This is a genomic window from Streptomyces sp. NBC_00425 (genome assembly GCF_036030735.1).
Classification (GTDB): Bacteria; Actinomycetota; Actinomycetes; order Streptomycetales; family Streptomycetaceae; genus Streptomyces.
The window spans coordinates 572,080-802,765 of the sequence record NZ_CP107928.1 but is presented as its reverse complement, the minus strand read 5'-3'; the positions used below and the strand labels follow the sequence as shown (position 1 = coordinate 802,765).

Annotated in this window: 172 protein-coding genes and 25 pseudogenes (2 of these 197 running past the window's edge); 99 read left to right on the top strand and 98 right to left on the bottom strand. The window is 69.9% G+C overall.

Annotated features, from left to right (window positions below; all coding sequences use genetic code 11):
* The 3 genes and pseudogenes from OHS82_RS03535 to OHS82_RS43405 all read right to left on the bottom strand — a co-directional run.
* Window positions 1-191, bottom strand: the 5' portion of a protein-coding gene (locus tag OHS82_RS03535; protein ID WP_057581903.1) for a hypothetical protein. It extends 1,168 nt beyond the left edge of the window; the window shows 191 of its 1,359 coding nt (coding positions 1-191); its start codon is at window positions 189-191; its stop codon lies off the left edge, out of view.
* A gap of 788 nt (window positions 192-979) precedes the next feature.
* Entirely contained in the window at window positions 980-1,639 is a 660-nt protein-coding gene (locus tag OHS82_RS03530; protein WP_328433246.1) for a hypothetical protein, read from the bottom strand.
* Between the two features lie 280 nt (window positions 1,640-1,919).
* Window positions 1,920-2,705, bottom strand: a pseudogene (locus tag OHS82_RS43405) (HEAT repeat domain-containing protein); the annotation flags it as partial.
* Between the two features lie 476 nt (window positions 2,706-3,181).
* On the opposite strand from OHS82_RS43405, the gene OHS82_RS03520 reads away from it, so the two are divergent.
* On the top strand, window positions 3,182-3,511 hold the full coding sequence (locus OHS82_RS03520; RefSeq protein ID WP_328433244.1) for a hypothetical protein: 330 nt from the start codon (window positions 3,182-3,184) through the stop codon (window positions 3,509-3,511).
* Window positions 3,512-3,628: 117 nt separating this feature from the next.
* Here OHS82_RS03520 and OHS82_RS03515 read toward each other — a convergent pair whose 3' ends face one another.
* From OHS82_RS03515 to OHS82_RS03500, 4 genes are all read right to left on the bottom strand, one after another.
* Entirely contained in the window at window positions 3,629-4,549 is a 921-nt protein-coding gene (locus OHS82_RS03515) for a Rieske 2Fe-2S domain-containing protein (RefSeq protein ID WP_328433243.1), read from the bottom strand.
* A 331-nt stretch (window positions 4,550-4,880) separates the two neighbouring features.
* Window positions 4,881-5,144 carry a hypothetical protein gene (locus OHS82_RS03510; RefSeq protein WP_328433242.1) on the bottom strand — a complete coding sequence of 88 codons (264 nt, stop codon included), beginning with the start codon at window positions 5,142-5,144 and terminating at the stop codon, window positions 4,881-4,883.
* Window positions 5,145-5,379: 235 nt separating this feature from the next.
* Window positions 5,380-5,949 (bottom strand): DUF3885 domain-containing protein, encoded by a 570-nt coding sequence (locus OHS82_RS03505; RefSeq protein ID WP_328433241.1) that lies wholly within the window; start codon window positions 5,947-5,949, stop codon window positions 5,380-5,382.
* 188 nt (window positions 5,950-6,137) lie between these two features.
* Window positions 6,138-7,658 (bottom strand): DHA2 family efflux MFS transporter permease subunit, encoded by a 1,521-nt coding sequence (locus tag OHS82_RS03500; protein WP_079041481.1) that lies wholly within the window; start codon window positions 7,656-7,658, stop codon window positions 6,138-6,140.
* 174 nt (window positions 7,659-7,832) lie between these two features.
* Here OHS82_RS03500 and OHS82_RS03495 point away from each other — a divergent pair, with 174 nt between their 5' ends.
* Entirely contained in the window at window positions 7,833-8,288 is a 456-nt protein-coding gene (locus OHS82_RS03495) for a MarR family transcriptional regulator (protein WP_107105308.1), read from the top strand.
* Between the two features lie 73 nt (window positions 8,289-8,361).
* On the opposite strand, the gene OHS82_RS03490 is transcribed toward OHS82_RS03495, so the two are convergent.
* A complete protein-coding gene (locus OHS82_RS03490; protein ID WP_057581892.1) occupies window positions 8,362-9,486 on the bottom strand; it encodes a glycoside hydrolase family 5 protein in 1,125 nt (374 codons plus the stop codon).
* Window positions 9,487-9,990: 504 nt separating this feature from the next.
* On the opposite strand from OHS82_RS03490, the gene OHS82_RS03485 reads away from it, so the two are divergent.
* From OHS82_RS03485 to OHS82_RS03475, 3 genes are all read left to right on the top strand, one after another.
* Complete coding sequence (locus tag OHS82_RS03485; protein ID WP_328433240.1) at window positions 9,991-10,842, top strand: class I SAM-dependent methyltransferase; 852 nt, start codon at window positions 9,991-9,993, stop codon at window positions 10,840-10,842.
* 148 nt (window positions 10,843-10,990) lie between these two features.
* A complete protein-coding gene (locus OHS82_RS03480; protein WP_328433239.1) occupies window positions 10,991-11,422 on the top strand; it encodes an Hpt domain-containing protein in 432 nt (143 codons plus the stop codon).
* 186 nt (window positions 11,423-11,608) lie between these two features.
* Entirely contained in the window at window positions 11,609-12,247 is a 639-nt protein-coding gene (locus OHS82_RS03475; protein ID WP_328433238.1) for a hypothetical protein, read from the top strand.
* A gap of 189 nt (window positions 12,248-12,436) precedes the next feature.
* Here the strand turns inward: OHS82_RS03475 and OHS82_RS03470 are convergent, their stop codons facing one another.
* From OHS82_RS03470 to OHS82_RS03460, 3 genes are read right to left on the bottom strand one after another with little or no spacing between them, the layout of a single operon-like run.
* Window positions 12,437-13,867, bottom strand: a complete 1,431-nt coding sequence (locus OHS82_RS03470; RefSeq protein ID WP_328433237.1) for an MFS transporter — start codon at window positions 13,865-13,867, stop codon at window positions 12,437-12,439.
* Window positions 13,864-15,870: a PEP/pyruvate-binding domain-containing protein gene (locus OHS82_RS03465; protein WP_328433236.1), complete on the bottom strand. Its 2,007-nt coding sequence runs from the start codon at window positions 15,868-15,870 to the stop codon at window positions 13,864-13,866. Before OHS82_RS03465 ends, OHS82_RS03470 begins: the two co-directional genes overlap by 4 nt.
* Window positions 15,867-17,240, bottom strand: coding sequence for an ATP-grasp domain-containing protein (locus OHS82_RS03460; RefSeq protein ID WP_328433235.1), 1,374 nt, complete (start codon window positions 17,238-17,240; stop codon window positions 15,867-15,869). The genes OHS82_RS03465 and OHS82_RS03460 overlap by 4 nt, the downstream gene beginning before the upstream one ends.
* A gap of 353 nt (window positions 17,241-17,593) precedes the next feature.
* Here OHS82_RS03460 and OHS82_RS03455 point away from each other — a divergent pair, with 353 nt between their 5' ends.
* A complete protein-coding gene (locus tag OHS82_RS03455) occupies window positions 17,594-18,811 on the top strand; it encodes a PAS domain-containing protein (protein ID WP_328433234.1) in 1,218 nt (405 codons plus the stop codon).
* A gap of 115 nt (window positions 18,812-18,926) precedes the next feature.
* Here OHS82_RS03455 and OHS82_RS43400 read toward each other — a convergent pair whose 3' ends face one another.
* The 4 genes and pseudogenes from OHS82_RS43400 to OHS82_RS03440 form a co-directional block, all read right to left on the bottom strand.
* Window positions 18,927-19,463 (bottom strand): hypothetical protein, encoded by a 537-nt coding sequence (locus OHS82_RS43400; RefSeq protein ID WP_443061767.1) that lies wholly within the window; start codon window positions 19,461-19,463, stop codon window positions 18,927-18,929.
* Between the two features lie 738 nt (window positions 19,464-20,201).
* Complete coding sequence (locus OHS82_RS43395) at window positions 20,202-20,381, bottom strand: hypothetical protein (RefSeq protein ID WP_057581879.1); 180 nt, start codon at window positions 20,379-20,381, stop codon at window positions 20,202-20,204.
* A 134-nt stretch (window positions 20,382-20,515) separates the two neighbouring features.
* Window positions 20,516-21,499, bottom strand: coding sequence for a CU044_5270 family protein (locus OHS82_RS03445; RefSeq protein ID WP_057581877.1), 984 nt, complete (start codon window positions 21,497-21,499; stop codon window positions 20,516-20,518).
* Window positions 21,500-21,770: 271 nt separating this feature from the next.
* Window positions 21,771-22,277, bottom strand: a pseudogene (locus tag OHS82_RS03440) (RNA polymerase sigma factor); the annotation flags it as partial.
* A 106-nt stretch (window positions 22,278-22,383) separates the two neighbouring features.
* On the opposite strand from OHS82_RS03440, the gene ctaD reads away from it, so the two are divergent.
* Window positions 22,384-24,018 (top strand): aa3-type cytochrome oxidase subunit I, encoded by a 1,635-nt coding sequence (gene ctaD, locus OHS82_RS03435; protein ID WP_443041141.1) that lies wholly within the window; start codon window positions 22,384-22,386, stop codon window positions 24,016-24,018.
* Window positions 24,015-24,353 carry a hypothetical protein gene (locus tag OHS82_RS03430; RefSeq protein ID WP_057574879.1) on the top strand — a complete coding sequence of 113 codons (339 nt, stop codon included), beginning with the start codon at window positions 24,015-24,017 and terminating at the stop codon, window positions 24,351-24,353. Before ctaD ends, OHS82_RS03430 begins: the two co-directional genes overlap by 4 nt.
* 5 nt (window positions 24,354-24,358) lie before the next feature.
* Here OHS82_RS03430 and OHS82_RS43390 read toward each other — a convergent pair.
* Together OHS82_RS43390 and OHS82_RS03425 are read right to left on the bottom strand one after the other, a co-directional pair.
* A pseudogene (locus tag OHS82_RS43390) lies at window positions 24,359-24,472 on the bottom strand (IS701 family transposase); the annotation flags it as partial.
* Between the two features lie 143 nt (window positions 24,473-24,615).
* Window positions 24,616-25,596 (bottom strand): helix-turn-helix domain-containing protein, encoded by a 981-nt coding sequence (locus OHS82_RS03425; protein WP_057574880.1) that lies wholly within the window; start codon window positions 25,594-25,596, stop codon window positions 24,616-24,618.
* 239 nt (window positions 25,597-25,835) lie between these two features.
* Between OHS82_RS03425 and OHS82_RS03420 the strand changes: the two genes are divergently transcribed.
* Window positions 25,836-26,183 (top strand): hypothetical protein, encoded by a 348-nt coding sequence (locus OHS82_RS03420; RefSeq protein WP_057574881.1) that lies wholly within the window; start codon window positions 25,836-25,838, stop codon window positions 26,181-26,183.
* A 52-nt stretch (window positions 26,184-26,235) separates the two neighbouring features.
* On the opposite strand, the gene OHS82_RS03415 is transcribed toward OHS82_RS03420, so the two are convergent.
* Genes OHS82_RS03415 through OHS82_RS03405 form a run of 3 tightly spaced genes read right to left on the bottom strand, consistent with a single transcriptional unit; the run spans window position 26,236 to window position 32,392 of the window.
* Window positions 26,236-30,570 (bottom strand): non-ribosomal peptide synthetase, encoded by a 4,335-nt coding sequence (locus OHS82_RS03415; RefSeq protein ID WP_328433233.1) that lies wholly within the window; start codon window positions 30,568-30,570, stop codon window positions 26,236-26,238.
* Window positions 30,570-32,114 (bottom strand): AMP-binding protein, encoded by a 1,545-nt coding sequence (locus OHS82_RS03410; RefSeq protein WP_328433232.1) that lies wholly within the window; start codon window positions 32,112-32,114, stop codon window positions 30,570-30,572. The genes OHS82_RS03415 and OHS82_RS03410 overlap by 1 nt, the downstream gene beginning before the upstream one ends.
* A 23-nt stretch (window positions 32,115-32,137) precedes the next feature.
* Window positions 32,138-32,392 carry an acyl carrier protein gene (locus tag OHS82_RS03405; RefSeq protein ID WP_328433231.1) on the bottom strand — a complete coding sequence of 85 codons (255 nt, stop codon included), beginning with the start codon at window positions 32,390-32,392 and terminating at the stop codon, window positions 32,138-32,140.
* 339 nt (window positions 32,393-32,731) lie between these two features.
* Between OHS82_RS03405 and OHS82_RS03400 the strand changes: the two genes are divergently transcribed.
* The 13 genes from OHS82_RS03400 (at window position 32,732) to OHS82_RS03340 (ending at window position 65,793) form a co-directional block, all read left to right on the top strand.
* Window positions 32,732-32,953, top strand: coding sequence for a hypothetical protein (locus tag OHS82_RS03400; protein WP_157876255.1), 222 nt, complete (start codon window positions 32,732-32,734; stop codon window positions 32,951-32,953).
* Between the two features lie 89 nt (window positions 32,954-33,042).
* Window positions 33,043-33,282, top strand: a complete 240-nt coding sequence (locus OHS82_RS03395) for an MbtH family protein (protein ID WP_057574885.1) — start codon at window positions 33,043-33,045, stop codon at window positions 33,280-33,282.
* Window positions 33,279-41,225, top strand: a complete 7,947-nt coding sequence (locus OHS82_RS03390) for a non-ribosomal peptide synthetase (protein WP_328433230.1) — start codon at window positions 33,279-33,281, stop codon at window positions 41,223-41,225. Before OHS82_RS03395 ends, OHS82_RS03390 begins: the two co-directional genes overlap by 4 nt.
* A gap of 105 nt (window positions 41,226-41,330) precedes the next feature.
* On the top strand, window positions 41,331-42,314 hold the full coding sequence (locus OHS82_RS03385) for a TauD/TfdA family dioxygenase (protein ID WP_057574887.1): 984 nt from the start codon (window positions 41,331-41,333) through the stop codon (window positions 42,312-42,314).
* Window positions 42,311-42,871: a DUF6817 domain-containing protein gene (locus OHS82_RS03380; RefSeq protein ID WP_328433229.1), complete on the top strand. Its 561-nt coding sequence runs from the start codon at window positions 42,311-42,313 to the stop codon at window positions 42,869-42,871. Before OHS82_RS03385 ends, OHS82_RS03380 begins: the two co-directional genes overlap by 4 nt.
* Before the next feature lie 12 nt (window positions 42,872-42,883).
* Window positions 42,884-46,528 carry an ATP-binding cassette domain-containing protein gene (locus OHS82_RS03375; protein WP_328433228.1) on the top strand — a complete coding sequence of 1,215 codons (3,645 nt, stop codon included), beginning with the start codon at window positions 42,884-42,886 and terminating at the stop codon, window positions 46,526-46,528.
* A complete protein-coding gene (locus OHS82_RS03370) occupies window positions 46,525-52,176 on the top strand; it encodes a non-ribosomal peptide synthetase (RefSeq protein ID WP_328433227.1) in 5,652 nt (1,883 codons plus the stop codon). Before OHS82_RS03375 ends, OHS82_RS03370 begins: the two co-directional genes overlap by 4 nt.
* Window positions 52,173-59,405 carry a non-ribosomal peptide synthetase/type I polyketide synthase gene (locus OHS82_RS03365; protein WP_328433226.1) on the top strand — a complete coding sequence of 2,411 codons (7,233 nt, stop codon included), beginning with the start codon at window positions 52,173-52,175 and terminating at the stop codon, window positions 59,403-59,405. The genes OHS82_RS03370 and OHS82_RS03365 overlap by 4 nt, the downstream gene beginning before the upstream one ends.
* An 82-nt stretch (window positions 59,406-59,487) precedes the next feature.
* Window positions 59,488-60,297: a thioesterase II family protein gene (locus OHS82_RS03360; RefSeq protein ID WP_328433225.1), complete on the top strand. Its 810-nt coding sequence runs from the start codon at window positions 59,488-59,490 to the stop codon at window positions 60,295-60,297.
* Window positions 60,294-60,509: an MbtH family protein gene (locus OHS82_RS03355; RefSeq protein WP_057574894.1), complete on the top strand. Its 216-nt coding sequence runs from the start codon at window positions 60,294-60,296 to the stop codon at window positions 60,507-60,509. The genes OHS82_RS03360 and OHS82_RS03355 overlap by 4 nt, the downstream gene beginning before the upstream one ends.
* A 79-nt stretch (window positions 60,510-60,588) precedes the next feature.
* Window positions 60,589-63,849, top strand: coding sequence for a non-ribosomal peptide synthetase (locus OHS82_RS03350; RefSeq protein WP_328433224.1), 3,261 nt, complete (start codon window positions 60,589-60,591; stop codon window positions 63,847-63,849).
* Window positions 63,846-65,123, top strand: coding sequence for a Zn-dependent hydrolase (locus OHS82_RS03345; RefSeq protein WP_328433223.1), 1,278 nt, complete (start codon window positions 63,846-63,848; stop codon window positions 65,121-65,123). The genes OHS82_RS03350 and OHS82_RS03345 overlap by 4 nt, the downstream gene beginning before the upstream one ends.
* An 82-nt stretch (window positions 65,124-65,205) precedes the next feature.
* The gene (locus tag OHS82_RS03340; RefSeq protein ID WP_057574897.1) at window positions 65,206-65,793 is read left to right on the top strand and encodes a TIGR00730 family Rossman fold protein; all 588 of its coding nucleotides are present in this window, start codon (window positions 65,206-65,208) and stop codon (window positions 65,791-65,793) included.
* 70 nt (window positions 65,794-65,863) lie between these two features.
* Here the strand turns inward: OHS82_RS03340 and OHS82_RS03335 are convergent, their stop codons facing one another.
* Together OHS82_RS03335 and OHS82_RS03330 are read right to left on the bottom strand one after the other, a co-directional pair.
* The gene (locus OHS82_RS03335) at window positions 65,864-66,580 is read right to left on the bottom strand and encodes an HAD family hydrolase (RefSeq protein ID WP_057574898.1); all 717 of its coding nucleotides are present in this window, start codon (window positions 66,578-66,580) and stop codon (window positions 65,864-65,866) included.
* Complete coding sequence (locus OHS82_RS03330; protein WP_277922369.1) at window positions 66,577-67,815, bottom strand: MFS transporter; 1,239 nt, start codon at window positions 67,813-67,815, stop codon at window positions 66,577-66,579. The genes OHS82_RS03335 and OHS82_RS03330 overlap by 4 nt, the downstream gene beginning before the upstream one ends.
* A gap of 79 nt (window positions 67,816-67,894) precedes the next feature.
* On the opposite strand from OHS82_RS03330, the gene OHS82_RS03325 reads away from it, so the two are divergent.
* Window positions 67,895-68,833 (top strand): carbohydrate kinase family protein, encoded by a 939-nt coding sequence (locus OHS82_RS03325; RefSeq protein WP_328433222.1) that lies wholly within the window; start codon window positions 67,895-67,897, stop codon window positions 68,831-68,833.
* On the opposite strand, the gene OHS82_RS03320 is transcribed toward OHS82_RS03325, so the two are convergent.
* The 15 genes and pseudogenes from OHS82_RS03320 to OHS82_RS03250 form a co-directional block, all read right to left on the bottom strand.
* Window positions 68,781-69,287 carry an NUDIX domain-containing protein gene (locus OHS82_RS03320; protein WP_057574901.1) on the bottom strand — a complete coding sequence of 169 codons (507 nt, stop codon included), beginning with the start codon at window positions 69,285-69,287 and terminating at the stop codon, window positions 68,781-68,783. The two genes, OHS82_RS03325 and OHS82_RS03320, sit on opposite strands and share 53 nt — an antisense overlap.
* 40 nt (window positions 69,288-69,327) lie before the next feature.
* Complete coding sequence (locus tag OHS82_RS03315; RefSeq protein WP_057574902.1) at window positions 69,328-70,599, bottom strand: UbiD family decarboxylase; 1,272 nt, start codon at window positions 70,597-70,599, stop codon at window positions 69,328-69,330.
* Window positions 70,596-71,180: a phosphoribosyltransferase gene (locus OHS82_RS03310; protein ID WP_057574903.1), complete on the bottom strand. Its 585-nt coding sequence runs from the start codon at window positions 71,178-71,180 to the stop codon at window positions 70,596-70,598. The genes OHS82_RS03315 and OHS82_RS03310 overlap by 4 nt, the downstream gene beginning before the upstream one ends.
* Window positions 71,177-72,334, bottom strand: coding sequence for an IMP dehydrogenase (locus OHS82_RS03305; protein ID WP_063894193.1), 1,158 nt, complete (start codon window positions 72,332-72,334; stop codon window positions 71,177-71,179). Before OHS82_RS03305 ends, OHS82_RS03310 begins: the two co-directional genes overlap by 4 nt.
* Window positions 72,335-72,348: 14 nt before the next feature.
* On the bottom strand, window positions 72,349-72,948 hold the full coding sequence (gene folE, locus OHS82_RS03300) for a GTP cyclohydrolase I (protein ID WP_057574904.1): 600 nt from the start codon (window positions 72,946-72,948) through the stop codon (window positions 72,349-72,351).
* Window positions 72,949-73,560 (bottom strand): annotated as a pseudogene (locus OHS82_RS03295) (radical SAM protein); the annotation flags it as partial.
* 209 nt (window positions 73,561-73,769) lie between these two features.
* The gene (locus OHS82_RS03290; protein ID WP_057574905.1) at window positions 73,770-74,147 is read right to left on the bottom strand and encodes a 6-pyruvoyl trahydropterin synthase family protein; all 378 of its coding nucleotides are present in this window, start codon (window positions 74,145-74,147) and stop codon (window positions 73,770-73,772) included.
* Between the two features lie 357 nt (window positions 74,148-74,504).
* A complete protein-coding gene (locus OHS82_RS03285; protein WP_328433221.1) occupies window positions 74,505-76,088 on the bottom strand; it encodes an amino acid adenylation domain-containing protein in 1,584 nt (527 codons plus the stop codon).
* 78 nt (window positions 76,089-76,166) lie between these two features.
* Complete coding sequence (locus OHS82_RS03280) at window positions 76,167-79,304, bottom strand: amino acid adenylation domain-containing protein (RefSeq protein ID WP_328433220.1); 3,138 nt, start codon at window positions 79,302-79,304, stop codon at window positions 76,167-76,169.
* A 45-nt stretch (window positions 79,305-79,349) separates the two neighbouring features.
* Window positions 79,350-80,702, bottom strand: a complete 1,353-nt coding sequence (locus OHS82_RS03275) for an MFS transporter (protein ID WP_057574907.1) — start codon at window positions 80,700-80,702, stop codon at window positions 79,350-79,352.
* A gap of 46 nt (window positions 80,703-80,748) precedes the next feature.
* Entirely contained in the window at window positions 80,749-81,828 is a 1,080-nt protein-coding gene (locus OHS82_RS03270; protein WP_057574908.1) for a thioesterase domain-containing protein, read from the bottom strand.
* Window positions 81,829-81,876: 48 nt separating this feature from the next.
* Window positions 81,877-82,794: a formyltransferase family protein gene (locus OHS82_RS03265; RefSeq protein WP_057574909.1), complete on the bottom strand. Its 918-nt coding sequence runs from the start codon at window positions 82,792-82,794 to the stop codon at window positions 81,877-81,879.
* A gap of 35 nt (window positions 82,795-82,829) precedes the next feature.
* Window positions 82,830-84,359: an FAD/NAD(P)-binding protein gene (locus OHS82_RS03260; protein WP_079040944.1), complete on the bottom strand. Its 1,530-nt coding sequence runs from the start codon at window positions 84,357-84,359 to the stop codon at window positions 82,830-82,832.
* A 95-nt stretch (window positions 84,360-84,454) separates the two neighbouring features.
* Window positions 84,455-85,744: an adenylosuccinate synthase gene (locus OHS82_RS03255; protein WP_328433219.1), complete on the bottom strand. Its 1,290-nt coding sequence runs from the start codon at window positions 85,742-85,744 to the stop codon at window positions 84,455-84,457.
* 73 nt (window positions 85,745-85,817) lie between these two features.
* Window positions 85,818-86,999, bottom strand: a complete 1,182-nt coding sequence (locus tag OHS82_RS03250; RefSeq protein ID WP_328433218.1) for an NAD(P)-dependent malic enzyme — start codon at window positions 86,997-86,999, stop codon at window positions 85,818-85,820.
* A gap of 216 nt (window positions 87,000-87,215) precedes the next feature.
* Between OHS82_RS03250 and OHS82_RS03245 the strand changes: the two genes are divergently transcribed.
* Complete coding sequence (locus OHS82_RS03245; RefSeq protein WP_157876259.1) at window positions 87,216-87,374, top strand: hypothetical protein; 159 nt, start codon at window positions 87,216-87,218, stop codon at window positions 87,372-87,374.
* A gap of 135 nt (window positions 87,375-87,509) precedes the next feature.
* Window positions 87,510-88,733: a helix-turn-helix transcriptional regulator gene (locus tag OHS82_RS03240; RefSeq protein WP_328433217.1), complete on the top strand. Its 1,224-nt coding sequence runs from the start codon at window positions 87,510-87,512 to the stop codon at window positions 88,731-88,733.
* A gap of 56 nt (window positions 88,734-88,789) precedes the next feature.
* Here OHS82_RS03240 and OHS82_RS03235 read toward each other — a convergent pair whose 3' ends face one another.
* From OHS82_RS03235 to OHS82_RS03225, 3 genes are all read right to left on the bottom strand, one after another.
* On the bottom strand, window positions 88,790-89,179 hold the full coding sequence (locus tag OHS82_RS03235) for a hypothetical protein (protein WP_328433216.1): 390 nt from the start codon (window positions 89,177-89,179) through the stop codon (window positions 88,790-88,792).
* A 231-nt stretch (window positions 89,180-89,410) separates the two neighbouring features.
* A complete protein-coding gene (locus OHS82_RS03230; RefSeq protein ID WP_057574915.1) occupies window positions 89,411-89,974 on the bottom strand; it encodes a DinB family protein in 564 nt (187 codons plus the stop codon).
* Between the two features lie 545 nt (window positions 89,975-90,519).
* Window positions 90,520-92,280 (bottom strand): S8 family peptidase, encoded by a 1,761-nt coding sequence (locus OHS82_RS03225; RefSeq protein ID WP_057574916.1) that lies wholly within the window; start codon window positions 92,278-92,280, stop codon window positions 90,520-90,522.
* Window positions 92,281-92,749: 469 nt separating this feature from the next.
* Here OHS82_RS03225 and OHS82_RS03220 point away from each other — a divergent pair, with 469 nt between their 5' ends.
* Window positions 92,750-93,319 carry a hypothetical protein gene (locus OHS82_RS03220; protein ID WP_057574917.1) on the top strand — a complete coding sequence of 190 codons (570 nt, stop codon included), beginning with the start codon at window positions 92,750-92,752 and terminating at the stop codon, window positions 93,317-93,319.
* A 22-nt stretch (window positions 93,320-93,341) separates the two neighbouring features.
* Here the strand turns inward: OHS82_RS03220 and OHS82_RS03215 are convergent, their stop codons facing one another.
* The 4 genes and pseudogenes from OHS82_RS03215 to OHS82_RS03200 all read right to left on the bottom strand — a co-directional run bounded on the left by OHS82_RS03215 (window position 93,342) and on the right by OHS82_RS03200 (window position 97,951).
* Window positions 93,342-93,794, bottom strand: a complete 453-nt coding sequence (locus OHS82_RS03215; RefSeq protein WP_057574918.1) for a DUF5707 domain-containing protein — start codon at window positions 93,792-93,794, stop codon at window positions 93,342-93,344.
* Between the two features lie 284 nt (window positions 93,795-94,078).
* Window positions 94,079-95,134 (bottom strand): hypothetical protein, encoded by a 1,056-nt coding sequence (locus tag OHS82_RS03210; protein WP_057575215.1) that lies wholly within the window; start codon window positions 95,132-95,134, stop codon window positions 94,079-94,081.
* A gap of 1,396 nt (window positions 95,135-96,530) precedes the next feature.
* A pseudogene (locus OHS82_RS03205) lies at window positions 96,531-96,919 on the bottom strand (MerR family transcriptional regulator); the annotation flags it as partial.
* A 66-nt stretch (window positions 96,920-96,985) separates the two neighbouring features.
* Window positions 96,986-97,951, bottom strand: a complete 966-nt coding sequence (locus OHS82_RS03200) for a helix-turn-helix transcriptional regulator (RefSeq protein WP_328433215.1) — start codon at window positions 97,949-97,951, stop codon at window positions 96,986-96,988.
* 92 nt (window positions 97,952-98,043) lie between these two features.
* Between OHS82_RS03200 and OHS82_RS03195 the strand changes: the two genes are divergently transcribed.
* The 10 genes and pseudogenes from OHS82_RS03195 to OHS82_RS03150 all read left to right on the top strand — a co-directional run bounded on the left by OHS82_RS03195 (window position 98,044) and on the right by OHS82_RS03150 (window position 105,447).
* Complete coding sequence (locus OHS82_RS03195; protein ID WP_057574920.1) at window positions 98,044-98,412, top strand: VOC family protein; 369 nt, start codon at window positions 98,044-98,046, stop codon at window positions 98,410-98,412.
* Between the two features lie 489 nt (window positions 98,413-98,901).
* Window positions 98,902-99,264 carry a MarR family winged helix-turn-helix transcriptional regulator gene (locus tag OHS82_RS03190; protein ID WP_057574921.1) on the top strand — a complete coding sequence of 121 codons (363 nt, stop codon included), beginning with the start codon at window positions 98,902-98,904 and terminating at the stop codon, window positions 99,262-99,264.
* Window positions 99,261-100,694, top strand: a complete 1,434-nt coding sequence (locus OHS82_RS03185) for an MFS transporter (RefSeq protein ID WP_328433214.1) — start codon at window positions 99,261-99,263, stop codon at window positions 100,692-100,694. Before OHS82_RS03190 ends, OHS82_RS03185 begins: the two co-directional genes overlap by 4 nt.
* Window positions 100,695-100,727: 33 nt before the next feature.
* A complete protein-coding gene (locus tag OHS82_RS03180; RefSeq protein WP_328433213.1) occupies window positions 100,728-101,021 on the top strand; it encodes a DUF1330 domain-containing protein in 294 nt (97 codons plus the stop codon).
* A 272-nt stretch (window positions 101,022-101,293) separates the two neighbouring features.
* Entirely contained in the window at window positions 101,294-101,833 is a 540-nt protein-coding gene (locus OHS82_RS03175) for an ArsR/SmtB family transcription factor (protein WP_057574923.1), read from the top strand.
* Window positions 101,830-103,158: an MFS transporter gene (locus OHS82_RS03170; protein ID WP_328433212.1), complete on the top strand. Its 1,329-nt coding sequence runs from the start codon at window positions 101,830-101,832 to the stop codon at window positions 103,156-103,158. The genes OHS82_RS03175 and OHS82_RS03170 overlap by 4 nt, the downstream gene beginning before the upstream one ends.
* Window positions 103,155-103,343, top strand: a pseudogene (locus tag OHS82_RS03165) (MBL fold metallo-hydrolase); the annotation flags it as partial. The gene OHS82_RS03170 and the pseudogene OHS82_RS03165, both read left to right, overlap by 4 nt.
* A gap of 198 nt (window positions 103,344-103,541) precedes the next feature.
* Complete coding sequence (locus OHS82_RS03160) at window positions 103,542-104,126, top strand: dihydrofolate reductase family protein (RefSeq protein ID WP_328433211.1); 585 nt, start codon at window positions 103,542-103,544, stop codon at window positions 104,124-104,126.
* Window positions 104,123-104,536 carry a VOC family protein gene (locus OHS82_RS03155; protein ID WP_057574927.1) on the top strand — a complete coding sequence of 138 codons (414 nt, stop codon included), beginning with the start codon at window positions 104,123-104,125 and terminating at the stop codon, window positions 104,534-104,536. Before OHS82_RS03160 ends, OHS82_RS03155 begins: the two co-directional genes overlap by 4 nt.
* Window positions 104,537-104,961: 425 nt before the next feature.
* On the top strand, window positions 104,962-105,447 hold the full coding sequence (locus OHS82_RS03150; RefSeq protein WP_057574929.1) for a VOC family protein: 486 nt from the start codon (window positions 104,962-104,964) through the stop codon (window positions 105,445-105,447).
* Window positions 105,448-105,730: 283 nt separating this feature from the next.
* On the opposite strand, the gene OHS82_RS03145 is transcribed toward OHS82_RS03150, so the two are convergent.
* Entirely contained in the window at window positions 105,731-106,756 is a 1,026-nt protein-coding gene (locus OHS82_RS03145; RefSeq protein ID WP_057574930.1) for a S66 peptidase family protein, read from the bottom strand.
* 217 nt (window positions 106,757-106,973) lie between these two features.
* On the opposite strand from OHS82_RS03145, the pseudogene OHS82_RS03140 reads away from it, so the two are divergent.
* The 7 genes and pseudogenes from OHS82_RS03140 to OHS82_RS03110 form a co-directional block, all read left to right on the top strand.
* Window positions 106,974-107,209, top strand: a pseudogene (locus tag OHS82_RS03140) (transposase); the annotation flags it as partial.
* Window positions 107,210-107,523: 314 nt separating this feature from the next.
* Complete coding sequence (locus OHS82_RS03135; protein WP_328433210.1) at window positions 107,524-110,070, top strand: hypothetical protein; 2,547 nt, start codon at window positions 107,524-107,526, stop codon at window positions 110,068-110,070.
* A 177-nt stretch (window positions 110,071-110,247) separates the two neighbouring features.
* A pseudogene (locus OHS82_RS03130) lies at window positions 110,248-110,579 on the top strand (transposase); the annotation flags it as partial.
* Between the two features lie 98 nt (window positions 110,580-110,677).
* A pseudogene (locus tag OHS82_RS03125) lies at window positions 110,678-110,925 on the top strand (zinc ribbon domain-containing protein); the annotation flags it as partial.
* 147 nt (window positions 110,926-111,072) lie between these two features.
* Window positions 111,073-111,516: a hypothetical protein gene (locus OHS82_RS03120; protein ID WP_242432992.1), complete on the top strand. Its 444-nt coding sequence runs from the start codon at window positions 111,073-111,075 to the stop codon at window positions 111,514-111,516.
* 17 nt (window positions 111,517-111,533) lie between these two features.
* A pseudogene (locus OHS82_RS03115) lies at window positions 111,534-112,096 on the top strand (IS701 family transposase); the annotation flags it as partial.
* Window positions 112,075-113,008 (top strand): annotated as a pseudogene (locus OHS82_RS03110) (IS256 family transposase); the annotation flags it as partial. The pseudogenes OHS82_RS03115 and OHS82_RS03110, both read left to right, overlap by 22 nt.
* Before the next feature lie 15 nt (window positions 113,009-113,023).
* Here OHS82_RS03110 and OHS82_RS03105 read toward each other — a convergent pair.
* Complete coding sequence (locus OHS82_RS03105; protein ID WP_057574935.1) at window positions 113,024-113,467, bottom strand: YybH family protein; 444 nt, start codon at window positions 113,465-113,467, stop codon at window positions 113,024-113,026.
* A gap of 412 nt (window positions 113,468-113,879) precedes the next feature.
* On the opposite strand from OHS82_RS03105, the gene OHS82_RS03100 reads away from it, so the two are divergent.
* Complete coding sequence (locus tag OHS82_RS03100; RefSeq protein ID WP_328433209.1) at window positions 113,880-114,002, top strand: hypothetical protein; 123 nt, start codon at window positions 113,880-113,882, stop codon at window positions 114,000-114,002.
* A gap of 80 nt (window positions 114,003-114,082) precedes the next feature.
* Here OHS82_RS03100 and OHS82_RS03095 read toward each other — a convergent pair whose 3' ends face one another.
* From OHS82_RS03095 to OHS82_RS03055, 9 genes and pseudogenes are all read right to left on the bottom strand, one after another.
* A complete protein-coding gene (locus OHS82_RS03095) occupies window positions 114,083-114,487 on the bottom strand; it encodes a hypothetical protein (protein ID WP_057574936.1) in 405 nt (134 codons plus the stop codon).
* A gap of 381 nt (window positions 114,488-114,868) precedes the next feature.
* The gene (locus OHS82_RS03090) at window positions 114,869-115,108 is read right to left on the bottom strand and encodes a hypothetical protein (protein WP_079040948.1); all 240 of its coding nucleotides are present in this window, start codon (window positions 115,106-115,108) and stop codon (window positions 114,869-114,871) included.
* A 126-nt stretch (window positions 115,109-115,234) separates the two neighbouring features.
* Window positions 115,235-115,837, bottom strand: a complete 603-nt coding sequence (locus OHS82_RS03085) for a dihydrofolate reductase family protein (protein WP_057574938.1) — start codon at window positions 115,835-115,837, stop codon at window positions 115,235-115,237.
* On the bottom strand, window positions 115,834-116,697 hold the full coding sequence (locus OHS82_RS03080; protein WP_057574939.1) for a metalloregulator ArsR/SmtB family transcription factor: 864 nt from the start codon (window positions 116,695-116,697) through the stop codon (window positions 115,834-115,836). Before OHS82_RS03080 ends, OHS82_RS03085 begins: the two co-directional genes overlap by 4 nt.
* Window positions 116,698-117,661: 964 nt before the next feature.
* On the bottom strand, window positions 117,662-118,600 hold the full coding sequence (locus OHS82_RS03075) for an extracellular catalytic domain type 1 short-chain-length polyhydroxyalkanoate depolymerase (RefSeq protein ID WP_057574940.1): 939 nt from the start codon (window positions 118,598-118,600) through the stop codon (window positions 117,662-117,664).
* 279 nt (window positions 118,601-118,879) lie between these two features.
* Window positions 118,880-119,806, bottom strand: a complete 927-nt coding sequence (locus OHS82_RS03070) for an alpha/beta hydrolase family esterase (protein ID WP_057574941.1) — start codon at window positions 119,804-119,806, stop codon at window positions 118,880-118,882.
* 64 nt (window positions 119,807-119,870) lie between these two features.
* Window positions 119,871-120,821 (bottom strand): annotated as a pseudogene (locus tag OHS82_RS03065) (arabinofuranosidase catalytic domain-containing protein); the annotation flags it as partial.
* 673 nt (window positions 120,822-121,494) lie between these two features.
* Window positions 121,495-121,881 (bottom strand): fic family toxin-antitoxin system, toxin component, encoded by a 387-nt coding sequence (locus OHS82_RS03060; RefSeq protein ID WP_328433208.1) that lies wholly within the window; start codon window positions 121,879-121,881, stop codon window positions 121,495-121,497.
* Window positions 121,878-122,174 carry a type II toxin -antitoxin system TacA 1-like antitoxin gene (locus OHS82_RS03055; protein WP_242432954.1) on the bottom strand — a complete coding sequence of 99 codons (297 nt, stop codon included), beginning with the start codon at window positions 122,172-122,174 and terminating at the stop codon, window positions 121,878-121,880. Before OHS82_RS03055 ends, OHS82_RS03060 begins: the two co-directional genes overlap by 4 nt.
* A 254-nt stretch (window positions 122,175-122,428) precedes the next feature.
* Between OHS82_RS03055 and OHS82_RS03050 the strand changes: the two genes are divergently transcribed.
* Window positions 122,429-122,632 carry a hypothetical protein gene (locus OHS82_RS03050; protein ID WP_328433207.1) on the top strand — a complete coding sequence of 68 codons (204 nt, stop codon included), beginning with the start codon at window positions 122,429-122,431 and terminating at the stop codon, window positions 122,630-122,632.
* Window positions 122,633-122,716: 84 nt separating this feature from the next.
* Window positions 122,717-123,292, top strand: coding sequence for a DinB family protein (locus OHS82_RS03045; protein WP_328433206.1), 576 nt, complete (start codon window positions 122,717-122,719; stop codon window positions 123,290-123,292).
* A gap of 389 nt (window positions 123,293-123,681) precedes the next feature.
* Here OHS82_RS03045 and OHS82_RS03040 read toward each other — a convergent pair whose 3' ends face one another.
* Window positions 123,682-124,956 carry an ArgE/DapE family deacylase gene (locus OHS82_RS03040; protein WP_328433205.1) on the bottom strand — a complete coding sequence of 425 codons (1,275 nt, stop codon included), beginning with the start codon at window positions 124,954-124,956 and terminating at the stop codon, window positions 123,682-123,684.
* 169 nt (window positions 124,957-125,125) lie between these two features.
* Between OHS82_RS03040 and OHS82_RS03035 the strand changes: the two genes are divergently transcribed.
* The gene (locus OHS82_RS03035; protein ID WP_328436017.1) at window positions 125,126-125,563 is read left to right on the top strand and encodes an Lrp/AsnC family transcriptional regulator; all 438 of its coding nucleotides are present in this window, start codon (window positions 125,126-125,128) and stop codon (window positions 125,561-125,563) included.
* Window positions 125,564-125,575: 12 nt separating this feature from the next.
* Window positions 125,576-125,692 (top strand): annotated as a pseudogene (locus OHS82_RS03030) (NUDIX hydrolase); the annotation flags it as partial.
* 97 nt (window positions 125,693-125,789) lie between these two features.
* Here OHS82_RS03030 and OHS82_RS03025 read toward each other — a convergent pair.
* Window positions 125,790-126,995 (bottom strand): alpha/beta hydrolase, encoded by a 1,206-nt coding sequence (locus tag OHS82_RS03025; RefSeq protein WP_057574946.1) that lies wholly within the window; start codon window positions 126,993-126,995, stop codon window positions 125,790-125,792.
* 281 nt (window positions 126,996-127,276) lie between these two features.
* On the opposite strand from OHS82_RS03025, the pseudogene OHS82_RS03020 reads away from it, so the two are divergent.
* Both OHS82_RS03020 and OHS82_RS03015 read left to right on the top strand, forming a co-directional pair.
* Window positions 127,277-127,668, top strand: a pseudogene (locus OHS82_RS03020) (class III lanthionine synthetase LanKC N-terminal domain-containing protein); the annotation flags it as partial.
* A 102-nt stretch (window positions 127,669-127,770) separates the two neighbouring features.
* Window positions 127,771-128,466: a carbohydrate ABC transporter permease gene (locus OHS82_RS03015; RefSeq protein ID WP_328436182.1), complete on the top strand. Its 696-nt coding sequence runs from the start codon at window positions 127,771-127,773 to the stop codon at window positions 128,464-128,466.
* A 95-nt stretch (window positions 128,467-128,561) separates the two neighbouring features.
* Here OHS82_RS03015 and OHS82_RS03010 read toward each other — a convergent pair whose 3' ends face one another.
* The 4 genes and pseudogenes from OHS82_RS03010 to OHS82_RS02995 all read right to left on the bottom strand — a co-directional run.
* Window positions 128,562-129,386, bottom strand: coding sequence for a maleylpyruvate isomerase family mycothiol-dependent enzyme (locus OHS82_RS03010; RefSeq protein ID WP_057574947.1), 825 nt, complete (start codon window positions 129,384-129,386; stop codon window positions 128,562-128,564).
* Between the two features lie 186 nt (window positions 129,387-129,572).
* Entirely contained in the window at window positions 129,573-129,956 is a 384-nt protein-coding gene (locus OHS82_RS03005; protein ID WP_328433204.1) for a response regulator, read from the bottom strand.
* Window positions 129,957-130,283: 327 nt separating this feature from the next.
* A complete protein-coding gene (locus OHS82_RS03000; RefSeq protein ID WP_328433203.1) occupies window positions 130,284-130,775 on the bottom strand; it encodes an ABC transporter permease in 492 nt (163 codons plus the stop codon).
* A gap of 259 nt (window positions 130,776-131,034) precedes the next feature.
* Window positions 131,035-131,274: pseudogene (locus tag OHS82_RS02995) on the bottom strand (FtsX-like permease family protein); the annotation flags it as partial.
* Window positions 131,275-131,660: 386 nt separating this feature from the next.
* On the opposite strand from OHS82_RS02995, the gene OHS82_RS02985 reads away from it, so the two are divergent.
* The gene (locus tag OHS82_RS02985) at window positions 131,661-132,017 is read left to right on the top strand and encodes a hypothetical protein (RefSeq protein WP_328433202.1); all 357 of its coding nucleotides are present in this window, start codon (window positions 131,661-131,663) and stop codon (window positions 132,015-132,017) included.
* Between the two features lie 103 nt (window positions 132,018-132,120).
* On the opposite strand, the gene metG is transcribed toward OHS82_RS02985, so the two are convergent.
* From metG to OHS82_RS02960, 5 genes are all read right to left on the bottom strand, one after another.
* The gene (gene metG / locus OHS82_RS02980; protein WP_328433201.1) at window positions 132,121-133,650 is read right to left on the bottom strand and encodes a methionine--tRNA ligase; all 1,530 of its coding nucleotides are present in this window, start codon (window positions 133,648-133,650) and stop codon (window positions 132,121-132,123) included.
* Window positions 133,651-134,261: 611 nt separating this feature from the next.
* Entirely contained in the window at window positions 134,262-134,447 is a 186-nt protein-coding gene (locus OHS82_RS02975) for a hypothetical protein (protein WP_328433200.1), read from the bottom strand.
* 91 nt (window positions 134,448-134,538) lie between these two features.
* Window positions 134,539-136,056, bottom strand: coding sequence for an NlpC/P60 family protein (locus tag OHS82_RS02970; protein WP_328433199.1), 1,518 nt, complete (start codon window positions 136,054-136,056; stop codon window positions 134,539-134,541).
* A gap of 570 nt (window positions 136,057-136,626) precedes the next feature.
* Complete coding sequence (locus tag OHS82_RS02965) at window positions 136,627-137,409, bottom strand: sulfite exporter TauE/SafE family protein (RefSeq protein ID WP_057574948.1); 783 nt, start codon at window positions 137,407-137,409, stop codon at window positions 136,627-136,629.
* 161 nt (window positions 137,410-137,570) lie between these two features.
* Entirely contained in the window at window positions 137,571-138,494 is a 924-nt protein-coding gene (locus OHS82_RS02960; RefSeq protein WP_057574949.1) for a phosphotransferase family protein, read from the bottom strand.
* Between the two features lie 37 nt (window positions 138,495-138,531).
* Between OHS82_RS02960 and OHS82_RS02955 the strand changes: the two genes are divergently transcribed.
* On the top strand, window positions 138,532-138,675 hold the full coding sequence (locus OHS82_RS02955; protein ID WP_157876260.1) for a hypothetical protein: 144 nt from the start codon (window positions 138,532-138,534) through the stop codon (window positions 138,673-138,675).
* Window positions 138,676-138,718: 43 nt separating this feature from the next.
* On the opposite strand, the pseudogene OHS82_RS43385 reads toward OHS82_RS02955, so the two are convergent.
* Window positions 138,719-138,817: pseudogene (locus tag OHS82_RS43385) on the bottom strand (hypothetical protein); the annotation flags it as partial.
* Between the two features lie 58 nt (window positions 138,818-138,875).
* Here OHS82_RS43385 and OHS82_RS02950 point away from each other — a divergent pair.
* Together OHS82_RS02950 and OHS82_RS02945 are read left to right on the top strand one after the other, a co-directional pair.
* Window positions 138,876-140,144, top strand: coding sequence for an MFS transporter (locus OHS82_RS02950; RefSeq protein WP_328433198.1), 1,269 nt, complete (start codon window positions 138,876-138,878; stop codon window positions 140,142-140,144).
* 854 nt (window positions 140,145-140,998) lie between these two features.
* Entirely contained in the window at window positions 140,999-142,417 is a 1,419-nt protein-coding gene (locus tag OHS82_RS02945) for a hypothetical protein (RefSeq protein ID WP_328433197.1), read from the top strand.
* Between the two features lie 56 nt (window positions 142,418-142,473).
* On the opposite strand, the pseudogene OHS82_RS02940 reads toward OHS82_RS02945, so the two are convergent.
* Window positions 142,474-142,688: pseudogene (locus OHS82_RS02940) on the bottom strand (ATP-binding protein); the annotation flags it as partial.
* A gap of 918 nt (window positions 142,689-143,606) precedes the next feature.
* On the bottom strand, window positions 143,607-147,158 hold the full coding sequence (locus tag OHS82_RS02935; RefSeq protein ID WP_328433196.1) for a BTAD domain-containing putative transcriptional regulator: 3,552 nt from the start codon (window positions 147,156-147,158) through the stop codon (window positions 143,607-143,609).
* 289 nt (window positions 147,159-147,447) lie between these two features.
* Here OHS82_RS02935 and OHS82_RS02930 point away from each other — a divergent pair, with 289 nt between their 5' ends.
* The 3 genes and pseudogenes from OHS82_RS02930 to OHS82_RS02920 all read left to right on the top strand — a co-directional run bounded on the left by OHS82_RS02930 (window position 147,448) and on the right by OHS82_RS02920 (window position 150,015).
* Window positions 147,448-147,858, top strand: a complete 411-nt coding sequence (locus OHS82_RS02930) for a hypothetical protein (RefSeq protein ID WP_057574954.1) — start codon at window positions 147,448-147,450, stop codon at window positions 147,856-147,858.
* A 740-nt stretch (window positions 147,859-148,598) separates the two neighbouring features.
* A pseudogene (locus OHS82_RS02925) lies at window positions 148,599-148,928 on the top strand (transposase); the annotation flags it as partial.
* Window positions 148,929-149,031: 103 nt separating this feature from the next.
* Window positions 149,032-150,015, top strand: coding sequence for a threonine ammonia-lyase (locus OHS82_RS02920; RefSeq protein WP_328433195.1), 984 nt, complete (start codon window positions 149,032-149,034; stop codon window positions 150,013-150,015).
* A gap of 101 nt (window positions 150,016-150,116) precedes the next feature.
* Here OHS82_RS02920 and OHS82_RS02915 read toward each other — a convergent pair whose 3' ends face one another.
* Both OHS82_RS02915 and OHS82_RS02910 read right to left on the bottom strand, forming a co-directional pair.
* Window positions 150,117-150,593 carry a hypothetical protein gene (locus tag OHS82_RS02915; RefSeq protein WP_328433194.1) on the bottom strand — a complete coding sequence of 159 codons (477 nt, stop codon included), beginning with the start codon at window positions 150,591-150,593 and terminating at the stop codon, window positions 150,117-150,119.
* A 318-nt stretch (window positions 150,594-150,911) separates the two neighbouring features.
* Window positions 150,912-151,301 (bottom strand): FKBP-type peptidyl-prolyl cis-trans isomerase, encoded by a 390-nt coding sequence (locus OHS82_RS02910; protein WP_057575222.1) that lies wholly within the window; start codon window positions 151,299-151,301, stop codon window positions 150,912-150,914.
* Window positions 151,302-151,719: 418 nt separating this feature from the next.
* Between OHS82_RS02910 and OHS82_RS02905 the strand changes: the two genes are divergently transcribed.
* Window positions 151,720-152,025 (top strand): hypothetical protein, encoded by a 306-nt coding sequence (locus OHS82_RS02905; RefSeq protein ID WP_157876262.1) that lies wholly within the window; start codon window positions 151,720-151,722, stop codon window positions 152,023-152,025.
* A gap of 101 nt (window positions 152,026-152,126) precedes the next feature.
* Here the strand turns inward: OHS82_RS02905 and OHS82_RS02900 are convergent, their stop codons facing one another.
* The gene (locus OHS82_RS02900) at window positions 152,127-152,504 is read right to left on the bottom strand and encodes an STAS domain-containing protein (RefSeq protein WP_079040956.1); all 378 of its coding nucleotides are present in this window, start codon (window positions 152,502-152,504) and stop codon (window positions 152,127-152,129) included.
* 762 nt (window positions 152,505-153,266) lie between these two features.
* Between OHS82_RS02900 and OHS82_RS02895 the strand changes: the two genes are divergently transcribed.
* The 4 genes from OHS82_RS02895 to OHS82_RS02880 all read left to right on the top strand — a co-directional run bounded on the left by OHS82_RS02895 (window position 153,267) and on the right by OHS82_RS02880 (window position 156,680).
* Window positions 153,267-154,187, top strand: coding sequence for an NADP-dependent oxidoreductase (locus OHS82_RS02895; RefSeq protein WP_057574957.1), 921 nt, complete (start codon window positions 153,267-153,269; stop codon window positions 154,185-154,187).
* 352 nt (window positions 154,188-154,539) lie between these two features.
* Complete coding sequence (locus OHS82_RS02890) at window positions 154,540-154,995, top strand: ATP-binding protein (RefSeq protein ID WP_057574958.1); 456 nt, start codon at window positions 154,540-154,542, stop codon at window positions 154,993-154,995.
* Window positions 154,996-155,308: 313 nt separating this feature from the next.
* Entirely contained in the window at window positions 155,309-155,803 is a 495-nt protein-coding gene (locus tag OHS82_RS02885) for a hypothetical protein (RefSeq protein ID WP_057574959.1), read from the top strand.
* Window positions 155,804-156,254: 451 nt separating this feature from the next.
* Complete coding sequence (locus tag OHS82_RS02880; RefSeq protein WP_242432959.1) at window positions 156,255-156,680, top strand: HGxxPAAW family protein; 426 nt, start codon at window positions 156,255-156,257, stop codon at window positions 156,678-156,680.
* Window positions 156,681-156,972: 292 nt separating this feature from the next.
* Here the strand turns inward: OHS82_RS02880 and OHS82_RS02875 are convergent, their stop codons facing one another.
* Both OHS82_RS02875 and OHS82_RS02870 read right to left on the bottom strand, forming a co-directional pair.
* Window positions 156,973-157,983: an ornithine cyclodeaminase family protein gene (locus tag OHS82_RS02875; protein WP_328433192.1), complete on the bottom strand. Its 1,011-nt coding sequence runs from the start codon at window positions 157,981-157,983 to the stop codon at window positions 156,973-156,975.
* On the bottom strand, window positions 157,980-158,843 hold the full coding sequence (locus OHS82_RS02870) for a PhzF family phenazine biosynthesis protein (RefSeq protein WP_057574961.1): 864 nt from the start codon (window positions 158,841-158,843) through the stop codon (window positions 157,980-157,982). Before OHS82_RS02870 ends, OHS82_RS02875 begins: the two co-directional genes overlap by 4 nt.
* Window positions 158,844-158,915: 72 nt before the next feature.
* Here OHS82_RS02870 and OHS82_RS02865 point away from each other — a divergent pair, with 72 nt between their 5' ends.
* Window positions 158,916-159,749: a LysR family transcriptional regulator gene (locus OHS82_RS02865; RefSeq protein WP_057575226.1), complete on the top strand. Its 834-nt coding sequence runs from the start codon at window positions 158,916-158,918 to the stop codon at window positions 159,747-159,749.
* A 1,073-nt stretch (window positions 159,750-160,822) separates the two neighbouring features.
* Here the strand turns inward: OHS82_RS02865 and OHS82_RS02860 are convergent.
* Window positions 160,823-162,988, bottom strand: coding sequence for an MMPL family transporter (locus OHS82_RS02860; protein WP_328433191.1), 2,166 nt, complete (start codon window positions 162,986-162,988; stop codon window positions 160,823-160,825).
* Between the two features lie 684 nt (window positions 162,989-163,672).
* Here OHS82_RS02860 and OHS82_RS02855 point away from each other — a divergent pair.
* Window positions 163,673-164,089 (top strand): annotated as a pseudogene (locus tag OHS82_RS02855) (hypothetical protein); the annotation flags it as partial.
* A gap of 454 nt (window positions 164,090-164,543) precedes the next feature.
* Here OHS82_RS02855 and OHS82_RS02850 read toward each other — a convergent pair.
* From OHS82_RS02850 to OHS82_RS02835, 4 genes are all read right to left on the bottom strand, one after another.
* Entirely contained in the window at window positions 164,544-164,819 is a 276-nt protein-coding gene (locus OHS82_RS02850; RefSeq protein ID WP_328436181.1) for a hypothetical protein, read from the bottom strand.
* A 146-nt stretch (window positions 164,820-164,965) separates the two neighbouring features.
* Window positions 164,966-165,721 carry a class I SAM-dependent methyltransferase gene (locus tag OHS82_RS02845; protein ID WP_328436016.1) on the bottom strand — a complete coding sequence of 252 codons (756 nt, stop codon included), beginning with the start codon at window positions 165,719-165,721 and terminating at the stop codon, window positions 164,966-164,968.
* Window positions 165,722-166,297: 576 nt separating this feature from the next.
* A complete protein-coding gene (locus OHS82_RS02840; RefSeq protein ID WP_057574965.1) occupies window positions 166,298-166,513 on the bottom strand; it encodes a hypothetical protein in 216 nt (71 codons plus the stop codon).
* 67 nt (window positions 166,514-166,580) lie between these two features.
* Window positions 166,581-168,779: a helix-turn-helix transcriptional regulator gene (locus OHS82_RS02835; RefSeq protein ID WP_328433190.1), complete on the bottom strand. Its 2,199-nt coding sequence runs from the start codon at window positions 168,777-168,779 to the stop codon at window positions 166,581-166,583.
* A gap of 242 nt (window positions 168,780-169,021) precedes the next feature.
* On the opposite strand from OHS82_RS02835, the gene OHS82_RS02830 reads away from it, so the two are divergent.
* Both OHS82_RS02830 and OHS82_RS02825 read left to right on the top strand, forming a co-directional pair.
* The gene (locus tag OHS82_RS02830) at window positions 169,022-169,342 is read left to right on the top strand and encodes a WhiB family transcriptional regulator (protein ID WP_079040958.1); all 321 of its coding nucleotides are present in this window, start codon (window positions 169,022-169,024) and stop codon (window positions 169,340-169,342) included.
* A gap of 172 nt (window positions 169,343-169,514) precedes the next feature.
* Window positions 169,515-170,645, top strand: coding sequence for an FAD-dependent oxidoreductase (locus OHS82_RS02825; protein ID WP_057574967.1), 1,131 nt, complete (start codon window positions 169,515-169,517; stop codon window positions 170,643-170,645).
* Between the two features lie 238 nt (window positions 170,646-170,883).
* Here the strand turns inward: OHS82_RS02825 and OHS82_RS02820 are convergent, their stop codons facing one another.
* On the bottom strand, window positions 170,884-171,099 hold the full coding sequence (locus tag OHS82_RS02820; RefSeq protein WP_057574968.1) for a hypothetical protein: 216 nt from the start codon (window positions 171,097-171,099) through the stop codon (window positions 170,884-170,886).
* Between the two features lie 68 nt (window positions 171,100-171,167).
* A complete protein-coding gene (locus tag OHS82_RS02815) occupies window positions 171,168-173,360 on the bottom strand; it encodes a helix-turn-helix transcriptional regulator (protein ID WP_199863674.1) in 2,193 nt (730 codons plus the stop codon).
* A 199-nt stretch (window positions 173,361-173,559) separates the two neighbouring features.
* On the opposite strand from OHS82_RS02815, the gene OHS82_RS02810 reads away from it, so the two are divergent.
* The 4 genes from OHS82_RS02810 to OHS82_RS02795 all read left to right on the top strand — a co-directional run bounded on the left by OHS82_RS02810 (window position 173,560) and on the right by OHS82_RS02795 (window position 177,832).
* The gene (locus OHS82_RS02810) at window positions 173,560-174,762 is read left to right on the top strand and encodes an Acg family FMN-binding oxidoreductase (RefSeq protein WP_199863675.1); all 1,203 of its coding nucleotides are present in this window, start codon (window positions 173,560-173,562) and stop codon (window positions 174,760-174,762) included.
* Between the two features lie 74 nt (window positions 174,763-174,836).
* Window positions 174,837-176,417 (top strand): MFS transporter, encoded by a 1,581-nt coding sequence (locus OHS82_RS02805; RefSeq protein WP_328433189.1) that lies wholly within the window; start codon window positions 174,837-174,839, stop codon window positions 176,415-176,417.
* An 89-nt stretch (window positions 176,418-176,506) separates the two neighbouring features.
* Window positions 176,507-177,073: a winged helix-turn-helix transcriptional regulator gene (locus OHS82_RS02800; protein WP_328433188.1), complete on the top strand. Its 567-nt coding sequence runs from the start codon at window positions 176,507-176,509 to the stop codon at window positions 177,071-177,073.
* Between the two features lie 87 nt (window positions 177,074-177,160).
* Window positions 177,161-177,832: an enoyl-CoA hydratase-related protein gene (locus OHS82_RS02795; protein WP_057574971.1), complete on the top strand. Its 672-nt coding sequence runs from the start codon at window positions 177,161-177,163 to the stop codon at window positions 177,830-177,832.
* A gap of 234 nt (window positions 177,833-178,066) precedes the next feature.
* Here OHS82_RS02795 and OHS82_RS02790 read toward each other — a convergent pair whose 3' ends face one another.
* Window positions 178,067-179,518, bottom strand: coding sequence for an MFS transporter (locus OHS82_RS02790; RefSeq protein WP_063894204.1), 1,452 nt, complete (start codon window positions 179,516-179,518; stop codon window positions 178,067-178,069).
* A gap of 369 nt (window positions 179,519-179,887) precedes the next feature.
* Between OHS82_RS02790 and OHS82_RS02785 the strand changes: the two genes are divergently transcribed.
* From OHS82_RS02785 to OHS82_RS02770, 4 genes are all read left to right on the top strand, one after another.
* Window positions 179,888-180,475: a TetR/AcrR family transcriptional regulator gene (locus OHS82_RS02785; RefSeq protein ID WP_057574973.1), complete on the top strand. Its 588-nt coding sequence runs from the start codon at window positions 179,888-179,890 to the stop codon at window positions 180,473-180,475.
* A gap of 886 nt (window positions 180,476-181,361) precedes the next feature.
* The gene (locus tag OHS82_RS02780) at window positions 181,362-182,222 is read left to right on the top strand and encodes a hypothetical protein (protein WP_157876264.1); all 861 of its coding nucleotides are present in this window, start codon (window positions 181,362-181,364) and stop codon (window positions 182,220-182,222) included.
* A gap of 145 nt (window positions 182,223-182,367) precedes the next feature.
* Window positions 182,368-182,967, top strand: a complete 600-nt coding sequence (locus OHS82_RS02775) for a TetR/AcrR family transcriptional regulator (RefSeq protein ID WP_057575230.1) — start codon at window positions 182,368-182,370, stop codon at window positions 182,965-182,967.
* 42 nt (window positions 182,968-183,009) lie between these two features.
* Window positions 183,010-185,700, top strand: a complete 2,691-nt coding sequence (locus OHS82_RS02770; protein WP_079040960.1) for a helix-turn-helix transcriptional regulator — start codon at window positions 183,010-183,012, stop codon at window positions 185,698-185,700.
* A gap of 449 nt (window positions 185,701-186,149) precedes the next feature.
* Here OHS82_RS02770 and OHS82_RS02760 read toward each other — a convergent pair whose 3' ends face one another.
* Window positions 186,150-186,428, bottom strand: coding sequence for a hypothetical protein (locus OHS82_RS02760; RefSeq protein WP_328433187.1), 279 nt, complete (start codon window positions 186,426-186,428; stop codon window positions 186,150-186,152).
* A 305-nt stretch (window positions 186,429-186,733) separates the two neighbouring features.
* On the bottom strand, window positions 186,734-187,615 hold the full coding sequence (locus OHS82_RS02755) for a class I SAM-dependent methyltransferase (RefSeq protein WP_328433186.1): 882 nt from the start codon (window positions 187,613-187,615) through the stop codon (window positions 186,734-186,736).
* A gap of 449 nt (window positions 187,616-188,064) precedes the next feature.
* Between OHS82_RS02755 and OHS82_RS02750 the strand changes: the two genes are divergently transcribed.
* The 3 genes from OHS82_RS02750 (at window position 188,065) to OHS82_RS02740 (ending at window position 193,353) form a co-directional block, all read left to right on the top strand.
* A complete protein-coding gene (locus OHS82_RS02750) occupies window positions 188,065-188,466 on the top strand; it encodes a hypothetical protein (RefSeq protein WP_328433185.1) in 402 nt (133 codons plus the stop codon).
* Window positions 188,467-188,572: 106 nt separating this feature from the next.
* Complete coding sequence (locus OHS82_RS02745; protein ID WP_057574978.1) at window positions 188,573-189,577, top strand: threonine ammonia-lyase; 1,005 nt, start codon at window positions 188,573-188,575, stop codon at window positions 189,575-189,577.
* A gap of 1,100 nt (window positions 189,578-190,677) precedes the next feature.
* Entirely contained in the window at window positions 190,678-193,353 is a 2,676-nt protein-coding gene (locus tag OHS82_RS02740; protein WP_328433184.1) for a helix-turn-helix transcriptional regulator, read from the top strand.
* A gap of 592 nt (window positions 193,354-193,945) precedes the next feature.
* On the opposite strand, the gene OHS82_RS02735 is transcribed toward OHS82_RS02740, so the two are convergent.
* From OHS82_RS02735 to OHS82_RS02720, 4 genes are all read right to left on the bottom strand, one after another.
* Window positions 193,946-194,839 (bottom strand): tetratricopeptide repeat protein, encoded by an 894-nt coding sequence (locus OHS82_RS02735; RefSeq protein ID WP_328433183.1) that lies wholly within the window; start codon window positions 194,837-194,839, stop codon window positions 193,946-193,948.
* Window positions 194,836-196,173 (bottom strand): MFS transporter, encoded by a 1,338-nt coding sequence (locus tag OHS82_RS02730; protein ID WP_328433182.1) that lies wholly within the window; start codon window positions 196,171-196,173, stop codon window positions 194,836-194,838. Before OHS82_RS02730 ends, OHS82_RS02735 begins: the two co-directional genes overlap by 4 nt.
* Window positions 196,174-196,185: 12 nt before the next feature.
* Complete coding sequence (locus OHS82_RS02725) at window positions 196,186-196,326, bottom strand: hypothetical protein (protein WP_328433181.1); 141 nt, start codon at window positions 196,324-196,326, stop codon at window positions 196,186-196,188.
* Window positions 196,327-196,695: 369 nt separating this feature from the next.
* Complete coding sequence (locus OHS82_RS02720) at window positions 196,696-196,893, bottom strand: hypothetical protein (protein WP_328433180.1); 198 nt, start codon at window positions 196,891-196,893, stop codon at window positions 196,696-196,698.
* Between the two features lie 262 nt (window positions 196,894-197,155).
* Here OHS82_RS02720 and OHS82_RS02715 point away from each other — a divergent pair.
* From OHS82_RS02715 to OHS82_RS02695, 5 genes and pseudogenes are all read left to right on the top strand, one after another.
* Window positions 197,156-197,392, top strand: a pseudogene (locus OHS82_RS02715) (transposase); the annotation flags it as partial.
* A gap of 135 nt (window positions 197,393-197,527) precedes the next feature.
* Window positions 197,528-198,310: an IS3 family transposase gene (locus OHS82_RS02710; protein WP_328436015.1), complete on the top strand. Its 783-nt coding sequence runs from the start codon at window positions 197,528-197,530 to the stop codon at window positions 198,308-198,310.
* Window positions 198,311-198,518: 208 nt separating this feature from the next.
* Window positions 198,519-199,082, top strand: coding sequence for a 3'-5' exonuclease (locus OHS82_RS02705; RefSeq protein WP_328433179.1), 564 nt, complete (start codon window positions 198,519-198,521; stop codon window positions 199,080-199,082).
* A gap of 38 nt (window positions 199,083-199,120) precedes the next feature.
* Window positions 199,121-199,552: a hypothetical protein gene (locus OHS82_RS02700; RefSeq protein WP_328433178.1), complete on the top strand. Its 432-nt coding sequence runs from the start codon at window positions 199,121-199,123 to the stop codon at window positions 199,550-199,552.
* A 304-nt stretch (window positions 199,553-199,856) separates the two neighbouring features.
* Window positions 199,857-200,573, top strand: a pseudogene (locus OHS82_RS02695) (IS256 family transposase); the annotation flags it as partial.
* Between the two features lie 41 nt (window positions 200,574-200,614).
* Here OHS82_RS02695 and OHS82_RS02690 read toward each other — a convergent pair.
* A pseudogene (locus OHS82_RS02690) lies at window positions 200,615-200,773 on the bottom strand (IS701 family transposase); the annotation flags it as partial.
* Between the two features lie 202 nt (window positions 200,774-200,975).
* On the opposite strand from OHS82_RS02690, the gene OHS82_RS02685 reads away from it, so the two are divergent.
* The 3 genes from OHS82_RS02685 to OHS82_RS02675 all read left to right on the top strand — a co-directional run bounded on the left by OHS82_RS02685 (window position 200,976) and on the right by OHS82_RS02675 (window position 204,148).
* Window positions 200,976-201,269, top strand: a complete 294-nt coding sequence (locus OHS82_RS02685; RefSeq protein WP_328433176.1) for a hypothetical protein — start codon at window positions 200,976-200,978, stop codon at window positions 201,267-201,269.
* A 120-nt stretch (window positions 201,270-201,389) separates the two neighbouring features.
* A complete protein-coding gene (locus OHS82_RS02680; protein ID WP_328433175.1) occupies window positions 201,390-201,944 on the top strand; it encodes a hypothetical protein in 555 nt (184 codons plus the stop codon).
* A 179-nt stretch (window positions 201,945-202,123) separates the two neighbouring features.
* Entirely contained in the window at window positions 202,124-204,148 is a 2,025-nt protein-coding gene (locus OHS82_RS02675) for a tachylectin-related carbohydrate-binding protein (RefSeq protein WP_328433174.1), read from the top strand.
* A gap of 568 nt (window positions 204,149-204,716) precedes the next feature.
* On the opposite strand, the pseudogene OHS82_RS43380 reads toward OHS82_RS02675, so the two are convergent.
* Window positions 204,717-204,797 (bottom strand): annotated as a pseudogene (locus tag OHS82_RS43380) (helix-turn-helix domain-containing protein); the annotation flags it as partial.
* 89 nt (window positions 204,798-204,886) lie between these two features.
* Window positions 204,887-206,296: a pentapeptide repeat-containing protein gene (locus tag OHS82_RS02670; RefSeq protein ID WP_328433173.1), complete on the bottom strand. Its 1,410-nt coding sequence runs from the start codon at window positions 206,294-206,296 to the stop codon at window positions 204,887-204,889.
* Between OHS82_RS02670 and OHS82_RS02665 the strand changes: the two genes are divergently transcribed.
* Window positions 206,198-206,997 (top strand): IS5 family transposase gene (locus tag OHS82_RS02665; RefSeq protein WP_328436014.1). Its coding sequence is split into 2 segments (ribosomal slippage): window positions 206,198-206,531 and window positions 206,531-206,997, totalling 801 coding nucleotides; the frame shifts between segments, so codons are not numbered across the junction. The genes OHS82_RS02670 and OHS82_RS02665 overlap by 99 nt on opposite strands.
* 16 nt (window positions 206,998-207,013) lie before the next feature.
* Here the strand turns inward: OHS82_RS02665 and OHS82_RS02660 are convergent.
* Window positions 207,014-207,550, bottom strand: a complete 537-nt coding sequence (locus OHS82_RS02660; RefSeq protein WP_328433169.1) for an SMI1/KNR4 family protein — start codon at window positions 207,548-207,550, stop codon at window positions 207,014-207,016.
* Between the two features lie 359 nt (window positions 207,551-207,909).
* Here OHS82_RS02660 and OHS82_RS02655 point away from each other — a divergent pair, with 359 nt between their 5' ends.
* Window positions 207,910-208,734, top strand: coding sequence for an IS5 family transposase (locus tag OHS82_RS02655; RefSeq protein WP_057583908.1), 825 nt, complete (start codon window positions 207,910-207,912; stop codon window positions 208,732-208,734).
* 36 nt (window positions 208,735-208,770) lie between these two features.
* Here OHS82_RS02655 and OHS82_RS02650 read toward each other — a convergent pair whose 3' ends face one another.
* Window positions 208,771-209,865 (bottom strand): NAD-dependent epimerase/dehydratase family protein, encoded by a 1,095-nt coding sequence (locus tag OHS82_RS02650; RefSeq protein ID WP_328433172.1) that lies wholly within the window; start codon window positions 209,863-209,865, stop codon window positions 208,771-208,773.
* 946 nt (window positions 209,866-210,811) lie between these two features.
* Between OHS82_RS02650 and OHS82_RS02640 the strand changes: the two are divergent.
* Both OHS82_RS02640 and OHS82_RS02635 read left to right on the top strand, forming a co-directional pair.
* A pseudogene (locus OHS82_RS02640) lies at window positions 210,812-211,682 on the top strand (glycosyltransferase family 2 protein).
* Between the two features lie 102 nt (window positions 211,683-211,784).
* Window positions 211,785-212,015, top strand: a complete 231-nt coding sequence (locus tag OHS82_RS02635) for a hypothetical protein (protein WP_328433171.1) — start codon at window positions 211,785-211,787, stop codon at window positions 212,013-212,015.
* A 17-nt stretch (window positions 212,016-212,032) separates the two neighbouring features.
* Here the strand turns inward: OHS82_RS02635 and OHS82_RS02630 are convergent.
* Window positions 212,033-212,266: pseudogene (locus tag OHS82_RS02630) on the bottom strand (IS630 family transposase); the annotation flags it as partial.
* A gap of 187 nt (window positions 212,267-212,453) precedes the next feature.
* On the opposite strand from OHS82_RS02630, the gene OHS82_RS02625 reads away from it, so the two are divergent.
* Window positions 212,454-213,215 (top strand): alpha/beta hydrolase, encoded by a 762-nt coding sequence (locus OHS82_RS02625; RefSeq protein ID WP_328433170.1) that lies wholly within the window; start codon window positions 212,454-212,456, stop codon window positions 213,213-213,215.
* Window positions 213,216-213,741: 526 nt separating this feature from the next.
* Here OHS82_RS02625 and OHS82_RS02620 read toward each other — a convergent pair.
* Window positions 213,742-214,566 carry an IS5 family transposase gene (locus OHS82_RS02620; RefSeq protein ID WP_057583908.1) on the bottom strand — a complete coding sequence of 275 codons (825 nt, stop codon included), beginning with the start codon at window positions 214,564-214,566 and terminating at the stop codon, window positions 213,742-213,744.
* A gap of 304 nt (window positions 214,567-214,870) precedes the next feature.
* Between OHS82_RS02620 and OHS82_RS02615 the strand changes: the two genes are divergently transcribed.
* Window positions 214,871-215,670 (top strand): IS5 family transposase gene (locus OHS82_RS02615; protein WP_328436014.1). Its coding sequence is split into 2 segments (ribosomal slippage): window positions 214,871-215,204 and window positions 215,204-215,670, totalling 801 coding nucleotides; the frame shifts between segments, so codons are not numbered across the junction.
* A gap of 16 nt (window positions 215,671-215,686) precedes the next feature.
* On the opposite strand, the gene OHS82_RS02610 is transcribed toward OHS82_RS02615, so the two are convergent.
* Window positions 215,687-216,223, bottom strand: coding sequence for an SMI1/KNR4 family protein (locus OHS82_RS02610; protein WP_328433169.1), 537 nt, complete (start codon window positions 216,221-216,223; stop codon window positions 215,687-215,689).
* Window positions 216,224-216,410: 187 nt separating this feature from the next.
* Between OHS82_RS02610 and OHS82_RS02605 the strand changes: the two genes are divergently transcribed.
* A complete protein-coding gene (locus OHS82_RS02605) occupies window positions 216,411-217,166 on the top strand; it encodes an endonuclease/exonuclease/phosphatase family protein (RefSeq protein WP_328433168.1) in 756 nt (251 codons plus the stop codon).
* 2 nt (window positions 217,167-217,168) lie between these two features.
* The gene (locus OHS82_RS02600) at window positions 217,169-217,300 is read left to right on the top strand and encodes a hypothetical protein (RefSeq protein WP_328433167.1); all 132 of its coding nucleotides are present in this window, start codon (window positions 217,169-217,171) and stop codon (window positions 217,298-217,300) included.
* Window positions 217,301-217,347: 47 nt separating this feature from the next.
* Here OHS82_RS02600 and OHS82_RS02595 read toward each other — a convergent pair whose 3' ends face one another.
* Together OHS82_RS02595 and OHS82_RS02590 are read right to left on the bottom strand one after the other, a co-directional pair.
* Window positions 217,348-217,833, bottom strand: coding sequence for a WapI family immunity protein (locus OHS82_RS02595; RefSeq protein ID WP_328433166.1), 486 nt, complete (start codon window positions 217,831-217,833; stop codon window positions 217,348-217,350).
* A gap of 318 nt (window positions 217,834-218,151) precedes the next feature.
* A complete protein-coding gene (locus OHS82_RS02590; protein WP_328433165.1) occupies window positions 218,152-218,700 on the bottom strand; it encodes a hypothetical protein in 549 nt (182 codons plus the stop codon).
* On the opposite strand from OHS82_RS02590, the gene OHS82_RS02585 reads away from it, so the two are divergent.
* The 6 genes from OHS82_RS02585 to OHS82_RS02560 all read left to right on the top strand — a co-directional run.
* Complete coding sequence (locus OHS82_RS02585; protein ID WP_328433164.1) at window positions 218,662-222,762, top strand: nSTAND1 domain-containing NTPase; 4,101 nt, start codon at window positions 218,662-218,664, stop codon at window positions 222,760-222,762. The genes OHS82_RS02590 and OHS82_RS02585 overlap by 39 nt on opposite strands.
* A 573-nt stretch (window positions 222,763-223,335) precedes the next feature.
* Window positions 223,336-225,201 (top strand): peroxidase family protein, encoded by a 1,866-nt coding sequence (locus tag OHS82_RS02580; protein ID WP_328433163.1) that lies wholly within the window; start codon window positions 223,336-223,338, stop codon window positions 225,199-225,201.
* A gap of 160 nt (window positions 225,202-225,361) precedes the next feature.
* On the top strand, window positions 225,362-226,801 hold the full coding sequence (locus tag OHS82_RS02575; RefSeq protein WP_328433162.1) for an MBL fold metallo-hydrolase: 1,440 nt from the start codon (window positions 225,362-225,364) through the stop codon (window positions 226,799-226,801).
* A gap of 29 nt (window positions 226,802-226,830) precedes the next feature.
* On the top strand, window positions 226,831-227,988 hold the full coding sequence (locus tag OHS82_RS02570) for a JmjC domain-containing protein (protein ID WP_328433161.1): 1,158 nt from the start codon (window positions 226,831-226,833) through the stop codon (window positions 227,986-227,988).
* A 31-nt stretch (window positions 227,989-228,019) separates the two neighbouring features.
* On the top strand, window positions 228,020-229,834 hold the full coding sequence (locus OHS82_RS02565; RefSeq protein ID WP_328433160.1) for an MBL fold metallo-hydrolase: 1,815 nt from the start codon (window positions 228,020-228,022) through the stop codon (window positions 229,832-229,834).
* Window positions 229,831-230,686 carry the start of a lantibiotic dehydratase gene (locus OHS82_RS02560; RefSeq protein ID WP_328433159.1) on the top strand. The gene runs 1,490 nt beyond the window's last position, so only the first 856 of its 2,346 coding nucleotides appear in the window; its start codon is at window positions 229,831-229,833; the stop codon falls past the right edge of the window. Before OHS82_RS02565 ends, OHS82_RS02560 begins: the two co-directional genes overlap by 4 nt.

Genomic DNA, 230,686 nt, shown 5'->3' with positions numbered 1-230,686 from the left:
TTGTCGAGAGAGGCAGTCGGAACGCGGTGCTCGACCAGTCGGAGCTTCGCCAGCTCCGAGGAGGAGGTTATCGGGGTCAGGGCACCGGGATTGTCGCCGGGGGCTGCCGCAGCAGTGCTCGTCGGCGCCAACAGAGTGGCCACCGCCAAGCAGGCGGTGGCCACAGCGGCTCGCAGGCCTTTTCTACGCATCCTATGGATCCTTGTTTGACGGGAGTTGAGGCGGAGTCGACTGCGATTCTCACGTGGCGCAGTCGCCTTCGTTGCTCTGGTCGTTGACCTTGACGAGGACGGCGCCGTCTACCCGGGTCGCTGCTGGAGTCGGGGGTGCAGAGATGCCCGCGGAGCCCGTACCCGCCCGAGCTGTCGCACACCGCCAGGGTGTCGCCGGTTCTCGGCCCATCCGGCCCGGCTGACCGCCAGGACGAGTGCCCCGGCCAATCGGTATGTCATGTCTCTCTTCGGTAGATCGGGTCGGGCGGGTGCAGCTGGGCAAGAACTGCCGGGACGAACTCGATGTGCCGTTCGGCGTCCTCTGGCAACCTGCTCTGGAAGAGAGCTACTTGCACCGTCGTCAGTGTGCCATTTCGCGGCGACCACAACCATGCACCGCCGGCTGCGCTCCTGTCGTTGGCGTGGAATCCACAATCTCCTATGCAGACAGTCCACTCGGCCCGCCTCGTGCAGTTCGCCGCCGCACCTGCACCGAGCGCCGTTCGGCCGCCGTCATGCGCGATGATCGTTCGCCCCTCGGGATCACGCGCAAGAGCGCTCAGCTGGTCGGTGATCTCCGCCGGACGGGCCGAGCTCCGCCATCCCGGTCGTGTCGCACGGCGGCCACCGGGACGGCTCGTCCACCGCAGCGGCGGCCTCCACGTCCCGCAGGTGACGGGCGAAGCGCCCGAGCCAAGCGGGCTCCTCGCCGGTGTGGGCGCCGACACCGGGCTCTTGCGGCCCGCTCGTGCGCCTGCTTCAGCTCGTCACCGGTCCTGACCGGGCCAACTTGCCACAAGGTCACGGTGGCTTGCGAAGCGGGGGCCGGGAACCGTGTCCTGGATCGGCTCGCCGTTCAGCCAGCATATGGTGAAGGTGTCGCTCTCGGTGTCGAGCACGCAGCACGCTCCGCCGCTGGTGGCGGTGAGGCCGGTGAACACGGCCCTGACGCTTGCGGACCGCTCGAACATCCGGCTCATCCCGGATGTGGCTGCGGTGAACTGCAGCGACGCGTAGCGAGGGTGAAGCGTGGGCGCGAACCGGACCGTGAGGTAGACGTATCCGATCGCGATCCTTCCGACCTCGTCGAGTTCCGATTCCTGGACGTCGAAGAACTCGCGCACCACGTCGTCGACGCCGAACATGATGGAGGTGTCGAGTTCGAGCCTGCTGCTTGTCGAGCAATCGACCGGTTCGCTCCTGAAGTTGGAGGTGAACGGGAGGACGATCTGGTCCCCGCCAGGCAGGGTGACCGTCAGGGGCGGCACTCGCTGGGTCCTCGGCGCCAGCTCGGCGAGCCCGATCAGTGCGCCGGCGACGTTCTGGGCCGGTGTGAAGATCTCGTAGCTGTAGTCGAGCCCCATGCACTCCACCCCCTGAAGGTCGGACTGCATCTTCCCAGACGTGCCCGCGCGGGGGCTGGGCATTTTTCTGGTTCCTCGCCGGCCCCCGCCGACCGGATCGGTTTCGTGAGGATCCGTCTGCGTCAGGATGCTCGCCAGACGGTGCTCGCCGTCGTCGGCACGTCCATCCAGCCCGGGCGAGAAGATCTGCCGCAGCCATCCGAACGTTCGGATTCTCGTCCTGCAGAAGCTCGCGGGCCGTCGACCCGTAGGCGGTCTCGTCGTTGCTGACCTGGAGCAGGTAGACCAAGGCCCGAAGTCGAACCCAGTGGTCCGGATCCCTGAGCGCCGAAGCCAGCACCTCGGCGGCATCGCCGTCGAGCTCGGCCAGGGTCCGCGCCGCGTCCATCCTCACTCGCCGGTCGGGGTCGTCGGCCAGGGCTTGGACGAGCGCGTTCCGGGCGCGGCCGGTAAGGGGATGACGCCCGCCCAGGGTGTAGGCGGCGGCTCGTCGTTCGCCGGGGGACCCCGATGCGGTCAGGACGTCGACGAGGTCCTCGGAACTGCCGTGTATCTGGTCGCGGAAGTCGGGGACGATCCCGCCCTCGGGCAAGGCGTCGAGCCAATCCTCGTACCAGGTCAGGAAGTCTGGCTGGGGATGGAGGACCGGAGGTGCGGCGAGGTCTCCGAGGTCGGCGTCGAGGAGCCGGCCTCGAGCGGGGCCCGAGATCACCAGCAGTGTCATCTCCAGACAGCCGCGATGGACAACGGTGTGGGTACCGGCGTACGAGTTGTTGCCCATGGCGCAGAGCTGAGCCCAATCGGCGGCGACGGCGTCCGTCGGCTCCAGCGCGAAGACCCGCCCGAGCTGCTGACCGGCGGTGGGGATGTCGTGAGCGGACCAACGGGTCAGCGGGAGTAGTCCGTAGTCGGGTCCGATGCCCCCGTTGCCGACCTCGCGCAGGAACGTGCGATAGCCATGGGGGAGACGCACGCCGTGTTTTGTTTCGAAGGCGACCACTCGTTCTTCGCTGAGAGGGGTGCCGAGGCGTCGACCACCGGGCGCACGCGCGAAGGTCCGTGGGCGGGGAACGGGTTCCGTACAGGCAGCAGCCAGTTTGGATCGGATGCGGGCGACTCTGTCGTCCATGGATGCTTCTTCCGAGGGGCGGCGTCACCTTATGGGAGGCCGCTTTCGGCGACATCCTATGCGGAGGAGATTCAGCGGGTTCTTCCAGCTCCACTCCTTCCGAGGACGTGTGCTCGATGAGTCGTCGCCTGTTGATCGCCTGGCTCAGGTTTTGCTCAGGAAAGGCACCGATGGCTGGTGGCCCGTCAGGAGCGCTGGCATGATCGCGACAGTTGCGACAGGACAGCGACGCGACATCATCATTCACACGCCGCGTCACGTCGGCTTGGCTTTCCCGGAGAGTTGACATGTCTTGGCGAACCCGTGCGGTACCGAGCATCGCGTGTGTGGCGGCACTTCTCTCTATCGCCGCGTGCACGACGGATCATTCGGAAGCCGAACAGCCCCCGCGATCCCGGGGGGCAGCGGAGCCGAGCAGTGCGACGGCCGCCGCTGCGCCCAGCACCGCGCAGCCTTCTTTGCGGGAGCCGCCGGAGTTGGAGCCGGACACCTCACTCGCCGGCCGCCAGAAGGTGACCACCGGGAACGCCACCGTTGAGTACGGCAAGGGCAAGAAGGGGGATGCCCTCACCATCGCGGTGAGTTGCCAAGGCGAGGGAAGAGTCACGGTGGTCGTGCAGCCGGTGCACGTGTCCTTTCCCTTGGATTGCGGTGCTTCCCAGCTCAGAACGATTGCCAACCAGGTCGCTGTGTCCGGGGTGGAGCGCGGTGGAGCCGTGTCCGTCGAGGCGTCCCCAGCTGTTCATTGGGCGATGACGATAGGCCGTGGCATGCCGGCGCAGGTGGAGCCGCAGGGCGCCGATTGAGATCGGTCACCTGTAGCGCACCGCTTGCGCTCGGAGGAGGCGGGATCCAGCTCTGCCCGACATCTTCCGTCTGGGCGTCTGGATCCGGTTGACGGGGGTCCTCGGTCGGCCGATCAGTCAGTCGGTCGGATAGAACTGCGCGTACCAGCGGCGCAGCGCCTTGATGCCCTTCTCGTGGGGAAGCAGGACGGGGCGTGCCTGGTGGATCTTGTGGTCCCAGATCCCGACCTCCTCGCGCACCTCGTCCAAGGCCGCCATGCGAAAGACGAGCTTGGCCAGGGGCGTCAGAAACGGCAGTCGCGCCGGTTTGCGGATGTAGTACAGCATCCGCAGTTCGCTCGTGCGGTCGTCGACGGGAGTGCTGAGGGCGACGGCGGTCACCGACAGGACGGGGCCGTGGGTACGGACCACCATGACACCGGGCCCGTACATGAACGCGTCGAAGGTGTTGTCGATGTTCCGGCCGAGGACGCGGCGGGAGATCCTGCCCCGGGCCTCGGCGAACGGGCCGTCCGCCCGCCACTCCTGGACAGGGGGTTCGCTCTGGCCGTGGATGAAGTGGAAGTGGGACTCATCGACGATGTTCTCGCGCATCTCCTGGATGTGGACGCGTGCCCGGCAGGTGTCGTCGATGGGCACGGCGAACTCTCGCGAGCCCGTCTCGGGGATCTCGGGCACCTCCCACGACGGCTCGCCCGGACCGGCGTGGACGAAGATCAGCCCGCTGTGCTCACGGACCGGGAACCCGCCGAGGGAGACCTTGGGCGTGTGCACCGCGAACGGTGCCTCCACACACCGGCCGTCGGTGCCGAACCGCCACCCGTGGAACGGGCATTCCACCGTGCCGTCCACCACCCTCCCGCCCGCGCCGAGATGCGCGCCGTAGTGCGGGCAGTGCGCGTCCCGGACAGCTGCCCGGCCGTCGGCTCCCCGGAAGGCGATGAGCGCCCGCCCGAAGTAGTGCAGGCTGACGACCCTTCCCGGTCGCAGTTCGCGGCCGCGCAGCACCGCGTACCAGCCGTACGGCACGATCGGCATCGGATAGCGGTCAGCTCGGGGATCGCGCGGAAGGGCGGCTAAGTTGTCATGGCTGCGACGTGAAGGCATGCGCAGATGCTAGGGCCTGTCCGCCGGAATTAGGGCAACGGGCCGATGAGCAGGATGCCGCGCTTCCGGCTCGATCCAGCAAGGTGCGCAGGGCACGGCGGGCCGCCTGCGTTCTCCGCAGTGCTTGAGGTATCCGCCGTGCCGAAAGGGAGGTCACTCTCGGTTGGCATGTGTCCGATAGATGGCGCAGATCATGGGTGTTGCTCGGACGGCAGACCCCGGTGGTCCGGGCAGTTGTGCGTGAGGTGACTGCGACAGACTCCTACAAGGCCCTGCGAGCCAGGCGGAACAAGACCCGGGCGTACACGAGGGTCGCCGTCGCGATGATCGTCGGGATGACCGCCAGCGCGAGTATGCCCACGAGGGCGCGGCTGTCCTCAGCTCGCGCCAAGGACCCTCGGCCGTCGGCCGGCAGGAATCGGTAGCCGAACCACCCCCACATCGCCAGCGACAGCAGCAACCACCCCAGCGCCCACTTCTCTACGTGGTGCCCGTCCTTGCGCAACTGCTCCGCTTCTGCCGTCACTTCTCCCCCTCTGTGGCTGGTGATCAGCGGCCAGTTCATCACGGGTACGTACGCGCCGCGGGTGCCGGGTCCATCGCCGCGGCAACCGGTCTACCGGGGCCCCAGAGGTGGGGCGGGACTGCGACGCGGAGGAAGGCGTCAACCGTGCCCCGGTGTACCGGCTGTTCGGGCATCACCCGCGCGCCGTCGCCGCGGTCCACGGCACCGTTGCCGGCTCTGTCGGTGATCTGGCGTGTCAGAGGCCCGATGGATGGCTGGAGAGCCAGTCTGCGTGCCGATCGCGCAGGCGGTCCCGCTCCTCGGGTGTGGCCAGGAAGACGTCGGCGCCACCGTCGTAGGGGTGGTGGATGCGTTGCATCCGGGTGTCGGTGACGAGGACTCCGGCCGTTTCGTAGTCGGCGACGTCTCGGAGCAGTTCGTCGATGCAGCCTCGCCGCCATGGCCGGCGGGTGGCGGAGAGGTGGCAGTACGTACGGAACTCGGGGTCGGGATCGTCCTCCACCAGCAGACTCTGCCAATACCCTTCGTCCGGTCGGACTGACCTGACCTCTGCCTCGGTAGCCCAGAGGGGAATGATCACGTAGACGTCCGAACCGGCGAACAACTCCTCGAGGACGGTGTTGTAGCGCTCCAGGACGACGGCGTACTCGCTCTCGTCCTGCGCGTACCGCTTCGAATCCGGCAGGCTGTGAAAGCGTACCCAGACATCCCGGTAGGGGTCCCGAAGCCTGTACCCGACCGGAGGGCAGTCGGGCCAACGCTGCTGCCACAGCTCCGTCAAAGCCGTCTGGCCGCCTCCGGACACCCGCCGCACCCGTCCTCTCACGCATGGCGCTGCCGGCGACCACGATGTAGGGCGTCCACCCTTTGAGTATGGCGTCGGGTTTCGCATGAGCGCCATCTCCTTTCGGGGTGGGGGCGGGTGTTGTGCGGGTTCCTCGGTTCGGCTCTGCCGTGGCGCGTGCCCCTGCGGGCACGGAGGGTGGGAACTGTCTAGACCCGGTCTGCGGCGGGACGGTGGTCTGCTTGCGGTGTGGGGCTGGTCGTCGGGGCGGTGGCCGGCTGGGGTTCGGGGGTCGTCCGGGCGGGCGAGGTGGGCGGGACGGGGTGCGCGGCGCGGGACTTGGTGTGGTTGCGGATCAGGAGGCACGCCAGCATCCCGGCTGTGAGGACCGCGATCGGCAGGGCTGCTGTCACGTGCAGTGTGGCGAGGAAGGCGGCCGAGTAGGTTTTGCCCGTTGCGAGTTCGGCGGCCAGTCGGCCCTGAAGGAGGGCGCTGACGGCGGCGGCACCGATGACCGAGCCGATCTGGCGGACTGTGTTGTTGACGCCGGATGCCGCGCCTGCGAACTGTGGCTTGACGTGTCGCATGGCCTCGGCGGACATGGGGGCGACGGTGCAGCCGATGCCGAGTCCGGTGAGGAGGGTGCCGGGCAGGAAGGCGTACCAGGGTGTTGCGGGGCCGGCGATGAGGGTGATGGCCACGATGCCGCAGGTGTACAGGGCGAGACCGGCGAGGATCGGGACTTTGCCGCCGATGCGGTCGGCGAGGCGCCCCGCGAACGGGCCGAGAGCCATCGACACGACGGACGACGGCGCCAGGACGAGACCGGCTTTCATCGCGCTCATGTGCAGCACGGACTGCAGGTAGAGGTTGAAGGGCAGCACGAGGCCCAGCATGGCCACCGAGATGAGACCGACCAGCACGGTCATGACGGTGAAGTTGCGGTCCTTGAAGAGGACGAAGGGGACGAGAGGCTCTCGCTCCTGTGCGCCGCGCTGGTGCAGCAGGAACATGCCGGCCAGCACCACGCCCGCGGCGATCAGACCCCAGATCCCCGCACCCCAGTTGTACCGCTCGCCTTCCTGGAGGCCGAAGGCGAGGCAGAACAGCGCGGCGGTCGCCAGCAGCATGCCCGGCAGGTCGAAGCGGTGGGTGCGGGCGGGGCGGATGTCGGGGACGACCGCGAAGGTCAGGGCGAGGGCCGCGATGCCGATCGGCACGTTCACCAGGAAGATCCAGCGCCAGCCGACGGTGGAGACGAGGATGCCGCCCACCGTCGGGCCGCAGAGCGTGGCCGCGCCTGCGACCATGCCCCAGATCCCCAGCGCCGAGCCCCGCCGGTCCGCCGGGAACACCGACACGATCAGCGTCATGGTCTGCGGCACGAGCAGCGCCGCGCCGAGTCCCTGTACAGCACGGGCGGCGATCAGTGCGGCCGCTCCGGGGGCGAGTCCGCACGCGATGCTGGCCAGGGTGAACACCACGAGGCCGGCGGCGAACAGGGTGCGCGGGCCGCGCAGGTCGCCCAGTCTGCTTGCGGTGATCAGGAACACCGACAGGGCGAGGGCGTAGCCGCTGACCACCCACAGGGCCTGGTCGAGCGTGGCGCCGAGGCCGCTGATCATGTCGGGGATCGCGATGTTCACGATCGTCAGATCCAGCAGGGTCATGAAGAACCCGAGCGAGAGCGTCACCAGCACCGCCCAGGGGTTTCCGCGCCATTTGCGCACGAGAGTCTCCTTCATTCGTGGTCCGTCGTAGGGGTTCCGTCGCCCGTCCTGCCGGCGTCGTCCTCTCACGCTAACGCATCTTTTAAGATGCATCAATAGAGATGCATCTCTTGTGATGCATGTATTCCCGATGCATCTCTGGCCGATGCATCGAGGTGGATGTACTCTGCGGGTGTGGATGGAGTCGAGCTGTTCCTGCTGGGGCGCACCCTGATGAAGATCGGGGAGGGCGCCATGCCCGAGCCGGAGGGCGGTGCGGCCCGGTACGGGGGTGGCGTGCGGTCGGTCCTCATCGTGGTGAGTGACCTGGCCGCCCACCCCGACAGTGCCGTCGGTGAGATCGCCGCCCGCACCGGGCTTCCGCAGAGCCAGGTCTCCACCGCCGTGGCCCGCCTGAAGGAGGCGGGGGCGGTCGTCACCCAGAACGATCCGGCCGACCGTCGTCGCCTGCTGGTGCGTCAGGTGTCCCGCCCTTCCGACCGGATGGCGATGGTGAGGGCGGCGGGTATCGACGGCGCGCTCGCCGAGGCGGTCGGGGGCGATCCGGAGGCGGTGAAGGAGGTGACCGAGGCGCTCGGCACGCTGGCCCGCCATCTGTCGCCGCAGGCGTCGCGGCGCAGGCAGAGCTGACGCGGCTGCACGGGTCGTACGGATGGGCCGGGCTGCTCCGGTGTGCCGGAGCAGCCCGGCGCCTGGAGTCCGGTCAGCCGGTGGCGAGGCGGTTCTTGAGTCCCTGGCCGTAGGCGGTCGGGGTCCCGTTGTAGTCGGTGATGAGCGACGGGCCGGACTTGCAGTCCCACGTGTTCCAGGTCCAGCCCAGGTAGCCGAGATCTCGGCTGTCCAGCCAGTTCATCAGGGTGTCGATGTAGCCGTGGGCGCAGTCGTTCTGACCGATCTCGCCGACCACCAGCGGATAGCGGGCGGCGACGGGCGCGATCTGGGAGTCCCAACAGCTCTGGGTGTTGCAGCTGTTGAAGTTGTACGAGTGCCAGGACACCACGAGCTTCCCGGCCGGGTCCGAGGGTGCGTACGTCAGCCACCCCGACAGGTCGTTGGAGTAGTTGATGCCGCCGACCATGATGTGGTTGGTCGAGCCGGTGGACCGCACGGCATTGATGAGAGTCTGCATGCCGGCCACGGAGTAGAGGAAGCCGATGCAGGCCGAACCGCCATCGCGCCAGCACTTCCACGAGGCGTTGCGGTCGAACATCACCAGGTTCGGGAAGGGCTCGTTGAACAGGTCGAAGACGACGGCCTGGTCGCTCTTGAAGGTGTTGGCCACCGACTTCCAGAAGTCCGGGGTGTGGTCGCTGTCGGGCATGGGCTTCTGGCACTGCGAGGCATACGCCCAGCAACTGGAGCCGATGCCTATGTGGACACCGCTGCTCCAGTGCAGTTCGAGGATGACGTACAGGCCGGCCTGACGGAGCCGGGAGACGTACTCGGAGATGGCATTACGGTAATTGGTGCCGCTGTAGGCGGGGTTGACGCCGTTGATGCCGAGCCAGCAGTCCTCGTTGAGTGGAACGCGGACGACGTTGGCCTGCCAGTTCTTGATCGCCTGGATCGAGGCGCTGTCAGCGGGGCCGTCGAAGATGCCCCGGTTCTGCACGCACATGAACTCGGTGCCGGAGCGGTTGACTCCGCGCAGCCTGGTGGGCAACGTCGAGGCGGAGGCGGAGGTGGCATGCCCGGTGGCGGATGCTGTGCGGGCGGCTTCTGCCGCGGACACGGGCTCGGGTACGAGCAGCGCTCCGATCAAGGCCAGCAGCAGGGCGAGAACGCCTGCTGCCCAGCGGCTTCCAGCAGTGGAGTGACGAACTCTCATCGTGTCTCCCGATGGGGGGTGGTGCGTGGGGTGCATCCCATATGCGCCTCACGCCTGGGAAATCGGGGGTGCGAGGTTGCTCAGCGGAAAGCGGACGCCATGGTTGCCGCGTGCGCCCGCAGGAGGCGCGTCATGTCCGGGTGGCGTCGGCGGAGTGATTGTTCCAGGTGATCCGCAAGTCGTCATGGGTCCGGGTAGAAGGACCTCGGGACGCGACCCGACAGCCGCACGTAGTGATGCGGGCCGGCCGTGTTGTCAGTGGTTCGGGATACGGTGCGGTGTCATGGGCCGGACGGAGATCGTGAGGGACTCGCGGCTATGGGGGGTGGGTCGGACAGGCCCCGGCCACCGGCTCGGGACTGGAGATGTTTTGCCATGTACCCACCCCCCACCATTTCGACGGGTTGGGTGGTCGTGGCCGGTCGGTGCGCATGACCGGCCGCACGTAGATGAAGCCGGCTCCCCTCATCAGGCCTCTTGGAATCGATCCTCTACGGTGGTGTGATGGCTGATGAGCGGGAGCGGGTCGAGCCGTCGGGGGTGTGGGCCACGGCGGTGGGAGTGGCCCGGGTGCGGGCGCTGGAGAGCGAGCGGGAGAACGCGCTGTTCCGCGATCCCCTGGCACAGGCCTTCGCCACCGCCGGCGGCCTGTGGCCCTCCTCTCAGCCCTTGACCGACGACGAGTCCGCGCGACGCCGCCGGCTGGCCGTGTCGTTCTCCATCGTCATCAGGACGAAGTTCCTCGACGACCTGTTGCAGCAGGCCTCCGCGTCCGGTGTCCGGCAGGTCGTGCTGCTCGGCGCCGGCATGGACAGCCGGGCCTTCCGCATGAACTGGCCCGAGGGCACACGGCTGTTCGAGGTCGACACCGCCGAGCCACTGGACTTCAAGGCTTCCGTGCTGCGCCAGGAGCGGGCCGTCGCACGCTGCGAGCGGATCACCGTCGCGGTGGACCTGCGTGAGGACTGGCCGGGCGCGCTGGCCGCCGCAGGGCACGACCCCACGGTGCCGACCGCATGGATCGCCGAAGGACTGCTGATCTATCTGCCCGAGGACGCGGTGGAACTGCTGTTGGCGCGGATCAGCGCGCAGTCGGCGGCAGGCAGCCGGATGGGGCTGACGTGGGGCTCGCGCGGTGTGATCGAGCGGTTCGGCGCGGACGCCGCTCCGGGATCCGCAGCGTCCATGTGGCTCTCGGAGATGCCCGACGACCCGGTGGGCAGGCTGGCCGGGTACGGCTGGGAGGCCGACTGCCACACCCTGCGTGAACGCGCTGCCGCCTACGGACGCCCGATCAGCACCCCGCCGCGGCGCGAGGAACGGCCCGGCGGACTGATCTCGGCCGTTCGCCGGTGAAGCGCTCGACCACAGCCTGGTGACGGCAACCGCTGCGGCACCGCGACGCCCGGCCTGCGACTCCGAAGCGGTCCCAGGCGGCCTGCACGAGTGGCGGTGATGCCGTTCACGCAGCGGTCGGCCGGCGTCAGACATCCGGCCTCCAGCCATGGACGACCACCTCACCGAACCGGTGGACCGGACGCAGGTGCTCGCCCGCATCGCCGTCTGGACGGCGGAACCGCCCACCGAGTCCTCCCCGCCGAGCACCTCGGGCACACCGGCGGAGCTCGACGGTCTGCCCGCCGAGGCCATCGCGGACATCGCGGACGCGTTCGCGGCCTCGACCCCCGAGAACCTCGGCCGGCTGCGCACGACGCTGGGGGCCGGGGACTTCGACGCGGCGCGGCTGCTCGCGCACCGCCTCAAAGGAAGTTGCGCGACGGTGGGAGCCGCCCGCGCGGCGGGACTCTGTCAGGAGATCGAAGCAGCTGCCTCCGCGCGGCGGCAGCGAACGGCACGTGACGACGTCCCGCTCCCAGCGGTCCTGACACGGCTGGCGGACGAGATGCGCCGTGCCACGCAGGAGTTGCGCAGCTGATGCTGAAGTGACGCCCGGAGGGGGCGTGTTGGTTACGGGAAGTCGGCCGGCGGTCTCGGCCTGGGGCGGTGGGGCCGGTGCGACGGTACCGGTCACATGAGTACGCGTACTCAACGCCAGGCCCACCCATGGACCACGGGAGCGGTAAAGTGTCATGTCTATGACACTGAAGGGGTGGCGGTGCTCATGAACGGATCTGCTTACAGGAGTTCGCCCCGTCTGGCACTGGCGCTGGGCGCGGCCCTGGTGTCGACGGTGCTGTGCACGCCGGCGGCCGTGGCCGCCTCCGAGGAGGCCGGGAAGGGCCAGAGCGCGTTCGCCACCCTGCCCCCGCACGGCGAACGGGCGTGTCCCGTCGTGTACTTCGACCTGGGGGAGACCCTCGTGCACACCGCCGACGACGGCAGCACCACCTACCTGCCCGGGGCGGCCTCGTACCTGCGGACCCTGCGGGAACATCACGTCCGGGTAGGCCTGATCACCAATGTCCCGCCCTCCTGGGGTACGACAGACGGCGAGCGCGCCGCCCGCCTCCGGACGGAGGTCGACGCGACATGGCGGGGTCCGGCGGCCTTCGCCTGGGCAGACTTCGGCGACCGGATCCGTACGCCGCGCACCGAGGCGGAACGGAAGCCGTCCCCGGTCCTGTGGCGGCGCGCCAAGGAGGACTCGGCCGGCTGCCGGGTCGTCTACCAGGCGGAGACGGCTCAGGAGGTGTCCGTCGCCTCCTCGCTGGGCTTCGTGTCGTACCAGGTCGGTCTGCCGTACCGGCCCGCGTTCCTGCCGGCGGGTCTGATCGAACTCCTGGGCCGTCGCCTCGCTTGAAACGCCGTCGCCGTCGCCGTCCCCGCAGCAGCCGCAGCCCGCAGCGGCAGCCCGGACCGCCCGTCGTCGTACACCCTCGACCGGGGGCGTACGACGACGGATCGGCGCCTGTGCCACGGATATCGGCTGTTCTGCCGGGGGCCCGGTGGCTTGGAGGCCCGTGGCCGGTGGGCCCGGTGGCTCCGGTCGTCAGGGCGTTCGTGGGCCTCGCGAGGCCTGGTCCCCTTGGAGGGCCTCCTTGCGGCCGGCGTCCCCCGTGTCCGCCGGGGCGGTTGCACCGTCGCCCGCCTCCGCCGATGCGGTGCTGTTGGCTCCTGTGCGGTCGCTCCCTTGCGCCGGCTCCGCCCGATCCCCGTCCCGAACCCCGCCCCCGCGGGCGACCACCCCGCTGCGCAACAGCAGTTGGAAGACCCCGAGCAGAACCGCCGTGGCCAGCGCGCTGTGCCACAGCAGGGCGTCCAGATGCCCGGCCGACAGGTACGCGCCCGCGGCGATCGCGGCCAGGGCGCACACCGCGCGGTCCACGATGCTCTCCACCGACAGCAGGGTGGCCCGCGGTGCGTGCGCGGGGATCGCGTCGTTGACCAGTTTGCGCTGGACCGGGAAGGCGAACCCGGTGGCCGCGGCGAACAGACAGAGCAGCGCGACGACGGTCCACGGCCCGCCGAGGGTCATGGCAGCCAGGGTGCCGGCCAGCGCGAGGCTGAGGACGGACACCCAGGCGACCGGCGGCAGTCTGCGGCTGAGCCATTGGGGCCGCGCGGACGCCACCGCCTCCGCCACGGTCATCGCGGCCAGCACCCCGCCGTGCGAGGCCTCGCCGATGCCGTGGGCCAGCAGGATCGGCTGGAAGAGGTTGACCTGGCAGATGCGTGACAGCGTGAAGACCGCCACGCCCTGCACCATCACCAGGGCCAGCCACGGCGAGGCGGCGACGCAGCGCAGTGCGGTCCCCGCGTCCCGCAGGAAGGCGCCGCCCCGGCGCCCGCCGTCATTGCGGCCCTCGTCCGCTCCGGCTTCCGCTCCCGCGAGTCGGGGCAGCAGCACCGCGCAGACGAGGGAGCCTGCCGCACTCGCCGCGCTGAGCACGTACGGGGCCGGGTGCGAGAGCGCCATCAGCGGCCCTACCAGCGGCCAGCACACCACCTTCGCCGCCAGCCCCAGTGCCCGCGCGGTACCCTCCGCTCGCAGGTAGTGCTCGTCGCACCGTTCCGCCCGCAGCCCGTCGTACAGGTAGGCGCTCGCCGCGCCCGAGGTGAGCGACCGGCCGGCGGCGATGGCCAGGAAGTGGATCAGGAATCCCGTGTAGGAGGCGCTGACCACCGGGGCCAGGTTCGCGGCCGTCATCACCACCGCGCCGGCGCGCAGGCAGTTGCGGGTGCCGATCCGGTCGGCGATCAGGCCGGTCGGGATCTCCAGCAGGCAGAAGGCCACGTAGTAGATGCTCTGGATGCCGAAGATCTGCCCGTCCGAGAGGCCGGCCGCCTTCTGGTAGGCGTAGAACACCGGCATCCACCACAGCAGGTTGAACAGCAGCTGGAAGCCGTAGTTGAGCCGGATGATCAGGCGGGCGGTGTCGGTCAGGCCCGTGGTCGCTCCGGTGCCGGGGCGCGCCCTCACAGCGCGTAGGGTCGGATCTGGACCAGGCGGAAATCGCCCTGCTCGGTCATCAGCCACTCGATGTCCAGGGGCTTGTCCACGTCGGTTCCGCTGAAGTGGGACTGCAGGAGCCGTCCGGTCAGGGACAGGTCGGCGAGCCGGGCGCGGACGGCGGCGGACAGTCCCTGGTCCCACGAGCCCAGCGCGACGGTACGGCCGCCGCCCTCCACAGTGTTGTACAGGTACTGCTGCGGCAGCACCGTGCCGTCGACCACCTGCTCGGGCGAGCCCGGGGAACAGTTGAGGTAGACGTTGCGGAAGTCCTCCCGGCGGGTCGGGTTGCAGGTCACGAGGACGCCGCCCAGGGAGGCGGGCGCGTACTCCTGGATGATCACTCCCATGTAGGTGTCGTCGAGGGAGATGCCGACCTGGTGGCGCAGCCGCACGCTGCGGGGCGACACGAGGGAGGCCCACACCTGGCGTACGGCGTCGAGGAGTTGACCCGTGCCGTGGACGGTGGTGACGGAGTCGTAGACGCCCGCCGCGGAGAACCCGGGGAGGTCCTCCGCGTTGGAGGAGGAGCGCACCACCAGCCGTCCGCGCGAGGCCGCGGCGGCGGGGAAGGCCTGGTCGATCTGCCGGGTGACCGACTCGGGGACGGGAGTGTGCCGGATCAGGTGCTGCAGCTGCAGGCACAGCGAGTCCAGGACGTCGGTGGCGTCCAGTTCGAGCGCCATCTTCAGCTTGCCGATGCCCTGCTGGAGGGCCGGGGAAGAGGCGAGGAACCGCTGCTGGAGAGCGAAGGGGAGTGCGACGCCCTCCGGGGCGCCGACGGTCTCGGCGACGAACTCGGCTGCCTTGGTGCGGAGTTGATCGGTGGTGAAGGCGGTGAGGCCGAGGCGGGTGGCGAGGTGGCCGTAGAGGTCCTCGCGCGGCGGACGGGGCCGGCCGTAGAACGAGGTCAGGTCCACCGTGCGGCTGTCGAGGACGTGGTGCAGCTCGCCGAGGTTGGCCGCCTTCGTGCCGTAGCGGTCGCGGTCCGCACTGCGCAGCCGGTGCAGGGACAGTACGGGAGCGTCTTCGAGCAGCGGCGGCTCGAGGCGTATGCGCTGCTGGTGCCAGGCCGGCGCCCGCAGGTCCGGTTCGTGGTCGAGGCGCTGCAGGGATATGTCGTCCTCGTCGACCCGGTAACGCACCCACGCGTCGTCGAGGCCGTCCCTGTCTACGAGTTGCTCCAGGTCGCGGACGATCGCGTTGGGAATGCCCCAGCCGGAGGCGAGGACATTGGTGTGCGAAAGCGGCGTGATCGGCGCGGTGTTGACGAAGCCGGCGACGCGCGGAACGTCGTCGGGCAGGCACGGCATCGCCACGATGTCCGCCCAGCCCAGAGCGGCTTCCGCCGCCGTGTACTCCTCGGCCGTCCGGAAGAAGCGCAGCCGCCCGGTGGCCTCGCCGGGGTTCAGCGGCGTGCGATCGCGGGAACCGAACAGCTCATGGCCCAGGATGCGGGGCACACGCTGTTCGCTGATCGCCGACAGCCCCTCCTCCTGCCCGTGGTTGGCGGGCTTGAGCAGCAGCGGCAGCCTGCTGTCGACCCGGGCCCGGACGAACTCGTAGAAGAACGCCAGCAGTTCGCCCTGCATGGTGTCGGCCTCGGTCGTCTCCAGGACGAGGAACGGCCGCTCCCTGCCCTCCTCCTGCTCGGTGTGCAGGGACAGCACACCGAGCAGGAAACGGCGCTCGGGATCGGTGTAGACAGAGGCGTTGAACGCGTCCAGCTGCGCGTCCAGCGCGGCCAGGTCCATCCCCAGCACACGGGTCGCGACGTAGTTGACGTGGAAGGGGTGCGCGCCGGTGTCGAGCAGATGCCAGGTGTTCTCCACCCGGTCGACGACGACCTTGAGGTAGGGGTGACCCGCCAGGACTCCCGAGAGCGTCCGGAAGAGCGGCAGAGAGAGGTTCTCGCCGACGACCGTGCGGTCCGTGGCGGGCTCGGCGGCGCCGGTGGCCAGTCGGGTGCTCATGCGGGGACCTCCTCGGACCGCACGGCGGGCAGCACCCGGGGCAGCGCGTCCACCAGCGTCTCGAAGTCCCGCAGCACCGTCCGCGGGTCGGCGGCGGAGAGCAGGCACAGGGCCGCCATCGTGTTGGCCCCGGCGGCGGGGTCGTAGACCGGCACGACACTGCCGTCGGGCAGAGAACTCTCCGCCACCACCGACAGCTCACTGTCCGGGCTCAGCGGGACGTCCGACGCGACCACGGAGAAGTCCCACACCTTGCGGTCCTGCCAGGCCTCGCCGCGCCCGTCGACCGCGAGGACGACGAGGGAGCCCGCCGCACCCCGCGCCTGCGCCGGTGTCAGGGCCTGCTCCGGCCAGGCGACCGGGCGTCCCAGCAGGTGGTCGACGAGCATGCCCACCAGGTCCAGTTCGAAGACCTCCTCGATCTGCGGCACCGTCATCGCGCCGCCGAACCGGGCAGCGGTCTCGATGAGCCACATGCCCCCGTCGGGGCCGAGCTTGATCTCCGTGTGCGTCCCGCAGTCGCGCAGGCCCAGCGCGTCGACGGCGCGGCGCGCCAGGTCCACGACGCGGTCCTGCGCGTCGGGCGAAAGCAGGGCGGGGGTGATGCCGGCGCGCTCGGTGAAGGGCTCGACGGTGGGCATCCGGCCGCTGAGGCAGACGGGGTGGAACACACCGTCCGCCACGACGCCCTCGACGCTGAGGTAGTCGCCCCAGCCGGGCTCGGCGAACCAGTCCGCCACCGTACCGCTGACGATCTCCTCGACCACGAAGTCGGCGTCCGCCTCGGCGACATGCAGCTCCGCGTATCCCAACTGCGCGGACTCCGCCATGACCCGGCGCGAGCGGGCCCATGCGGCGGACGCCTCGACGGGCGAGGTGATGATCTGGTGGGCGGTGGATCCCGCGCTCCAGGCGGCCTTGAGCAGCAGCGGACAGGACAGGGAGTCCACCGCCGCCTGCAGATCCGCCTCCGTGGCGACGGGGCGGAACGCGGGCTGCGGCAGGCCGCTGCGCTGCCAGGTGCTGCGCATCAGCCGCTTGTCGCGCGCGAGTGCGGCGGCCGCGCCCGCGCCCGGCAGACCGAGCTTCTCGCAGGCCTCGGCGACCGCGACGACCGCGTACTCGGAGAAGGTGATCACAGCTTTCGCACCCACCTCCCGGGCACGCGAGACGATCAGGGAGACCAGGTCGGAGTGACCCGCGTCGTCCGGGGTGGTGACCGAGGCGCACAGTCTCGCGGCGGCGCCCGCCACGGCTGGGGGAAGAGCGCTGAGCGCCAGGAGGTGCACGTCCGCCCTCGCAGCCGTCCGGGACAGGACATGGCCGAGCGGCGGACCACCCTTGGCATGCACCAACAGCACCGTGCTCACAGAAGTTCGTCTCCATTCACCTGGTCGGCAAGGGCCGTCATCGGCACCGGCGGTGCGGTGACGCCCGGGAACGTGTGCGGGGGAACGGCGTCCGCGGGTCCGCCCGCACACTCCAGGGGACCAGGCTGTAACCGTCCATATCGCCGCAGAGGGCGCTCACGACTCAGGCAAATGCCTGAGTCCCGGGGTGATCCGCAGCGTTTCGTCCCGGATCCCCGGCCGAGCGGTAGGGCGGCGAGCCCCACCGTCCACTTCCGGCAACTCGGCCGGGAATGGAGCTTGCGCTGTATCGCGCGGGATATCCAACGTCACGTGACTGTGCGTCAGCCAGTCCTATACGGACGGAGACCGTTGTGGGCGACCCAAGCCTCAAGACACTGCTCGAGAACCTTCCGGCGCCCTGCAGGGAAGTCGACGAGGTGTGGAAGGCGGAGAAGGCGGAGAAGGCGGGGAAGGCGGACGCCGAAGGGATCCTGCAGACAGGTGCGTGGGACGACACCGGCGGTCTCGCCGACCCGGGCGGCTCACAGCGCGCCCCGGACCGACGGCGGGAAGCAGGGCCCGCGGTACCGCCCGGCCACGCCGCCTTCGCGGACCTCGTGGACCTCGCTCCGGCGGCCGCCTTCATCCGGGACGGCGACGGGCGCTACCTGTGGGCCAACCACGCCTACGCACACCTCTACGGCACCGTGCCGCAGCAACTGGTCGGCAGATACATCGAGGACTTCGACACTCCGGCCGAGGCCGACCGGTTCCGGGCCCTGGACCAGCAGATACTCACCCGGGGCAGCCCCGTCCGCCACACCCTCCGCTACCTGCGGCAGGACGGCACCACGGGTCGCGCCGTCGGCCACCGCTTTCCGGTGCGGGAGCAGTCGCGTTCGTGCATCGCCGGCATCTACGTCGACATCACCGACCACCTGCGGGCCACGGCGCAGCGCCAGGAGGCCGAGGAGAACCTCAGCGCCCTGCGTGACCACAGCGGGCTGCCCTGCGCCCTGTTGTCGGCGAACGGGCGGGTGATCGAGGCGAGCGTGGCGGCCGCCGAACTCTTCCATCTCGGCCTGACCGACCTGGTGGGCCGTCGCGCCCACACGCTGCTGGCCCCTGAACCGGGTCCTGACCTAGACCGGTTGCACCGCCGCTGGAACAGTCTGATAGCCCGCCGCACCAGACGTGTCGAGACCACTGCCGTGCTCGTCGACACGCATGGACTGCAGCGGCGGGCGGAGCTCCATCTGACGACTATCGGCCATTCCGCCGGCCGGGCACGGCACGTCTGGGCCGTGATCACCCACCAGAGCCTCGCCCACGAGGCGCATCCACCGCTGACCGCCGCCCAGATCCGCATCCTCTCGCTGTTGGCGCAGGGCAGCAGCAACAGCGACATAGCCGCCTCCCTGAACCTGTCGCGGCAGACGCTCGACTACCACCTCAGCCGCCTGCGGCACCTGCTGGGCGCCGCGACCCGTCCGGCCCTCGTGGCCCGCGCGTACGTCCTCGGCATACTCGCCCCCCACGCCTGGCCCCCACGCTCGGCCACCGCGGCCCATCCCCTCAGCACCGCCTGACCTCCGCGGGCCGGAAGGCTCGCGTGAGCTGGATCCGAGGGTGCCGAAGCAGCCCGGCGGCGGCGCTGCGGGTCCGACAGTGACGTCAGCGGGGTCGCTGTGGTGGGCAGGACGCTCAGAGCCTCCGGTGGGACGGTGTGGTCGAGGAGGTGGAGACGGGCCGGCCGGACCCCGGCGGCTTCGGCGGCGTCCCAGTGGGCGAGGGCCCGCGGGAGGTCGACGAGACCGCCCATCGACCCGCTCGGCGGCCCGTCCGCCGACCGCCTGTCGGCCCGTCCCCTGTCGTGGCCGTCGCGTCGGCCCAGCGGCCCTCGACCGGGGCGTACCGCCCGTTCCCGAAGCGCGTCCGCAGCTCCCCGCGGCGCATCTTCCCGCTGGTGGTACGCGGGAACGCCCCCGGCGGCAACGGCAGTACGCGTACGTCGTCGTGGCCGAGGTTCTCCCGCAGCCGGCCGGCTGCCGCGCGCAGCATCGGTGCGGCGGCGGAGGGCTCGGGGCGTGCCCGTTGCACGAACGCGACGACCCGTTCGCCCCCGCCGTCCGGATCCGTGGACCCCACGACCGCCACGGCCCCGGACGGCAGCCCCGGCGTCGCCGCGACCGCCGACTCCAGGTCCGACGCATGGAACGTACGGCCGTTGACGAACACCACGTCCTTGTGGCGCCCGGTGACGCACAGCCGTCCGTCCCGCAGGAAGCCGAGATCGGGTAGGCAGCCAGCCGTCGTCGCCGAACGCCGACGCGCTCGCCTCGGGCGCCCGGCGGTGCCCGCGTCCCAACTGCGGTCCCCGCACATGTACATGCCCGACCCGCAGCTCGCCTACCGGGTCTCGGGACTCGCCGGTGATCCGGACCTCGCACCCCTGCACCCGCCGTCCCAGATCCGTCAACTCCACCGCGTGCGGGCCCGGATCGGTCTCCACAGCCCGGCCCCGACTGAGCGCGGCACGGTCCAGCACGAGCGGCGAGGCGGTCTCGCCGAGCGGCGGCACGGTCACGGCGAGAGTGGTCTCGGCCAGGCCGTTCACCGGGAGCGGGGCGCGGGCATCCAGCCCGGCCGGAGCCGCGCTCGCTGTGAACTCCCGCCAGACGCGGGGCGAGATGGGCTCGGCGCCGACGAGCAGCAGGCGGACGCAGCTCAGGTCGAGCCGCAACAGCCGCACCGTGTCGTTCGGTCGGCTGTGCGGCCCGTCGCCGGTGTCGACGGCGACGGCGCTGGTCACCTCGTCCACCATGACGGGCGGCCTGCCGAGGAGTTCCCACACCGGCTCGATCCGGCGCGGCTGCGCAGCGGGCGGGACGGGCACGGCCCCTGCCGCCAGTGCGCCCCAGAACATCGGTTGGAAGGTGTCACCCCGGTCGGCGACCGGTGGCAGTGGGGTGCCCGGTGTCACGCCCGCCGCGATGAGGCCGCCGCCACGCGCAGTGCGTCGTCCCGGAGTTGAGCGAAGGTGACCGCGTGCTCGCCGCCGTCTCCCCGGACGGGCACGACGGTCTGGCCCGGGGCCTCTCGCGCCGCGTCGAGCAGAACGTCCAGCAGTGTCGACGCGGCTACGTCGTTCACGGTCATCTTCGATCTCTCCGCTGTGCGGACTCTACAAGTGGGGCTTCGGGCCCGGGTCTCGTTGTCGAGCGCCCGCGAGTCGTGCGCGAACAGGATGCTTCGGGGCGGTACGGCAGAGTGGACGGAGCGGCGCAACGGGGTCAGGGCAGCCAGGCGCTGTAGTCCAGCACGTCCCCGGCCTTGACCCCGTATTCGGGGTCGTCGCGGGTTGCGGTGGTCTCCAGGCCGAGGACGGTGCCGGTGCGAGGGTCGAGGATCAGCATGCGCCGGACGCCCGTGCCGTTGTACACGTAGGCCTCACCCGGCCGTCCGAGCCGGTCCGTCAGCCGTCCTGCCGGACGCAGTCCCCCGGCGTCGGTCAGGACTCGGACCAGTGCGGCCGACTCACGGGCGCCGAGCGTCCAGTGCCCCAGCAACTCCTGTGTCGAGTCGAGGAGTTGGTCGGTGGTCAGGGGTGCCTTCGTGTGCGTGTGGGCCATCTCGGTGAGGTAGGCCAGCAAGGCGGCCGGAGTGTGCGGCGGGCGCGACTCCGGTGGGGCGTCGCTCCAGCTCGGCGGATAGGTGGTCCGACTCAGCACGTGACCGTCCGAGACGAGGCGCGGTGTGTCGCCCTCGTCGGTGAGGACGGGACGGCCCGGACGGCTGGGGTCGGTCGCCACGACGACCTCGGTGCGGCTGTCGTCGGGGTTCCAGCGCACCACACGCTCCTCGGGCAGGGTCACGGGCGGCGCGTCGTCGCTCATGCCGAGGCTCCACGACTGGACGTGGGTGCCCCTGCGCAGTCCCGGGGAGCCGGCCGCGGCGGCGGCGTCCGCCAGTGCGGTCATCTGTCCCAGGGGGACGGGGGCGGAACGGGGCTGGACGGTCAGGGGGCGCGGCGCGGCGACGGCGGGCGGCCCACCCGGGCCGCCGAGGACGGCGACAAGGGCGACGGCCGGTACGACGGCTGTGGCGGCCAGGCTCCACAGCCACCGGGCGCGCGGCGTCCGGAGCCGACGGCGGTCCTGGCCGAGCAGTGCGGCCAGCCGGCGTTCGGCGCGGTGGTCCAGCGGACCGTCGCCGAAGTGCGGAGCGTGGTCCGGCACCGGATCGGCGTCGCGGAGAAGGTCGAGTTCGTCAGACATGGCGAGGGTCCTTGCACAGCGGGACGGCGGCGGGCGCGCTGGACGCGGAGCGGGACCATCGCGGTCCAGGACCGTTCTCCGCGGCGGACGACTCGGCGTCGGTGCCGAACGAACCGGCCGTGTCCGCGCCTTCGGCGGCCACGGCCGGCGTCGGTGCGGCGACCGCCGGCGTCCCGTGGGGTGGGCTCTCGTGAATGCCGTGCCCGGTCGGCGCCTCGTCCTGCGGTGCCATGGCGCCCGCCCGCCGACCGGTCGGTGTGCCCGGCGTGAGTGCTGTGGGGCGGACGCGCTCTATCTCGGCGCGCAGCCGACGGCGGGCACGGTGCAGGCGCATCGTCGCCGCGCGGCTGCCGCAGCCCAGAACGACCGCGATCTGCGCGGCGTCCAGCTCCTCCCACGCCGCAAGGCGCAGTATCTCCTGGTCAGGCCCGGAGAGACGGTTCAGGACCTCGCGCACCCAGGCTCCGGGCGTTTCGGAGTCGGGACTGTCCACGATGTGTCGGCTGTGCGCGGCCTCGTCGTTGCCCAGCCGGCCCACCAGTCGGCGCCTGCGCCCGTAGCTGCGTACCGCGTTCGACAGGCAGTTACGGGCCACCCCGTACAACCAGGGCAGTGGCGCGTCCGGCAGGTCATGCCGACGGCGCCAGGCGACCGTGAACACCTCCGCCACCACTTCCTCCACCTCGTCGGGCCGCTCGGGCAGACGCCGCGCGATGTAGCGGCTGACGGCCCAATAGTGCTCGCGGTAGGCAGCGGCGAAGATCTCGTCGTTGCTCATGTTCGGTTCGTGTCCGGCACCGCCGGGATCGTCACACCCTTCCTTCGTGAGGTTCCTCGCGTCGTTCGAGTGTGACGGGCGGGCCGAATGCGGACACAGGCGGGGCGTGAAGCACATCGAAGACCTCAGGGGCATCAGGACGGTGCGGTGGCTGACGACCACCGACCACAAGACCATCGGTACGTTGTACCTGGTCACGTCGTTCGCGTTCTTCTGCATCGGCGGCGTCATGGCGCTCCTCATGCGCGCCGAGCTCGCCCGTCCGGGCCTGCAGATCATGTCGAACGAGCAGTTCAACCAGGCGTTCACGATGCACGGCACGATCATGCTGCTGATGTTCGCGACGCCGCTGTTCGCCGGCTTCACGAACTGGATCATGCCGCTGCAGATCGGCGCGCCCGACGTGGCGTTCCCGCGGCTGAACATGTTCGCCTACTGGCTCTACCTGTTCGGCTCGACCATCGCCGTGGGCGGCTTCCTCACCCCGCAGGGTGCGGCCGACTTCGGCTGGTTCGCCTACTCCCCGCTGTCGGACGCGGTCCGCTCGCCGGGCCTCGGCGCCGACCTGTGGATCATGGGTCTGGCCTTCTCCGGCTTCGGCACGATCCTCGGCGCGGTCAACTTCATCACCACGATCATCTGCATGCGCGCGCCGGGCATGACGATGTTCCGCATGCCGATCTTCACGTGGAACGTGCTGCTGACGGCCGTCCTGGTCCTGCTGGCCTTCCCCGTCCTCGCCGCCGCGCTGTTCGCGCTGGAGGCGGATCGGAAATTCGGGGCACATGTCTTCGACGCGGCCAACGGCGGCGCGTTGCTGTGGCAGCACCTCTTCTGGTTCTTCGGCCATCCAGAGGTGTACATCATCGCCCTGCCGTTCTTCGGCATCATCTCCGAGGTCATCCCGGTCTTCTCCCGCAAGCCGATGTTCGGCTACATGGGCCTGATCGCCGCGACGATCTCGATCGCGGGCCTGTCCGTGACGGTGTGGGCGCACCACATGTACGTCACCGGCGGCGTGCTGCTTCCGTTCTTCTCCTTCATGACGTTCCTCATCGCCGTCCCGACCGGCGTGAAGTTCTTCAACTGGATCGGAACGATGTGGAAGGGCTCGCTGTCCTTCGAGACGCCGATGCTGTGGGCGACGGGCTTCCTGATCACCTTCACCTTCGGTGGTCTGACCGGCGTCATCCTGGCCTCGCCGCCGATGGACTTCCACGTCTCCGACTCGTACTTCGTGGTGGCGCACTTCCACTACGTCGTGTTCGGCACGGTCGTCTTCGCGATGTTCTCCGGCTTCCACTTCTGGTGGCCGAAGATGACGGGCAAGATGCTCGACGAGCGGCTCGGCAAGATCACGTTCTGGACGCTGTTCATCGGCTTCCACGGCACCTTCCTGGTCCAGCACTGGCTGGGCGTGAACGGGATGCAGCGCCGGATCCCCGACTATCTGGCGGTCGAGGGACTCACCACGCTCAACACGGTCTCGACGATCTTCTCCTTCCTGCTCGGATCCTCCCTGCTGCCGTTCTTCTACAACGTGTGGAAGACCGCCAAGTACGGCAAGCCGGTAGGCGTCGACGACCCGTGGGGCTACGGCCGCTCCCTGGAGTGGGCCACCTCCTGCCCGCCGCCGCGCCACAACTTCCTCACCCTGCCGCGGATCCGCAGCGAATCCCCGGCGTTCGACCTGCACCGCCCGCAGGAGCCGCAGGCGGAAAAGGAGTTGAGCGCGCGATGACGGTGGACGAGGAACGATGTCTGGTCCGTCAGATCGAGGGACACCTCCTGCTCGCCGCCGCACGGGAGGAGGGCCGCGCGGCGGCAGCGCGCACCGCTTCCCGGCTCGGCTGGCTCACCGAAGCACAACGACACGAACTGGAGCGGGAGTTCGTTGCGGAATACCTGACGCTGTCGCGGATGTCGTGGCAGCGCACGGCCGCACGGGCGGAGGACCTTCGCGGGGCGTACGAGACGCGATATCGCGCTCTGCGGCAACGCTTGTCGGCCTGCCTGCTCCTGGGGTACGCGGTCCTCGCGGCAGCTGCCCTGCTGGTGCTGTCCGCTGTCGCATAGGCCAGGTCCATTGCCGCACGCCCGAGGGGGGTGGAGCAGGCGAGGTGCACGGCGACCTGACTGTTCTCGATGCGTCCGGCGGTGCCGGTGTACTGACGCTGCACGCCCACCGTGTGCGTGCTCGAGGAGGAAGACGAAGGCGATCACCTGGGCATGACTGTCGCCTCGACGAGAATGAACGTGCCGTTGACGTAGGACATGCCGGTCGCCACCTCCCCACGGGCCGAGGCCTGGCGTTGAGCCGGACCTCGGCTGTGGCGCGTCAGAGCCAGCCCAGGCGAACGGCTTCGGCGCCGGCCTGGAAGCGGCTCTGGGCGTTGAGCCTTTTGAGCATGTCCGCCATCAGCCGGCGGACCGTGCGGATGGAGACGCCCAGCTTGCGTGCGATGCCCTCGTCGGTGCAACCCTCCTCCAGCATCTTCAGGATCGCCAGATCGCGGTCGCTGGGCCCCTCGCAGTCGAGGACCGGGACGTCGCCGAGCGGGGTGGCGCGGTCCCAGACGAGATCGAACAGGTCGTTGAGGGCCGCGACCACGCTGGAGAGGTGGATGACGAACGCGCCCTCCTGGCTGGCTTCCCGGTTCACCGGAATGACGGCGATGGAGCGGTCGCACAGGATCAGGCGCATGGGCAGCGAGGGGACCGTACGCGTCTGGCCTCCCTGCGCCGTGAACCATGTGGCGTACTCCACCGTGGGGTGGTCGTTGCGCACGCTGTCCAGGTGAACCGTCTGCATGCGCACGCCACGTGCCAGAGTGTCCTCGTCCAGCGGACGAGCCGCCTCCAGTGCTCCCGGGCTCAGCGCGCCACTGGGCATGAAGGCCCGGACCTCGAAGGTGGCGCTCTGGGCGAGTTCGCGGAGACGGATGCGGACGCTGTCCAGGCCCTCCAGACGTTCCAGGCCCGGCGCTCCCGCCTGGAGACGCAGCGCGGCGTACTCGGCGGCCAGTGCCGCCACCGTCGACCGGTCACGGGAGAGCTTGGCCCGCTGCTCGTCGAGCTCGGCCTCCCTGCGCTCGAAGACAGGCTTGAGTTCGATCTCGGGGTTGGTGGGGACGAAGCGACCGGCGTCCGCGCCGGGGCGCAGCAGGGACATCGACGCGAGCCGGTCGAGTGCCGCGCGGACCTCTTCCTCCGGCAGGCCGAGGTACTCTTGTACGTCGCCTATGTTCCAGCCCGGATGGAGCAGAAGTGTGCGGTAGACGTTCTGATCCCTCGTGGCCAGCTCGACGCTTTCCAGCATGGCAGTATCCCCCATTCCCGCGGCGGATCGAGTGCTGCGGTTCCGCCGCATCATACTGTCCGTCATGTTCTGATCAACATGAGTGATCGATTCCTCGCCACGTGACGCCCCATGTGGCGCCGCACGGGACTCAGTGGTCGTCCCGCGGTTGTAACGGCGCGGTGGCATATCCATGTCATGTCCGCAAGAAGTCGAGCCCGCGGCCTGTCCAGGAGCTCACAGATGCGTATGTTCTTCGCATGTACGCCATCAAGGTTGTCCTTCAGCCGGATCGGCAGGCCGCCTCTGGAGCTGCGCAGCAGCTCTGTGGCATGGCATCCGAACGGATCCGGCGTGATGCGCAGCCGGGGGTGGAACATGTCAGCCTCGTCCCCAGTCCGCCCTTGTTGATGGCCATGACCTTCGTGACGGCCGCCAACCTCCTGGAGGCCGAGAAGGTGGCCGCCGGTGCCTGGGTGGAGTGGCTCGACCGGACCTGGTTCGCAGGCTGGCGGCTGACCTCGTGCACGGCGGATCTGACGCTCGGCGTGTGGGCGGCGTCACAAGCCCCCTTTCAGCCGGACGGCGGTGGGTTCGGGGCCGGTTGAGCCGGCCCCGTGCGCCCTCGACCGCCACGGCCGCCGTGCGCTCAGCGCTTCCTCAATGCGGCGGCGGGAGAAACCCGTCTTTCACGAACGCGTGAACCTGCGCGGCGAAATACTCCCTGCTCATCTCCGGAAGGGTGATGCCGCGCTTCGACAGCACGTCCCAGGTGCCTTCCGCGTCGAATGAGGGGGCGGCATCCCTCATCCCGAGCGATTCCTCCGGTGAGATGAGGGAGAGCAGCGGGAAGGCCGCGTTGGTTTCGTCCTGCGCCAGCGTGTCCCGCCAGGCGGTCAACGAGGTTTCCGTGATCCGGTACCCGATGCCGCACAGCCAGTCCACCGCTGTCGCCAGCTTGAGATTCCGGCCGCCGGCCAGATGGAAGGTGCCGGAGGCCGCTTCCGGCATGAGTGACAGTTCGACCACGCCCTTGCTGACGACGTCGACCGGGACGAGATCGAAGTCGGTCTCCGGGTCGGCCGGAGCCAGTTCGGCCTCGACGCACCCTTTCAGCAGGAGCCAGAGATAGTCGGAGGGCTGGCACAGACCGCGGGCCGTGTCACCGGCGATGCGGGTCGGACGATAGATCGAGACCGGGAGCCCGCGTCTTCTCGCCTCGACCAGCAACATCTCGGCAGCCCATTTGCTCTGCGCATAGCCGTTCCACAGAGTGGCCGCGGGCGGGAGGGGGTCTTCCGGACGGATGTGCGTGCGGCCGGCCAGGTCGCCCGCGTACACGCCCACGGTGGAAATGTGGTGCAGGGGCACCGACCGGGACGAGGCGGCGAGGCGCAGCACCTCGGCCGTGCCGCGCACGTTCGCGTTCTCCAACTGCCGATACGACTGGGTGAGGTTGACGCTCGCTCCGGCGTGGTAGACCGCGTCCACGTGACGGCTCAGACGGGTGAAGGTGTCCTGGGACAGGCCCAGTTGCGGCTGAGCCAGGTCGCCGGGGACCGCCACGACGCGCTCGGTGAAGGCGTCGTCCCACAGTTGGTAGTGCTCGAGTGCCGCGCGTATCCGCTTCGTTCCCGACCCGGTTCCACTCGCCCGCACCAGGCAGTGCACGGTGGCCGGGGTGGCGGTGAGCAGCTGGCGGAGCAGGAAGGCTCCCAGGAAGCCCGTCGCCCCGGTCAGCAGTAGGTGTTCGGGCTCGCGTGTGACCCGTACGACGGTGGCCGTGGGTGTGATCGTGGGGTCGAGTCCGGCGTCCGGCAGCGGATCGGGCGTCACCGGCGGTGCGCCGTCGGCGAGCACTCCCGCCAAGCGCGCGACCGTCGGAGCGGCGAACACCGATCCGAGGGTGAGCTGGACCCCCCACTCCTCGCGGATCCTGAGCAGCAGTCGGACGGCCAGGACCGAATTGCCGCCCAGAGCGAAGAAGTCGTCGTCCGGCCCGATACGGTCGGCTCCCAGGAGTTCGCTCCAGAGCGCCGCCACTCGGCGCTCCGTGGCGTCGAGGCCGCGTGTGGCGTCCTCCGCGGCGGAGCGCCGGTCGCGAGGTGCCGGGGGCCGCAGGGCGGCGCGGTCCACTTTGCCGCTGGGGGTCAGGGGAAAGGCGGGCACCGCGAGGCACACGGAGGGAACCAGGTGCTCGGGAAGCCGGCTCCGCAGGGTGCGGCGCAGTTCCCGCGCGTCGGGGGCGGCACTGCCTGCGGGTATGTAGTGGGCTATCAGCCGTTTGTCGTGGACGACGGTGGCGTCGACCGTCACGACCGCGTCGGTGACGCCGGGGACCGATTTCACCGCGGCTTCGACCTCGCCGCATTCCACTCGGTGGCCGCGGATCTTCACTTGTCCGTCTCGTCGTCCCGCGAATGCGATCGTGCCGTCGGGCCGGAACCTCCCCAGGTCGCCACTGCGGTACAGGCGGCCGGCGCCGGGATCGTGGGGGTCTTGGACGAACCGTTGGCGTGATGCGTCGGGACGTGCCAGGTAACCGGTCGCGACGCTTTCTCCCCCGATGCAGATCTCGCCCACCGCTCCGGGGGGAAGGAGCCGGAGCCGGTCGTCGAGGACACGGATTCGAGCTCCGGGCACCGGGCGGCCGATGCTCGGGCGGTCCGGCCATGCGGAGGGGTCGCCGGAGAGGCGTTCGGCGGTGACCACGTGCGTCTCAGTGGGACCGTACTGGTTCTCCAGCGAAGCACTGGTGCGGTGTGTGAAGAAGTCCCTGATCGCCGGGGTGACGAACAACTGCTCGCCGGCGCAGATCACTTCGCGCAGGGACGGCCCGTGCCAGTCGTCGGCGGCGGCGTACTCGGCGATCTGCTGGAGGGCCACATAGGGAAGGAAGAGGCGTTCGACCGCCGCTGTCCGGATCAGCGCGAGCAGTCGGGCCGGGTCGCGTCGCACCTCGTTGTCGACGAGCACGAGGGTGCCGCGTGCCGCCCAGGTACTGAACAGTTCCTGGAAGGCGACGTCGAAGCTGAGCGGCGCGAACTGGGCGGTCGTGGCTCCCCGCGCGGACCGGAGCGACTGCCACTGGACGAGGTTGGCCAGCGACCGGTGGGGCATCACGACGCCCTTGGGCCGGCCCGTTGACCCGGACGTGTACAGGAGATAGGCCGGGTCTTCCGGGTGAACGTCCGGCAGGCCCGGTCGGAGGCCGGGTGCCGTCGGCCGGTGTTCGTCCAGCAGCAGTGGGGGCACGTCCGGCAGCCGGGTGATGTGGTGCTGGAGCCGGCTGCTGGTCAAGACGGCGCCGCAGCGGCTGTCGCGGAGCATGAACGTGATCCGCTCGGCGGGATAGGCCGGGTCGAGGGGCACGCAGCAGCAGCCGGCCTTCAGCACGGCCAGGACCGCGATCGGCAGTCGGACCGTCCGTTCCAGCAGAACGCCGACGCGGTCACCGGGGTGCGCCACGGTCAGCAGGTGCGCGGCCAGCGCGTCGGATTCGGCTTCGAGCTGTGCGTAGGTGAGGTGGTCGCGGCCGTGGACGACCGCCGTCAGATCAGGTGCCGACCGGGCGGACCGGGCCACGGCAAGGTGGGCCGGTGACGGGGTCCCCCTCGGGGACGGCCCGTCCGCCCATGTGTCGAGCAGGGACCTGTCGGCGGCGGTGGTCACCGCGAGGTCTCCCACCGCGCGGGCCGGGTCGTCCGCCGCGTCGAGCAGCAAGAGCCGCAGGCGTTCGACCAGTTGGCGGGCGGTCTCAGGGGAGAAGAGGTCCTCGGCGTACTCCAGCCGCCCGAGCCAGCCGTCGCGTGCCGGGATCAGGTGGAAGAAGACGTCGAACTTCGCAGTCCCGTCGTGCGGGTAGAGCCGCTCGGCCTGCGCGCCGGGCAGGGACAGTCCCGGAGCGGGTGCGTCGTCCACGGTCAGGACGACTTGGAAGAGGGGGGGACGAGAACGGCTGCGCGGCGCTCCCGTCTGCTGGACCAGCATGGTGTAGGGCACGTCCTTGTGCGCGGTGACGGAGCGGACCGTCTCCTTCGTGTGCAGGACGAGTTCACCGAACGACCGCGCCGGCTCGACGGTCTGCCGCAGTGGCATGACGTCCGTCAGGCAGGCGATCATCGGTTCCAGCTCGGGGCCGTCGCGTCGCGACACCGGGGTTCCCAGGACGACGTCCTGCTGACCGTGCCTGGCGAGCAAGGCGGTGACGGCGGCGGCGTACACGACGAACGGTGTGGCCTTGAACCGCCGGCCCAGGCCTCGCAGTCGGCGCGTGAGGTCCGCGTCGAGAGCGAACTCGACCAGGCCGCCGCGGTGGCTGAGAACCTCGGGGCGGGGGTGATCCAGGGGAAAGGTCGACTCCGACGGCGCGTCGGCCAGGGTGGGCTTCCAGTAGGCGTCGACGACTTCCCGCAGTCCCGCGGACGTTCGCTGCCGCAGTGCCCACGGACCGAACTGGAGGGGCGGTTCGGGGCGTTCGGGGGCGCGTTCCGTCAGTGCCGCGCCGTAGAGGTCGCTGAACTCCTCGTCGAGCAGGTGCAGTGCCCATCCGTCGACGACCGCGTGGTGGACGGCCACCGCCAGCACGGCATCCCCTTCGCCGACCTCCAGCAGGCAGGCGCGCAGCAGCGGAGGCTCATCCAGCGGGAGGGGCCGGGACACCACCTCACGTATCGCTGCCTGCAGGTCCGCGGGGGACACCCGGCACCGAGTGAGGGGCACCGGCATGGGGGGCAGGACTTCCTGGCGGGCCCGGTTTCCGTGGATGTGGAGTCGGCTGCGCAGGGATTCGTGCCGGCGCACGATGCCGGTCAGGGCCTGCTGCGCGGCAGCCGCGCTGAAGTCGCCCCGGATGCGGTGGACCCACGATTCCACGTACAGCCCGGTGCTGTCGCCGACGGCATCGGTGAGCCAGATCGACTCCTGCTCGTACGACATCGGGTAGGTGACTGTGGAGGGCTCGGGGTGTGCGTGCCCGGGGAGGCTGGTGGTCATCACGAGTTCCTGTTCACGGGGCTGGTGGTGACGGGCACGGCCGGGTACGCCTGCAGGGCCGCGTGGTCGATCTTCCCGTTCGCGGTGAGGGGGAGTTCCGGCACCGGGCGGGCCACGTGCGGCACGAGGTGGGCGGGAAGCAGTGTCGCCAGCTCGCTGCGGAGTGCGGACGGCCGCAGGTCCCGGCTGCCGGGGCCGGGTGCCGGGTCGACGGTGTAGAACACGGCCAGTCGGGTGCCGCTTCCGAGGTGGTCCGCGGTGGCCGCGACGACGCAGTCGCGCACGCCGGGGATGCTCCGCCCCGCCTCCTCGATCTCCTCCGGGTCGACGCGGTGGCCTGCGATCTTCATCTGGCGATCGGACCGGCCGCGGAAGTGGAGCACGCCGCGGTGGTCCGTCCGCCCGAGGTCGCCGGTCCGGTAGATCCTCGTCGGAAGGCTCCCGATCGGGACGACGGGAAAGCTGCGTGCGCTGAGCTCGGGGGCTCCCAGGTACTCCCGTGCCAGACCGTCGCCCGAGATGCAGATCTCCCCCGTCGCGCCGGGAGTCACCGGCGTGTTCCCGGACAGGACGTGGATCTCCGTACCCGGTATCGCGGTGCCCAGCGGCACACCGTCCGGGGCCGCGCAGTCACCGGCGGTGACCCTGTGGACGGAGGCGAACACGCAACTCTCCACCGGGCCGTAGCAGTTCGTCAGAGGCAGGTCGGGGTACGCGGTCAGGAAGCGGCGGGCCGGACCGGCCAACAGGCGTTCGCCACCGGTGAGGACGTCGCTCAGCCCCTGGAAGGCTCCGAGGTCCTCCTCCACGAAGAGGTGGAACAGGGACGTGGTCAGGAAGACGGTGCTGACGTCGGCCTCGCGCACCAGGGCGCGGAGCGTGGACGGAAGAAGGCGGGCGGACGGGACCACGACGCAGGTTCCCCCCGCGGTGAGCGTCCCCCACACCTCCAGCGAGAAGGCGTCCCAGGAGGCCGGCGCAGCCTGTGCTGTGACGCGTCCGGGCCCCGACCAGAGGGCCGTCGTCGGCGTCAGTCGCGTGGTCGCCCGGTGCGGGGAGACCACGGCCTTGGGCCGGCCGGACGTACCCGACGTGAAGAAGACCGTGGCCGGATCGCCCGGTGCGACGTCGATCCGCGGAAGGACGTCCGAACAGGTGCCGGCCGGCCGTCGCGGCGGGCCGGCCGGCGGCGCCCAGGTGGGCGACGAGGCACCCGGCAGCGGGTCGCGGGTGACGACCAGGGGCGGATCGATGAGGTCCAGCAGGGCGCGTACGCGTGCCGGTGGCCAACGGACGTCCAACGCGGCATAGGCGGCCCCGCACTTGAGAATCCCGAGCAGCACGGCGACGAGCTGTGCCGACCGTGGCAGGACGACCGGGATCAGGCGTCCCGGGCCGGCACCTCGTTCACGCAACCGCAGAGCGAGGACTTCGGACGCGGCGTCGAGGTCCGCGTAGCTGATGCGTTCGTCCCCTTCGACCAGGGCGACGGCGTCCGGATCGTGTCGCGCGTGGTAGCTCACCGCCTCGTGAATCAGGGCCATCTCTCTCATCGGATGATTCGCGGTCACTTGTTTTTCCGGGCGGCCACCTCGTCGGCGAACTGGCCGATCGTGTCGCTGTCGAGCAGCGCCTCGGGGGCGATCTCCACACCCGTCTCCTTGTGAATGCGGATGCAGATCCGCATGGCTGTCAGCGATGAGCCGCCGAAGTCGTGGAAACTGTCCACAGGCGTGACGGGACCGGCCCGCAGCGCCTCCTCCACGACACCGACGACCCAGAGCTCGACGGCCCTCTCGGACAGGCCTGTTGAGATGAACATTGGCTTACTCCTGAAGGTTCGTGAAGCTTCGGGACGGGAAACCGGAGTGGGTGGCCGAGGTGTGACTGCGGAAAAACGGGTGGCCCGGCCCCAGTGGCGAACATATGGGCTGGGCCCGGCCGGCGGGACCTGATGGGCCGGGCCGCTTGAGGTCATGACACCGAACGGTCAGCAGCGCGTTCGGTGTCCCCGGCTGGCCGCTGTAGGCCATGTCCGCCACCTGCCATCGGAGATCGCTGGCACGGGGCCCGCTGTCGGGCCAGGCTCTAGCGAGTCGACCGGAACTGCCTTCCCCACGAAGGCTGGGGGCCTCCGGAAGGACGCAATTCCCTCTCTGCGATGTCGCGCTCCCGTCCGCGCTGCTTCGGCACGCCCGAAAACTGTGAGGTTGAGATGACTCTTTGTATCAAGAAGGCCTTCGGAGTGACTCTCCTCTCCGTGCTTTTCAGCCTTCCCGTGATATCCGCCGCGCAGGCGACCGAGGCCGGCGCCGCGACCGGTCACGAAGTGTCCGTTCAGGACACCACGTCGTCGGTTCCCGACAACTGGGCGTGGGACTGAGCCTGCGGACTCCACTCGGGTCCACTCCCCGCAAGCGGATCGACGTGCTGCTCATCGAGAAAAGAACCCAGCGTAAAGAGTGAGGCGTGATGTCGAATTCCCTCGACGACCCGAATGGACGTTTCTTCGTGGTGGTGAACGCCGAAGGCCAGTATTCGCTGTGGCCCGGGTCTGCTCAGGTGCCTGCCGGTTGGACGGTTTCCCACGGTGTCGCCGACCGCGCGTCCTGCATCGACTTCATCAACGCGAACTGGACGGACATGCGACCGCTGAGCCTGGTCGCCCACATGGCGCGGACCGCGTCGTCCGAGAAGGAATCCGCCCGATGAGCGCCACGGGCCCCGCACGGCAGGCCGTCTCGCAGGCCCGTCTCGACGCCATGTCCCCCGCGAAGCGGGCGCTACTCGCCAAGCGCCTCGCCGGACGGGGCGCCCGGACCGCCGACTCCGTCGTCCCCGTGCCCCGCGACGGGCAGCTCGCGGTGTCGGCCGCACAGCGACGCCTGTGGTACATGGACCAGCTCAGCCCGGGCAGCGCGGTCTTCAACCTGTCCGTGGCGCTGCGGCTCACCGGTCCGCTCAAGACCGAGGTGCTGCAGACGGCGGTGCGGCAGGTGTTCGCACGGCACGAGTCGCTGCGGACCGTGTTCCCGGCCCCCGGCGGCAGCCTGGTGCAGCGGATCCTGCCGGAGATCAAGGCCGGCCTCACGCCCGTCGTCCTGATGGACGACGCGGACGCCGGGGCGGGGCTCGTCGCGGCGCTCGAGGCGGAGGCGGCCCGGCCGTTCTCGCTCGAACACGGGCCGCTCGCCCGCGTCCGGCTCTTCCAGTGCGACCCCGCGGAGCACGTCCTCCTCCTCGTCATCCACCACAGCGTGTGCGACGGCTGGTCGATGAGCATCGTGATCGACGAGCTGATGAAGCTCTACGCGGCCGGTGTCCGGGGCGGCGAGGCCGAACTCGAGCCGCTGCGGGTGCAGTACGCCGACTACACGGCCTGGGAGGCCGAGCCGAAGCGCGAGGACGAACTCGCTCCGCAGCTCGACTACTGGCGGCGGACGCTGCGGGGGGCGCCCGCGACCGTCGACCTGCCGATCGACCGGCCCAGGGCCGCGGTGCAGAGCTTCCGCGGCGCGCTGCACCGGTTCACGCTGCCCTCGGGGACCTGGTCGGCCGTGCAGGACGTCGCCCGCGCCGAGCAGGCGACCCCGTTCATGGTGCTGCTCGCGGCCTTCGCCGCGCTGCTGTCCCGATGTTCCACGCAGGGCGAGGTCACGGTCGCGACGCCCGTCGCGAACCGGCCGCTGGACGAGATTCAGAACGTGGTCGGCTTCTTCGCGAACTCCATCGCCCTCAGGCTGGACACCTCGGGCGACCCCGCCTTCCGCGAACTCGTCGGCCGGGTCCGCGACGTGACCCAGGAGGGCCTCGCCCGCAGCGGCGTCCCCTTCGACCGCGTCGTCGAGGCCGTCGACCCGGCGCGCAGCCTCGCCCATGCGCCGATGGCCCAGGTGAGCTTCGCGCTGCTGGACGACCAGGCCATGGACGACACGGTCGGCGAACTGCGGGTCACCACCGTCGACCACCACACCGGTACGGCGAAGTACGACCTGACGCTGGAGCTGTGGCCGGACGGCGCGGGCGAACTGCACGGCACCCTCGAGTACGCCACCGACCTCTTCGACCCGAGGACCGTCACCGAGCTGGTCCGGCGCTTCGGCACGCTGCTCGGGCACCTCGCCCATGAGCCCGGTACGACCGTCGGACACGCCCCTCTCCTGTCCGACGAGGAGGCCCGGCGGATCGAGGAGGCCCTGCGCACCGCCGACGAGCCGATGCCGTTCGACGGGCGGTGCGTGCACGAGGAGTTCGAGCGCCAGGTACGCCGTACGCCGGACCTGCCCGCGCTCGTCGACGGTGAGCGCACCCTGACCTTCGGCGAGCTGGACGAGCGGGCGGACCGGTTCGCGCGGCTGCTGCGTGGGGCGGGCGCCGGGAGCGGGGCGCGCGTGGCACTCTGCCTCGAGCGGGGCGTCGACCTCGTCGCCGGCGTACTCGGGACGCTGAAGGCCGGCGCCGTCTGCGTGCCCGTCGACCCTGCCCACCCGGTGGGCGTGATCGCGCGCCTGCTGGACGACGCCGACGTGACGGTCCTCCTGACGAGCGCGCGCCACGCCGGCGCACTCCCCGCAGGGCGGCCGCGGGTGCTGGTCGAGGAGGACCCCGACGGGCCGGCCCCGGCGGGCGGCTCGGCGCGGCCGCTTCCCGAGAGCGCGAGCTGTGTCCTGTACGACCCCGGTGTCACGTCGCGGCCCGAGGGGCTCGTTGTGACCCACCGCAGCCTCGCGCACCACTGTGCCGCAGGCGGCGCCCCCGCGGGCTTCGTCCTGGCCGTCGCCGATGTCCTCGGCACGCTGCTCTCGGGCCGTACGGCGCACTTCACGGCCGAGGCCCCCGCCGCGGGCGGGACCGACGGCGCTCCTGGCCCCGGCACCCGCTTCCACGTCCTCGACGGGGCCCTCAGGCCTGCCGCCCCCGGGACCGTCGGCGAGCTCTGGCTGGGCGGCGCCGGTGTCGCCCTCGGCTACTGGCACCGGCCGGACCTGACGGCGCAGCGGTTCCTGCCCGACCCGTTCAGCGAGGCGCCGGGCGCCCGGCTGCACCGCACCGGCGATCTCGTCCGGGTCGGCCCGGACGGCGCCGTCGAGTACGTGGGGCGCGTGGACGACCGGGTACGCGTCGCCGGGCAGCTCACGGAACCGGCGCAGGCCAGGGCCGTGCTGGAGCGGCTCCCGGAGGTGCGCGAGGCCGTCGTGGCGCCGCGCACCGACCTGCCCGGCGGGACCGCGCTCGTCGCCTACGTCGCCGTGCCGGACACCGCGGCCCATGACGCAGGCGACGGCACCGCCGCCACCACGGCGGACGCCCTGCGCGCCGCCCTGGCCCGAGAGATCCCCGCCCGCACCGTCCCGGAGCACCTCGTCGTGCTGGACGCCCTGCCGCGTACCTCCGACGGCGAGATCGACTGGCCCGCCTTCCCCCACCCCACGGTCGCCGGCGGCGCCGTACCGGACGGTGCGGCGGACGTGCCCAGGACACCGCTCGAGCGGACCGTCGCCGAGGTCTGGGGTCAGGTGCTCGGACTGCCCGAGGTCGGGAGGGACGCCGGCTTCCTCGCACTCGGCGGGCATTCGCTGCTGGCGACACAGGCCGTCGCCCGCCTGCGGGACGCGCTCGGCCTGGACATCCCCCTGCGGGTCTTCCTGCGGGCCTCGTCCCTGGCGGACCTGGCGGCGCGGATCGAGGGCCTCGGCGGCGAGCCGCGGCGGCGGCGGGTCGTGCCCACACCGCGCACCACACCCGCGCCCCTGTCGTATGCGCAGGGCAGGCTCTACTTCCTGAGCCGTCTCGCGGAGGACAGCTCGTTCTACAACGTGCCCATCGCCCTGCGGCTGGACGGCGCGCTGGACCGGGCCGCGCTGCGGCAGGCGTTCGCGGCGCTGTGGGCCCGGCACGACGGGCTGCGGACGTACTTCCCCTCCTTGGACGGCGAGCCGATGCAGGCGATCCTGCCGGCCCGGCATGTGCCCTTCGACGAGGTGAACCTGGAGGGGGAGGCACAGCAGCGGGCGCTCGTCGACGAACTCGTGGACGTGGAGTCCCGTACCCCCTTCGATCTGAGCGAAGGCCCCCTGTTGCGCGGCAGGCTGCTGTGCCTCGCGCCGGACGCACACGTGCTCGTGATGACCCTGCACCACGCGGTCTCGGACGGCTGGTCGGTCGCCATCGTGCTCGACGAACTCGTCGCCCTCTACCGCGCCTTCCGCGAGGGTGAGCCCTCGCCGCTGAAGCCGGTGCCGCTCACGTACGTCGACTACACGCGCTGGCAGCGGTCGTGGCTCAAGGGCGCGGAGCTGGACTCCCAGCTCACCTACTGGAAGCGGACGCTCGCGGACGTACCCATGTTGGAGCTGCCGACCGACCGGCCGCGGCCCGCGGCGCAGAGCTTCCGGGGCGCACGCCACGAGATGCGCTGGGGTCCGGAGTTGTCACGGTCCGTCACCGAACTCGCCCGCCGCGAGGGCGTGACGCCGTTCATGGTGCTGCTCGCCGGGTTCGATGTGCTGATGGCCCACTCCAGCGGACAGCGGGACATCACCGTCGGCACCCCTGTGGCGGGCCGCACCATGACCGAACTGGAGCCGCTGGTCGGCTTCTTCGCCAACACCCTCGCCCTGCGCGTCGACCTGTCCGGCGATCCGACCTTCGCCGAACTCCTGGAGCGGGTGAGGGAGAGGGCGCACGGTGCCTACGCCCATCAGGACGTGCCGTTCGAGATGGTGGTGGACGCCGTCGCGCCGCAGCGCAGCCTCAGTCATTCGCCGCTGTTCCAGGTCCGCTTCGCCCTGCAGAACCAGAACGACGTACTGCCCGACCCCGGCGACGGGCTGACGCTCACCGAGCTGGAGGGCGAGCAGCACACCGCCCGCTTCGACCTGGTCGTCGACCTGTGGGAGACGGAGCGCGGGCTCGAAGGCCAGGCGGAGTACAGCACGGACCTGTTCGACGCGGACACCGTCGCGCGGATGATGGACCGCTTCGAGACGCTCCTCGAACGGCTGGTCGCCGATCCACGGCAGAGGGTCCTAGGCGACCTGGACCTTCTCACCGAGGAGGAGCGGCGCCGCATCGACGCGCTGAGCCGGGGACCCGAGCTGCCGGCGGACGCCGACGCGCGCACCTTCGTCGCGCGCTTCGTCGAACAGGCCGCTCTGCGCCCCGACGCGCCGGCCGTCACCTGCGGCGACACCACACTCACCTACGGGGAGCTGCGGCGCCGGTCCGGGGCGCTGGCGCGCGTGCTCGCCGCCGCCGGCGTCGGGCCCGGGGCGACCGCGGCCGTGTACCTCGACCGGGGCGTGGAGTTCCTGGTCGCCGCGCTGGCCGTGATGGAGGCGGGCGGCGCGTACGTGCCGCTGGACCCGGCGTATCCGGCGCAGCGCCGCGCGGCGATCGTCGCCGACGCGCGGCCCGCGCTGACCGTCACCTCGCGGGCGCTGGCCGGTTCGGCCGGCGAGGCACCGGGCGGGCTGCTGGTGCTGGAGGACGTCGAGGCCGAGATGCCGGTCCTGACCGACCCGGCGCCGCTGGTGGACCTCTCACCCGATCTGCCCGCCTACGTCGTCTACACCTCCGGCACGAAGGGCCTGCCCAAGGGCGTCGTGCTGTCCCACCGCGGCCTGGCCGGGTACGTGCAGGCACTGCCGGAAGCCGTGGGGCTGCCCGCGGAACCGGTGTACCTGCACACCGCGTCGTTCGGCTTCTCGTCGTCCGTACGGCAGTTCGCGGTGCCCCTCGCGCACGGCGGCCATGTCGTCGTCGCCGACCGCGACGTCATCGCCTCGCCCGAGACGCTGCTGGCGTATGCCGCCGGACACGGGGTGCAGGTGCTGGACCTCGTACCGTCCTACCTGCGGGTCGTCCAGCCGGCGCTGGCGCAGCACGGGGGATGGCGGCCCGAGCTCGTGCTCACCGCGAGCGAACCGCTGCTGTACGACCTGCCCGAGGAGCTGCGTGCGGCGCCGGGCGCCACGCCGCGGCTGGTCAACATGTACGGCCAGACCGAGACCACCGGCATCGTCGCGGCCGCGCCGGTCGCGGACGAGCGGGAGGGCCGTGGCGCGGTGGTACCGCTCGGGCGCCCCATCGGCGGTGCGCGGGTGCACGTCCTGGACGGGCGGCTGCGGCCGGTGCCCGTCGGGCACGAGGGCGAGATCGTCGTCGGCGGGACCGGCCTCGCGCTCGGCTACCTCGGCGACCCGGCGCTCACGGCCGAACGTTTCGTCCCCGACCCCTACGGGGCCGAGGGCAGCCGGCTCTACCGCACCGGCGACCGGGGGCGGTTGCTGCCCGACGGCAAGGTGGAGTTCCTCGGCCGGATCGGCGACCAGGTGAAGATCCGGGGTCACCGGGTGGAGCTGGCGGAGGTCGCCTCGGTGCTGTCCGCGTGCGACGGGGTCGCCGAGTGCGCCGTGCTGTGCGTGGCGGACGGCCCTGACGAGCGTCGGCTGGTCGGCCACGTGGCGCTGTCCTCGGGCAGCGGCGCGACGGCCGAGAGCCTGCGGGCCGCGCTGCGCGAGAAGCTGCCCGACTACATGATCCCGACCCTGGTCCTGCTCGACGCCCTGCCCCGGCTGCCCAACGGGAAGGTCGACCGTGGCGCGCTGGCCACGACCACGGCACCACCGGTCACGGCACGCGCCACGGCCCCGAGCAGCCGCGCCGAGGAGACACTCGCGGGGATCTGGCGGGACGTGCTGCGGCTGTCCGTGGTGGGGCCGGACGATGATTTCTTCGCGCTGGGCGGTGATTCGCTGCATGTGATTCGTGTGGTGGACCGGGCGCGCAAGGCGGGGATCGCGGTGACGCCGGCGCAGTTCATCGCACACCCCACCATCGCCGGGCTGGCGAAGGTGGCCGGCGGCGGGCGGCGTGAGCGGGCCGAGGAGACACTCGCGGGGATCTGGCGGGACGTGCTGCGGCTGTCCGTGGTGGGGCCGGACGATGATTTCTTCGCGCTGGGCGGTGATTCGCTGCATGTGATTCGTGTGGTGGACCGGGCGCGCAAGGCGGGGATCGCGGTGACGCCGGCGCAGTTCATCGCACACCCCACCATCGCCGGGCTGGCGAAGGTGGCCGGCGGCGGGCGGCGTGAGCGGGCCGAGGAGACACTCGCGGGGATCTGGCGGGACGTGCTGCGGCTGTCCGTGGTGGGGCCGGACGATGATTTCTTCGCGCTGGGCGGTGATTCGCTGCATGTGATTCGTGTGGTGGACCGGGCGCGCAAGGCGGGGATCGCGGTGACGCCGGCGCAGTTCATCGCACACCCCACCATCGCCGGGCTGGCACAGGTCGCGGGCGCACCGGCGGCGAGCGCCGGCCAGGGTGCCGACACCGGACCGGTTCCGCTGGTGCCCTCCCATCTCGCCTTCCTCGAGCGGGACTTCCCGGACAAGGAGACCTACACCCATCCGTTCATCTTCGAGGCGGTCGCACCCCTCGACCCGAAGCTGGTGGAGCGCGCCGTGGGGTGCGTGCTGGAGCACCACGAGTCGCTGCGCATCTGCTTCCCGAAGGACCAGGGCACCTACCGGGTCCAGGTCCAGGAGCGCTTCGAGCGCACGCCGTTCACCAGCGTCGATCTGTCCGCCCTCGATCCGGCGGCCCAGAAGGTGGCCTTCCAGCGGCTCGACGCGGCACTGCACCGCAAGCTCGACTTCGCCAACGGGCCGCTGCTGCACGTCGCGCTGGTGAAGTTCGGGCCCGACCGGCCGGACACGCTCATCGTCGTCGTCCACCACCAGCTCATGGACAACAGTTCCTGGGACGTCCTGATGGAGGACATCCAGGCCGCCTACACGGCCCTCGCCGCCGGAAATCAGCCGCAGCTGGAGCCGCCGACGTCGTCCTTCGCGGCATGGGCCCGCAACCTCGACAGGCTCGCGCGCTCCCCGGAACTCGACGCGGACGCCGCGTACTGGACCGCGCTGGCGAAGCGGCCCGTGCCGCACTGGCCCCTCGACCACGAGGGCGGAGAGGACTGCATGTCCACCGAGGAGTCGGTGGTCATCGGACTCGATGTCGAGGAGACGGCGGCGCTGCGGCTGGCGATGCGCCGCGCCTACGGCCTGTCGGTCAACGAGGCCCTTCTCGCTGCTACGCTCCGCGGCTTCACCGAGTGGTCGGGCCAGAGTTCGGTCATCGTCGACATGGTCGCCCGCGGCCGCGAGCTCGGTGGCGACGAACTCGACCTCTCGCGCGCCATCGGCCGGTTCTCGATGACCTCGCCGAGGCTGCTCGAGGTGCCCGAGGAAGGCGGTGCCCGCGCGCTGCTCGATTCGGTGGCCGCGCAGCTGGAGGCGGTACCGCGCAAGGGGCTCGGCTTCGGCCTGCTGCGCTACATCGGCGCCCGTCCCGGGGCCGCCGAGGCCCTGGCGCCGCTGGGCAAGCCGCACATCCTGCTCAACAACTGGGGCGACTTCGACAACGTGGTGGAGGAGTCTCCGGTGCTCGGCCCGCCCATCGAGGACGCGTGGCCGATGCCGAAGCTGCAGCGCATGCACCGCCTCATGATCGACTGCCGAGTTTACAGCGGCGCCCTGAGAGTCGGCTTCCGGTTCAGCCGGAACCTCAACGAACGGGCGAGCATCGAGCGCCTCGCCGGCCTGGTGGAGGCCACCCTGCGCACGCTCGTCCGGCCGGAGGGCCGGTGACCCGAGGCGCCGGACCGCACCACGACGGGCCGTACGCCGACGGGCGCCGGCGGCGACCGCACCCGGACGGACCTCCACGACGCGAGAGATTGGAAGACCTGTCACATGCCTGACGTCAAGGAATGGTGCCTGTTCCCCGACCGGGACCGGGTCGCCGTCTACGAAGCGGCCGAGCCGGGCGTCTGTCCCGCCACCTGGGCCGCCGCGAACTCCGAGCGGCTCGACGAACGGCTGCTGAGCGCGGGCGCCTGCCTGCTGCGCGGCTTCGACGCGCCGGACGCCGCCGCGTTCTCCCGGTTCGTCCGGGTGTTCGGCGAGGAGCTCGGGGAGTACACCTACGGCTCCACGCCGCGTAGCAAGGTGGGCGACGTCTACACGTCCACCGAGTACCCGGCGAGCGAGGTGATCCCGCTCCACAACGAGATGAGCTACACCAGCTTCTGGCCGGAGCGGATCTGGTTCTACGCCGCCGTCGCCGCGCCCGTGGGCGGCGAGACCCCGCTCTCCGACAGCCACGCCGTCCACCGGCGCATCCCCGAGGACGTGCGCGAGCGGTTCGAACGCCACGGAGTGCGCTATGTGCGCAACTACCGTGCCGGACTGGGCATTTCGTGGGAGGACGCGTTCGCCACCTCCGACCGCTCGGCCGTGGAGCGCTTCTGCCGTGAGCGCGACATCTCCTACGAGTGGCTCGACGACGGCGCGCTGCGCACCACCGAGATCTGCCAGGCCGTCGCGACCCACCCGGTGACCGGCCGGCCCGGCTGGATGAACCAGGCCCACCTGTTCCACATCTCCAACCTCAAGGAGTCCACCCGCCTGGCGCTGCTGGACCTCATGCCCGAGGCCGACCTGCCCCGCAACGCCTATTACGGCGACGGCAGCCCGATCCTCGACGCCGACCTGGCCGCCGTGCGCGCCGCCTACGACGCGGAGACGCTGGCCTTCCCCTGGCAGCGAGGGGACCTGCTGATGGTCGACAACATGGCGATGGCGCACGGCCGTTCGAGCTTCGAGGGGCCCCGCAAGATCCTCGTGGCCATGACCGGCACCCACGACACCCTCGGCCCCGCGAAGGCCCGCTCGTGACCGCCGCCGTCGGCCACGCCGACAAGATCGCTTTCCTGGAACAGCACGGCACCGACGCCCTCGAGCACTCCGGTGCCGACCTCTTGGCGCATCTGCAGGGCGTCCACGACCTGCTGCGCGCCTGGGGCTGCGGGGAGGCGCTGTGCGACGCCGGACTGTTCCACTCGGTGTACGGCACGGAGATCTTCCCGACCGGCGCCGTACCGCTGGAACTCCGTCCCGAGGTCCGCGAACTGATCGGCGAAGAGGCCGAGTCGCTGGTCCACCTCTTCGGCGCCGTCGCCCGCACCAGCATCTTCGACGCCGCCTTCGACGGGGCGCCGTTCCTGCTGGAGACCCGCACGGGCGAGCACATCGGCGTCACGGACGCGCAGTACGCCGGCCTGGCGACGCTCACCGTGGCCAACTGGCTCGAACAGCGGCCGCGGTTCCCCGAGTCGACGCGGTTCAGCCGGTCCCGCGAGTTCGACGAGATGCGCCGGTATCTGCCGGAGATCGCCCGGCACGCCCTGGAGCAGGCGTACGGATTCGCCCCCCTGTCCCGACCCGCGAACTGAGACGAGTCCGACGTGGCACTGAACGACATCCAGAGCCGCCCGAGTGAGGAGGGCGGCGCGGGATTCCTCTCCCGTCTCTTCATCAGCTGGCCCGCGCCACTGGTGCAGACGGGGATGCGGCGGTCCCTGACGATCTCCGACAGTCTGACGCCCCCGTCGTACGACCACCTCGCGCGCGTGACGCCCGAGTTCGAACGGGCCTACACCGAGCGCCGCACCCGTCCGGACGGTCTGCGCGACGCCCTGTACCGCACCTTCCGGCGGCGCTTCTGGGGCGCGGCACTGATCTTCCTCGCCTACCAGTTGTGCGCGACCCTCGGCCCGCTGCTGGTGCGGGAGATGATCCAGTGGTTCGAGCAGGACCGGCGGGGCGCGGTGGCGCAGGGGCTGCTCGTCGCGGTCTGCCTGGGCGGCTTCCACCTCCTGGACTCCCTGGCGCACAAGCACCAGTGGTCCGAGGCGTGGAAGAACACGCACGCCGTCAATGCGCTGCTGCGCACCCAGGTGCTGCGCAAGTACCTGCGCATGGACCGCGGCGCCCGGGCCGGCCACCCGGTGGGCGAGGTGATCACCCTGGTCTCGTCGGACTCGATGCGGGTCGGGCAGATGTCGTTCATCCACATGGCGTGGGCGGTGCCGCTGGGCATCGCCGGGTCCAGCGTGATCCTCTGCGTCCTGCTGGGCTGGGCCGGCCTCGTCGGCATCGTCGTCCTGGTCGCCGGGCTCGCCCTGTCGCACGTCGCCAACGAACGGGTCTACGCGCTGGTGCCGGCGATCCGCGACGTCAACGGTGTACGGATCGGGCTGGTCGGCGAGTTCCTCGCCGCTGTGCGCACCCTGCGCGCCCACGGCTGGGAGGACGTCGCGGAGCGGGCGGTCACCAGGGAGCGCACGGTGCTCGGTGAGCTGCTGGTGCGCCGGCAGAAGCGGCTCGCGACGCTGTACCTGGTCAACTCGGCCGTCCCGGTGCTGATGGTCAGCACCACCCTGATCACCTACGTGGCTCTCGGCCACGAGCTGCGCGCGGCCGACGTGTTCTCCGCCGTCGCCGTCCTCACCGTGCTGCGCTCCCAGTTGCCCGAACTGGTCCGCTACCTCGACATGCGCAACGAGTGGCGGGTCGCTCTCGGCAGGATGACGACGTTCCTCACGGCGCCCGACGCCGCGCCCGTGCCCGCGAGCGCGGCGCCTGCGGGGAGCGTCGAGCTGTCGGACGCGTCCTTCGTGTGGCCCGCGGCCGAGGGGGAGGCGCCCTGCCTGCACGGTATCGACCTGCGGATCGCTCCGGGCGAACTGGTCTGTGTCCTCGGCCGGGTCGGCAGCGGCAAGTCCGCGCTGCTCGGGGCGCTCGCCAGGACCCTGCGGCCGGTGTCCGGCACCGTCGACGTGGCGGGCAGCGTCGTCCACCTGCCGCAGAAGGCCTGGATCATGCAGGGCACGGTCGCGGAGAACATCCGCTGCTTCTCACCCGAGAACCCCGAGCGGTACGCCGCGGTGGTGCGGGCCACCGCTCTGGAGGCCGACCTGGCCGCCATGCCGCTGCGGGACGCCACGATGGTCGGTGAGCGGGGCACCAACCTCTCCGGCGGCCAGCGTCAGCGCATCGCACTCGCCCGCGCCGCCTACGAGGACGCAGACGTCTACCTCGTGGACGACCCGACCAGCGCCGTCGACGACACGGTGGCCGGCACCATCCTGGACGAGCTGTTCTTCGGCGTGCTCGCCGAACGCACCCGGATCGTCGTCACCCACCGCCTGGACTTCGCGCGCCGCGCCGACCGGGTCGTCGTCGTGGACGAGGGCCGCGTGGTCGCGTCGGGCCCCTTCGACGAGGTCGCCGCGGGCATGCCGGAGCTGTTGCCCGTCATCGCCGAGGCCGTCGGCGCCCGCGACACGGAGGTCACCGAGGCCGCGGGTCCCGACGCCGAGGACGCCGCCGTCACCGAGCCCGAGGCCGAGCCGCCCGTCAAGGACGGCAAGGTCCTCGCCGGCGCCTACCGAGGCTACCTGCGCGTGCTGACGCCGGGACTGCTGCTCGTGGCGCTGATCGGGCTGGCCGTCGCCGGACAGACCGCGCTGGGCGCCTCGTCCTTCTGGCTCGGCCTGTGGACCGACCGGGCGGGCGAGGACACCGCGCTGTACGCCGGTGTGTTCGCCGGGATCGGCCTGCTCACGCTGTGGCTGGACCGCGGCCTGTTCAGCTTCGGCTTCTCCCGGGGTGTGAAGGCCGGGCAGAGCCTGCACAAGGGGATGCTGGAGAAGGTGCTGCGCGCGCCGATGCCGTTCTTCGACGAGAACCCCTCGGGCCGGGTGCTCAGCCGCTTCTCCGCGGACACCGAGACGATCGATCTCGAACTGCCCGAGTACACCATGGACACGCTCAAGATCGCTGTCGGCATGGTGGTCCCGCTGCTCGCGCTCGCCGTCACCAGCCCCGTCACCCTCGTCTTCACCCCCCTCGTGCTGCTGGTGTACCTGCGCTGGCAGCGCCGCACCAGGTCCAGCACGGTCGAGGCGTCCCGGCTGGCGAAGCAGGCGAGGGAGCCGGTGCTCTCCCTGGTCGCCGAGGCGGTCGAGGGCGTCACGACGATCGAGGGCCGCGCCATCCGCGTGGCGGGCTACGAGGCGGCCTTCCGGGAGCGCGTCCGCACCGCCCACCACGCCGACTACACCGTCAACTCACTGACCCGGTACTTCAACCTGCGCCTCGACCTGGTCGGCGCCGCCGTCCTGTTCGGCTTCGCCGCGCTGATGGTCGTGCAGAGCGGCGTCCGCGCGAGCACCACCGGTGTCGGCATCAGCTTCGTGTACATGCTGATCGAGACGCTCGCCATGAGCCTGATGACCGTTCAGACGATGGACCTGGCGCTCGCGAGCTTCGAACGCGTCCACGACTACACGCGGTTGCCGACCGAACCGGTGGGCGGCGACCGTGCCCCCGAGGGCTGGCCGGCCACAGGTGACATCCGCTTCGAGGGCGTCACCCTGCGCTACCAGGACGGCGGCCCCGCTGCCCTGGACGCCATCTCCTTCCATGCCCCCGCGGGCGAGAAGGTCGGCATCGTCGGCCGCACCGGCAGCGGCAAGTCGAGCCTGTTCGCCGCACTGCTGCGGTTCGTCGACATCGAGGGCGGCCGGATCGTCGTCGACGGCGTGGACATCTCCACCCTTCGTCTGCGGGACCTGCGCTCCGCCGTCGCGGTCGTCCCCCAGGAGCCGGTGCTGCTGCCGGGCAGCCTGCGCGAGAACCTCGACCCGCGCCGGGCCTTCACCGACGCCGACATCGAGGCCGTGCTCGACAAGGTGGGCCTCGCCGACCGGTTCCTCCGGCTGCCCGACGGGCTCGACCGCACCGTCGCCGGCGGTGGGGCGCAGTTCAGCGCCGGTGAACGCCAACTGCTGTGTGTGGCACGGGCGTTGCTCGACCAGGTGCGGATCGTCCTGATCGACGAGGCGACCTCGAACCTGGACGCGGAGACCGACGCCCGCATCCAGCGCATCCTCGCGGGCGAGCTGGCCGGCACGACGGTCCTCACCATCGCCCACCGGCGCGACACGCTCGCGGACGCCGGCCGGGTCGTGACCCTCGACGCCGGGCGCGTCGTGACCGTCACGGCCGGGGGGTCCGGAGCCCTGGTGGGGGAGGGGACGCGATGACGTACGACACCGAGGCGCCCGTGCTGGACCTGGTGACCGACCGGCCCCGTGCGGCGCGGCGCGGACGGAATGCCGGCGCCGCGATTCCCCTCCGGCTGGACGCGGCCGCCACCCGGCTCCTCATCGACGTGAGCCGGGAGCGGGGCGTGCCCGTTCTCGTCCCGCTGCTGACGGCATTCCAGCTGATGACGGGTCGCTGCGCCGGCGTGAAGGACGTCACCGTCGCCTCGCCGGGACCCGACGGCACCCGGGCCTACCGCACCCACTGGGAGGACGACCCGGACTTCGTCACGCTGCTGCACCGGACCCGGGAAACACCGGAGACCGGCGGGCTGCGGGTCGCGCTCGCCCTGGAGAACGCACCCCTCGACGGATACGAGTTGACCGTCGCCTGGGACAGCGCTCCGCTGGAATCGGGCGAGTGGTGCGGCGCCCTCACCTATGACACCGACCTGTTCGACCGGGGCTCGGCCGAGCGGATGGCCGGCCACTGCATGACCCTGCTCACCGCCGCACTCAACGCCCCCGCCACCCCGGTGTCCCGGCTCGTGCACACCACACCCGAGGAGCTGGAGCTGCTGGCCGTGTGGGGAACCGAGGGCGGCGAACCGCGGGCCGAGCACCTGGTGGCGGCGTTCCGCGCACAGGCCGGGCGGACCCCCGACGCCGTGGCCCTGGACTTCACCGACGAGACCCTCACCTACGCCGAACTCGCTGCGCGCTCCGAACGGTTGGCGCACGCCCTGGTGGCGCGCGGTGTCGCGCCGGAGGCCGTGGTCGGGCTGGCGATGGAGCAGTCCGCGGCCCTCGTCGTCGCCATGCTGGCGGTCGTCACGGCAGGCGCCGCCTTTCTGCCGCTCGACACGGGGCATCCGACGTCGCGGCTGGCGTACATGGTGGAGGACAGCGGCGCGTGCGTCGTACTCGCCGACCGGCACGTCGACTTCGCGGGCACCGTTCCCGTCGTCCATGTCGAGGACCTGGTCCGCTCCACCGCGCGGACACCGCTTCCCGCCGTGCACCCCGAGCAGCGGGCCTGTGTGCTCTACACGTCCGGCTCCACCGGCCGGCCCAAGGGCGTCGAGACCATCCACCGAGGGATCGTGCGCCTCGTGTGCGACGCCGCGTATCTCCCGCTGGAGCCCGAAGACGTCGTGGCCCAGGCGGCGAACGTCTCCTTCGACGCGGCCTCGCTCGAGATCTGGGGTGCCCTCCTGAACGGCGCTCGCCTCGTGGGAATCCGCAAGGACGACGTGCTCTCGCCGGAGCTGCTCCGGGCGCGCATCGAGACGGTCGGCGTGACCGTCATGTTCCTCACCACGGCCCTCTTCCACCAGTGCGCGGACGCCGAACCGGCCATGTTCGGGTCACTGCGGACCCTCCTCTTCGGGGGCGAGCCGGCGGACGCCCGGCGGGTCGCCGCCGTACGCCGGGCCACGCCCGCGGTCCGCCTCGTCAACGGCTACGGTCCCACCGAGGGCACCACCTTCGCGAGCACCTACGACCCCGTGGACCCGGATCCCGGCGCGGCCCGCGTCCCCATCGGCCGGCCCATCGCACAGACCCGGCTCCACGTGCTCGACGAGTCCGGCCGTGAGACGGGCATCGGCGTCCCCGGTGAGCTCTTTCTCGCCGGTGCCGGCCTCGCACGCGGCTACGTCGGCCGGCCCGACCTCACCGCGGAGCGCTTCGTGCCGAGCCCGTTCGGCGTGGGCGAACGCCTCTACCGGACGGGAGACGTGGCGCGCTGGCGGGAGGACGGCGTGCTCGAGTGCCTGGGCCGCGCCGACTCGCAGGTGAAGATCCGCGGCGTCCGCATCGAACCGGAGGAGATCGCGAGCGTGCTCGCGGCCCACCCCGGTGTGAGCGCGGCCGTGGTCGCCCTACGCGGCGAGGGCGACGCACGACGGCTGGTGGCGTACGTCGTCGCCGAGGACGGCCGCCAGGCCGAGCCGCGTGAGCTGCGAGCCCACCTGGCCGAGCGCCTGCCCGACGCGATGGTGCCCGCCCTGTACGTCACGCTGACCGAGCTGCCCATCACCCCGAACGGCAAGGTGGACCTGCGCGCCCTGCCCGACGCCTTCGACGAGCACACCGTCCAGGCCGCGAACCGGGTGGCACCGGCCGGTCCACGCCAGGAACTCATCGCGGGGATCTGGGAGGAACTGCTCGGCGTCCGGGGGATCGGCGCCCACGACGACTTCTTCGCCCTTGGGGGGCACTCCCTGCTGGCGGCGCGGGCCGCGTCACGCATCGAAGCCGGGCTCGGCGCCCGGACCCGGGTGCGGGACGTGTTCGAGGCACCCACCGTCGAACGGCTCGCCGCCCGGCTGGCCACCGCGGACGGCGCGCAGGACCACCCGCCGCTGACACCGGCCGGCGAGGGCCCGTACCGGCTGTCCTACGCCCAGCAGCGCCTGTGGTTCCTCGACCGGCTCGCCCCGGGCGGTGCGCTCTACAACGTGCCGCTGGCGCTGTCCGTCGAGGGCCCGCTCGACGTGCCGGCGCTCGCCGCAGCGCTGCGCGGACTGGTGGCACGCCACGCCTCCCTGCGCACCCGGTTCGTCGCGGACGCAGCGGGCGAACCCCGGCAGGTGATCGTGGCCGACCCGGACGTCCGCCTGGACGTCGAGGACCTGAGCCACCTGACCGGACGGAAACGTGACGCCGCCGTCGAGGAGGCCGCGTCGCTCGAGGCCCGCAGGCCGTTCGACCTGGAGCGGGGGCCGCTGCTGCGGGCCCGGTTGCTCAGGTCGGCCGACGACCGCCACGAACTGCTGCTCACCCTGCACCACGCGGCCTCGGACGGCTGGTCCGTGGACGTCCTCCTGCGCGACCTCGGCGCCCTGTACGCAGCGGCGACCGGCGCCGACGCGCAGCCGCCGGCCCCGCTCACGGTGGGCTACGCGGACTACGCCGAGTGGCAGCGCCGCTTCCTCGACGCGGGCGTCGGCGAACGGCAACTGGCCTACTGGACCGAGCGCCTGCGGGCCGCTCCGCCCACCCTGGACCTGCCGACGGACCGCCCCCGCCCGGCCGTGCCCCGGTACACGGGCGAGGTGCTCCCGCTGCGGCTGGCGGCACCACTGGCCGCGCGGCTCGCCGAGGTGAGCCGCGCCCACGGGGCGACCGCGTTCATGACGCTCCTGGCCGTCTTCCAGCTGCTGCTCGGCCGGTACGCGGGCGCCCGGGACGTCAGCGTCGGCTCGCCGGTCTCCGGGCGGACCCGCCCCGAGCTGGAACAGCTCATCGGCTTCTTCGTCAACACCCTGGTGCTGCGCACGCGTTGGGAGGACGAACCGACCTTCGCCGAACTGCTGGAGCGGGTCAGGGAGACCACCCTCGGCGCTTACGACCACCAGGACGTGCCCTTCGAGCAGATCGTGGAGGCCGTACGGCCGCCCCGCGACCCGGGCCGGTCGCCCCTGTTCCAGGTGATGTTCTCCCAGCAGAACGTGCCGCGGACCACAGCGGCCCTGCCCGGTCTGTCGGTCGCGGTACGGGAAGTGCCGGGCGGCATCGCGAAGTTCGACCTCACGGTCGCTTGGGACGAGGCCCCGTCGGCGACCGGTGAGCTGTGCGGGCACGTGGAGTACGACGTGGACCTGTTCGACCGGGTGACGGTCGAGCGGATGATGCGGCACTACGTGAGCCTGCTCCGGTCGGCGCTCGCGGAGCCCGCCGCCCGGGTGTCGGCGCTGGGGATGCTGAGCGCGGACGAACTCGGCGTCCCGGCAGCCGGGCCGGCCCGCACGCCGGTGCCCGCGGCGACCACGCTGCACGGGCTTGTCGGCGCCGTCGCCCGGCGCCTGCCCGAGCGGACCGCGCTCAGCCAGGACGGTCACACCGTCAGCTACGCCCAGCTGGAGGAGCGCTCCGACTCCGTGTGCCGGTACCTGCGGGCGCGGGGCGTGCGCCCGGGGGACACCGTCGTGGTCGCCATGGACCGCTGCCTGGGCTGGCCGACGGCACTGCTCGGAATCCTGAAGGCGGGCGCCGCCTACGTCCCCATGGACACCCGCGCCCCACGCGAGCGCCTCGCGCACGTCCTCGCCGACGCCCGGGCCGTTCTGGTCCTCGGCTCGCGCACCTCGGCGGTACCGCCCTGCGGCGACACCCCGTACACGCTGGTCGAGGACGCCATCGACACACCCGTACCGGACCGGGCGCCGAGGCCGGTCGACGTCCATCCGGCCGCACCGGCCTACATTCTCTACACCTCCGGCACGACCGGACGTCCCAAGGGTGTCTGCGTCAGCCACGCGAACCTCGTGCACACCCTCGAGGCTGTCGCGGAGCGGTACGCGCTCCAACCCGACGACCGGGCCCTGCAGTTCGCGTCACCCACCTTCGACGTGGCGGCCGAGGAACTGTTCGCCACGCTGCTGCGCGGCGGCGCCGTCGTCCTGCCGGCCGCCGGGCCGGTGCCCGGGATCGGCGAACTGGTGTCGCTGGCCCGCCGCGAGCGGCTGTCGGTGCTCAATCTGCCCGCCTCGTACTGGCACGAGTGGGTGTCCGCCCTGGACCGGCACCCGCCGTCGGCGTGCCCTGAGCTGCGCCTGGTCGTCGTCGGCAGCGAGCGGGTCGACGCCGGCCGGCTGGCGGCGTGGCGGGCCGCGGCGCCCGCGCACATCCGCTGGCTGAACGCGTACGGCCCGACGGAGACGACCATCACCGCCACCGTCCACGAGCCCGGCGCACGTGCTGTCTCCGGTTCGACCGTCCCGATCGGCCGCCCGCTGCCCGGCGTGCGCGCCTACGTGCTGGACGCGGCCCTGGGCCCCGTTGCGCCCGGCGTCCCCGGCGAGCTGTACCTCGCCGGGCCGGGCGTCTCGCACGGTTACGTGGGCGATCCCGCCCGCACCGCCGGGCACTTCCTGCCCGACCCCTGGGGCGGCCCCGGCGAACGGATGTACGCGACGGGGGACCGCGCCCGGCGTACGGCGGACGGGGTGCTGGAGTTCCTCGGCCGCGGGGACGACCAGGTCAAGCTGCGCGGCTTCCGCATCGAACTCGGCGAGATCGAGGCGGCCCTCGCCGCGCATCCCGAGGTGCGCGACGCGGCGGTGATGCTGCGCGAGGACACCCCCGGACAGCCGATGCTCGTCGGATACGCCGCCGTCGCCGGCTCCGTGCCGACGGATCGGCTGCGGGCGCATCTGACGGAGCGGGTGCCGCCGTACATGGTGCCTGCCGCGATCGTCGTCCTGGACCGGCTGCCGCGCGGCGAGAGCGGCAAGACCGACCGGCGGGCCCTGCCGCCCCCCGCCGGCCCGGCGTCCGCCGCCGGGCGCGTCGCGCCCACGAGCGAGACCGAGAGCGCGGTCGCAGCGGTCTGGCGCGAGGTGCTCGTCCGGGACCACGTGGGCGTCGACGACAACTTCTTCGAGATCGGCGGCCATTCGCTGCTGGTCGTCAGGGTGCAGTCCCGGCTGGCCGAGACGCTCGGCCGACAGGTGCCGGTCGTGGAGCTGTTCCGCCACCCGACCGTGCGCACCCTCGCCCGGCATCTGGCCGGTGCCGAGGAGCCCGGCGGGCCCATGGGGACCCGGGGACGCCGCAGGGCGGAGGCGCGCAGGCAGCACCAGGACGCACGAGCGACGCGACGGCGGGCGAACGACATCCGAGAGTCAGGAGACACACAGTGACCATCGAGACCACCGGGATCACTGACGCGAACCGGATGCCCACGGGCGCCGTTGCCGTCGTCGGAATGTCCCTGCGGGTACCCGGGGCCCGCACCCCGGACGACTTCTGGCGCAACCTGCGCGACGGCGTGGAGTCCATCAGGACCTTCACCGACGAGGAACTGCTCGCCGCAGGCGTCACACCCGAGGAGCTGGCCCGGCCCGGCCTGGTACGGGCGTTCGGCGCGCTCGACGACATCGCCGGGTTCGACGCCGCCTTCTTCGGCTTCTCGCCGCGCGAGGCGCAGATGCTCGACCCGCAGCACCGGATATTCCTGGAGTGCGCCTGGGAGGCGCTGGAGCACGCGGGGTGTCCGGGCGACGGCGAAGAGACGGTGACCGGTGTCTACGCCGGTGTCGGAGAGAGCTCCTACCTGTTGCGCAACCTCCTCGCCGACGATGGCCTGGTGGAGCGGATCGGCGCCTTCCAGACCTCGCTCGGCAACGACAAGGACTTCATGCCGACCCGGGTGTCCTACAAGCTCGACCTGCGCGGCCCGAGCGTCAGCGTGCAGACCGGCTGCTCCACCTCGCTGGTCGCCGTCCACATGGCGTGCCAGGCGCTGAGCAGCGGTGAGTGCGACGTCGCGCTGGCCGGTGGTGCGACCGTCGTCGCCGACCAGGACCGGGGCTACCGGTACGAGGAGGGCGGAGTCGTCTCGCCGGACGGGCACTGCCGGGCGTTCGACGAGAGGGCCTCGGGCACGGTGCCGGGAAGCGGCGCCGGCGTGGTGGTGCTCAAGCGCCTCGACGACGCGCTCGCCGACGGCGACGTGATCCACGCCGTGATCCGCGGATCGGCCGTCAACAACGACGGCTCCCGGAAGTTCGGCTTCACCGCGCCGAGCGCCGACGGACAGGCCGAGGTCGTCGCGGAGGCGCTCGCCGTGTCGGAAACCGACCCGGCCACCGTCTCGTACGTCGAGGCGCACGGCACCGGCACCGCGCTCGGCGACCCCATCGAGGTGACCGCTTTGCGGAGCGTGTTCGCCTCCGCCGGGGAGGGCCACCGCTGCGCGCTGGGTTCGGTGAAGACCAACATCGGTCACCTGGACACCGCCGCCGGCGTGGTCGGCCTGATCAAGACGGCCCTCGCCCTGAAGGCCCGCGAGCTTCCCCCGACGCTGCACTACACCACGCCGAACCCCCGACTCGTTCTGGACGACGGCCCGTTCCACGTGAACACGGCTCTGACGCCGTGGCAGGGCGACGTGCTGCGCGCCGGGGTGAGCTCCTTCGGTATCGGCGGCACCAACGCCCACGTCGTGCTGGAGCGGGCCCCGGAACGCGCGGCCGACGGCACGCCCGAGGACGGCCCCCGGCTGCTGCCGCTGTCCGCCGCCACCCCGACCGCGCTCGACACCCTCACCGCCGACCTCGCCGCACACCTGCGCGCCCACCCCGAGGAGCGGCTCGGCGACGTCGCCCACACGCTGCGGAGCGGCCGTCGCGCGCTGCCGTACCGGCGGTTCGTCGTCGCCGACAGCGTCGCCGAGGCCGCCGCGGCCCTGCTGCCCGGGCCCGGCGCACACGCCACCGACACCGGCCGTGAGACCGTCTTCGCCTTTTCCGGGCAAGGCACCCAGCGCATCCGCATGGGCCACGCCCTGTACGCGTCCGAACCGGTGTTCCGCACCGAGGTCGACCGTGCCGCCGAGTTCCTGCTGCCGTGCCTCGGCCGCGACATCCGCGAGCTGCTCTACCCGGCCGACGCGGAGCGGGACGCCGCACGCGAGGCGATCGGCACCACCCGCTACGCCCAGCCGGCGCTGTTCGTCGTCGAGTTCGCGCTGGCCAAGCTGTGGATGTCCTGGGGCGTCCGGCCGGCGGCCATGCTCGGGCACAGCCTCGGAGAGCTGGTCGCCGCGTGCCTCGCCGGGGTGCTGACGCCCGAGGACGCGCTGCGGCTGGTCGCCGAGCGCGGGCGCCTGATGCAGAAGGCGGCGCCCGGCGCGATGCTGGCGGTGCCCCTGCCGGAGGCCGAACTGCTGCCGCTGCTCCCCGGCGACCTGGCCCTGGCGGCGGTCAACGGGCCGCGCGAGTGCGTGGTGTCCGGGCCCGCCATCGCGATCGAGGGCTTCGCGACGCTGCTCACCGGTCGCGAGGTGCGCACCAAGCGGCTGCGGACCTCGCACGCCTTCCACTCCACGATGATGGCGCAGGCGGCCGCCGCGTTCGAGCGCGCCGTCGCCGAGGTGCCGCTCTCGGCGCCGGGCATCCCGTTCGTCTCCAACGTCACCGGCACCTGGATCACGGACGAGGAGGCCACCAGTCCGGCCTACTGGGCCCGCCAGCTGGCGTCCACCGTCCGCTTCGACGACTGCCTGCGCGCCGTCCGCGAGCGCGCCGCCGTCCTGCTGGAGATCGGCCCCGGCCAGGTCCTCACCGGTCTCGCCCGCGTCGGCTCCGGAGGCCGGGACGCCGTGGCCTCCCTGCCGACCGCCGCGGAGGACGGCGACGCCCGCCGGGAAGTGCTGACCGCCGCAGGCGAGTTGTGGTGCCGGGGCGTGTCCGTCGATCGGCCCGTGCGGCACGGCGCGCCCGCCCCGCGCCGCACCGTCCTGCCGACGTACCCCTTCGAGCACCGCCGCCACTGGGTCGAGGCCCCGCGCGGCGGCCGGGTGGCTCGGGCCGGTGCGGACGGGCTGTCGGTGCGCGGCGTCCGCCGGTCCGCGCCGGCCACCCCGCGACCGGACGGCGCCGGCTCCTGGCTCGTCGTCACGGACGGGCCGTGCGAGGTGCTGGACGGCCTCGTGGAGCGGCTCCGCGCGGAGCAGGGGCAGGGGCGGGTGACGGTGATACCGGTCGGTGCCTTGTCCACACCGGAGGAGTGCGCCGCCGCGCTGCCGGCCGGCGAGGAGAGCGTCACGGGAGTGGTCCTCGGGCTGCTCGACGGCGGTACCGATGCCCTGCCGGCGCTGGACACGCTGTGCGAGGACCTCGCGCGGCGAGGGGACTCCGCACCGCGGGTGGCCGTCGTCGCCTCCGGTGTCCTCGACGTCACCGGCGAGGAACACCTCACGCCCCGGCTCGCCGTGCTGACCGACTGGGCTGCCGGGGGCCTGCCCGGATCCCGGACGCTGCTCGACGTCACCGCGCCCTCGTCCCCGCACTCCCTGCGGCGCCTGACCGCCGCCCTGCACGCCGAACTCACCGGCCCGGCGCGGGACTCCGTGGTCGCTGTCCGCGGCACCCACCGTTACCTGCCGGCCCTCGAACCCCTCCACCCGGTCACCACCGCGGACCGCCACCGCGACGCGCGCTACACCCTTGTCGGCGACGAGCGGCTCTCCGGCGCGTTCCGCCGGGCCCTGACCCGCGCCGGAGCCACCGTCGCGGAGCAGCCCGACGGTCAGGCCACCGCACTCGTCCTGCTCGACACCACCGCGCCGCAGGCCCGGGTCCTCGAGCGGCTGGCCGAGGCCGTCGCGCAGGTCGAACGGACGCCCGGCGCGCGCGCCTGCGAGGTGCACCTGCTGGGAGACGCCTCGACCGCCCGCGTCGTCGAGTCCCATGTCGCCCTGCACGCACGGCAGTCCACGACGCCCCTGACCACCGTCGGCTGGCCCGCCGGCACCGGCGCCGCCGCCGTCGAGGCGGCGGTACCCCGCGTCGTCGGTGCCGCACCCGGCGGCTGCCACGCCGTGGTCGCGCCGCTGGACACACCCGAGGACGACACGTCCGCCGAGTCGCCCGCCGGCGAGGACGCCCCCCGCTACCGGGACGACATCGAGCGCCAGGTGGCCGCCGTCCTCTCCGACCTGCTCGGCGTGCCCGGCATCGACCCGGCCGCGGGCTTCTTCGAACTCGGCGGGCACTCCCTGCTGGCCGCCCAGGTCATCGGCCGGATCCGCAAGGTCTGCGACGTCGAACTGCCGCTGCGCACCTTCGTCGCCGATCCGACCGTACGGGGCATCGCCGCCGCCGTCCGCGCGGCCCGCGAAGAAGGCACCGCCGGGTCCGCCCCGGAGGGACTGCCCGTCGCCGTCCCCGACCCGGACCACGCCGACGCCCCCTTCCCGCTGACCGACGTCCAGCAGGCGTACCTCGTCGGCCGCACCGGCGTCTTCGAGCTCGGCAACGTCGGCATGCACGCCTACGAGGAGTTCGACGTGCCCGCCCTGGACGTGCCGCGCATGCAGCGGGCGTTCCGCCGGCTCATCCAGCGGCACGGGATGCTCCGTGCGGTCGTACACCAACACGGCGAGCAGCAGATCCTCGCCGAGGTCCCCGACTACGTCATCGCGACCGAGGACCTGCGCGGGCTGACCGACGACGAGGTGGGCGCGGGGCTGGAGACCACCCGTGCGGCGATGTCCCACCAGGTCTTCACGCCGGAGGTCTGGCCGCTGTTCGAACTGCGGGCCACCGTCATGCCCGGTGACGTGGGCCGGCTGCACCTCAGCGTCGACGGGCTGATCACCGACGCCTGGGCGTACAACCTGCTGATGAGCGAGCTCGCCCACCTCTACACCGACCCGGACGCGGAACTGCCCGAGCTCGCGCTCTCCTTCCGCGACTACGTGCTGGCCGAGCAGAGCCTGGAGACGACCGACCGATTCCGGCGCGCCGAGCGGTACTGGCACAAGCGCGTCCCGGAGCTCGCCCCCGCCCCCGAACTGCCGCTCGCCCGTGACCCGCGCACCATCGACGCCCCGCGCTTCGCCCGCACCGCCGGCGAGCTGCCGCGCGACCTGTGGGCGTCGGTGAAGACGGCGGCCTCGCGGCGCGGCGTCACTCCCACGGCCCTCCTGCTCGCGGCCTACGGCGAGGCGCTCGGCACCTGGTCGAAGAACCGCCGCTTCACCCTCAACCTCCCGCTGGCCAACCGGCTCCCGCTGCACCCCGAGGTCGACGCGGTCATCGGCGACTTCACCTCGCTGACGCTGCTGGAACTGGACACCACGGTCCCGGTCCCGTTCGAGGAGCGCGTGGCCGCGGTGCGCGACCGGCTCGTGACCGACCTGGACCACCGGCTGTTCAGCGGCGTCCGGGTGCTGCGCGAGATGAAGAAGGTGCGCGGCGAGTCGGCTGCGGCCATGCCCGCCGTGTTCACCAGCCTCCTCGCCAACGACGCCGAGGAGGGCCGGCTCGGCGAGGTGGCGTACAGCATCTCGCAGACCCCGCAGGTGTGGATCGACGCGCAGGTCTACGAGTTGGACGGAGCCCTCCTGCTGGACATCGACGCCGTCGAGGACCTGTTCCCCGACGGCATGGTGGCCGCGATCCACGCCGCGACCCTGCGCCTGCTGCGCGGGCTCGCCGAGGACGAGGCCAACTGGGGCCGTCCCGCGCCGCTGCTCGTCCCGGCGGCAGAGCTGGCCGCGCAGGACGAGTACAACGGCACCGCAGGACCGCTGCCGGCCGGTTTCCTGCACGAGCCGTTCTTCGGGCACGCGGCCCGCACGCCCGAGCGTCCCGCCGTCATCACTCCGAACCGGGTGCTGAGCTACGGTGAACTGGCCGCCCGCGCCCGGGACATCGCCGACCGCCTTTTCGCGCTCGACCCGCGGCCGAACGACCTGGTCGCCGTCGTCATGGAGAAGGGCTGGGAGCAGTCCGCCGCCGTCCTGGGGATCCTCGTCGCGGGCGCCGCGTATCTGCCGATCGACCCCGAACTGCCCGACGAGCGGATTCGCTTCCTTCTCGAACACAGCCGGGCGCGCGCCGTCCTGACCCAGGCACGCGTCGCGGCCACGGGCGAGGACCGGTTCGCCGGCGTGAGCACGGTCCTGCACGTGGACGAGCTTCCGTACGACGCCTGTGCCGCGGCCCTGCCGCTGCCCGGGACCGCCACCACGCCCGAGGACCTCGCGTACGTCATCTTCACCTCGGGCTCCACCGGTCTGCCCAAGGGGGTGATGATCAACCACCGGGGGGCGCTCAATACCGTCGTCGACATCAACGAGCGCTTCTCGGTGGGGGCCGAGGACCGCGTCCTCGCGCTCTCCTCGCTCAGCTTCGACCTGTCGGTGTACGACGTCTTCGGCCCGCTCGCCGTCGGTGGCGCGGTCGTCGTGCCGGACGCCGGCGCGCACCGGGACCCGGCGGCCTGGCTCGACCTCGTGACCAGGGCCGAAGTCACCCTGTGGAACTCGGTGCCCGCGCTGATGGAGCTGCTCGTGGAGCACATGAGCGTCAAGGAGGTCACCGGCAGCCCGCTGCGGACCGTGATGCTCAGCGGCGACTGGATCCCGGTCACGCTGCCCGACCGCATCCGGCGCACGCTCGGCTCGCCCGATGTCATCAGCCTCGGCGGGGCGACGGAGGCGTCGATCTGGTCGATCCTCTACCCGATCGGCGAGGTGCCCGAGGAATGGGCGAGCATCCCGTACGGCCGACCGATGCGCAACCAGACCTTCCACGTGCTCGACGAGGCGCTGCGACCGCGCCCCACGGACGTCCCGGGACAGCTGTACATCGGCGGTGTCGGCCTGGCCTGCGGATACCTGGGGGACCAGGTGAAGACCGACGCGAGCTTCATCGTCCACCCGCAGACCGGTCGGCGCCTCTACCGCACCGGCGACCTCGGGCGCTTCCTGCCCGGCGGCGAGATCGAGTTCCTCGGCCGTGAGGACTTCCAGGTCAAGGTGCAGGGCTACCGCATCGAGCTCGGTGAGATCGAGGCGGCGCTCATGCAGCACCCGCAGGTGCGGGCCGCGGTGGCTGTCGTCCAGGGGGAACAGCACGGCGCGAAGCGGCTGATCGCGTTCGTCGTCCCGCAGGAGGGGGGACGGGTACCCGAGGACGTCATCGAGTTCCTCGGGGCCAAGCTCCCGGCCTACATGGTGCCCGGCGTCTACCTCGAACTGGACTCACTGCCCCTCACCGCGAACGGCAAGGTGGACCGGCGGGCGCTCGTCGTACCGGAGGACCTGTCCGACGACGACGGGCCGCGCTACGAAGCACCCGAGACGCCGGTCGAGCAGACCGTCGCCGAGGTGTGGGCGAGCATGCTGGGCGCCGAGCGCGTCGGGCTGCACGACAACTTCTTCACCCTCGGCGGCGATTCGCTGCTGGCGATGCGCTCGGTGATCCGCCTGCGCAAGGAACTCGACGTCGAGATCCCGATCCGGGTCCTGTTCGACAGCCCCACCCTGCGCGACGTGGCCGCGGTCGTCGAAGACCAGCTCCTCGCGGAACTGGAGGACATGTCCGACGCCGAAGCCGAGGCACTGCTGTCCCACTGAGCGTACGGACCACCCGGCCACAACGGCCCAAGCGGCCCCATGCCCCTCAGGTCACTGAGCCACGAACCACGGAGCCCCAGACGTGAACGCAACCTCTGTATCCCGAGCGGCGCCCGCCGTGCGCGCCGACGGCTGGATCGTCGCGCCGCCGCGGCGGACGGTGCCCGCACTCCGGCTGTTCTGCCTGCCGTACGCGGCCGGAGCCGCCTCGGTCTACGCCGACTGGTCCGGCGCCCTCGGCGAGCAGATCGAGGTCTGCCCGGTCGAGTACCCCGGCCGCCAGACCCGCTGGCGCGAGAGCCCGCACACACGACTCGCACCGCTCGTGGACGCGCTCGCCTCGGCACTGGCCGGCGAACTCGACGTCCCCTACGCTCTGTTCGGCCACAGCATGGGCTCGCTCGTCGCCTTCGAGCTGGCCCGTGAGCTGCGCCGGCGCGGGGTGGGCGAACCGCACGTGCTGTTCGTCTCCGGCGGGCGGGCACCCCGGCTGCGCCACGAGCAGCCGCGGATCCACGATCAGCCGGACGAGGTCGTGGTCGACCGGCTGCGCGGGCTGGGCGGCCTGCCCGGCGAGGTGTACGAGGAGCGCGAACTCCTCGATCTGCTCATGCCCACCATCCGCGCCGACTTCGGCGTCTGCGAGACGTACACGTACCGCGCCGAAGCCCCGCTGACCTGCCCGGTCGTCGCCTTCGCAGGAACCGAGGACCGAGAGGTTCCGGCCGAGCGCACGGCGCCGTGGGCCGAGGAGACCACCGGCCCGTTCGCGCGGTACGTGCTGCCCGGCGACCACTTCTTCCTGCGCCCCGCGCAGACCGCACTGCTGGACACCGTCCGCGCGGCCCTGACCCCCTGCCCGACCCCGCACGCCCGACGGGAGCACCGATGAGCGCCCAAACCACCCCTGCGGCCTCCTACAAGGTCGTACTCAACGACGAGGAGCAGTACTCGGTCTGGCCCCTCCAGCGCGCCAACCCGGCCGGGTGGCGCGACGAGGGCACCACCGGCACGCGCGAGGAGTGCCTCGACCGCATCGAGGCCGTGTGGACGGATCTGCGGCCCCGCAGCGTGCGTCGGCGCGCGTCCGCCGCCGTGGCGTGAGCGGACCCGCCCGCAGTGCCGGGCCGCCCCACCACGCCCTCCGCAGCAGTCCAAGCGAACACGAAAGGCGACTTCCGTCATGACCAAATGGACCCTCGCGCCGGACGGCGCCCGGGATCGCGTCGGGCCCCCGGCCCCGGGGACCGGCCCTGCGCCCGGGGACCGCCCCGGCGCCGACGAGGCCGCAGTCGTGGACGCCTACCCTCTGACCGTCCTGCAGACCGGCATGGTCTTCCACCAGGAGCTCGATCCGCAGGCCCTGCCCTACCACCACGTCCACAGCCTCGTCGTCCACGCGCCCCTCGACCCCGCCCTGCTGCGCCGCGCCGTCCGCGACGTCGCCGAGCGGCACCCGGTGCTGCGCACCGGTTTCGACCTCAGCGACCACGAGGAGCCCCTGCAACTGGTCCATCAGGACGTCGCACCGCCCCTGGAATACGAGGACCTGCGCGGCATCGCTCCCGAGAAGCAGGAGCGTGTGCTGCGCGAGTTGGCAGAGGCGGAGCGCGGCTGGCCCTTCGACGTCACGCGCCCGCCGCTGGTGCGCCTGTTCGCCCACCGGCTCACCGGCGACACCTTCCGCTGGACGCAGACCGAGCACCGCGCGCTCCTCGACGGTCCGAGCCGGACCGCCTTCCGCACCGAGGTGCTCGACCGTTACCGGCGTCTGCTCGACGACCCGCTGGCGCCGAGGGAGCCGGCCCCCGCCGCCGCCTTCCGGGAGTTCGTCGATCTCGAACGCCGCACCGCCGCCTCCGAGGAGGTCCAGCGCTTCTGGGCCGACGCCCTCGCCGGCTGCGAGCCCTGCACCCTGCCGCACCGCCCCGAGCCGCGCCCAGCGGCCCCGTACGGCACGATCGAGTGCGAGGTCCCCGAGGAGGCCGTCGAGCGCCTGCGCGTCACCGCCGAGCAGCTGGGCATCCCGCTGCGCAGCCTCCTCCTGGCGGCCCACGCCAAGGCCATCGGCGTCGCCACCGGCCGCGCGTCCGTCGTCACCGGCGTCGTCACCGACGGGCGCCCCGAGGGCGCGGCCGGCGCCGACGCGCTCGGCATGTTCGCCAACGTCACCCCGCTGCGGGCGGACCTGACCGGCTCCACCTGGGGCCAACTGGTGCGCCAGGTGCACGCCACCGAGGAGGCGACCCGGCCGTACTGCCGCTACCCGTTGGCCGGCATCCAGTGGGACCTGGAGGCCGGAGAACTCTTCGACCACGTGGTCGACTTCGCCCCCTACGAGCCGGACACCGAGCTGCGGGCCGAGCCGACCAGCCCCGCCCTGTCGACCACTTTCCTGCACACCCGGCAGGGTGGCCTGCGGCTCCGCCTCGACCACGCCACCGACCGGGTCTGCCATGAGCAGGCCGAGGACATCCGCGACGGCTACCTCACGGTCCTCGGCGCGCTGCCCGACACCGACGCCCGCCACGAGCACCTGTGCCCGCTGACCGGGCCCGCGTACCGGCGGATGCTGAAGGAGTGGAACGGACCGGACCGCCCCTACCCGGTGGACCGCTGCGTGCACGAGCTGTTCGAGGAGCAGGTGCGCCGCGTCCCGGACGCCCTCGCGGTGACCGACGGCACGGTCGAACTGAGCTACGCGGAGCTGAACCGGCGGGCCAACCGTCTCGCCCGGCGGCTCGCGCGGCAGGGCGTCGGCCCGGAGACCGTGGTCGCCGTGCTGGCCGGACGCACCGCCGAACTCGTCGTCCTCCTGCTGGCCGTCCTCAAGGCCGGCGGCGCCTACCTGCCGCTGGAGCCGCAGTACCCGGCCGAGCGTCTGCGGTACCTCCTCGAGGACTCCGGAGCCCGACTGGTGCTGGCGGAGGAGCGGTTCGCGGGGCGCCTCCCGGAGGGGCCGTGGACGGTGTGGCCCACCGCGCGGGCGACCGAGGAGGCAGCCGGCCTGCCCGACGGCGACCTCGGCCGCACCAGCTTCCCGGACAACCTCATGTACGTCATCTACACATCGGGCTCGACAGGGCTGCCCAAGGGCGTGCTGGTGCCGCACTTCGGCGTCGTCAACTACCTGGGCTGGTGCAAGGAGGGCTATGCCGCGCGCGGTTCCGGCGGAGCGCCGGTCTTCTCCTCCATCGCCTTCGACATGATCGTCCCCAATCTGTACACGCCGTTGCTGACCGGTCAGCGGCTGTGCATGCTGGACGACTCGCTGGACTCGGTGGCGCTGGCCGACCGGCTGGACGCGCTGGCCCCCTTCACCTTCATCAAGATGACGCCCGGCCACCTCGACCTGCTGGACCAGCTGCTCCCACCCGAGCGGGCCCGGCGCCTGGCCACCACGCTCGCGGTGGGCGCGGACGCCTTCCCCACCCGGATCCTCGATTCCTGGCGGCGCAAGGACCGCGAGAGCGTGGTCCTCAACGAGTACGGTCCCACCGAGGCGTCGGTGGGCAACACGGTCCAGGTCGTCGACGGACCCGTCACCGCGGAGCAGGTGCCCATCGGCCGGGCCATCCCCAACACGACCATGTACGTGCTGGACCACGCCCTGAACCCGGTGCCGCTGGGCGTCACCGGTGAGCTCTACATCGGCGGCGACTGCGTGGTCCGCGGCTATGCGAACCGGCCCCGGCTGACCGCCGACCGTTTCGTGCCGGACCCGTTCGGCGCGGCTCCCGGTGCCCGCATGTACCGCACCGGGGACCTGGGCCGCTGGCTGCCCGGCGGCACCCTGGAGTTCCTGGGGCGTGACGACGACCAGCTGAAAGTCAACGGTTACCGCGTCGAACTCGGCGAGATCGAGGCCGCTCTCGTCGCGCACCCGGCAGTCAAGCAGTCCGTCGCGGCCGTGATCGGCCGGGACCAGAAGGTCCCGCGCCTGGTCGGCTACTACATGTCCGACGAGGACGTTCCCGAGCAGGATGTGCTCGCCCACCTGGCCGAGCGGCTGCCGGCGTACATGGTGCCGGGCATCGTGACGCGTATCGCCACATTGCCGCTCAACGCCAACGGCAAGGTCGACCGCAAGGCTCTGCCCACCCCGCGCGCCCTCGCCACGGACGCGTACGACGACCGTGCGATGCCGCGTGGCGAACGGGAACGGACCATCGCCGCGGCCTGGCAGGACCTGCTCTACCTCGACCGGATCTGGCGCACCGACGACTTCGTGACGCTGGGTGGCAACTCGCTGCTGGCTCTGCAGGTGGTCTTCCGGCTGCGCCGGCAGGGCATCGAGGTGAGTCTCGCCGACGTCATGCGCCCGGTGACGCTCGCGGACCTGGCGGCGGGCGCCGTCCTGACGCACATGGCGACGCACGACAGCTTCGACGGCCCCATGGGCTCAGTCAGTTCCGACGGCTTTGAGAGTGAGGAAAAGCGATGACCAGCAACGTGGTTGCCTCGCCGCCTGCCCCCGACGTACCGGCCCTCTCGGTCGACGCCGCCCGGCTGCTGGGCCGGATCGAGAAGTTCGCGAGCATCGGCCGCAACGCTGCCGGAGGCATCGAACGCGAGGGATTCAGCGACGCGGACCGCGAGGCGCGGGCCGAACTGATCCGCGAGGCCGAGGCCGCCGGCCTCGCCGTCGGCGTGGACGCCGCCGGGAACATCCTGATACGCAGGCCCGAGGGGACCGCGTGTACCGAGCGGCCGACGCTGCTCATCGGGTCGCACCTCGACACCGTGGTCAACGGCGGTCGCCTGGACGGCACATACGGCGTGCTGGCCGCGCTGGAAGTACTGCAGACCGTGCTCGAGTCGGGCGTCGAACCGGCCCACGAGCCGGTGGCCGTCGCCTTCGCCAACGAGGAGGGCGCCCGCTTCCCGCAGCCCTTCTGGGGCTCGAAGGTGCTGGTCGGCCGGCTGGCCGAGCTGCCCGAGGAGCCCCTGGCCCACGACGGCACGCCCCTGCGGGACGCGCTCGCCCGGGTGGGCGGCGACCTCGACGCGCTTGGTACCGCCGTCTGGCCGCAGGGATCCGTCGCCGCCTACCTCGAACTCCACGTGGAGCAGGGACCGGTGCTGGAGAGCAGCGGTGACTCCATCGGCGTGGTGACCGGCATCACCGGGCGCACCGTGCTGACGGTCGTGGTGCGCGGCGAGGCGGGACACGCCGGCACCACCCCCATGGAGATGCGGCGCGACCCGCTGGCCGCCGCAGCCCGCATCCTGCTGGCGGTCGAGGGGCTTGCCCAGGAACAGCAGTTGTGCCGCGTGGCGACGGTCGGGCGGCTCGACATCCGCCCGAACTCGCCCAACACCATCGCCGAAGAGGTGCAGCTGACGGTCGATCTTCGGGACGGCAACCCGGTCCGGTTGGAACTGGCGGAGCAGGCCGTGCGCAATCTGGTGGCCACGGTCGCCCAGGAGCGCCGCCTCGAGATCGACGTGGAGGTCGGCACCAGGACCGAACCGGCGCAGGCGGACCGCACCCTGCGGGACGCGATCGCCGACAGCGCCGTCGAACTCGGCCACCGCTACCAGCTGCTGCCCAGTGGCGCCGGCCACGACGCGCAGATCGTGGCGGAGATCGCCCCGATGGGCATGATCTTCGTCCCGAGCATCGGCGGGGTGAGCCATGTGCCCGAGGAGGACACGAAGAGCGGCGACCTCGTCGCCGGCGCGGACGTGCTGCTGCGCACCGCGCTGCGCCTGTGACCGAGGAAGGCGCCGCCCCGCGGCGGCTGGTGATCCACGCCTGTCCGGAACGACGGAACAGTCCCCCTTCAGGAGAAGACCAGTGACCCTCGCACCTTCCACATGCAAGAACATCGGCGTGTTCTGCGGATCGAACCCCGGCCGCCACCCGGAATACACCGAAGCGGCCACCGAGCTCGGCCGTGAACTGGCGGGCCGGAAAACCGGGTTGGTCTACGGCGGCGGCGGTGTCGGCATCATGGGACGCGTGTCGACCGCGGCGCTGGCGGGCGGTGCGACGGTGACCGGCGTGATCCCGCACGCGCTGCACGAGCGGGAACGGCTCGACAACGCCTGCGGCGAGATCTTCGTGGTGGGCGACATGCACGCGCGCAAGGCCCTGATGTACCGGCTGTCGGACGCCTTCGTCGTCCTGCCCGGCGGGTACGGCACGCTCGACGAGCTGATGGAGGTGGCCACCTGGAACCAGCTCGGGTACCACGACAAGCCCGTAGCCCTCGTCAACGTGCGGGGCTTCTTCGACCCGTTGGTCGCCCTGCTCGACGGGATGCTCGAAGAGGGCTTCTTCTCGGCCCGCGACCGCGCCCTGATCCGGGTGGTCCCGGACGCGCGCACCGCGCTGGACGCGGTCGGTGCGCCGGCACCGGTGGAGGTGCCGGCCGGCGTCTGACGCGGTGATGTCCGTCGCGCTCCGTACCGGACCGCGACGGACATCCATCAGTTCGGGAGAATTCCCGGATTCACCGCTCCGGCCGGTTCCATTCGTCCACCACGGTCAATACGTCCTTCAGTGTTCCGACCATCGCGTCCGGGACCGCGTCCCGCGCGACCAATTCCTGTTCCGGAATTCTGCTGTGCGGCACCAGAATGGTCCGCATTCCGGCCTGCTGAGCCCCGTACACGTCCTCGAAGGCCCGGTCCCCGACGAATGCGCAGGCCCGCGCCGACACCGCGCCCAACTTCGCCATCACCGCCGCGAAGATGTCCGGGTGCGGCTTGGTCCACGCCACCTCGCTGGAATAGACGGTGGCGTCGACGTGGCTGAGCACCCCGTCCCGTTCGAAGATCTCGTCGTGCCAGCCGGCGGGCCACAGGGTGTTGGAGAGCACGCCGATGCCCAGGCCCCGCTCGCGCAGTCCCTCCAGCATCTCCGGGGCCTGCGGGTCGATCAGGGTGTGCGCCTCCCAGGCCCGCCGGTAGGCCGACAGGGCCCGTGGTGTGGGCGTCACCCCGGCGTGCTCGAAGACCTCGTCGAGCCGGGCCGAGCACTGCGTCTCGCGGCAGCGCGCCATCAGCTCCCCCTCGGCCCGCAGCAGCCTCTCGCCCACCTCGGTGGCCTCCCGCGCGCCGACCCCGTCCAGGGAGGCCGCGGTCTCCTGCCAGATGCCCGGCAGGTCCACCGTGTGCCAGGGGGTGAGTGTGCCCGCCCAGTCGAAGATCACGTACTCGACGGTCATGCGGCCTCCTTCACGCCCGTGTTCCCGTGCGCCGACTGCCGCACGGCGATCTGCAACAGCACCAGGCCCGCCACGCACACGCCCAGCAGGCAGGGGCCCACGGCCCACCAGCCGTCGACCGCCGTCACCGCGAGTCCGACCAGGGGCGGTGTGGCCAGTGCTCCGATACTTCCCAGCTGGGCCACCAGGCCGTTGGCGGCCCCGAGGTCGGAGGAGGCGCGCACGGCCAGTGGCACCGCCGCGAACACCGTGGCCACCACCAGTTCGTTGGCGAGCGCGATGATCAGCGCGCTGCCCACCGACAGCCCGAGTCCCCCCGCCCCCGCGAAGGCGGCGAACGCCCCGGCCGGCATCAACAGAGCGACCAGGAACAGGTACGACACCCGGACGCCCCGTACCAGCAGCCAGCTCGCCAGGAACCCGCCGGCCACCCCGGCCAGCGACACCACCCCGGTGAGGGTGCCGGCCGACTCGGTGGACAGGCCGAACTCCTCGTGCAGATAGGTGGGGTAGAGGGTGACGAAGGCGACGATCGAACCGCTGACGGTCGCGAACCCGGCGCCCAGCGAGACGGGACGCGCGAGCCGCCGCACCCGCGCCGCCCGGTCCTGGCTCCCTGGCCCCGTCGCGTCTGCCCGCGCCGCCACCGGCACCGCCGGCAGCCGGGTGGCACCCGCCGCGATCACGAGCGTCGCCGCCGCGGCCACCGTCAGCCACCCGCGCCAGTCGAGCCATGCGGACAGCACCCCGCCCGCGAAGGAGCCGAGCGCCAGGCCCACCGGCATGAACGTCCCCCAGATCGCCAGCGCCCCGGTCAGCCGCTTGCCGTCGCCCAGCGCGAACAGCAGCACGGGGGCGACGATCACCACGACGACGTACCCCACGCTCTCCGCCAGCCGGCCGCCCAGCATCGCGCCGAAGCTGTCGGCCCGGGCGCACAGCAGTCCGGCGAGCCCCATCACCACGAGCCCCGCGACCAGCATGCGGTGCGGCGGCAGCGGTCGGAGCAGATAGCTGACGAACAGGCCCAGGACGGCGGCGACCGCGGTCACCAGCGAGGTGAGCAGGGCGACTTGGGGCAGGGAAAGAGAGAGGTCCGCGCGGAGCGCCACAGATATCGGCGTCATTTTCCCCATACTTGTGGCGGCGAAGACACCGGCCAGATAAATTAGGCAGAACTTCCACCGGAACGCGCGAGTCTCGCGCCTTTCGAGTTCTTCCGAGGTCGATTGCATTCCCCCGCCCCGCCTGGCGACTTCGATCTCCTCTGCCATCAATCCCTTTCCTCTCTCTTCGATCTCCGGAGGTCATTCTGTGGGGTGCGACGTGCTCGTGCTGGGCTCGCTCGTGGTGGACCGCAAGTACTTCGCCGCCGGCACCCTGGGCGGGGTCGAACTCTGGGGCGTGCAGCGGCACTACGGCGGCGTCGGCCGCAACATCGGGGTCAACGCGGCCCGGCTCGGCGCCCGCGCGGTCTTCGCCGGCCTGTCCGGGTTCGGGCAGGACGCCGCGGACATCGAAGCGGAGCTCACCGGCCTCGGCGTAGGGCTCCACGTGTTGCGCACCGCCGACGGGACGGGCCGCTGGGACGTCCTGCTCGACGCGGAGGGACGGCAGATCACCTCCCGGATAACGCTGCCCGACCCGGCCGCCGCCAAGTCCCTCGCCGGACCCGCCCTCGCCCGGACCGTCGCGGCGGCCAAGGCCGTGGTCGCCGAGGGCGGTCTCGACGAGGACCTGCTCACCTGGGCGTCGCGGGAGGCCAGGAGGAACGGCACACCGATGTGCTGTCTGCCCACGCGGCAACGGGACTTCGGCCCGCGCGCCCATCTGCTGCCGCTGTACGACGTGCTGCTGCTCAACGTCCGTGAGGCCGAGGCGCTCACCGGACGGCGGGCCACCCCGGCCGAGCAGGCGCTGCGGTTGCTCGGGCTCGGCCCCCGCGTGGTCGTGGTGACCGCGGGCGCGGCCGGCGCCACCGTCGCCTCCACCGAGCAGCCCGTGCCGCTGACCCTGCCCGCCGAGGCCGGGCTCTGCGCCGACGACACCGGGGCCGGCGACGCCCTGGCGTCCGCGTTCGTCGTCCACCTCGTACGGGGCGCGAGCCCCGGGGCGGCATTGGCCCTGGGACTGCGTGCGGCGCGGCACACGATCGGCTGCCGGCAGAGCACCTGCCGGACCCTGGCTGCGGACCCGGCGCTCACGGCGCACCGCACCGGGCGGTGGACGCCACCCGGTGCGCGTGCATCGTGATGCCGTCCGCGGCCAGCGCCCGGGCGATGGTCTCCTCGTCGTAGGAGGCCAGCCCGGCGTCGGTGAGGATCTGCAGATCCGTGGAGTGCATGTCGATCTCACCGATCCGGGCCTGCCGGATCGCGCCGACGTTGTCCCCGGCGAATCCGGGCCGCAGCGCGTAGGCGCCGTCGGCCAGGAAGGCGAACATCAACAGGTGGTAGCCACCCTGCTCCCAAGTGCCGGTGAACTCGTAGACGGCGAACAGCGAACAGGACCGGACGGCGATGCCAGTCTCCTCGCGCGCCTCTCGTAGCGCCGCCGCCTCGGCCGGCTCGCCCGGCTCGATACCGCCCCCGGGCAGCAGCCAGTTGTTGGCGTACGGCCCCTTGAGCTGGCGGATGAAGGTCACGGTGCCGTCCGGCCCGGGGATCACCATCAGGGCCGCGGGCAGCGCTCGTGCGAATCGGTCCATCGTCGTGCGGTCCTCGCTCGGTGCGGTGTCGGTGCGTCGTTCAGTACTCGGTCGGCCAGCCGTCTGGCGGGATCACCAGGGCCAGTCCGATCCGTTCCCCCTCCACCCGGCCCTTGCGGTAGTAGGGCTCGGTTCGGGTGGTGAAGCCGTAAGTGGCCAGTGCCTGCCCCGGGTTGGTGAGGTCGGGACCGCAGATGACCACCTTGGAGCGTACGTCGAAGGTCATCGCCTCGCGCACCAGTTCCTGGCTCGGCGCGTCCGTTTCGATGTACGCCACGAACTCGCCCCGCGCCCTGATCGAATAATGCACGGACCTGATCGGGTACCCGAGGCCTTGCAGATGGGCGTACATCAGGTACTCGTTCTGGAAACTCATCAGGGTCAGCCCCGACCGGGCCCCCGCGACGATCGTCGGCCACGGCGCGCCCGGCGTGGCGGACACCCCGGTGACGGTGAGGACATTGCTGCGCCGCGCCTCGGCGTAGTAGCCCTTGAACTCGCCGAACGGCCCCTCGACCTCGTCCCGCTCCTCGACGAACCCGGTGACGACATGGGTGGCGTCGTCCGGCACCGGCGGAAAACCGCCGACGCCCAGCGAGCGGCCGAGGAGCCGCGCCGCGATCTCGTAGTCGTCGCCCTCGGCCGGCAGCCGCGAGGCGGCCACCACGGTCAGCGCCGGGTCGGCGCCGAGGAACAGCGAGATCGGCATGGGGCGGCCGGTCTCCAGCCAGGCGAGCAGATTGCGGTGCCCGTCGGTGCGCGGGTCCAGGAAGATCCGTGCCTCGTCGGGACCGACCACCTGGGTGCGGTAGAACCCCAGGTTGACGCCGCTGCCGTCGGGCCGCGTGGTCACGCCGACCCCGGCCGTGATGTACGGCCCCGCGTCGGCGGGCCGGTGCTGGAGGATCGGCAGATCGTCCAGCAGCCCGGGAAGCTCCCGCCGCGTCACGGCAGGCCGCTCGGCGGCACCGGGTGACGGGACGGGCCCGGCGAGCCGCCGGGACATCTCCGGAAGGTGTTTGTCCTCCGTCGTGTCCAACGCGGCCAGGAGCACCTCCCTCGGATACGGGTGGCACAGCACCCGGGTGCCCGGCCGCTCGGCGATGTCCGTGAACACCACCGTAGGCCGGGCCCCGTGCTCCTTCTCGATCCCAGCGAGCGTCTGCGCCACCTCGACCCGGCTGCTGATCCGCCGGTCGTAGGTGTACAGGTCGACGGCGTCGTAGCAGCCGGGCAGCCCGAGCGTGGCGGCGTCAGCGGCCGGGGCCAGCCCGCTGCCCGGGAAGCCGGCGCCCGGTCCGCGGCGGCTCACCGGCGCACCCGTGCCGCGGCCGGGAACGGACGGCAGTCGTCCGTGGTCTCCCGGGCCGTCTCCCAGGGGAAGACGATCCAGTCGTCGAGGACGGCCGGACAGTGGTCGGGGACGTAACCGCTGCGGTGATTGCGTACGACGGCTGCGAACCGCACGTCCTCGCGTGCGATCCCTGCGGAGGCCAGGAACTCCAGGACCGTGTCGGCGGTCGCGCCCGTGCCCACGATGTCGTCGACGACCAGCACTTTGTCGCCGGCGCCCAGTCCGGCGGGTACCGAGCCGTCGACGACCGGGCGCTGCTTGGCGGCGTACCGGCTGTCGTCGGTCGTGCGGCGCACCCGCAGGGTGTGCATCACCGGCACGTCCAGCGCGCAGGTCAGATATCCACCCGCCGCCAGCCCGCCGCGGGCCACGGCGAGCACGGCGTCCGGCACGAAGCCCGCGGCCCGCACCTCTTCGGCGATGTCCTCCAGCAGTTGCCCGAAGGTCGCCATGTCGAGGAGGTAGGGACCCTGCCGGGTCCACATGCCGGGCTGCTCGCCCGCCACGGCGTCCCGAGCGGTGGCCTGCGTCCCGCTCATCCCGCCACCGCCTTCGCGGCGTGGTCGGTGTCGATCTGCACCGACCGCTCACGGGCGTGCGGAACGTTCTCCGCGCGGCCCGCGGCGGTCACCCGGATGAACTCGGCCCGCGCGCGGAAGGCGTCCAGGTCGCGGGCGCCCGAGTAGCTCATCGCGGACTGCACGCCGCCGACCAGCTGGCGCAGCGTCCGCGACAGCGGCCCGGAGGCGGGGAAGGTCGCCTCGACACCCTCCGGGACGTAGTCGTCCAGCTCCTCTTGGGTGACCGTGCCACCGGCCGCCCTGCGCAGGGTGAGCTCCATGCCGAGCGAGACGAAGCCGTTGCTGACCCTGTACTGGCGGCCGTCCCGCTCCACCGGGGAGGCCTCGCTCTCGTCGGCGCCCGCGAGCGCCGAGCCCAGCATCACCGCGTGTGCCCCGGCCGCGAGGGCCTTGGCGATGTCACCGGCCTGCCTGATACCGCCGTCGGCGATGATCGTCACGCCGGCCTCCGCGGCCGCGTCGGCACAGTCCATGACGGCGGTGAGCTGCGGCACGCCGGTGCCTGCGACCAGCCGCGTGGTGCACACACCGCCCGGCCCGATCCCCACCTTCACCGACTGGGCGCCGGCCGCCGCCAGGTCCCGTATGCCCTCCGCCGTGGCCACGTTGCCCGCGATGAGCGGGGTGCCGGGGTACGTGGAGCGCAGTTCCTTGACGGTGTCGAGGACTTGGTCGCTGTGCCCGTGCGCGACATCCACCAGCAGGACGTCCACGCCGTGCGCGACCAGTTGGGCCGCGCGCTCGCGCCAGTCGCCGGTGACGCCGACGGCCGCACCGGCCAGCAGCCGCCCCGCCGCGTCGAGTGTGGGACTCTCGCCCTGCTCGCCGTCGACCTGTACGGCCTTGACCGCGTCCAGCTGGGCGACCTGCTGCTCGACGGTCTGCATCCGGTGCAGGATGCCGAGGCCACCCCGCCGTGCCATCGCCGCCGCCATCCGGTCGCCGGTGCACCACTGGGTGTTGGCCGAGACGACCGGCACCCTCAGGGTCAGCCCGGGCAGCAGCTCGCTGCTGGTGTCGGCCTGCCGCCTGCTGGTCAGCGAGGTGCGCCGGGGCACGAACAGGACGTCGTCGAAGCTCAGTCCGGTCCGGCTGGGTTCGGAGATCCGCATGCCGTGTCCTCTCCTCAGCAGGTGCGGTCGTTGGTGAGCGCGATGAGCTCGCTCCGCAGCGCCGCGTCCTTGAGCGCGCCCCGCCACACGGCGGTGGTCATGGTGGCGGGCGTACGGATGCCGCGCATCGCCATGCACAGGTGCTCGCCGCGTCCGATGACCGCCACGTCGGGGGAGCCGGTGAGCCGCTCGACGTCGTCGGCGATCTGCTGCGACAACTGTTCCTGCGACTGCAGCTTGTGGGCGTGCTGGTGCGCGATCCGGGCGAACTTGCTGAGGCCCAGCATCTTCTGCCGCGGCAGATAGCCGATGGTGATCCGGCAGGAGAACGGCAGCAGGTGGTGCTCGCACAGCGACCACACGCTGATGCCGGAGACGGCGACCAGGCTGCCGCTCGCCGTGGTCTCGAAGAGGGTGTCCACGGTTCCCGGGTCGTACCCGGTGAACTCGCGCCACCAGCGTGCGTAGCGGGCCGGCGTCTCCCGAAGCCCCTCACGGTCGGGATCGTCGCCGATCGCCACCAGCAGTTGGCGGGCGATCGACTCCAACGGGTCCTTGGCCTCCCCTTCCAACAGCGCCAGATCCTCGGTCAACACTTCGATGCTGCTGCTCACTCAGACACCCCGCTTGCTTCCCCACACGTTGACATGTAGTCGTCCGGACAGATTCCACTTACGTGCCGTCACTTCACCGGCGAGCGTGCGCATTCCCGCGTCGATCTCCTCGGGGGACTGCCCCCTGGGCATGACCCACACGTTCTTGAGATCGAACCGGCGCACCAGTTCATCGACCTCCGCCAGATCGGCGGTGTCGCCGCACACGAACTTGAAGGAGACCCCGGGCAGTTGGGTGAACCGCCGCAGAGCCTGCGGAACGATGCGCCGCTCCTCGGCGACCCCCGAGTGCGCGAGCTTCGGAGACACGTTGAACCGGGCCCCGGCCGCCACCAGCGCGTCGCACGGCACCACGGTGCCGTTGGTCTCGAACTCGACCGCCACCCGGCGTTCCCGGAGGGCCCGGATCACGGGCAGTACCCGGTCCTGCTGGCTGAGCGGTTCACCCCCCGAGACGACGATCAGGTCGACACCGAAGCCGAGCAGCCGCTCGGTGACCTCGGTGACGGTCAGCGCGTGCAGCTCGTCCGCCGCACGGTAGGCGATGCCGGTGTCCGACTCGCCCTTCCAGTCCCACGTGTACGGTGTGTCGCACCAGCGGCAGGTCAGATTGCAACCGCCGAGGCGGAGGAACGCACACGACCTTCCGGTGGAAGGCCCCTCGCCCTGTACGGCGCTAGGTAGGTCCGAACATCTCGTTCACCACGAGCTTCGGAACCGCCATCTTCACCACCCCCTTGAGCCCGAGCGGGCTCGTCGATCCGGAACGGCGTCCGGGTAGTCGTGCGGGAACTCGTCCGGTGATCCGGTCGGGTACGCGGTCAGTCGGTGGGACCGGCGGGCCGGTACGTCGCCCAGGTCTTGGGCGTTTCGGAGACCCGCACGGCGGTCAGCTCCGGGAAGTCCGCAGACCACGTCCGGTAGATCCACATGGCAAGGTGCTCGGCCGTCGGATTCACCTCGGGCAGCAGGTCGTTGAGATGCCGGTGATCGACGGTGTCGTCGAGCCACTTCTTGACAACGCCCAGTTCGCCGTAGTCGCGCACGAAGCCGACTTCGGCCATCAGGTCGGGGTGCCCGCTCAGTTCGAGCATCAAGACGTAGTTGTGGCCGTGCAGTCGGCCGCACTGGTGATCCGGTGGAAGGCCGGACAGTTGGTGGCTCGCGGAGAAGTGGAACTCCTTGGTGATGGACAGCACGGTCCGGGTCCTCTCTTCCGTGGTGCTCGGATGGCGTCGAGTGCCTGCACAGATCCTGAAGGCTGCGAAGGTTCGGTGTCATGACGTGTCGGTGGCAGGTGGGGGCCATGACCGCCGGTGGCCAGACGCGACCCCGGAGGCCCGACCCCGCGGCCGGTCGCTCGAGGAGTTCCTCGAGGTCGGTCGGGCAGTCGCCGCAGCATGCGTCGTACTCCTCGGTCTCGCCCAGCAGGGTGAGGGCGCACGAGGCGGGCGGTGCCGCCGATGGCCTGACAGTCCCCCACCGGATCCGGGCGGGCGGCCCGGAGCGCCTTCAGGCGGTCCGCCCGGGCGCGGCTGCATGCTGCGGGGCGGTGCTCATCGGGCCGCCTTCGGGGTGCGGGCCGGGCGGGTGGCGGCCAGTTCGGTGAGCGCCTTGCGGTCGAGCTTGCCCGAGCCTGTGAGCGGCAGGGCGTCCACGACCTGGTAGCGGTCGGGGACCATGTAGCGCGGCAGGACGGTCTGGGCGTGCCGGCGCAGTTCGGCGGCGGGCTTGGCGGGCGCGTTCTCGGCGACGACGACGCAGGCGACGAAGAAGGTGGCCCCGGCCGCGGTGGTGATCACCGTGACGGCGGCGTCCTTGACCTGGTCGTGGCCGCGCAGCGCCGCCTCCACCTCGCCGAGTTCGATGCGGTAGCCGCGCAGTTTGATCTGCTGGTCGTTGCGGCCGAGGTACTCGAATGAGCCGTCGGGCAGGCGGCGGGCGAGGTCGCCGGTGCGGTAGTAGCGGTCGGGGCCGTCTGGGCCGTCGAGGGTGACGAAGCGCTCGGCGGTGAGTTCGGGGCGGCCGAGGTAGCCGTCGGCGACGCCCGGGCCGGCGATGAGCAGTTCGCCGCTCTCACCGTCGGGCAGGGGCCGAAGGTCGGCGTCGCGGATCTCCAGGCGCAGATGCGGCAGTCCGGCGCCGATCGGCGAGCGCACCGGACCGTCGAAGTCGGCGTCGGACAGGGCGCGGTGGGTGGCGTAGACGGTGGTCTCGGTGGGGCCGTACATGTTGACGGCCGTGGGCGCGCTGCTCGGGTAGGCCTTCAGGAAGGCGGCGACCACGTCGAGGTCGATGGCCTCGCCTGCGAACACCAGGTAGCGCAAGGCGAGTTCGGGGCGGCCGGCCTCCTCGTACGCCAGGGCGAGGGAACGGAAGACGGACGGCACCTGGCCGAGGACGCTGACCCGTTCGGCACCGAGCAGCGCGAGGAAGTCGGCCGGGGACTGGGCGATGCGCAGGGGGACGGTCACGGCGGTGGCGCCGGTGGCCATGGAGGCCCAGAACTCCCAGACGGAGACGTCGAAGCTGAACGAGTGGAACAGCGCCCACCGGTCGTCCGCGGTCACGTCGAACAGCGGCAGCGCGGCCCGCAGCAGGGCGAGGACCTGGCGGTGGCCGACGACGCAGCCCTTCGGGTTGCCGGTGGAGCCGGATGTGTAGATGACGTAGGCGGGCTCATCGCCGGTCGACTCGGGTGCGGGTATGGGGAGTTCGGCTTCCCCGTCGCTGTGCGGCGACAGGACGGCGACCGTGTCGAGGCCGCGCTCGACCGCCTGCTCGCGGTCGCCCACGACGGTGGTGACCCCGGCGTCGGCGATCATGTACCGAAGCCGTTCGCCCGGGTAGGACGGGTCCAGCGGCACGTAGGCGGCACCCGCCTTCATGACGCCGAGGATGCCCACGGGGATGTCGGCCGAGCGCTCCAGGAGCAGGCCGACCAGGTCGCCGGGGCGGACGCCGGCGTGGGCGAGGCGGGCGGCGAGCCGGTCGGAGGCGCGGTCGAGTTCGGCGTAGGTGAGGGTGCGGCCGTCGTCGATCACCGCGGTCGTGTCGGGCTGTTCGGCGGCCACCAGCCGGAAGAGGCCGGGCAGCGAGCGCACGGCGTCGAGCCGGGCCATGGCAGGGGTCGTGGTCATGTGGGGTGTCGTTCCCTTCGGGTCGGAACGTCGAAATGCCGGAATCATGCGGACTGCTGCGAGCCCGTCGGGCAGGGATCAGGCGGTGGTGCGGACGAGGTCCGCGAAGGTCTTCACCAGGGCGTTCGCCGCGGTCGGATCCAGCGCGTCGGCACGGGAGTTGACGACCAGGCGTAGTCCGCCGTCGGCCCGGGGCCAGACCTCGGTCTGGATCTCGGCGGGGATGCCCAGGTAGGGCAGCCGGTGGAAGGCGGTGGTGAGGCCCGTCAGGGGTAGTTCGGCGGTGCTGTTGTCCTGGAGCGCGAACACCGTCTGGAAGAGCGGACTGCGGTTACTGCGGGGCGGGTTGACCAGACGGACGGCCTCGGTGAAGCCGATGTCCTGGCAGGCGAAGGCCTCCCGCACCAGCCGCCCGGCCGCGGCGGCACGCGCCGCGCCACCGCCGTCGCCGAGGGCCGCGCCCCGCAGCCGTACGCACACCATGCCGATGTGGCAGCCGACGGCGCTCTCCAGCAGCGGGTCCACACGCTGTGCGACAGGCACGCCGACGCCGAAGTCGTCCTGCCCGGTCAGATCGGCGAGCGCCCGACCGTACAGCGAGAGCAGCACCGCGAACCGGGTGAGCCCGGCGTCCGACGCCAACCTGTCGACACCGGCGGCCTCGGTGGCCGTCAACGCGACCTCAGTACGCAGGACTTCGGGTCCGGCGGGGGCCCGGGGCACGGGCAGCCGCAGTTCCGGGACGCCGGTGAGCGCGGCCGTCAGCCGCTCCCGCTGCGCGGCCGCGTCGGCGGCCCGCTCATGGCGGGTGCGCACCGCCCACACCTGCGCGGCCGTCGGGGCCGGCGTCCAGGCGGGGACGGACCGGTCCAGGCGGGCGTTGTACGCGGTGGCCAGGTCGGCGGCGAGCACGGACTCGGACCAGCCGTCGAAGGCGATGTGGTGCACGGCGTAACCGAGGACGGTGGTCCGGGTGCTGGCGACCGGTGCGAGCACCGCCCGCCACACGACGGACTCCGCCGGGTCGAGGGGGGCCGCGAGTGCTTCCCGTACGGCGGTGAGGGCGGCCTCGGCCGAGGCCGCGAGCGGCAGCTCGGCGGGCCGCGGCGGCGGTTGGTCCGCGGGGACGGCGAAGGCGCGGGCCTTGTGGGTGCGGTACGCGGAGCGCAGCGCGTGGTGCCGGGCGTGCACGTCGGCCAGGGCGGCGGTGAGCGCCGTACGGTCCAGGTCGCCTTCGATCGTCCAGGCCGCTAGGCAGTGGCCGGAGCGATCGTCCGGCTCCAGCAGGTGGCGGATCAGGAACCCCGACTGCACGGACGTGAGCGGCACCTCGTCCGGTGCCCGGTCGGCGGTCGGCGCGTCTTCCTCCCCGGTCAGTTCTGCCAGCCGGGCGCCGAGGGCGGCGGCCGTGGGGTATTCGAAGAGCGCGGCCAGCGGTACGGGGCGGCCGAGCCGCGCGCTCAGCCGGGCGCACACCCGTCCGGCGCCCAGCGAGGTGCCGCCGAGCGCGGTGAACTCGGCGTCGACGGGCACGGAGGTCCGGCCGAGGACGTCGGCGAAGACGGCGGTGACGAGGTCGAGGTGCGGGTCGCCGCTCGTCGGTGGGGACGACGGTTCGACCGCCGGAGCGGATGCGGTGACGGCGGATGCGGTCGGGGTCTCCTCGCCCGGCAGCAGGTCCAGCAGGGCGCGTTCGTCGAGTTTGGCGTTGGCGGTCAGCGGTAGGTCGTCGACGCTCAGCAGGTGGTCGGGGCGGTGATAGGAGACCAGGGCCGCGCGTACGGTCTCCAGCGCCCCGTCGAGCGGGTCACCGGGCCGCGCCGGGAGGCAGAAGGCGGCCAGGCCGCGGCAGGCGCCCGCCTCGTCGCGCAGGGCGAGCACGGTGGCGCGGCGCACGGCGGGCAGCAGGGCCTCGATCTGCCGCTCCACCTCGGCCGGTTCGACCCGGTGCCCGCGGATCTTGACCTGCCGGTCGGCACGGCCGAGGTAACGCAGCAGACCGTCCTCGTCCCAGGCGGCGAGGTCGCCGGTGCGGTAGACGCGCACGGGGGCGCCCTCGATGGTGACCTCGGTGAACTTCTCGGCGGTCAGCTCGGGGCGGCCGAGGTAGCGCAGCGCGAGTCCGTGACCGGCGATGCACAGTTCACCGATCTCGCCGACGGCGCAGACGCGGTCGCCGTCGAGGACGTGCACCTGGGTGTCGGGAACGGGCCGGCCGATCGGGATGCCGCCCGGCCGCCCGCAGTCCTCGGGCCGGATCCGGTGCGTGGTCGCGAAGACGGTGCTCTCCACCGGGCCGTAGCCGTTGATCAGGGCGATGCCGGGGTGACGGTCGAGGAAGCGGCGAACGTGCGGTACGGAGAGGCGCTCGCCGCCGGTCATGACCTGGCGTACCCCCGTGAACGCGTCCGGGTCCTCGTCGACCATCATGTTGAAGAGGCTCGCGGTCAGCCAGACCGTGTCGACGCCGTGCCGCGCCACGCCCGCGCGCAGGGCGCCGGGCGAGAGGTAGGGCTCCGGTACGACGACGGAGGTGCCGCCGTTGAGGAGCACCGACCACAGCTCCAGCGAGTAGCCGTCCCACGGCACGGGAGCGGCCTGCGGCACCGCGGTGTCCGCGGTGAACCGGGCGAAGCCGTCGGGGCGGAACAGCCGTACGGTCGCCCGGTGCGGGGTGAGGACGCCCTTGGGCCGGCCGGTGGTACCGGAGGTGAAGAACACGCAGCAGGGATCGTCGCCGGTGACGGCGACGGCCCGGAACCCGGCAGCCTCTCCGTCGACAGCGGTGAGCCCACCCGCCGGAGGCGTCCAGCGCATGACCCCCTCGCCCGGCACGGCGCCCCCGTCCACCGCGTCCACCAGCACCCGCGCGTCGGTCTGTTCGAGCACGTCCTGGACGCGGGAGGCCGGCCAGGCGCCGTCGACCAGGGCATAGGCGGCGCCGAGCTTGAGCACGGCGAGCACGGTGGCGACCAGCTCCGCGCCGCGCGGCAGCCGTACCGGCACGAGGTCGCCGTGGCGTACCCCGAGGGCCGCGAGCCGGACCGCGTACGCCGCGGAGGCACGGTCCAGAAGGCCGTAGGTGATGCTCCGCTCGCCCTCGACGAGACACACCGCGTCGGGGGTGGCGGCCGCGATCGCGGACGTGATGCCGTGCACGGACTCGCCCCGCGGATAGGGGCGGGCGGTGCGGTTCCAGCGCGGGTCGGGTTGCATACGTCCTCACACTTGGGGGTTGGGGCGGCCGGGTGGGGCTGAGGGTCAGTGGCTCGGCGCCGGCTCGGGGTCGTGGTCCTTGGCGGGCTCGCGGGTCTTCTCCGCCGCCCGGGTCAGCGGCGGGCAGGCCAGGCCCGCCACCAGCAGGAGCGCGGCCAGGACGACCCAGCCAAGGCGGCCCTGGTGTACGGCCAGGGCCGTGACCAGGTACGGGCCCACCGTCTGCTGGAAGCCGCGGCCCAGGGCGAACACGCCCTGGTACTCGCCCTGTCGGCCCGGTGGCGGCAGGTGCAGGGAGAGTCCCCAGGAGCCGGCCGCCTGGCCGAGTTCACCCAGGACCAGCACCGCGGTGCCGATCAGCAGCAGCGGTACGGCGACCCACGCGTCGGCGTCCTGCGTCAGCGCGAAGAGCAGGCAGCAGACGGCGAGCAGGACTCCGGAGCGGCGCAGCAGCCGGGCGGCTCCGGGAGCGGTCTCCGCCCCGCGGCTCGCGGCGACCTGGAACGCGATGACCAGGACCGTGTCCACCATCAGCAGCACGGAGTTGACCGCTCCCGGGGCATGCGTACGGCCGATGATCCACAGCGGCAGCGCCACCGTGAGGATCGGCTGGTACAGCTCCAGTACGCCGCACAGCAGCGACAAGGCCACGAATCGGACGTCCCGCAGCCCGGACCGCGGCCGCTTGGACCCGTCGAGTGCCTTGACGGCGTCCTCGTCCTCAGCGGTCTCGTCTCCGGCGGTCTCCCCTTCGGAATCCGCGGCTTCCTTCGCGGCGGCCGCACCGTCCCGCCCCGGCAGTCTCGCCGTCAGCACGGCGCAGCACGCGTGGGCGGCCGCCGTCAGCAGGATCACCGCGAGGAACGCGGACCGCCCGCCGACCGAGAGCGCGCCGCCCGCAACCGCCGCGCCCAGCAGAAAGCCGAGGTTGAACAGCGACCGCATCTGGGCGCTGACCTTCACCCGGGCGTCGGTTTCGAACACCTCATGGGTGAGGGTCATGCGCAGCGGATGGGAGGCGGTCTCGCACACCGAGATCGCGCAGGCCAGCGTGACGAACCCGGCGAAGCCGCCGACCGCGCTGTACGCGGTGAACAGCGCGGCCAGCGCCGCGTAGACGGCGAGCAGCGGACGCCGCGCGCCGAGCCGGTCGGCGAGCTTGCCGATCGGAACCGTGAACAGCAGTCCGGCCAGACCCGCGATGGAGAGCCCGAGCCCCACCTGCCCGGCGGTCAGGCCGACGGACGTACGGAAGAAGATGGCGCTGGAGCTGAGGAAGAGGCCGAAGCCGACCGACTGCACCACGGTCAGCACCGCAAGCCCACGGGCCGGTCCGGGCGCCGGCACCATGTCGGCGGCCCAGCTGCGGACCACCGTGGCGGCCCTGTTGCCTGCCACTGTCAATTCACCTCGGGATACGGGAGTTGGGCGTACGAGAGCGGTCTCAGCCCGCGTACGACGCGAGCTTCTTGGCGAGGACCTGGGCGAAGCCGGCGTCGCGCAGCAGCGGCAGCGTGCCCGCCGACTCGAAGGTGTGGGTCTCGGTGGTGGCGGCCACCCGACCCCAGTCGGCCTCGGGGCGGTCGGCGTGCTCGGCCAGCTGGAAGACGGTGACCTCACCGCCGTAGGGACGGGGCTCGTAGTGCTCCTGGGCGAAGATGCCGGCCGCCCACACCGCCTGCCGCCAGTGCAGGTCGGCCGGGTCGACGTTCTCGTCCAGCCAGGCGATGTCGACCATGCCGCGCATCAGCCGCTCCTGGTCGGTGAGCAGGTCGGGCACCTCGAAGCGCTCGCGCAGCGAGGCGAGGCGGAAGTCGTACAGCTCGCGAAGGCCCCAGGCGGCGTCGAGTTCGGTGCTGCCGGGCGGCATGGTGTTGACGACGGCGAGTACGGCGACCTGCTCGCCGCTCTCCTCCAGCTGCCGGGCGATCTCGTAGGCGATGCGGCCGCCGGCGCACGGTCCGACGAACAGGTACGGGCCCTCGGGCTGGACCGCGCGGATGTCCCGCAGGTAGCGCGAGGCCATCTCCACCAGGGACAGCGCGGGCCGCTCCCGGCTCCACATGCCGACCATCTCCAGGCCGTACGCGGGCCGTTCACCGCGGAAGGAGTCGACCAGGTCCGCCAGGAAGCGCACGTTGCCGGTGCCCCAGTGGAAGCAGAAGACGGGCGTGCCGGTGCCCTCGGCGACCAGTGGCACGAGCGTCGGCGACGGCTCGGTACGCAGCGGGCTCAGGCCGGTCTCCCAGACGGTGCTGAAGTCGGGGTCGGCGGGGCCGTCCGCCGGGGCGCCCGCGGCCGGTGCGCTCAGGGCGTCGGCGAGGGCGGCCGGGGTCTTGTGCGTGTAGATGTCGTTGGCCGACATCTCCAGGCCGCGCTTGCGGGCCTCGGTGACGACGTTGACGATCAGCAGCGAGTAGCCGCCGAGGTCGAAGAAGTCGTCGTCCTCTTCGACGTCGGTGTCGAGGAGGTCCTCCCAGATCTCGCTGACGATCTGCATGATCTCTTCGCGGTCCAGCGCCATGGGGCGTCCCTTCGTAGCAGTGGGTGAGGGGTTGGGCGGGGTCGGGGTTCAGGCGGGCACGCCGGCCAACTCCGGGCGGCGGCTGGTGATCCCGGCGAGAATGCCGCCGAGTTCCAGGCGCTGCGGGGAGCCGGGCGGGGTGTAGGCGCTGGTGAGCAGGTCGATGACGGCGCGCGGCCGGAAGAGCTCGATGCCCTTGCGGTGCAGTTCGTCGAGGTCGGCCCGGGACAGGTGCGAGTAGTAGCCGACCTCGTCGGGGTCCTGCGGCCGGTCGGTCCAGTTGCCGTCAGCGGCGGCCGAGGCGATCGCGTCGAGCAACAGCGCGGCGGCCTGTCCGCGCTGGGCGGTCATGTTCTCCAGCACCGAGATTCCGTAGTCGAGCGGCGCGCTGGACACAGCTATGACGCCGCCCGCGTCCCACTCCTCGTTCACCCGGTGCAGGGTGAATCCGGCCTCCCGCTCGCCGTGCAGCATGGACCGGGCGAAGGTCAGCACACCGCGGTAGCGAGGCAGGATGCCGGGGTGCAGGTTGGCGAAGAGCGCGGGAGCGCCGGGCTCGGGCCGAAAGTGGTCGATCAGCGGCGCGCGGAACTTCTGGTAGCAGCGCACGGAGAACGCGGCGCTCACGTTCTCGGCGGCCAGGTAGGAGATGAACGCGGGTGAGTTGACGTCCTCGACGACCCGGACGACCGCCCGCTCGCGGTACAGCTTGGCGATGCCGGCCGGGGGCAGCAGGGCGCCGTGCAAAGGGGCCGGGAGGCTGTCCAGGTACGGGTGGACACAACTGTTGAGCAGGGTGCGCTCGTAGGTGAACAGTTCGCGCAGCTCGGGCTCGGCCTTGGGGTTGGGCCGCTGGTGGGTGTAGCAGACGTACGGGGTGTGGCCGGCTTGCAGGACGTCGTCGAGCACCTGCCCGACGATCAGATGGGACGTGAGGTCGTTGCCGACGAGGAACGCCACCCGCATGAGGGATCTCCTGACGGTGGGTACGGCGGCCGGGATCAGGCCGCGGCGGGGCTGTCGAGACGGGTGAGGGCCGCCGCCACGGCGCTGTGGGCGTTGGCGAGGTTCGTCTCGAATGAGTTGGTGTAGAAGTGCACGCCTCTGGTGAGGGGACCGATGTAGTGGGCGCGCGCGGAGAGCGAGCCGTCGCGGCGCACCACGCGCAGGGTGTCGAAGTCGACGTCGATGCCGCCGAGCGGATGCGGGGTGATGTCGCCGCGCATCAGCAGGTTCTGGATGAGTGAGGAGTCGGAGCATTCGAGGGCGAAGCCGGTGCCGGTGGCGTTGACGAGCCACTCGACGTGGTGCGCGGCGCCGCCCGCCTCGATGCGGAAGGCCCGCGCGTCCTCGTCGTACGACACCGAGGTGAGGTCGCTGGCGACGACGAAGGCGCCGTCGGTGGCCATGTCGAGCAGTCGGCGGGCGTTGTCCAGTGGCATGCAGTGGCGGAACATCGACCAGATCGACAGGTGCTCGGTCATGAAGGAGGCGCGGGCCTCGGGTGACATGCTGCGCCACACCAGCGGGACGATTTCGGAGGTGGCGTCGAGGATCGAGTACCAAAGGGTCTGCCCCTTCTCGGCGAGCTCGACGTCCTTGGCCAGTGTGTGGGTGAACGTTTCCTCTGGGCGGGCCAGCACCCGCGTCCAGTCGATGGCGATCCCGAGACCGTCCTCGAGCTCGCGCCGGAACAGCTCGGCGACCTCGGTGAACTCCAGCTGCCGGGTGAAGTCGCCGGTCAGTCGCCGCAGGTTGGCCTCGGTGACATGCCGCAGGGTGTGCCGCACGCGCGGGCCCTGGACCTTGGGCAGGGAACGGCGCCGGGAGAAGCAGGTGATCGCGCCGCGGTGGCCTGTGGTGCGCAGCTGGAGCAGGGCGTCGACGGCGGTGAGGCTGGTGCCGAGGATGCCGACGGTGGCGTCCGGGCCGATGGCTTCCAGGCCTGCGCCCTGCCACATGGAGTGGACGTAGGTGGGGAGCTTGGTGAACTCCAGGTACTCCGTGGAGGGCAGGTCGCCCAGGCACAGAAAGACCCGGCCGAAGACGAAGTGGTCGAGTCCGGCGATGAGATGGACTCCGCGCTCGTCCTCACGGCAGTCGCTGACCACGGACTTGTGGGTGACGACCTTTATGCCGCGCTGCCGCGCCTCGGCGAGCGCCTCCTCGAAGAACTCCTGGAGGTACTCGGCGAACAACCGGCGCGGCACGTATTCCCCCGCCTCCGATGCCGACGCGTCCTCGCGGCCGGCCAGCCAGCGCACGAAGTGGTCGGGGTCGTCGGCGTGCACACTCATGGTGGCGGCGCGCATGTTCAGCAGGTGGCAGTCGTGGGGCGTGCTGTAGGCGACGCCGGCGCCGAGCCGCTCCTTGGTCTCGAATATGTGGATCTCGGCTCCGGCCGCCCGGCCGCCTGCCACCAGGGAGCGGACGAGGGCGACGAAGACGCCGACACCGGTCGCTCCCATGCCGGCGACCGCGTAGCGGTGGTCTGCGCCGGTCGGCCGCACTACCCCGTGTTCGACTGACATGGTGGTTGGGTCGAGCCTTTCGTCGTGAAGGGGCGGGACGATGTGGGGAGAGGACTGCCCGTTGATCTCCGAGGGGGTGCGGCGAGCCGGCCCGGTCAACGGCCGGGCCGCGGGCCGCGGTCGATGAGCTGGTCGCGCTCGGGGCCGACGGAGACGTAGCGCACGGGTGCGCCGACGAGCTCCTCGACGCGCAGGACGTAGGCCGCGGCGGTCGGCGGGAGCCGGTCGAAGTCGCGGATGCCGGTGAGGTCCTCGTCCCAGCCGGGCACGGTCTCGTAGACGGGCCGGGCCCGCTCCAGCAGATGGTTCATCGGGAAGTCGCCGGTCGGCCGGCCGTCGATCTCGTACGACGTGCAGATGCGCAGCTCGGGCACGCCGCTGAGGCTGTCCAACTTGGTCAGGGCGAGTTCGTGGGCGCCCTGGAGGCGGACGCCGTAGCGGGAGGCGACGGCGTCGAAGGGGCCGATGCGGCGCGGGCGGCCGGTGTTGACGCCGTACTCGCCGGAGGCGCGGCGCAGGGCGTCCGCCCAGTCGCCGTGCTCCTCGGTGACGAACGGGCCCTCGCCGACGCAGGTGGAGAAGGCCTTCATCACACCGGTGACGTGGGCGAGCCGGGCGCCGGGCAGGCCCGAGCCGACGGGGGCGTGGCCGGCCAGCGTGCTGGCGGAGGTGGTGTACGGGTAGATGCCGTACAGGACGTCGCGCAAGGCGCCGAGCTGGGCCTCGCACATGATGCGGGCGCCCCGCTGTTCGGCGCTGGCGAGCTCGGGCACCACGTCCCGCACATACGGCCGCAGCCGCTCGCCGTACTCCAGGCCCCACTTGACCATGTCGTCGAGGCTGATCGGCGGCCGGTCCGGGTAGAGGCCGGCATGGGCGAGGTTCTTCCACTCGACGACCGGGGCGAGGCGGTCGCGCAGCAGGTTCTCGTCGAAGAGCTCGCCGATCGCGATGGCCCGCTTGAGGTGGCGGTCGCCGTAGACAGGGGCGATGCCGCGCCGGGTGGAGCCGAAGGGTCGGTCGGCGAGCCGGTCCTCCTCCCAGGCGTCCTGGTCGCGGTGGAAGGGGAAGCAGACGGTGGCCCGGTCGGAGACCCGCAGTCCCGAGGTGTCGATGTCGCGCTCGCGCAGCTCGGTGAGCTCCGCGTCCAGCGACTCGGGATCCACGGCGGTCCCGGGGCCGATCACGTTGACGGTGCCGGGCTGGAAGATACCGGAGGGGACGAGTCGGAGCTTGAAGGTGCCGAGCTCGTTGACGACCGTGTGGCCGGCGTTGTTGCCGCCCTGATAGCGGACCACGAGGTCCGCGTCCCGGGCCAGATAGTCGATCATCCGGCCCTTCCCCTCGTCGCCCCAGTTGATGCCGACGACGGCGTGCAGCGTCATGACGGTGTCTCGTTCCCTCGGTTGGTCGGTCGTGTGCGGTGTCGGGTCGGGTGAGCGGTCGGTCGTGCCCTCGTCAGACCCGGGCCAGCCCCTCCGCCCGGGCGGCCGCGGCCACCGCCTCCGTGACCGCGGGAGCCACCCGGGGGTCGAAGGAGTCGGGCAGGACGCGGTCGGGCGTGAGCTCGCCGGCGATCACGTCGGCCAGGGCCTTGGCGGCGGCCAGTTTCATGGACTCGGTGATGCGCGGAGCGCGCACGCGCAGGGCGCCGGCGAAGATGCCGGGGAACGCCAGGACGTTGTTGACCTGGTTGGGGAAGTCGGAGCGTCCGGTGCCGACGACGGCGGCGTAGCGGTGGGCGCGGTCCGGGAGGATCTCCGGGTCCGGGTTGGACAGGGCCAGGATGATCGCCCCGGGTGCCAGCGTGGCGAAGGGCTCTTCGGCCATAGGGCTGCCGGACAGGCCGATGAAGACGTCGGCGCCGCGCATGGCGTCCGCGGTGGTGCCGGTCAGGCCACGCCGGTTGCTGTCCTCGGCCAGTGCCCGTTTCGCGGGGTTCAGGTCGTCGCGCCCCTGGTGGACGATGCCCTTGCTGTCGCAGGCCACGATGTCCCCGATGCCGGCGTCCAGGAGGATGCGTGCGACCGCGATCCCGGAGGCGCCGGCACCCGCGACCACGGCCCGCAGTTCCCGCAGCTCGCGGCCGGTCACCCGGGCCGCGTTCCACAGCGCGGCGAGCGTGACGACCGCAGTGCCGTGCTGGTCGTCGTGGAAGACGGGGATGTCCAGCCGCTCCTGGAGCCGGCGCTCGATCTCGAAGCAGCGCGGCGCGGAGATGTCCTCCAGGTTGATCCCGCCGAAGGCCGGGGCGAGCCGCGCCACGGTCTCGACGATCTCGTCGGTGTCGGTGCAGTCCAGCACGAGCGGCACCGCGTTGACCCCGGCGAGCTGCCGGAACAGGATCGCCTTGCCCTCCATGACCGGCAGCGAGGCCTCGGGGCCGATGTCGCCGAGCCCGAGGACGGCGGTTCCGTCACTGACGACGGCCACCGCGGAGGACTTCCAGGTGTAGTCGTATGCCAGCTCCGGCTGCTCGGCGATCGCCGAGCAGACCCGGGCCACGCCGGGCGTGTACGCCAGGGAGAGGTCCGCCGCGTCCGCCAGCGGTGCCGTGGCGACCACCGCGAGCTTGCCACCGCGATGGTAGGCGAGGACAGGGTCCTCGGTCGCGGTGGGAAGGTCCAAATGGCTGGTCATAGACGCCCTTTCGTTACGGCGGTCGTTGGCGGGCGCACCGCCGACCATTGCGGGTTGCCCTAACGCTACGAAGGACTTTCCAAAATTGTCAAGTGTTGTCAAACCTTGCCGCCAGTGACTACGGTTCCCTCGCATCCGCCGGCCCAAGGGGGGCGCCCGGCGCGACGGCAGTCGCCTGGGCGGTGCCGCGAGGACACCCGAGAGAGACCGAGCCACTTGAAGAACGTTCTGCACATCACGGCGACCCTGGGCCTCTCGGTCCTTCTGTCACTGCTCGGCGCCGAGGTCGCCGGGGCCACAGCGGGGGACACCGGACGGCAGGTCACGGCCGTGACGCCCCAGGCCACGCCGACGGTCGACATCGACTGGCCGTAACCGGCCTCCTCCCGGCCGTCCACCACCCTGTACAGTGGTTGCCACTCTTCGGCAATCCTTGCCAGGCTGGCGGACGGTCGGCCCGTTTCGGCCCACCGCCGTACGACAACGTTTCTACTGGGGCGGTGACAGCGGATGCTGGAACAACCGGAGTTCGGTCGGCGTCTGCGACAACTGCGCCTGCAACAGGGCAAAACGCAGGCGGACCTCACCGGCCCCGGAATGTCGGCCACCTATCTGTCCAGACTGGAGTCCGGCGGCCGCCCGCCGACGCCCCGCGCGGTCGGTTACCTCGCCGAACGGCTCGGAGTGCCCGTCGCCTCTTTCGAGCAGCCACCGGCGAGCGATCTCGGCGACGTCCTGGCCACCCTGTACACGCTGTCCGGGAGCGAACGCGACGCCGAACTGCGCGTCATGCTCCAGGGCGCCCTCGCGGAGCCCGGCACCACCGACCAACAGACCCGCTGGCAGGCCCTGGCCCATCTGGCCCGCCTGCACGGCGCGCTCGGCGACTACGCGGAGGAGCGCGACACCCTGGGGGAGCTGCACCGGCTCAGCGACGCCCTGGCCCGCCCCGCCCTCCAGGTGCACACTCTCATCCGGCTCGCCCGTTCCCTGCGCCATCTCGGCGACGCGGCCAAGGCCCGCGACCTCGTGTGGGAGGCTCTGCGCCTGTGTGAGCAGCACCACCTCCAGGTGCCCGCCGCCGATACGGCCCGCAGCCGGCTGCTCCTCGCCACTACCGAGGCCGAGCTGGGCAACCTCGCCGAGGCCGCCCGGCTGAGCGGCGAGGTGTGCCACACGCTGCCCCGGACCGACGGGGCGCTCGCCGCGGAGTCCTTCTGGGTCGCCGCCACCGTGCAGACGAGGCTGGGCCAGTACACCCGGGCCGCCGAACTGCTCCGGCACGCCCTCGCCGCGCTGGACAGCCATGAGGACCTGACGCTGTGGATGCGCCTGCGGCTTGCGGCGGCGTCACTCGCACTCCAGACCGTCCCGCCGCGCGTGGAGGAGGCCGCCGCCCGCCTCCGTGAGGTCGAACCAGCGCTGGACCTCGTCGGCTCCCCACTGCACCGGCACGAGTTCCAGTTCCTGCACGCCCAACTCCACTACCGGCAGGGCGACCTGGCCACCGCCGAGACACTGTGCGGCCGGGCCGAGGAGGGCGCCAACCTGTTCACCTACCGTGACCGAGTCCGCCTGGAGGCCCTGCGCGGCCTGCTCGACATCCATTCCGACCGGCCGGGCGCCCTGGACCGGCTGCGCAAGCTGGCCACGACGGTGCAGGAGGCCGGCCTGCCGGACCTGGCCGCCGAGATCTGGCGCACGGTGGCGGAGGGGGCGGCGCCCCGGTCGTAGGGCGCGTCACCGCTCCCGCCGTACCCCCTCGATCGCCCGGTGGAGGCAGCGGGCGGTCAGGCGTCAGGGTCGACTTCGGGGTGCGTGAACCGCACGGGCCTGCCCAGCGACCGGGCGTAGGCGATTTCGGCTCGGGTGCTGTCCCCGATGTAGTCGCCGACCACGAGCACCTCATCCGCGAGCCGGATCTTCGCTCGGTGCAGTTCGTCGAGCCGAACCTTGAGCGCCTCGGCCTCGGCAGGATCGGACCGAAGGGCGTGCGGCGACTTCATGTCACAGCCCGGTTTGACGACGATGTTTCCGGCTTCGGTCTCCCGCTGATCGGCCTCGGTCATCTCGGTCATGAAGCGGGTGGAGCCGCAGATCACGACAATACGCGGGAGGCTCAACTGCTTCTTCGCGTCGGTGAGTTTCTCCTCGGGAGTGAGCGGTCGCGGGTATGCCACTGGTTCCTCCTGGTGGTGTGATCCGAGGGGCGCCTGCGGAGACGAGAACCAGGGTGTCCAAGATCCCGTGCCCGCGCTGCGCCACGGGTGCGCCGGGTCCTTGACCGAACGCGAGAACGTCCCCAAGCCTCGGCGGATGGCGGTGCTCACGTTCGAAGGCGTGCAACCAGGCCGCCACGGCGAAGCGCCCGGCCGGTGAGGTTCCGAAGCTCGATCGCCGGTTGCCGGAGGTCATGTTCGGCGCGGTACGGTCCCGTCCCGCCGGCGGTAGAGGTCGCGCAACAGGGAGATCTCGGCGCCGTGATGGATCAGCTCCCTGTTGACGTGCAGGATCCTGTTCTCCATGGGAAACCGCTCGGGACCCGCCGTGGGCGGATTCTCCAGGTCGGCGTCCGAGAGCCCGCGAACCCCCGCGTTCCATCTCCCGTACATCTCATCGAGCTGTTTCAGTGCCTCGTCAGCGGTCCCCGCGTAGGCGAATTTCCCGTAGTCGACGTCCTGACCGCCGAAGTACCAATCGACGCGACAGCCCAGACACGAGACGATGATGTGCGCCAGCCGCCAGGCAATCGTGGTCACCGGCGCCGGTACCGGGTCAGGGGACGCGAAGTCCATCGTCCATTCCCCCGAACCCGCCGACATCGGTGCCGCCGACGTGCCGCGTGGGCGGATGTTCCAACAGTCGCGCACCGGCTCCCAGAAGTACTCCTCATCGGTAAGACCGTCCAGCCGCGGGCGCAGGTTCTTCTGCCAGTACCAGTCCAGCTGCTCCGCGAGCCGTTCGCTTCTTGTCATCTCCGCACACTACCTACCGCCGAGACCTGGCCCCCCTCGCGGACGCCGTCGCCGGCTGTGGGCTGCGGGGGCGTACCGCATCAGGAGATGACGCTGGGAGCTGATGTGACCTCGGGGCCGCGCCGGCCGCGAGCGGCAGTTCGACATGACCAACCCGGGGCCGAGGCTGAGACGGCGGCCGCCCCCGCGGTCCGGGCCGGATCGACGGACCGCCTCTCGGGTCGGCCGGTACTCCGCGGGGCCGGGGCGCGCCGCCGTGTCCCCGCTGCCCGTACAGGCAGCGGGGACACGGCACTCAGCTCCTCAGGGACGCACGCCGAGCTGGACACCGGCCCACGCTGCCCTGGCCCCAGGCCGTCCCGGCCATCCTGGACGCCTCCGGCATGGTGGCCTGACCGCGGCGCATACCGCTGCCAGGCCCATATGCCCTCCGCCGCCGAGCAGTTCGCACCCTTGGCCGTACAGACCTCAGCCTGCCTCGTCGGCGGCCGGGAAGCTGTCGTCGGCGCAGTGCGTGCTGTACCCGGGCGTTGCAGGGCCCTGCGCTAGAAGGTCAGGTTCCAGGCGTCGATCTTGCCCGTGTCGGAGGAGGCGTTGTCGTTGACGCGCAGCTTCCAGGTGCCGTTCGCGACCTCCGAGGAGGCGTTCACGGTGTAGGTCTGGGCGATGTTGTCCGCGCTGCCGCCGGCGTGGTTGTGCAGCGTGTAGACGGTGCCGTCCGGCGCCACCAGGTCGACCTTCAGGTCACCGATGTAGGTGTGCTTGATGTCCACGCCCACCTTGAGGGTGGCCGGGGCGTTGCCGGTCACGCCGGTGACGGCGATCGGGCTCTCCACGGTCGCGTTGTCGTTGACGGCGAAGTCCGCGAGGTTCTCGAAGTACTTGCCGGGCGGCGGGGTGGTCCCGACGGCTTTGAGCGCGTCGACCTGTCCCTCGCCGAAGAACGAGTTGTCGGCCGTCGTGCCTGTGCAGCGGCTGTCCGAGGGGCAGGCGATGTCGTTGGCCTGGGCGGCCAGCTTGGCGCGGATCTGCGCCGGGGTGATGCCGGGGTTGGCGCTGGCGATGAGCGCCGCCACGCCGACCACGTGCGGGGTCGCCATCGAGGTGCCGCTCTTGCTGCCGTAGCCGCCGCCGGGGACGGTGGAGTACACGTTGCTGCCCGGCGCCGCGACGTCGATGACGTCCTGCCCGTAGTTGGAGAACGAGGCCTTGGTGACCCCCGTGCCGTTGGCCGCGACCGTGACCACGCCAGGCAGCTCGGTCGGGATGTCGAGGCAGGCGTTGGTGATGGTGCGGGTGACCGGCGTCGAGTCGTTCGGGCTCGCGGAGTCCGTCGTCTTGTGGGCGAGGTCGTAGTTCTCGTTGCCCGCGGCGGCTATCTGGAGGGAGCCCTTGCCCTCGGCGTACTCCTGGGCGCGTTTGACGCCCTCGATGATGGCGGCCTGGTCGATGTTGTCCGGGCAGTTGAACTGCCACGGGTCCGTGTAATAGCTGTTGTTGGTGACCTTGAAGCCGTGGTCACCGGCCCAGACGAAGCCGCAGATGGTGTTCTCGGCGAAGAAGAAGGAGTTGCCCGGCTCGGCGACCCGGACCGCGGAGATCTTCACCCCGGGGGCCACGCCGACGACGCCCTTGCCGTTCTTGGCCGCGGCGATGGTGCCCGCCACGTGGGTGCCGTGGGTGTCGACGTCCCGCCAGGCGCCGGCACGGGTGTCGGGCTTGCCGTAGGCGCAGGAGACCGAGTCGGCCGCGTCGAAGTTGGGTGCCAGGTCCTGGTGTTGATCGTCCACACCGGTGTCCAGGATGCCGACCGTCACGGAGGCGGAGCCCGGGTTCACGGCCCAGGCCTGGTCGGCCTTGATCTGGCTCATGTCGGCCCGGACCGGTTCTCCGGCCGGCGTCGCGGCCTGGGACGGATTGGCCGGCAGCGCCGGGTTGTAGGCGTCGGCCGGGACGTCCGAGGTGCGCGTGGCGCCGACCTGCTGCACGCCGGCGACGCCGCGCATGGTGGCCGCGAATCCGCTGGACGCCGAGTGGGCGACGATCACGCCGATGGCGTCGAAGTTCGAGAAGACGGTGCCGCCGTTGGCCGCGATCGCGGAGCGGACCGCCGAGTTGTCACCGGGGGCGGTGATCACGAGGTAGGCACGCGTGCCGGCCACCCAGGTCGCACTCTGGGAAGCCGGCGCGGCGGCCGGAGCGTGGGGCTTGGCGGCCGACGCGGTGGAGGGGCCGATGGGGAGCGTGCCCGCGAGGGCGCCGGGGGCGCCGAACGCGAGGGCGGCGCCGAGCGTGGCCGCCAGCACCAGCGTGCGTCTAGGTCGGCTGGATATGTGGGGTCTCAATGCGTCCTCCGGAGACGGCCCGGCCGTGCTGAGGGCACCGGCCGGGCCGTACGAAACGAGTGGTGGATGCAAGATGTCAGACGCGTGCCGCTGTGCGGAAGTACCTTTCCGTGCGGGGGCGTTGTAGGGGCATGGCTGAAAAGAGACATACTCCGGCCATCGGGGGGGGGTCCACCGGGAGCTCGGTGACATCGACGCGCCCTGGCGTACGCCGCCGGCCTCGAGCGGGCCGTCCTGCGGCGAGCTCTGTTCAGGCCTGCCATTTCCCCGTGTCGGGCGGGGCAGCCGTCGCCCAGGGGCTGTCCGCCCGGCGCCATCCGTGATCTCTTTCTCCCCCTTACCGATCAGCCGCCACCCGCCGCACCCCGACTGGGCTAGGTTTCCGAACGGCCCGAACTCCGGGCCTCACGAAGGGGGTTGAAACCACTCGATGAAGCGTCACGGCACCGTCTTTCCCCGCCCGCTGCGCAAGGTCGCCGCAGTCGTCACGGCCACCACGGCGGCCGCCGCCATGACACTGGCGCTCGCTCCGTCCGCCGCCGCGGCCACCTATCAGTACGACTGCCGTCGCCTCGCGGGCGCCGGCACGTACAGCAACCCCCTCGCCCTGGGCAATGTGACGGGCCGGACCGTGGTGGCCGTGAACTGCCCGCCCCTGACCTCCGGCGCGGGCTATGCCAACCGCTATTTCAGCTTCACCCTCACCAGGTCGGCCCGCGTCCCGTCGTACGCGGGCGCGTCCTTCGTCCTCAACCGTACGCAGAAGTCCGCGGTCAACCCCTCGCTCGCCCGCGGCCCTTACACCATCATGCATACGAGCGCGGGTCTGTGGACGTACGACCGCAGCGGTGTCTTCAACGGCCGGTACCTGCCGCTGGCCCCTCTGCCCGGCGGTGGCGTTCTCCCGGCCGGGACCTACCGGCTGAACACGCAGAAGCTCGACTCGCCGTTGCGATCGCTCAGCACCCCCTGGTTCAACGTGGTGGTGGCCGCCCTCTGACCTCTCCACGGCTGTGTTCGGGTCATTTGACGATGAAGTCGGCTGCCTCGGTGTTCAGGGTGGTGGTGCCGTTCCGCGCGGTGGCGAGAACGGCGATGTGCCAGACGCCGCGCGGGGACGACTCGGCGTCGGAAGCGGTGGCCTTGACGGTGTAAGTGCAGTTCACGGTGTGCTTCTTGAAGGGCTTGCAGACGGCCGAGTCAGCGTCGGTCATGTCTTTGGCTGTCAGCTTGTCCTTCGCGAAGGACGAGTTCTGCGGCCATGCCAGCACCTTCACGTCCGTCACGCCGGAGGACGCCGTGACGGAGGTGGTGAAGGTGAGCGCGCCGTCGTGGTTGCCGTCGGGGGCGGTGTAGCGGGCGGTGCTGTGCGTCAGCGCCGGAGGCTGCTCGCCGGCGTAAGCGAGAGCGTACGCACCGGCGCCCACGAGGACGACGGCGCCGGCGGCGACGGAAAAGGCCATACGTCGGGACATGAGATTCTCCGCAACTGTCTCAACTGGATCGGGCCGACGCTCGTGGTCCGCGCCGTCGCACCGATACTCGCCTCGCGAAGGTCGGCCCGGCATGAGGGAGCGTACTCAGCTCGGTATGAGTACGCCTGCCTGCTCTCCCGCTCGGTGCAGTCACGGGCTGCACCTGCCAGAGCCGACCCGGTCGGTCACGGGATGAGTGCGTCCAGGGCGGGGCCGCCGGCCTCGCCGCACACCGCCGCGCTCGCACGGTGGTGTGCGGCGGCCCCTCACGATCCGGGAACGGCTCATTGGATCAGCTCGATGTGCGGGTGGTCCGGGGATGCCGGGCAGACGTGCAGCTGCAGACCGTAGCCTCGGGCGAGATCGAGCCTGGTCGGGTTCCACGGTGCGGGATCGGTCGTGGACGACGTGGAGCGGGCTTGGTCCTCGTGGGGAATCCATTCGGGATCGTGGGAGTTCCATTCGGCCGAGGCAATGGTCAGCAGCGGATCCATCTCGGCGCCGCAGGAGGGGCAGAGTCGGGGCTCGGGATCGGTGAGACCCCAGCGCGTCCATCCACCGACCTTCCAGCCGGGGGCGACGGACAGCCTGGCCGCATAGAGCTCACTGTGGAAATCCTTCGAGCAGGGCACGTCGGAGCTGTCCAAGGCGGTGCCGGCTGTCTGCCAGTTGCGCCAGTCCTCCAGCTGCTGCTGGAGCTCCTTGCTCAGTTCCAGGAAGTCGGGGTATTCGGTGATCTGCTCCGGCGCGAGCAGGCACGGCTCCGGCAGGTAGCCGGGGAACTGGACAGCGGGCGGCTCGGGGGGTGCCTCGAGAATGTCGGTGACCGCCGCGGCGGACCGCCAGAACAACGCGGTCTCGGGCTGCGCGGGGTGGTCGAACGGGCACCACAGCACTTGGAGCAGATCCGCCTCGGCCTTCCCGGGCGGGCGCAGCAGGGGTACGTCGCGTACGTACAACTGGGCTACGGGCAGCAGGGCGATCGGGCCCTCGGGCCATGTGCGGTCGGCCTCGAGCCGTTCTTCGAGCGCCGGCTCCTTGTGCGTGCCCTTGGCCACCGAGGGATCGCCGCCCGGCCCGTTCGCCGCCGCTGCCCGGATGCGTCGCAGCTGCCGTACGTCCCCCGGTGAGAGGATCTCGTTCACCTGGTCCCACTCGTGCGGTTTCCCGCAGTGCGGCCACGGCTCGTCGGCGGGCCACAGCAGCGGCCCGCCGACGGAGCTGTCGTACGGCGTGGGCGACCCCGGTCGGGGATGCAGTCGGGTCGCCGTGCGTGCCAGCGGGGCCAGTTGCGGGACGACCGCGGTGATGTCGACCGGCCGCGGCGGGGTGGTACGAATGCGGAGCGCGGCGGCGATGCTCCCTGCCCGCTCGGCGCACACCGACCGGATCTCGTCCAGCAGTTCGGGATAGTGCTCGCCGTACGTTTGCAATGCATGCCACACCGCGTCCAGTGCTGCAGTGAGCGGGGCGGACCCGGCTGCGGCGAGCACGGCGGGAAGAGCGAAATGAGGTTGTGAGATCTGTCCCGGGGGTACGCGGCGTGACGGCAGGGTGTGCCACCACGACGACCGTGTGCCCCGCGTTCGCGGTCGGTGGCGGGACGTACGGCGGTCGCTCCGGAGGTATCGCTTCGCCTACCGACCTGTCCGGTACGCGAGGATCGGAGCGCAGGGTCTCCCGCATGAGGGCCGGGTCGTCGAACGGCGGCGGCAGGGGGCGTCCTTCTGCCAACGCGGAGAGCGCCTTGGCGACCCATGGCACATCGGTCAGGCCCGCAGCCTCGCAGGCCCGCCGCGCTGCCACCAGTGCCACTGCACCCTGCACCTCGGGACCCACGACATCGAGGGCGTGCACCAGGTCGCTGTCGAAGCGGAGCAGACCGAGGACGTTGCTCTCGCGGGCACCTCGCAGCCTCTCGCTCGGCAGCCGTCCGCCCCACTCCCACTCGTCGTAATGCAGCCGGCGCTCTTCGGCCGCCCGCTCGGCTCGCTCCTCGGCGGCCCGTTCGAACAGCTGGCGAGTCAGGCGTTCGGCCTCGGCAAGCTGTTCGGGCGTACGCGCCGTCGCACGTGCGTAGTCGTGCAACTGCCCGGCCGTCCGCGAGGTGTGGCGGATCACGCGGTCGGGGCCGGGTGGGGCGGGCCAGAACTGCAGGAGGTAGCTGTCTGCCTGCGGCTCCCCGGTCACTCTGGTGGGGAGTTTCACTCCCTCGTCCATCCCCCGGGCGCAGTACCGGACCCGATAGTCGGTCCGGGTGAGATCCAGGTCCCACGCCGCCTCGCCGTCCCACTGGATCAACCTTGTGCGTTCCGACTCGGGACGGAAGGACACCTCCATCACGTCCTCCCAGGCCGGGTCCAGCACAGGGGCGTCGTCGTGGACTTCCACGACGAATCCGACGTCGCCCGAGTACAGCGCGGTGGGCAGGAGGATCACACCCGGGACCGCAGCCCCGCACAACCCCCCGTTCTGGCCTGCGAACGCCGTCGAGAGGTCCGGCCTGGCGCTGTCCGGATCGCTCTCGACGTAGATCTGACGGTCGTGAACACGCACCTCGCCTGCGACCGACCTACGCACAGTGCTCCCCTCGTCGAGGACGGCCTCGGAGCCCCCGTCGGGCAGGTCGTCGCGTGTCTCGCATCATGCCGCAGACCACTGACAACACGTCCGACGACGCCGAGGCCGGCGGTGACATCGGTGATGCGGCCACCGGCCGGTCAAGGGTGACCCGTGGACGGCGACACTGTCATCGAGTGCCTGCTCGGCGTCATCGATGCGGTCGGAATCCTCCCGCAGGCTGGGATGCGTGGCCAGGACGAGAAGCGGGTGGCGTGGACGGCCGCGCCGAGCGGGCCGAAGATGCGCTCAGTGACCAGCAGACTGTCCAGGTCGGCCTGACGGAGGGAGCCCTCGGGCAGGCTCTTGAGGCGTTCGGTGACGATGTCGGAGAGCAGGCCCATCCGGCTGCCTTCGGCGCGCATCCGCTGCACGGCGGTCCGTTTCCGCCGCAACTCCGCCTCCTGCTCGGCGGGGGTTTCCTCCAACCGCTCCAGGACGCCCGCGATAGCTTCCCCGCTGTCCGAACCGGCGGAAGCCGTGCCGGTGGTAAAGGCGTCAAGGACCTGCAGTGGCATCCGCACGACGGCAGGCTGAGGGTTCACATCCGGTCCGCCTACAGTTGTTGCGGGTCAGGACGTTGGTGACCGCGCATAGTGGTGGGCAAGGTTGGTGGCGAGGTCGCGGAGGTGAGCCCTGGCCTCGGTGGGGCCGTGCACAGTGATGGCGCTCCCGAACGGCAGCAGTGCTCGCACGTCCTCCAGATGCAGGAAGCGGATTGTCACCTTGTGGCCGGTGGCGGATTCTTCATGGTCGTCCCGGACGAGTCGTAGGCCGAAGATCCGTTGCGCTCGCTCGATCTGGGTCTGGTCGATGGTGGCGCTGACTTCTATCGCGTGGTTGTGTTCCCACTGAGCAATGAGCGCTGCAGCGACGGTGGCCAGGGTCTGGCTCTCGCGGATCCGTCGAGGCCGGTCGACTTCTTGCCACGTCGTGATCCGTTCGAGTCGGTACATCCGTGGCACTCGGGCACAGTCGGCGACGAGGTACCAGATGCCGGCCTTGGCGAACAGCCCGTAGGGATCCACGAGGAGGTCGCGTGACCATGACTCGCGTGGGCTGTCGTACTCGATCCGTAGCCGGCGACCTCGCCGCACCGCGCCGATCAGCGAAGCCGGAGTCGTGCCGAAAGCTCGTGCCTGATGCCAGGGACGGCTGTCCACGTGCACTACGTCGGTGAGCGGCAGGAGCTCATGAACTCGACGTGACTGTGCAGCGGCGATCTTGGAGAGCGCGCGCCGGCTTTCGGCCGATGCGTTCAGTTCCGCACGTTGCTTCTCATCCAGCCCGGTGAGCGACAGATGATCACGCTCGCCCGGTGTGAGTCGCGTGAGGTCGAGTCCGGATCCGGGAAGCATGGTCACGCCTCCGAGGCGCCCCCGGTGTGCGGTCACCGGCAGACCGGCGTCGCGGAGCCAGTTCAGATCCCGGGTGATGGTTCGAAGGGACACCCCGAGCGCTGAGGCGAGTTCCTGTGTGGTCACGGCATCCCTCGATGCGAGGAGCAGCATCAGGGCGAAGAAGCGGTCCGGGGTCACACACCGATTTTCCCGGGAATTGCGACAGGATACGGCGCATATCCCGGTCAGGCTGGTGGATGCGTACCCACCACCTGCCAGAAGGAACAACCATGCCCACCACATCCGTCGTGTCCATCGTCTACGTGAACGACGCTCCCGCCGCAGCTCGTTTCTACGGCGACCTCCTCGGCATGAGCCCCTCGTTCGAGACTCCGGGATACATCACCTTCGACCTCGGTCCAGGCGCTGACCTCGGTCTGTGGTCTGGCCAGTTCGAGGATCTGTCACCGGACGTCCCGCGCACCGGTGAGGTGTGCCTGGCCGTCGACGGTGGACCCGACGAGCTCAACGCGACCTTTGAGCAGTGGCAGTCCAAAGGTGTCACGATCCTGCGCGAGCCCCATGATGCGGGGTTCGGGCCGACCTTCCTCGCAGCCGATCCCGACGGGAACCGTATCCGCGTCGCACCGCTGGACTGAAAGGCCGCGATGCGGCAGGCGCGCACGACAGGTGTCGCGCCTGCCGTCGTCTGACGTCGAGAGGACGTCGAGTGCCCCACGCGAATGCGTCCTGAGCGTCGGGGTCGGGTGATGGGAAGGGGGTGCGACGGCTGTTGTCTCCTCGCCCGGGCGAAGGTCTGGTTCGCCGCCCACGGCATCCATCACATTCACCGGTTCCTCACCGACTACGGCGCTTGCTACCGCTGCGGCGACTTCGCCCCGCATCGTCGGGCAAGGCACCCGGCATCAGAGAACCAAGCCATGCGCACTGCGGCACAACGCGCCGCGACGTCACCGGCTCCCGGCGGCCGAGGCCGCCCGAGCCAGGTCCGTTTACATAAACTGTGAATATAAAAATGCTATGCTTCTGGCATGAGTCGTCAAGACACCGCTCCTGGCGCGTCCGCCGCCATCGGGGCAGCCCTCTACGGCCTGGCCACTCGGGCCGCGAGACGCCTGCCCCGGGACATGAGCCTGACGTCCGCCGCCACCCTGGCCACCCTGGACCGGACCGGCCCGCGGCGCATCACCGATCTGGCCGCGGTCGAGGGCGTCACCCAGCCCGCGATGACCTCCCTGGTACGGGTGATGGAGGAGTCCGGCCTGGTCGAGCGGCGGGGAGACGCGTCCGACAAGCGGGTCACGCTGGTGTGCCTGACCGAGGCCGGCGCCTCCTATGTCCGGACGCGGCGCCAGGCGGGCGTCCACGCGTTCGAGCGGTTGATCGGCGAGCTCACCGGCGACGAGGTCGAGGCGCTGGTGGCGGCCCTTCCGGCGCTGAAGCATCTGGCGGAGATCGAAAGTCAGGACCGCGAAGGGCCGAAGCAGTGACGGAGCAGCCGGTCGGCGGGGCCGCGGTGAAGGCGTTCCCGGCGGCGCGTTCCGAGGCGCGGCTGCTGGTCCCCGCCCTGATGTTCATCGCTCTGGTCGTGGCGGCGGTCGCCAGCCTCGGGACGCCCCTCATCACCAGCGTGGCGACCTCGTTCCACGTCTCGCTCGGCAGCGCGCAGTGGACGCTGACCGTCGCGCTGCTCAGCGGCGCAGTCGCCACGCCGGTGCTGGGCCGGCTCGGAGCCGGCCCGCACCGGCGGGCCACGATCCTCGCCACGCTGGCGGTCGTCGTCGTCGGCAGCGCGCTCACCGTGCTGCCGCTGCCGTTCGCGTGGCTGCTGGCCGGCAGGGCGGCCCAGGGCGTCGGGCTCGGGCTGACGGCGCTGATGATGGGCGTGGCCCGGGACCACCTCCCCGAGGAGCGCAGCGCGGCCGTGATCGCCCTGATCTCGGTGGTCTCGATCATCGGGGCCGGCGTCGGCTACCCGCTGGCCGCACTGCTCGCCGAGCTCGGCGGGGTACGGGCCGCCTACGGCCTCGGCCTCGTCGTCACCGGCGCCGCCCTCCTGACCGCGTGGCGCTCCATGCCCGAAGCTCCCGAAGGCCGCTCCGCCCACGTGGACGTGGCAGGCGCGGTCGTCCTGGCCGCTGCGCTGCTCCTGATGCTGTTCCTCGCCGGCGAACGGAATCTGTGGAGCCGGCACCTCGCCCTGGCGGCGGGCCTCGCCGTCGTCGCGGTGGTGCTGCTCTGCGTCTGGGCCGTCATCGAGCTGCGCAGTACGACGCCCCTGGTCGATGTGCGGGCGGTGCGGCACCCGGCGGTCGCCGGGGCGAACCTCGCCATGTTCGTCGGCGGGATCGGCATGTACCTCCTGCTCACGCTCATCACCCGGTACGCGCAGACGCCGCACGGCGCCGGTTACGGCTTCGGCCTGACGACCTTCGTCGCCGGGCTGGTCCTCATCCCGTTCTCGGTGCTGGGGTTCGTCGCCGGCAAGCTCACGCCGCGGGTCCGGACGCGGATCGCCGGCCCCCTGGTCCTGGCCGGCAGCGCCGTCGTGGTCGGGGGCGGATTCGCCCTGTTCGCGGCGGCCCGGTCGGACCTGGCCGAACTGTTCGTGGCGATGGGCGTGCTCGGCTTCGGAGTCGGCGGCTTCTCGGCCGCGATGCCCGGCGTCATCCTGGCCGTCACCCCCAAGAGCGAGACGTCGAGCGCCATGAGCTTCAACTACGTCGTCCGCAGCGTCGGGTACTCCCTGGGCAGCGCCATCGGCGGCCTGATCCTCACCGCGGGCACCGGCCCCGGCCACCTCTTCCCCGACGACAGCGCCTACACCACCGCGGCGCTGGTCGGCATCGGCGCCATGGCGATCACGACGCTGACAAGCCTCGCTCTCGCCCGCCGACGCTCGTCCGAGACCAACCCGTAAGTCAGATGCACTCATCCCCACACTGGAGGTTCCATGCCCAAGGGCTACTGGGTCAGCGTCTACCGCACCATTTCAGACCCTGAGAAGTTGGCTGCTTACGACAAGCTGGCCGGTCCGGCCGTCAGGGCCGGGGGCGGTCGGGTCCTGTCCCGTGGCGGTCGGGTCGTGGCGTATGACGCCGGAATCGCCGAGCGCACCATCCTGATCGAGTTCGACAGCTTCGAGCAGGCCGTCGCGGCGCGCGAGAGTGCGGCCTACCAGGAGGCACTGGTCGCCCTCTCAGACGGCGTCGAGCGCGACTTCCGCATCGTCGAAGGCGTCGACTGACCGGGGTGTTGGACAAGTCCATGGCCGGGTTCTGATCCGCTGCGGCGCGGACCGCCTGTCGATGTCCTGAGCGTGTCGACCGATGCTCACTGGGACGGGGATCACCGCGCGGATGCCGCACTCACACTCACGGAGGCACTCAAGGAGTCGCTCGCGAAGGGCGTGCAATGAGCACGCTTTGTCGGTCGAGACCCGTGTCTGGCCGGGCCGGCTGCGAAAGCCTCAAGGAAATCCCCTTGCGCAATGGTCAAGAAACGTTGACCATTGCGGGCATGCCTACCGATGATCTGCCCGAGACGTTCCACGTCACCACGGACGAGCAGCTACGTGCCGTCTCCAATCTCACGCGTCACCGGATCATGGGCGTGCTCCGCTTCGAGCCCGCGACGATCACGCAGATCGCCCAGCGGGTGGGCCTTGCGAAGGGGAGTTCCAGCTACCACGTGCGACTGCTCGAACGGGCCGGCCTGGTGAAGGTGGTGCGGACGCGGAAGGTCCGGGGCGTCACTGAGCGGTACTACGCCATGGCCGCGCGGTCGATCGTGCTGCCGGATCCGGGCGAGGGAGGGCCGGATGTGCTGATGCGGCATGCGGTGGCGGACCTGGAGGCAGCGCCGGCGAACGGCGAGCGGCACGTACGGATGGCGCATCTGCGGCTCACCGAGGAGCAGTTCGCGGAGTTGGCGGTGCGGCTGGAGGTACTGGCGGACGAGTACCGGGAACTGTCCGATCCGTCGCTGCCGGACGCGTCGCTCGTCTTCGCACTGTTCCACCCGACACCGCGCGAGCACGCCGAAGGAGACGCCAAGTGACCTCAGAAGTAAGGAAGTTGCCGACCGGCTTCGGACGGCTGTGGACCGCGCAGACGGTGTCCTCCCTCGGCGACGGGGTGTCGCATGCCGCTCTGCCGCTGCTCGCCTTGACGTTGACACGGGACCCGATGGCGCTCGCCGTCGTCACGGCCGCCGGAACACTGCCGTGGCTGCTCTTCGGGGTGCTCGGCGGTGCACTGGTGGACCGTTGGGACCGTCGGCGCACGATGTGGGTCGCGGACACGGTGCGTGCGGTGCTGCTCGCGATACCGGCGGCAGCGGCCGCGCTCGATGTGCTGAGCATCCCACTGCTTGCGGCCGTCGCCTTCCTGCTCGGCCTCGGCGGACTCTTCTTCGACACGGCGGCCACGGCCTATCTGCCGGATCTGCTCGGCCGCGACCCCGTATTCCTAGAGCGCGCCAACTCCCGCCTGCGCGGCACCCAGACCGCCGCCTCCGGCTTCGCGGGGCCGCCCGCGGGCAGTGCCCTGCTCGTGCTCGGGCGGGCGTTTCCGCTGCTCGCCGACGCGGTGTCGTTCGCGTTCTCCGCACTGCTCGTAAGGTCGCTCCCTGCCGCACCCCGGCCCGTACCGCAGGCCCGTGAGTCACTGCTGCGGCAGGCGCGGGCCGGCGCCTCGTACGTGTTCCAGGATCGGTTGCTGCTCGGGCTCGCGCTGCGTCCGGCGGTCGGGAACGTCGCCTTCCTCGCCGTGGATACCGTACTCGCCCTCTTCGCGCACGACCGTCTCGGCATCGACGCCTTCGGCTTCGGCCTGCTCCTCACGGCGGAGGCCACGGGCGGTCTGCTCGGCGCGGGCATCGCCTCCTTCCTCGGCCGACGACTCGGCACCGGCACCGCGCTGACCTGCACGGCCGCAGTCGAGGGACTCGCCATCCTGGGCCTTGCCGCCGCCCCGAACCCGTACGTCGCCGGCCTCGCGCTTGCCGTCTGCGGAGCGGGCATGGGCGCCACCATGGTGCTCGGTCCCTCCCTCCGACAGGCGATCGTCCCCGCCCGCCTGATGGGACGGGTCGCCTCCACCTCCCGCATGCTCGCCATGTGCGCAGCCCCGTTCGGTGCCTTCCTCGGCGGCTGGCTGGCCACCGCCTACGACGTACGGACCCCGCTCTGCACCGCCGCCGGCCTCCTCCTCGCCATGACCGCCGTCACGGCGACCATGACCAGCAACCGCCGGGTCGAGGCGGCGCTGCGTGCCGCCGCTCCGTCCAACGGTCCAGATCACCCGGTGTCCAAGGACCCTGCCCAGGAGAGTGCACCCGGCATGATGGGGCAGGACGTCAGCCAGGCCGGCGTCAAGGCGTGAGGTCGCTCGGCCCGCTCCAGCGGCATGTGAGGCTGGATGAGCTTGATGCGATCTGGATCTCGCATCTCCATGCCGATCACTGCGCGGACCTGCTCACTGCGTACTACGGCGCGCTGTACGCGGACATGCACCTCGTAGCGCCGATCCCTCTCTACGGTCCGCCTGGAATCGCTGACCGGCTGGCCGAAGAGCCGCACGGCCTGAACGATCGCAGTTGATCCACGGGGCATGACGTCTGCCCCCCCCTCAGCCCGGCAACAGGTCGGCGTGTCGGGGCCGATGAGTCTGCGGGTTGCGTGAAGTCTTTCTTGTGGCAAGCCCGCCCCGTCGGGGCATCAGGGAACGCCGGATCCCGGTGTCATGGAGGAGAGACGGAGGTCAGGATGAACAATCCGATTCGGCTGTACATGTCGATGTCGCTCGACGGCTATATCGCCGGTCCGGACGATCGGCCGGGGCAGGAGCTCGGACGCAACGGTGGACGGCTCTTCAACTGGCTCGACGACCGGGAGTCCGACGGGCCGAGCGGCCAGGTCTACCGCGAGGCGCTGGCGACCGGCGCGCTGATCTCCGGCCGTCGGACCTTCGAACTCGCCGGGCGCTGGAAGGGCGATCACCACGACGGCGTGCCGATCTTCGTACTCACCCATCACGTGGATGACGGGGATGTGCCACCGGGCCACGCGCGTTTCGTCACCGATGCCGAGGACTGTGCCCGTCAGGCTCGCGCCGCCGCAGGGGACCGGCCGGTCATGGTCCATGGGGCGGGGGCGGCCCAAGCACTTCTGCGAGCCGGGCAGGTGGACGAGCTGGAGATCCACCTGGTCCCGGTCCTCCTCGGCGCCGGTCGACGACTGTTCGATCACCTGGGCGGCGATCACATCGAACTCGACCTCGTCCGACGGCTCGAGGACCGAGACGTCACGCATCTTCGCTACCGGCTGCATCGACCCGAGGAGGCCGCGTGAAGACGCTCTTCGTCTCCTACCGCGTCACCGACCTGGACCGCTCGCTCGGTTTCTACAGCGCCTTGGGCTACGCCGAACTGGGCAGGGTCGAGGGCGGCGAGGGGGCACGCCTGGTGATCCTCAAATTCCCCGACGAACCGGCGGCCTCCCTCGAACTGGTCCACCGCCCCGGCGAAAGCCCGGTCGACGTGGGCAGTGGTTTCGACCACCTCGCGATCCAGGTGGAGAGGCTCGCCGCCACCCTGGAGACGCTGACCGAAGCCGGCCTGAGGCCAGGCCCCCTCCAGTACCCGGGCGGTCCTCGCGGCCCGAAGACGTCGTGGCTCACGGACCCGGACGGGTACCGGATCGAGTTGGTGGAGTGGCCGTCCGGACATCCCGACGGCATCACCGCAGCAGACTTCGCCTGAGGCGGCCACGGTCAACCATCTGGTCCGCAGGGCGAGACCGGTCACGCTGATCCAGCTCGACCAGGCGACCGGTGACTTCGTGCTGCCGCAGGCCAAGCCGGCCGAGGTGCTCGAAGCGCTCCACCTGGACGCGAGGAACCACGCGCGCCCTGCGGTGCGGTTCGACGACGCGCTGACGCAGCTGTCACGCACACCCTGCTTCCGCCCGGTATCGTCCGTCGGCCCGCAGCAACTGACGTCGGGTACGGCCGGGGTGATCATCCGTTGGCTCCGTCGCCACATGACCACCCACGCCGCCGCCACGGCCCGGACGGCCACGCGGGGCAGCCCTGCGCGCCCGCGCTTGACCTCAACCAAGCTTGAGCTTCTAGGTTCGTTCCAGTGCCGCAGGAGCTGACCAGCGGTGCCTTTCAGGGAGGTTCGTGATGGCCGAGAGCACAGCTCATACCAAGATTCCCGACCGTTACCGCTATGCCGTGATCCCGCACATCATGGTCGACGACGCCGCCGCGGCGATCGACTTCTACCAGCGGGCGTTCGGCGCTCGCGAGGCCTTCAGGGTCGATGCTCCGGGCGGCGGAATTCTGCACGCCGAGATCAGCATCGGACGCTCCGTGCTGATGCTGGGCGACGCCAGTGTGGACGAGGCGGAGGCCGGCTCCTTCGCCGCGCCGACCTCGCTCGGCGGTGGCACCTCCGTCACGCTGCATGTCTTCGTGCCGGACGTCGACAGCCTGGCGCAGCGCGCACAGGCTGCCGGCGCCGAGATCCTCCAGCCGCCGACCGATATGTTTCACGGTGACCGCACTGTCATCCTCAAGGATCCCTCGGGTCACATGTGGGTGTTCTTGACCCATGTGGAAGACGTCTCGGAGGAGGAGCTGCGGCGACGGCTGGCCGCCGCCGGGTGACCAGGCGCGACCCCCCGCCGGATGGCTCTGCCGACCGTTCGGCGGCGCGACCTGCTGCTGTCCCTGGCAGGGCCTGACGGCGTGCTCCGCCCTGGCGGGCTGCCGGCATGTGGCGGGCCCGGCTCGCAGCTCAACTCGTCTATGCACTGAGGCAGTTCCGCCGGCCCCGGCGAACAGGTACCGCAGTAGGCACCTCGAAGTAGGGGGAGGGACAGGTCTTCGGAGTTCACCCCTGGCGACCTGTATGAGCTGCCGAGGCCGTCGGCACGCTGGTCCGCCTTGCTCAGGCGCCCGGTTGCCCGGTCAGCGTGAGCGGGCCTACCGCTGGTTCGAGCAGTGACAACGTCCGCTGCTGCGCGTCGAGAGCAACACGGACCCCGACGGGCATCGGCAGATTCGGGCCGGCGTGTCCGAACTCGACGTTGCCCAGGACCGGAATGTCACGGTCGCCGAGGACATCGAGGACGATCTGGCGCAGGGTCGGGGACGCGTCGGGCGATTCGAGTCCGTCGATTCCGTCCGGGATGCCCACGACCATGCCGGAGATCCGGTCGAGGATGCCGGCGTGCCGCAGTACCTGCAGATAGCTCCACACATACGCTGCCAGGCCTCCCGCCTCCTCCCAGAACAGCACCGCGCCGTCGAACCATTCGAGCGGCAGCGCGTAGGGCGTCGCCTGGTTCAACACGATGCGGTTGATCACTCCGCCGATCAGCCGGCCTTCGGTGCGACCGGCGCGCCAGCACTCCCACGTCGGGGTGGCCGGCAGCGCCCCGATCGGCTCGGTACCGGTCAGCAGCGTCGAGTAGAGCTTCTCGAGTTCCGTTCGGCGTGCCGCAGTCGCGCGCTGCCAGTGTCCGCCGAGTCCGGGGGTGGCCAGGTCGGTATGGAAGCCGACCAGACCCGTGCGCGCGTAGAGCACCAGATGGAGCAGGGAGATGTCGCTGAAGCCCAGGATCGGCTTGGGGTCGGCAGTGATGGCCTCGAAGTCGATCAGATCGAGGTATCCGAGCGCCGTCTGGCCGCCGTCGTGCGCGATGATCGCGCGCACCTCGGGATCTCGCAGAAGAGCGTTGAGCTCTTCGGCGATCTCCGCCGGCCGAGCCGCGCTCCACCAACGCTGCCGCCGTCCTTCAAGGAGCGGTGCCCGACGCACACGGAATCCCATCCGCTCCAGCACGACCACTGCCTGCTCGAGGGCGGGTTCGTCGACGGCGTGGAGCGGCCCGGACAGCGATGCGACAACGACGAGATCTCCTGGTCTCAGGGCACGAGGTCGAAGCGGTTGAGGCAGTGCAGGCAGGGTCACTGAGAGAGCATCCCGATTTCCTCAGCAGCACGCGACACATTTACCGAGGGACCGACGGGCCCCGCAGCCGCCCACCCTGGCGACCAGTGGGGCAAGCACCTCGTCGCCCAGCTCGACTCCGTCGAGTCCACCCTCGATCTCGTCGCCGGCTCATGACCTGCGGCGGGACCACCGCCCTGCGGGCGGCCTCACCGCACTCGCTCCAAGGCACCCCGCCATGCGCCGACTTCGCTACCCCTTGGACACCGTCAACGCCGAACGGCCGCTGCTCGATAGGCCGTTACCCACCCCGGCCTGCAAGACCAACAAGGGGCGGCCGGCCGGAGAACACTCCCGTCGCGAGATCGTCGACGCGTTTCGAAACGTCGTGGACACCGGATGCACATGGCGGGCCCCGCCTGCGGAATTCCGCCCTGGCACACGGTGTGGGGGTTCATGGCCCGCTGGGCAGCCGGAGTGCGATGTCGGTGAGCGTCCTGGTCCAGCCGGTGCCGGAGTCGCCGGTGAGACACGGCTTGAACCAGCGCCGGGTGAGGGTGGGTTCACGGTTGTCGAAGGAGTCGCGCCTGCCCCGACGGCCGTTCGTGAGCCCGGCCGGGGGAGGGGGCGCCGACGGCGGGTCGGCGCTCGGGCGGAAGCCACCGCGGCACCGGCGTCCCGGCGGAAGTGGCCGCGGACTGCGCGCCCGTAGTGGGCCCCTGCTTCCAGGCGTGTCGGGTCGGCGGGTTATCGTCCCACTGCTTGTTCATTTTTCTCACAGGAGCCCCATGCGCCTCAGACAGGTCTCCCTGGCCGCGACATCCTCGCTTGTGGCCGGCCTGACCACCGTCACCGTCGGAGTGGCCGGCTCCGCGGTGTACGCCGACGATACGACCGCGCTGCCGCTGTCCGGTTACGCGCACCTGGTGGTCGACCCCGCCCACCGGCACGTCTTCGTCAGCCAGGGCGTCGGCTCGACCGGCATCGTGGTGACCGATCTGACCGGCACCCCTGTCACCACCGTTGCGGGGGAGCAGGGCGCCACCGGTCTGGCGCTGTCGCCCGATGGCGGCACTCTGTACGCGGCGCTGGCGGACGGCGGCGCGATCGCCGCGATCGACACCGCCACGCTCACCGAGACCGCACGTTGGTCCACCGGCGCGGGCAGCTCGCCAGTCTCCGTCGCGGTGGCGGGCGGCCGCGTCTGGTACGGCTACACGGCCGACGGCAAAGGCGGCATCGGCTCGGTCGACCCCCTCGCGCCCGCGCCGGCAGCGATCCCGCAGCCTGCCCTGTCGCACTGGACGAACGCACCCCTGCTCGCCACGGGCGGCGACGTGCTCGCGGCCGAGGAACCGCAGGGCAACCTCAGCCACGTGGCGACCTTCGGCGTCGCTTCGGGCACGGCGACGGTCACGGCGGACACCCTGGTCCACGGCGGCACGGCAACGGGACTCGCCGTCACCGGCGACGGGACGCGGGTGCTGCTGGCCGCCCCGCAGCAGCTCGCCCTGCAGGCGTACCGCAGCACGGACCTCGCGGCCGCAGACCCAGCCGCGTACTTCACCGGCGGCTCCGGTTCCGCGCCCGGCTCGGTGGTCGTCGACACCGACGGCACGGTCGCCGTCGCCGGCACCTCCGGCGTCTACCTCTACGCCGGCACGAACACCCTCGCCGAGAACCACCTCACCATGCCGTCCGGCACGGTGGCCCCGGACGGCCTGAAGTGGGGCGCCGGCGGCACGACCCTCTACGCCGTCACCAGGAACTCCTCGGGTGCCTACAGCCTGAACGTGCTGGGCGCCCCGAAGCTGACGGACAGCGAACTCGCCCTGCGGCACCCGCAGTACGCGGTGCCGACGGAGCGGTACACGGTCAGCGGCTCGCTGAGTACCCGCGGCCTCCTGCCGGCCGGCGCCGCGCTGAAGGTCACCCGCGACGGCACCGACCTGCCGGACACCACACTCGGCGCGGACGGCGTGTTCACGTTCACCGACCTCCGGCAGGACGAGGGCACATACACCTACCAGGTGGCGTACGCCGGTGACGCCACCCACCGGCCCGCGGCGGCCTCGCTGATCGTGAACGTGACGAAGCTGCCCACCGATGTCGTGGGCACCGACATCACCTCGGCGAACCCCGACTCTGTCGTCCTCGCCGGCCGCCTCATGGCCCAGTTGGGCCTGGGCGCCTTCCCGCAGGGCACCACCGTCCAGGTGGACCGGCGTGACGAGAGCACCCAGCAGACCGTGCCGCTGGGAACCGTACCTGTGGACCCGGCCACCCTCCGGTTCACCGTCACCGACGCCCCGGGCGTCGCCGGCCCGTTCACGTACGTCTTCACATACGCCGGGGACGCCACCCACCAGCCGTCCGACAGCGGCATGAGCCTCGTGGTCGCCCCGTATGCCCCGGCGCTGACGATGAGCGCCCCCGCGACCACCGTCCGAGGGGCGGCCCTGTCCTTCGGCGGCAAACTCGGTGACGGCCCGTACGCCGTCGGGCGGACGGTCACCGTCTCCCGCAAGGACGCCGCCCACAGCACCCCGGTGACCTGGACCACGCCGGTGGCCGCCGACGGCACCATCACGGTGAAGGACGCCCCCGACATCGGCGGCGCCAACACCTACACCGTCACCTACCCGGGTGACGCCTCCCACCAGGCGGCCACCGCCGTCGCCACCGTCCAGGTGTCCCGCGCGGCGACCGCCCTGACCGTCACCAGCAGCGCGCCCTCATACGCGTACGGCGCGACGGCCACCGTCACCGCGCACCTGGGCACCACATACAACGGCCGCACGGTGTCGATCTATGCCACGCCCTACGGCGGGACGAAGACCCTGGTCACGACGGGAACCGTGGACGCCTACGGCAACCTGAAGACCACCTACAAGGTCACCCGCAACACGACCTTCACTGTGTCCTTCGCCGGGGACTACCGCTACGCGCCCGCGACGGCCACCCGCGCCGTCAACGGCTACGCGAAGATCGCGACGTCGCTCGGCGGCTACTACACAAGCACCACGTACAGCGGCAGCACCTACCGTGTCTTCCACAAGACGGCGAAGCCCACGGTGACCGCGACCGTCACGCCCAACAAAGCCGGCCAGTGCGAGCGCTTCCAGGTCCAGCAGTACTACAGCGCCGCCTGGCACACGCTCACCACGTCGGGTTGCTACCCCCTGTCGTCGACGAGCAGCGCGAAGGCACAACTCAGCCTCACCAACGCACTCAACCAGAAGTTCCGCGTCCGCTCCGAGTACGAGCGATCCACGAAGGACCTCAGCAACGTGAGCACATGGGGCGGCTGGCTCTATTTCGTGGTGCGCACCTGAAACCCGTGACCTGACCGAGGCCGCCCGGACGACGCTGGGCTGTGCCCGGCCGTGTGCAGCCTGGAGTACGCCGCAGTGGCCCTGTTGGACTGGGGCCCGGCCGGTGGATGATGTGACTCCTCGGGTTCGAGCCGTCGGCATGTTCATAGGCGTTGAGATCTCGCGAACGAGGAACGGGTGCGGCTACGGCCGCATCTGCCGAAGTCCGTTCGGCGGGGCGGGCGTTGGGCTACTCATCGCAGGGTGATCGACGGGGTATTTCCTTCCGGCGGCGCACCCAGGTGCCTTGGCAGGATCTGCCCGCGCGGCTCGGAAGTCGAAGACCGTGTACGAGGGGCGCAGACTCTGGTCGGCGGACGGCACGTGGGACAAGATCTTTTGCAGCCGTCCTGGCCCACGCCGACACCGAGGGACGCATCGACTGGTCCATGGTGTCCGTGGACTTCACCACCTGCAGGGCCCACCAGCACGCAGCAGGAGCGCGCAGGAGATCCCCACCTTTCTGCGGCTGACGTGTGGTCTGCCGCATGACCAGGCCTTTCTCCAGTTCGCCGAGACGGGGCCCCAGACCAGGATGATCGGTCCGCCGAAGCTACTGGTGTGCGGCCTGCACAGGCTGTCGACTCGACTCGTCCGTGAGAACCAAACGGTCGTGATCGAGGACGTCCGCGCATGGACGTGCGACGACTGCGGCGCCGTGCACGACCGCGACGTGAACGCGGCACGCAACATCCTGGCCGCCGGGCTGGCGGCGTCTGCCTGTGGAGACGGTGTAAGACCTCAACGGGAGTCCTCTGGGCGGGGCGGTCGTCGGTGAAGCAGGCACCCCAGCGGGCGACCGCTGGAATCCCCCGTCTTCAGAGGGGGGAGGAAGTCAAGATGCGAAAAAGAGGCGGAGTTGAAGGCCAGGCGGTTCACCCAGGCAAGTACGCACTTGTCGAACGGGAAAGGCGGTTCCTGCTGGCCGAGCCACCACCACCCTCGGCCGTGACCGTCAGTCGCGTGATCAGCGACCGGTATGTGACAGGAACGCGGTTGCGGCTGCGTCGGGCCGACTTCTCGGATGGCCGTTGTGAGCTCAAGCTGACCCAGAAAGTCCCGGTCGCTCAGCCTGGTGCCGTCCAGGGCCTGATCACGAATACCTACTTGTCACCAGCCGAGTACGACGTGATCGCCTCACTGTCGGCCGCCCTGCTGTCGAAGACTCGTTTCAGCGTTCCGCCCTTGGGCGTCGACGTCTTCGACGGCCACTTGCAGGGCCTGGTACTCGCAGAAGCCGAGTTCACCACAGATGACGAGGCCCAGTCCTTTGTTCCCCCGGCCGGGTGCGTCGCGGAGGTCACCGACGACACCCGCTTCACGGGAGGACGCCTCGTCCAGGCATCCCGTCACGAGCTGCTCGGGTGGCTAGCCGAATACGGACTCCACCCGGAAGCCGCCCAGTAGGACTCCGTTAGGTCTGTCAGAACCTGCAGCAGTTCGTGAACCAGTCGACCTGGGATCCGGTGCCGGTGCGGCGGCGGATCGCGCAGCGGATGGTGCCGAGAATCGGCCCGGATGCGTGGGCGGTCGATGATGTGTCGTTCCCCAAGGACGGGAAGATGTCGGTGGCGGTCGCGCACCAGTACTGCGGTGCTTTGGGCAAGCAGGCCAACTGCCAGGTCGCGGTGAGCGTGCATGCGGTCTCCGACACCGCCTCCTGTCCGCTGCAGTGGCGGCTGTTCGTGCCCGAGGAGTGGGCGCACGATGCCGTGCGGCGGCAGAAGACCGGGATACCGGAAGGGGTCGAGCACCGGGAGAGCGCCTGGCCCTGGACACCTTCGACGAGCTGGCCGGGTGGGGTCTGGTGCCGCCGGTGGTGGTGGCCGACGCCGGCTACGGGCAGAACGCCGACTTCCGCGACGGCCTGCACGGCCGGGGCATCGGCCATGTCGTGGCGGTCCGTTCGGATGTGACTGTTCACCCGCACGATGCGCGGCCCACCGCCCCGGCCTGGTCCGGGAACGGCCGCCGAAGATCAGCGAGGTCCTGCCCCTGCTCTACCTCCACGGACTGTCCTCCGGGGACTTCGTGCCCGCGTGGAGCAGTTCCTGGGCTGCTCGGCCGGCCTCTCGCCGGCGACGGTGACCCGGCTGACGAAGCAGCGGACCGACGACCACACCGCCTTCCAGGCCCGCGACCTGCAGGATTCCGACTACGTCTACGTGTGGGCCGACGGCGTCCACCCCAAGGTCCGCCTCGGCCAGGCCCACTCCTGCGTCCTGGTCCTCATGGGGGTGCGCCCCGACGGTCGCAAGGAAGTTATCGCGTTGGCCGAGGGGCTGCGTGAATCGACCGAGTCGTGGGCGGATCTGCTGCGTGACGGCCGCCGACGCGGCGTGCGCGATCCCGAACTCGTGGTCGGTGACGGCGCGATGGGCCTGTGGAGGGATTTTGTAGAGGTGTTTCCGCAGGCCAGGCACCACAGGTGCTGGGTTCACAAGGTCCGCAATGTCATGAACGCGCTACCGCAGTGGGCTCAGCCCGGCGTGAAGAAGGCCCTTCAGGAAATCTACAACGCCGAGGACCGCGACCACGCCGAGAAGGCGATCAAGGACTTCGAGCGCGCCTACGGAGCGAAGTGGCCGAAAGCGACCAACAAGGTCACCGACGAGGCCGACGAGCTCCTCGCGTTCTACGACTTCCCCGCCGAGCACCGGGTGCACCTGCGCACGACAAATCCATCGAGAGCACTTTCAGCACCGTAAAGTTGAGGACCAAGGTCACCCGCGGGGCAGGCAGCCCGGCCGCGGCCCTGGCGATGGTGTTCAAGCTCGTCGAGTCCGCCCAGGCCCGCTGGCGCGCGATCAACGCACCCCACCTTGTCGCCCTCCTCCGCAGCGGTGCCCGGTTCGAGAAGGGCGTCCTCGTCGAGCACGGGGAGGCGAACGCGGCATGACCGGTCTGGAGACTTCTACCGTTCACCAGCGGGGAGCTCCGTTGTCCGCCACCCGGGAGACCCAGCTGTCCCTTGACAGTTGAGGACGGCGAACCGCCACGACCCGTCGGCCGACTGGCGGGCAACGGCCGTCGTCGTTCCGGTCGGCGAGATCCGGGTGCCGTCCGGCGACGTCGCCTCGAGGTTCCAATCGACGATGATCAGGGCCGTGTCGCCCCCGATCTGGGTGAACCTGGGCTTGTTGGTCAGACGCACCTGAGCCGCGATCGAGTTGACCGTCTCAGCGCGCAGCGCCTCCCGGTCGGTGAGGACTTCGCCGGTGAAGGTGCGCATCGTCGCGTCCTGGTGGAACAGCGCGAGGACGGCGTCGGCGTCCCCGGCGTTGAGCGCGTCCGCGTACGCGAACGGGAGGCGGGCCGGGTCGACGATCCGGGAGTCGACGGTTTCCTGGCTGTTCATGGCTGACTCACTCCTCGTGTGGGTTCGATCCGGACTCCCCGGAGCCGGCGCGACCACCTCCCAGCCAGCCGGGTAGACCGGGCGCACCGGCACGACCCAATCGCCGACCGAGGCCGCCAGCGCTCCGGCCCGAGGTACCTCGAACCGGACAATATCGCGCGCTCCGGATCCAACCATCGCCACCCCCTGCCCTCGCCTCCGCAGGACGCCGCTGCGGCGCCAGGCCCGAACCACATCAGGAGATCCTGCATCTGTCCGACCGGCCAGCCCGGCGATCTATGACTGAATCAATCCACAGGTATTGACAATTGCTCACCGACCTCCTGTCGTGGGCGTCCGAACAGTTGCTCAGGCACGGGGACGGGCGGCGCGACCTGCCCTGCTCGCCGCACCGGACGTTCAGGCCGACGCCGTGCACGGGACGCGCAAGAGGCTCGCCGAACTGCTGGACGCCCCGATGCTGCTCGCCCGCTACCGGGCCGCGATGGACGGACAGGGCTCGCCATGTATGAGGGCTGTACAGGGAGTCTCCTGAACCACCCGGGGCAGGTCCCGATCCCTGCATGGGCGGGTTTTCGGGGCGATCCTTTCGCTGAGTGCGGGAGGCCGTCCGGATCAGCCGGCGCTGCTGCTTCTACGGTCGAGCATGATGAAGATCAGAAACCCTGCGGCGAAGAGAATGACACCACAGACCAGAAAAGGGATCGGGGTGTACTCGTCAGTGCATGTCTGGCCGCCGGACGTTGCATGGCACACGGTCCCCGGACCGCTTCGGTTCAGGTAGGCGAGGTAGAAAAGCGGCAGGGCCAGGCCGGTCAACGATCCGGCGATCGCGTTCCTTGGGCCCTTCCGCAGCAGGAAACCCGCAGCCACGGCGGCCAGAAGAAGCAGGACGAGGCCTACCGTCAAAATGGCGGCCAGGCCGACGGCTACACACGCTCCCAGCACAAGCCAGCCCAGGAACCAGCCCCAGTTCACGACGCGACCACGTTTCCCTCGGATCGCGTCACGGTTCACCATGTTCCCGCCCCCCGAACGGCGATATTGACGTCGTACGTCAGTGCGTCGCTTATAAGCATCGCAGACTGCTCCGGGCAGCGGCCTGGTGGCAGTGAAATGGGTGGTGACGCCCGTACTTCCCGTCCAGCGCCGGCAGAGGGTGGCTGTGCTGTCGGCTGCTTGCACCGGCGGCCACTCAGCGCCCGGGACCAGAATGTACAGCTCGACGCTGGTCCAGCTCGACGTCGGTCTCGCTGCTACAGGGGTCGGGAGGGCTCTGGAACGCATCCTTGAGCCCTCCCGTCCGCGCGATCTTGCCGCCGCACAGGTTCGGCTTGTTGGCGGACGATGCACATGCGGTGAGGCAGAGGCGGGACCGGCATCGGTGATCCCGGGGCTGTGTCAGCAGGTGTGGATATCCTGGCCGTTCTCGTCGTGGGCGACGTCGTTGCCCTGGCCGCTGAGGTAGTAGGCGGAGACGAAGTCCCGGCCGCCGGTGTCCATATCGGTGTACAGCCACCAGTGGTTGTACGCGCCGCCCGAACCCACCTGACTGCCCCACTCGCGGCAGAACACGTAGTTGCGCCCGGCGTACAGTTTGCCGCCGTGATCGCGTCCGGTGGTTGTGGCGAAGGTGTTCATCCAGAGCTTGTCGGAGCGCGTGACTGCCCGGGAGCGAGACCTGCCGCTGAGCCACGTCATCCTTCGGCCCGACCAACACGCCACACTGGAACGGGCAACGAGCCGGGCTGGCGACGCCTTTAAGGGTCAGAGGTGCCGGTCGTAGACCAGGGCCATCTCGCCGAGGTTGCCCGTCTCCTGGTGGGTGAGCTTCCATTTCGAGGCGGGGAGGCCGTCGTCGAACAGGCGCAGGCCGCCGCCGGCGATCTCGGGGATGACGATGAGGTACAGCCGGTCGATCATGTCGGCCGACAGCAGCGCTTTGGTGAGGCTCGGGCTGGTGTTGACGAGGATGTCGCCCTCGCCGTCGGCTTTGAGGTCGGCGACGACGTCGGTGACGGGGCCGTTGGCGATGCGGGCGTGCTCCCACGGCGCTTGGGTCAGGGTGGTCGACAGGACGACCTTTTCGGTGTCGACCAGCCATTTGGCGTATGCGCGGTCGCGGGGGTCGGCGTTGTCGTCGGCGGCGACGGAGGGCCAGAACGCTAGGAATCCTTCGGCGAGGACCCGGCCGAGGAGCGCGGTGGTGGCGTTCTCGCGCATGCGGGTCATCTGGTCGCGGGAGACGTCGGAGGTGGCGTAGGCGGCGAACGCGGCGAAGTCGGCGGGGCCGCCGGCGCCGTGGTAGCGGCCGTCGAGGCTGATGACCAGATTGGCGGTCACCTTGCGTCCGGTGGTCTGCTCGGTCATGTCGTGCTCCTTGTGTCAGGGTCGTGTTCGGTGAGATCGGTGGTGTGAGGACCGGCTGCCACGAGCGCGGCGAGCCGGTCGAGGGACTGGCCGAAGCCGATTTCGATGCCGGCGACGAAGTCCGCGGACTCGACGGTGGTGTCGGCGATCCGGTAGTGGACCTCGAGGTCGGTGCCGGTGGCGGTGGGCCGGAGGTCGAAGACGAGGTGGCCGGTGAAGGCGGGGCCGCCGTCGGGCAGGAAGGGGGAGAGCCGGTAGGCCAGGCGTTCGGCTGGCCGGACCTCCTCGACGGCGCCCCCGGCGCGTCCGACGACCCCGGCGGAGTCGTCGGCGTCCTCGTCCTCCCGGTACTCCAGGACGATCCGGCCGCCCGGCCGGGCCTCGAAGACGAGTTCCGAGACGCGCAGGCCGTCCGGCGCCCACCACTGAGCGGTCAATGAGTCCTCGGTCAGGTGCCGCCAGACCGTATCGGGTCGCGCGGCCAGTGACCGCTGGAAGTCGAACGAACGGCCGTCGGCCCAGCCGGGCTCCTGCGCTGCGGATCGTTCGGCGTCCAGGTCGAGTCCGTAGCGGTTGTAGGTCTCGCGCATGCCGGCCTCGTCGGCGGCGTCGGCAAGCCGGTTGAGCGCCGTGGCGAGGTCTCGCAGAGGGCCGGGCTGGAGAGCGTAGACGCGACGCTGGCCGGCGCGCTGGGAGGTGACGACACCGGCACGCTCGAGGGCCTGCAGGTGCTTGGTCGTCTGCGGCTGGCGCGCCCCGGCGAGCTGGGCGAGGACCCCGACCGAGCGTGGCCGCTCGGCCAGCAGTGCCACGAACCGCCAGCGGGCCGGGTCGGCCAATGCGGAGAGAAGTGCGTCCATGGGAAGAAGTATTCTCTACTTAGAATATTCGTGTCAAGGAATATTTGCTGATCGTGAGCCCACCCGCTCACTGCACGACCAGCTCCCGGCACCGGTACAGTCGGCGCGCTGAATGAGCAGAGGAGCCTCGGTGCGCACAAGAGACAGCAACGCATATGGCCACTGCCGGCGGGCGCTGGCGTCGCGGCGACGCAGGTAGGCGTGCCGGGCCCGGGTCTGCACGGTGTGGTTGAGGTGATCGGTCCGGCGGCCCGACAAGCTCTCGCCCGCGGCGGCGATTCTCCGACCGGCGTGCCTGATGTTCGATCAGACGACCAGGGGGGCCGCGCCGATCGCGAGATCCGGCAACAGGAACCCCGCGCCCCCTGTCTGACGCCGGGCCGGGCCGGGTGGAGAGCAGCAGGATGAGGGTGCTGCTGTGCAAAGGCCCGAGGGCGACGACCGTACTGATCGCCATCAGATCGATGACCATCGGATCAGCCGCGTCCGGCGTCTGGGCGTGGGGGCCGTCAGCCGTCGGGGGAGGGGCGGACCGGCAGGCAGGGTGAGGCGGTGCTGCGGTGTCACACGTCGACTCTGTCGGCGCCGAACCGCCTGGTCGAGCGAGCCCCGCTCCCCGGTACCGGATGGCGGGCTCGGGTGAGCGAGGGTCCCCTCTCGCCGGGCGTCCGGTCCGCACCCCTGCTGATGTGCTCGGCACAGGGAAGCAGTCGTTCGCGATTCCCTGGCCGAGCACGGTCCAGCTGAACGTCCTCCTAGGAGCCGACGGTCCAGACGGCTTCTCCCAGCATGAGTGCACCGGCGTGACGGACCCTGTCCTCCAGGAGAGCAAGGCGGGAGGACGCGACACGGTGGGCCGATACGCCATGTGCAGCATCGGCCACGGACAGCGTGGAGATCGCCGGAGGGCGTCCTTCACCGGCAGGCGTGCGGGTGGCGGCGCCCCGTGTCCGCGCGATGCCGGTCAGATCAGGCCCATGAACTGCAGCGCCATCGGTACCATGCCGCTCTGCGGCAGGCTGTGGCCCACGCCTTGGACGCTGATCGCTTCGAACGGTGCGGTGGTGCCGGTGCCGCCGTACCGGGTTCGGGTCCAGGTCGACTTGGGGTGATCGGTGAGGACGGGCGTCTGGTTCACGCCGAGAACGTTGGTCCACTGCTTGATCGCTTCACCGAAGTTGACGTAGCTCAGTGTGGTGTCCTGCGTGCCGTGCCACACCTGCATGCGCGGGCGGGGCCCGGCGTACCCCGGATAGGCGGCGCGCACGAGGTTGCCCCACTGCTGGGGCGTCTTGGTGATTCTCCCGCCGGAGCAGTCGCTGTTCCACTCCGAGCCGTTCGTGGTGGCGAAGCAGCCGAAGGGCACGCCGGACAGTGCCGAGCCGGCCTTGAACACGTCGGGGTAGTCGCCGAGCAGCACGTTCGTCATCATCGCTCCGGAGGAGAAGCCGGTGGCGTAGACCCGGTTGGGGTCGGCGCCCCTGCGCTGTTCCTCCCACCGCACCATCGACACGATGCCCGCCGGGTCGCTGCTGCCGTTGTGGGTCAGGGCACGCGGTGACGACACGTCGAAGCACTTGCTGCTGCGGGTGACCGACGGGTACACGACGATGAACCCGTGCTGGTTGGCCAGCGAGGCGAACTCGCTGCCCGAGTACATGGCCGGTCCGGAGCCGCCGCAGTAGTGGTTGGCGACCAGGACAGCCGGGTGCGCGCCGACGTTCGGCGGCACGTATTCGTACATCTTCAGGTTGGACGGGTTGTATCCAAAACCGGTGACTTCGGTCAGTGTCGCCGCGGCTGGCGTCGCCGCCGCGGCCGGCGCAGGTGCTGTCAGCGCGCCTGCTGCGACCGTCAGGCACATGGCGACGAGCCCGGTCAGCGCCGGAAGTAACCTCTTCATGGGGCGTGTCTCCGTTTCTGTCGAGTTGTCCGCGCCGGGCCGCGCGACCCGGCGGCACTGTGTCCACCGGGGCGGGGCTGGTGGCCCGGCCCCTGGAGTTCTCGGTTGCGTGTCTGGACGGACGTGTGCCTTGCCCTTGTGCTGGATGTGCACGCTCACGCCAACGTCCCGGGAACTCTGCAGCGCGTGCTGCACGGGACGTGGCCGTGACTGCCTGCACATCAGTGAGCCCCGTCGGCGTTGGGTTGTGGTTGTTTCACCCGACGGGGGAGGGGGGCTTCAGAACTGTGTGAAGAACTTCCAGACCTCGCCCGGCACCCAGGTTCGGGAGCCGCTGTCACCGGCGGCGCCGTCCTGTGGTGCGGCGATGTGGCCCTCGTCGAACGCGGCCCATTCCACGGGGTGTCCGGCGGAGCATCCGGCGTAGGTGGTGATGCGGTGGGTCCGGCTGCCCTGGGCGGGCTCGGGCGGGTTCTGGGCGGCGCAGCCGTTGTTGCGGACGAACCGGTCGCGCAGGCCGCGTCCGCCGGAGACGCCCAGGACGTTGTCGCGGATACCGTGGATGCCGAGGTAGGCGATGGGCTGGGAGCCGCCGCTGCAGCCGCTGAGCTGCCCACCGGACTGGACCGCGACCGCGCGGAAGACCGTCGCCCGCGCACACGCGAGCGCGTGGGTCATGGCGGCGCCGTAACTGAATCCGACGGAGAAGAGCCGGGTGGTGTCGATGCACAGCGCGCCCTCGATCTGGGCGATCATGCTGTCGGTGAAGGTCAGGTCTTCGCCGCCGGAGTTGGCCCAGCCGTTGTTGAGGCCCTGGGGTGCGACGAAGACGGCGCTGTTGTTCGACAGCCGCTGAAGTCCGTAATAGGCCCAGGTGCCGTTCTCCACCGTGCGGCCCGTGGCCACGTCGGTGGCGGTGCCGCCCAGCCAGTGGAAGCCGAAGACCAGCCGGTAGGCGTGATTCTTGTCGTAGTTGTCCGGGACTTTCAGGATGTAGCTGCGGGTCTTGCCATTGACCTGAAGCGTGTGGGTTCCGCTCGTCAGCCCGGGGGTCTTGCCGCACCCGGCGGTCGCGGCGGCGGAGCGGGTGGCCGTGAGGGCCGTGTGCTGTCCGTCGACACCGTCGCGCAATGCCGTACCGCCGACGGCCATGGCCAGCGCGAGAAGGGCCGCGGCCACGGCGGGCCATAACTTGGGTTTGGGCATCATCGGCTCCTAGGGGGGGTCCGTCCAACCGGGTTGTGCGCAAAAGGGGTTGCCGCAGGCGGTTTCAGCGGTAGCCGGCGGCGGCGATGTTGGCCTGCACGGCGTTCTCGGTGGCGTCGGAGGGGTAGCCGGAGGTGATGGCTCCCTCGTAGAACGTCCCGGCGCTGAGATTGGTGTTGCCGACGCAACAGTCCCCGCCGCTGCCGAGGATGATCGCGCCCTGCTTCTTCATGGGGCTGTATCCGCGGGGAAGCGAGCCGTCGTACAGCGTGGTCAGGCTGCCCGACTGGGCGTTGCCGCCCTTGATCGCGAACCGGGACGTGCCGTTGTTCTTCAGCGTCGCGGTGACGAACTTGACGGGAAACGCACGCTGGTTGGGGTTCCAGGACGTGCTGCCGCCGGGGAACAGCCCGTACTCCAGGTCTGCCTGTACCCAGGGCCCGGATCCGGAACAGCCTCCGAACCAACAAGATCTGCTGAAGTTGATCGCGTCCATCGCGCCTGGGCCGTCGGCCTTGCGCGTGGTCTCGCTGTTGCCGTAGTCGAAGCAGCAGCCGCTGTTGACATGCGTGCCGCTGGTGACCATGTACATCCCCTCGGGGGCGCTGCCCGTGGGCACCCCCGTCTGGCGGCCGTCACGCCAGTAGCTGTTCCTCGGGTCGATGTAGAGGGAGTACGCCTTGCCGCCACCGACCGTCAGCGACTCGCTGGTTGCTTTGGCCGCCGTGTCGGACCCGCCGACGCCGCCGGGCCCCTGGTAGCCCAGGTTGTTGCCGTGACCCGACTGGTCGTACACCCAGGTGATGACGCAACTCGTGCCCGCGCAGAAGGAGTCCTGGACCGCGGCGTTCGCCACACCGCCGCCAGCCACGACCCCGATGTTTCTGGTCGCGTTGTCCGAGGAGCGCCTGACCTGGTAGAGCGGGCCGTTGTACGACGCGTACAGACCACGCACGGTGCTGTGCGCCGCGACGCACGGTGTCCCGCCGGCAGCGTAGAGGTCACAGGGACCTGCGGCGGCTGCCGACGCCGAGCCCGGCGAGATCAGGGCGGCCAACAGCGTGACCAGGAGGGTCGCCACGCACGCGGCTGCCTTGGCCGCCGAAGGACGTGCGCTGCGTGCGCGACTCGGTGGGGGGATGAAGGAGAAGGGCAGGACAGAGCGTTCGGGCGCTGGGGGCATGCCGGACTCCAAGGTGGGGTGAGCGGCTTTGCTTCAACACCGAGGTCAGCTGGTCCGTATTCACGGCGAAGAGCAAGGGCCGTACCTGAAGGGACGGTTCTGGTGCAGCGGGGAGCTGTCGCGCTTGCGTCGCCGTACGGGAGCCGGAGTGGTCAGCACCGGGCCCCTGCCTAATTGTCCGAAAAATCGAACAACACTCGGTGTTTCGGACTCTTTGGATGATAGACATCCCATCGCGGTCGTCAATGCCTGTCGCTTGATTCCGTGAAAGCACAGGGACCGACATCAGCCACGGTGGTGATACGTCCTCCTGGCCCTGTCCGGCACCCGTCTCGCCGGAGCGTGAGACATGTGATGACTCGCTATCTGCCGCGACCACGCCCGTCCCGGCGCATCCCCGGACGCGCTCAGCTTCCGGTCACTCGCTGCAGAAGCCACCGAAGTGCGACGGCGCGTCGATCGAGGCCTCTCGAAGAGCCGGCAGCAGGACCGCCTGCCCCGGGAGTCAGGCGGCAGTCCAGTCGCGAAGCTGCCGGGCGATCCGGGCGACGCCGAGCGCTCCCACCGCCGTGTCGCGCACCAGTGCAACGGCTGCCTTGGGTGGATAGTCGAGGGCGTGTGCGTTGAGGGCCATGTAGGCCTCGGTCGCGTGCCAGGCGAAGGCCTCGTTCGAGTGTTCCAGGCACGGCAGCTTCACCAGGGTGTGCAGCAGGGCGGCGGCCTTGAGGTACAGCGATCCGTAGATGTGCCGCTCCATCGCCCGGGCGTTGACCCGGGCGACGGCCGCGTACAGCGGCCCGTAGTCGTCGACCTGCGGATCACCGTCGAGCAGCTCGGCGGCGTGCAGCAGAAACGTGACATCGAGGGGGTGGAGAGGTTCATGCTCGCTCACGCGGCGTGGCCCCGCTCCTGCTGCTCAAGCTCCCGCAGCGCCTCCTGCTCGATCACCCGCTGCTCCGCGCTGACGTCGATGCCGCTGGGCTCGGCTGCGAAGGTCGCGCCGCTGCGGGCCATGGACGCCTTGAAGCCCTCCAGGAACCGCTGCTCCACCGCGGTCGCCCGGTCGTAGGCGGCCGAGACGATGTATTCCTGCATGCTGACCCCCGCCTGCTTGGCGGCTGCCGCGATGGCCGCCCGCTGCGCGGGATCGGGGAAGCGTAGATTCATCGCTTTGGGATCCGACATGGTACCCACGGTACCAGCGGTACCATGCGCCCGTCGTTCACTGGGAAATCCCGTCCTGATGGACGCACGAATCCTGGCCGTGACAGGCGACGCGTCCGTGCACGGATCTCGGGACAGCCGTAGGTCTGCACGAGTTCGTCGGCGAGGGCGGCGGTGGCTTGCAGGAGACCCTGCTCTCCGTCGGCGACAGTCCGTTGCCGTGGGCGGGGCTCTGAGCGCCGCACTCGACGGCTTTGCCGGAGGCGGAGCGGACCATGTGCATGAACACGGGCCACAGTGCGGCGTCCCTGCCCGCCTGCTCGAAGAAGGCCGTCCGTCGTTCCTGCTCCGCCCGCTGGTCCCGCGCCTGCTCCTCAGCGGCCGGCCGGCGGTCCGCGACGGCCGGTCTGCGCTGTTCGTCGGCAGCGGCCCGCTGCTCCCGCGGCCCCTCGGCGTTGTTCGGCGGCGGCCGCCTGTAGGGCAGGACGCGGTCGGTCGGCCGCCGGCCGACTCAGATGCGATATTCAGTGGCGGACGGAGTCGATGCGCACCACGATGCGCCCATGGAGCCAGGAGAGCGCGACAACGAGGCAGTGGTGACTCGGTGGGCCCCCTCCACCATCTATCCCGACATGTGGGTCGACCCGGACGACGACCCGCGCGAGACCGAAGTCGAGACGGTCGACGAACGCGGCACGCTGCTGGACAGTCTGCGCCACTTCCGCCTCACCATCGAGATGAAGTGTGCTGACTTGGACGCCGACCAGATGGCCCGGCGCTCCGTACCGCCGTCCACGATGTCACTGCTCGGGCTGGTGCGGCACATGGCCGAGGACGAACGGCACTTTCGCCGGTTGGCCGGCGAGGACTCGCCCAGGATCTACCGCACCGCCGAAGACCGTGACGGCGACTGGAACGGCGCGATCGCCGACCCGACGGTCGTGGCGGACGCGTGGCGCCAGTGGCGGGCCGAAATGGAACTGACCGACCGTTTCCTCGCTGGATTCGCCGACCTCGGCACGCTGGCCGGGGAGGCTCCGCTTCGCGAAATCCTGGTGATGCAGATCGCCGAGTACGCGAGGCACTGCGGCCACGCCGATCTCCTGCGCGAGCGGATCGACGGCCGAGTAGGTCAATGATCAGACCCCGGGGCACGGATCCAGGCAGTGAGAGAAGCCAGCCGGTCTTGGCGGGTTCCCCGGGCCGGACCTCTGTGCTGATGGGGCGGTAAGAACCGGGGCCGCTCGTGATTACCGTCCCGTTGAACGTGAGTGTCCTCCGCCCGGCAGACAGCCGCATCGTCGCAGCCGATGTGCGCGCACGCTGCGGTGACCGCCGCCGCAACGCCCGGGGCGCGTTCGTCGCCGGCGCCTGGGTGGCTGGGGCAGTCGGCCGGCCAACCACGAACACCACACCGGAGATCCAGGACAAGTGGGGCGCGTCACCGGCTGGTGACCGGCATGGGCTCCGGCGCAGCCGCCCGCTCAGTGGATGCGGGCGGCACCGGAGTGCGAGTCGCTGGTGGCTGCTACTTGGTGCCGACCATGCGCAGTGCGGCGAGTACCAGCGTTCGAGTGACGGTGACGACCTCGCTGACGTGAACGCTCTCCCGCGGACCGTGGGCCAGGGTGACGTCGCCGGGGCCGTACTGCAGTGTGGGGATGCCTGCCCCGGAGTACAGACGCAGGTCACTGCCGTACGGGGCGCCTCGCTCAGCAGGCCGGGGGCCGCCGGTGACATCGGTGTGGGCGTCGGCGACCAGCGAGGCCAGCGGGTGTCCGGCCGGGAGCCGTCCGCTGGCGAACTGGCCGCCGGGCCACGTCACCGTGGCGGGACGGGAGCGCAGCCAGGGGTCGGCTGCGCACGCTTCGGCCACGCAGGCCTCCAGTTCGTTGCGGGCCCGCGCCGGGTCCTCACCGAGCCGGACGCCCAGTCTTCCTTCGGCCACCAGCAGATCGGGCACGCTGCTGGCCCAGTCGCCGGCCCGCACGGCGCCGACGGACAGCGGGTAGGGGATGGGGTAGTCGGACATGAGGGGATCGGCGCCTGTGTTGCGGCGGGCTTCCAGGCGGGCGAGTGCGCGGTGGATGGGCAAGTACGCGTCGATGGCGCTCACTCCGGCGTACCTGGTGCTGCCGTGGGTGGCCTGGCCGGGCACGTCGATGCGAAAGGTCAGGGCGCCCGCGTTCGCGGTCATGAGGGCGCCGCTGGTCGGTTCCGTGATGATGCAGGCGTCACCGGTGTAGCCGCGTAGGAGGGTGCCGAACGCCCCGAGTCCTCCGTCCTCTTCGCTGACGACGAAGTGCGCGGACACCTGGCCGCGCAGCCTTGCGCCAGCGGCCCGTATCGCGGCGAGTGCGGCGACTATCGCCACCACGCCGGCTTTCATGTCGCATGCTCCCCGGGCGTGCACCACGTCCCCGGTGACCCGCGGCTGGAACGGGTCACCCCGCCATTGCGCCAGGTCCCCGGGAGGGACGACGTCGACATGCCCCTGGAGGACGAGGCTCGGCCCGTCGCCGACCTGCGGCGTGCCTCCCACCAGGCCCCACGCCTCCGTGCGGGGAGCCTCACAGCCCGGAAATCGTGGATGCTCGCGCAGCTCGGGCAGGTTCATGGACCACAGGTCGACCGCGAGATCCATACGTTCCAGGCGCTGGGCCAGAACGTGCTGAAGCTCGGACTCCGCGGCGCTCCCCGTCACGCTGGGCACAGCGAGAAGTTCCAGCAGCAAGTGGGCGATGGCCGCCTCATCCACCGCGGCCAGTGCCGTGGCTTCCACATCGCTCAGGTGTGCCGTCATCTCCGCACCGCTCCCGTCTCGTGACATCAGGACAGCGGGAGACTATGTTCGGCAGCCGGTGCAAACAATCGCCATTTACTTCGCTCTACCACCGTTTTCTTGCAAGATGAGCGGGGCTGTGGCGAATTCTTGCGCCGTGGTCGCCCACTCCGAGGCCGGGAGGGAAGGCATGGACGTCATCGACCAAGCGATCGTCCGCTGCGTGCTGCGCGACGCCCGCGCCACATACGCCGAGATCGGAAAGGCTGCCGGGTTGTCCGCGCCGGCAGCCAAGCGGCGCCTCGACCGACTGGTGGCCACGGGTGCGATCCGCGGTTTCACCGCTCTCGTCGATCCCCAGGCGCTGGCCTGGCACACCGAGGCTTTCGTCGAGGTCTACTGCACCGGTAACCCCACCCCCGCCGAACTGCGCCGTGCTCTGGAGGACATTCCCGAGGTCGTCGAAGCCTGTACCGTCTCCGGAGCCGCCGACGCGGTCGTCCACATGCTCGCAAGAGACATCACCCACCTGGAGCAGGCCATCCAGCGCGTGCGGGCCACCGCTCCTGTCGAGCGGACCGAGAGCGCCATCGTGCTCTCCCGGCTGCTGAACCGCCCTCGCCTGTGATCGACACGCGGTTACCGTCCGATTCCCGATGTCGCCTGCCTGCGCCGGTCATCGCTGGTCGACATCGGCCTTGTCCCGGCTCGGACGCTTCCGGTGACCTGTCACGTCGCTGCCGTCCCGGTCGGCGGTCCGGCGATCTTCGGTCCTGGCCGCCGGCGCCGGGCCGCACTCACACTCCGCGGCCCGGCCCCGGCTCGTCCCTGCGTGGCGCCGTGGCCCGAGGGCTTCATTCCACTTCGCTCACCACGCCGTCCGCGTCCATGAACCAGCTTCCGCTCTCGACGCCGTACACCTTCTTGTCGTCGAGCCATTTCCAGGACATCTGCTGCAGCGTCTGGTTGGGCCGGCGTTCCCAGACCGGCTGGTGGTCCCAGCCCTCGACCCGGATCATCAGTTTGTCGGCGCCCGGAATCGCCCGGTAGAGGTCCGGAACGGAGAAGTGCAGCACCGGTCCCAACTCGACAGCCGTATTGGCCGTGGTGTCCTGGTCTCCGTAGACGATGCACACCGGCACAGCGGTGCCGAGCGTGGAGCCGTACGGCACGGTGCTCGTGTTCCAGCCCCACCAGTAGGAGTTGCGCCACCGCATGACGCCTTCAGGCGCCCCTGCGGTGGTGCCGCCCCACTTCTGGCCGAGGCTGTCGCAGTCCATGATGGTCTGCCACACGTGGCCGGCGAGGTCCTTGTCACTGACGGTGGCCTGCAGGGTCCCCTTGCTGGTCAGGTTCATCGGAAAGCCGAAGACCGCGGGCGGCTTTGACTCGGGCTGCGTCGGCAGTCCCGTCCCGGGAGGCGGGGCGAAGGGTGCCTCCGGGTGTGTCGACCAGCGGCCGGCCGGGGGAAAGATGGGCGCGAGAAGGAACATGCCCGCCACGTCCCCGGGATGCTGCAGCGCGTACGGGCCCATGACGAACGAGGCCGCGGACCAGCCGATGAAGGAGACCTTCGCGTTGTTGCACCGGGCCCTGATGAACTTGACGACGGTGGCCAGTTCGTCCCATTCGCTCTGGGAGTTGCCCAGTTGGTGCGGGTAGGGCGCCGTCGGGGAGCAGGTCCCGGTGCCGGGATTGGTTTCCAGCAGCCCCCGTTGCGCGGGGTTTGCGTTGCACGGGTCCTCCATCTTCGGGCGGGGCGAGAGCCCGGAGCCCTGGAGGTCCATGATGTATACGTCGTAGCCCTTGCCCGCCAGGAACTGCGCCCAGCTGTAGCTGGTGTCCGGGTTGGGGGAACTGCCTTTGGGAGGGAGCACGAGGTCGAAGCCGGGAAGGGCCGGAACGCTCCTGCCGTGGAGCATGAGGACCGGCTTGGGCGTGCCGGTGGCCCCGGTGGCCTTCTTGTACTCCCGAACGAAGAGTTCGATCTCCTCGCCGGAGTTCGCCGGGACGGTCGATTTGTGCTTCACCTTGTGGTCGACGAGAGTCAGTTGTGGCATGGTCGCCTCCGATGACCGTTCGCCCTGAGGAACGGTTGTTCCCAGGAGGGCTCAGCATCTCCGCCGGCTCCGAGCCGTACGGGGAGCCGGGGCGGCGGGGCGCACGGATGATGACTGATCGGGTGGGCGGCGCTCCTCCGATCGGCGGGGCGCACCCGGGGGAGCGCACCGGGCACCGCGCTGCAGGTCCGAAAACCGGTCCGGCAACTGAGCGGTGCGGGCTGTCGGCGACGTGTGAAACGTGAACAAATTCCGAACCCAGGCGCCGCTCTGATCGCCTATTCGTTCCCAGCGATCTGCGCTGGCGGAACGGCCTGCTCCACGTCCGGTACGGCGCCCTCGCCGACCGCTACCGCGTGTCGGCCTACGGGGTGGTGGAGCAGGCCGTGGCGGACCCCTCGGGGCGGCTGGCGCCCGACGTGCGCAGCCCCACCTTCAAGGGGCCGGAGTGGGTCGACCTGCCGGGCTTCCTCGAACCGCACCTCGCCGCGAGCCATCGGACCACCGTCACCGACCTGCCGTACCGGATCGACCGGGCACTGCACTTCTCCAACGGCGGCGGACTGTACGCCCGGTGGACCGGCGGACGCAGGACCGGGTGGGGCTCAAGGAAGCCCGGCCCCACGCGGGACTCACCCCGGACGGCGCGGACGCCGTCACCCGGCCGTCCCGATCCACCCGGCCGTCCCGATCGGCGCGGCCGTCCCGATCCACCCGGCCGTCCCGATCGGCGCGGCCGGCGCCGAAGAACCGCGACCGGATCCACGGACTGGCGATGTCCGGCCCCGCCCTCGCCGGACTCATCGCCTTCGCCGGCATCCCCTACGGCTACGCCGTGGTGCTCTCCTTCCACAACGTGCGCCTCGGCTCCCCGCTGGAGCCCACCTGCTTCGGCCTGGAGCAGTACCGGCGGCTGTTCACCGACCCCGACCTGGCCGGCCCGTTCCTCCGGGCCCTGCTCGACAACCTGACCTTCGCCGTGGTCGTCGCCCCCTTCCAGACGGCTCTGGCACTCGGGCTGGCGATCTTGCTGAACCGCAAGCTCAAGGCCATCGGTCTGTTCCGGTCGCTGTTCTTCATGCCGGCTCGGAAGTCACGCGATGATCAATTAGCCACGACCTGGGATCACAAACAGGAAGTCAATTGTGTTTTCGCCATGAGCGATGTCTGCCAGGGGATACCGGGAGCCGATGGCCAGGACGTCCTCAGGAGGCGGGCATGCAGGTCGGGAAGTCTCACGCTCCCGCTGGCTCTGGCCGGTGCGCTGTCGCCGTCCCGGAGGCCGGGCGGGAGGTGCATCGGCCAAAGCCCGTGGCTCCGCGAACCGGTCCTTCCGCACAGCGCAGACCGTGGTCGACACCAGGGATCGCCAGGTGGGCCATGGGATGGCCAGGTGGGCCACGCAGGCGCGGACAGGGCTGCCCGTCTGGCTTCAGGAGCTGATCACGATGATGCCGCCTTCTTTCCGTGATCATCAGATGAGCGCCCTGCGGTGATGTCGGCGAGGGCGTTCGGCCCGCCGCCATGACGGCTCTCAGTGCCGGGCTTCAGCAGGGAGCGCCATGGTCAGGGTGCGACGAACAGAGTGGGGAAGCGGGGGGCCAGCCAGGGTTTGCGGCCCCAGGCGAGCACAGCTCCGCGTGCCATGGCCTGCCACGGGCCCAGACGTCCCAGCGCGATGAGGAGGAAGGCGACCGGCTCGGTGAGGATGGTGCACTCCGAACGCTCCGGCGGGTCAGGAAGCACCTCGACCGCGCCGTCGGTGAACGTGACGCCGAATGCCGTGCCTCCCCGGACGCGCACGGTGTAACGGGCCGTCAGAGCGGAGGCGGTGGCGACGCGCGGCATCGCCGTCTTCAGGAACGGCAGGCACAACCCGACCCGCCTCTCGTTGATCATGTGCGGCCGACGCAGCCCGCGGGCGAGATCGTAACCGTGGCCCAGCATGTGGGTCAGCAGGTACGAGGCGAGAACGTCGTGGTCCATGGGACCGAGCGGGGTCGCGAGCGTCCGGCCCGCGGTCCCGTCCGTCACGGCGCGGTCCATCGCGTCCAGGAACGCTTCGGCCTGCTCCACGATCATCGCGGCCAGCGGTTCTGCCGTGCGCTCCGGGAACTCGACGAGGCTCTGTGCATTGGCCGCCGCGAGACTCTGCGGCGTGCCGTCTCCGTAGAGGCGTTCCTGGCCGGACGCGAGATCGGCCATCAGGCCGTTGGCCAGTGCCAGGTGGGCCGCCGTCTCACCGACGGTCCACTCCAACCCCGGTACGGGACCGGTCATGTCCGTCGCGCCGTCCAGGAGCGCGGCGATGGCACTCGCGGTCTCCCGTATCGCCCGACCGAGTCCTTCCGGCAGGGAGTCTCTGGTCCTTGCCTGTGTTCCCCGGTCCACGCCGCTCGTTTCTCCCCGTGTCTGCGTGATCACGCCCCTGTAGCGCCGTACAAAACCAGACCCACCGGTCCGGGGCAAGAGGCGTGGGCGCCCGCATGCAGTGCGCCTCGAAACCGAGACCATCAGGAGATCGTGCACACCGACCTGGCGCCTGCGCCGAATGGCCTGGAGCCGCAGCACCTTCACCTACGCCGCCACCGGCCGGCGCTCGGGAACAGGCCGACCAGAGGACACCACCGCCCGCGATGCGAACGAGGGTCGGGTACCTGCCGGAGGTGGGCGCGCAGTGGCCGGTGTCGTGCTGGAAGCCGCTGGCTCCGGCGCGGAGCGCGCGTAGGCGTACTCGTCGCGGTCGCGAGCGGTGAGGACAAGCCCGCGGGTGTCGGGCAGTGCGGTGCGCAATCGCGCGGTGGCCGAGATGCCGTCCAGGTGCGGCAGTCGCGTCTTCATGAGGACGAGGTCCGGGCGCAGCGTGGATGCCTGGGCCACGGCCGTCTCGCCGTCCCCGGCCTCGCCGACGACCGTGAGGTCCGCCTGGCTGTCCACCACCGTGCGCAGTCCGAGCCGCATCAACTCCTGGACGTCACAGATGAGTACGGCCCGATATCGCTCAGTACGCAGCAGCCTGAAGACCTGGTGAGGTGCTCGGCCGGTAGTTCGTGAGGTGTTCGGGGACCGAGCGTGGTCGGCGAGGCCGCGCAGGTGTGGGCGGGCGCCTCCGGATCTCCGTCGTCGTCGCCGAACGGCGCCCACGCATGAGCCGAACGACGCCCCCGCATGAAGCGCGTGCCGGAATCAGACCCGGCAGCACAAGGCGGCCGGCCGCCGCACGTCAGGCATGCGGTGGACGGCCGTCCCTCGAAAGTGCCCCAGAGACGCACGGACTCAGGCCAAGGGTCATGGCCACGTCTGACGCTCAGCGTGGCCGGTCGGAACTTCTCCGCGGCCCTGGGCGGTCGCGCTCCTCATTCCCCGGCATTCCCCGGCGAGCAGGTGGACCGGTGCGATGCGGTGCAGCGTCCGGACACTGAGTGCGAGGACCCCGCAGACGAGGCAGACACCCGCCAGTGTGGACAGCAGTGCTGCCGCGGTCATCGTCAGGAACCTTCCTTCCCAGAGCCCTCGGCCCACCGCGAGGACCGTGGCCAGTCCCGCGACGGCGCCCGTGAGCCCGCCCAGGAGGGCGAGCCCGGCCCCTTCGTACAGGGCGAGGCGACCGAGTTCGCGTCTCGACCAGCCGGAAGCGCTCAGCACGGCGAGATCTGCGGCCCGTTCGCGCAGGGAGAGGACCAGCATGTCCACTGCGCCGGCGGCGCCGAGCAACAGGGTCAGGGCCACGCTGAGGTGGTCGGCCGTACGAGCCTGCGCGACGACCGCGTTGCCGAGCAACGAGCCCGCGATCTCGCCCTGGAAGGCGAGCGTCAGGGTGATCAGAACGGTGAACGCGGCGACGCCGAGCGCGAGTCCGGCCGCGCCCAGTACGGTCCGACCGGGGACGCGCAGCAGGTTGTTCAGCGCGAGGCCGGCGATGGAACGGGGCGGTGGCCGCGCGGCGGGCGCCGGTGGCCGGGGGAGTGACGGCGTCCAGCGGCTGGACGCGCGTGGCCCGCCAGGCGGGCACCGAGCCGGCGCTCAGCGCGAGCAGCAGAGCGATGGGGAGGACGAGAGCCGCCTTGGCCGCCGAGAAGGGCAGTCCGCCCAGGGCTCCCAGACCGTGGGCGAGGAGGGCGCCGAGTGTGCCCGCGCCGAGTCCGATCACCGCCGGCTCATCGAGGATGAGCCGGAGAATCTCCGGAGCGCTCCAGCCGACACAGCGCAGGGTTCTGAGCTCGGTGCGCCGGGAGCGTACGGAGGCCAGGGCGGCCTGTCCGACGAACAGTGCGCACATCACCAGGACCAGGGCGAGCAGGACGGCGCTCTTGCTGTCCACCGCCTTGAGGATTCGCAGGGCGACTCCCTTGGCGGCCCAGTACTCGGTGACCTTGACGTTCTGCGGCAGCGCGACCGTCTGCGGCGCCGGGGAACTGCCCACGGTCACGTCGACCTGGAGCTCGGGGCAGGCGGCGCGGATCTGTCCGGCGACGGAGTCGACGCGGGCGCGGGAGGCGGGGTGCCTCAGGCAGTGCAGGTCGAGATCCTCGTCGAGGTCGGCGTCCCGGCGGGCAGCGACGAATGCCTCGTTGATCGACCGCGGGGACAGCCGGCCGACCCGCTCGGTGAGCCACAGAGCGGGGTGCCGCCCGCGGGGCCTACTTCACCTTCGACAAGAACCTTGTGCTCCTGCCGCCGACGCCGGCTCGTCTCATCGAACAGCAGATCACCACAGGCCGGTCGCGCGCCGCCCTGGGGCCGCTTGCCACCAGCGAGCATCCCGAGCTCCTGCTGCTCGCCCAGCCCGCCAGCCGCCCACGCAGCCCAGAGGCGCTGTCGGGACAACTCATGAGGCGCGGCCTGCCCACCATCGCCGCCCGCAACACGGCCTTGTTCGGCATGGCCGGGGAACTACCGCCGATCATCATCAGTGACCTCTTCGGCGTCCACCGGAACACCGCGACCCGGTGGGCGGCGCTCGCTCAGGACAGCTGGGCCGGCTACCTCGCGGTCCTGAACAGCGAAGCTGCTGGCAGGTAAGAATAACGAAGCTGATCTCGGAACTGCCCCGGGCCCTGGGCGCCCCTCCCGAAGCTGCACGAAGACCGAGAGGAAGGCGACCAGGTTCATGTAGCACCGGAGGTCAGGCTGGCTGCGCGTCCTCGTGAAGGCGAGGGAACAGCGGCTGTGCTGCGGGCAGAAGCCCCTCGACGGGTGTCAACTGTCCGGTGATCCGCGTGGCGGCATCTGGGATGAACGGGAGTAGTTCATCGGCCAGCACGCGGCACGCTGTGACCAGCGTGACGAGGACGGTGTCGAGTTGCTTCGCCGCTTCACCGTTGCCCCTCCGCTCTTCCCGAGCCAGCTCCCAAGGGCGGGTCGCGTCAATACATCGATTGGCCTCCTCCACGATCTCCCATACAGCGTGGATGGCACGCCGGAAGTCGAAGTCGGCCAAAGCGGCGTCGACCAGGCCAGGCGCCTCCCGGCAAACGTCCGCCACCGCCAGCTCCCCGGGATTTGCCGGCGCAGAGGCAGGGACAATTCCGCCGCGAAAGCGGTGAACCATGGTCACGATGCGGTGGACGAGGTTGCCCAGCCCTCCGGCGAAATCCGCATCCGCGCGGGTGGTCAGGCGGTCGGGCGTGAAGTCCGAATCCCCGACCCGGGGCACATCGCGCAGGAGCCACCAGCGCAACGCATCGGTGCCATATGTTGCGGCCAGCGCGGCCGGGTCGACGGTGGTTCCGGCGGACTTGCTGATCTTGCGGCCGTCGACGGTGAGGTAGTCGTGGACCAGGATGTCGGTGGGCAGCGGGAGCCCGGCCGACAGCAGCATGGCAGGCCAGTACACGGCGTGGAAGCGCACCACTCCCTTGCCGACCAGGTGGACGCGGCGCTCGCTGGTTTCCCACCACTGCTCGTAGGTGCTGTCACCGGTGCCGTATCCGAGGCTGGTGACGTAGTTGCCGAGGGCGTCCCACCACACATAGACGACCTGGCTCGGGTCGTCCGGCACGGGGATGCCCCAGCCGCGGGCGCGGCTGTGGGAGCGGGAGACGGAGAAGTCGTGCAGGCCACGTTCGATGAGGGCGAGGACCTCGTTGCGGCGGGCGGCGGGCTCGATGCGCAGGTCGCCGCTCGAGATCAGTTGATGGAGGCGGTCGGCGTAGCGGGACAGCCTGAAGAACCAGTTCTCTTCCGCGACGAGCTGCGGTTCGGTGCCGTGCTCGCCGCACCGTCCTTCGACCAGTTCATCGGGGGTGTAGAACTGCTCGCAACCGACGCAGTACAGGCCTTCGTACTCTTTGCGATAGAGGTCGCCTGAGGCGGCGCACTGTCGCCACAGTCGTTCGACTCCGACGCGGTGACGTGGGTCGCTGCTGGTGCGGATGAAGTCGTCGAATGAGAGTGCCAGTGGGCCACGCAAGGCAGCGAAGGCGTCGGCGTTGCGGTCGACGAACGACTGCACGTCGACGCAGGCCGCTTCGGCGGCCAGGACGTTCTTCAGAGAGTTGTCGTCGGTTCCGCTGAGCAGCCGGACCTGCTCGCCCCGTTGGCGGTGGTGACGGGCCAACGTGTCGGCTTGGACGAGCTCCAGGGCGAAGCCCAGGTGCGGGCGGGCGTTGACGTACGGAATGGTCGTGGTGATGTAGCGGCGTCGTGCGGTCATCGGTCCTCCTACCGGGTAGCGAGGCCTGGTCGCACAACAATCGAGGCCCCGTCCCGGGGCCTCGGATTCGGTACGCGTCCGTTCTCAGCAGCCCCGTCGACGGGGCATCATCCAGTGCTGAGGCGAAAGCGTGATCATGCATGCGAGCGTAGCAACAGAGCGTCGTCGCAGCACGCTGTTTCCGCCCCGTCATGGCAGCCGCACCCACCGGGGCATCCGGGGCAGCGCTGGGCGAGTCAGGCATCACCCGGTACCCCAAGCACGCCGAATTGCGCAGGGTTAGAACACCGCCTCTTCACCAGTAACGCCATGAACGCGACGAGCAGTCTCAGGACCGGACCGTGCGTGAAGCGGGGGGCTGACGATCGCCGGCCCGCCGCTCCCGCGGCTGGCGATCCGTCCGCTTGCTGCGCGCAGAGGGAGAACCGCATCGTTTCTTTCGACCGGGTGACGAACGGGTCGGCGCCCAGGGCATCGGCGCAGTCGGGAGCGTGCGTTTCGTGATCACGTGAGCTGAAGGAAGCACGAGCGCAGCAGGGTGCCGGGCCGTCAGCGCGTGCAGGTGGGCAGGCGTGCAGGCGGGCAGGCCGACCGCCAAGAGGCGGCGGACTTCACCTGGTCGAGGCGCGACGGAGCTTGCCGGCCGGGTAGCAGTCGTCGCCGGCATGGACCTGTACGGGCGGTCGGCCGGTTCCGATGCCGAGCTCGACCGTCCACTCCGCCGGCCGCGCCCGGCGCTGATGGTCCTGCGCGATCTCCCGCCTGCCGCCGCCGCACACCCGGTCGCGTGCGGGCAAGAACCGGATGGAGCCTGGACGCGATGGCGAGCACGGCGGCGCCGACCGCCCCGGGAAGAGGGTGGCCGACGCCGCGGGTGGTGGTGCGGGATCAGCAGGCGGGTACGCCGGCCAGCCAGGCGTCGCCCTGCAGGTAGATGTTGCTGATCCAGCCGCCGTACTGGGGCAGGTAGGACCAGGCGTCGTTGGTGTAGCCCTCCGCGGACACCGTCTGCGCGTGTTTCTGGCAGCTGATGGCGACGGCGGTGGGCCCGCTCAGCCGGGTGGCCAGCCCGCTGGAGGTGGAGGGATCGACACGCAGGGCCACGTCGGTTCCCCAGGTCTGGCCGGGCCGGGTGCCGGCGGGCGTCGGTGTGCCCTTGCCGTCGCAGGCGGGGATCCCGGCGATCCAGGCGTCGCCCTGGAGGAAGATGTTGCTGATCCAGCCGCCGTACTGGGGCAGGTAGGACCAGGCGTCGTTGGTGTAGCCCTCCGCGGACACCGTCTGCGCGTGCTTCTGACAGCTGAGCTGCACCGCGGTCGGCCCCGCAAGCCGCGTCAGCACGGTCGAGGTCGAGTCGGTGTACGGCGTGGAGCGGACGGCCACGTCCGTACCCCAGGTCCGGTTGGGGCCGCCCGCCGTGTTGGGCGCGCTGGAGCCGCCGCCGATGCTGGAGTCGGCCTGCCCGGTGCCGCACTGTGGGACGTCACTGAACCAGGCTGGACCCTGAAGATAGATGTTGCTGATCCAGCCGCCCAGGTCGGGCAGGTACGACCAGGCGTCATTGGTGTAGCCCTCGTCGGTGACGGACTCACCGTGCTGCTGGCACCTCACGTACACCATGGTCGGGGACGGCAAGTTCGTCTGGACGGTCGCGGAACGGTTCGGGTGCTGGCGGACGTTGACGTCGGTCGCCCACATACGCTCGGGGATGCCGTTGCCTCCGCCTCCGCCTCCGCCGCCGGGTGTGAGGACGTACGCGAACGGGTTGCCGGGGTCGATGGCGGGGTTCGCCGAGTAGCTGCCGGGCTGCTCCAGGGCACCCTGGTTGCCTACCCGGACGGCGCCGACCAGACGGCCGTTGGTGGTACGGGAGGCGAGCGTGGTCACCCGGGCCACCTCACCGGACTGCCATTCCTCCACGACCTTGCCGTTGCCCAGGTAGAGCATCACGTGCGAGATCTTGTCGACGCTGCCGTTCTCGGAGGTGAACACCAGGTCACCGGCGAGCAGATAGCCCTCGATCCCGGAGCCGCCGTTGTGCGCCGGATAGACCTGGAACGCGTTGGAACTGCGGTACTGCTCCAGCGCGGTACCGGGCAGAATGTCGCGGTTCATCGCCCGGTACCAGGCCCACCGCACGAAACCCGAGCAGTCCAGCCCCTTGATCCAGGGGTCCCGCCACGAGTGCTGGACATCGCTCCAGTCGACGGAACCGTAGGTGGGCCCGACGTACGTCGTGTTGTGACCGCCACCCCAGGTGTACGGCGTCTTGGCCCGCCAGGCGGCGCACGCGTACGCCACGGCGGTCTGTGCCTGCCGGCTGGCCGGCCCGGCGATCTGGCAGTAGTCCAGCGGTTGGGCGTCGTCCGCCCGGGCCACAGTCGGTACCACAAGGACGGCCATCATCGTTGCCAGGGCAACGGTCAGGGTCCGCCAAAGGCGTCTCACCCACATCGGGCTGTTCCCTTACTCTGCTTGATCCGTCACGACGTCCGATTGTCCGTCTGCGGGTCAGCCTTGCCCGGGGGAGGTGCCAAGTCGAGAAGCTGTCGGTTGCCTCACCGAAGAGGCAACGGGGAAACCGGCGGGAAACCCCGCGACTGCCGGCGCAGGAGTTGACTCGGAACGTCCGAAGGACCAGCACCGGTCTCGGGGGTGCCGGCAGGGGGATCAGTCAGCGGCCGGAAGGAGGGTGAAGTCCGCCCAGCCGAGCGACCACACGCGTGACGAGCACAGCTCGCCGCCGACGGGTCGGGCAAATTGCGCAGAGCGTTGCCTCGGTGCCCGGCGGCGCGTGCCGAGTTGTGGCAACTGGCCCGCGCCGGGAGCGGCGCGGGCCGCATGAAGAACGCCGACTGCCCAGGAGCACAGGACCACGTCGCTTGCGGTAGGTGTCGCGCCGGGGGCTGCGCCGTCTTCCTGGTCACACGGCATCGATCCAAAGGGCGTCCGTCGGATGCAACTTTCCCTGAACGGTCAGCGAAGGGTCTGGACTGCGTAGAGCGCGCCGATTCCGGTGGCGAGGGTTCCGAGCAGGAGCCGGAGAGCCGTCTCGGGCAGGTGCGGCTGGAGGCGTGCGCCGAGGTAGCCGCCGAGGAGACCGCCGGTGCCGCAGGAAAGTCCCAGCAGCCAGTTGGGGGCGACGTCGCCGGTGGTGGCGAGGGAGAGCAGCGCGTAGGTGGCCGCGCCGACGATGGAGGTGACGAAGGTGGAGGCCAGGGCGGCGGGTGCGACGGTGGCGACCGCTGCGCCGCGGCCGACGAGGATCGGGCCGAGCAGCGAGCCGCCGCCGATTCCATAGATGCCGCCGGCCACGCCGACGGCCAGGGCCAGCGACGTCGTCGCGTGCGGCGAAGGCTGGTGGCGAGTGTGGGGTGGGGCCGGGCGTACGGTCCGCAGCCACAGCCACAGCCCGAGCGGCAGGAGCAGCGCCGCTATGAGGAGGCGGAAGATTCGCGGGCCGGGAACTGCGTAGACGCGGATCACGGCGCCGATGACGACTCCGGGAACGGTGCCGGTGATCAAGAGCCGGGTCAGCGGTCCGCCGAGCTGTCCGGCCCGCCAGTAGCGCAGGAGGGCGCCGGGGCCGGCCACGACGTTGTAGAGCAGGTTCGTGGGGGTCACAGCCGGGCTGGGCACGCCCAGCACACTGACCTGGACGGGCAGCAGAAAGACCGCTCCGGAGACGCCCACAGGCGCGGTGATGACGGATATCAGGAGCCCGGCGGCGAACCCGCGCAACCCCGTCGGCCACTCCACGACGTCCCCCTCGGCACTGTCCGACCGGCACCTGGAACAGGCTTCGGATCAGGTGCCTCCCGTTCTCGCGAACATCGGCCCCGCCCCGATCCAACCGCCTCCCGAGGCGAAGAACAACTGCCGTCCAAACTCGCGAACAAAGCCACGCGGGCGGGCGTGTGTCACGCCGTCAGCGCCTCGAGGTCCGGAAGTCGGCCGAACAGGTCGGGGAGGCCACGCACCCCGTTGCATACGGACTCGTGCGACAGCGCGAGGTCAGGGCCGGTGCTCGCCTCGACACCGGCGAGGCACCGGAGGATGTTCCACCTGGTGTGCCCCAGCCAGCCGCCGATCATGAACACGAACCAGCTCGGTCCTGACGGGGGCAGCGCTCCGCCTCCTGCGACATAGCCGTCGAGGACCGAGCGGAAAATCGCGGGCTTGATGTCGTCGAAGCCAGGTCCCTTCGCGAGGCTCAGCGCGGTCGAGCCGAGTTCGCCGGACAGGTCGAGCATCCCCGAGAGCTCCCAGTCGAGCACCACCGGCCGACCCTCTCGAGCGAGCAGGTTCCACGGTTGGATGTCCCTGTGGGTCAGCACGACGGGGCCCGGCCGTTCGCAGGTGTCGACGAAGTGGGCGATCGCGAGGAACGTCTCGACGTGAGAAGCGAGTCGGTCGGCCCACGGCTGACCGGTCGCCGCCGCCCGCGCGGCGAGCTCGGGCCAGTCGCGCGACGTCGGGTCCTCGATCGGCACAGGCGTCCACGCGACGTCGAGCGCGTGGATGCGCGCGAGGATCTCACCGATCTCGAACGCGTACGCCGCCGACACCGGTGCTTCGGGCACCTTCACGCCTTCGACCCATCGGTGAACGAGTGTGTGGTGGCCGGCCGAGATCGGCTCCGGCATCGGAATCCCGGCGGCGAAGGCCGCCCGCTCGAACCTGAACACGTCCTCGATGCGATAGGTCCAGCGGCGGTCGACGAGGTTCATCTCCTTCACCGCGAACGACCCCTGGTCGGTGTCGAGTCGGTACATCCGGTTGGCGAACCCGCCATGGATGCGGATCATCGGCCCGACCGGCGCGCCGAGATGCGAAAGGTTCACCCGCGCATCCTAGGCGGGTGGTCTCGACCTCGGTACGGTGAGCTCGCCGGCCGTGCTGTTGGCCGCAGTGGTCGGCCTGACGGATCACGCCCATACTCAGGAGCGCCGCGGCCTCGCCCTGTCCGCGGCCCTGCCTCCGGAGACGGGCGAGTACGACCGGGCCACCGAGCGGGCCGAGTGAGTACGAGGGGCACCGCACCCGTCCGGCAGGCGCGGGAGAGCGTTCAGCGCCCGCCCCCGCACCTGACTGCTCCAGCGTGTCGAGAGAGGATGCGCCTGCCGGACTCGTCCGGTGAAGCGGAGAGCGCCAGCAGGAGGTGGTCCGGTGTTCAGGAGGCCATGTCCGACCTGCCGTGCACGTGACGCCCTGGGGAGGAGTTCGTGAAGTCCGCCGGCACCACGCCTGCCACGCCCGAACCGCCGGACGGGCCTGCCGAAGGGCTCTCGGCGTGGCGGTTCGTGCTGGTGTTCGGGGGCGTCAGCCTGCTGATGGACTTCGTCTACGAGGGCGCTCGTTCCGTCACCGGCCCACTGCTCGCTCACCTGGGTGCCTCGGCGGCCGTGGTCGGCGTGGTCACGGGGGCGGGCGAGGCCGCCGCGCTCGGACTGCGTCTGGCCTCGGGACCGCTGGCCGACCGCAGCCGCCGCTTCTGGGCATGGACGATCGCCGGATACGTGCTGACCGCGGCCACCGTCCCGGTGCTCGGTCTGACCGGCGTGCTGTGGGCGGCCTGCACCCTGGTGATCGCGGAACGCGTCGGCAAGGCCGTGCGTTCCCCGGCCAAGGACACCCTGCTCTCGCACGCCACCGCCGCCACCGGGCGGGGCCGCGGCTTCGCGGTCCACGAGGCGATGGACCAGGTCGGCGCGCTCATCGGCCCGCTCACGGTGGCCGGGGTACTCGCCCTGACGGGCGGCGACTACGCCCCGGCGCTAGGGGTGCTCGCGCTGCCGGGCGTGGCCGCCGTCGCGCTGCTGTTCTGGCTGCGTGCCAGGGTTCCCGAACCCGTGGGCTACGAGACAGCCGTCGGCGTGGCGGCGCCCGAGGAGTCGGACTCCCCCGAAGAGCCGGGACCTGCCGGGTCCCGGGAGAGGAAGCTGCCGCGGGCCTTCTGGGCCTACGCGGTCTTCACCGCCGCGACCCTGACTGGTTTCGCCACCTTCGGTGTGCTCTCCTACCACCTGGTCGTCCGGCACCTGGTGCCGACCGCGACGGTTCCGGTGCTGTACGCGGCGGCCATGGCGGCGGACGCGGTGGCGGCGCTGGCCACGGGCTGGCTGTACGACCGGTTCGGCGCCCGGGTCCTGGTCGTCCTGCCGCTGCTGTCCGCCGCCGTTCCGGCCCTGGCCTTCACCGACACGGTGGGGGTCGCCGTGGCGGGCGCGCTGGTGTGGGGCGCCGCCGTCGGGGTCCAGGAGTCCACGCTGCGTGCCACCGTCGCCGACCTCGTACCCGTGGGCCGCCGGGCCACCGCGTACGGCGTCTTCGCCGGAATCATGGGAGCGGCCGCGTTGGTCGGCGGCGCTTTGGCCGGGCTCCTGTACGACGTCTCCGTCCCGCTTCTGATCCTCGTCGTCATCGGCATCCAGGCTGCCGCGCTCGTTCTGCTGTGGGTCACCCGGGCCGTGCGCGCCACCTCTGCCCGCTGAGTGGCGAACGTGGGGGCATGCACCGGGTGTTCTCATCGGAACCGAGGACATGGTGCGCGAGCGGTAGTAGCGTGCCGCCTCGTCCTCGATGTCGCGGACCAGTTCGTGGCGACTCGGGCGGCGACGGTCCCTCCGGCGGGATGGAAGCGGCGGCACCGTCCGCGACGCCCCGGGTTCAGGTCGGCCGGGGCGCCGTTCATGTCGGCGCCCAGGCCCGGCATCTGAAGGGTGATCACCCTGAACGTACTGCTCAGCGCATCCTCCCGATCTGCCGCAACGGCGTCGGTGAACCTCACATCCATGATCGCGATCTACCACCGGAGTACCCACGAGGCCCAGCCGAGGCGGAGTTCGTCACTCAGGACAGTGCGAGCGGGACAGGTGATAGTGCCTGTGCTGCGCCTGTGCATCAGGGATGTTGATCTTCGGCCGCTTGCGAGGCGGCGGTGACGACTTTCCTGGAGGGCTGGATCACGGTCCCACTCGGCTCCCGCGGCGGCTGGCCATGGGCTGGCCATGGGCTGGTCATGCTCATATTGACCAGCGGCAACGGCAGCGCCAGTGGCGAGTGGTCCTGCCTCTCCGCATGACTCGGGCGATTGCCTGTCGGCGTCCGCCCGTATCGTCGGCGGGAGTCGGCTCCGGCAAGGGAGCCTTGGAGGGACGCCTAGGGGGATGGCCGAGTGGGGGAGGAGCTGTTCTGGATGCGGGAAGGGGACCGGCGTCGCGGCCTGGCGCCGGAGAACGAGGCTGGACAGGCCATTGCCCGAAGCGGCTTCGAACCCTGCCTGCTGGCCGTTCTACGGATTTCTCTCGGCAGGGCCGCAGACGACCGCATCGCCAGGGGTTGGTACTTGGGCGCGCTCGTCCGCACAGGCCACCTCGCCCGCGCGGCCGAGCTGGTGTACACGATCAGCGACGAGCGCCGTCAGGGCATGGAGTTCCTGGCGCTGGTGGAGACTGCGGCCGAAGCGGGAGACCTGTGCGGCGCCCAGACACTGGCCGAGTCGATCCCCCTGCGCGGATGGCGGGACGACGCACTGGTCGCCCTTGCGGCGGCGTGGGCCCGGACCGGTGAACGCGACACAGCCGCCGCGCTGGCAGAGAGGATCCGCTACCCCCACAACTGGGGGCGAACGTGGGCCTTGCTGGCGAAGGCGATGGCGGACAACGGCGACACCGCTGCGGCACGCGGGTTCGCTGCCCGCGCCGACAAGGAGGTCAGTTCCTACCCCCTCGACGATGCGGGGGAGGTGCTCGCCCTCCTGATGGAGGTGGCCGATGCCACCGGCGACGAGCGCTTGGCCGCTGCGTTCGCCGACCGTGTGGAGGACTTCGCCCGATCCCACAACCGGACGGTATCGTCCCGGTCCCGGCCTCCGTCCTTGGCGGTGGTACTCGCCTGGGAGGTGCTGAGAGGGGATCTGGACCGGATCGACGCGCTGCTGCGCACGCCGCCCAGACCCCCGGCCGGCGCCGGGCCCAGGCTGTGCGGTGGGGCGCTCGGCGGATTCGCTGACCAGGACGTGGCACAGCAAGGAGATCCGGACGACGTGCGCGAGGTGGACAGCCACCCGCTCCCCGCCGAATCCTTCCTCCGTGCCCGGGACCTGGCACGTGTGCTGGACGCGGTCGTCGAAACCGTCGGCCAGGACATGGTCCTCGCCCTGGCCGACCGGGCGGAGACACTGCTCGACACCGACGTCGGCCCTGATCACAGCATTCTCCTGGAGGCCGTGACCCTGTCGCTGGCCGAGCGGGGGCACCTCGAGCGAGCCATGGCTCTCGTCGACCGGATCGAGCCCGGTCAGCGCGCGGGACGGCAGGCGCAGATCGCCGGGAGACTGGCCCGCTATGGTGACACCGACCAGGCCGAGGCTGTCGCTCACGCGATCGGCGACCGCCGTGCGCACACCAGGGCACTGGTCGAAGTGGTTCGGGAGCTGGCCCGGCGCGGCGATCCGGACCGGGCCGAGGTCCTCGTCCGCTCGATCACCGACCGCTGGGCGCAGGGCGAGGCACTGGTCGAAGTGGTTCGAGCGCTGGCTCGACGTGTCGAGCCGGGCCGAGCCGAGGCTCTCGCCCACTCGATCGCCCACCGCTCGACACGAGCCAGGGCACTGGCCGCGCTCGCGGAGCTGTCCGAGCCGTCCCGGGCTCGCAGGCTCGCCGCACAGGTCCTGCTCCTCGATGACTGGGTCACTGCCATGCCCGTCCTGGAGCGGTTCGTGCCCCGTGCGGTGGCAACGGTCGCCGATCAGATGATGCGCTGACTCTCCCCCCCTTGTTGTCACCGCCGATCGCGAGCCCCAGCCCATGATTACTTGGTGTCGGGATGAGCGGTCAGGCGGAGTCTGCAGGTTCCGCCGACGTGACGCAGGGCATTGGTGACGAGCTCGGAGACGACCAGGACGACGGAGTCGGCGTCTTCGGGTGCGATTTCCTGCTGCCCAAGGGCTCCCAGGAAGTCCCGGTGGCGTCGCGTGCGCCGGCGACGGCGTTCGCGGAACGCTCGGCTGCAGCGCTGACGCTCGCCGTGTCCATCAGGCCACCCCCCGGCCCTGGATCGTGAATGCCCGGTCCGCCTACAGCCACGCCTGCCCGGCCCTGGACCCATCGACCGCGCTTGGCCGGTCTTCCGGGTGCGGTGCCGATCGCGGGTGAAGCCGGATGAGGTGCTGCGATCCGCGGCGAGGTGCGCGTGCGCGGACGGGAGTGGCAGCCCAGCCGCAGGGAGCCGGGGGTCTGCTTGTTCGCTGTTGTTCGTGGGCGACTATCTCGCGGCCAGACTCGCGAAAATCTATGATGGCTGGAGTAGACATTGGATGGCGGGCCGGTTATGGTTTCTGTCGTAGACGAGATCACGAAGGGCCCGGCAGAAATGAACTGCCGGGCAGCAGTACGCAGGACGGTGCGGCGGTGGAGTTCCGAAGCCAGGGTTGTCGCAGGACGGCGACGGGACTGACGGCCGGACCGGGCGGCCCGCGGTGATCAGGGGCCGCCATGAGCAGTACCGCAGTACTGGTTCGGCGAGCGATCGATCAGAGGGAAGAACGGAGGAGCCCGCGCCATCAGGATCGCCCGGACAGGTAGTGGGTCCGGGTACCGCAGGACATCGACAGTGAGGTGGTCTCCGGTCACGCATCCGCGATCCCCGCATCCCGACAGTGTTCAGGTCGGGTCTGCGGAAACATGAGACCGGCGCAACAGTAGGGCCGGCAGATGGTGTAGCAATTCCTTCGGGGCCCTGGTGCCGATACGGCACCAGGGCCCCTCCACGCGTTCCACAGAGAGGGGCGATGACAGGCAGACGACTCGTTCGGGTCTCTCGACGACTGCCCCGCCTACACCATGGGCCGGGCCGCCGAGGAACTGGCCGCCGTCCTCGATGAGCCGCCGGGAAGGCGAGCCGCCACCCCGCCAACGGGCTCGCTCCAGCGGAGTTTGTGCAGTTCGGGAACCTTACGTCCCGGTCGTCGCAGGCGGGGGTTGGACGGCGATTCGGTGGTGCTCCTGATCGGCCAGCTCGGACAGGGCAAGGGCTCCGCAGGTGACGGACAGGGATTTGGCCTGTTCCAACTGGGCGAGCCCTTCGGTCTGGCGGCCGAAGGCAGAGAGCGCGGTACCGGCTGTCAGCCGGGCCATGCCCTCGTTGAGGAGCATGCGAGCCGCACGGAACTCGGCAGCAGCCTCGCACGCGGTGGGGCCCGCTGCCGGATTCTGCCGGGCAAGTTGTACCTCGGCGCGGGCCAGCAATGCGAAACCGCGTCGACCGGACGGCCCGTCAGAGGCTGCGGCAGCGGCAGCGCGGTCCGCCCACCCTTCGGCAGCCGTCACGTCACCCAGAGCCAGTTGGGCGACGGACAGCAGCCGGAACCACATAGGGCGGACCGGGGCTTCGAACCCGTAGAGGTGCGGGCCGCCGCCCGCTTCGAGCACCTTTCTGACGCAGCCCTCCGGATCGCCGTTGAGCAGCAGCGTCTGCCCGAGCATCCCGACCATCGCCGACCGGTGCGCGCCCAGCGCAGGGCCGTCCAGCGACAGCGACTCCTCACAGATCTTCAGTGCCTCGGCGAAGTCTCCGCGCCACATCACGACCGCCGCGCTCACCACGTCGGCCAGCGAGCGCGGCTCGCTGCTGCCGACGAGTGAGGCCGCCTCCAGCGCGTCGCGCGCATACGCCTCCGCCTCGTCCAGCCGCCCGAGCCACATGTAGGCGTAGGCGGAGGCTGCGAACAGGTCCGCGAGCACGAGGCTCTGGCCGGTGCGGCGTGACACGTCCAGCCCTCTGGCGAGATGACCCAGTGCGGCGTCGTACCGTTCGTGGAGCATCTCCGTCCAGCCCGTCATGACGAGGGTGTCCAGCTGGCCGGCCAGCTGCTGGTCGTCGGTGTCGTCGAGGGCTTCCAACACCAGGTCGAGGTAGTCGGTCGCCCGGGCGTCGCCGGCGAAGGTATGCGCCAGTGCCAGCAGAGCGCGGACCGCGGTGGCCTGCAGCGGGTCGCCGACGCGTTCCGAGGAGCGCAACGCCCGCTCGCCCCAGTCGACGGCGGTGGAGAAGTCGTTCGTACGGAGCGCAACCACTGCGACCCCCAACTCCAGAGCGGCGGTCTCCGGGGTCAGCCGGCCCTCGTGATCGGCCAACTCCCGAAGCAGCAGAGCCGTGGCCTCTTCGTACCGGCCGAGCGCCCACTCCATGGTGGCCCGTAGGGCAGTCACTCGGGCCCGTTGACCCCGGGCCTGCGCGGGGAGGAGAGAGGCGGCCGTGCGTAGGACGTCACGGCTTTCCAGCAGACGTCCCGCCATGCCCAGCGCATCGGCCTGCTGGATCCACAGTTCGGGCCGTAGCCGACTCTGTGTGCCCAGCAACCGCAGGGCTTCATGCGTCCAGTGCGCGGCGGCGGCCGGTGCGATCGTCATCACCTGACGGGCGGCCCGTACAAGTACGTCGACGGCGTGTTCGTCCCCTACGCGCGCCGAACGCTGAACGTGCGACGCCTGGGCGGTCAGCGGTGCGCCGCGCAGTGCCAGGCCGACCGCGGCCCGGGCATGCGCCTCGATCCGCCAACCGGCGCCCGCTCCCTGGTACACCGCTGCCCGCACCAGCGGATGGCGGAAGTGGAACTGACGCGTGGGGCCGGTCTGGCGTACGAGATCCCTCTCCGCGGCCTCGTCCAGAGCGGCAAGGGCCTGCGTCTCACCGGTCTGGGCCACGACTGCCACCATGTCGGCTTCGAAGGAGTCGCCGAGCACCGCGGCCGCCTGTGTACAGACCCTCGCAGTGGCCGACAGACCTCCCAGTTCTTCCAGCAGTGCGGCGCGCACCGACTCTGGCAGGTCGCCGGCGACAGGGGCCGGGACCGCCGACGGGCTTTGACTGCCGACGCTCCGGGTCAGCGCCTCCAGGTAGAAGGGGTTGCCGCCACTGGCCTCGTACAGCCGTTGGAAACGCCAGTGATCCGTCCTGGCCCCGCACAGCTCCGCTCCCTCGGCCGGAGACAGCGGACCCAGCTCGACCCTGGCCACTCTTCGCTCCGTACCCGCCCGGGCCAGCGCTGCGGCCAGCCGCGGCGGGGCCTGCCGGGGCCGGTAGGCGAGGGCGAGCAGCAGTGGTGTCCTCGGCGGGTGCCTTACCAGATGGTCGATCAGCTCGGCTGTACCGTCGTCCGTCCACTGCAGGTCGTCCAGGCTGAGCACGAGCCCGCCGTCGGCACTGATCGTCTCCAGCAACGTCCGTACTGCCCGGTGGAACCAGTACCGTTCGACCGTCACCGGATCTGGCCCGGTCGGGAGACGGTCGCTGAGCGCTGGGAAGACGGTGCTCAACAGGGCCAACGCGCCCGACGGTGAGCCATCCTGCCGGAGCCTTCGAGAGTCAAGGTTGCCGAGGTGGTCGTCCAAGGCGTCCACGAACGCACCATATGGAGCCCGGTCGAACTCCACGCTGCGGCCGGCCAGGGACACGAACCCGCGCTGTCTCGCCCGCTCATCCAGTTCGCCGAGCAGCCGAGTCTTGCCGATACCCGGTTCCCCGACCACCTCGACCACCCCTGGCACACCGGCAAGGGCATCCTCGACCGCCCCGTCGAGAACCGCCAACTCCGCTGCCCGGCCGATCAGGCGGCTCCCCGTCCTGGGGCGCTGCGGTGTGTGCGGACCGGGCAGGACAGTGTCGAACCGTGCCGTGGGCCCCGGGTGAGGTGCGGGTAACTGGCGCGCCACGACGGTGGGTGCAGAGCCCGTGGCGTGCCCGGCGGGTGGGACGTTCAACGCGGGGTCTGTGGTGAGGATCTGTTGGTGCAGTCGCCGCAACGGGACGCTGGGATCACAGCCGAGTTCTTCGGCCAGTAGCAGCCGGATTCGCCGGTACTGGCTGAGGGCGTCGGCCGGGCGGCCGGAGCGATACAGGGCAAGGATGAACTGGCCGGCCAGCCGTTCGTCCAGCGGGTGCCTCTCGATCCGGGCGGACAACTCGCCCAGCAGTCCGCTGTGGTGACCGCGGCGGAGCCGAACGTCGGTGTGGTCGAGTTCGGCAGCGATGCGTTCCCGGTCCACGGCATCGCGCAGGTCGTTGATCCAAGGGGTGTCCAAACCCGCGAAGGCGTGTCCTCGCCAGAGGCCGAGTGCCTGCCCGAACAGGGCCGCAGCCTGCTCGTCCTGCAGGTTCCGGGCGGCCGCCCGGGCCCGGGTGACGAGGTCGTGGAAACGATGCAGGTCCACTGCCGTCGCTTCGACGTCGAGGACGTAGCCACCGGATCGCCGGACGACATCCACCCCCTCGGCGACGGCCAGAGCCTGCCGCAGACGGGAGACGTAGCCGTAGAGCGTGTTCCGGGCCCGCTGCGGAGGACGGTCAGCCCAGACGCGGTCGACAAGCTGGTCCACCGACACCACCTGGTTGGCGTCGACGAGCAGCACGGCCAGCACGCACCGCTGCCGGGCGTGGCCCAGATCGACGATTCGGCCGTCCACGCGCGCCTCGACGCTGCCTAAGACAGTGAACTCAACCTCCACTGCACCCCCTCGAGTCTCAAGACCACCTTGGCACAGAGCCTTCGACCAGCCCATTCAATGTTCGTCCAAGGTTCGCCGATGGCCGGGAGCGCACCTTGGTACACGACAGAGAACAACGCGACGGACGCCCCAAAGGCCGCGGCTCGGCGGGCGTCGGCAGCACAGCGAACGGACGAGCCCGACGAGGGGGAGTCAGCGAACCCGGGATGGAGTCGCCCCTCCGCAGAAGTCACCCCGGACACGCACAGAGAGAAGCAGCGGCAACCCTCACACGAGAAAAGGACCCACCATGCGAAATGACGCCATCAAGGGCGCACTGCGGCTTCTGGCCACGGCAGTCACTGCTGCCGGCCTGCTGGTCACGTTCACCGGTGCCGCCCATGCCTCGGGCGGAACCTTCTCGGGCCGTACCGCCAACGGTTGCGGAACCGCCTCCGGCACCTACCACTGGTACGAGACCACCCAGTACAACGGCAAGCAGGCCTACAAGACCGATTGGGACATGGCGGTTGTCGACCACTGTTCGACTGACGGGGTGAGCGAAGGCCTCTACACCAAGTACTCGAAGTGGAACGGTTCCGCTTGGGTCAGCGACGGCAACTTCCACAAGATCAAGCCTGCGGATCACGCCAAAGACGTGGCCGATGTCCGACTGTACATTTGCCACGTCGGAAACGGCGACAGCTGCGTGATGTTGTAGGGCTGACGCACACACCACCCGACCCCGCTCCTGCGCTGCTTCGCAGCTACGCGGTCCGCGTCTGCCGGGGATGGGCGTGCCCGCGTGCCCTTGTCGGACGCACCACACCATGATGGGCCCGCCCGGCATCACGCCGGGCGGGCCCAGATGCCCTGAACGACGAGGTCCCGGCGGTCGTCGGCATCGTCGGCCGGCCATGGCGTCGTCCCGAAGCGCTTCTTGAGGACCGCGGTACGACCACGACAAGTAACGCCGCCCGCTCTGGCAGAGCGGCATTTGCCCGGTCATCGCCGAACGAGGCGGCGTGGAACACGGCTCCGGCCCGGGGACTGCCGCATCACCCACGGACACGCCCAACGCCTTTGCTTGGACCTCTTGAGCGGGATGAGGGTGTGTGGTGTGTGCTGTTCGTGGGCTTCTCGAACGCCATGATCCGCTCGGGGTGGCGCTGATGGACCCGGCCATCGCTGTGTCGGGGGCACAGGCGACCGGAGCAGTGCTCAGATCCTGTGGTCCCCGAAGATGTCCGAGGTGCTGCCGTCGCTCTACCTGCGCGGCCTGTCTTCCGGTGATTTCGTGCCCGCGCTGGAGCAGTTCCCGGGCAGCTCGCCGGCCTGTCCCCGGCCACGGTCACCCCGCCTGATCGTGCAGTGGCAGGCCGACCACGGCGATCCAGGACTTCTGCGACGCGGAAGACCACGAGTATGCGGCCCGTGGCCGTGAAGGTGTTCGCCTAGCAGTACGGCGCGAAGTTCCCCAAGCCCGTCACGAAGATCGTCGATGACGAGGACGAGCTGCTGGCGTTCTACGACTTCTCCGCTGAGCACTGGATCCACCTGCGGACCACCAACCCCGTCGAGTCGACCTTCGCAACCGTCCGCCTGCGCACCAAGGGCACCCGCGGCGCCGACTCCCGGGCGGCTGCCCGCGCGATGGGCTTCAGACTCGTCGAATCCGCCCAGGCTCGCAGGCGGGCCGTGAACGCATTCCATCTCGTCGCCTTCGTCCGTGGCGGAGCCCTCTTCGAACGCGGTCACCTCGTCGGGCATCCCGAGCCCGCCGCGGCATGAAGACCCTCAACCGACCCGACCTACAGGTCTTGACCTATTGATCCCGGTTCCGCCGGGCATTCGCCCAAAGGGTGAAGCGTCGGCGGCGCTAGGCTGCTGTGTCATGCAGGAGACGCGCCTCGACACTGCTCGGATCCGGGAGGCTCGCCGGGTAATCGACCCGATGTTTCTCGACACTCCGCTGTACCGCTGCGAGGCGCTGGAGCCCGACCTCGGGTGCACGGTGAGCATCAAGCTCGAAACGGCGAACCCGGTCCGCAGCTTCAAGGCCCGCGGCACCGAGGTCGTCGCGAACCTGCTCGCCGACACTGGCTCGCGAGCCGTGGTGTGCGCCAGCGCGGGCAACCTTGGCCAAGCCCTCGCTTGGTCCGGTCGCCGCCGGGGGCTCGACGTCACCGTCGTGGCATCCCGCTTCGCGACTGCCACCAAGCTCGACCGCATTCGCGCACTGGACGCCAAGCTGGAACTGGTGGACGGCGACCACGAGATGGCTCGCGAGCGGGCAGCGGCCATCGCGGGCGGCGACGGCATCCGGCTGGTCGAAGACAGCCTGGACATCGAAACCTGCGAGGGCGCGGCGACCATCGGCCTGGAACTGGTGGACACCATGCCATCGTTCGACGCCGTCCTGATCGCGCTCGGCGGCGGCGCGCTGGCCACCGGCGTAGGCCATGTGGTGAAGGCCATGGCACCCGAAGCCGAGGTGATCTGCGTCCAGCCGCTGGGCGCACCGGCGATGACACACTCGTGGCACAGGCGGCGCGTCGTCACCACCGACTCGACCCACACCATCGCTGACGGCGTCTCCGGCCGGTGTCCCATCCCGGACGTCCTGGACGACCTCCTCCTCGTCGCTGACGACGCCGTCCTGGTCCAGGAGGCGTCGATCATCGCCGGTATGCGGATGCTCCTCAACCACGCCGGCCTCGTCGTCGAACCGTCGGCCGCGCTCGGCATCGCGGCGATCATCGAAGACCGTGACCGCTTCGCTGGCCGACACGTAGTCACCATCGTGTGCGGCAGCAACGTCGACGTAGACGCCTATCACCGATGGGTCGGTGCGGCTCCCGACTCAGACACCATCTGATCTTGTTTCCTCTGTGCGCCGGTGACCGGCCGCCACAGTTCGCGGGGCCGCGTGGGCGTAGCTGTTTGGCTGCACACAACCGCTCAACACGACGATCTCCATCAAGTGGCCCCCTTGCCTCCTCCGGCGGTCGGCGGCGGGCCCGCGAAGGGTTCGTTCATCCAGCCTTGGAAAGGCACGGAGCCGCTCGGAATGACCCTGGGGTTCGTCCTGTCGCCGGTGATCACGGCTTCCATCGTCTCGGTGAAGTCGACGAGTTTGTCCGCGTCATACCCGGTGACCAAGTTGATGGATGCGGCTGTGGTGCTCACCCAGGACCTGTAGTCGTCAAGGAACTCCCGGAACAGCACGATGCGATCGTCATCGGTCAGATACCTCTGAGGATCGAGATCGCTGCATCCGTTCCCCTGGTTTCCCGCTTCCTCCATCCAGAAGGTCTGCCAGTCCCGCAGCCACCCGACCTCCCGATAGACCGGACTGGCCTCCACGTACATCGCGGCGAGCGCCATGAAGGTGTCCTGCTGCGAGTCGTGGGCATAGGCAGCGTTGGCGTGGAAGACGAATATCGAGTAACTCATGCTCCCTCCATGGGCGTTACTATCCCACGGGTGGGTTTGTCGGTGTGTTTCGAGACGGCTTGTAGGTCGCGGACCTCACCGGCCACGTTGTGGACGTCTACCATCTGGCACTCAATGAGGACGGGAGCACACTCGCCGCGACGGCCGAGGGCACCACACGTTTCTGGGCTGTCGGACCCTAGGGCGACCTGAACGGGTCTCGGTCCGCTCCAAGAGGTCTCGTGACGGCCCGCGAGTCCCCTGGCAACAAGTACACGGCAGTGGTGGGGTGTCGCGTCTTCCTCAGAGGCGCCGGGCTCAGGCCGAGCCCGGGCTCGCTCAGGCGGGCCCGCCCACGACCGATAGCAGGTCCACGACGAAGATCAGCGTCGAGCCCGCCGGGATCAGGGGAGACGGCGACTGCCTGCCGTATCCGAGACGCGGGGGAACGATGATCTCGCGTCGGCCGCCGACCTTCATTCCCCTCACACCCCGGTCCCAGCCTTTGATGGCCCTGCCACCGCCCACGGCGAACTTGAACGGCCGGTTCTCCTCCCAGGAAGAGTCGAACTCTCTACCGGACGCGAACGTGACACCCACATAGTGAACCCGGACGACCCGGCCCGGCTGCGCCTCGGCTCCTTCCCCGACCACGAGGTCCCTGATCGTTAGCTCGGTGGGCACATCACCCTCCGGAACCTCGATTCTGGGCTTCGTCAGTTCGCTCATCACGGTCCCATCGCTCGCCACCGGAATCCGTCGCACGGGCCGGCCGGACGCATGGACCCTCCATGCGGCAGACGATCACGCATACGGCAGACGATCACGCTACCGTGTTCGGCCTGCTGGCCCGCTTCCGCATGCTGGGCCTGCTGGTCACGGAGATGCGACCGCTTCCGTGTTGAACCCGAGGACGGGCGGAATGGGCAGCGGCGCGGATGCCGCCGGGGATGGGGGACAGCGCACCGTGTTGCGCGCCGGCTCCGCCGCGGCCCAGGGCGGATGTGAAGCCGCCCTTCGCCGGGCCGTCCCACCATGACCCGACGACGGCTGTGAGGTCTTCTTAGCCCGGTGGTGACGTTGAGAATGCGTTTCGGGGGCACAGGAACCCGGCACGGTCCATGCGGGTGTTCGACAGGAGGAGCCAGTGGCCGGTCATGAGGTCTACGCCGTCGGCGCATTGTCGGCGGTGGCAGCGATCCTGCTGGCGCGATGGTGCCTGGCGGGCCGAAACAGCAGCTCACGCACTGCCGCCGCGTGCCGCCGGGCCTCACGTCGGGCGACGCTGAGGGCTGCCTGGCGCATGGGCTCCGTCGCCCAGGTCGGGCAGGGCCTGGCGACGGACGCGTCGTGCGCTCAGCGGGCGGTGCGGGAGGCCGAAGCTCTCGTGCACGGCTCCTGGCGCCGGATCAGTCCCCTCTACCTGCCCCGGCACGATCACCATCAGGGCTGAACTGCCGGGCCAGAGCACGCACCGAGTAGGCGGGTCGCTCCGACCACGCTGGCTCGCGCTCCGATCCGGCCCGGGTCGGCGCAGGCCGCGCGCGGGGGTGGTCAGGTGCCGAGTGCTTCTCGGAGCGTTTCGCGGCAGTCGATGAGGGCGTCGACGCCGACGAGCTGCAGCGTGTGCATCACGGCCTCGGTCGGTGCGGCCAGGCGTATCCAGCCGCCGGCTCCCGTGATGGCGCGGTAGGCGGCGATGAGGAGGTTGATGCCGGTGGAGTCCATGAAGGTGACCTGATGCACGTCGATGACGATGCGGGGCTGGGGGAGGTCGGGGACGTCCAGAGCCTGGCGGAGCGGTTCGATCGTGTCGAAGTCGATCTCGCCGGCCACGGTGATCACGCGGATGCCGTCGGTGGCGGTGGATGCGACCGACAACTGTCCTGGCTGTGCGGAATGCTCGGTGTCCGCCATCTCTCCCTCGGCCATATCGCTGATCCTGGCATACCCAAGACGTTCACCCGTAGTGCTGCCCTGGACCAGGGCGGGCAATGCCTTGGCGACCAGGGCGTAAAGCGTGTACCGCGCATGCGTGGGTACGCGCAGGGATGTGGATGGGACAGGGCATGCGGGCCGCAGTGGAACCACTCTCCGTGGGTGAGAACAGCGCGCCTTCGGACAGGCATGCCTTCCAGGTCACCGTGGCCTTGGAAGGCGACGGTGCGCGGGAGAGTGATCGGCTACTGAAGGCAGCGGGCCGTCGTCATCGGTCGCGGGAAGCGGCCCCCGCCACTTCTTCAACGACCCGCTCACCGAGCCGGCGGCAGCACGTCGCGTCGGTGGGCAACGCCCGCGGCCGGCCGGCGCCGCTGTCTCCCGCCGGCTCGGCCATGGCCGGATCCAGCTGTGCGTCGGCGACGGCCCACCTCGGGGACGACGACCGCGTACCGCCGCACGAGCCGCCACCGCTCCAGATCACCTTCGGTATCGCCGCCCGCGACCTGATACAGACGCCGCGGCCGCACCGCTCGCGATCCCAGTGGGCGGGCGCGCTCCGACCACCGGGCCACCACCGAACGGGCGCCGCGATCACCTCCGGCAGGTACCGCACAGCCCACTCACCGGTACGCCACCCCTATGGAGGTCACTGTGGGCAAACCCGCAGGACAGCGCGTTCCATCGCCGGAGATGCAACGCGTTGAGTATGTGCTGCTCACTTGTCCGCGGTGTCGGCCTGATATCGATGGATACATGCGCCGAGTAATGCAGAGCAGGTTGGGTGGTCCTGATGTTCTCGAGGTTGTCGAGGTTGATGTGCCGCAACCCGGGCCGGCAGAGGTCCTGGTCGAGGTGAAGGCCGCCGGCGTGAATCCGGTCGACTGGAAGGTGCGCACCGGGGGAGGCTTGGGCGAACCGCCTTTCTCTGTCGGCTGGGACGTTTCAGGAGTGGTGGCGGCCGTCGGAGCCGGTGTGACGCGCTTCAGGCCGGGAGACGAGGTCTTCGGAATGCCACGGTTTCCGGCCGAGGCGGGTGCGTACGCGGAGTTCGTGACCGCTCCGTCGAGGCACCTTGTTCTCAAGCCGCCCTGCATGAGCCATGTCCAAGCGGCGGGCTTTCCCCTGGCGGGTCTTACCGCTTGGCAGGCGCTGGTGGCGGTGGCTGGGGTCGCTGTCGGAGAGCGGGTACTCATTCCGGCCGCGGCGGGAGGCGTCGGCCACCTCGCCGTTCAGATCGCCAAGGCGCACGGTGCCTACGTCATCGCGACCGCTAGCGGAGCAAAGCACGATTTCGTCAGGGGCCTTGGCGCCGATGAGGTCATCGACTACACGAGCCGTGAAGTGAGTTCCCAGGTGAGGGACGTCGATGTCCTTCTGGCTACCATCGCTGGGCAGATCCGGGACCTGGCTGAGGTGTTGGTGCCCGGTGGCCGAGTCGTCGCACTCAACGGCGCCGACGCGGACACGGTTCAATGGGCCGCGCAGAACGGTCTGCGAGCCGACTTCATGCTGGTGGAACCTGATCGGGCCGACCTGGAAGCCCTGGCTTCTCTCGCCGAAGAAGGTCGGATCACGGTCCACATCGATCGCACGTTTCCTCTTGACCAGGTGATCGACGCCCACCGCCTGGGCGAGGAGGGGCGAACCACAGGGAAGATCATTCTGATTCCGTAGATGAATGTGTGCGACAAGTGCGTGCCGTGCTGTAACCCGGTCGGCTTTGTCGATGAAAGGGTGGGTGGTGTGTCCCCCTAGAGGGTCTTGACGTGGGGAACGCCGTGAAGTCCATGATCTTCACGGACACATAGGGGCAGATGATCTTCGCCGGCCGGGGGTGCCGGGCAGTCGTGTTCGTGTCCCCTTCGTCTCCGCCAGTGCCGGCGGCTGGATCCCTGTGGCGGTCCAGGGCGAGGCGCCGCATTTCGACTTTCGCGTTTGGGTATTGATTGCTCATGGCCTCTGAGTCGTCTGGAGGTGTTCTGGAAGGGACAGGAAATCCTCTCCAGCTCCTCAGGCAGTGATTTCGATGAACACGACCACGATCTCGCGCCGGCAGCAACACCCCGAGCTGCAAGCGGCCTGCACCGGTGAGCACGTGTTCGGCCTGCTTCTCGAGCACGGGCCTCTCGCTCCCGCTTCGGCCCGCCATGAGGCCCGCCCTGCTCTGGCTGCGTGGGGACTGGACGACGACCAGATCTACGAGGTCCTCCTGGTGATCTCCGAGCTCGTCACCAATGCTGTCTGCCATGCGATGCCGCCCGTCGTGCTGCACCTGCGCGCCTCCGTCGAAGACTTCGGAGTCGTTGAAGTCCATGTCAGCGACGGCGGCCCCGAGGCCGCCCCGGACAACTGGGCGGCTGCCCGGCCCGCCGACGAACACGGCCGTGGCGACATGATCGTCGCTGCCCTCGCCAGCCAGGCCGGATCCGGGCGCGAAGGCGAAGGACTCATCGACCACTGGGCGAGCTTCGGCGCGGCCTGACGACGCGCGCCTGCCGACGATCGTGAGGCGTGGCCGCAAGATTGCCCAGCTTCAGCAGCGGGCCGGCGTTCCGTCGATCCCCAACGAGTCTGCGCAGGTGTTTCTCCAGGGGCGATCACGGATCAGCGTATGACCTCAGCTCGGCGGAGGCTGGTTCGACGAGCTCTGAAGTTGCCGGGCGTCCGCACGGCGGCGCAAGTCACCCGAGGCCCAGGGGCCGGTGGCCTCGGCGTCCGTGCTGGGCATGGCGACGCCTAGACGTACAACAGCGAACTGAGGTGCGCGCCGCACCGATCAGAACGGAGCAGCCGACATGAGCGAAGCACAGGAGGAATCCCGCCCGGGGGACCCGGGACCGGCTCCGGCCCGGGAGCTGCTGGAGCGGATCCGGCGGGAGCAGCGTGGCACACTGAGGCTGCTCACCGTCTGCGCGGTGGGTCTGGTGCCCTGGACGGTTCTGCTGGCGCTGACTCTGCCGTCCCACTTCCAGGTCCACCAGTGGCGCCTGGCCTGGGTGGGGTTCGACGTCCTTCTCGTGGTCGCCACGGCCGCCACGGCGATCTTGGGCTGGCTACGGAACAAGGCAGTCATCGTGCCGGCGGTCGGCATGGCCGTGCTGCTGATCTGTGACGCCTGGTTCGATGTGTCGCTCACGTTCGGCACATCGGGCGTGTGGCTGTCGGTAGCGCTCGCGGTGTTCGCCGAGCTGCCGTTGGCCGCCTACCTCATCGTCCGCGTCACGGGGTTGATTTCGCTGGGGCAGTGGCCGTCTGTGGAGAGCCCGCGGGAAGGGAGTTCGAAGACATGAGATGGGCGCTCGGCTTCAGGGATGCTGTCGCTGTCAGGACGCAGCCCCGCAGCCCACGGGCAGAGTGCCGGGGACGCCGAGACGGTTCGGAACGACGGGGGCTGGTCGGCGAGTCATGGGATGCCGAGCTCCACCACCCCGGGTAGACCTTGGGGCGGGGTGGTGCGCGAGCACCCTGTCGGACGCGAGTCTCCTGTCACAACCCGGGGCCGGGCGACAGGAGAGATGCAACGGCCACGAACACCGTCACAGACGAACCCCCAGAGATCACCGTGACCCGCAGGGAAGCCCTGAAGCCGGCCGGCCCGGGCATCGGCTCGGTAGCTGCCTCAGCGTGGGCGTCGGCGGAGTCTTGGACGTCACCGACGGAGCCTTCAGCGCCGGATCCGGCTGTCCGTACGACCTGTGGCACGACTGGAACCGGCGCACTACATCGCACGGAGGACAGAACATCAGCGCACACGAGAACGTGGACTTGGGGCACACGGTGGCCGGACGGACCGGCACAGCTGTCGCCTTGGCCGGCTTCTGCGTCACCGGTGTGGGAGTGATCGCTGTCTCCGCGCCGCTCATACTCTCCGGGATCGCAGTGGTCGCCTTGGCCGCGGCCATCACCTGGCTCCCCCACCTGGCGGGATGGGGGAAGCCGAACGGCCCGCGCCCGGCCGACCAGTGGGACTGGCGGGTGAAGGACCTCCGTGCCCGGCAGGGACATCCGGACTGCCTCGGGTGCCGCATGGCGGGCGGGCGGGTCAAGGCGTTGGGCCCCGCTACCGGAGCCGACGTCCTGGTGGCCGTCTCGTCGGCGCCCCGGAGCCTGTACGACGTCACGACCCAGGGGACGCGCAACCACGGAGGATGCCCGCCGCTCCGGTAGCCGACCGCATCGCAACCCGGAACAGAGAAGGAGGGGCCGGCGATGTCCGCTGAAGACCGAGCTGACGGCTTGCGTTCCGGCGACGACGCCGTGGCGGCGGGACGCAGACCCCTGGGCTGATCGTCTGTCAGGGGGATGGTCGAGCAACATCTCGCAGCCTTCGGTGCCGGCTTCCTGACTCAGGTCGGCTTCGACCTGATCGGCCGGGACGCAGAAGCCGGCCATACCGTGCCGATGGAGGAGGCCGAGCGGTTCGCGGGCACGTTCTGGCCTTGCAGGTCCGCTGGTTGTCCTACCCGGCGGAGCCCACGTCCTTTGCGCTCGCCGGTGGCCTTTTGCGTGACGGAGCCCCGTCGTCGAGGTACCTGAGGGTGACCTCGGCTGCGGCGAGGTCCTGCACCCCGAGGCCGATGAGTTTGCAGACAGTGATCTCGGCGTTGTCCGACCGGCCGGGTGCGGTCCGGGCCAGGACCTCTCCAAGCTCTGCATGCTCCGCGGTGTCCATTCCTGCTCGTGCCAGGTCCCCGTGGATACCGGCCAGTTCACGGCTGTCGACGACGATCCGATCGGCTTTCAGCAGGCAGTCGGGAGACAGTTCGGCCTTGGACGGATCGTCGGCGCCGACTGCGGTGACGTGCATGCCTGGCGTGAGCCACGCGCTTTCGACCAGCGGTTCTGTGCTGGCGGTTGCGGTCACCAGGACGTCGGCCCCTTCACAGGCCCTTCGGGGATCGGCCGCGGCCTGCATGTGCAGCTCGGGGTGGCGGGCCATGACAGCGGCGGTCAGACGCAGCACGCGGTCGGCGTTGCGTCCCCACACGCGTACCTCCCGCAGGGGAAGTTCATGGGCGGCCGCCAGGACTTGCAAATACGCTTGGACACCGGTGCCCAGGACGGCGAGCACGGCAGAATCCGGTCGGGCCAGGGTACGTGCGGCAAGGGCGCCCGCAGCAGCGGTACGGATGTCGGAGATGTGGTGCTCGTCCTCCAGCAGCATCCGCAGATCACCGGTCTCGGCGTCGAAGACGGCGATAATTCCGGATGCCGGCGTACCGCCGCGACGGGATCGCTCGAGGAACCATGTCGCCACCTTCACGGTGAACACCGGGCGCCCGGGCAGCCATGCGGACTTCACGTGGACGTCGCCGTCCCGCCCGGCCGGTGCGAAGACCACCACCGGGGAGTCGCCCATGCCCCGGCTGTAGTCGGCGAGCGCCTGGGCCACCGGTTCCAGGACGTCTTCGTATCCGACTGCGGCCCGGATGGCGTCAGGGCCGACGTGGGGCAGTGCGGAGGGGCTCATACGGGCAGCTCCCTCAGATGCCCTTCAGCAACGAACGCCACTTCGCCGCCCACCGTGACGGAGCGGATGTCCTGCCCTTCGCCGTGTGCGCTGATCGTCATCTGACTGGCGCGGCCGGTGAAGCGCCCCTGGTGCAGGGTGACGGTCTCCCCGTCGCCGATCCGGCTGTGTCGGCGCAGGTAGGCGGCGGCACAACCGGCGCCGGAACCCGTGGCCACGTCCTCGAGGACGCCGTCGTTGTTCCAGTGACGTCCTTCCAGTGTGGTGGCGTCGAGCAGGTAGGCGAACTGTGCACCATGATCAGCGAGGGGAGCCTCGAGGTCTTGGGCGATCCGGGCGCGTTCCAGCGCGTCGCCACGCACCGGAACCATGAGGTACCGAAGTCCCGTGGAGAGCACTTCCGCAGGAAGGTCCGGATCCAGGTCGTCGGCGTCCAAGGAGAACCAGGCGGCCAGCTCGGCGATGTCGGGGCGGCCGAGGAATGCAGCGGGGCCCTGGTCGAGAACGGCGCTGTAGCGGCCCGCTGCTCGGCGTCGGGTGGTGACGTCGACCGCTCGGGCCTTGAGCTTCAGGCGCCAGGTCTCGGTGTCGTCGCCACCGTGCAGCGCGTGCAGGACACATGCTGCCCCGATGAGAGGGTGGCCGGCGAAGTCGAGTTCCCCGGCAAGGTCGAAGACGCGCGCATGCCGGCTCCGGTCACTGCTGGGGTCCCGGGCCAGGAAGACCGACTCGAAGTGGCGCATCTCCTGGGTGATGCGCACCATCTGCTTCGCGGTGAGCTGTGCGGAGTCCGGGAACACCGCCAGGCTGTTGCCGCTGTACGGCCGGCTGCTGAAGACGTCAACGTGTAGGTAGCGCATGTTTCGGACAGTACGGTCTGTCGCAGGTTCAAGGAACCGGCAACTTTCATAGGGCGGATATAACCTGTGGTTATGGGGCCAGAACTTGAGACATCGCTCCTGCGGGCCTTTGTCAGCTGCGTCCGTTCGGGGAGCATCAGCAGGGCTGCGAACGTGCTGGGGCACAGCCAGCCGGCGCTCAGCGGACAGCTGAGGAAACTCGAACGCGCCGTCGGTCAACCGCTGCTGCACCGGTCTGCCACAGGTGTGTCACTGACCAGAGCCGGGGAGGCTCTGCTGCCGTACGCGGAACGCATCCTTACCCTGTCGGCACAGGCTATGACGGCCACCGGGGAGACCGTGGCCGGGCACTGCGGCGTAGGTCTGATCGAGGACCTCGCTGCCGCTCCGCTCGCACAGGCCTTGGCCGACTTCGGCCGGATGCATCCGCAGGCGACGCTGGAACTGGTCAGCGCGCCCGGCCCGGCGATGAGAAGGGCCTTCACGGCCAACCGCATCCACCTGGCGCTGTGTGACCCGGCGTATCTGCCCGAACCTCCGCGCTGGACCGTGCGGCTGCCTCTCGTCTGGGCCGCCGGGCCTGAGGTGGACCTCAGCCTGGACCCGCTGCCGCTCGTGCTGTTCTCCCAGCCGTGCCGCTGGCGCATGCCGGTACTCGACGCCCTGAAAGACAGCGGACGTGACTGGCGTATCGCCTTTGAGAGCACCGGCCTGGCCGGCGTGCAGAGCGCGGTTCGCGCCGGGCTGGGCGCCGCGGCCCTCCTTCCCGCCCAGGTCGAGTCCGGCATGGCGGCGCGCGGCTTGCCCGAACTGCCCGACGTAGAACTCGGAATGGTCCGACGCCCGGGAACCGAGGGCGATCCCCTTGTCGACGCGGTCGAAGAACTCCTGAAGAGCCTGATCTGACGCACCGCACGAGGACCAGGCACGACAGGAAGCGGTGCCTGGACGGCTTGCCCTCGGACACCGTCGCGACTGAGGCCTGCCTCCGCACAAGGACGAGCGGCCTCCGGGCAAGCAACACGTCACCCTGGTCGGCGGCGTCACCCGTGGCCGCCGCGACCTGTTTGCAGTTCGGCGAGCGGTGCACAGCCGGGCGGTGGGCCCCGCGTCGGCGTCCTCACCGGCTTGCACAGCGGCGCTCTGCGGCGATCAGGACGGTCAACCACCGGCTGGACGTCCATGAGGCGGGCGACGCCCACGACAGCGCCGTCCCGGTCGGCACGGCGTGCGCAGCGCGTGCTCTGTAGGCCTGCGGGTTTCGGCAGTCCGGATGCCCAGGACGCGCGGTCCGTCGTCGTGATGCAGCAGGCGCTGGACGAAGACACCGCAGCGGCTTCGCCGGGCATCCGACCGCACAGGCGATGCTGCCAGGGGCCATGCCGGCCCGAGGCGGCCGCTTCGACGAGGCCGCGACTCCGCTGCTCGATCTGTGGTCGTCGCCATGCCACCGTGAAGCGTGGCCGCCGTCGCTGACGCTGCAGGGCGCTCCGGCACGGTGACGTCAGCCTCGTCGAGGCCGGCCGCGGCGAGGACTGCGACCCGGGTCATGCGCGAGGCCCGTCCGCTCGCCGACGCGGTCGAGCGCGACAGGCGGGAAACGAGGGAGACGAGCACGTCGGGGCCGGCCCCGCTGCGCCTGGCCAGGCAAGGCGCAGCTACCGGAACGCCGACACGGAGCCGTCCGCCGTCCTGCTGCGCCGCGCCGTCTCCCTCGCCGAACCGCACCTACGGCCGATCGTGCTCCTCCTCGGCAGGACTCCTGCCCCGCCCGGGTACTGGGCGCTGCGGCATTTCCTCAACCAGTGGGTGACGGCCGTGCTGTCTGCAGCGGCAGCACGGCCATCCTTTCCAGCGGGGGTCTCGTCCCCACGGGCCGCCGCCTTCCGGGGCGCCCCGCGAGCAGATGATGCCCGGGCGTTTGCGGCGCCGCCGACCGCACCGCGCAAAGCCCCGAATCTCTTCGGATCGTCCCTGGTTCAGACGAGGATCAGTCCGCGGTCCTCGTCCGAACCGCCCGGGCTCTTGGACAGTTCGTCGTCGAGCTGTTCGCCCTCCACATCGACGTTGGGCAGACTCCGCTCCAGCCGACGCGGCAGCCACCAGGCCCGTCGGCCCAGCAGAGCCAGCACGGCAGGAACGATCGCCATGCGAACCACGAACGCGTCGAAGAACACCGCGATCGCGAGTCCGAAACCGATCATTTTGATCATCTGCTCGCTGGAACCGATGAAGCCCGCGAAGACTGCGATCATGATGACCGCCGCCGCGATCACCACGCGCGCACTGTGACGGAAGCCGGTGACGATGGCGCTCTGGGGCTGCTGTCCATGGACGAAGGCTTCTCGCATCCGCGTGACCAGGAAGACTTCGTAGTCCATGGCGAGGCCGAAGACCACGCCGATCATGAAGATCGGCATCATCGACATGACCGGGCCGGTCTGCTCGACGCCGAACAGCGAGCCGAGCCAGCCCCACTGGAAGACGGCCACGACGGCGCCGAGCGCGGCGACGACCGAGAGCAGGAAGCCGAGCGCTGCCTTGAGCGGCACGAGCAGTGAGCGGAACACCACCATCAGCAGGAGGAAGGCGAGGCCGACGACCAGCGCGAGATAGGGCAGCAGTGCGTCGCTCATCTTCTGCGAGAAGTCGGTGTTCAGTGCGGTCGCACCGGTGACGTAGACGTGGTCGCTGCTCTTGTCCCGGATCTCGTGGACCAGGTCCTCGGTGGCCAGTGAGGACGGCCGGTCCTTCGGGATGACCGTGATCATGGCTGTGTCGCCGGCCTTGTTGAGGGTCGGCTCGGTGACGGCGGCCGCGCTGTGGAGATTCCGGATGAGCGTGACCGCCCGGTCGGCCTCGGCTCTGTCGCCGTCGACGACGACCGTCAGCGGTCCGTTGAAGCCGGGGCCGAAGCCGTCGGAGAGCAGGTCGTAGGCCTTGCGCTGGGTGGTGCTGACGGGCTGCGAGCCGTCGTCGGGCAGGCCGACCTCCAGAGAGGCGGCCGGTACGGCGATCGCGCCGAGGCCGAAGACGCCGATGAGCAGGACGGCGACCGGGTGGCGGAGCACCAGACTCGCCCAGCGGGCGCCCATGTTCGGCTTGTGCTCGACGGCCCTGCCCCGGCGGGCCTTGCGGCCGAGGACACGGTCCCCGGCGAAACCCAGCAGAGCCGGAATCAGGGTGAGAGCGATGAGCACCGCGATGACGACCGTGCCGGCCGCGGCGACGCCCATCTTGGTGAGCAGGGGGATGTTGACGACGGCCAGGCCCACCAGGGCGATGACCACGGTCAGGCCGGCGAAGACCACGGCCGAGCCCGCAGTGCCGGCGGCCCGTCCGGCGGCCTCCTCCTTCTCGCGTCCCTCGGCGAGTTCCGAGCGGTAGCGGGACACGATGAACAGCGCGTAGTCGATGCCGACAGCGAGGCCGATCATCATGGCGAGCGTCGAGGTGGTCGTGCCCAGGTCGAGGGCGGCGGCCAGCCCCGTGATCGTGGAGATGCCGATACCCACGCCGACGAGCGCGGTGAGCAGCGGCAGACCCGCGGCGATCAGCGACCCGAAGGTGACGACCAGGACCACCCCGGCGATCACCACGCCGATGACCTCCCCGGCACCCGTCTCCGGCGTGGCCTGCAGCGCGTCGCCGCCGGTCTCGACGGTGAGCCCGTCGTGCCGGGCCTGTGCGCCGGCCTTCTTCAGGGCGTGGAGGGTGTCGTCGGTGAGTTCCATGGAACCGACCCGGTAGGTGACGGACACGTACGCCGTCGAGCCGTCCTTCGACACAGCCTGCGTCGTGTACGGGTCGGTGACGGAGGCGACCTGTCGGGAGCCGGACTTCAGCGCCGCGACCACGCCGGTGACCTCGGCCTTGGAACCGGCGTCCGTCATTTTCGCGCCGTCGGGCGCCTTGAAGACGATGCGGGCGGTGGCGCCGTCGGCACTGCTACCGGGGAAACGGTCCTCCAGCAGGTCGAAGGCCTTTTGGGCCTCCGTGCCGGGAACGGAAAACGACGACGAGGTGGCGGCCGGCGCGGACGCCGCGCCGAAACCGGCGAGCGCCAGGAGGGCCACCCAGATGAGGGCTACAAGCCTGCGGCGGCGGAAGGCCAGCCGCCCGAGTCTGTAGAGAAACGAGGCCACGAGGGCTCCCTGTTCATCGAGGGGACGAGAGGAACAGGATCGGCCTGCCTCCTTGACCACTCAGGTCAGAGAACTGCGCCGCACCTCAGGTGCGGTTCCTCTCAGGTGCTCATCGTCATTGCGGCCCCAAGCCCCTCACATGAGTAGACGATGCCCATAAATCCCCGCTGTGTGCGGCAGGTTCGCCAGGGGACGTGACGGCGGATCATGCTGCCCTCTGCCCTCTGCCCTCTGCCCTCTGCCCGCTGCCTCCTGCGGCCGATGCGGTCGGTGCGGCCGCGAGCAGCGCGGTGAGCGGGCCGCGTGGTCGGCCGAAGAGAAAGAACCCGGGACGGTGGGCCCGCCGATGGCAGGAGCGGAGCAGAGCAGGCCGGAGCAGGGCGCCTGAGAGGCCGCGGCCAGGTCGGAGGCGTGTAGGGCGGCGTCGAAGAGTGGGGACTTGTCGTTGGACTTCGGCCTCTTGCATCTTGCCAACGGCCGTAGGCCAACTGGCGTTGACTTTCTGGCTGGGGGTGGGCATCATGTCAACAAGCGATGGCCAACGCTTGTTGGCAATCTGCTCTGCGCCCGGCCCGGAGACCGAGGTGCCCCTGGCCCGGAAGGACAACCGCCATGAAGTCGCTGCTCCCCTCACAGCTCCGTACGGCGTACGAGGCGCAGCACACCGGCCGGACAGAAGCCGCCATGGACGAGACGCGCCGGACCGCAGCCACTGCCGGCCCGCTCGCTTCCTTCTCCCGGTTCGTCCTGTGCGGCGGCGGTGTCGGACTCGCTTCCGGCCCGGCCGTGGCACTGCTGGCCATGCTGATGCCCTGGGCGTCGGCGAACGCACTGGTCACCGCAGGTTCCACCCTTCTCTGCACAGAACTCCACGCGCGCTTCACCTTCAAGGCCGGGCGGCGTGCAGGATGGCGCCGGCACTGGCAGTCCGCCGGGTCGGCCTTGGCCGCCTACACGGTGACGTGCGCGGCGATGTTCATCCTGCACCTCGTGCAGCCGTCGGCCGGGACGCTGAGCGAGCAGGCCGTCTACCTCAGTGCTTCAGGGCTCGCCGGAATCGGGCGATTCCTCGTTCTGCGTCTGGTCGTCTTTGCCGGCAGTTCGACCACGGTGCAGGAGGGCAGCAGCCCGGCGGGGGTTCACGAAGCGAGCGAGTTCGCGTCCCGGGCCATCGAGGTTCCGCCATGGCCGAAGACCCTGCAGTCGTTGAGCGAGCGAGTCATCTTGCATGGGGCGAGGGCGGCGGCAACGATGCCGACCGCTCGGGCCTGCCCTGCGGCTGGACGGTCAGGTCGGTCCGCGTCCGCACCCCGACCGCATCACAGCTCTGTTCGCCCGCGCCGTGCCGCGTCCGACGGCGCTTCCCCGCCGAGTTGCCGTCGACGACATGGACCTGGACGGGTGGCCGGCCGGGCGCCGATGGCGAGTTCGACGCACAGCACCGACTGGCCTGCGCGCCCGGTTGTGGTCGCAGCCGATCTGGTTCGCCCCGCTCGGAAAGGACCAGCGTCAGTGAGACGGGCATCCGTCCGGGCGAGTCGCCGTGCGAGTGGGTTCACTCGAGTGTCTTGATCGCTTCCGTGGTGGGGGCCGGCGGTTCGAACGTCGAGTTGTACGCCGCGCTGCGGCGTGACTCCCGCGACGGCATGTCGAACCGGGCGTTGCAGTGCAAGTACGGCGTCACCTGGAGCCGGTCAAGGCCCTGACCTCGGCTTGGCCGCAGCCACGCACGACAACCGCTTCGGCGCGGCCGTCGAAGCTGGATCCGTTCACGCTGCTGATCGACGAGATCCTGCTCATTGATCTGGACGCGACCAGGAAACAGCGCCACACCGTCACCCCGGATCTACCGCCGTCTGATCGACGAGCACTCCTCGTCCGAGGCGTTGCGTTGACCACTTGAACCCGCACCGATGGGAGGGCGCAAGCGTCCTGCGAGCAACCGCGCGGTCCGGCCAGGGACTGAGGGTCCGGTGTTCATACCTTGCTCGCGACCACCATGTAGTTCTCGGCCTCAAGATCGAACGTGCTCAGTTCCGTCTGGAGTCCGACCCGGTGCAACTCGACTTCGAGTTCCTCGTACCGGTAGGGCCAGCAGGACAGCAGTTCCGAGCGGACAAGAACCAACCCGGTCGCATCAACTTGCGCGATCGCAATCTCGATGTGGTGCTCCTCCTCCCAGTGCGGCGCAATCTCCCAGCGGTAGACCACGACGGCATCGCGACCGTTCCGGCGGACGAGTCGGTCACTGATCTCCAGCCGGGAACCTCTGGCCCTCACGAGTTCCCAAGTGCGGGATGTGAGTACCAAGCGCCCGCCGGGGCGCAGAAGCCGTGACATCGACTCCAGAGCAGCACCCCTGCCTGTCGCGCCCGTGGCATGGTGAAGCGAGTTGCCGACGCAGAACACCATGTCGAACGTGTTGTCCTGAAAATGGTCGGGCAACTCTTCCCAGTTCGCCCGTACGGCCCGGACGGATGCCCCGAACTCCTCAGACAACTCTGCAGTCCGACGAAGCATCGCCTCGCTGGCGTCAGTTGCGACAACCTGTATGCCACGACCGGCGAGGCCAACCGCCAACTGTCCCGTTCCGCACGAACAGTCGAGGACGTGAGCGTTCGACGGCAGGAGATTGAGGACGTCGTCGAACGACGCAGCGAACTCGGCTGGAGGCAACTTTGCATCCGAGATGAGCCATTCGTACACCTCGGCAAGCACGTCATAACCTGTCACAACCACTACCTCCGTCACCAGGCAGACTCACGGTAGGACGTCAGTCCATCAGCGGAGCAAGCCGGGCACCAATGGATTTCGCAAGGATCGCTCTGACGGTGATTGTGGGTTGTCAGTTGTCCGTCTGAGTGGATGTCACCGGCTGGGAAGCACTCGCACCTGGCCGGCGCCGAAGCCGAGGTCGACTTCGGCGAGGTCGCGGTCCGTTTGCGGGGCGAGCTGGTGAAGTGCCATTTGTTCTGCCTGCGGTTGTCGTTCTCCGGGAAGGCGGTGCACCGGGTGTTCGCCTCCGGCGGTCAGGAGTCGAGGAGGGCGGCGGGCCTCGGACACCCTGACTGGCCACCGCGGCCCCGGTCCGCCGTAGGCGGCCCATGGTCTGGTTCGCGATCGGCCTCCTCGCGTGAGAGGTCGAACCGGGCGCCAGGTGCCGGCGCTGACTGCACCGGCGCGGTTGGCTGCGGTCGGAACCGACCGGCCTCCGCACTCCTCCACCACCCGCGGTGACAGCGAGGTCGTGCCGCACGTGAACCGGGTGGCAGCCGGACGCCGAGGTCGGCACGCATGTCGGTGGACGTCTCAGGTCCTTGTTTCCGCGAAGGCCAGTACGTCGTGGCCGGTGTCCCAGAGCAGGGTCAGCAGGGCGCGCACCGATGCCTGGTCGATGTTTTCGACGATCAGCACGGTGCCGTCCTCGTCAGGCGTGGACACGTGGTCGAACCTGGTCCGGATCACGTCCAGCAGGGTGCGGGCGATCGGTGCGCGCAGGGTCAGCTCGTAGCGGGTGGGGGCCATGCCGTACAGGAAACCCTTCGCCAGTGTGCACGCGCACCACCCGCTCGGGAAAGACACCCGGGTGGGATCAGATCAGGCCGAGTTCGCGCGCCACTTTCACGGCGTCCTGCCGGGAGGCCACGCCGAGCTTGCGATAGAGGCTCTTGTTGTATGCCTTGACCGTGTTGATCGACAGGAACAGCGCTGCCCCGATCTCCCGCTGGGTCGCCGATCCCTGCAGGGCCCGCAGGATCGACAGCTCACGGTCGGTCAGTTCCTCTGCCAGGGCACCGGAGCGTACGGCGGTGCGGGTGCCGGCCTGGCCCAGCCGTGTTTCGGCCTGCTCGAGCCGCCGAGCCGCGAAGGCACTCACCGGCTCCTCCTGCACGACCTCTCGGGCCCGCGCCAGCGCGGTGCGGGCGGCGGACCGGTTACCGCAGGCGAGTTCGGCGTCGGCCAGGTACAGCAGGCCGAGGAACAGCGTCGTCGGCCGCGGGTGGAGTTCGGCGAGCCCGACGGCGCGGCGCAGCAGGACCGCAGCCCCTTCCACATCGGCGCGCAAGTAGCCGCGCCGGCCGGCGGCGATACGCAGCGCGGCGAGCCCGGGAGTGCTGGCCTCCCGCCCGTCGCGCTCGACGGCATCCGCTGTTGGACCGGCCTCGCGCAGCACCCGGTCGCACTCTTCGGCGCGGCCGGCCTCGACAAGGCTGACCGCCAGCATGCCCGCTACGGCCATCACGGTCCACAGTGGCCACGAGCCGTGATGGCGCTGCTGCCACACGTCGAGCAGCAGGGCTGCAGCCTCGTCGAAACGGCCGTCGCGAGCCAGTACGCCGCCGAGTGTCGCGGGTACGTGAGGGTGCGCGGTGACATCGCCGGCGGTTTCCAGTTCGAGAGCCTGCAGGGCCAGGGCGACGGACTGCGCGGCTTCGGCATCGGACATGCCGAAGCCCGCACGCACGGTGAGCACAGCACTGCGGAAGCTGTGCCAACCGGTCATGACGGTCTCTGCGGCGCCCCGGACTTCACAGGCGTCCAGCCAGTGGTTCACACGGGCCTGATCACCGCAGAGCGCCGCCGCGAAGGCCAGCGAATAAGCCAGCAGCGGGCCGACCGCTCGGCTGGGCAGCCGCTCACCGAACCGCAGGTAGCTCGCGGCGTCCCCGTGCGCAAAGAACCAGGTCTCCGCGTTGCTCAGCATCAGCTCCGCGGCGTCGTCGTCGCGGCCGGCGCGCAGCAGGTGGTGTACCGCGTCGTCGAGCCGCCTCTCTTCGGTGAACCAGGCTGCGGCGTGGCCCAGGACCTCCCGAGGGTCTGCGGTGGCCTGGTGTGCCAGGACGTCCCGGAGCAGGTGATGGCACCGGTACCACTGCTGTTCGTCGTCCAGGGCGGCCACGAACAGACCCGCCCTGACGAGATCGGACAGCACCTGGGCCGATCCGGTCACCTGCAGTGCGGCGTCGCACAGCGGACCGGAGAGCCTTTCGAGCGGCGCGGACCGCACGAGGAGGTCGCGGTGGCTCGGCGCGAGGCCCGGGAGGACCTCAGCCGCGAAATAGTCCAGCAGGTGCCGGTCATCGACCTGAGCCTTCGCCGGGTCCGCGCGCAGTGCGAGGGCGGCCAGCTGCAGCCCCGCCGCCCACCCTTCGGTCCGTTCCCATATGGCTGCTGCTGCGGTCTCGTCGAGGTCGTGCCCTGACACCGCCGACACCAGGGCCGTCGCCTCGTCGGGCGAGAACCGCAGCTGCGCCGCACGCAGTTCGGTCAGGTCGCCGCGGGCCCGCAGCCGCGCGATCGGCAGCGGCGGGTCTGTGCGCGCGGCGATCACGATCCGCAGCGAGGCGGGCAGGTAGGCGACCAGGTATTCGACCGCCTCGTGGATCTGCGGGTCGGCGAGCAGGTGGTAGTCGTCGAGGACCAGTACATGCGCTACCTCGGATGCGGCCAGCTCGTTCAGCAGCATCGGCAGCGCGAGGTCGACCGGAGCGACAGCGGCCGCGTCCAACGCCTGCAACGGGCCCGCGCTGATCGCGTCGCCGGCGTTGTGCAGCGCGGTGAGTACGTAGCTCCAGAACCGGACGGGTTCGTCGTCGCTCTCGTCCAGCGAGACCCACGCGATACGACGCTTCTCGTCGGGGCCCGACGCCCAGCCGCTGAGCAGGCTCGTCTTGCCCCATCCGGCGGGCGCCACCACAACGGTCAGCCGGGTCTCGGCGAGGCGCAACTGCTGCTGCAGGCGTTCGCGGGGGATCGCGTCGGCACGCGCCGGCGGGACCACCTGTTTCACGGTGAGCAGTGGCCGTGTAGGCCTGTCCGATGTCACGACGCTCCCGACCTGCGGCCCGGCACCGCAACCCGGTGCCGATTCTGCCAGTTCGGGCACCCCGGGTACACCTTGGGGCGGGGTGGTGCGCGAGCACCCCGTCCGACGCGATTCTCCTGCCGCAACCCGGGTCCGGGCGACAGGAAAGAAGCCCTGCAGCGCCACGCTTCTACAGCAAAGAAGGCAAAGCAATGCCGTGGAGTGAGATGGAGTGGTTGCGCGCCGCCGCCTGCGTGGGCGCGGACCCCGAGCTGTTCTTCCCTGTGAGTACGACCGGGCCGGCGCTGCGGGAGGCCGCCGCAGCCAAACGCGTCTGCGCGCGCTGCCCGGTGAGCTTCGAGTGCCTGTCCTACGCCCTCGGGACCGCACAGACGTCGGGCGTGTGGGGCGGAACCGGCGAGGAGGAACGCACGGAGCTGCTCCGAACCGCCGGGTATGACGCGATGAGGCGGAGTCTCGGCCGGACCGAACCGGGACGCACAGGCTCCCTTCCGACCTCCGGGGTGGGCTGGGCAGCAGACGGATGAAGTCCCTACCCCTCTATCCCGGCGCCGCTCTGCGCCGGGGGTCCGGCCCCTTCGCGCCAACAAGTGTGGGCCAACGCGTGTTGACTCCCGCTGGGAATTCGAGCATCCTGTCAACAGGCGTCGGCCAACGCCTGTTGACCTGCTGCCCGGATCAGAAACGGAAGGCTCCGCCATGAACGCCACCGCACTTCCCGCCCGCACCGAAGTCGCCGTCGTCGGCGCTGGACCGGCCGGTCTCGCACTCGCCGTCACGCTCGCTTCCGCAGGCATCGACTTCGTTGTCCTGGACAAGCTGGCGGAGGGCGCCAACACTTCGCGCGCCGCCGTGGTGCATGCCCGCACGCTGGAGGTCCTGGACGAGCTGGGAGCCTCCGAGGAGCTGATCGCGCGAGGCGTGAAGGTCACCCGGTTCGCCGTCCGCGACGGCGTGCGCCGGCTGCTGACGGTGCCGTTCGACAAGCTGCCCACCCCCCACCCGTACACCCTGATGGTTCCCCAGTACGAGACCGAGAGCGTGCTGCTGGACCGGCTGAGGGCGCTCGGCGGCGACGTGCACCGCCCCTACGAGGTCGCTTCCGTCGTCCAGGACGAGGACGGCGTGACGCTCACCATGACCACGGGCGAGACGCTGCGCGCCGCCCACGCCGTCGGCGCCGACGGCATGCACAGCACCGTGCGTGAGGCGGCGGGCATCGGGTTCACCGGCAACGCCTACGCCGAGTCCTTCGTGCTCGCCGACGTGGTGATGGACTGGGTCCCCGGGCCGGACGAGGTCTCGCTGACCTTCGGCACCTTGGGGCTCGCCGTCGTCGCCCCGCTTCCCGGCGGCCACTACCGGGTCGTCGCCACCGTGGACGACGCGCCCGCCTCCCCGGACCTCGCCTTCGTCCAGAAGGTGCTCGACGAGCGCGCCCCCGGCCAGGCCAAGGTCACGGGTATGGCATGGTCGTCACGGTTCCGGGTGCACCACCGGGTCGCCGACCACTACCGCGCCGGCCGTCTGCTGCTGGCCGGCGACGCCGCCCATGTGCACAGCCCCGCAGGCGGTCAGGGGATGAACACCGGCATCCAGGACGGCTACGCCCTGGGCCGGGCGTTCGCCACCGGCCGGCTCGACGGCTACGAGGCGCAACGCCGCCCCGTGGCCCAGCGCGTGGTCGCCTTCACGCACCGCATGACCCGCCTGGCCACCACGCGCAGCTCCGTGGCCCGCAGTGTCCGCAACATCGCACTGCCACTGCTGGCACATACCCCGATGCCCAAGAAGCTCGCCACCGAGCTCGCCGAGCTCAACTACCGCTAGACATCGCCCTCCTCGCCGCCGTGTGAATAAGCCTCCCGGCACGCCGGCACAGGAAGAAGGAACGTGCGCCGCACCGAGCGGCCCTCGCGCCTGCCCGCAAGCCCGTGGCGGCATCGGGGGACACCGGGAAGCCAGTGGTGGCCCACTGCCGTTCGCATCGGCGAAGTCCTTCTCACCCGGATGCCGCCCGCCGGTATGCCGTGGGACTCCCGCCGCGGCCGGTCCGCCGCGGGATGTCTCAGGCCGTCACCGCCTCAAAAGCCAGCACCTCGTGGCCGGCATCCCAGAGCAGGTTCAGCAGAGCGCGGACCGATGCCTGATCCATGCCCTCGGCGACCAGCACGGTGCCGTCCGTGCCGGGCGTGGACACGTGGTCGAACCGCGTCAGGATCACGTCCAGCAGGGAGCGGGCGATCGGTCCGCGCAGCGTCAGCTCGAAACGGGTACGGGTCATGCCGTCCAGAAAACCTGCGGCCCGGGTGCCCGCGCACCACCCGCTCGGCAAGAGCACCCCGGGTGGCGTCAGATCAGGCCAAGATCGCGCGCAGCCGCGACGGCGTCGTGCCGGGACGCGACGCCGAGCTTGCGGTAGAGGCTCTTGTTGTATGCCTTGACCGTGTTGATCGACAAGAACAGCTCTGCGCCGATCTCCCGCTGGGTCGCCGGCCCCTGCAGGGCCCGCAGGATCGACAGCTCCCGGTCGGTGAGCTCCTCCACAAGAGCACCCGAGCGTACGGCGGTGCGGGCGCCGACCCGGCCCAGCCGCGCTTCGCTCTCCTCCAGCCGCCGCCTCGCGTAGGCGCTCACCGGCTCCTCGTCCACCACCTCACGGGCCCGCGACAGCGCGGCACGGGCCGCCGACCGGTCACCACAGGCGAGTTCGGCGTCGGCCAGGTACACCAGCCCCAGGAACAGCACCGTCGGCCGCGGGTGCAGTTCTGCGAGGGGGACTACCCGCCGCAGCAGGACGGCGGCCGCCTCCATGCGGGCGTTCTGGTAGCTGCGCCTGGCCTGGGCGATGCGCAACGGCGCCAGTCCTGGCGTGCTCGCCTCGCGTCCGTCGCTCTCCACGGTGTCGGCGAGCGGGCCGGCCTCACGCAGGACCCGATCGCACTCCTCGCCGCGGCCGGCTTCGACAAGGCTGATCATCAGCGTTCCGGCGCCCTGAACAACGAGCGACGGCGGCCACGCCTTACGGTCGCGTGGCGACGTCCACAGGCCGAGCAGCAGGGTTGCCGCCTCGTCGAAGCGGCCGTCGCGGGCCAGCATGGCCCCCATCGCCGCGCGCACGGTCGGATGTCCGGCACCGCCGCGCTCGGTCTCCAGTGCGAGCGCATGCTGCACGATGACGACGGATTGCGCGGACTCGGCGTCCGACATGCCGAAACCTGCGCGCACGCAGAGCACGGCACTGCGGAAGTCGTGCCAGCCGGGGACGGCGGTGGCGGAGGTACCACTCGCCTCGCAGACGTCCAGCCAGCGGTTGACGCCTGTCTGGTCGCCGCAGAGCGCCGCCGAGTACGCCAGCGAAAACGCCAGCGCCGGGCCCACCACCCGGCCGGACAACTCCTCGCCGAACTTCAGGTAGGTGGCAGCCTCCCCATGGGGGAAGAACCACGTCTCGGCGTTGCGCAGCATCAGCTCGGCGGCATCGTCATCGCGGCCGGCCCGCAGCAGGTGGCGTACGGCGTCATCGATCCGGTCCTGTGCCGCGAACCAGTCCGCGGCATGGCCGAGAACCTCCTGCGGGTCCGTCGTCGTCTCGCCTGCAAGAACGTCCCGCAGCAGACGATGGCACCGGTACCACCGCTGTTCGTCGTCCAGCGCGGCCACGAAGAGATCCGCCCGGACCAGATCGGCCAGCACTCCCGCCGAACCCGTCACCTGCAGCGCAGCGTCACACAGCGAACCCGAGAGCCGTTCGAGTGGCGCAGCCCGCACGAGCAGGTCACGCTGCCTGGGCTCCAGACCGGGCAGTACCTCGGCGGCGAAATAGTCCAGCAGATGCCGGTCGTCGGCGGGCGCCTTCGCCGGGTCCGCGCGCAGCGCGAGAGCAGCCAGCTGCAGCCCCGCAGCCCACCCTTCCGTCCGCTCCCATACGTCCGCCGCGGCCGCGCCGTCGAGGTCGTGCCCTGACACCGCCGACAGCAGGGCCGCCGCCTCGCCGGGCGAGAACCGCAGCTGCGCCGCCCGCAGCTCCGTCAGGTCCCCGCGGGCCCGCAGCCGCGCGATCGGCAGCGGCGGATCCGTACGTGCGGCGATCACCACCCGCAACGAGGCCGGCAGGTACGTCGTGAGGTACTCGAGCGCCTCGTGGATCCGCGGATCGGCGAGCAGGTGGTAGTCGTCGAGCACCAGTACATGCGCCACCTCGGACGCGGCCAGCTCGTTCAGCAGCATCGGCAGCGCAAGGTCGATCGGTGGGACGCCCGCCGCGTCCAACGCCTGAAGCGGACCTGTGCTGATCACCCCGCCGGCGCCGCGCAGCGCGGTGAGGACATAACTCCAGAACCGCACGGGTTCGTCGTCGCTCTCGTCGAGCGAGACCCACGCGATGCGGCGCTTCTCCTCGGGATCCGCCGCCCAGCCGCTCAGCAGGCTCGTCTTGCCCCAGCCGGCGGGCGCCACCACCACGGTCAGCCGGGTCTCGGCCAGACGCAGCTGCCGCTGCAGGCGTTCACGCGGGACCGCGCCGGCCCGGGCCGGCGGAATCACCTGTTTCACAGTGAGTAGTGGCCGCGTAGGTTTCTTCGACGTCACGACGCTCCCGACCTGCGGCGCCCAGCACCGCAACCCGACAGCGATTCTGCCAGCTCCACCACCCCGGGTACATCTCGCAGCCGGGTGGTGCGCGAGCACCCTGTCCCGCGCGAATCTCCTGCCACGACCAGGGCCGCGCGACAGGAGAGACGCAATGGCCACGAACACCGTCACAGACGAATACCCGGAAATAGCCCTGACCCGCAGGGACGGGCTGAAGCTGGCCGGCCTCGGCATCGCCTCGGTAGCAGCCCTGGGCGTGGGCGTCGGCGGAGTCCGGGCCGTCACCAACGGCGCCTTCAGCGCCGGATCCGGCGATCCGTACGACCTCTGGCACGACTGGCACTCGATGACCGGCATCGAGCGGGTGGTCGCCGCCGGCGTGCTCGCCTGCAACCCGCACAACACGCAGCCCTGGCGAATGATCGTCGACGGCGATGTCATCGACGTCCACTCCGACCCCAGCCGGCGGATGCCGATCAACGACGCGAGTGGCCGCGAACACTTCGCCGGCCTCGGCTGCGCCGTCGAGAACATGGTGATCGCCGCCGCATCGGCCGGCTCTACGTCGCAGGTCACCCTCTTCCCGCACGGCCCGGCCTCGGACCACGTCGCGCGCATCGCGCTCAGGAAGGACCGCACCGGACAGGACCGTGACCTCGCCGCCGCGATCCCGCACCGGCACACCAACCGCGGCCCCTACACGTCGGAGCCCGTCGATCTGGACGGTTTCACCGAGCAGAGTTCCCGCATCCAGGGAGCGGGCGTGCTGTGGATCACCGACGAGGCGGCGCGTGAGCAGCTGGGACGGCTCTACGTCGAGGCCACCGAGGCGATCACCGCGGACACCGCGCAGTCGACGGAGGCCTTCGGTTGGTTCCGCAGCGCGCGCAGCAGCATCGACAAGCACCGCGACGGACTCACCCTCGACGCTCAGGGCCTCAGCGACCTGGCCCTGTTCGCCGCGAAACTCCTGCCCGCACAGTCCCGCCAGGACGGCGACGCCTACTGGGTCAAGGCCACCCGCGAGGTGCACACCGCGACCGCCGCCGCCTACGGCGTCATCGTCGTCGACGACGTCACCGACCGGAGCGCCCAGGTCGACGGCGGACGGCTGCTGGCCCGGATGCACCTCACCGCGACCGCACTCGGCCTGGGCCTGCACCACATGAACCAGATCACCGAACGCATCGACCGCGACCACACGACCGGCGGCACCGACGTCTTCTCCGCGCGCTGGGCCGCCCTGCTCGGCCGCCCCGCCTCGGGCGGCCTGCTGTCCTTCCGCATCGGTCACCCCGAGCGCACGCCGGGCCTGAGCCCGCGCCGCAGCCTCGACGACGTCGTGACCAGCTGACCCCTGCCGAGGCGGTCCAAGCGCACCGCCCGCTCACCAGGTTCCACCCAGGTTTCACCCAAAGGAGGCTCACCATGACCGGCGCCATCATTTCGGACCAGACAGGCGGGCCGGTGCGCACATTGCGCCCCGGTGCCGTTCTCGCCGTGACCTGTCTCGCCCTGGCGACCGTCGTGTCGGCGATGGCTTCGCTGAGTGTGGCGTTGCCCGACGTCGCCCGCGAGACGCACGCCAACCAGACCCAGCTGTCGTGGATCATCGACTCCTACAGTCTGATCTTCGCCTCGTTCCTGCTGTTCGCCGCGACCCTCGGCGACCGCTTCGGCCGCCGCAAGGCACTGCTCGGCGGTGTCGCGGTGTTCGGCGGAGTGTCGCTCGCCGCGACCTTCACGACCGAGCCGGGCGTCCTGATCGCCCTGCGTGCGGTGCTGGGTGTGGCGGCCGCGTTCGTCATGCCCGCGACGCTGTCCACGATCACCAGCACGTTTCCCCGAGCCCAGCAGGCGCGTGCCATCAGCATCTGGGCGGGGGTCGCGGGCGCCAGCGCCGCGCTGGGACTGCTCGCCTCCGGGCTGCTGCTGGAGGCGTGGTCGTGGCGATCGGTGTTCTGGCTGAACGCGGTGATGGCCGCGGTGGCGTTCGTCGGCACCTACCTCTTCGTGCCGGAGTCCGCGCAGCCGGGCAGGCAGCGCATCGATGTGACCGGTGCCGTGCTCACGGTGGCGGGGCTGGGCGTGCTGGTCTACTCGGTCATCGAGGCGCCCGAGCACGGCTGGGGCAGCACCCGCACCCTGTCCGGCATAGCCATCGGGCTCGCCGTCCTGGTCGCCTTCGTCGCCTGGGAGCTGCGGCACCCGCACCCCCTGCTCGATCCGCGGCTGTTCCGCAACAAGCTGTTCGCGGCCGGCTCGATCTCGACCACCCTGCAGTTCTTCGCGTTCTTCGGGTTCATCTTCGTCACCATGCAGTACCTCCAGCTCGTGCGCGGCGACAGCGCCCTGATGGCCGCGGTGAGCGTGCTGCCGATGTCCGCGGCGATGATCCCCAGTGCCCGCCTCAGTCCGCTCCTGGTAGCCCGGCGGGGCATCCGAGCCCCCTGGACCGTCGGCCTCGTCCTGGTCACCACCGGCCTGGCCGTGCTGGCCCAGCTCGACGCCGGCAGCTCGTACTGGCTGGTCGTCGGCGGTCTCCTGCCGCTCGGCGCGGGCATGGGCCTGGCCACGACGCCGGCCACCGCCGCCATCACCGACGCCCTGCCGCCCCGCCTGCAGAACGTGGGCTCCGCGGTGAACGACCTCTCACGTGAACTCGGCGGAGCCCTGGGCATCGCCGTCCTCGGCAGCCTCATGAGCGCCCAGTACCGCGACTCCCTCGACACCGGCGGCCTCCCCGCCCCGATCGCGGAAGCAGCCCGCTCCTCCCTCGCCGCCGCCAACCACATCGGCCACGCCACAAGCAACCCCACACTCATCGACGAGGCCCGCGACGCCTTTGCCTCCGGCATGCACCTCGCCCTCCTCAGCGGCGCCGCCACCACCGTCCTGGCCGCCGTCGTCGTCACCCTCCTGCTGCGCCGTCCCGGCAAGCCCGGCACGGACCAGGAAGAGACGCCGAACAGCGGCACCCACCGCGACACGGCGAAGTCGACCGCGTAGCCACGGCCAACCGGCCGACAGCCACCACGACCTACGGCGCGAGGGCCGCACCCCGCGGCCCTCGCGCCCGTCCCAGGAAGGAACCGGCCATGACGCTGCCGCACCCTCAGCCACCGCACCAGCCCCACTCTGTGAAACTGCCCGAACCCCTGGTGGCCCTCACCCGGGCCTCCTCCCTGCTGGGCAGACGCGGGACCGGGCTGATCATCACTGCCCTCGCCAGGGGTCCGGCCGACGTCGCCCAGGTGTGCGAGCGCCTCCCCGGCCTCAGCGAAGGCGTGCTCACCCGGCGCCTGCGCGAACTGACCACCCTCGGCCTCGTGACCCGAACCGCCGCGCCGGACACGCCATCACGTTCCCGCTACGCGCTCTCCGCCCACGGCAAGGCCCTCCTCATCCCCCTGGCGTCCCTGACCGTCTGGGCGGAGGACCACCTCTGCGCCGGCGTCCCCGAGGCCAAGGCCGGCCGCAGAAGGCCGCTGAGGCACCCGGCTCAGGTTCCCGGCCGCAGCCGGCGCCATACCCACGCCGCTGATCGAGGGCACGTCCGTGAAGAACGGGAAGGCGAGCAGGCTGCGAGGCCGGCGCCGCGAGGGCTTCGCGACAGCAGGCGCGCCCGAGCCTCGCTGCGAGCCGCACGCCTGGGGAACCGGTAGAGCGCCCCGACGGACTTCACCCCTCACACCCGATCCCGCCTCACTCGATCCCGCCTCACTCGATCCCGCCTCACTCGAAGGAGCCAGATGCCCACGCTCGATCGTCACGACGACGTTTTCGTTCTCGACCTCGGAGACGGCGAGAACCGCTTCCACCCCGACTGGCTCGCCTCCGTCGCCACCGCACTGGACGAGGTCGAGCAAGAGAGCGGCCCGCGCGCTCTGGTGACCACCGCGACGGGAAAGTTCTACTCCAACGGCCTGGACCTGGACTGGCTGCTGGCCCACCTGGACGAGCACCCCGGCTACGTCGTCCGCGTCCAGGAGCTCTTCGCGCGCATGCTGTCCCTGCCGGTGATCACCGTTGCCGCTCTGCAGGGACACGCCTTCGCGGCCGGAGCGATGTTCTCCCTCGCGCACGACTTCCGCATCATGCGCGCAGACCGCGGATACTGGTGCCTGCCCGAGGCGGACATCGACATCCCCTTCAGCCCTGGCATGTCCGCACTCATCCAGGCACGGCTGGGCCCGCACACCGCGCACCGGGCCATGCTCACCGCGCACCGCTACGGCGGAGCCGACGCGGTGGCCGCCGGCATCGTCGACCAGGCGGTCGCCGAGAACGAGGTGCGTACGGCAGCCATCGCACTGGCCCGGTCACAGGCAAGCAGGGCGGGTGCCACCCTCGGCACCATCAAGGCCCGCATGTACGCCCCGGCCCTGACGGCGTTGCGCGACACCACCCTTGCCCTCAGATGAAGCGCCGTACACGCCGTCGAGGCGGCCCGTGCGGGCCGTTCGGCGAAGGAACGCGGGTCGGGGCACACCGGCAGCGCGTCCGCCGGCTGGCGCAGTGCGGTCAGCCGCGACGGGACCGCGACGTGCAGAAGCCGCAATGCGCCGTCCCGCCCTCACGGCCTTGGCCGAGCACCACGCTGCCTGTGCCGGCACGAGGCGGGCACAGGCAGCGCGGGGGAGGAGGGCGGGAGCCGGTCATCCCTCCGTGGCGGTGCCGTCGAAACCGTCGGCGCCGTCACTGGTGTTGGGGGAGTGCCGCAGAAGGAAGGCGACCGATGCGGCTCCCAGGAGGGCTGCTCCAGCTCCGGTGATGAGAGCGAGGTGCAGACCGGAGGCGAAGGCGTCGCGGGCCTGATTGACCAGGGCGGTGTTTCCTGTCTTGGCGCCGACGATGTTGGCTGCCGCGAGGGATGAGCGAGCTGCCTCTGCCACGTGAGCCGGGAGCCCCTCCGTGTCGAGAGTGTTGCGGTAGCCGGCGTTCAGCGCACTGCCGAGTACGGCGATTCCCAGGGCGCCGCCCAGTTCACGGGACAGGTCGTTCACCGCCGAGCCCACGTTCTGCAGGCGGGAGGGCAACGCGTCGGTGATGGCCGCGGTGGCGGGCGTCATGGCCAGGCCCATGCCGGCGCCCAGGGGAATGAGCCCCGTGACGATGAGCCAGTAGGAGCTCGTCTTGTCGAGCTCGGCGAGCACGCTCAGACCGACGGCGACGGCGATCAGCCCTGCGATCCAGGGACGGCGGGCGCCGACGCGTGCTGCCAGCTTCGGGGACAGCCGGGCGCTCGGAATCATGGCGGCGGGCATGGGCAGCACACTCAGGGCGGCGATCAGCGCGCTGTCGCCTCGCACGAGCTGCAGGTACTGCATGACGACGAAGATGAACCCGAAGAACGCGAAGAACTGCAAGGTGATCGACAAAGTCCCGGCGGCGAACGGCTTGTTGCGGAAGAGCCGGGGATCCAGCAGAGGGTGGGGGTGGCGCAGCTCCCAGACGACGAAACCGGCGAGCACGAGGAATCCCACCGTGATGCCGATCAGGGTGCGGGTGCTTGCCCAGCCCTGCTCGGGCGCCTGGATGACCGAGTAGACCAGAATTCCCAGGCCGACGACCGTGAGCGTGGCGCCGACGGTGTCGATGCGCTGCTTCTTTGCTTCGGCCGACTCCGGCACGAAGACGTAAGTGCCGATGAACGCCACGACCGCCAGAACGACGTTCACCCAGAAGACAGATCGCCAGGACCATGCTTCGAGCACGGCACCGGAAGTCAGCAGGCCCAGTATGGCGCTCGCTCCCGCGACGGCCGCCCAGATGCTGACCGCACTTGCCCTCTGTTCGCGGGGAAAGGTGCTGGTGATGGTCGAGAGCGTGGCGGGCATGACAAAAGCAGCCGCCACCCCCAACAGCGCTCGCAGGGCGATGAGAACCCCGGGTTCCGAGGAGAACGCGGCCGCGACCGATCCGGCCGCGAACAGAGCGAGGCCGCCCAGCAGGGCCCGGCGCCGGCCGAACCGGTCGCCCAGAGTCGCCGCCAGCAGCAGAAGGGCGGCAAAGACCAGGCTGTAGGCGTCGATGATCCACGACAGCTCCGTCTGGCTTGCGTGGGTCTCACGGGCGATGCCCGGCAGGGCCACATTCAGCGATGCCATCGCCGAGACGACGGTGGCCAGAGCCAGGCATGTGACGGCCAGTACTGCGCCGTGACGCACCACTTTGTGACCTTGTTCTGTGAGGCCTCGGTTCATGAGAGGCGTCCTTTCCCGCTGGACAGGTGCGCTGGTGCGATGGACGGACCACGGCGGATGCGGCCGCCATGGAGCCACGGCGTAGCAGCAGCGCAGAGTTCATAAAGCGCGAGCGCGCAGTGAGGGGGTCGGTGCCGACCGCTGCCGCCCCGGCACCGCAACGGGCTGCACTACGGAAGACACCAAATGCCAACGTCTGTTGGCCAACCTCCGTTGACATTAACGCACCCAGGGGAATGGAAAGTCAACGAGCGATGGCCTACATTTGTTGGCATGACAGCAGACAACACGGAAGCTCCCCCCGGCCCCCGGCGCTCCGACCGCACCCGGACGGCGATTCTCGACGCCGCCCGCCAGCGCTTTGCCGCTCAGGGCTTCGAGCGCACGACGATCCGGGCCGTCGCGGCCGACGCGGGCATCGACCCCTCCATGGTCATGCGCTACTACGGCAGCAAAGCCCAGCTCTTCGACGCCGCCCTCGACATCGACCTGTGCCTTCCCGACCTGTCCGCCACCCCGGCAGAGGAACGGGCCGAAGCCCTCGTGCGGCACTTCCTGCACCGCTGGGAGCACGAGGGCGCCGACGACGCGCTCCTGCTGCTTCTGCGCTCCGCCGTCACCAACGACCAGGCGGCACGCCGCATGCGGGAGATCTTCGCAGCCCAGGTCTCCCCGGCCCTCGGCTCCGCCGCCAAGGACAACGTCGGGCTGGTCTCCGCCCAGCTGCTCGGCCTCGCCCTCACCCGCTACCTGCTGCGCATCCCAGCCGTGGCACGCATGACGCCAGAAGAGATCGTCGCCGCCTACACGCCCGCCGTCCGGAGCATCCTCGAACCGCAGGCGTCCGCTCCCAGTGCATGATCGGCCGCCCGTTCGTCGCTGACACGCTTGCCCGCCCCCCGTACTTCGGCGGTGGTCTGGGCGCCATCGGGTGCCGTCCGCGGCGTGTTGCACCTTGCGTATCCGGGTGGCGGGTCCGGTGTCGGCTGCACGGTGGGGCCGCATTTTCTGTGCCGACAGCACGCAATCGAGCAGGGACGGCGAGGGTGGTGTACGGCCGCTTCACGCCGGAGCGGTGCGGCCGCGAACAGGAAGCGTTCCTCCTGCAGCCTCGCGGACCCTTCCTGCGTGCGTAGCCGCGTGATGCGTCTGCAAAACGCGGGGCTGCTCGGCGGCCCGCTCCGGCTCCGGAGCGTCTTCGAGACGGTCCCAGATCAGCGGCGAGCTCCCAGGCGCGTCGCTGCCGGACGCGATCGGCACAGCGCGGCCGCGGCCACCTCGGACCCGGCGCAACCATGCTGCATGACCACGCGATCTACGTTTCAGACCGACCCGGCGCCCCGTACGTCTGAGATCAGGGCCAGCGCCTCCTGCGAGACGTATGGCCTGCCCCCGGCCGCCCGGATGGGCAGGGATTACTCATCTCCCCTTCCCCGGCTCACGGTTGACTGACCCTGCTTGCCCGAGCAACCGGAGCGGTGCCTGAGGCGGGCAGTTTTCGCGGTGAGGGAAGGCGGCCGACCTGGAACGCCCTTCACGGGAGCCCGGACTCCGGCCGCTGCCGGTGAGGCGGGTCGCTGAGACGGCAGGGCGGCCGGTTCCCGTTGGCCGCGGCCGCGCGACGGGTGATCCCACCTCCGCGGCACTGCACTACATCCGGCTGTGCCGTCCGGCCACCCCCGCCCTGCAGGCAGTGGCCGACTCCGCCGCGACAGAACAGCTTCACAGAAAGAAGAAGATCAGCACGATGAACAAGCTCATAGGCCCCCTGTGCGCAGTGTCGGCAGCCGTCGTTCTGGCGGTCGTGCCCACTGCGGCGCAGGCAGACGGAATCGAAGACGGCGCCCCCCTGGTGGCCGCCGAGAACGAGATCATCGACCAACTCGCGTCACTGGGCTGGCCGGGACAGGACCCGGAGAACTTCTACCCCGGTGCCGGCGCCCACGCGGACTCCGCCACGGCCACGGTCGTCTGGGGCACGCCCGGGAATCCCAGCTCCTATCAGGTCGAGGCCAAGTGCGCGCAGTTCCTCACCGCCTCGATGAAACACGCATACTCCTGGGCCACCGACGCGTGGTTCACCTCCGGTATCGGCTTCCGCAGCCCGACCTCGGAGCAGTACTACGACGCCTTCACCGACACGTCCGCCGGCGGCGCGCTCGATGACATGAGCGATCACGTCGACCGCCCCTCCGCACAGCGGGTCAGCGACCTGCATGCGGGTTCCGTCATCGCGGTGAAGTACCTGGACGGCTCGGACGGCGGCGCTACCGGGCACATGATGGTCGTGCAGTCCGTGGCACCGTTCGAGCGCGACGGCAACAGCGCCACCCAGGAGTACGCGGTCAGGGTCTCCGACAGCACCTCCGCCCCGCACGGCGTCGCCTACTCCAGCAAGACGTCGCCGCACTGGGCGTTCCGGGACACCCGGGTCGAGGGCTCTCCGGGACTTGCCACGAAGGAATGGAGCGGTGCCGGCCGCGGAACGATCTTCATCCAGGCCGACGCCCTCACCGGCAGGCCGACCGGTCACTGGTGGGGCCGCAACGAGGCCGCGTTCCACACCGTCGCCGACCGGCCCATGGTCTTCGTCGACATCACCCGCTGAACCCGACAGGGCGGCGGCAGCGGCGCTCACACGCCGCGGCCGTCGCCCGGGCCGCGCCCGCTGGGCGCCGGCCCGGGCGTGACCTGGGCTTTGTGAGCACCTGCACGCCGCACGAGAGTCCGGGGCCCTGTGATATTCAATGGTGATGAATAAATCTCGTGGACGTCCGCGTGGAGGCTCCGACGCCAAGGAGAGGATTCTGGCGGCGGCGAAGACGGCCTTCCTGCGGCACGGCTACCACGCGACGACGATGCGAGCCGTCGCCTCGGCAGCCGGCGTGGACCCGGCCCTGATCAGCTATCACTTCGGCTCCAAGCAAGGGCTGTTCGGTGGGGCGATGGCGCTCGGGATCAGCCCGGGCCAGGTGATGGCCCGCGTGCTCGAGGGCGATCCCGGGCAGATGCCCGAACAGATCGTCCGGGCCGTCCTGGACGTATGGGATGATCCGGAATTCGGCGGCCCGCTGACACTGCTGGTCACCCAGGCCCAGCGGGACCCGGCGCTCATGCGCGCGTTCCGCGAGTACGTCGAGCGGGAACTGACCGCCCGGCTGGCGGAGCGCATCGGCGGAGCCGACGCCGCAGAACGAGCGGGGGCCGTGCTGACGACGACTCTCGGACTGATCTTCAGCCGTTACGTTCTCAGGCTGAACCCGATGGCCGCCATGGACTCCGAGCGGGTCGTCGGCCTCCTGGCTCCAGGACTTGGTGCACTTCTCCGTCCGGCCCGAGCCGCCGATGAATGAGGGGGCCGGGGCGGGGGCCGTAGGCGGAGGCGGAGGCGTAGCATGAGAGGTCTGTCGGCCTCTGGGCGGTGTGTCATGCAGGGCTGGGAAGGCAGATGGCCACTCGTCGGGCGACAATCGCACCTAGAGTCCTTCCGCACCGAACTCGCGGCCGGCCTCGTTCGAGGCTGGCTGATCTGCGGACCGGCCGGGGTGGGAAAGACGCGGCTGACGGAAGAGTTTCTGGGGCTGGCGGCCGCCAGCAAGCGGCACACGGCCGCGGCAGTGGCCAGCCGGGCTGCGGCCCAGGTGCCTTTGGGCGCGATCGCTCACATCCTTCCCGACGGTGTCGATATGACCGATCCCGTCCAGGGCTTCCACGCCGTGGCCCAGGCTTTGTCGGACTCGGCTCGTCCCACCGTCGTCCTCGTGGATGACCTTCATATGCTCGACCATTCGTCCGCGGCCCTGCTGGGCCAGCTCCTGGATTCCGGCACGATCTGCCTGATCGGCACAGCCCGCACCGGCGAGCAGCCCAGTGACGTCGTCGACGGCCTGCTGCAGCGCGGCGACCACATTCGTCGTACCGACCTGGACCACATGGTGCGCGACCAGGTCGAGGAACTTCTTCAGCGCGTTCTCAAGGGCCCGGTCAGCCGACGCGCTCTCCATTCTCTGTACAGCGCCAGCGACGGAAACCCTCTGTTTCTGAGAGAACTCGTGCTGGGAGCCATAGCCCAGGAGAAGCTCACTCTCAACGACGGAGTGTGGGACACCTCGGAGGAGCGGCTTCCTGTCACTCCGCATCTCAGGGACCTGATTGCTGGCAGGATCGCTGCCTCACCGCCGGCCGTGCGCCCCCTACTTGAATCACTCGCCTTGTGCCGCACGCTCTCTCTCGCTGATGCCGCGGCGCTCGCCGACCGCACGGACCTGGAGCACCTCGAGCGATCAGGCATAGTCGAGATCTCCGTCCAGGGGTCCCGGGTGACCGTCACGCTGGCGCATCCTCTGTACGGCGAGGTCATCGCGGCTGAGACCCCCGCTCTGCAGCGCTACGACCTTGCGTTGCGCCAGGCCGAGCGCATTGAATCCCACGGTCTCAGGCGGCGCGACGACGCCCTGCACGTCGCCTCCTGGCGGCTGGCGGCCACCGGCACCGCCGCGCCCGACCTGCTCCGGCAGGCTGCGGCCATCGCCATGCATTCCAACGACAACGAGCAAGCCATTGAGCTGCTCACCGCGATCAAGGCCGATCAGCACACGGCGGAGAGCCGTGTGCTTCTCGGCCGGGCCCTCATGCACACTGGCCAGCTCGAACGCGCCGAAGCTGTCCTCGCCGAAGCCGATGCACAGGCTCGCAACGACCATGAAAAGATCATTACGGCGACCACGCGCTCCACCAATCTCTTCTGGGCCGACCCCGACCCGGCTCAGGCCGTCGCCGTGTGCGCCGCAGCCCGCTCTGCACTGTCCGATCGGTCTGGCGCTCAGCAGCTCCGCCTCATGGAGGGAGCCATGCTCACGGTGGGCGGCTTGCCGGTGCCGGGGCTGCAGATCCTCGATGACCTGCCTGATGACCCGCCTGTAGAGGCGTTGGACGTCTGGCTGGCAACGATCAGTGCGAAGGCTTTCGGCCTGACGTTCGTCGGAAGCGTCGAGCGAGCCCGGACTCTGTCGGAACGCGCCACGGCCGCCCACGAGGCCGTCGGCGAAGGCAAACTGCTTCCCCACCCCGCCATGCAGGCCGCACCACTCGCGCTGGCGCTCATGGAAATGGGAGAGATCGATCAGGCCCGCCGGATCTGCCTCAGCGCCGCGGACAGCCTGCAGGCGGCACACTCGCCGGTGGCCCGCCAGTTCCTGGCTTTTGAGAGCGCCCGTGCGGAGTGGCTGGCCGGGCACCCAGTGAGCGCCCGCCGCTGGTATGCCGAAGGAGTTGCCACAGCACGTACGTACCACCTGGACAGGGTCACCCGTTTGCACATGTCGGGGTTGATGGCGTGCGCGGCGCTCACCGGCGACATCGACGCGGCCGCCGCCCTCGTCCCCGAATATGAAGCCATCGCGGCAAGTGGCGGCCTGACGGGCGAGGAATCACTCGGCGTGGCATGGCTGCACGCCGCTCGCGGTGAACTCAGCCGTGCGCGGTATCTGTTGCGCAGCGCTGCAGACAGGGCCGGGCGCACCGGTCACGTCGTCTCCGAAGCACTGGTACTGACGGACATCGCACGCCTGGGTGATCCGAAGGCGGTCCAGGAACGACTGGTCACTCTTTCTGCCCAGGGCGACGGCGCCTTCACTCCTGCACGGGCACGGTTCGTTACTGCCCTTGCGAAGAAGGACCCCCAGGGACTCATGGCGTGCTCGGAAGAACTCGAGCACATGGGGGCCCAGCTCCTCGCCGCCGAATCGGCGGCCGCAGCAGCCGGCGCTTGGAGACGAAAGGGAGACGCCCGTAAGGTCACGGCCGCCACCGTTGACGCGACGCGCCTCGCCGGCCTGTGTGAGGGCGCCCGGACTCCCCTTCTGTCCACCATCGCCGACGCTGTCGAACCTCTCACGAAACGGGAACAGGAGATCGCTCTGCTGGCTGCCTCTGGGAAGACCAGCAAAGCCATTTCGCAGCACCTGACGCTCTCCGTCCGCACAGTCGACAACCATCTGCAGCGCATCTATCTCAAGCTGGGGGTCCGCAGCCGCGGAGATCTTGCTCTGGCCCTGCAATACAAAGAATCGTCCAAGTGGGCATAGTCCACAACGCGGTCTCGGCGTCAAGAGTCAGCACCGCAGGGCGGCGGAGCGTCGAGAGGCATCTCTTCGACCTTGAGGAACTGCTCGCCGAGCATTCCGCGACGGTGTCGAGCCTCGGTGACGCCGGTGGCGACGACGACGGTGCACTTCCCAGTCAAGATCCGTTACACCCCCTCGTGACGACTCCCGCTGGTCAACGAGACAGCTGCGGGAGTGCCATGCCGGTCGACGACCAAGTGGTGCCTGCTGCCGGGGCGGGCCCGGTCGACCGGCGAAGGTCCGGTGTGATGCCCCCTTCGAGCGTGCGGACGTGCGAGCCGTCGATCGAAGTGTCGTGCATGTCCACGCAGCACCTCGTGCAGCTGCGGCAGGACGCCCGCTTCGGTCCACTCCCGCAGGCGCCGCCCGGCCGCTGCAGCGGACCTGTTCTGCGGGAGCATCCCGCCGGCTCACGCTCTTGCAGAGCACGTAGACGACGTCCCGCAGCGCGGCCCGGTCATCCGCAGGCAACCGCCCGGGATGCCGATGTTGGCGGCAATGTGACCGTCACGCGTCGTCATACCGAGCCAACGCAACGGTCGGGCCTGCATCTCTTCCAGGCTCTCCAGGAGAGCGGGTATTCCGTCGAAACCGATCAGCGCGGACTCGACCGTATACGACCGGCGGCCGGTCAGGTGCACCTCCCTCGCCGTCGCCACGTCCGTCAGGTCCAGCTCGCCGACGAACACGGCCGGACCGTGTTCACTGCCCCCGCGCCGCTCGAGATGAGACGCAACTCTGCTGTAGGAACGCATGACATGCCTTGCCGTAGAAGTCTGAAGGTCAGCGACAAGCGTGCGTCGCGGCCGGCATGCAGCACCTGAGCATGAGGCACTCAAGTGCTCACGACTCGCCGCTGCACAGCCGACCGTCCGAAGTCTGACTGCAGCCCGCTACCCCGGGTCGGTGACGGCTGTGGCAACGCCGCGCCGCAACGCGGGACGGCCGTCGGCTTTTGCCGACAGGCCCCCTGAACGTGAGAGGGAGGACGCGATCAACTGCCGCTCGTCGGCGTGCGTGGCGCGACAGCCAGCAGCGAGTACATGATCGGCAGGTAGGTGTCGCTGAACGGGAACCGGTAGAGACCGTCGGCGCCTCGAGGCAGGATGTGGCGGCCGTCGGATTCCGTCTCCGTATGCTCTGCCAGCCGTTCCACAACCAGGCCCGCCGAAGCGGCGGCAGTCACGATCTCACCGATCGAGTAGGGGAACTGCACCGTCTGCCGCGCCTCCGTCACGACGCTCGGATCTGCATAAGTACCGGTCAGAGCGACGTACTGAGCCTCGCCGCCGCCGTAAGGCCAGTCGGCTACGAAAGGTTCGAAGCTGAGGACGGTCTGGAAGGCCGGATGGATGTCCACCAGGACCAGTCGGCCTCCCGGTCTGAGCGCCCGCGCGGCCCCCCGCATCCACGCGTCGACATCCGCGATCCAGGACAACACGCCGTACGTGGCGACGACGACGTCGAACCCGGCCGCAAGGCTGTCGGGCAGGCGCTGGGTGTCCGCCACGACGAAGTCCGCGACCAGTCCCGCCTTTTCGGCGAGGTCCTGGGCACGGGTGATCGCTACGGGGGAGAAGTCGACTCCGGTGACCCTCGCGCCCAGGCGGGCCCAGTTCAAGGTGTCCATGCCGAAGTGGCAGTGCAGGTGGAGCAGATCCTTGCCCGCTACGTCACCGGCCAGTTCACGCTCGATGCTGCGCAGCGTCTGCTGACCGCCGAGAAACGCCTCCACGTCGTAGGACTGATCGGTGGCTGTCGTGCCGTGGGTCGCGGCCAGGGAATCCCACAGCGCCCGGTTGGCGGCAAGCCCCTCAGCGTGCCCGTCCCTGCGCGCGCCGGCTTCCTCGACGCCGAAGTCGTCCTCTGCAGCCATCGTGAACCTCCTGTTCCTGGCCGTACTCGCGTGCGGCTCCACGTATCGGCATTCTGAAGGGCGCAGGAGCATCCCCACATGAGTAGGAGATACTCGGCTGGAGCAGACGCTGCTCGCCCAAGCGTGCTCAGCCCTCCGGTGGGGACAGCCGGCCCCGACACGCGCCTCGCCCTCGAAGACCGGCCTGGTGACCGGCCTTGTTCCGCGTTTGAGTACTGCTTGCTCAGTCGCCCCAGGGCTGCGCGGCGTCTCCTGGAAGAGTCACACAGCAGCTCTCCGAGGCCGTGATCACCATGACTTGCACCGCACCCCCTACTGCCGCCAGGACGACAGAAGACTCCTTCACCCTCGCCGCGACCAGACCACCCTCGCCGGCTCGGACCGCCGGCGCGTGGAGGTTGCCGCTGCAGTGCGGTCCGCCCGTGCACCGAGCAACCAGGAGGACAGCGATGCACGAGCCCCTGAAAGCAGTAGCCCTCACCGTAGCCGTAGCCGGCGTGCTGCTCGCCGCTCCCATGGTCTCGATCGTCGCGGCGAGGGCGGCAGCCCCGGTCCACATGGACGACGGTGCCGCACCGCCCGACATCGTTGATCGGCACGACGGCACTGGCTGCCGCTATGACACCGCGGACGAATTCCCTCCCCGCGCGGCCCGCCACCCGGACGGCACCACGGAAACGGTCACCTGGGCAACGGCCGGGGAAGACACGGTCGTCATCCGCCCCGGCAACGCGACCGGTCTGCCCTGCGGCTGCTGGTGGAGTCCCGACGAGGCCGCTCTGCATACGGCCGGCGATCGTCCCATGATGTTCGTCGAGGTCACCCGGACCGAGCGATCCCCCGGCGCATGACGGCCGCGCAGAGGCTCCGACCGGAGCTGAGTGCCGAGGGTTTGCGTCCACCCCCTGTGAGCGGCTCGCCAGATGACCGTCACTACCCGACAAGGATGACCGACTCATGACTCTCGTCACGCTCAACGACCTGCACGCGGCCCGGCAGCGCCTGGAGCCAGTGGTCTCCCGTACGTCGCTGCTCAGGGCTCCATGGGCCTCCTGCGGGCATCGGTCTCTCTTTCTGAAACCAGAAAACCTGCAGATCACCGGCTCGTTCAAAATACGTGGCGCGTACAATCGACTGTCGCGGATGTCCGAGGCGCAGAAGGCTCGCGGCGTCATTGCGCGATCGAGCGGGAACCACGGCAAAGCACTTGCCCACGCAGCCCGGCAGGACGGCGTGAAAGCAACGATCGTCATGCCCTCCACGGCCGCCAAGGTGAAAATCGACGGGGTCCTGGAGTACGGGGCCGATGTGCGCTTCGCTTCCCCCGAAGAATGCCCGGCCCTCACTGAGCAGTTGGCCGCGGAACACGGCTATGTGACCGTGCCCCCCTTCGACGACCTGGACGTCATCGCGGGCCAGGGAACGGTCGGCCTCGACATATCCGACGAAGCGGTGGCTGCGGGACTCGACATCGGCACGGTGCTGGTGCCCGTCAGCGGAGGCGGACTGATCTCAGGTGTCGCCGCTGCACTGAAGCTCACACGCCCCGGTATACGGGTGGTGGGCGTCGAGCCGGAGCTGGCGGCGGACGCCGGAGAAAGCCTGCGCACCGGACGGCGCGTGACCTGGCCGACCGAGCGCGTCAGCCGGACCATGGCCGACGGATTGCGCATGACGACCGTGGGGGAGCACACCTTCGAGCACATGCGCGTTTTCGTCGACGACATCATCACCGTCACCGAAGAGGAGATCTGCTCGAGCGTGGCCCTTCTGGCACGGCGCGCGGGCATGATCGTCGAGCCGTCCGGGGCGGTCACCACGGCGGCGTACCTATACCACGAGCGCGACCTCCCCGCAGCCGGGGGGCACGTGGCGGTGATCAGCGGAGGGAACGTCGATCCCGACTTGTTCGAACTGCTGCGCAAAGAAGCCCCGTTGCCCTTCCAGACCTGCCGCGGGTGAAGCAAGGCCGAGGACGCAGCAGAGGACATGTTCCACTCGGTGAGGCGGACGAGCCGTCGGAGCTGCGCCCCTGCCGCGCACGTGGCCCAGGATGAGCACCCATTACTCAAGCCCCCTCGCACTCTCGTGCACAGGATGAGCGCACGAGGTAAATGTGCGCGCCTCGTCGCTCATCGCGAAAGCCTCCAGATATCGCTTAGGAGCAGGAGAAATGAACAAAATGAGAAGGGCCGCCATCGTAGCGACGGCAGCCATCGCCGCCGTGGTTGTGCCCTCGCTGGCACATGCCGCGCCCGGGGTCGGCCCGTCGGATGGACACCGCATGTCCACCGCGGCGAGCCGGACCATGGATCCGGGCGGCGGCGGAGGCAGACTCGCAGCCGATTCCTCGGCTCTCGGTCGGAACATGGACCCGGGCGGCGGCGGAGGGTGACCGAGCGCTGCCGAGGGGCAGGCGTTGGGAAGCGCCGGGGCGAGCGCGGCGTGGACGAGGATATGACCGGCCGACGTCGTTCATGTCCGTGGGGTCGGCTACGCGCAGAATGACGCCGACCGCATAAGACGTCCACGTCATCATGGCGACCACCTCTGACGTGTCGACGACGGGCCCGCCGGCTCTTGGCGTACGGGCGACGGGCGTGCCGAGCTGGAACGAGGCGTCACCGCCGTTCTTCCCGGGCCGCCCTCGCCTGTATCCCGCCGCCCACATGTCCGGCAGAGTTCGTCATGCCGGACTCAATAACACTGTCCTGCAACCCGCGCCGCTCCCGCCTGCTTCGGCGTAAAACTGGTTGTTCCGAGTCGGCACGACGGAGTCCTGGGCCGTCAGCCATTCTGCAGGTCTGGAGAAGTTGACGTCCACACCAGCCCAGTCAGGCCTGGCAAACGGCAAGCGCGGGACCTGCTCAGCTTATAGACATCGTGTTCTAGGTGATGCTTTGGAACAGCCGCTGGCAGTAGCACACCAGGCGAAGCTCCGCTGCCGGTGCAAAGGCGATGTCGAGGCTTACGATGTCGAATCTCCCGCCCCTCGATCACCATGCTGCTCATGCGGTCCGGTAGCATTTGTCTGACCGGTCGCCCCTTGAGGGAGCAGTCGAATGCAGGGCTGGGCAGACAGATGGCCGCTCATCGGGCGACAGCCATTCATGGATTCCTTCGCCCGGGACCTGTCCGACGGACACACCCGGGGCTGGATGATCTGCGGGCCGGCGGGAGTGGGTAAGACCCGCCTCGCCGATGAGTTTCTGGAACTGGCAACCGCCCAGAGCGGACGACGCACTGCGAGGGCCGTAGCCGGCAAGGCTGCCGGGCAGGTACCCCTCAGCGCGATCGCCCACCTGCTACCCCCGGACGTCGACCTGGCAGACCCGGTCAGCGGATTCCGAGCCGTCGCCCGGACCATGGCCGCAGACCCAGGCAAGCCCACCGTGGTCTTCGTCGACGACATGCACCATCTGGACAGCTCATCAGCCGTCCTGCTCGGCCAGCTCCTGGACTCCCACGTCATTGTCCTGGTCGGCACCGCCCGCACCGGTGAACCAGTCAGTGACGCTGTCGAGGCCCTACTGCGACGCGGGGACCGCGTCCGCCGCATCGACCTGTCCCACATGGACCGCACCCAGGTCGAGGCACTCGTCCAACGCGTCCTCGGCGGTCTCGTCGGCCACCGCACCCTGCATGCGCTGTACACCGCAAGCGGCGGAAACGTCCTCTTCCTGAAGGAACTCGTCCTGGGAGCCGTCGAATCAGGCACCCTCAGCCTCAACGGCGAAGTCTGGGAAATGTCCGATCACCGGCTTGCCGTCACCCCTCACCTCAACGACCTGATCACCGCCAAGATCGCGGCGACCCCGCCCGCAGCGCTCCCGCTCCTGCAAGCCCTCGCCCTCTGCGGCCCCCTGTCCGTGACCGACGCCGCCTCTCTCATCGACCGCGCTCACCTGGCCGAAGTCGAGAGCTCGGGCATCATCCAGGTCACCGCGCACGGCCGAAGAATCACCGTCGCGATGTCCCACCCCCTGTACAGCGAGGTCATAGCCGCCGGTATCTCACCCCTCCAGCGTTACGACCTGGGTCTTCGTCTGGCTGAGCGTCTCGAAACCCACGGACTCAGACGCCGCGACGACACCCTGCACGTCGCTTCCTGGCGACTGGCGGCCATCGGCACCGCCGATCCCGCCCTCCTGGCCCAGGCCGCCGCCATCGCGATGAACGCCAACGACAGCGAACAGGTCATCCAGCTGCTCACCGCGATCAAACCGGACCAGCAGACGCTGGAGACCCGGATCCTGCTGGGCAGAGTGCTGACGTACACCGGCCGCCTGGAGCGCGCCGAAGCGGTCCTCGCCGAGGCCGACGCCCACGCCCGCGACGATCAGGAGAAGATCACCGCAGTCACCGCCCGGAGCATGAACCTGTTCTGGTCGAGCCCACGACTCGACCAGGCACTCTCCGTGTGCGCCGACGCCCGCACAGTGCTGCGAAGCCGGACGGCGAAGCAACAGCTGCATTTCATGGAAGGAGCCATGCAGGCCGTCTCCGGGCTGCCCGAGGCCGGGCTCCAACTGCTCGACAGCCTCCCCGGAGCCCCACATCAGGAGAGCCCTGACATCTGGCTGCTGGCGTCGACGACGAAAGCCGTGGCTCTGGCCGTTGTCGGCCGCGTGGCACAGGCCAGGGCACTGGCCGAGCACGGGCACAGCATGCACCAGGCGATCGGTGGAGGAACGCTTCTTCCGCATCCCGCGATCCAACTGGCGCCGCTTGCACTGGCGCTCTCGGAGGCCGGTCTGATCAGCGAGGCCCGCGAGACCTGCCTGAGCGCTTTCGACACGCTTCAGGATTCGCCCTCCCCCCTCGCCCGCCAGTGGCTCGCCTACTTCATCGCGCGAACGGAGTGGCTGGCCGGGCGCCCCTCCAGTGCCCGCCGCTGGTATGCGGAAGCCGCCGCCATCGCACGTACGCACCAGCACACCAGGACCACCAGGCTCTACGTCTCGGGTTTGATCGCCTGCGCCGCACTGGCCGGCGACACGGACACGGCCGAGTCCCTGCTCCCGGAACTCGAACAGTACCTACCGAGCGGGTTCATGGCCGGCGAGGAGACCCTCGGCACTGCCTGGCTGCACGCGGCCCAAGGAAAGCTCAGCCGCGCCCGCGACGTCCTGCACGCTGCGGCCGACGACGCCCGCCGCACCGGCCACACCCTGTCCGAGGTCCTTCTGCTGACCGACGTCGCACGCCTCGGTGACGCCCCGAGCGTCCAGCACCGCCTCACCGAACTCGCGACCCAGTGCGACGGAGCGCTCACCCACACCCGGGCACGGTTGGCAACCGCCCTTGCCGCCAACGACCCCGGCCGCCTCATGGAGTGCTCACGCACCTTCCAGCGGATGGGCTCGCCCATCCTCGCCGCTGAAGCATCAGCCGCATCAGCCGGCGCCTGGACACACCAGGGTGACCCCCGCAAAGCCACCGCCGACGCCACTCGGGCCGCAGCCCTCGCGGCCCAGTGCGAAGACGCCCGGACCCCACTCCTGTCCGCGCTCGGCACCCCCTCCGTCCGCCTGACCAAACGCGAACAAGAGATCGCCCTGATGGCCGCCGCCGGGAACTCCAGCAAAACGATTTCCCAGCACCTCACACTTTCTGTCCGAACTGTCGACAACCACCTCCAGCACATTTATCTCAAACTCGGCGTACGCACCCGGGCCGACCTCGCAAAAGCCCTTGAATATGAAGCGGGCCGCCAACAAAAATCACCTGGAGTGTGACCTACTGCAACTATTCCGCCAGTCAAACCGGGAACGTCTTGTTCTTCAGGTGGAACGGCGGCCCCATGTCGGACCTATGGCTGCTCCGGAACTGAGACGGCCGAGAATCTGCACCGGAAGACCGTCCAGCAGTTGGGTGACGCCTGCTGTGTCGCAACCGGCACCCAACAGCTCCCGATCTGCGATGAGTGCAACGCTTTGGTGCTGCGTTCATCCCAATTGCGCCGCCCAGGCTTCCCGAGCGGGGCCGCCTGGCCCACGCCACCGCCTACAGTGCCCGTGGTTGTTCCACGCTGCCGAGAGGGCCTCACGTCTCGCACTCAGCTGCCTTTCGCCCGGGTGACCGCCGCGTGGAGTTCGTCGAGGAGTGCATGGCCTGCCGAGTCGTCGCTGACTCCTATGTAGAACGAAGCCGCCTCTGGTGCACCCGACCACACAGTGCGGTGACGCTCATCCCGAGGTCGTCGGGAAGCAGCTGCGTCGAGGACGTCGCCGAGTTGGTGAGCCTCGGCGTGCGCGGTCACCTCGGTCCGCAGCGCTGCGTCGAGCTGAGATGCCGTACGCCGATTGGTCGTGCGTTCATACAGGCGGTTCATGCATACGGACCTTCCGTACCGGACAAAGAAAGCCCTCGCCGGGCAGCTGACAGGGTGGGGTGATCGGGGGTGACGTGGGGAGTGAGGATGGCGATGGCTCGGGCGTAGTGCGGGGCCGCCTGGTCGTGGTCGCCGCGTTGACGGTGTGCGGTGGCCAGGTTGACCAGGGTGGTGGCGAGGTCGGGGTGGGAGTCGCCGAGGAGGCGTGCTTTGAGGGTGAGGGCTCGGGTGTAGCCGTTGATGGCGGCGGTGTGGTGGCCTCGGCGGTGCTGGATGGCGGCGAGGTTGTGTGTGGTGACGGCGATCTCGTAGTGCTCGGCGCCGTGGACGTGCTGGAAGACGGTGAGAGCGGCGCGCAGTTGGGTTTCCGCATCACCGGGGCGGCCGCAGCCGTCCAGGAGTGCGGCCCAGGCGGCCCGGTCGGCCGCGACGAGCAGGTGGTCGGGACCGTGCAGACGGGTGCGGATGCTCACCGAGCGGGCGGCCCAGGGCTCGCCCTCGTGGTGGGTTCCGCGGGCGTGGGCCAGGCCGCCCAGGTTGTGGCACAGGGTCGCGACGGTGTCGTGGTCACTGCCGTAGGTGTTCTCGCAGATGGCCAGGGCTCGCAGATAGAGGGTCCGGGACCGGTCGAAGTGCCCGGCGTACTTGCCCAGTACGCCCCACTCGTTGCACACCTCGGCGACATCCGGGGAGTCGGGGCCGTAGGTGTGTTCGGCGGCGTTGAGCGTCAGCGCCAGCAAGACACCGGCGCGTCGGTAGTCGCCGCGCTCACGCCAGAGGCGGGCCAGGGCGAGCTGGGCACCCAGACGCCCGGCGGGATCGTGGCGATGGTGGGCGACGGCTGCCCGCAGGGAGGCTTCGGCGGGCTCGGTCTGTCGGGGCGGGGTCATGATGCTGAGCCCTTCGGCAGGGGGTGCTGCGGCGTAGCGACCGGGATGCGCATGAGCGGTACGGGCAGGTAGCGACGTCTGCGATGCCACAGGAAACCCGCGGTCAGTGCCAGGGCGGCGGCGCAGACGGGGAAGAGAGCGCGGAGAGCGCCGGCGGCGAGCAGGGTGCTGGTGGCGGCGGCGCCGACGGTGAAGCCGCCGGTCCAGGCGAGCATGTGGGCGCCGTTGTAGCGGCCGAGCAACGCGGATGGAGCGATGTCGTTGACCAGAGTGGGCGGCACGGGGCTGAACAGCGTGCCGCCCACGGCAAAAATGGCCGCCGCGACGGCGAGGATCACCGGCGAGGGGTGGTGGGAGACGGCGATGACGGTCCAGGCGAGGGCCATGCACGTGAGCGCCGCAGCCAGGACACTGGCCCGGCTCCTTCCTGGCAGTCGTCGCTCGACGGGGATCTGCAGGACCGCGCTGGTGACCATGAACGCGGCGAACATCCAGCCCAGTGCGGCCTGCGTGCCGTCGGCAGTAGCCAGGGCGGGGAGGCCGATCTGAAGCTGGGTGAACCCGGCGGCGACAGTGAAGCCCACCAAAAGGCATATCCGACGCAGGACCGGGTCTGCCACCGCCGTGGCGTACCCGCCGCCCGGCCCCACAGCCCGGGACCCGGCCGGCTCCTTCCCCTGCGGGGCCGCGGGTCGGGCAAAGGAGGTGACCCGTAGGGCGAGAAGCAGGGCGAATCCGGCGAAGGAGAGAGCGTCCAGGACGTAGAGCATCGTCAGTCCGCTGCCGGTGCCCAGCACGACGAGCGTGACCGAGGCGGCTGCGGCGCCCAGAGCACCCCCGAGGTTGACGGCCGTGTTGCGCCAGGCGAATGCCGCCTGGCGGGCGGGGCCCGGTGCCGCCTGGGCCAGCATCGCGTCCAGGGCCGGGGCCAGGACAGTGAAGGCGACAGTGTGGGCGAGCATCGCAGCGCCGCCCGGCAGCGGACTGGCGGAGGTGGCCATCCCCACCGAGCACACCGCAGTCACGGCCAGGGCCGCGACGACGACCGCTTTCGGCCCGATCCGGTCACACAGGACGCCCCCGAGGGTGGCCCCGGCCAGCGCCACGAGGGCCCGTGCGACGAGCAGCAGGCCGACGACGCCGTCCGGGGTGCGACACACCTCGTCCAGATAGACGAGCAGAAACGGGACGGTGGTCCCCGTCCCGATGCTGGACAGCAGTTCCCCGCCCACCACGATCCGCGCCGCCGAGGGAAGACGGCGAGTCCTTTCCGCGTGGGGGGCGGACCGGAGCCGGGCACGGGCACGATCGCGGATCGTTTCGGATGTCGGCACGGCCGGGGCTCCCTATCGGTCCCACGTGCCGTCGCCGGCGGCCGCTGTCTGCGCGACCAGCGGACCGGTGTCGGGGTGGACCTTGTCGTACAGGTAGACGGAGTGGGCGCTTGCGGGGAAACACTGGACAGTGGTGAAGCCACGTTCCAACACCGCGTCCTCCAGGTCGTCGCGGCTCCGACGCCGGGCGAAGCGCACGTCGAGGCGGGCACAGCCACGGGCCTTTCGGTGTGCTGGGCCGAGCACACTGCTGCGTGCTGGGCGGCCGAATGCCGCGACGATGTCCGCCCGTTCGGCCGGGACGCCTGGAACTCCGGGATTCCCACCACGCCCAGACCGGTCAGCTGCGCGACCCGCGTGATTGCCATGGGAGGAACCACACGTAGCAGCCGTCACCAGCTGGCCGGTTCCACCCCTACCGCCCAAACCCGTCGATCCGCATCAGCGGACATGGAGGGTGCCCCGGCCAGATCCGCCATTGCGAAAGCGGACCGAGGACGCCCCCCATGCGCGCTGACAGAGTCAGTCGGAAATGAGGATCTCGTTGTGGTTCGACCAGCCGACCCCGCTGACGGCGAACGTGGTGTCCGCGGGGACGAAGCCCAGCTCGACGCTCGCGTTCACCCTGGCGTCAAGGTCGACGGGCACGACGGTCTCGTTGTGGTTGTAGCTGCCCGTCCTGCTGGCCCAGATGATCCCGACCTCGGCAACGTCCTTCATGGCGTCTCCTGTTTCATGTCCAGTGGTCCCCGCGGGCGCGCGGCGACTCAGGTGCCTGAAACGTATGCGGGCGCACAACGACCTCGGGTGAGTAATCGGTACTTCCTTGCAACGCTCAGGGTGAGGTTCCCCCGAGATGCGGGGAAAGGTGACAGCAGGTCAGATGGGTTTCATGAGAGGAGCCCAGACGATGCCTGCCCCGAGGAAGTACCCGCTGGAGTTGCGTGAGCGTGCGGTACGGATGTAACGGACCGCCGAGCCGAAGCCCGTGATCCGCCGCATGGCCGAGGAACTCGGCGTGCATCACGAAGCCCTGCGCAACTGGATCCGCCAGGCCGAGGCCGACGCCGGCGAACGGAACGACATGCTCACCACCGAAGAGAAGAACGAGCTCGCCCAGCTGCGGCGCGAGGTGCGCGACCTGCGCCGGGCGAACGAGGTCCTGCGGACGGCCTCGGCTTTTTTCGCCGCGCAGCTCGACCCGACCCGGCCCAGGTGACCGCTCTCCTCGACGAGCACCCGCACCTGGGGGTCGAGCCCGTACTGCGGGAACTGCACATCCCCTCCTCCACCTACTACCGCTGGCGCCGGTCCGAGACCGAACCCCTGTGAACGTCGCCGCCAGGACACCGAGCTGACCGGGCAGATCCGGCAGATCCACCAGGACTCCGGCGGGATCTACGGATCACCCAGGATCCATGCCGTCCTGAAGCGCGAGGGCGTCCACGTCGGCCGCAAGCGGGTCGAGCGGCTCATGCGCCAGGCCGGCCTGGCCGGGATCAGCCCCCGCAGGAGCAAGAGCTTCACCCGCCGCGACCCGCACGCCGACGTCGCCCCTGACCTGGTGCAACGCGACTTCACGGCACATGCGCCGAACCGGCTGTGGGTCACCGACCTGACCATGATCCCCACCCTGGAGGGGCCACGGTGGCTGTCGGCGATCCGCGATGCCTTCTCCCGCAGAGTCGTGGCCTGGGAGACCTCCGCCCACGCGGACGCCGACCTGGTCCTCACCTCCCTCGAGTACGCGCTGGCCAGCCGCGAGGTCGCCCCTGGCGAACTCGTCCACCACGCCGATCACGGCACGCAATACACGTCTGTCAAGCTCACAACACGCCTGGTCAGAGCAGGAGTTCAGGCGTCCATGGGTTCTGTGGGCGACTCCTTCGACAATGCCCTGGCGGAGAACCTGTGGATGCTGATCAAGACCGAGTGCATCCGCGGCCGCGTCTTCGCGACCAGGGCCGACGCGAATCTCGCGCTCTTCGAGTACATCGACGGCTTCTATAACCCCCGCCGCATCCAGAAGCGGCTCGGCCACCTCAGCCCCATCGAGTTCGAGGAGAAGCACTACGCCGACCAGGCAGCGGCCGAACCAGTGAACCTGAAACCACGTCAACCCGCCCTGACCTGCTAGTCAGCCACTCCCGCGCAGCGGGGGAACCTCAGGGCACCCCAGCGATGGTCTTTTGCCTGCCGCCTGCCGCCTGCCGCCTGCCGCCTGCCGCCTGCCGCCTGCCGCCTGCCGCGCCCAGCGTGGCCAGTGGTCGCCGGTGGAGCAGTAGCAGGGGACGGCAGGCAAAATTCGCTACTCAGTGAGTGAATCTCTTTCTACCCTCGATCATGTGGACCCTGTCGAGCAGCTGCTGAACGTCGTCGATGTCGAAGCGACATGCTGGGACGGCGCACCGCCGTGCGGGGCAGTCAGCGAGATCATCGAGATAGGGCTGACCGTCGTCGACCTGCGCGCGGGTGAACGGGTCGCCCGGCATCGGGTTCTTGTACGGCCGGCGCGGTCCTTCGTCAGCGACTTCTGCACCGAGTTGACCGGGCTGACCCAAGCGGAGGTGGACACAGGCGTCGGATTCGCTGAAGCGTGTCGGCTCTTGGCGGCTGAGCACCAGGCAGGGGCTCGCCCGTGGGCCAGCTGGGGCGACTACGACCGTCACCAGTTCAGCCGCCAATGCCAGGCCACTGGCACCGTCTACCCTTTCGGGAAGCGACACACCAACGTCAAGACGGCCTTCACCGAAGCTCACAAGCTGCGCAAGCGTCCAGGGATGGCCCAAGCCCTGCGCCTGACCGGGCTGCCTCTGGAAGGCCGTCATCACCGAGGTGACGACGACGCCTGGAACATCGCCTCACTGGTGCTTGCCCTCGTCAACCAGGACGCGTGGCCCGGGATCTGAGCGCTGCGCCGTCGGGGAAGACCGACAGACTGTCCGCTGTGCAGAGCGCCGTCCGTGCCGGGCTGGGCGTGGCGCCTGGCATCCTCGGGCTCACGCTCGGCAGTGACCCGCTCTGGTTGCGGCCCCGGCTCTCTCACCTGGTGACACGTCTGATGGCTGCGCGCCGGGCGGAGCGTGTCCCGGTCCGCAGCGTGCAGACGGCACATCTGTTCCCCGGCGCGCATCCCGGCCAGCCGCTCAGCGCCGATCGCCTCGCACGCCGCCTGAAAGGCCTGGGGATCAAGAACATGCGCTACGCCCGCAACGGAGCCCTGCTTGCGATGGTCGGCAGTGTCCATTGGAAACTGCTCGCCGACCTGCTGGGCATCTCCGACTCAGCAGCCCAACGATGGCACGCCGCTGCTGGAGCCGACCGAGCCAGCTACGTCGCCTCACGCCTGAAGCAAGACGCCATGACCGGCCCAGAGTAGGCGGTTGCGGCTGGGTGGAGAGGCAATTCGTCTGCGAGCAATACTGCTTGGTACCAGGACATCGCGCAACCTCCGTACGTACCGACCGTGCACCCGAGACGACCTCTGGCCGCACCGGCAGGCCCCAGTCGTGGCCCGCACCCGCGTCCTCAACACCACCTTTTCCGGCCGTCGTTCGACCTCCTCGATCAGCAGCGCGGACAGGTGCGGAAACAGCTCCAAGAGCACATCACGAGAGCACGCGATGCATGATCGCGAACAGTCGGCACGACCCGTTCAACCGTCCGGATCACAAGATCGTCGACAGACCAAGATCAGGGACGGGCAGGTCGCGAACCGCCCCATCTACGTGGTGATGGCGGTGACCGTGGACGGCACTCGCGACATCCTCGGCATCTGGGCCGGCGACGGCGGCGAGGGCGCGAAGTACTGGCTGCACGTGTTCACCGAGCTGAAGAACCGCGGCCTGGACGACGTGCTCATGCTGGTCTGCGACGGGCTCAAGGGCCTTCCCGAAGCCGTGGAGGCCATCTGGCCTCGCACGATTGTCCAGACGTGTGTGGTTCACATGCTGCGGAATTCGTTCCGTTACGCCGCCCGGCAGGACTGGGACAAGGTCGCCAAGGCCCTCAAGCCCGTCTACACCGCACCCAGCGAGGATGCGGCGACGGAGCGGTTCCTCGAGTTCCAGGAGGCGTGGGGCCAGAAGTATCCGGCGATCGTGAAACTGTGGGAGAACGCCTGGGCCGAGTTCGTGCCCTTCCTCTCCTTCGATGTCGAGATACGCAAGGTCATCTGCAGCACGAACGCGATCGAGAGCGTCAACGCCCGCATCCGCAAGGCCGTCCGCGCCCGCGGACACTTCCCCAACGAGGCCGCCGCCCTCAAGTGCATCTACATGGCGCTGATGAGCCTGGACCCCACGGGCAAGGGCCGCAAGCGGTGGACCATGCGCTGGAAGGCACCCCTGAACGCGTTCCAGATCGCCTTCGAGGGCCGCCTCACGCCGAGCAACAACTGACCACTCAACAACCAAGATCAGCCGTTAAATTGACACACCCGTGTCCAGCCGTTCTTGCGCTGCAACGGAGCGATCAGCCCCCGCATATAGGCCAGCGCCGACTCCCGCGGCTCCGACCGGCTGAACCGGTGCACGAACCGCCCGTGCACCGCATCCAGTTCACTCGCCCACACACGCACATCAGCAAGGTCCCCACCCATAACCACACCAACGACGAACCTGGCCAGCAGTCACGGCAGACACCGTTGCAGTACTAAAGAGCGCCATCGCAGTCCTCGTACGAAGGATCACACGATTCCTTCACCCGAGAAGGCCCAGATGCAGGATGAACGCACCCGTGCTTGCCTGGAGGTATGGCATTCGACCTCACAGAGGAGGCTTGTTGTGGCTAACATCCAATTTGTGAACATTCCCTGGCGAGGTGAGACTGGGTTCTCAGAGTTGAGGCCAGGGCAAAGCGAGGTCTTCTCTACCGGGATCCTTGTTGGGACCCTCGGTGACAACATATCAATTACTGCCACAGCTCACGCGGAACCGGGGAGCCTACAGGAGGTTTACGCTGTTGAGGTCCGGGACTTCCATGTGGTGACAAATCCTTTGCCCGGTGGCCTGAATTTGAATTTCTCAGTTGTCAACGTGCATCCCACCTCGGTGGTGGTGAAGATGACGATTACGATCTGCATAATCACCGCTTAGCCCGAATCCACCAGCCGGTGATCGGGGCGGGGAGGAGATGACGCAAAGAGGTGCCTGTTGAGCTGGGAGGATGGGAGTTCTCACGCTTCCGTCCGGCCCGACCAGCAAGGCACCTCGTAGGTGAAATCCTCCCACAGCCCCGGAGCTGTCTCCGCCGTGTTCGACGAGCCGAACCTGATCGCGGACGCCGGGCTGGTCCCGCTGGTCCGCCTGGCCGAACGGGTTGGCTTGCCCGGTCTCGTCGCAGAGCGGCTGCGCATCGACGGCGCGGGTAACAGCGGCGGCGCCCACCCGAATGTGAAGGTGATGACGCTGGTCGGGGCGATGTGCGCCGGGGCTGACTCGATCGACGACGCCGACCGGCTGCGGCACGGCGCGATGGGCCGACTGTTCGGCGGGGTGCGCGCGCCCTCCACGCTGGGCACCTTCCTGCGCTCGTTCACCCACGGCCACAACCGGCAACTGCACGCGGTGCACCGGAACTTCCTCGCCCGCCTCGTGCGAGACACCCCGCTACTGCCGGCCTGGACCGGGTGGCGTTCGTGGACATCGACCCCACCCACCGGCGCGTGTTCGGTCGGACCAAGCAGGGTGCCGAGGTCGGACGGTCCAAGGGCGTACGCACCCTGCACCCAATCCTGGCCACCCTCTCCACCCCGCTGGCCAGGCCTGTGATCGCGGCCGTCAGGCTGCGGCGGGGCAAGGCTGCCGACGCCCGCGGAGCCGGGCCCTTCACGAGTGACGGGCGGGAGGCGTCTGCCGGCAACGGCTGCCATCAGCGGAGAGGCCCGCTCGGTCCCAGGGCGCACCGGGCGTGAGTTGCATGCCCGTAGCGGGTGCAGGAGCCTTTAGGTATGGCGATTACACCGACTCTTGAGGCATTTGGTCACCGAACAGTCCGGCAGCTCGGGAAGGTCGCCTCCGGCGCCCGACCGTTACTTATCGTACTGGGTGAGTACAGCAACTTCCCGTCGTTCAGCGATGTTCACCCGCCGCTCTACTATGACCTCCTGGGATTCGGAGACCCTGCCCCGCCGTTCACCACCGACGGTCCCGTGAACCCGGCGAGCCTCCGCGAGTACTTCCGCGAGAACAGCAACAGCCGATTCTGGTTCGACCGAGTCGATGTCGTAGGGCCGATCGACCTGGGAGAGTACGCGAATGACCCCGGGCCTGAGGCGCGCAGCGCCGGAATCCTGAAGCGGGTCGCGGAGACGAGGCCTGAACTGTTCGCGAATCAAGACGTTGATCACGACCGGAGCGTGGCCTTCGACGAGTTGTGCGTCGTCCTCATCGAGAACATCACAGGCGCCCTGCCCGCGAACCGCGACAACACCCCATTTCATTTCACCTTCGACTTCCCACGGGGATCCGCCGAGGTGACCGTCCGAATCCACGTCGCCGGCGTCGGCCCGCTAACGCCGTTCTATCAGATCGCCCATGAACTGTCGCATTCCATAGGCACGGTGGACATGTACAACACCGGCCAGGGGAACCATCTCCTCACACTGATGGGTGCCTATCCGTTCTTCAGCAACGACCAAGGCTCGGTGCACCTGGACATGTGGCACAAACTCGTCCTCGGCTGGGCGGAGCCGCGACTGTTTCCGCTGTCGCCGCGGAACAGCGCGCTGGTGCGGACGGACGCGGACGGGGCTGTTCTGCTGTGGGACGACACGCGGAGGGAGGAGGAGTTCTTCCTCATCGAGCGCCGATATCCGAACTCCGCGCAGCGGCATTATGACTCCCAGGTCCCCGGCGACGGGGTACTGATCTGGCGGGTACGACAGGGGCTGGGCGCGGCAGTGGCTCACCTCGGTGCGCCGGACCTCGCGCTGGGCGGCTCTGGGGTGTGGGGGCCGGGACAGCGCACTCCCGAGCTGAAGTGGAGCGACGGCCAGCCCACGGGCACGTACCTGACCGTCGCGGACGCCGGTGACGGTGCGATGCGCGTCGTCTGGGACCGTGCACCCATCGGCAGGCATCTGCGGCTGCTTTACGGCGGCAACGGTACGACACCCGTGGACAGCGGATTGCCGAGCGTAGGAGTGTTCTACGGCATCACCGGCAACGGGGACCTGGAATGGAACCGCTACAACGGGCAGGGCGAGCCGTTCGACTCCCTGTCGAGCCCACCCTTGTGGGATGCCAACACCGGTAACCTGATCGGCCGTGGGTTCGGCGACATGAAACACGTTCTCGGCTGTGGGGACGGTATCGTCCTGGCCATCCACCCGAACGGAAACCTGCACTGGTATTCGTACGCTGGCCACGGTGAGAGCGACGTGACGGGAACACTCGGGTGGCGCCCCAATTCGGGGAACGTGATAGGCAACGGCTGGCAGAACTTCCGCCATGTGTTTGTCGCCCCGCAAGCAGGCCGCTCCTCCAGCACCGGGCCAGACTTTTTCAAGGTCTTCGCCGTCGCACAGAACGGCGATCTGCTTTGGTACGCCTACAGCGGCAGCGGCGAGCATGACCCTTCAGGGGTGCTCGGCTGGCATCCGAACTCGGGCAACCAGATCGGCAGAGGCTGGCAGAACTTCCTTCACATCCACGGCTCCGGCAGCACGGTCTTCGGGGTCCACCAGAACGGAAACCTGCTCTGGTACTCCTACGGCGGCTGGGGGGAACAGGACCCGACGGGAGCCAGCGGATGGCACGCGAACTCCGGACATGCGATCGGCCGGGGCTGGCAGGGGATGCGTCACGTCTTCGGTGGCGTCAGCGACGTCGGAGGCTTCGGCCACATCGTGTATGGGGTTGACGAGGCGGGCGGCCTGCGGTGGTACCGCTATACCGGCCAGGGTGAGGAGGACGTCACCGGCGTCCTCGGCTGGGACCCGCGGTCCGGCAATGTCATCGGCACCAGCTGGTGAACCGCCCGAAACGACCCCGCGCCGGCTTTCCGCCAGTGCGCGAAGGCGATCGCTTCGGCGGAATTCCGACGGAGCCAGGAAATGGTGAATGACGCTGGTTTGGCCGCCAGGCATGTTGCAAAGTCTGGTGATCTTGCTCCCCTCCAAGGCCGGGGCTTCGGCGTAATCGCGTGACGTCTGGTTCGTAGTGATCTGTCGGACAGTCTGGCTGGGAACGCCGCAGACACGGTTTCCAAGATCATGGAGTTCCTTAAGAATGGGAGTCGATCCGGGAGGACCGGGTGTGGCTGATGGAGTTCCTGCCGTTGTCCTTTCGCCAGGCTGGCCAGGAGAACGGAGAGACCCGCGTCGCGACAGCGGGGGTGGTTGGAGGAGGCGCAGAGCCACGAAACGGTCAACTTCGATCGCGACCACGAAGATCCGCTGCTGTAGTACAAGTAGCACCCATCACCACTATGACGGTGACGAGTGGGCACCCTGCCGTGACGCTGCGTGGCGTTTGGGGGATCCATTCGTCACTGGGGAGTATTGCTCGCCGCCAGCACTCTGAGGCCGGCGAGGGCACACTAAGATCGGCAGCCTTCAGCCGGACTTGCTCCCGGCGAGCCCGCTCCTCACAAGTCAGCCCACCACCGTTGGGATACCTCATCCCTCCCGCATACCGGGCCCTCGTCAATCGTAATTACACCCCGTAACCCGCACCTCTGAAGATCTCCTAGCCCACCAAGAACATGCGCCTTATCCGCCCCGCCCCACAGTTGTCTCAGCCTCTCTGAACGTTGCCCAGCCATCAGCGGTGGGCTCGACCTCCCAACCGCTCGGCCAGCTGCACGTCGCTACGCCACCCGACATCGTCATCAGTGCCTTTGCGCCGTGGAATGAGACATCCTTTGCGAACCTCGCGCTATGGAAGGTGGCGCTCTCTTTGAACCTTGCGTCGGTGAATTTGACGGCGCTTGCGAACTGGCTGCGGAAGAAATCGGAATTGCCTCCGAACGTCACTTTGTCGAAGGACGCCTTGCCTTTGAACCTCGCGTCGGGGAAGCGGGCATGCTTGGTGAAAACTGCGTTGGAGAACCTGGCTTCGTCAGCGAACTTCGCCTCACGGAACCAGGCATCGTCGGTGAACATTGTCGATTCGAAGCGGACGAGACCGAGGAACTTTGTGTCCCCGAAGGAGGAACGGGCGAGCGTTGCATCGCGAAACCATGCGTCACCGGCGACCGTTGCCTGATCGAAGATGAGACCGCCGGTGAACGTTGCCTTTCGGAAGGAGGCGTCGAGGGTGAACCCCGCGCGGAGGAAGTCAACGCAATCGGTGAATACTGCTCCATCGAAGGTAGCGTTGCCATAGAATGTCGTGTGAGAAAAACTGGCACGCCTAATGAATTCCGCGCCCTCGAAGGAGACCTTCCTGGTAAATGCCGCGCCCTCGAAGGAAGTCGCGCTGGTGAAGGTTGCGTAGGTGAAGTCAGCCTCGCCGACATGGAGCTTGCTGAAGTCCCCGGCGAGGAGGGTGGCGTGGCTGAGGTCGACACGAATGCCGTCCCAGAACTTGTTATCGGCAGCGACGGTCTCTCCGTCGACCGGCAGTCGGGAGTCGCAGAGGTGGAGTCGCAGAATGCGCTCAGCGGTCTTACGCACCTGGAGCTCCTGCCGCCGTTCATTGTTCGGATCTGATTCCGCTGGTGGGGTGTAGGGCATGCGCAGGTAAGCGCAGATGACGTCAACGATGGTCTGACGGTGGGCAGCGGCTGATTGTCCGAGCCGCTCCAGCGCGTGCAGCCCGCCCAGACGCACCGGGGCTTGATCACTACCGAGTTGCTCGACAGCTTTCGTGTACAGCTCGGTGATGCGCCGCTCGCTTGCGTCGTAGTCGGTTCTCTCGGTGGCCTCCTCGTGGTGCTGCTGTCGGCGAAATGTCAGCAGTACTGTAATGGCCGCTCCCACGCCGGCGCCTGCGGCAAGAGCGGTGCGCACCACCTCGATCTGCTGCTGCTTATTGGACTTCATCTCATTTGGCTGATTAAGCTGCCGGTCGTGGTAGGGATCGTTGAACGGCTGGTGCCGGACGAGTTGTGGGAGCTGTTTCAGCGGGTGGTGCCGGAAGCGCCATCGCGGCCTCAGGGTGGTGGCCGGCGTCGGCACGGCGACCGCGAAGTCCTGGCCGCAATCGTCTTCGTGGCGACCTCTGGCTGCACGTGGCAGCAGTTGCCGACCGCCTCGTTCGGGCCGTCCGGCGCGACGGCTCACCGCCGCTTCACCGAGTGGACCAAGGCCCGAGTGTGGGCCAAACTCCACCGCCTGGTCCTCGACGAGCTTGGATCCCGCGGCGAGTTGGACTGGTCCCGCTGCGCGATCGACTCGGTGAATATGCGGGCCCTAAAAAGGGGGAGCTGACAGGCCCGAATCCTGTGGACCGGGGCAAGTACGGGTCAAAGATCCACTTGATCACGGAGCGGACCGGCCTGCCCCTGTCCATCGGGATCTCGGGCGCCAACCTGCACGACAGCCAGGCGCTGATCCCGCTGGTGAAGGGCATTCCTCCGATCCGCTCGCGGCGAGGACCCAGGCGACGACGGCCCCACAAACTCCACGCCGACAAGGGCTACGACTCTAACCACCTGCGGCGATGGTTAGCCGGCCGAGGCATCCGGCACCGCATCGCCCGCAAGGGCATCGAGACCTCGCAACGGCTCGGCCGTCACCGCTGGACCATCGAACGCACCATGGCCTGGCTCGCCGGATGCCGACGCCTGCACCGCCGCTACGAACGCAAGGCCGACCACTTCCTGGCTTTCACCAGCATCGCCTGCACTCTGATCTGCTATCGCAGGCTCGACAGATGAGGCAGACCAAGTAACTTCAGAGCCTGCGCAAGCCCGCGCCCCACAGAGCCGAATCCTTCATGCCCTCGGCCCGGCTGTCTGCGCTCAATGCCCTGCGCAGAAACTCCGTCATGCCGCAGTCAAAGCGCGTCCAGGTGTCATCGCCGTGGCTGAAGAGCACCACCGGCCAGTCCTCAGGATTGCCGTGGGTGAGCCAGCAGTACAGGTCAGCACTGCCATCCGCTCCCCAGGTCACCAGATCCTCGGCTGCTGCATCGACGCCCGTAGGTTCGGTGTCCACCCACGTAGCTCGCGTGTCCGCGGTGATGAACCCCATGCCGCCCTTCGGGGCGCCCGGTTCATCACAGGTCTCAGGAGTCACGATGGCAGGAACCAGCACGCCCAGATCCAGGTTCGGCAGGCCATCACCGTAGTGCGCGAGGAACTCCTTGAAGTCTGAGGGGAACACGAGCCCCCAAGCCCTTTGCACGGCCTCCCAGTCAACCAACACCCCCGCTTCGGCTGGCGGAGGTATCAAGCGGATCAGACCCGCGAGCCCAGCGCGGTCAATCATGTCCCTGCTCCATCCGCCTCATCTGCCGAGACGACCTGTATCGGCACCCCGTGCGTCAACTGGGGCCGACACCTTATCTCGGCCAAATGAGATGGCTTCTAAGTGAGCGTTTGGTTCGGTTATCAAACGTTTCCTGCCGATTCTCGGCGGTCAGACCCAGACGCCGGACCGGGCGATCCGCCGGAATAACGGCTTATACGGCATCAGCGGACCAGTAATGCGCCGGGTTCCTGGCAAAAGCTCCTGTCTCATTCAGAAACCACCCGGTTCATACGACACCGCGAACTCGCGACCCTGAAGCACCCAACACCCCCGCACACGCCCTGCACAGGCCGGCTGCCACCGCATACCCAGGCATCATGCAGCCCTCACGGCCCTACCCCAGCGACCTGTCCGACGCCCGCTGGGAACTCATCCGTCCCACCCTCGAAGCCTGGCGCCAGGCCCGCAACGGCATCCGCAAACCCACCCACGACCTGCGCGCCCTGATCAACGCCATCCTCTACGTCGACCGCACCGGCATCCCCTGGCGCTACCTACCCCACGACTTCCCGCCCCACCAAACCGTCTACGGCTACTTCGCCCGATGGGAAACCGACGGCATCTTCGACCAGCTCACCGGCCTCTTACGCGGCAAAGTCCGCCAGGCCGAAGGCCGCACCAGCGAGCCCAGCGCCTGCCTGATCGACAGCCAGAGCATCAAAACCTCCGCCACCGTCCCCCTGACCAGCCAAGGCATCGACCCGGCCAAGAAAATCATCGGGCGCAAGCGCCACATCATCACCGACACACTCGGCCTCCTCCTCGCCGTCGCCGTCACCGCCGCCAGCGTCCACGACTCCGCCGCCGGCACCCAACTCCTGACCCACGTCCGCGAACGCCACCCCACCATCACCAAAGCCTGGGCCGACAACGGCTACAAGACCAAAGCCGTCGAACACGCCGCCCAGATCGGCATCGACCTGGAAATCGTCCAGCGCAACCCCGGCGTCCGCGGCTTCCACGTCCAACCCCGCCGCTGGGTCATCGAACGCACCCTCGGCTGGCTCATGCACCACCGCCGCCTGACCCGCGACTACGAAACCCACCCACACCGATCAACCGCCATGATCCAGCTCGCCGCCATCAACCTCATGACCCGCCGCCTCACCCACGAAGCCACCACCAACTGGCGCGACAGCTAAGCCAAATGAAACGGACAACAGAGAACCAAACGCTCACTAAGCCGCGGCGGCCTCCCGCCCCAGCCAGTGCGGGGCAGCGGCCGGGGTGGCCTGGAGCCACTTCACGTATCGGGCCACACCGTCGGTGATGGTGACCCTCGGCCTCCAGCCCAAGACGCTCTCCATCCGGCGGGTGGCGGCGTATCCGCCGAAGGGATCGCCGGCGGGGAGGGGCGTCTCCAGCAATGGCGTGTTCGGATAGTGGGCTTGGACCAGTCGGGCCACCGTCCTGACGCTGGTAGGGACACCGCTGCCGATGTTCACGGTCTCGGTGTGAGCGCGCGCGCTGGTCAGGGCCCTCAACGTCCCTTCGGTGATGTCGTCCACGTGCACCAGGTCGCGGACCTGTCGGCCGCAGCCGTTCAGGTGGAGCGGGAGCCCGAGGTGGGCCCGCGCGGCGAACCAGGCGACGACCCAGGAGTGGGAGTCGCGCTTGACGGTCTGCGGTTCGCCGTAGACGGAGAAGTACCGGACGATCGCGTACGACGTGCCGGCCTGGCCGAGGACGAGTGCGGTCTGTTTCTCGCCCCACGCTTTCGTGTTGCCGTAGACGGACTTCGGGCGCGTATGCGTGAACTCGTGGAACTGGGGCGGGATACGGCCGTGGACGGACTCCAACAGCTGGCGCATGGTCAGCAGTTCAAGGCTGTCGGTCTCTTCAGGGTTGCCGTCGCCGTAAACGCTGGCTGAGGAGACGAACACCATCCGGCGGACGCGGCCGGTCGCAGCGACGGCGTCCAGGACGTTCTGGGTGCCGGCGACGTTGGTGTCGATGGCAGCCAGCGGTTCGCGGGTGCAGGCGGCGACATCCGCCAGGGCGGCGGCGTGAATCACGTAGTCCGAGCCCGCGACCAGCTCGCGCACGAGCGCGGCGTCCCGGACATCCCCCACGACCAAGCCCGGGTCCCCGACGCGAACGCCGAACAGGTCGGCGTACACCTGCTCCGGGTAGGCATTCATGGTGCACAGGGCCGTCGGGCGGGCACCGAGCGCCCGCAGCCGGGCGGTGATGCGGGAGCCGATGAGTCCGGCGCCGCCGGTCACCAGGACGGTGGCACCGGCCAGGGCGCCGAGGTCTGAGCGGTGGTCCACGATGCCTCCACAACAGGGTCCGGGTAGAAAATGACAGCCGGCCGGCCTTGCCATCAGTGAAGCGGCAGTCACGGTGCGCGGGTACCGTCAGCAGTGCGGCATCCTGTTCAACCTGTTCAAGATCGCTACAGGGAGCGCGAGTTGACGGACAGTCGACCTCCGAACACCGCACTGGCGGACGCCATCGCCGAGGCCGGGTGCACGTACGAGTCCCTGGCCAGAGACATCCGTACCGTCGCCGCCGAGGCGGGGGAGGAACTGCACACCTCCCGCTCCGCCGTCCACTCATGGGTCACCGGCGGTACCCCAACCGGTCAGACCCGCTCATACATCGCCGAGGCTCTGACCAGAAGACTGAAACGGAACGTGACGCTCACCGAGATCGGTCTAGGCTGCGCAGGCATCGGGCAAGGTCGACCGGCAAACCGAGGCACTCCTACTGGTGACCTGCGCCAGGGTGTACGGGGCCGGCGGGCAAGGCGAGAAGGCCGCGGCCCTACTGCTGTCGGCCGAAGACGCGATGCTGGCAGGAAATGATCAGGTGCCCTCCTACGCCGCGGCCTCCGGGCCCGTCGCTGCCACCGTCGCCTCCCACACCGGCAAGACCCTCACCGACATGAAGGACCACCAGGCAGCCGAGAAGCACTATCGCGCGGCACTCAAGGGCCGGGTGCCGGGCACCTACCAGCGCGTGCACGGCCTCACCATGGTCAACCTCGGCAAGTCAGTCGCGGGCACAGCACCGCCACGAAGAGGCCGTCGCCCTGTGGAACCGCTCCCTCGACTTCATGGACGGGGTGACCTCCGACCGGAACCGGAAGGAAATCAAGTCCATCCAGTCCGCGGCAGCCGGCTACCGACGGCGGCGAATCCCCGGAGCCGAAGCACTGAGCCAACGCTCCGTAGACCTCCTGCGAGCCCAGAGGTGAACGGGCCCCCAACCGGCATGCCCACGGTGGGCGTCGTGATCCTCACCATGGGAGACCGGGACAAGGAACTTCAGGCCCTCCTCGAGTCGGTGGCCGCCCAGGAAGGGGACCCCGCGACGGTCGTCGTCCTCGCCCAAGGGGTAGAGCCTCCGCACCTACGCGGCGCAGCCACAGCCGTCCACCTGCGGGAGAACCTGGGCATCCCCGGCGGAAGAAACGCCGGTGTCCAGTGGCTACGCGAACACGGAGGCGTCGACGTCGTCCTCATCCTCGACGACGACGGCCTGCTGCCCCAGACCGACACACTGCGACTCCTGCGAGAGGCGTTCAGCACGAACCCTCGCCTCGGGATCGTAGGTTTCCGCATCGCAGACGAAGACGGCGTCTCCCAGCGCAGGCACGTACCCCGCCTCGGCGGAGCCGACCCGCTCATCTCCGGACCGGTCACGACGTTATTGGGTGGCGCTCACGCCATCCGCATGCAAGTGATCGACCAAGTAGGCGACTTCCCCGCACAGTTCTTCTACGCCCACGAAGAGACGGACTTCGCCTGGCGCGCCCTCGACGTCGGCTGGGAGATCGACTACCGGGCCGATCTGGTTCTGACCCATCCCCGAACCGAACCGTCGCGCCACGCGGTCTACTACCGCAATACCGGACGCAATCGGGTTTGGCTGGCCAAGCGGCACTTGCCTGCCGTCCTGGTCCCCGCGTACCTCGCCTCATGGGCGGCATACACCCTGATCCAGCGCCCCCCCGCTGGCAGGCCTGACGTCGTGGTGGGCCGGATTCTTCGAGGGGGTGCGCACCCCCTGCCCACCGCGACGTCCCATGCGGTGGCGGACCGTGTGGCGCATGACCCGACTGGGCCGGCCGCCGGTGATCTGACCCCTCGCTAGTGCTCTGACCGCGAAGGTCCGCCGCGTTGGGGTGTATCGATGGCTCCCAGCAGCAGTACAGTCGGCGCGCTGAAGGAGCAGAGGAGCCCCGGTGCGCAAGAGAGACAGCAACGCTGATGGTCACGGCCCGCGGGCCGTGACCATCAGGTGGATACAGGCCGTGCTGTTCGGAGTCGTTGTCGTGCTGGTCGGGTTCCGTGTCTGGGACCGGGACCACGGCGGCGCTCTGAGCTCGATCACGTTCGGGGTGATGGCCGCATCGGCACTGTCCATCGGCGTGCTGGAACGCTATCGGGCAAACGCCGCTAAACGATCTCGGTGACTCACCTCTCAGCTGGCTCAGGCCGCCGCTGACAGGAGTCGGCCACCCCAGCGGATGCCCTTCTCGCTGCGGATGCGGGCGCGTTCACGTCGTTCGACGGCCAGGACGTCGCGGTGGCGGGCGTTGCGCCAGCGTAGGTAGGCGTGCAGGGCCCGGGTCTGCACGGTGTGGTTGGGTCGGTGGGAGTTGGCGATGGTGAACTGCCGCAGCGGTCCGAAGCGGGCCTCGATCGGGTTGGCCCAGAAGGCGTAGTACTCCAGCCGTAGATCATGACTTCCGCTGGCGAGATCCCTCTCCACTTGCTGCGCTTGATCCGGATGTCCATCCGGTCCTTGAGCCAGCAGCGGCTTGCTTCCGACGGTTGACCTGGCATCAGGCCAGCCGACTCGCGTTGGTAGCGTGATGTGGTTCGTGGTGTGATCAGTCGGGGGTGCCGGGGTGGCCACAGAGGTTCTCGTCAAGACGGGGCTCAGGTACGGGGCCAGTGGCAAGCTCCTGGACGTCTATCAGCCTGCAGGCGCGTCGGGTCCTGTGCCCGCAGTGCTGCTCTGGCACGGCCGGGGCCCGGACGAACGGGACGTGCTCGCGCCGGTGGCCCGCGCTGCGGCAGAGTTGGGCGTCCTCGTCCTGGTGCCGGACTGGCGTCCCGACGCGCCGGACGGCGGGCGAACGCACCTGAGGGAGTCGGCTGTCTTCGTGCGGCAGAACGTGGCCGACTTCGGCGGGGACCCCGAACGGATCGTGCTCGCCGGTTGGTCGCTGGGCGGCAAGGCCGCGGTAGGCGTCGCCCTGAATCCCGCAGCATTTGGCGACTGGAGGCCGCAAGCGATCGTGGGAATCGCGGGTTCGTACGCATCGGCGGCACCGACCGCCGGCACCGCTCCGATCGACGAGCTCCGCCGGGGCGGCAGCCTGTTGCCACCTCTACCGGTGTGGCTGGTGCATGGCACCGCCGATTCGGTGGTGGACGTAGAGCGTTCACGCGAGCTGTGCTCGGCTCTCATGGACCAGGGTTGGCCGGCGTCGCTCTACGAGGTCGCAACCGATCACGCCGGCGTCATCATGACCGAGTTCGTCCCCCAGTACCATCGCTGCCTGCCCAGCACCGCCGCCCACGCCGTCGAGGGGGGATCGCGGACCGCCGACGTACTGGCCCGCGCCGCTGGAATCACCACCCAGCACTCCAGCCGTCGATCGTGATCGCACTGGTCAAGACCGGTATGAAACAGTTGCGGTCACTGGTGATCATTGCCAGTTGTGTGGACAAACGAAGAGCAGGCGGTGGCAGCAGGTCACGGCGTAGTCCCTACCGTGGGCGAGTAGTGTTCGAACAGTATGTGAGTTCGAGATAGTCGCGAGGCGTTCGGCTATGGCGCTTCCGTAAGGCCATCCCGTGACGCTCGCGGTCGGCGGCAGGCCAGCACCGGGCAACGGTCCGGGCAGTGCACCGCCGCCCTCGAACTCTCCACCCCCACCCACGACCGCCCGCACACTGGACACTCCTACCGCCGCTGTTACTGCCCAAATCGCCGACACCGTCGGCGCTGGCGAGGCCTCCACCGCCTGCCTGCTGCACCGCCGCACGGCGCAGGCGCTCTTCACGGCCTGGCTGCCACCGCAATGGGCTATTGCCTGGTACCTCAAGTCATCCGACTCTCGGTGCACAGGCAGCTGCGACGGGGAGGCTTAGTGAGCGTTTGGTTCTCTGTTGTCCGTTTCATTTGGCTTAGCTGTCGCGCCAGTTGGTGGTGGCTTCGTGGGTGAGGCGGCGGGTCATGAGGTTGATGGCGGCGAGCTGGATCATGGCGGTTGATCGGTGTGGGTGGGTTTCGTAGTCGCGGGTCAGGCGGCGGTGGTGCATGAGCCAGCCGAGGGTGCGTTCGATGACCCAGCGGCGGGGTTGGACGTGGAAGCCGCGGACGCCGGGGTTGCGCTGGACGATTTCCAGGTCGATGCCGATCTGGGCGGCGTGTTCGACGGCTTTGGTCTTGTAGCCGTTGTCGGCCCAGGCTTTGGTGATGGTGGGGTGGCGTTCGCGGACGTGGGTCAGGAGTTGGGTGCCGGCGGCGGAGTCGTGGACGCTGGCGGCGGTGACGGCGACGGCGAGGAGGAGGCCGAGTGTGTCGGTGATGATGTGGCGCTTGCGCCCGATGATTTTCTTGGCCGGGTCGATGCCTTGGCTGGTCAGGGGGACGGTGGCGGAGGTTTTGATGCTCTGGCTGTCGATCAGGCAGGCGCTGGGCTCGCTGGTGCGGCCTTCGGCCTGGCGGACTTTGCCGCGTAAGAGGCCGGTGAGCTGGTCGAAGATGCCGTCGGTTTCCCATCGGGCGAAGTAGCCGTAGACGGTTTGGTGGGGCGGGAAGTCGTGGGGTAGGTAGCGCCAGGGGATGCCGGTGCGGTCGACGTAGAGGATGGCGTTGATCAGGGCGCGCAGGTCGTGGGTGGGTTTGCGGATGCCGTTGCGGGCCTGGCGCCAGGCTTCGAGGGTGGGACGGATGAGTTCCCAGCGGGCGTCGGACAGGTCGCTGGGGTAGGGCCGTGAGGGCTGCATGATGCCTGGGTATGCGGTGGCAGCCGGCCTGTGCAGGGCGTGTGCGGGGGTGTTGGGTGCTTCAGGGTCGCGAGTTCGCGGTGTCGTATGAACCGGGTGGTTTCTGAATGAGACAGGAGCTTTTGCCAGGAACCCGGCGCATTACTGGTCCGCTGATGCCGTATAAGCCGTTATTCCGGCGGATCGCCCGGTCCGGCGTCTGGGTCTGACCGCCGAGAATCGGCAGGAAACGTTTGATAACCGAACCAAACGCTCACTTAGACTTCATCTCATTTGGCTGATTAAGCTGCCGGTCGTGGTAGGGATCGTTGAACGGCTGGTGCCGGACGAGTTGTGGGAGCTGTTTCAGCGGGTGGTGCCGGAAGCGCCATCGCGGCCTCAGGGTGGTGGCCGGCGTCGGCACGGCGACCGCGAAGTCCTGGCCGCAATCGTCTTCGTGGCGACCTCTGGCTGCACGTGGCAGCAGTTGCCGACCGCCTCGTTCGGGCCGTCCGGCGCGACGGCTCACCGCCGCTTCACCGAGTGGACCAAGGCCCGAGTGTGGGCCAAACTCCACCGCCTGGTCCTCGACGAGCTTGGATCCCGCGGCGAGTTGGACTGGTCCCGCTGCGCGATCGACTCGGTGAATATGCGGGCCCTAAAAAGGGGGAGCTGACAGGCCCGAATCCTGTGGACCGGGGCAAGTACGGGTCAAAGATCCACTTGATCACGGAGCGGACCGGCCTGCCCCTGTCCATCGGGATCTCGGGCGCCAACCTGCACGACAGCCAGGCGCTGATCCCGCTGGTGAAGGGCATTCCTCCGATCCGCTCGCGGCGAGGACCCAGGCGACGACGGCCCCACAAACTCCACGCCGACAAGGGCTACGACTCTAACCACCTGCGGCGATGGTTAGCCGGCCGAGGCATCCGGCACCGCATCGCCCGCAAGGGCATCGAGACCTCGCAACGGCTCGGCCGTCACCGCTGGACCATCGAACGCACCATGGCCTGGCTCGCCGGATGCCGACGCCTGCACCGCCGCTACGAACGCAAGGCCGACCACTTCCTGGCTTTCACCAGCATCGCCTGCACTCTGATCTGCTATCGCAGGCTCGACAGATGAGGCAGACCAAGTAACTTCAGAGCCTGCGCAAGCCCGCGCCCCACAGAGCCGAATCCTTCATGCCCTCGGCCCGGCTGTCTGCGCTCAATGCCCTGCGCAGAAACTCCGTCATGCCGCAGTCAAAGCGCGTCCAGGTGTCATCGCCGTGGCTGAAGAGCACCACCGGCCAGTCCTCAGGATTGCCGTGGGTGAGCCAGCAGTACAGGTCAGCACTGCCATCCGCTCCCCAGGTCACCAGATCCTCGGCGGCTGCATCGACGCCCGTAGGTTCGGTGTCCACCCACGTAGCTCGCGTGTCCGCGGTGATGAACCCCATGCCGCCCTTCGGGGCGCCCGGTTCATCACAGGTCTCAGGAGTCACGATGGCAGGAACCAGCACGCCCAGATCCAGGTTCGGCAGGCCATCACCGTAGTGCGCGAGGAACTCCTTGAAGTCTGAGGGGAACACGAGCCCCCAAGCCCTTTGCACGGCCTCCCAGTCAACCAACACCCCCGCTTCGGCTGGCGGAGGTATCAAGCGGATCAGACCCGCGAGCCCAGCGCGGTCAATCATGTCCCTGCTCCATCCGCCTCATCTGCCGAGACGACCTGTATCGGCACCCCGTGCGTCAACTGGGGCCGACACCTTATCTCGGCCAAATGAGATGGCTTCTTATGTGCCGACGGAACCTGACGTTTTGGCGCCGCCGCAGCCGGTTGCTGCGCGGCTCTCGCGCTGGGAGGAAGCCCTCGATGCGCTGGTGCCACCCAACCTGGGGGCGGGTCTGCGGATCGCGACCTGGAACCTACGAGCCTTCTCCGGCCTGACCAAGGCCTGGACGAGCCCTGAGGGCGCCTCGCCGAAGCGGAACTTCACCGATGTGCACCTGATCGCCGCGGTGATGCGCCGGTTCGACGTGGTCGCGGTGGAGGAGGTGCGCGGGAACCTGCGGGCCCTGCGGCACCTGATGAAGGTGCTGGGGGAGGACTGGGCATTCATCCTCACCGACGTGAGCGAGGGCAAGGCCGGCAACGACGAACGGCTGGCGTTCTTGTTCGACACCCGGCGGGTCAAACCGTCCGGGCTGGCCTGCGAGCTGGTGGTGCCCCTCGAGAAGGACGCGGGCGTCACGGAGGGCGGACTGGACCGCCAGTTCGCCCGCACCCCCTACGCGGTCAGCTTCCTCTCACGCGGCCAGACGTTCACCCTGGTCACCCTCCACGTCCTCTACGGCGAGGACGCTGCGGAGCGGGTCCCGGAACTGCAGGCGATCGCCGACTGGCTGGCCGGCTGGGCGGAGCGCGAGTTCGGCTGGGACCACAACCTCATCGCGCTCGGAGACTTCAACATCGACGTGCCGACGACCCGCTGTTCAAGGCGTTCACCTCCACCGGCCTGGTCCCCGCCCCGCAGCTGGCGGGACTTCCGCGCACCGTCTTCGACGACGCCGGAGCGGAGCACTTCTACGACCAGATCGCCTGGTTCACCAAAGGGCAGAAACGCCGGCCGGTCCTGACCTTGGAAGCCGGCGCCGGCGGCCACGTGGACTTCGTGCCCGCACTCCAGGGCGATCTCACCCTGACCGAGTTGTCGTGGCACATCTCCGACCACTACCCGATGTGGGTCGAATTCGCGATCCCCACCCCCTGAATCGACGGCCGCGAGCCGCGAGCCAGGTGGTCACACATGAACGGTGATCAGCGGGATGGGAAGGAAGCCAGAGAGAGATCCCACTCGTCAGCCGCGTGAAGCAATGCCGCTGCGTCCATCCTGACTTCCACGACGTACTGATAGATGTCGGCCCCGTCGGCCCCCTGTTGCCACGGGGGTGCCGCCTCCAAGGACAGATGAACGCGAATGACCGAGGCCCCACCCTCGCTTCGATCGGCGAGGCTGAAAGCCGCAACCGGCTCGATGAACCACGTGTCCGGCGACAGCTCACCTCCGGCATCAGGTTCGGTGACAGGCACCGTCCCCGCGGCCACCGCGCGCAGCCACTCAGACACCTGGCGGGCCTCACTTGTGAGCAAACACGGATCGGCGAAAGACCAGCTTCCCTCAGGGGTCGTCACCGTGCCATCGATGACCAGCCAGTTGTCGTCGTACGAATCGCCCCGGACAGAGGCGAACTGATAACGCACCGGCCGGAGATCGACACTGCTGACGTGATCGTTCAGGAGCACCGGGACAGGATGCCACGCGCTGGCCGACAGGACGGCTTGCGCCCTCCATCCCAGGCGCAGGCCAGTGCCGCCACGGGCTGCCCGCCATTTCGGAGGCAAACCCAACCTCCAGAGCGCCACTGGCGTGATGGAGTGATCACGTGCAACCGAGGTGCTGCACGCAACCGTCCTTCTGGCATGACGCCCCCTGCCGCCCCGCCCTGGCCGTACTGCCAGGAGGGCGCCACAGCCCAAGATCCGGTCGGCTGCCGCGGCATTCACGTGCCGGGACACACGACGTGCCGAAGCGATGCCACGTTCGAGGTCCTCGTGCCGTCATCAGGGGGTTATGCGGTTGGACTCTCCGCACGGGCAAGTCCATACGCCGGAGCGCCAACCGGAGTTTCTCTCCACGGCGACGGGTCTGCGGCACCGTCGGCATGACTGGGAGTAGACGACGTTCGAAGGCTGCACGGCGTTCCGCAGACGTTCGATGTCCTTGCGCAGGGCTGCGCGTTCCTTTTGCAGTTCCGCGTCGCGGCGCTTGAAGTCCTCCTCTTGCAGCTGCAGGGCGCGAAGCCGCGCGTCCAGGTCGCCCTGGGCGGCTTTCAACGCCCTGAAACGCCGGCGCAGCTCCTCCTCGATCGCGGGGTAGCGCCGGCTGCGTTCCTGCAGTGCCCCGAGTTCGGCTTCGCGGCGTTGCAGATCTTGAGCGCGCTCGCGCAGGTCCCGCTCTTCACGGTCTCGTCGGGTCTGCCAATGGTCCATGTGCTGGTCGGCTTCGAGTGTGATCTGGGCGCAGTATTCGGCTTCCGCCTGAGCCTCGGCGGTGAGCTTGCGGGCCTCGTGGTGGGCTTCCCAGTAGGCGTCCAGGCGTGCCTGGTCCACCTCCTGCTGCGCCTTCGCTCTCACCGCGTCGGCCTCGGCGGCGCGAGGCAGGAGGCCGGCGACGGCTTCGCCACAAACCTGCTGCCCGCCGTCGCCCGCATCCACCGACCGGACGGGACGGTCGCCGGCACTGGGTTCCTGGTCGCCGAACGGACCCTGGTCACCTGCGCGCACGTCGTCGAGGCGGCCGGCGGCGGCCCCGGCAGCGAGATCCGGCTGGCCTTCCCCCACCTTGACGGCCAGCTGATGACCGGAGACGTTCCGGCCGACCTGTGGCGGGCCGCCAACTCCGAGGACGTGGCCTTCGTCCGCCTGCCCGCCACGCCGCCAGGGGCACGGCCGCTGCCGCTGGGCTCCGCGGAGGGCTGCCGGGGCCACCGCGTGCGCTCCTTCGGATTCCCCGCCCAGGCACCGCCCGAGGGCCACTACGGCTACGGCACCGGCGGCGACATCCTGCCCGGCGCAGACGGCCGCTGCACCCACCTCCAGCTCACCGACGCCAACGACCTCACCACCGGCTTCAGCGGCGGACCCGTCCTCGACGACGTCACCGGCCTGGTCCTCGGCATGCTCACCGAGATCACCGCACCCGACGCCTTCGAACGCGGCCAGGAGATCGCCTACGCCACTCCGACACAGGTCCTCCGCGAGGTCCTCCCCGAACTGACGGAACAGCAGGTGTGCCCATATCGGGGCCTGGAACCGTTCACCGCGGAACATGCCCGGTGGTTCCAGGGCCGTCAGGACGCCGTGCGACAGGTTCTGACCAACCTCGCCCGGCAGCGCCGGCTCACCCTGCTGCTGGGGCCGTCGGGATCGGGCAAGTCGTCCCTCATCCAAGCGGGCGTACTGCGCGCCCTGGCCGAGGGCCTGCTGCCCGGCAGCGACCGCTGGCTGCCCGTCCTCGCCCGCCCCCGCCAGGACATGCTCACCGAGATCGAACGCGCCGGACTGCCCGGCGCGGGCGACGAGGGCATCACCGCGGCGGTCAACCGCCGACTCGCCGCAGAACCTTCCTACCAGCGCGTCCTGCTGGTCATCGACCAGTTCGAAGAACTCCTCGTCCAGAGGTCCGACGGCAGGCTGCGGGAGTTCCTGGCCGTCATCGACGAGGTCATCTCCGCCGCCGACGCCTACACCAAGATCACCGTCATCCTGATCATGCGGGACGACTTCTACCCCCAACTCGCTGCGCTCGCACCCAAGTTGCTCGAGGCGGCCATGCCGGGCCTGCTCAACGTGCCCGGCACGCTGAGCAGGCAGGACCTGCACGACATCATCGCGCTGCCCGCCCACGACGTCGGGCTGCACTTCCAGCCGGGACTGCCCGAACAGATCATCATGGACGTCCTGGAGACCACCCCCGGGGCCTCCCTCACCCGCGAGGCCCCGGTCACGGTGCTCCCGCTGCTGGAGATGACGCTCAGTCAGCTGTGGGAGCGACGCAAGGACGGCTATCTCACCCACGCGGCCTACCAGCGCATCGGCGCCGTCAGCGGCAGTGTGACCACGTGGTGCGAGAGCGCGCTGGGCGAGCTGTCCCGCGAGCAACAGGTCATCGCACGGCGCGCCCTGACGTCCCTCGTCCATCCCGCCGACCCCAGCCACAACATCACGGCCGTCCGCACCCAGGTTCCGCTTGACGAGCTGCGCGCCCTGGCCGCCGACCCCACCGACGGCGAGTCGGCCTCCGTCGACGCGGTCATCGCCTCCCTCGCCCGTCATCGCATCATCACCACCCAGACCCTGCACGGTCCGCGCGATCCTGACGACTCTCCCGGCGAGCCAGTGGCCGAACTGATCCACGAGGCGCTCATCCGCGACTGGGGCGCTCTGCGGGAATGGGTCAACCAGGACCACCGCTTCCAAGAGTGGCTCAGCCACACCCACGAACGGCAGGCCCGCTGGGCGGCCGGGGGCAAGGACCCCGGCGATCTCCTCGGCGGAACGGCCCTCGGGGAGGGCCTGGAATGGTCCCGCCGACGCCATCTCCCCTCCGATGTCTCGGAGTTCCTGAACGCCAGCCGGCAACGGCAGCGGGCCGCGATCCGTCGCGGCAGGAGGCTGAGCGCCGTGCTCGGGGGGTTGCTGGTGCTGGCGTTGTTGGCGGCGGGGGGTGCGGTGTGGCAGTGGCGGTCGGTGAACGAGGCGCGGCGTGCGGCCGTGTCACGGCAGCTGGCGGCACAGTCGAATGAGGTCAGCGGGACGAACGCGGACCTCGCGTCGTTGCTGGCGGTGCAGGCCTATCGCAGCAGCCATACGGCCGAGGCCGTGGAGGACCTGCGGACCACGGCTGCGCTCCTGCCGATGCACCGGCGGCTGTCGGGGCACGCCGGTGACGTGTACCGGGTCGCGTTCAGCCCGGACGGCCGCACCCTTGCCAGCGCCAGCGCCGACAAGACCGTACGGCTGTGGGACGTGGCCACAGGCAAACGCGGCCCAGTTCTCCGGGGGCCCACCGACGTGGTGTGGTCCGTGGCGTTCAGCCCCGACGGCCGCACCGTCGCCGGCGCGAGTGCCGACAGGACCGTACGGCTGTGGGACACCCGCACCGGCAAACCAGGCCGCGTCCTGCGAGGGCACACCGCCCAGGTGAACGCGGTGGCCTTCAGCCCCGACGGGCGCACGATCGCCACGGCGAGCGACGACAAGACGGCACGGCTGTGGAACGCGGGTACCGGCAAACCCGGCCAGGTCCTCAAGAAGCACACCGATGCCGTGATCGCGCTGGCCTTCAGCCGCAACGGTCGCACACTGGCCACCGTCGGGTGGGACTACGTCACCCAGTTGTGGGACATGCCCAGCGCAAAACCCCGCATCGCCCTCAGCGGATATGTCGAACAGGTGGTCGGGGTGGCTTTCAGCCCCGACAACCGCACCCTGGCCACGGTCGGCCTGGAACGCCCGGTGCGACTGTGGGACGTAGCCACCGGGACGCCCCGGGATTCCCTCAACGGCGCCACCGACCTCGTCTTCGCGGTGGCGTACAGCCCCAATGGCCGCATCCTCGCCACCGCCGGACGTGACAAGGTCGTACGCCTATGGGACACGCACATCCGCCGGTCGCGGAAAATTCTCGCCGGGCATACGGATGCGGTGACCGCGGTTGCCTACAGCCCTGACGGCCGCACCATCGCCAGCACGAGCGCCGACAAGACCGCCCGCCTGTGGGACGCCGCCACGGGCAGGTCCCGCACCATCCTCAAGGGACACACCGACAAGGTGGCCGCGGTGGCGTTCGGCCCCGACGGCCGCACCATCGCCACCGCCGGCGCCGACAAGACCGCCCGCCTGTGGGACGCCGCCACGGGCAGGTCCCGCACCATCCTCAAGGGACACACCGACGAGGTGGCCGCGGTGGCGTTCAGCCCCGACGGCCGCACCGTCGTCACCGCCGGCGCGGACAAGACCGCCCGCCTGTGGGACGCCAGGACCGGCGCTTTCCGCATGTCCCTCGACAGACACACCGACACTGTGTACGGGGTGGCGTTCAGCCCCGACGGCCGCACCATCGCCACCGCCAGCGCCGACAAGACCGCCCGCCTGTGGGACGCGAAGACCGGCAAGCCGCGCTTGGTCCTCAAAGGGCACATCGACGAGGTGAACGCGGTGGCCTTCAGCCCGGACGGCGATACGGTCGCCACTGCGAGCGACGACAAGACGGCGTGGCTGTGGGACGCGGACAAGGGCACACCGCGCGCCATCCTCAAAGGACACAGCGCCGAGGTCTACGGAGTCGCCTTCAGTCCCGACGGCCACCTCGTCGCCACCGCGAGCGTCGATTTCACCGCCCGTGTGTGGGACGCGCATACCGGGAGGACCCGTACGCCACTCAGCGGGCATGCCGCCACGGTGAACTCGGTGGCTTTCAGCCACGACAGCCATACCCTCGCCACCGCCGACGACGACAAGACGGTCCGCCTGTGGGACGCCGTCGCCCTCGCCGAACCCTCCGAAGCCATCCAGCGGATCTGCCGAGTCGTCCACCGCGACCTCACCCCACAGGAACGCGCCGCCTACCTTCCCGACGAGTCGGTCTCACCGGTGTGCCCGTCCCGCTGAAGCGCGCCCTACCTCGTACGGCCAGAACGCGTCACGTGGCCGACCACGGGCCGTGGTCGGGGTGCGGTGCTGTTCCGACATGCGGCCGGACCGAACTTCTCCTAGCGTTGCGTTTGGTGGCATTTCATCCCGCTGCGGGTGTTGGCCGCGTCTGCGTCATCGCGGCAGTGGTCGTCGCGATCCGAGCCCCTAGGGAGCCACCGTGGCCAGGCAACGCGTCCACGTGTCGTCCGGGGTTTCGCTCTTGGACGCGATCACCGGGCTGCCGGTACGCACTCCGCTCACTCGGCGCCCCGGCCCGCGGAGTGCGGGGCCGTTCTGGTGGCCGGGTCCGCCGTGCCGCCGCTCCATAGTGCCGCCCTGACCGACGCTCACCTCCGCTGTCCGCACGTTGTCGTCCGCCGGCCGTCCGGGCAGAAGCTGCCGGAATGACACCCGAGTCCGGCGTTCCGCGAGCCGGCACGGGATGCGACCACGTCATCGGCGGGGGAGCCGGCGGGGGCCATGGGCAGCCTCCGCCGGTCTGGTCAGCCCGATGCAGGACCCACCACGAGTGCCCCAAGGAGTACCACCGTGAGCAAGCAACGACCCTACTCCCGCCGCTCCCGATCCGGATTCGCGTCTCTCCCGTGGAGAGTCGCCGGTGGCATCGCCGAATACGTCGATCGGCGCATCGGCTGGGACAAGCTGGCCGTGATTCCTGGCCTGGCGATCCTTTTCGGCGTGCGTGTGAGACTCCGTCAGGAGAACCTCCACGACACCACGCACCTGCCCTCGGTGAACCTCCCCGATCCCGGGCCGCAGTCCGAGAAGCACAAGGTCAACCGGAGCGCCGACGGCAGCTACAACGACCTCGACGAGCCTCGGATGGGCATGGCGGGCACACGCTTCAACCGCAATATCCCGCTGGACAAGATCGCGTCGGCCACGCCCGAGGACGTTCTGTCCCGGCCGAACCCGCGCGACGTCAGCCGAGCCCTGCTCACCCGGCACGAGTTGATCCCCGCCGAGACCGTCAATTCGCTCGTCTCCGCCTGGCTGCAGTTCATGATTCGCGACTGGTTCAGCCACGGGACGAGCCCCGCGGACCGGCCCTGGGAAGTACCCCTCATGGACGACGATCCCTGGCCGGAACACCCGATGCGGATCATGCGGACACCGGACGACCCGACCCGGGACCCGCAGGCGGGTGCCGACATGCCCGACACACGCGTCAACGTCTCCTCCCACTGGTGGGACGCGTCGCAGATCTACGGGTCGAGTGAGGCGGAGCAACGCCAACTGCGCACCGGTGAGCTGGGCAGGCTGCGGCTGTGGGATGACGAGCAGACCCCGTTCCCCGACCCCTCTCGCGATCCGTCGCGAGTGCCCGGCTTCTGGCTGGGCCTGGTGCTCATGCAGAGCCTGTTCGCCCGGGAACACAACGCCATCTGCGATCACCTGCATGCCGCGTATCCGTCCTGGGACGACGAGGAACTGTTCCAGCGGGCGCGGCTCGTCAACTCCGCACTCATCGCCAAGATCCACACCGTGGAGTGGACGCCGGCCGTGATCAGCCATCCCACGACCGTCAAGGCCCTGCGAACCAACTGGTGGGGACTCGCGGGCGAACGCATGCACCACCTCCTCGGCCGGATCAGCGACAGCGAGCTCGTCAGCGGCATCCCCGGTGCCGAAACGGATCACTACGGTGCCCCGTTCGCCCTCACCGAGGAGTTCGTCGCCATCTACCGCATGCATCCGCTCATCCGCGACGAGTGGCACCTGCGCTCCGCCGTCGACAACGAGACCCTGCGCCGCTGCACCTTGCGTGAGATCTCCGGACCCGAGGCGCTGAAGGTCCTCGAGACCACGAGCATGGCCGACCTGCTGTACAGCTTCGGCACGCTCCACCCGGGTCTGGTCACCCTGCACAACTTCCCGAAGTTCCTCCAGGAGTACCAGCGACCCGACGGGCACCTGCAGGACCTTGCTGCCACCGACATCCTGCGCAGCCGGGAGCTGGGCGTCCCCCGCTACAACGAGTTCCGGCGGCTGCTGCGCATGAAGCCCGCGGCAAGCTTCGAGGACCTGACAGACAATCCGATGTGGGCCGAGGAGATCAAGCGACTGTACGACAATGACATCGAGAAAGTGGACCTGACGATCGGGATGTACGCCGAGAAACTCCCGGACGGGTTCACCTTCAGCAACACCGCGTTCCGCATCTTCATTCTGATGGCTTCGGTCAGGATGAGCAGTGACCGCTTCTTCACCTCGTATTACACCCCGGAGGTGTACTCCAAGGCCGGAATGGCCTGGATCGACGACAACACCATGGCCACGGTGATCCTGCGGCACCATCCGGAGCTGCGCCCGGCTCTCACGGGGCTGACAAATGCGTTCGTGCCGTGGCACGGCGCACAGGTCGACGCGGAAGTTCCCGACAGCCGGGAGTAACGACCCATCACTCATCTCGGGGAAGCTCCGACCGGGCCGACACGGTCAGACCGATCCCAGTCCTCCCCGCTGTACGGTTTGGGTCGCGCTAGCATCCCCCTTGGCCCCGATACCTTCGCACAGAGGATTTCGTGAAGAGTGCCCAGCCAAGGGAAGCAAGATGATCGTTCCTAACGGAGCGACGCTGCACGTCATCGAGCGAGAGCCGGAGGCTCTTCCTTTCGTGGGCCAGCTGCTGCAGCGGTGGATGGCTCTCGAATTCGATACGCAACAGTGCAGGAGGGCAGTCGAGGAGCTGTTCCGCCATCCCGCTTTCCCGGTCGATGAATCTCTTCTTGACGCGCGAGCGGTCACCGATGGAGGCATCGTCGCCACCGAGGCGCTCCTTCACCCGTCCGCGGATTACGCATTTCGCCTCCGCTTGTTCAGGGAGAACGGCAGTGCGGAGCAGGTGACCACGCGGTTCGACACGTCCATGGCCGTCGACGTCGCGTCGGTACTGCGCTCACTGACCGGTGACCCGGAGTCCGTGCCGGATCTCTCGTGGCTGCCGCGCACGTTCTGCGCTCTTCTCACTCACGGTGATTCCGTGCCGATGCCCGGTTTCCCACGCATCGAGGGTCCCGGTATCTATCGCCGCGAACACGGATGCGTCGTCATTCGGTCAAGGACAACGAGCGTGCTACTGGATCCGGTGTCCTTCTGGATGCCCCAGGCGCCCCGGGACCCCATCGCCGTCGAGGGCGGGATCGATGCGGTCTTCATCACCCACGGGCACGCTGATCACTACAGTGTTCCGTCCGTCCTGGCCCATGCCGACCCGGCCCGAACGACCGTGGTCGTCCCGCCGGTGCCACGCACCAGCCTGCTCGCTCCCAACGACATGTTGCGGAGCCTCAGACTTTTCGGCCTCAACGCACACGCACCGGAGTGGGGATCCTCCATCGTCATCGGCGACATCCATGTCGATGTCCTGCCCTTCTTCGGAGAGCAACCTGTCCGTGAGGGACAGGCGCCCCACCCCGATCTGCGGAACTGGGGGAGCTGCTATCGCTTCTCGACCCCTGACTTCACAGCGGTTTCGCTGATCGACAGCGGTGTCGATCCGCTCGGTGACATGGCGGACGTCGTCCGTTCCTCACGAGACGACCACGGGCCTGTGGACTTCTTCCTCAGCTCACTGCCACGCTTCCACTGTCCTTTCTTTTTCGGACTTCCGCACTACTACCTGGCTCTGCCGTTCGACAGGCTGCGGGAGCTGTTCACGCAATTCCGAATGGGAAGACTTCCGAGCGTCACTCCTGGTCCCGACGGCATTGTGGATGTCTGCCGAGCGGGGCGGCCGCGCTATTACCTCCCTTATGGAAACGGGCTCGAAGGGGTCGGAAAAAGGATCGGAGATGTTGGCATGAGCATGGGTGAGCCTCCGGAGTGGGAGCTGGTGTCCTACCTGACCGATCGCTTCCAGGGCGAAGGTATTCCGACCCGAGCGATCGGCTGGAATCCTGGTGACTGGATCTCCGTAGACCGAGGACGAGCGGACCGGATGGTCTATGAACGAGCATCCCGCTCGGCAGAGAAATCGTATTCTCTGTCATGATCCGAGCGAACAGAGGCGAAAAGCCAGCGGTGAACGCCGAACGTCTTATTTTCCCGTCCCTCATCGAGCCGCTCGGCGTCAAGGAGTTCGAGCAGGACATTAGGGGCGGACGTGAGTGGTTCGGGACGGGCAGTCCGGACCGCTTCGCCCACCTGCTGTCGTGGCGCAGCCTCAACGAGTTGATCCGTTACCGGCGGCCACCTGCCCCCAGATTTCGGCTGGTGAAGTTCGGGAGAGCCGTACCGGAATCGGACTACCATCGCACCGTTCACACGCTGCGCGGCCCACTCAGGATGCTCGACACCGCCCGCCTCCTCGCAGAGATCCGCAAGGGCGCCACCATGGTCTGGGACGCCATCGACCAGGCCCACTCGCCGATTCACGCCCTGAAGCAGGAGATCGAACGTGCGCTACGGGTCTTCGCCTTCGTCAACATGTACGCGAGCTGGGGCGATGTGGGCGGCTTCCCGGAGCACTGGGACGACCACGACGTGTTCGTGATCCAGCTCCTGGGGCAAAAGCACTGGCAGGTGCAGTCACCCACACGCAAATGGCCGTTGCCCGACGACTTCGGCGAGCCGCCGACCGAGTACGCGAACGAGTGGACGCTTACTCCAGGCAGCGTGCTCTATCTGCCCCGCGGCTGGTGGCACAAGGTCACCCCGCTGAATCAACCCTCACTGCACCTGACCATCGGCGTACTCCGGCCCACCAACGCGGACTTCATGACGTGGCTGGTACAACAGGCGACCGCATGCGACCTCATGCGTCAGGACATCCCTGTTCTGGACGACGACCAGGCACGCGCGCGGCACGCGGCGGCTCTGCGCTCGGTCCTGGACGAATGGCTCGCCCCGTCGGCACTCCGACTCTTCGACGCCACACAGTCGAAGACGCACTACCTCGATCCGCGTCCGACGCTGCAGGCTCTCGACCACATCGGTCCGGGAACATGGGAAGCGGACTCGAGGGTGGTTCTGTTGAGCACGCGAGCAGAGATCCGCCGGCGCGACGGCGGCGTCGTCCTCGTCGTGGCCGGTGACGAGTGGTGGGCGCCGGCCCAAGCCGAGCCGTGTCTTCGCGCACTCGTCGAAGGACGGCCGATAGGCGTCGACGTGTTCAGCGGACACGCGACAAGCTCTCTCGTCTCCGAGCTCGTCGCCTCGGGAGTCGCAGCGGTGATCTGATGAACCGAAAGTTCACACCAAAAGGTGGCGAATGGAACTCTCACTAAGCAGTGCGGTCGAGTTGCACCTGGCCTACGCGGATGACAGCCCGTTCGGTACGACGGTATCCGGGCAGCTCGAAAGAAAGCTCAAGGAACGCTTTCGCCCCGCGATCGAAACCCTGCGGCGTGACGCGCTGGATGCGGTCGAGCGGGCTCCAGAGATCCTGGACCGCCTAGGGCTCGACGGTGCCGGCGAGATCTTCGACGCGTGCAGAATTCGCGAAGAACTGAGCTTTCCGGTGCCCTCACAGACCCGTCCGGCGGCGATCGTTCTGTACCGCGATCGCCTCGCTCCCCTGCGGCTGCCCGTCGGCCCGGAACTCGCCGGTGACCTGGCGGCATGGATCGGCGAGTGGCAGCACAACGCCTCCAGGCCCGCCCCCGGCCCGGCACGCGACCTGTGGGAAGCGCTGTACGAGCTCCAGTGCTTCGCGGCGCCGCGCCCGCCGACCCGCACGCGCGGGGCGGCCACGTTGGTCGGCCATGCGACCGTGCTGCTGTCGAGCCCGCGAACCAAGATCCTGATCGACCCGTTCCTTATGCCGCGCGACGAGCGGTTCCCGGCCGGTTACCAGCCGCTGACCCACGGCGACCTCTCACCCGACGCTGTCCTCGTCACCCACTCCCACCGGGACCACTTCCACGTCGACAGTCTGCTCCGGCTCGGTCGGGATACGCCGGTCGTCGTGCCCGAGGTGGCGCGAGAGTCCTCCTTGGCCATCGACATGGTCTACCGGCTGAAGGAGCTCGGCTTCACAGACGTGCGGGCACTCGGCTGGAACCAGCAGACGGTCATCGGCGACTTCCGTGTCGTCGCACTGCCGATGTACGGCGAGCAGCCCACCGACGACGCACCGCTCCCGCCCGACATCCGCAACACAGGAAACACGTATCTCGTCGAGGGAGAGGGGCGCCGCTACGCCTTCCTGGCGGACGCAGGCCGGGACCACCTCGGCGACGTCCGCTCGCTGGCGAAAGAGGCCTACGAACGGTACGGGCCCATCGACGTGCTCTTCGGCGGCTATCGGCCGTGGCGGCTGTACCCGATCCAGTATCTGACGAGCTCCGTCCCGCAGTACCTGCTATACACCCCACGATCCCTGTGGCAGACCCGGCAGACGATCATGAGTGACTCGCAGGCTCTCCTCGACACGGCGGAACGATGGCACGCCCGCCACGTGGTCCCCTACGCAAACGGAGGAGCACCCTGGTACTGGCAACTCGGACTGGGGGCTGTCGCAGACGGCTCCGCCACCCCCGGGGAGACACACTTCGATCCACCGCCGGAAGCGGTCGTCCGTGCCGCCGCGGAACGCTCGGAGAACGGCGTGCGCGCGCTCGCCTCACCAGTCAGGACCCTGCTCATGAGGCCGGGCGAGTCGATTCGGTTCGACAGCCGGGGCGAGGCCGACGTTGTCGCCAACCACGGCCACGTCTGGCCCTACAACGACGTCGACGCTCTGCTTTCGGCACCCGGTTCCACGCAGGAGCCTGTGGGACTGTCGCGCAAGCGGGTCCTCCTGCGGCTCCTCGCCCTTGAGGAGATGCAACGCCGCGGCCTCACCGTGAGCACGCAGCAGGTTGCCGACATGAGCGACGATCTACGGCGCCGGCACGGCCTGACCGACCACGCGGACATGGTCGCCTGGCTCGACCGGGCGGGACTCGGCATGGCCGAGTACTGCGAGATCCTCTTCGAGTGGCAGGGAGTCCTCCGCCTGGAAGAAGCCATGTCCGATCTCATCGAGAAACGCCTGGCCGGTCAGCGGGCCTTCGCCACCATGCGGGCCGTGGGCCGGGCATGACACCGGATGACTGCATCGAGGAGATCGCTCCGCAGATCGTCGTGCGTGCCGCGCTCTTTCCGCTCTGCAAGGTCCTCGGATTGCGCGACAAGGACCTCGCCGCGCTGGCCGCCGACGTGGGGACCCGGTCCACGCAAGCATTCGAGCAGGCATACCTGGAGAGCGTCGAAACGCAGCGGCGGGCGCTCTTCGAAGCGACCATCGACGACCCCCGATTCTCCAGAGCGTTGTCCCTGACCAACGACGCCCTCAGCCGGCACCTCACGACCCGGCACCTGCGCTCGGCGCCCCGGGACAAGCGAGCGCGTCGCCTGGATGCGACGCTGTACCGCTACCTCGCCCGCGCGGTGTGGCGAACCCAGCCGTGCGATCTGTGGGCAGGCGTCACGGTCGCGGACTGGGGGGACGCCACACGAATCCGGGCAGAGCCCGCGCGCTACGCGATCGCCCCGGACCTGCGGCCGTACCAGTTCATCGTGCAGTCACTGGCGCACACCGAACTCTATCTGGACCGGGGCGTGTACAAGCTGAACCCGACGCTGACCCTGGACGAGGAGCGGACCCGCTGGCGGTACACCGTCCGCGACTTCTCGTCGATCGCGTCCATGGAGCGCCCGCGCAGTCCTGGGATCGACGCACTCCTGACCACCTTGGCGCAGATGCAACCGGCACCGCTGTCCGTGATCGCTGCCGAGCTGCGCGAGCACGGCTTCCACGCCCCCGAACTGAATGACATGCTCGTGTCCCTGGCCTGCGCGGGTCTGCTGGTGGGCGGCCTTGCCTTTCCCCACACCTTCGTCTCCGCCTGGGAGGCGGTGACGTCCGTCCCACGACTCCTGCACGAACAGCACG

What these genes read in the sequence shown, in the direction of transcription:
- OHS82_RS03310 (WP_057574903.1), bottom strand. Translation starts at nt 71,180, where the DNA reads ATGAGCGGGACGCAGGCCACCGCTCGGGACGCCGTGGCGGGCGAGCAG.
- OHS82_RS03385 (WP_057574887.1), top strand. Translation starts at nt 41,331, where the DNA reads ATGCCTGACGTCAAGGAATGGTGCCTGTTCCCCGACCGGGACCGGGTC.
- OHS82_RS03180 (WP_328433213.1), top strand. Translation starts at nt 100,728, where the DNA reads ATGCCCAAGGGCTACTGGGTCAGCGTCTACCGCACCATTTCAGACCCT.
- OHS82_RS02910 (WP_057575222.1), bottom strand. Translation starts at nt 151,301, where the DNA reads ATGAGCGAACTGACGAAGCCCAGAATCGAGGTTCCGGAGGGTGATGTG.
- OHS82_RS02565 (WP_328433160.1), top strand. Translation starts at nt 228,020, where the DNA reads ATGGAACTCTCACTAAGCAGTGCGGTCGAGTTGCACCTGGCCTACGCG.
- OHS82_RS02790 (WP_063894204.1), bottom strand. Translation starts at nt 179,518, where the DNA reads ATGGCATCGCTGAATGTGGCCCTGCCGGGCATCGCCCGTGAGACCCAC.
- OHS82_RS03025 (WP_057574946.1), bottom strand. Translation starts at nt 126,995, where the DNA reads ATGCCACAACTGACTCTCGTCGACCACAAGGTGAAGCACAAATCGACC.
- OHS82_RS03515 (WP_328433243.1), bottom strand. Translation starts at nt 4,549, where the DNA reads ATGCCGATCGTGCCGTACGGCTGGTACGCGGTGCTGCGCGGCCGCGAA.
- OHS82_RS02755 (WP_328433186.1), bottom strand. Translation starts at nt 187,615, where the DNA reads ATGGCTGCAGAGGACGACTTCGGCGTCGAGGAAGCCGGCGCGCGCAGG.
- OHS82_RS03095 (WP_057574936.1), bottom strand. Translation starts at nt 114,487, where the DNA reads ATGGTGAACCGTGACGCGATCCGAGGGAAACGTGGTCGCGTCGTGAAC.
- OHS82_RS03330 (WP_277922369.1), bottom strand. Translation starts at nt 67,815, where the DNA reads ATGCAATCGACCTCGGAAGAACTCGAAAGGCGCGAGACTCGCGCGTTC.
- OHS82_RS03305 (WP_063894193.1), bottom strand. Translation starts at nt 72,334, where the DNA reads ATGCGGATCTCCGAACCCAGCCGGACCGGACTGAGCTTCGACGACGTC.
- OHS82_RS03135 (WP_328433210.1), top strand. Translation starts at nt 107,524, where the DNA reads ATGCGCCTCAGACAGGTCTCCCTGGCCGCGACATCCTCGCTTGTGGCC.
- OHS82_RS02720 (WP_328433180.1), bottom strand. Translation starts at nt 196,893, where the DNA reads ATGAAGGACGTTGCCGAGGTCGGGATCATCTGGGCCAGCAGGACGGGC.
- OHS82_RS03415 (WP_328433233.1), bottom strand. Translation starts at nt 30,570, where the DNA reads ATGACCACCAGCCTCCCCGGGCACGCACACCCCGAGCCCTCCACAGTC.
- OHS82_RS02820 (WP_057574968.1), bottom strand. Translation starts at nt 171,099, where the DNA reads ATGACCCGTACCCGTTTCGAGCTGACGCTGCGCGGACCGATCGCCCGC.
- OHS82_RS03075 (WP_057574940.1), bottom strand. Translation starts at nt 118,600, where the DNA reads ATGAAGAGGTTACTTCCGGCGCTGACCGGGCTCGTCGCCATGTGCCTG.
- OHS82_RS03175 (WP_057574923.1), top strand. Translation starts at nt 101,294, where the DNA reads ATGCCTACCGATGATCTGCCCGAGACGTTCCACGTCACCACGGACGAG.
- OHS82_RS02970 (WP_328433199.1), bottom strand. Translation starts at nt 136,056, where the DNA reads ATGATGGCCGTCCTTGTGGTACCGACTGTGGCCCGGGCGGACGACGCC.
- OHS82_RS03405 (WP_328433231.1), bottom strand. Translation starts at nt 32,392, where the DNA reads ATGTTCATCTCAACAGGCCTGTCCGAGAGGGCCGTCGAGCTCTGGGTC.
- OHS82_RS03195 (WP_057574920.1), top strand. Translation starts at nt 98,044, where the DNA reads ATGCCCACCACATCCGTCGTGTCCATCGTCTACGTGAACGACGCTCCC.
- OHS82_RS03080 (WP_057574939.1), bottom strand. Translation starts at nt 116,697, where the DNA reads ATGGACGCACTTCTCTCCGCATTGGCCGACCCGGCCCGCTGGCGGTTC.
- OHS82_RS02865 (WP_057575226.1), top strand. Translation starts at nt 158,916, where the DNA reads ATGGGGCCAGAACTTGAGACATCGCTCCTGCGGGCCTTTGTCAGCTGC.
- OHS82_RS03045 (WP_328433206.1), top strand. Translation starts at nt 122,717, where the DNA reads ATGGAGCCAGGAGAGCGCGACAACGAGGCAGTGGTGACTCGGTGGGCC.
- OHS82_RS02735 (WP_328433183.1), bottom strand. Translation starts at nt 194,839, where the DNA reads ATGACCCCGCCCCGACAGACCGAGCCCGCCGAAGCCTCCCTGCGGGCA.
- OHS82_RS02675 (WP_328433174.1), top strand. Translation starts at nt 202,124, where the DNA reads ATGGCGATTACACCGACTCTTGAGGCATTTGGTCACCGAACAGTCCGG.
- OHS82_RS03410 (WP_328433232.1), bottom strand. Translation starts at nt 32,114, where the DNA reads ATGGCCCTGATTCACGAGGCGGTGAGCTACCACGCGCGACACGATCCG.
- OHS82_RS03255 (WP_328433219.1), bottom strand. Translation starts at nt 85,744, where the DNA reads ATGACGCTGCACGCCGTCGTCGGCATCAACTGGGGCGACGAGGGGAAG.
- OHS82_RS02875 (WP_328433192.1), bottom strand. Translation starts at nt 157,983, where the DNA reads ATGAGCCCCTCCGCACTGCCCCACGTCGGCCCTGACGCCATCCGGGCC.
- OHS82_RS03260 (WP_079040944.1), bottom strand. Translation starts at nt 84,359, where the DNA reads ATGTCAGTCGAACACGGGGTAGTGCGGCCGACCGGCGCAGACCACCGC.
- OHS82_RS03395 (WP_057574885.1), top strand. Translation starts at nt 33,043, where the DNA reads ATGTCGAATTCCCTCGACGACCCGAATGGACGTTTCTTCGTGGTGGTG.
- OHS82_RS02620 (WP_057583908.1), bottom strand. Translation starts at nt 214,566, where the DNA reads ATGCAGCCCTCACGGCCCTACCCCAGCGACCTGTCCGACGCCCGCTGG.
- OHS82_RS03530 (WP_328433246.1), bottom strand. Translation starts at nt 1,639, where the DNA reads ATGCCCAGCCCCCGCGCGGGCACGTCTGGGAAGATGCAGTCCGACCTT.
- OHS82_RS03040 (WP_328433205.1), bottom strand. Translation starts at nt 124,956, where the DNA reads ATGACGGCACACCTGAGCGATGTGGAAGCCACGGCACTGGCCGCGGTG.
- OHS82_RS03465 (WP_328433236.1), bottom strand. Translation starts at nt 15,870, where the DNA reads ATGAGCACCCGACTGGCCACCGGCGCCGCCGAGCCCGCCACGGACCGC.
- OHS82_RS03370 (WP_328433227.1), top strand. Translation starts at nt 46,525, where the DNA reads ATGACGTACGACACCGAGGCGCCCGTGCTGGACCTGGTGACCGACCGG.
- OHS82_RS02575 (WP_328433162.1), top strand. Translation starts at nt 225,362, where the DNA reads ATGATCGTTCCTAACGGAGCGACGCTGCACGTCATCGAGCGAGAGCCG.
- metG (WP_328433201.1), bottom strand. Translation starts at nt 133,650, where the DNA reads ATGACCGCACGACGCCGCTACATCACCACGACCATTCCGTACGTCAAC.
- OHS82_RS03445 (WP_057581877.1), bottom strand. Translation starts at nt 21,499, where the DNA reads ATGTCTGACGAACTCGACCTTCTCCGCGACGCCGATCCGGTGCCGGAC.
- OHS82_RS03485 (WP_328433240.1), top strand. Translation starts at nt 9,991, where the DNA reads ATGGCTGATGAGCGGGAGCGGGTCGAGCCGTCGGGGGTGTGGGCCACG.
- OHS82_RS03400 (WP_157876255.1), top strand. Translation starts at nt 32,732, where the DNA reads ATGTCGCGCTCCCGTCCGCGCTGCTTCGGCACGCCCGAAAACTGTGAG.
- OHS82_RS02885 (WP_057574959.1), top strand. Translation starts at nt 155,309, where the DNA reads ATGAGCGAAGCACAGGAGGAATCCCGCCCGGGGGACCCGGGACCGGCT.
- OHS82_RS03345 (WP_328433223.1), top strand. Translation starts at nt 63,846, where the DNA reads ATGACCAGCAACGTGGTTGCCTCGCCGCCTGCCCCCGACGTACCGGCC.
- OHS82_RS03090 (WP_079040948.1), bottom strand. Translation starts at nt 115,108, where the DNA reads ATGAACACCTTCGCCACAACCACCGGACGCGATCACGGCGGCAAACTG.
- OHS82_RS02740 (WP_328433184.1), top strand. Translation starts at nt 190,678, where the DNA reads ATGCAGGGCTGGGCAGACAGATGGCCGCTCATCGGGCGACAGCCATTC.
- OHS82_RS02745 (WP_057574978.1), top strand. Translation starts at nt 188,573, where the DNA reads ATGACTCTCGTCACGCTCAACGACCTGCACGCGGCCCGGCAGCGCCTG.
- OHS82_RS03480 (WP_328433239.1), top strand. Translation starts at nt 10,991, where the DNA reads ATGGACGACCACCTCACCGAACCGGTGGACCGGACGCAGGTGCTCGCC.
- OHS82_RS03220 (WP_057574917.1), top strand. Translation starts at nt 92,750, where the DNA reads ATGAAGCGTCACGGCACCGTCTTTCCCCGCCCGCTGCGCAAGGTCGCC.
- OHS82_RS03035 (WP_328436017.1), top strand. Translation starts at nt 125,126, where the DNA reads ATGGACGTCATCGACCAAGCGATCGTCCGCTGCGTGCTGCGCGACGCC.
- OHS82_RS03215 (WP_057574918.1), bottom strand. Translation starts at nt 93,794, where the DNA reads ATGTCCCGACGTATGGCCTTTTCCGTCGCCGCCGGCGCCGTCGTCCTC.
- OHS82_RS03150 (WP_057574929.1), top strand. Translation starts at nt 104,962, where the DNA reads ATGGCCGAGAGCACAGCTCATACCAAGATTCCCGACCGTTACCGCTAT.
- OHS82_RS03015 (WP_328436182.1), top strand. Translation starts at nt 127,771, where the DNA reads ATGTCCGGCCCCGCCCTCGCCGGACTCATCGCCTTCGCCGGCATCCCC.
- OHS82_RS02800 (WP_328433188.1), top strand. Translation starts at nt 176,507, where the DNA reads ATGACGCTGCCGCACCCTCAGCCACCGCACCAGCCCCACTCTGTGAAA.
- OHS82_RS03250 (WP_328433218.1), bottom strand. Translation starts at nt 86,999, where the DNA reads ATGACCAGCCATTTGGACCTTCCCACCGCGACCGAGGACCCTGTCCTC.
- OHS82_RS02610 (WP_328433169.1), bottom strand. Translation starts at nt 216,223, where the DNA reads ATGATTGACCGCGCTGGGCTCGCGGGTCTGATCCGCTTGATACCTCCG.
- OHS82_RS02920 (WP_328433195.1), top strand. Translation starts at nt 149,032, where the DNA reads ATGCAGGAGACGCGCCTCGACACTGCTCGGATCCGGGAGGCTCGCCGG.
- OHS82_RS02895 (WP_057574957.1), top strand. Translation starts at nt 153,267, where the DNA reads ATGCGCCGAGTAATGCAGAGCAGGTTGGGTGGTCCTGATGTTCTCGAG.
- OHS82_RS03190 (WP_057574921.1), top strand. Translation starts at nt 98,902, where the DNA reads ATGAGCCTGACGTCCGCCGCCACCCTGGCCACCCTGGACCGGACCGGC.
- OHS82_RS03425 (WP_057574880.1), bottom strand. Translation starts at nt 25,596, where the DNA reads ATGCTGGAAAGCGTCGAGCTGGCCACGAGGGATCAGAACGTCTACCGC.
- OHS82_RS43395 (WP_057581879.1), bottom strand. Translation starts at nt 20,381, where the DNA reads ATGACCGTGAACGACGTAGCCGCGTCGACACTGCTGGACGTTCTGCTC.
- OHS82_RS02770 (WP_079040960.1), top strand. Translation starts at nt 183,010, where the DNA reads ATGAGAGGTCTGTCGGCCTCTGGGCGGTGTGTCATGCAGGGCTGGGAA.
- OHS82_RS03105 (WP_057574935.1), bottom strand. Translation starts at nt 113,467, where the DNA reads ATGAACAGCCAGGAAACCGTCGACTCCCGGATCGTCGACCCGGCCCGC.
- OHS82_RS03160 (WP_328433211.1), top strand. Translation starts at nt 103,542, where the DNA reads ATGAACAATCCGATTCGGCTGTACATGTCGATGTCGCTCGACGGCTAT.
- OHS82_RS03475 (WP_328433238.1), top strand. Translation starts at nt 11,609, where the DNA reads ATGAACGGATCTGCTTACAGGAGTTCGCCCCGTCTGGCACTGGCGCTG.
- OHS82_RS03490 (WP_057581892.1), bottom strand. Translation starts at nt 9,486, where the DNA reads ATGAGAGTTCGTCACTCCACTGCTGGAAGCCGCTGGGCAGCAGGCGTT.
- OHS82_RS03270 (WP_057574908.1), bottom strand. Translation starts at nt 81,828, where the DNA reads ATGGCGCTGGACCGCGAAGAGATCATGCAGATCGTCAGCGAGATCTGG.
- OHS82_RS02780 (WP_157876264.1), top strand. Translation starts at nt 181,362, where the DNA reads ATGAACAAGCTCATAGGCCCCCTGTGCGCAGTGTCGGCAGCCGTCGTT.
- OHS82_RS03050 (WP_328433207.1), top strand. Translation starts at nt 122,429, where the DNA reads ATGTGCATGAACACGGGCCACAGTGCGGCGTCCCTGCCCGCCTGCTCG.
- OHS82_RS03355 (WP_057574894.1), top strand. Translation starts at nt 60,294, where the DNA reads ATGAGCGCCCAAACCACCCCTGCGGCCTCCTACAAGGTCGTACTCAAC.
- OHS82_RS02810 (WP_199863675.1), top strand. Translation starts at nt 173,560, where the DNA reads ATGGCCACGAACACCGTCACAGACGAATACCCGGAAATAGCCCTGACC.
- OHS82_RS02890 (WP_057574958.1), top strand. Translation starts at nt 154,540, where the DNA reads ATGAACACGACCACGATCTCGCGCCGGCAGCAACACCCCGAGCTGCAA.
- OHS82_RS03350 (WP_328433224.1), top strand. Translation starts at nt 60,589, where the DNA reads ATGACCAAATGGACCCTCGCGCCGGACGGCGCCCGGGATCGCGTCGGG.
- OHS82_RS02750 (WP_328433185.1), top strand. Translation starts at nt 188,065, where the DNA reads ATGCACGAGCCCCTGAAAGCAGTAGCCCTCACCGTAGCCGTAGCCGGC.
- OHS82_RS03085 (WP_057574938.1), bottom strand. Translation starts at nt 115,837, where the DNA reads ATGACCGAGCAGACCACCGGACGCAAGGTGACCGCCAATCTGGTCATC.
- OHS82_RS03420 (WP_057574881.1), top strand. Translation starts at nt 25,836, where the DNA reads ATGTACGCCATCAAGGTTGTCCTTCAGCCGGATCGGCAGGCCGCCTCT.
- OHS82_RS03070 (WP_057574941.1), bottom strand. Translation starts at nt 119,806, where the DNA reads ATGCCCAAACCCAAGTTATGGCCCGCCGTGGCCGCGGCCCTTCTCGCG.
- OHS82_RS02830 (WP_079040958.1), top strand. Translation starts at nt 169,022, where the DNA reads ATGGAGTGGTTGCGCGCCGCCGCCTGCGTGGGCGCGGACCCCGAGCTG.
- OHS82_RS02805 (WP_328433189.1), top strand. Translation starts at nt 174,837, where the DNA reads ATGACCGGCGCCATCATTTCGGACCAGACAGGCGGGCCGGTGCGCACA.
- OHS82_RS02795 (WP_057574971.1), top strand. Translation starts at nt 177,161, where the DNA reads ATGCCCACGCTCGATCGTCACGACGACGTTTTCGTTCTCGACCTCGGA.
- OHS82_RS02840 (WP_057574965.1), bottom strand. Translation starts at nt 166,513, where the DNA reads ATGGCCCCCACCCGCTACGAGCTGACCCTGCGCGCACCGATCGCCCGC.
- OHS82_RS03005 (WP_328433204.1), bottom strand. Translation starts at nt 129,956, where the DNA reads ATGCGGCTCGGACTGCGCACGGTGGTGGACAGCCAGGCGGACCTCACG.
- OHS82_RS02655 (WP_057583908.1), top strand. Translation starts at nt 207,910, where the DNA reads ATGCAGCCCTCACGGCCCTACCCCAGCGACCTGTCCGACGCCCGCTGG.
- OHS82_RS03055 (WP_242432954.1), bottom strand. Translation starts at nt 122,174, where the DNA reads ATGTCGGATCCCAAAGCGATGAATCTACGCTTCCCCGATCCCGCGCAG.
- OHS82_RS03280 (WP_328433220.1), bottom strand. Translation starts at nt 79,304, where the DNA reads ATGCAACCCGACCCGCGCTGGAACCGCACCGCCCGCCCCTATCCGCGG.
- OHS82_RS02775 (WP_057575230.1), top strand. Translation starts at nt 182,368, where the DNA reads ATGAATAAATCTCGTGGACGTCCGCGTGGAGGCTCCGACGCCAAGGAG.
- OHS82_RS03230 (WP_057574915.1), bottom strand. Translation starts at nt 89,974, where the DNA reads ATGACAAGAAGCGAACGGCTCGCGGAGCAGCTGGACTGGTACTGGCAG.
- OHS82_RS03390 (WP_328433230.1), top strand. Translation starts at nt 33,279, where the DNA reads ATGAGCGCCACGGGCCCCGCACGGCAGGCCGTCTCGCAGGCCCGTCTC.
- OHS82_RS02785 (WP_057574973.1), top strand. Translation starts at nt 179,888, where the DNA reads ATGACAGCAGACAACACGGAAGCTCCCCCCGGCCCCCGGCGCTCCGAC.
- OHS82_RS02915 (WP_328433194.1), bottom strand. Translation starts at nt 150,593, where the DNA reads ATGAGTTACTCGATATTCGTCTTCCACGCCAACGCTGCCTATGCCCAC.
- OHS82_RS03320 (WP_057574901.1), bottom strand. Translation starts at nt 69,287, where the DNA reads ATGGACCGATTCGCACGAGCGCTGCCCGCGGCCCTGATGGTGATCCCC.
- OHS82_RS02660 (WP_328433169.1), bottom strand. Translation starts at nt 207,550, where the DNA reads ATGATTGACCGCGCTGGGCTCGCGGGTCTGATCCGCTTGATACCTCCG.
- OHS82_RS03430 (WP_057574879.1), top strand. Translation starts at nt 24,015, where the DNA reads ATGACGGTGGACGAGGAACGATGTCTGGTCCGTCAGATCGAGGGACAC.
- OHS82_RS02825 (WP_057574967.1), top strand. Translation starts at nt 169,515, where the DNA reads ATGAACGCCACCGCACTTCCCGCCCGCACCGAAGTCGCCGTCGTCGGC.
- OHS82_RS02930 (WP_057574954.1), top strand. Translation starts at nt 147,448, where the DNA reads ATGCGAAATGACGCCATCAAGGGCGCACTGCGGCTTCTGGCCACGGCA.
- OHS82_RS02900 (WP_079040956.1), bottom strand. Translation starts at nt 152,504, where the DNA reads ATGGCCGAGGGAGAGATGGCGGACACCGAGCATTCCGCACAGCCAGGA.
- OHS82_RS02870 (WP_057574961.1), bottom strand. Translation starts at nt 158,843, where the DNA reads ATGCGCTACCTACACGTTGACGTCTTCAGCAGCCGGCCGTACAGCGGC.
- OHS82_RS03240 (WP_328433217.1), top strand. Translation starts at nt 87,510, where the DNA reads ATGCTGGAACAACCGGAGTTCGGTCGGCGTCTGCGACAACTGCGCCTG.
- OHS82_RS03335 (WP_057574898.1), bottom strand. Translation starts at nt 66,580, where the DNA reads ATGACCGTCGAGTACGTGATCTTCGACTGGGCGGGCACACTCACCCCC.
- OHS82_RS03285 (WP_328433221.1), bottom strand. Translation starts at nt 76,088, where the DNA reads ATGACCACGACCCCTGCCATGGCCCGGCTCGACGCCGTGCGCTCGCTG.
- OHS82_RS03265 (WP_057574909.1), bottom strand. Translation starts at nt 82,794, where the DNA reads ATGCGGGTGGCGTTCCTCGTCGGCAACGACCTCACGTCCCATCTGATC.